The sequence below is a fragment of the Endozoicomonas sp. 8E genome (assembly GCF_032883915.1).
In the GTDB taxonomy this organism is placed as follows: Bacteria; Pseudomonadota; Gammaproteobacteria; order Pseudomonadales; family Endozoicomonadaceae; genus Endozoicomonas_A.
On record NZ_CP120717.1, the window covers coordinates 4140856 to 4371541 of the forward strand.

A 230686-nucleotide genomic window follows, 5' to 3' on the forward strand; every position below is an offset into this window, starting at 1 on the left:
GCAGAGATTCATACTGATGGCGAACTGGGTGTCTCTGAGCTGACAATGGATACGGCTCAACTGTTACGCGATAGTGGGCCATGGGGACAGAATTTCCCGGAACCTTCATTCGATGGTCGGTTTCAGATCATTCAGCAGCGGCTGGTAGGCCAGAAACATCTGAAAATGGTGCTCAAGCTGCCTGCCTCAGAATATTATGTAGATGCCATTGCCTTCAACATTGACACGGGGCAGTGGCCAAACCAGAACATAAAAACAGTTAATGCTGTTTATAAACTGGACATTAACGAGTTTCGGGGTCAACAGAGCCTTCAGTTGATCGTTGATCACCTTGAATCAGCTTGATTGCCCAAGATTAAGAACAGGAGTCAAGAGGGTGTTGCAAAACCAACGAGTTCTATGTCGTTGATAGCAGGGAGGCTGCCATCATTGTCTTACCATTGTTCTTTGCGGGTTTCTCAACTATTTTAGTGACAATATAACTCCTTCGAAGACACAAGAAAAATGACTGAGCCCCGAAATTTAAGTATTGCTGCCCCTCTGATTGTTTTAATCATTTCATTAGTTTTATTGATTCCCGGAATCACCCAACCCATGATCACACTTCAGGCGGATATGAACCGTCAGGCTCTGGTCAAGGAAGGTCAAAAAATCATGGAACAACAGTCCATTCACCCTGCACTGCTGACTATGGCCAACCAGTTTCTCTCTAATCTGAAAGTGGAAGGCCAGAGCCGGGTATATGACAAGACCCGAAGCATTCTTGGCACTGCCAGAGACCTCTGGGATTTTGGCTACAAATTTGTAGCCATTCTGATTCTTACCTTCAGTGTCCTGATACCTGCTATCAAGGTCTTACTCTTGCTGGCATCCTGTCATTCGTCGTCACGAAGAGTTGCACTTAAAGTCAATGCTGCGCTTGGTAAATGGTCTATGGCAGACGTATTCGCAATGGGGGTCATTATTGCCATGCTGGCTGCCAACGCCACTGCATCAGAAAGCGCTCTGCTGAACTTTCAGGCAGAACTGCACTGCGGATTCTACTTGTTTGTCGCCTACTGCCTGGTTTCTGGATTAGCAGGGCAGCTGTTATTGAAAGAAGGGGTGTTGAAAGATGAATTGTTGAAAGAGCAGTCATAAACTGCTCAATCTTCCATCTCACTCACCTGAAGCTCCAGAGCATCAATCGAAATTTTAATCTCGGCCAGACAGATGATCAGGGAAATCAATAAAGCCAGCAGGCTTATGCCAAAAATGATAAAACCCACCTGATACTGACCCAGGTGAAGAAGAAACATAACCAGAACACAGCAGATAAAACTGACGATTCCGGCCCCCTGCATGTGTTTGATGAGTATCATTCTTCGCCTGAGGTTTTCCATCTGCCCTTTGATGTGAGGGTTATCCGGATGTTTCTTAAACTCACCGTGAAGATTTCTGATCAATGTAGCCAGTGCCAGAAACTTGTTGGTGTAGGCAAGGAACAATAGAGAAATAGCCGGAAACAACAGGGCAGGAGTTGTTAGATTCAGCTCCATGGGACCTTATCAGAGTTTAAATGTTGAGAGGTGCCATATTATATCCTTCCACCCCTGCGTTCAAACAACTCCAATTGCTGCATCTGCCCCGAGGTTCTCAAATCCAGCAGCCTTACGCCAACACCCAGCAGACGAACAGGTTTATTCCCTCTTTGCCAGGCTCGAGTCAGCAAAGCCTGGAAGTGTGCTTCCGGTGCCAGTTCATCGGACTCTATCATTTCCTCAAGTGTTGTCTGGCTGAAATCGTTGAACTTCACTTTTACAAACCGCTTGGTGACCGAATATTCATTCCTGATTGCCTGAAAACGTCGAGACAGATCCTCAACCAGGGGTTTTACCTGAGTCAGTATCGATTGTTCGTCCTGCAAATCTGCATCAAAAGTGTGCTCAACAGATAACGACTTCCGTCTTCTGTCCAGCTCCAGCGCGCGGTTATCCTCGCCTCTGGCCAGCTCCCAGAGGCGCTCGCCGAAACTGCCAAACCAACGACACAACTCAACCGGAGAGTATTGTCGCAACATGCCACAGGTCATAATCCCTTTACTATGAAGCTTTTGAGCAGTGACCTTACCCACACCGTGTATCTTCTCAACCGGTAATTCAAAAACAAAATCCTGAACCTGGTCAGGCGTGATCACACAAAGACCGTTTGGCTTGTTCCAGTCCGATGCCACCTTGGCCAGAAACTTGTTTGGAGCCACACCAACAGAGACAGAGATACCCACCTCGTCCAGGACAGACTGCATAATCTCCCGGGCCATAAGCGTGCCACTGCCCTGGCAGTTACTGGAGTGAGAAACATCCAGATAGGCCTCATCCAGCGACAAGGGCTCAATCCTTTCAGTGTAACGATGAAAAATGGCGTGCATCTGCCGTGAAGCGGATTTATAGACATCAAACCGGGCTGGCAAAATAATCAGATCAGGACAGAGCCTGAGTGCTCGATAGGAGGCCATAGCAGAATGCACGCCCGACTTTCGGGCCGCGTAACTGCATGTGGCGATCACTCCTCGACGTTCAGCCTTTCCACCCACAGCAAAAGCCTTGCCTTTTAGAGTGGGGTCATCCCTCTCCTCTACAGAGCAGTAGAAGGCATCTGCATCAACATGGAGAATTTTTCTCTGAACGGATTGATTCGGTTCCTGCATACTGTGATCGAAAAATAGTGCGAAAAAAATTGAACCTGCCTGTAAAGACTAACGACAGTAGAAGTAGGAAACAATGATTTCTTACTGACTTTTTATACAGCCTTGATCGGTCTCACCACTCTGGGCAGGTTTGACCTCAAAAATGTTCAGCAAAGTCTTAATGACACAGAAGGACGCCCTATCACTCCAGGAGACGTGTCGCAACCCTGAATATTTACGTATTTTCAAATGATTGATAAAAGCGTCAAATCCCATTCAGTTTGATTGCCCTCTCAGGGCCCAATGTCAGAATAAGCGCCTCAATCTTGCTGACAGCCAGTTTCAGAGCGCTCATGATCAAAAGATTAAGGCTTGAATATGCGCTTAACGGTGTTTAATACGCCGATCATCAGTCCTCTGTTAAAGGTTCTTGCCAGACTGTGCCTGTTAATTTCCGGCTGGAAAGTCGAAGGTAAACAGCCCCGGATACCGCGTTATATTCTGGTGGCCGCACCCCATACCAGTCAATGGGACTTCTTCATTGGTTTGGCTGTTGCACTGAGCCACGGGATAGAGGCGCACTGGTTGGGTAAATCCACGCTTTTCCGGGGACCTCTGGACCCTGTGATGCGCTGGCTGGGCGGTATTCCGGTTGACCGGGACCGCTGCTGCAGTCTTGTCGATCAAAGTATCTGCTGTTTTAAGGGCAACAAGCAACTGGGTCTGGTCATTTGCCCTGAAGACACACTCTCTAAAAGTGATCGCTGGAGAACCGGCTTCTATCACATTGCCAGGGGGGCTGAAGTGCCTATTATTCTGGCCTATCTGGACTTCCAGAAGAAAAAAGCCGGCTTTGGCCCCACCATCAAGCCCGGATGCAGCATGGAAAAAGACCTGGCTGAAATCCAGAGCTTTTATGATAAAAAGCGAGGTAAATTTCCGGACTGCTTCAGCCCGGTTCTATCCAGTAATCAGGAAAAACGACAATATTTTCACTGATCAGGGTTGTCAGAATAGATCAGACCTTATTTTCCGGGAATAAGCAGAGTAATGATTTTTAGCCCGTTGGCTGGCATATTCCGGCCCGTGCTCTCGCAAGACATTATTGAGCTCTTTTTCATTAACTGAAAGTGGCTGAACCGGTAGAAAATAAAACTCCAGTTTGTAGCTGAAAGATGGATTGATAACAAAATAGTGGTTTCTATAGCCAAGCACCAACTCAACCACTCGAACAGCGTATTTGGGACGTAACAATATATAATGATGTAAGAACTCCCAGCGAATGTCCTCAGCGATCTCATCATTCAAGAACATCTCCTTCAGACTATCTACTGTTTTTTTCCCCTGAAATACTAACGAATCACACGAACCTAACTGCCGGGCATGGCGAACAAACTGTTGCAGTCGGTTGCTTAATAACTGGCAGCATTCGTTAGAAATTCCGAACCCACCCCCGTAAAACATTGAGAAAAGGCAATGTTGAAAGGCAAACCTGTCAGCTGCTGTTGCAACATCGCGATTAAGGTGTTGTGCAAGCAAGTTAAAGTCCCACTGATCTCCTTCAAAAATATGTAAGCCCTCTAAACGTCTATCCAGGTTATACATGGAATCTAACGCAATCATCAGTTTTTCAAAGGCATGCTGCATGGTTTGATGCAATTTCATTCGCGGGCATTCGACGACAATTTCACCCGCTATGGCATTGCAGGTTACCTTCATGCTACCGGCATTTTTATTCAGTTCGATCGTTTTCAGCAGCTGCACCAGAAACCACATACGCTTAAACTTGGCGCTGACATCGACACCATCATTGCCATCAAATTGGTCAGAAAATTTCAGCCGCAAGGTTCGTCCTTTTCCCCCCTCTGCGTTTTCCAGTAGCTCGATAAGGCACAGATGAACGCCAAGCTTCAGGTTAACAATAGCGGCACTATCCATACTGACGACAGTCCCCGCATACCAGGATTTTTCAAAGGATGACCTGTCGGACGGCCTCAGTAGCGAAACATTGTCACTTGGGGTCGTGCAGTCAACATAGGTGATTCTCTTTACTCTCGATACCCTGCCCTGACCCGAATCCAGAGCAATCGGAGCCAGCGCGTTTAAGAAACGCTGATGCAAGGCAAAAATCAGTTCATGAATACTTCTGACCTGCTCAGCCTCTTTAAGATTCAGTGATTGCACAGCGGATTGTAGTTGCTGACAGTCTGCAACCCACTGACGGAAGGATCCCTGCCCTTTTTCAGCAGCTTTCAGAGGCAGCATAATAGCCTCCAGGCCTGACAGGACGCTGCGTTTGAGTGTCTTGAACCGTTTGCTTAATTGCCGTGCTTCATCCTGCAATGGTCTGACACTGCTTCTCCCCAGCTGCAAGAATGCACGGTAGCCATCCAGAAATGCTTCAGCCCCCTGAACCAGCTGATTTACACTGACTCTGATCTCTGCCAGCAACTCTTCCCGTTGTGGCGACATGCTTAGTTTTATGGGATTTGCCAGACAATCCAGTCCGCCTCCGGAGGCAAACATTGCCAACAGGCGGGCGTTTTGATCCGTGAGCCACTGAAAACCGCTGGCGACATTAAGGAATGTGCCTTCAGGGGGGGACAAATCACCCCGTGACGGCACGGCTCCGGGGAGCGGCACATCAGAAAATGCAGAGGACAGGCTTCTGTGACTGGCAAGTTCACCGCTAAGGTCACCGGCAACAATAAAAGCGCAAGGCTTACCTTTGAAGCGGGCAAAGGCCAGCGTCACCAGTTGGCCAACCTGAGCGGCCACGACCGCAAACTGTCCACCGGCCAGCATCAACGTTTTTCCTCCCTGTTTCATAACGATCGCGACATGATCATTGAAGCCTCCTTCGGCAAAGACAAACCCCCCTGCCCGCTTCAGGAACTCTGGCTCAAGCATCCAGTCTGCAGCATGTTGGGCTAAGACAATGGCCCCGTCAGGCATGGAGTCTGCCGCTTGTTCTTCAGCCTGCCAGAGTGTTCCGGTACAATGGCCTTCGCTGACGCCCTTACCAATGGTCAGGGTCTCTTTGGGTATAGGCATCGCAAAATCCATACCGCCAGAGAGTCGGGTAACAGGGCGCACCTGCAACAGGAACAAGTTACCCTGATGATCGATGGCAAACTCCACATCCACGGGGCAGAGCAACAGGTTTTCCAACTCTGTCACCACCTGACTGAGTTTTGCAACCAGATGATCACTGAGTTTATGAACACTGTCGTCTGACTGGGATTCCGCATCATAAATTTCTGTTTCCACATAGCCGTTATTGTTTTTGTGCAGAACAAAGTGACTTGAGACCTTGCCGGGAAAGTATTGAAAGTCTTCAGCGCCTTCCTTGCGATAAATATCGATACGGTGGGGCGTGTTACCGGACTGCCCTGCCACTACGCCTTTGGGCTGACCCTTTGTGTACTCAATCCTGACGGTGTCGTTCTGAAAGGATTGATAGCTCATGATGACTCCACCAGATCGACAATCAATACACTGTTGGATAATGAGCGCCATGGGTTGTGGTATGCCTTCGGGACAGACTTCAGGCCGGTAACCTGACGCCATAACCTTGAGACAGGTTCTGAAAACATCGCCTCCTGCCTGAATGACAGAGAGGTATTTGCCCGCCTGGGCATCGCCGTAGTTATCTTCGTTGATGCCGGAACTGCGGACAATCACAGGCTGTGATGCAGAGAATCTGTCCACCTGACGGTGCAGCTCCCTGATTTTTCGGGCCGCTTCAGAATCTTTAACCTGTTCGTAATAGTCATCACTGGCAATAAATTTTGTCATAGCTGACAGCCAGTCATCCCTTTTGGTTTGCTCTGAAGGCGGCAAGGTATTGAGGTATTCCCGGAGGTTCTTCAGGCTGGTCTTTGCCAGCGGTTCATCAACAAACCCAGACAAATAGTGGTCTAACCGATGAGTATCGAGAGGATGTTGTTCCAGCGCATTCATGATTTGAGCCGTCACACATTCGAAGGGCGGAACAGACAGACCGGCTGCTTTCATGCGCCACAAAAACATCCCCTTGCCCCCGAGTAGTTCCCGTTTGCAGGAAGAATGGTCAGCAGCCTGATCTGAAACAGCTGAACGACATTTGCGCTTGACCAGCAAAATTGGGTCGGGCGTACCACTGGTATCAAGATTATCGAAATACCTTTTAGCTGGATGACCAGCCTCACTGGATCGAGTGCCAGCTCCGGTATTCTGATTTGGATTGGTTGTCAGGCTTTCAGGACATGATGCTCTGAAAGTAACATGATTCATTAGACATCCCTCAATATCCATCTGTGACCCAATAGCTGATGAGTCATTAATTACTTTCGTTGGACATTGATATTTTTATAAAGTTCATGAAGTTTTCACGAAGTTCGGGATTGCTTTGTTTTGCTGGCAAAGAATAAGTACTTGACACTCCCAGCCTTGTCAGGCGAGGCTTCTGACTTCACAGGCTACAGCCAGCCAATAGCGACTGGACTTACGCAGAAGCCTCCATCAGCAGTAACCGGGTGCCCCTCGGTTATTTATTGGTCTTTTGTTTGATTTGCCGCAGCCTTAACGGGTCACTCAGGTATGGGCTCGTCTGGTTCTTCAAGGGCGGTTGGGCAGGTGTCTCTGCCTTAATTTTTTGTTAACAGTGCTTGGTTTTCGTCACCGTGAGTCTCTGCATAGAAACAGACCGATGGAAAATATAACCAGCTACGTACAAATACTCAAGCGGAACGCTCTGCGTTCCCGTCTTATATCCCCGCCCGATTGAGGGTGTCGCAAAACTCTCTCCAGCATGGGAACGAGTTGACTCCCGTCATTCCCGGCTTCATTCTCGTCATTCCCGCGAAGGCGGGAATCCACACTGACTCACCACCAGAACCATACTGCCCGGTGCCCCCTGGCCTTTTCATCCCCGAGAAGGCAGAGATCCACCGTTGGCGCTGGATTCCCGCCTTCGCGGGAATGACGACCTCAGAGCATGGGAACGAGCTATTGGAGTTTTGGGTGGAGTTTTGCGACATCCTCGATTGGGCGAGGGTTTACGACGATTTTGCTAACCAGTTGGTTTCGCATATTCTGGACGGCGGCTTTTTCCATCCTTCTGCGTTCCAACTCTGGTTGCGTAGCTATGGCTACGCGCCCGTCATTGTGCCTTGAAGGATGAAAAAATCCCCTCGCCAGAATATGCGAAACCAACTGGCCCGGTACTTAAGGGAGAAATACTATCGGCAAATGCCATTTGCCAATTGAATAATGTCTTTATCGCTTCGGAGCCCTTCACCGGCATAACACAAAACTCCGGGAGATTCTGCGACAGCGGCCATGACGATATCTCTATCATTCCTCAGCACCTCATTCAAATATCTCAGTTCCATGGGATATTTTGAAATAACAGCTAATACAAAGTCTTTATCATTCCAGACTCGTTGGCTGGCATATTCCAGTCCATGTTTGAGCAGGGCATTCCTGAGCTTTTCTTTATGATCCCCAAGCGGTTGGCCTGGTGCCGCATAAAACTCCAATTCGTGACTGAAAGATGGATTGATAACAAAGTATTGATCTCCAAGGTCATACACTTGCTCAACCAATCTGGTAGCACTTTTAGGTTCGAATAATAAAAAATGATGTAACAGCTCCCTGCGGATGTCCTCACTCATCTCTTCAGTCATAAAGATGTCCTGCAGACTCTCTTCGGGTTCTTGATTAAAAAACAATGACCACTGATGCGCGCCTAAACGCCGGGCATGATGGGTAAACTGTTGGTGGTGGTTGCTCAATAAACTGCAGAAAGCGGCAGTCGTGTAGCGACCACCCCTGAGCCAATAAAACATGACGAAAAGGCAATGTTGAAAAGCGAATCTATCCGCGTCTGTCGCAATATCACAATTAAGACGCTGTGCAAGCAAGTTAAAGTCCCACTGACCGCCTTCAAAAATGGGTGAGCACTTCAAGCGAATATCCATATTATACATAGCACGTAACACAATGATCAGTTTTTGGAAGGCATTCCGCATGGTTTCAGATAATTTCATTCGCGGGCATTCGACGATAATCTCACCCGCTACTGCGTTGCAACTTAGCTTCATGCTATCAGCATTTTGATCCAGTTTGATCTCTTTCAGTAATTGCGCCAGAAACCACATACGTCTGAACTTGCCGGATTTATCACGGTCATCAGGCCTGTCAAATTGATCAGAAAATGTCAGCCGCAAGGTTCGACCTTTCCCCCCCTCTGCACACTCAAGCAGCTCGATAACACCCACATGACTTCCAAGATCCAGGTTAACAATCGAGGCTTCATTCATAATGATGACAGTCCCTGAAAGCCTTAACTCTTCCATAAGTGCTCTGAGGGACGGCATCAATATCGGTGTTTTTTCGCCCGGGATCGAGCAATCGACGTAGTTGATTCCCCTTTTACTGGTCAGATTGCCCTGACCCGAGGCCATAGCGACCGGTGCCAGCCCTTTTACGAAGCGCTGATGCAGGGCAAAAATCAGCTCATGGACACTCCGGACCTGCTCAGCCTTGCCGGGGTCGAGTGCCTGAAGGCAGGATTGCAACTGATGGCAGTCTGTCACCCATTTACTAAAAATTACCGGGGATATCTGCCCTTTTTCAGTGGTCTGCACTGGTAGGATGAAACGCTTTAACTCTGATCGGATGATCCGTTTCAGTGTCTCGAACCGGTTGCTCAGTTGCGGTAATTCTTCCTGCAGTGACTGGAGTTGAGGTGAATCGCTGTTACCCGCCAACGACAAGAATGCTCTGTAGCCATCAAGCAGTTTTTCAGCCCCGTAAACCAGCCGGTTTACGGTGTCTCTGATCTCTTCCAGGATCTTGGTTCGTTGCGGCGACATGCTCAGTTTTATCGGGTTTGCCAAACAATCCAAACCGCTGCCGGAGGCAAAAAATGACAGCAGGCGTGCATTTTGATCCGTGAGCCACTGAAAACCGCTGGCAACCTTAAGGAAAGCACCTTCAGGGGGCGACAAATCATCCCGTGACGGAACGGCTTTGTGTGACGGCACATCAGAAAAAGCAGAGGTCAGACTTCTATAACTGGCCAGTTTTCCGGTGAGGTCACCGGAAACAATAAAGGCACCCGGCTTACCCTTAAAGCGGGCGCAAGCCAGCGTCGCCTGTTGGCCACCCCCGGCGGCCACAGCCGCAAACTTTTCACCGGCCAGCATTAAAGTTTTTCCTTTCTGTTTCATGAGGATCGCTACATGATCATTGAATCCTCCTTCAGCCATGAAAAATCCTCCCGCCCGCTCCAGAAACTCGGGCTTCAGCATCCACTCTTCAGCATGGTGGGCCACGACTATGGCTCCGTGTGGCATAGACTCTGCCTCTTGTTGTTTGGCCAGCCAGAGGGGTCCGGTGCAAAAGCCTTCGCTGACACCCTCGCCAATGGCCAGAGTCTCTTCGGGTACAGGCATGGCAAAATCCATACCGCCAGAAAGTCGGGTAACAGGGCGCACCTGTAACAGGAAAAGTTGACCCTGATGATCGATGGCAAACTCCACATCTACAGGGCAGAACAACAGGCTTTCCAGTATTGTCACCACATCTCTGAGTCTTGTAATCATCTGATCACTGAGTTCCTGTCCACCGTCGTCTGACTGAGCATCAACATTTTCAATGGTTATTTCCGAATAGCCATTATTGTTCTTGTACAAGATAAAGTGACTTGAGAAAGTCCCGGGAAAGTATTGAGAGCTGCAAGCTTCTTCTTTACGATCCCCGCGATAAATATCAATGCGGTGGGGCGTGTTACCGGACTGCCCTGCCACTACGCCTCTGGGTTGACCGGGTGTGTACTCAACCCTGACGGTATTATCCTGAAAGGATTGAAAGCTCATCGCGACCCCACCATATTGGCAGTCAATACACTGTTGAATGACCAACGCCATGGGTTGCGGTATACCTTCGGAGCAGACTTCAGGCCGGTAAGCTGAGGCCATGACCTTAAGGCAGGTAGTTAAAACATCCTCTTCTTCCTGAACTAAAGAGAGGTATTTGCCCGCCTGGGCGTCGCCGTAGTTATCTTCATTGATGCCGGAACTGCGGACAATAACCGGCTGTGATCTGGAGACGTCGTCAAGCTGACAGCGCAGAGCCCTGATTTGTTGGGCCGCTTCAGAATCTTTAACCTGTTGGTAATAGTCATCACTGGCAATAAATTCTGCCAAACCCGACAGCCACTCATCCCTTTTGGTTTGCTCTGAAGGCGGCAAGGTATTGAGGTATTCCCGAATGTTCCTGAGGCTGGTCTCCGCCAGCGGTTCATCAACAAACCCGGGGAAATAGTGGTCTAAAAGAGGGGTATCGAGTGGGTGTTGTTCCAGCGCATTCATGACTTGAGCAGTAACACATTCGAAGGGCGGGACAGACAGACCGGCTGCTTTCATGCGCCACAAAAACATCCCCTTGCCCCCGAATAGTTCCCGTTTGCAGGGAGAATGGTCAACAGCCTGACCTGAGACAGCTGAATGACAGGTGCGCTCGGTCAGCAACCTTGGGTCGGCAATACCACTGGGATCAAGATCATCGAAATAACTTGCAGGTGAATGACCAGCCCCGTTGGATCGAGTGCCAGCCCCGGTATTCTGATTTGGATTCGTTGCCAGGCTTTCGGGATCTGATGCTTTAAAAGTAGCATTAGACATCCCTCTCATAATGTTCATCTATAACTCAATAGCTGATGCGTTAATTAATTGCTTTATTAGACATTGATATTTTTATAGAGTTCAACCGTCAGGCTGAAGTTTGCATCAGGGAAAAGAACAATAAACACGGATTGCACCAGTCAACAATGTCAGATTAGATCCGTGCTTGCTCGCAGATTAACTGATGTATTGAAGAACTTCGGAGTTTCTTTGTATTGCTGCCTCGACAAAATCCTGATTATCTTCAAGTTCGAAAGCAACAAAATTGAAAACATCAGAATCCTGCTCAATTAAGTCCAGCATATAGTCAGGATCCTTCAATAACGTTTTATTGACATATCCCAAGATATTAATATTGATAACCATTAACGTTTTAATAATGCTTTTATCGCTTCGAATTCTTTCACTGGCATACCTCAGAGCTGCTGGATAATTTTTGATAGCGGCCATTACCACCTCTTCATTATCCTGTGGTTTCGGGCTGGCGTATCGCAGTTGATAACCATCCCGGGTGACTGCAGCCAGAACGACCTCTTTATCACTCTTGAGTTCTTCACTCAAATACACCAGATTATATGGATCTAATGAAATGGCTGCTAATACAAGGTGTTTATCATTTCGAATCCCCTGGCTGGCGTATTTCAACCCACCCCTGAGCATAACACTCCTGATCTTTTCTTCGTGATCCCAGGGCGACTGCACCGGTGGAAGATCAAACTCCAGGCTGTAAGCATAGGACGGCTTGATAACGTAGTATTGACCTTTCAAATCAGGATACACAAGATCAACCCACCCCATAGCCTTAGCGGGATGTAACAATAAAAAATGATGCAGTGGCTCCCTGCCGATGCCCTCAGCGTTTTTATCACTCATTAAAACTTCCCGAAGATTGTCCTTCGAGTTAACGAGCCGTCGACTATGATCAATAAAGCGTTGTTGATGGTTGCTTAATAACGGGTAGCAACCGGGATTAATGCCGCTTCTGTTACTATCAACCATTAAGAAAAGGCAATGTTGAAAAAAGAATCTATTGGCTTCTGCCGACACATCGCTATCAAGGCGTTGTGCAAGCAAGTCAAAGCTCCACTGATCGTCTTCAAAAATGGTTCTTCCCTCTAAAAACTCATCCAGCTCATAAATTGAATCTAACGCTATTATCAACTTTACAAAAGCATCCTGCATGATTTTACGTGATGTCAACCGGGAATATTCGACGATCAATTCACCCGCTATGGCGCTGCAACTTAGCTTCATGCTATCAGCGTGTTTATCCAGTTCGATGGCTTTCAGTAACTGCGCCAGAAACCACATACGTTTCAACTTGCCGGGTGCATCACTACCATCAGCATCATAAAATTTTTCAGCAAATTTCAGTCGCAAGGTACAGCCTTTTCCTCCCTCAGCGTTTTCAAGCAGCTCGATAAGGCCTACAGGATCTTCCAAATCCAGGTTAACAATCAAGTTATCATCCTTACAGATGACTGTCCCATTAGAAAGCCTTAGCCCTCTGAGAGATTCTCTGCAGGACGGACTCAATACCGCTGCCTTTTCACCCGGGCCACCCGGAGTCGTACAATCAACATAGATGAAGTGCCCGTCTCTGGATAGCATACCCTGAGCCGAAGCCAGACTGACCGGTGCCCGGGTCTTTGAGAAGTACTCATGCAAGTCAAAAATCAGGCGATTGACACTCCGGGCCTCCTCAGTCTTCAAGAGGTTAAGAGCTTGAAAACAGGATAGGATGACCTCTTTATCACTCTTTAGTTCTTCACTTACATAGTCCAGGTTGTATGGATGTACGGCAATGGTTGCCAATACCAGGTCTTTATCATTTCGAACCCGTTGGCTGGCATATTTCAGTCCTTGCTTGCGCAGGACAGTTTTCATCTTTTCTTTTTGATCACCAAGCGACTGACCCGGTGGAACCTCAAAACTCAGGCTGTAACTGAAAGACGGATTGACAACAAAGTATTGACCTCCCAGGCTGTATACATCTTCAATCAATGGAGTCGCTTTATTGGGATCTAACAATAAACAATGCTGTAAGAGTTCCCTGCGGATGTCCTCAGCCATATTATCACTCATTAATATGTCCCAACGATTGTTCTTTGATTGATCAAGCCGCCGAGCATAATGAATAAACTTTTTATGTTTTTTGCCTAGTAACCGTTTTAATAACCGCAAACAATCCCGAATAATGAAATCCCCGATACCATAAACCATTACGAAAAGGCAATGTTGAAAGGCGAATCTATTGGCTTCTGCCGAAACATCGCTATCAAGGCATTGTGCCAGCAATTGAAAACTCCACTGATCCCCTTCAAAAATGGCTATTCTCTTTAAGTCCACATCCAGATTCTTAATTAAACGTAACGCCGTTACCAGCTTTACAAAGGCATTCTGCATGATTTGACGTGATTCCATTCGGGGGCATTCAACGATCATTTCACCTGCTATGGCATTGCAACTTAGCTTCATGCTACCAGCGTGTTTATCCAGTTCGATCACTTTCAGTAAATGCGCCAGAAACCACATACGTTTCAACTTGCCAGGGGCATAACGGTCATCAGCCCTATCAAACTGGTCAGAAAACTTCAGCCTCAGGGTACGTCCTTTCCCCCCCTCTGCGTTTTCAAGCAGCTCGATAAGGCCCACATGATACCCTAGCTTAAGGTTAATAATCAGAGCATCATCCATGATGATGACAATCGCTGGACGTTGGGATTTTTTGAGGGCTGCTTTGCAGGACCGACTCAAGAGCGGTGTCTCTTGGTCCGAGCCACCCGAAGTACTGCAATCAACATAGGTGATGTCTTTTTTCCAGGATATCCTGCCCTGACCCGAAGCCAGAGTGACTGGTGCCAGTGCCTCTACAAAGCGCTTGTGCAGGGCAAAAATCAGATCATGAACACTTCGGACCTGCACAGCCTCCCCGGGGTTGAGTGCCTGAAGACTGCATTTTAGCTGATGGCAGTCGGCCACCCACTGGCGAAAAGTTCTCGCAGATAACTGGCCTTCTTCGTCCGATTGCTGAGGAAGGATGATACTCTCTAACACCGATCCGATGATCTGTTTCAGCGTCCTGAACCGGTCGATCAATTGCGGTAACTCTTCCTGCAGTAACTGGAGCTGAGTTGAATCACTGTTCTCCGCCAACCGCAAGAATGCCTGGTACCCGTTCAGCAGTGCTTCAGCCCCATAAACCAGCCGATTTACGCTATCTCTGGTCTCTGCAAATAAATTTATTCGTTGTGGCGACATGCTCATTTTTACCGGGTTTGCCAGACAATCGAGTCCGCCACCGGTGGCAAAAAATGCCAACAGGCGGGCGTTTTGATTCGAGAGCCATTGAAAGCCGCTGGCAACCTGACTGAATGTGCCTTCGGGGAGGGACAGATCATCCCATGACGGGACGGCTTTGGCTAACGGCACATCAGAAACAGCAGAGGATAGACTTCTGTGACTTACCAGTCTTCCGGTAAGGTCGCCGGCAACAATAAAGGCACCGGGCTCACCATTAAAGCGGGCACAGGCCAAGGTCACCTGTTGGCCAACCTGAGCGGCCACGGCCGCAAACTGATCACCGGCCAGCATCAACGTTTTTCTTTCCTGTTTCATCAGGATCGCTATGTGATCATTGAATCCCCCCCGTGCAAAGACGAGCCCCCCTGCCCGCTTCAGGAATTCACGCTCAAGCATCCAGTCTTCAGCCTGTGGGGCCAAGACGATGGCTCCCTCTGGCATGGAATCTACGGGTTGATTTTTGGCCAGCCAGAGGGTTCCGGTGCAATAGCCTTCGCTGACGCTATCGCCAATGGCCAGGGTCTTTTCGGGTATGGGCATGGCAAAATCCATGTCGCCGGAGAGCCGGGTAACAGGGCGTACCTGCAACAGGAATAGTTGTCCCTGATGATCGACAGCAAACTCCACATCCACGGGGCAGAGCAACAGGTTTTCCAGTTCTGTCACCGCCTCCCTGAGTTTTGAAACCATGTCATCAGTAAGTGAATGACCAGCGACGTTTGATTGAGGATTCGCATCATCAATTCTTGTTTCCAAATAGCCGTTATTATCCTTGTTCCTGTGCAGGATAAAGTGACTTGAGATCGTCCCGGGAAAGTATTGGTAGCTGTCAGCTTCTTCTTTCAAACCCCCGCGATAAATATCAATACGGTGGGGTGTGTTACCGGACTGCCCTGCTACCACGCCTCTGGGCTGACCCTTTGTATACTCAACCCTGACAGTATTATCCTGAAAAGATTGAAAGCTCATGGCGACTCCACCATATTGGCAGTCAATGCACTGTTGGATGATCAGCGCCATGGGTTGTGGAATAGCTTCGGCGCAAACTTCAGGCCGGTAAGCCGAAGCCATGACCTTAAAACAGGTTCGCAAAATATCCTCTTCTTCCTGAACTAAAGAAAGGTACTTTCCTGCCTGGGCATCGCCATAATTATCTTCATCAATGCCAGAACTGCGGACAATAACGGGCTGCGATCTGGTGAGTCTGTTCAGCTCAGTGCCCAGGCCCCTGATTTTTTGAGCGGCTTCAGAATTTTTGACCTGTTGGTAATAGTCATCACTGGCTACAAATTTTGCCAGACCCGCCAGCCAGTTATTCCTTTTGGTTTGCTCTGAGGGCGGCATGACACTGAGGTATTCCCGAATGTTCTTCAGGCTGGTCTCTGCATCCAGTTCACGGTCAATCCCGGGGAGATAGTGGCCTGAAAGATGGCTATCCAGAGGCTGTTGTTCAAGCGCATTCATGACCCGGACTGTCACACATTGGAATGGTGGAACAGGCAGACCGGCGCTCTTCATGCGCTGCAAAAACATTCCTTTGCCCCCTAATTCTTCCCGGTTGGCGGGAGAACGCTGAGCAGCCTGATCTGAGACAGCTGAACGGCAGGTGCGCCTGGTTAGCGGCGTCTGGTCTTGAAGGTCACCAGGATCAAGATCACTGAAATGCCTTTTGCGTGAACGATGAGTCTCTGCATCCTGATTGGGAACAGTGGTCAGGCCACTGGGACCTGATAGGTCTGTAGCAGGAGGTAACATCAAAATATCCCTCTCAGGTTCTTATTCATCCATGACTTAATCGCTATGGAAGTACTCAACCATACGAAATCATATTTTCTGACTCATTGTTCAGGCACTCGCGGCAACTGCTCCTGCGTTGCTCTAGCGGCCTGTCGGTGTCGGACTTGAGCGTCCGTAGCGAGGATTGCAAGAAATTGAGGATAAAAATCTCTGTTTCTGAGGAGAATAGCGAGCTATTTGACGAAGAAACAGGGATTTTTAGACCAATTTATTGCAACCGCAGTAGGACAGTCTTAAGTCCGACAGGCTGCTAGCTCCTGCATCCACGCAGTCGTGCTGCGTTGCAACTCTGGTCACATAGCTTGTATGTTCCCGTCGTTGCGCCTTGCAGAGCACCTGCCCAATAAGCCAGAAATATTCGATTCCGTATGGCTGAGTACTTAAAACGTTTGGTACTTTTGACAATGATATTTTTATGAAGTTCACCACTCAGGCTGAAGAGCACAACAGGAAAGCGGCAATAAGGTGTGGCAAGACGACTTGAACCGGTCAACGTTTTCAGAGCCAATCAGACCTTATCCGAAAGTTTCCTGATGTATTTAATAACTTTGGGGTTTCTGTGTCTTGCTGCCTCAATAAAATCCTTATCCTGTTCAAGCTCAAAAGCAACATATTTGAAAGCTCGATGATTTTTTGCAATTAAGTCCAGCATAAAATCGCGATCACTCAATACACTTTCACTGGCATATTCTGAGTATTGAATATCGTTAGCCATTGCGATTTTAATAATATTTTGATTGCTTCGCATTTTTTCACTGACATACCTCAGAGCGTCTGGACATTGTTCGACAGCCGCCATTACCACCCTGACATTATTCTTAAGTTCTGGACTGGCATATTGCAGCTGATTGCCATCTCGAGTGACTGATGCCATGACGACATCAGTATCATTCCTCAGTTCTTCATTCACGTATTGCAGTTGTTCGGGATGTTTTGTAATGGCGGCTAATACAAGTTCTTTATCATTCAGAACCCGTTGGCTGGCATATATCAACCCATGCATGAGCAGGGCATTCCTGACCTTTTCTTTATGATCCCCGGACGGCTGTCCCGGTGGAGCATAAAACTCCAATCTGTAACTGCAGGATGGATTGATCACAAAGTATTGATTTTCCAGGCCATACAGACGTTCAACCAATCGAGTGGCGTAACTGAAGTTTACCAATAAAAAATGATGCAGGAGTTCCCAGCGAGTGTCCTCAGCGATCTCATCACTCATTAGCATTTCCCGCAGGCTGTCCTCCGATTTTCGTCGCCAAAAAATTGCCCGCGTGCACTCACCTAACCGCTGTGTATGTTCAGTAAAACGCTGAAACTGATCGCTCAATAACCCCCGGCAAGCCGGAGTGATGCACCAACCTTGTTTGTAAAACATTAAGAAAAGGCAATGTTGAAAGGCGAATCTATCGGCTTCTGTCGCAACATCTCGATTAAGCCGTTCTACAAGCAAGCTAAAGTCCCACTGGCCTCCTTCAAAAATAACCCTATTCCGAAACTTTAGATCCAGTTCAGCCATTGAATCTAACACAATGATCAGTTTTTCAAAGGCATGCTGCATGGTTTCACGTGATGCTATTCCCGTGCATTCAACAGTGATTTCACCTGCTACAGCATTGCCATTCACATGCATGCTATCGGCATCTTTGTTCAGCTCGATTGCTTTCAGTAACTGCACCAGAAACCACACACGATTAAACTTGCCGGTTTTTCCAACACCATCAGGTGTATTGAATTGGTCAGAAAATTTCAGCCGCAGGGTTCGTCCTTTACCCCCGTCTGCGTTCTCAAGCAGCTCGATAAGGCCCACGTGACATCCTAACTCGAGGTTAACAATTACGGCTTCATCCATACTGATGACAGTCCCTGAAAGCCTCAACCCGTCCATGGATGCTTTGCCTGACAGTCCCAATAGCGATGACTCTTCACCCGGAGTGGTAAAATCAAAATAGGTGATGTTCTTATTTGTAGATACCTTGCCCTGAACAGAAGCCAGAGTGACGGGGGCCAGTGCCTCTACGAAACGTCGATGCAGGGCAAAAATCAGCTCATGGACACTCCGGACCTGTTCAGCCTGCACAGGGTCCAGTGCCTGAAGACAGGATTGCAGCTGATGGCAATCTGCCACCCACTGACTCAGGATTCCCGGGGATACATGCCCTTCTTCAGCGGCCTGGATTGGCAGGGTAATACTATCTAACCCTGACAGGATGGTCTGTTTCAGCGTCTTGAACCCTTTGCTCAGTTGCGGCAATTCATCCCGCAATGACCTGGTCAGGTGTGGTCGACTTTTTCGAGCCAGCCTCAGGAATGCCCTGTATCCAGCTAACAGTGCTTCAGTTCCATGAATCAGCCGCTTCACGCTATCTCTGGTCTCTGCCAATTGCTTTGAGCGATCTGGCGACATGCTCAGTTTTACCGGGTTTGCCAGGCAATCCAGTCCACCACCGGAGGCAAAAAATGCCAAAAGCCTGGCATTTTGATCCGTTAGCCATTTGAAGCCGCTGGCGACATGACAGAACTTGCCCTCAGGAATTGATAAATCCTCCCGGGACGGAATCGCACTCGCGCAAGGCACATCAGAAAAAACACTTGCCAGGCTTCTGTGGCTGACCAGTTTGTCTGTCATGTCACCGGCAACAATAAAGGCTCCGGGCTTGCCTTTAAAGCGGCCACAGGCCAGTGTCGTCTGTTGGCCATTCTCAGCGGCAAATACCGGACTCTGATCATTGGTCCGCATTAAGGTTATTCTTTGCTGTTTCATGAGGATCGCTACATGATCATTGAATCCTGCTCTGGCAAAGACAAAGCCCCCCATTTGCTTCAGGAACTCCGGCTCAAGCATCCAATCTTCAGCGTGGTGGGCGACGACAATGGCGCCTTGTGGCATACCGTCTTTTTCTCTTTTTTCAGCCCGCCAGAGGGGGCCGGTGCAATAGCCTTCACTGACACTCTCGCCAATGGCCAGGGTCTCTGCGGGTATGGGCATGGCAAAAACCATGTCGCCCGCGAGCCGGGTAACAGGGCGTACCTGCAGCAGGAACAGGCGACCCTGATGATCAACGGCAAACTCCACATCCACGGGGCAAAGCAACAGGTTTTCCAGCTTTATCACCGCCTCCATGAGTTCTGAAACCGTTGTATCCGTGAGTTGCAGTCCACCGTCGTACGATTGAGCATCAACATTATCAATTATTGTTTCCGAATAGCCGTTATCGTTCTTGTGCAAGACAAAGTGACTTGAGATCGTCCCGGGAAAGTATTGATAGCTGACCGCTTCTTCTTTGCGATCCTTGCGATAAATGTCGATGCGGTGGGGCGTGTTACCGGTCTGCCCTGCCACTACGCCTCTGGGTTGACCCGATGTAAACTCTGCCCTGAGGGTATTATTCTGAAAAGATTGAAAGCTCATGGCGACTCCGCCGTATCGACAGTCAATGCACTGTTGGATGATCAGGGCCATAGGTTGCGGTATACCTTCGGAGCAGACTTCAGGCCGGTAAGCTGAAGCCATGACCTTAAGACAGGTTCGCAAAATATCTTCTTCTCCCTGAACTAAAGAGAGGTATTTGCCCGCCTGGGCGTCGCCGTAATTATCTTCATTGATGCCGGAACTGCGAACAATCATGGGCTGTGATGCAGAGAGTCCGCCCACCTGACTGTGCAGCCCCCTGATTTTTCGGGCCGCTTCAGAATCTTTAACCTGTTGGTAATAGTCTTCGCTGGCAATAAATTCTGCCAGACCCGCCAGCCAGTTATTCCTTTTGGTCTGCTTTGAAGGTGGCATGGCATTGAGGCATGCCCTGATGTTCGTCAGGCTGATCTCTTTCCCTGCCTCAAGTTCATATTCAATCATTGGGAGATAGCGGGCTAAAAGCCCGGTATCCAGAGAGTGTTGCTCAAGCGCGTTCATGATTCGGGCTGTCACACATTCAAATGACGGAACAGTCAGACCGGCTTTTTTCATGCGCCACAAAAACATTCCCTTACCCCCCAGTTCTTCCCGCTTGGGAGGCGTCTGATCTGAAACAGATAAACGACAGAGACGCTTGGCTAGTGGCGTTTCGCCAATCGAAACGCCACTGGAATCAGAATCACCGAGATGCCTTTTGGGCGAACTATCAGTTCCTCTGGATGGACTGCCAGCCCGGTTATTCTGACTTGAATAAGCTGTCAGGAGTCCATCATTCGATTTATCAGAATTGACATTTAACATTAAGATATCCCTTTCATAACGTGAATCAATAACTGGTACCTCAATAAAGTTCAACCTTTGGTCTGAAACAGGCACCAGTAAAAATGACAATAAGTTCAAGGTTGTCAGAATAGATTCAGACCGGATTCACAAAATTATTGATCGTATCTAAAAGCAAAGTATTCATCTCGCAGCCGTTGACTGGCATATAGAAGCCCATTCTTCTGAAAGGCTTTCTTGACTTTTTCTTCATGTTCCCTGAACGGCTGATCGGGTGAAACAACAAACTTCAACTGGTAATCTTCTGATGGTTCGATAATAAAACTTTTACCCCTCAAATGGGGATACACATCCTCAACCAATGGAATAGTCCATCCGGGATCAACTAATAAAAAATGATGCAAAAGTTCCCTGCGGGTGGCCTCACCGATATCATCACTCATTAGCACTTTCTCATAAGAATTCTCCAAATTAACTAACCGCCGGGAATGATCAATAAATTGCACCTGCTGGTCGTTTAATAACCGGTAGCAACCGGGAAGAATGTCATATTGCTCACTACAAGCCATTAAGAAAAGGCAATGTTGAAAGGCGAATCTATCGGCTTCTGTCACAAGATCACTATCAAGGCGTTGTAGAAGCAGGTTAAAGTTCCAGTTAACTTCTTCAAAAATGCTTTTATCCTCTAAAAAAAGATCCAGATTCTGAACAGCAAGCAGAGCTGTTATCAGTTTTTCAAAAGCCTCCTGCATTTTTTCAGGTGATGTCATTCGCGGGCATTCGACGATAATCTGCCCTGCAACGGCGTTGCAGCTTAGCTGCATACTATCAGCATTTTTATCCAGGTCGATGGCTTTCAGTAACTGCACCAGAAACCACATACGTTTCAACTTGCCGGGATCCTCACTACCATCGGGTGTAATAAATGTGTCAGAAAATTTCAGCCGCAAGGTTCGTTCTTTTCCCCCCTCTGCCTTTTCAAGCAGCTCAATTAAGCCCCAGTGTTCGCCAAACTTCATGTTAACAATCAAGGCACCCTCCATAGTGACGACCGTCGCATGACGCACTAATCTCTTGAGAGATGTTTTGCAGGACGCACTGATTAGCGGTACTGTTTCACCCGGGGTCGAGCACTGAACATAAGTGACGTTCTTTTCCATAGATATCTTGCCCTGACCCGAGGTCAGTGTGACCGGTGCCAGCGCCTCTACGAAGCGCTGATGCAGGGCAAAAATCAGCTCATGGACACTTCGAACCTGCTCAGCTTCTCTGGGGTTGAGTGCTTGCAGAGAGGATTGCAGCTGGTGGCAGGCAGCCACCCACTGACGAAACATTCCCGGGGAGACCAGCCCTTCTTCAGCGGCTTGCATTGGAAGAATGATACTGTCTAACTCTGATCCCACAGTTTCTTTCAGCTCCACAAACCGGTCCATCAGGAGAGGCCATTCATCCCGCAATAACATGATATGGGGAGAACCCTTTTTTCCAGCCAGCCGCAAGAATGCCTGGTAACCTTCCAATAGAGCTTCAGCCCCATAAATCAGCCTTTTTACCCCGTCTACGGTCTCTTCCAGTCGCTCTGTACGTTGCGGCGACATGCTCAGTTTTATCGGGTTTGCCAGACAATCCAGTTCGCTGCTGGCGTCAAAGAATGACAGGAGCCGGGCGTTTTGGTCCGTGAGCCATTGAAAGCCGCTGGTAACCCTATAGAAAGTGCCTGCAGGAGGGGACAAATCATCCCGTGACGGGAGAGTTTTTGCTAAGGGAACCTCAGCAAAATCAGAGGACAGACTGCTGTAACACGCCAGTTTTTCGGTATAGTCACCGGCGACAACAAAGGCGCCGGGCTGACCCCTGAAACGGGCACAGGCCAGCGTCGCCTGTTGGCCAACGAGCGCATCCATTGCCGCAAAATGACCACCAACCAGCATCAAAGTTTTTCGTTTTTGTTTCATGAGGATGGCTACATGATCATTGAATCCACCTTCGAGAAAGACAAAACCCCCTGCCCGCTTCAGAAACCCGGGCTCAAGCATCCAGTCTTCAGCGTGGTGGGCCACAACAATGGCTCCCTCTGGCATAGAGCCTGCTTCTCGTTTTTTTGCCAGCCAGATGGGTCCGGTACAGTAGCCTTCGCTGACGCTTTCGCCAATGGCCAGGGTCTGTTCGGGTATAGGCATGGTAAAATCCATGCCGCCAGAGAGTCGGGTAACAGGGCGCACCTGTAACAGGATCGGGCGACCCTGACGATTGATGGCAAACTCCACATCCACTGGGCAGAACAACAGGTTTTCCAGTCTTGTCACATACTCAATGAGTTCTGAAACCATGTCATCAGTGAGTGCATATCTGCCGTCGTCTGATTGGGCATCGGCATCAAAAACCTCAGTTTCCGAATAGCCGTTATCATTTTTTTTCAGGATAAAGTAACTTGAGATCGTCCCGGGAAAGTACTGGGAACGGTTAACTTCTTCCATGCGATCCTCACGATAAATATCAATACGGTGGGGCCTGTTACCGGACTGCCCTGACACGACACCTTTGGGCTGACCCAATGTGTACTCAAGCCTGACGGTATTCTCCTGAAAGGATTGATAACTCATGGCAACCCCGCCATATCGACAATCAATGCACTGCTGGATGATCAGTGCCATCGTTTGCGGTATGCCTTCGGAGCAGACTTCAGGCCGGTAAGCTGAAGCCATGACCTCAAGGCAGGTTCGCAACACATCCTCTTCTCCCTGAAGTTTCGAGAGGTATTTGCCCGCCTGGGCATCGCCGTAGTCATCTTCATTAACGCCAGAGCTGCGGACAATAATCGGCTGTGATGGGCAGAGTTCTTCCAGCTGAGAGCGCAGGTCTCTGATTTCCCGGGCTGCTTCAGAATCTTTAACCTGTTCGTAATAGTCATCACTGGCAATAAATGATGCCAGACCCGCCAGCCAATCATTCCTTTTGGTTTGCTCAGAAGGCGGCAAAGTAGCGAAGCATTTCCTGATCTTCGACAGGCTGATCTCTGCATCCAGTTGATCAGGAATCCAGGGGAGACAGCGGGCCAGGCGATGGCGATCCAGGGGCTGATGTTCAAGTGCATTCATGACCTGGGTTGTCACACATTCAAAGGGTGGAACAGGCAGACCGGCTTCCTTCATGCACTGCAAAAACATTCCCTTACCCCCAAGCTGATGTCGGTTGGGGGGAGAATAGTCATCAGCCTGATCTGAAACCGGTGAACGGCAAAGACGATCGGCTAACGATGTCTGGACGGGAACGCTAGTAGGATCAGGATCACTGAAATAGCTTTTGTGTGTACTCTCAGCCCCGTCGGATAGACCCTCAGCCCCGGGAATCTGATTTGAATTGGTTGCCGGAGTCGGAGAATCTGCCCTTTGAGAATAAGCGGGTAACATCAAAATAGCCCTCTCATGTTATTATTCATCCATGTAACTCAATGACTGGAAGGTCAATAAACCTTTGACAGTCGTTTTTTTATAAAGTTCACCACTCAGGCTGAACCACGCAATAGTGGAAACAGCAATGAGCTGTCAACACAGTTGGCACTGTTTAACGTTGTCAGAATAAATGAAACCTTGTTCGGAGCTTACTTGAGGTGTCGAATCAGTTCAGGGTTTCTTTTTTTTGCTGCCTCAATAAAAGCCTTATATTGTTTAAGCTCACCAGACGCATAATTGAAAGCACTAGAGTTCTGTTCAATTAAGTCCAGCATATACTCCCGGTCATTCAATAATGTTTTCCTGACGTTTTGTAGAATATTAATATTAACGGCTATCAGGTTTTTAATAATCTTTTTATCGCTTCGGATTCTTTCACTGGCATAAGACATAGGTCCTGAAAAATCGGCAACTGCAGCCCTGACAATCTCTTCATTATCCCGAAGTCTCGGGCTGGCATATTCGAGACATATGCCATCCTGTGAGACTGCGAACATGACAATTTCATAATTATCCCGAAGTCTCGGGCTGGCAAGTTTTAGATAACTGCTATGTCTATTGACTGCAGCCATGACAATTTCATAATTATCCTGAAGTTTCTGGCTGGCATATTGCAGAGATGAGCCTTTTTTAGTAACTGCGGCCATGACGACCACTTCATCACTCTTGAGTTCTTCACTCGCATATTTCAGGTTATCTGGATGTCTTGCAAGGGTCGCTAATACAAGGCTTTTATCATTTCGAACCTGCTGGCTGGCATATGTCAGCCCTTCCTTCACCACAACATTCCTGACCTTTTCTTTGTGATCGGGAAGCGGCTGCCCCGGTGGCACATCAAACATCAGCGTATAATCGCATGATGGTTTAATAATATAGTATTGGCCTCTCAAACGACGATAGACAAGCTCAAACAGTGGAGTCGCCTCATCGGGATTGAGCCATAAAAAATGATGCAGTACCTCCCTGCGGGTGTCCTCATCCACCTCACCACTCATTAACACTTCCGAAAAATTCTTCTCCGATTGAAAGAACCGCCGACTATGATTAATAAGCTGTTGTTGATGGTCACTTAAGAACGAGTAGCAAGCATCTGAAATACCGATCGCATCGGAGTAATATAGTGTGCATAAGCCATGTTGAATTAAGCATTTTTGAAAGGCGAATCGATCGGCTTCTGTCATAACATCGCTATCAAGGCGTTGTGCAAGCGAATTAAAGCACCACTGATCTCCTTCAAAAAGGGTTATATTACGTAAGAACAGATCCACACTGTGGGTTGAATACAATGCCGTTATCAGTTTTTCAAAAGCCTCCTGCAGGATTTTACGTGATGACATTCGGGAGCATTCAACAATCATTTCACCCACTGCGGGATTGACACTGATCTTCATACCATCTGCCTCTTTATCCAGTTCAATTGCCTTCAGCAACCGCGCCAGAAACCACATACGCTTCAACTTGCCGGGTTCCTGATAGCCATCAGGGCTCTGAAACTGGTCTGAAAATCTAAGCCGCAAGGTTCGTTCTTTCCCTCCTTCTGCGCATTCAAGCGCCTCGATAAGGCCAAAATGATGCCCAAGCTCCAGGTTAACCATCAAGGCATCATCCATACTGACGACAGTTACCGGATGCATTGATTGTTCAACCAATGCTTTGCCGGACAGCCTCAATAACGGCACCTTTCCACCTGAGCCACCCGGAGTCGTGCAATCAACATAGGTGATTTTCTTTTCTGTAGATATCCTGCCCTGCCCCGAAGCCAGAGTGACCGGTGCCAGTGCCTCTACAAAGCGCTGATGCAGGGCAAAAATCAGCTCATGGACACTTCGGACCTGCTCAGCTTTCCTGGGGTTGAGTGCCTGAAGATCGGATTGTAGTTTATGGCAATCGGCCAGCCATTGACGAAAGATACCGGGGAATAGCCGCCCTTCTTCAGCGGCTTGCATGGGCAGAATGACACTCTCCAGCCCTGATTGGATAGTCTTTTGCAACGTCTCGAACCGGCTGATCAGTTGCGGCAATTCATCCCGCAATAACTGAACCTCGGGCGAACCTTTCTCACCCGCCAGCTGTAAGAAGGCCCGGTAACCCTGCAACAGGGCTTCAGCCCCATAAACCAGCCGATTTACGCTGTCTTTAGTCTCTGCCAGTATCCTGGATCGTTGTGGCGACATGCTGAGTTTTAGCGGGTTTGCCAGACCATCCAGTCCGCCACCGGGGGCAAAAAATGCCAGCAGGCGGGCATTTTGATCCGTGAGCCATTTGAAACCGCTGGCAACCTGAAGGAATGCGCCTTCAGGAAAGGACAAATCATTCCGCGAGGGGACGGCTTTGGCTAACGGCACATCAGAAACAGCAGAGGACAGGCTTCTGTGACTGGCCAATGTTCCGGTAAGGTCACCGGCAACAATAAAGGCACCGGGCTTATCGTTAAAGCGGGCGCAGGCCAGTGTCGCCTGTTGCCCAACCTCAGCTTCCACTGCCGCAAGCTGCCCACCGGCCAGCATCAACGTTTTTTGTTCTTGTCTCATAAGGATCGCAACATGATCATTGAATCCTCCTTTGGCAATGACAAAACCACCAACCCGCTTCAGGAAGCCGGGCTCAAGCATCCAGTCTTCAGCGTTTGGGGCCACGACAATGGCACCCTCTGGCATAGAGTCTGCCTTTTGTCGTCTGGCCAGCCAGAGCGTTCCGGTGCAAAAGCCTTCACTGACACCCGCACCTGTGGCAATGGTCTCTTCGGGTATGGGCAGGGCAAAATCCATGCCGCCAGAGAGTCGGGTAACAGGGCGCACCTGCACCGGGAACAGCAGACCCTTACGATTGATGGCAAACTCCGCATCCACGGGGCAGAACAACAGGTTTTCCAGCGTTGTCGCCATCTCTCTGAGATCTGAGACCGTTTGATCACCAAGTAACTGTTCACCGTCGTCTGGCTGGACACCGGAATTATCAATTCTTGTTTCTGAATAACCGTTATTGTTTTTGTTCAGGACAAAGTGACTTGAAATCGTACCGGGAAAATATTGATAGCTGTCAGGGCCTTCCTCGTGAAAAATATCGATACGGTGAGGCGTGTTACCGGACTGCCCCGCAACCACACCTCTGGGCTGACCGTGTGTGTACTCAACCCTGGTGGTACCATTCTGAAAAGATTGAAAGCTCATGATGACCCCGCCGTATTGGCAGTCAATACACTCCTGGATGATCAGAGCCATGGGTTGCGGTATGCCTTCGGGGCAGACTTCAGGGCGGTAGCCTGAAGCCATGACTTTCAGACAGGTACGCAAAACATCCTCTTCTCCCTGAACCTCAGAGAGGTATTTGCCTGCCTGGGCATCGCCATAATTGTCTTCGTTGATGCCAGAACTGCGAACAATAATCGGTTGTGACAGGGAGAGTTTGTCCAGCTGAAGACGCAGGTCTCTGATTTGTTGGGCCGCTTCAGACTCTTTAACCTGCTGATAAAAGTCATCACTGGCAATAAATTCTGCCAGCCCCGTCAGCACCCCGGCTCTTTTGATGGGTTCTGTAGGTGGCAAAGTATTGAGGTATTCCCTGATGTGCGTCAGGCTGCTCTGCACACCCGGCTCATAGGCGATATCGGGAAGATAGCGAGTTAAAGAGTGAGGATCCAGAGGGTGTTGTTCAAGCGCATGAACGAGCTGAGTTGTCACACATTTGAACGCTGGAACACGCAGACCGGCTTCCTTCATGCGTTGCAAAAACAGTCCCTTACCCCCAACCTGGTGCCGGTTGAGGGGAGAATTGTCATCAGCCTGATCTGAAACAGATGAACAGCAGGTGCGATTGCTAAGGCACGTCGGGTCTTGAACGCCAGTGCTATCAAGATAACTGAAATATCTTTTGAGGTAATTAACAGCCCTGCCGTATAAACTACCAACCCTGCCGGATGAACTACCAGTCCCGGTAATCTGATCTGGATTCGTTGTTGGACTCCGAAGAGCTGACATTTGAGAATTAGTAGGTAACATCAAGATATCCCTCCCATGTTAATATTCATCCATGATTCAATGGAAAAAACGTCAATTAACCTTCTGACAATAATTTTTTTATAAAGTTCAGCTTAAGTACTCAGCCATACGGAATCGAATATTTCTGGCTTATTGGGCAGGTGCTCTGCAAGGCGCAACGACGGGAACACAGCAAGCTATGTGACCAGAGTTGCAACGCAGCACGACTGCATGGATGCAGGAGCTAGCAGCCTGTCGGACTTAAGCGTCCGTAGCGAGGATTGCAAGAAATTGAGGATAAAAATCTCTGTTTCTGAGGAGAATAGCGAGCTATTTGACGAAGAAACAGGGATTTTTAGACCAATTTATTGCAACCGCACGACTGCATGGATGCAGGAGCTAGAGCAACGCAGGAGCAGTTGCCGCGAGTGCCTGAACAATGAGTCAGAAAATATGATTTCGTATGGTTGAGTACTTATACCTGCGATCCTTCAACACCGCTTTACTGACATATCTCAAGATATCAAAACTGGGCCCCATTAAAGCTTTGATAATATTTTTTTATTGCTTCGGATTCTGTCACTGGCATATTCCAGGGCTTCTCGATAATCTTCCATAGCGGCTATGACAACCTCTTCATCATCCCGCAGTTTGGGGCTGGCATATCGCAGGCAATAACCCTCTCTGCTGACTGCAGCGAGGACGACCTGTTTATCACTCCTCAGCTTTTCACTGACATATTCCAGGCTATATGGATCTATTGCAAGAGCCGCTAAAACAAGGTCTTTGTCATTTCGAATTCGTTGGCTGGCACATTCTATGCCATGCTTGAGCAAGAAACTCCTGACCCTTTCTTTTTGCCCCCCGAGCAACTGCATCGGTGGCACATCAAACTCCAGACTGTAACTGTAGGACGGTTTGATAACGTAGTATTGATCTTTAAGATGAGGATACAAGAACTCAACCCATTGAATAGCGTTACCAGGATGTGACAATAAAAAATGATGTAATAGCTCCCGTAAGATATCTTCAGAGACCTGATCACTCATTAATACTTCCCAAACATTGTCCTTCGATTTGACCAGACATCGACCTTGATCCATGAACTCTTGTTGATGCTTGCTTAATAACTGGTAACACTCTGGAACAATGCCATCTCGGCTACTATCAACCATTGAGAAAAGGCAATGCTGAAAGGCGAATCTATTAGCTTCTGCCGAAGCATCGCTGTCAAGACGTTGTGCATCAAGACGTTGTGCAAGCCGGTTAAAGCTCCACCGACCTCCTTCAAACAGAGTTATTGGACTTAAGCAATGATCCAGACCCACTAATGAACACAATGCATTTGTCAGTTTTACAAAGGCCTCCTGCATGTTTTCGCGTGATCTCATGCGAGTGCATTCGACGATAATTTCACCCGCTACAGCGTTACAGCTTATCTTCATGCTACCTGCATTTTTATCTAGTTCGATCGCTTTCAGTAACTCCACCAGAAACCACATGCGTTTTAACTTGCCGGGTGAACCACTGCCATCAGCACTATGAAAACGGTCAGAAAATTTCAGCCGCAGGGTTCGTCCTTTCCCCCCCTCTGCACGTTCAAGTAGCTCGATAAGACTCACATGAGTTCCTAACTTCAGGTTAACAATCAAGGCTTCATCCATACAGACGACAATCGCTTTACGAAACACTAATCCTTCGAGGGATGCTTTGCAGGCTGGACTCAGTAGCGGTGCCGTTTCACTCGGAGTCCTGTGATCAACATAGGTGATGCGATTTTCCAGAGAGACCTTGCCCTGACTCGAAGCAAGAGTGATCGGTGCAAGCGCGTTTACGAAGCGCTGATGTACAGCAAAAATCAGTTCATGGACACTCCGGACCTGCTCAGCCTGAATGGTGTTGAGTGCTTGAAGACAGGATTGCAAATGATGGCAGTCTGCCAGCCAATGACGAAAAATTACCGGAGATAGCTGCCCGTCTTCAGCAGCTTGCATTGGCATAATGACACTCTCCAGGCCGGATCGGATGGTCTGTTTCAGCGTCTCAAAGCGGTTGGACAAGTGCAGTAATTCATCCAGCAATGGCTCAACCTGGGATGAACTGCTGTCGCCCGCCAGCCGCAGGAATGCCTCATAACCCTGCAACAGCTTTTCAGCTCCATAAATCAGTCGGCTTATGATCTCTCTGGTGTCTGCCAATAACTCTGATCGTTGCGGCGACATGCTCAGTTTTATCGGGTTTGCCAGACAATCCAGTCCGCCGCCGGAGGCAAAAAATGCCAGCAGGCGGGCATTTTGATCCGTGAGCCACTGAAAACCGCTGGCGACCTGACAAAGTGCGTCTTCAGAGGGAGACAAATCATCCCGTGACGGGACGGCCTTTCCCGGCGGCACATCAGAGAAGGCAGAGGATAAATTTCTGTGACTGGCCAGTTTTCCGGCCAGGTCACCGACAACAATAAAGGCGCCGGGCTCACCGTTAAAGCGAGCGCAGGCCAGCGTCGCCTGTTGGCCATCCTGAGCGATCACAGCCGCATACTCATCACCGGCCCGCATCAAGGCTATTTTTTCCTGTTTCATGAGGATCGCTACATGATCATTGAATCCGGCTTCGGCCAGCACAAAACCTCCTGCCCGTTTCAGGAAGCCGGGCTCAAGCATCCAGTCTTCTGCGTGCCGGGCGACGACAATAGCGCCCTTTGGCATAGAGTCTGCCTGTGGTTTTTTAGCCAGCCAGAGTGGTCCGGTGCAGAAGCCTTCACTGATGCCCTCGCCAATGGCCAGAGTCTCTTTGGGTATGCACATGGCAAAATCCATGCCGCCAGAGAGTCGGGTAACAGGACGCACCTGCAACAGGAACAGACGACCCTGATGATCGATAGCAAACTCCACATCCACGGGGCAGAGCAAAAGGTCTTCCAGTTTTGTCACTGCATCCCTGAGATCTGAAACCATTTTATCAGTGAGTTTCTGTCCACTGTCGTCTGATTGAGCATCGGCATTATCAATGATTGTTTCCGAATAGCCGTTATTATTCTTGTGCAAGACAAAGTGACTGGAGATTGTTCCGGGAAAGTACTGATAGCTGTGAGCTTCTTCTTTGTGATCTTGGCGATAAATATCAATACGATGGGGCCGGTTACCGGACTGCCCTGCCACTACGCCTCTGGGTTGACCACGTGTGTACTCAACTCTGATGGTATTTTTCTGAAAAGATTGAAAGCTCATGACGACACCGCCGTATCGGCAATCAATGCACTGTTGGATGATCAGTGCCATGGGTTGCGGTATGCCTTCGGAACAGACTTCAGGCCGGTAACCTGAGGCCATGACCTTAAGGCAGGTACGCAACACGTCCTCTTCTCCCTGGACTTCCGAGAGGTATTTGCCCGCCTGGGCATCGCCGTAGTTATCTTCGTTGATGCCGGAACTGCGGACAATAACAGGCTGTGATCTGGAGAGCTTGTCCAGCTGATGGCGAAGAGTCCTGATGTGTCGGGCCGCTTCAGAATCTTTAACCTGTTCGTAATAGTCATCACTGGCAACAAATTGCGCCAGACCCAGCAGCCAGTTATCCCTTTTGCTTTGCTCTGAAGGCGGCAAGGCATTGAGGTGTTCACGGATGTTCTTCAGGCAGGTCTCTGCCTTCAGTTCACGGTCAATCCCGGGGAGATAGTGGTCAAGGTTATCCAGAGGGTGTTGTTCAAGAGCATTAATGACTTGAGCAGTAACACATTCGAACGGTGGCACAGACAGGCCAACTTTCTTCATGCGCTGCAAAAACATTCCCTTGCCACCAAGTTGTTCCCGGTTGGCGGTAGAACAGCCAGCAGCCTGGTCTGAAACAGGTGACCAGCAGTTGCGCTTGCTTAGCCACGTTGGGTGGGAAACGTCACTGAGATCAAGATCACTGAAATACCTTTTGAGGGAACAACCAGCCCTGCTGGCTGAACTACCTGCCCCGGTATTCTGCTCTGGGTTCGTTTTCGGTATTTGAGAATCAATAGTTTCAGGCAACATCAAGATATCCCTCTCATATTAATATTTATCCATAATTCAATGGCTAACGCCTAAAAAATCACCTATCTCTCATAGGACAATAATTTTTTTATAAAGTTCACCACTCAGGCTGAACCAGACAACAGGTGAAACAACAATGAGCTGTCAACACAGTTGGCACTGTTTAACCTTGCCAGAATAAACGCGTTAACTCTCTTAAGGGCGAGTCACCATAGGCTGTCCGTCGTCTCTCTTGACTACTATAAATTGGACAAAGGCAGTTCCTATCGATGACTCATAGGGAGTACCACTTCCAAGGTCATAGGCACTGACGGTAATTTCGTGTACCAGACATGCGCCTCGAGAAGGTGCAGTAAATGCCCCCCAGGGAGCGAGTGCATAGGTTTGTGTCTCACATTCCCAAAGGGATCCGCCGATGTATCTGATTTCACCATATACCTCGAGGTCAGTTTTATTAACGATATGGACATGAGACCAGGCAAAAACCTGAGTTGCAAACAGAAGCAATATGCCCGCGATCATGCTTCCTGACTGTTTTACCTTTAACATATTTGGTAGTCTTAAGACTTAAATGCCTGATTATATCACTCAGGCTTCTGACCCTCTCTCAAGGGCAGTATCCGTGCCGTCGTCTGCTTAAGCGACACACTGCAAACCAAAAACCACCAGACCGGGTTCTTTCGCTAATATCATTCTTACCGGAGATATGCGGTAAGGCTGTTAAAGTTAGAAAGCACGATGGGTATTAGCAAAATCGTCGTAAACCCTCGCCCAATCGAGGGTGTCGCAAAACTCCAACAGCTCGTTCCCATGCTCTGAGGTCGTCATTCCCGCGAAGGCGGGAATCCAGCGCCAAGGTGGATCTCTGCCTTCGCGGGGATGACAAGGCCAGGGGGGGAACCGGGCAGTATGGTTCTGGTGGTGAGTCAGTGTGGATTCCCGCCTTCAAGACTGTCGCAAAAGCCCAACAACTCGGTCCCATGCTCTGAGGTCGTCATTCCCGCGAAGGCGGGAATCCAGCGCCAACGGTGGATCTCTGCCTTCTCGGGGATGACAAGGCCAGGGGGGCATCGGGCAGTACGGTTCTGGTGGTGAGTCTGTGTGGATTCCCGCCTTCGAGACTGTCGCAAAACTCTAACAACTCGTTCCCACGCTCTGAGGGTGTCGCAAAACTCCAACAGCTTGTTCCCATGCTCAGAGGTCGTCATTCCCGCGAAGGCGGGAATCCAGCGCCAACGGTGAATCTCTGCCTTCTCGGGGATGACAAGGCCAAGGGGGCATCGGGCAGTACGGTTCTGGTGGTGAGTCTGTGTGGATTCCCGCCTTCGAGACTGTCGCAAAACTCCAACAGCTTGTTCCCATGCTCAGAGGTCGTCATTCCCGCGAAGGCGGGAATCCAGCGCCAACGGTGAATCTCTGCCTTCTCGGGGATGACAAGGCCAAGGGGGCATCGGGCAGTACGGTTCTGGTGGTGAGTCTGTGTGGATTCCCGCCTTCGAGACTGTCGCAAAACTCCAACAGCTTGTTCCCATGCTCAGAGGTCGTCATTCCCGCGAAGGCGGGAATCCAGCGCCAACGGTGAATCTCTGCCTTCTCGGGGATGACAAGGCCAAGGGGGCATCGGGCAGTACGGTTCTGGTGGTGAGTCTGTGTGGATTCCCGCCTTCGCGGGAATGACGAGAATGAAGAGTTTTGCGACAGCCTCCTTCGCGGGAATGACGAGAATGAAGCCGGGAATGACTGGAGTCAACCCATTCCCACGCTGGGGAGAGTTTTGCGACAGCCTCAATCGGGCGGGGATATAAGACTGGAACCGTATAGATACCCAATAAATCAAACAAAAGACCAACAAATAACCGTGGGGCACCCAGTTACTGCTGATGGAGGCTTCTGCGTAAGTCCAGTCGCTATAGGCTGGCTGTAGCCCGTGAAGTCAGAAGCCTCGCCTGACAAGGCGGGGAGTGTCACTTGAGGTGTTGACTCACTTTGGGGTTTCTTTTTTTTGCTGCCTCAATAAAAGCCTCATTCTGTTTAAGCTCGAAAGCAACAAAAATAAAAGCAGCAGAATCCTTTTCAATTAAGTCCAGCATGTACTCAGGATCCTCCAATATCGTTTTATTGACGTATATCAGGTTATTAATGTTGGCAGTTATCAAGATTTTAATAATGTTTTTATCGCTTCGAATTCTTTCACTGGCATATTTCAGAGCGCCTAAAGAATTTGTAACAGCGGCTATGACAACCTTATCATCATCCTGAAGTGTCGGGCTGGCATATTGCAGATAATAACCATCTTTAGTGACTGCAAGCATGACGACCTCTGCAACACTCTTGAGCTCCTCACTCACATATTCCAGGCTATTTGGATGTATTGCAAGAGCGGCTAACACCAGGTCTTTATCATTGCGAATCCGTTGGCTGGCACATTTCAGTCCATTCCTGCGCAGGATATTCCTGACCCTTTCTTTATGATTACCAAGCGACTGAACCGGTGAAAAATCAAACTGCAGGCTGTAACTGCAGGATGGCTTGATAACAAAGTAATCATCTTTCAAATGAGGATACACAAAATCAACCCATCGATTAGCCTCAGCGGGATCTGACAATAAAAAATGATGCATTAGTTCCCTGCGGGTGTCCTCAGGAAGCTCATCACTCATTAACACTTCCCGAGGATTGCCCTCCGATTTAAGCAACCGATGACCATGATCAATAAACTGTTGTTGATGACTGCTTAATAACTGGTAGCAACCGAGATCAATGGCATATCGGTAACGTTCAGCCATCAAGAAAAGGCAATGTTGAAAGGCAAATCTATTGGCTTCTGCCGCAACATCGCTATCAAGGCGTTGCGCAAGCAAATTAAAGCTCCACTGCCCCCCTTCAAAAACAGGCCTTGGGCCTAAAAACATATCCAAAGATCTAACAGCCTCTAATGCCCTTATCAGTTTTACAAAGGCATCCTGCATGGCTTTGGTTGATGTCATTTGCGAGCATTCGACGATCACTTCAGCCGCTGCGGCGTTGCAACCAGGCTTCATGCTCGCAGCATTTTTATCGATATTGATCGCTTTCAGTAACTGCACCAGAAACCACATACGCTTTAACTTGCCAGTTGCATCTCTGCCATTAGTGTGGGAAAAATTGTCAGAAATTTTCAGCCGCAAGGTACATCCTTTTTCCTCTTCTTCATTTTTAAGTAGCTCGATAACGCCGACAAGACCGGCTATCTCAAAGTTAACAATCAAAGTATCATCCATACTGATAACAGTCCCTTCAAAATGTCCTGATTCTCCAAGGACTGCTCTGCAGGACGGATTCAATAACGTTGACTTTTCACCCGCGCCACCCGGAGTCGTGCAATCAACATAGATGACCTCATCATCTCTGAATAGCATGCTCAGAGTTGAGGCCCTGCTAACCGGTCTCCGGGCTTCTGTCAAGGACCTATACAAGTCAGAGATCAAGTCATTGACACTGTCTACCTCCTCAGTCTTCAAAAGATTGAGCGCTTTTAAACAGGTTAGAACGACTTCTTTATCACACTTCAGTTCTTCACTCACATATTTCAGGCTGTATGGATGTACGGCAATGCTCGCTAATACAAGATCTTTATCATTTCGAACCCGTTGGCTGGCATATTTCAGTCCCTGACTGCGCAAAACATTCTTGATATTTTCTCTGTGAACCCCAGGCGACCGAACGGGTGAAACCTCAAAATTTACACTACAACTGCAGGATGGATTGATAACAAAATATTGATCTCCCAGATCATACACATCTTCGAACAATGGCGCAGCGTCATCGGGCTTTAACAATAAAAAATGCTGTAAGAGTTCCCTGCGGGTGTCCTCAGGAATTTTATCATTCATTAACGCTTCCCGAGGGGGGTTTATTGATTCAGCGAACCGTTGACTGTGAAGAATAAACTGTTTTTGATGATTGTTTAATAACTTTATTAATAACCGGAAACAATCCTCATTAATGTTATATCGAGCAGAACAAACCATTAAGAAAAAGCAGTGTTGAAAGGCGAATCTATAGGCTTCTGTCGTAACATCACTATCAAAGCGTTGTGCAAGGGTGTTAAAGCTCCACTGATCTCCATCAAAAATGGCTGCTGACTTTAAGCCTTCATCCAGGTTCTTAATGACAGATAACGCCGTTGTCAGTTTTACAAAAGCTGCCTGCATGATTTGAGGTGATTTCATTCGGGAACATTCGACAATCATTTCACCCGCTACGGCATTGCAACTGAGCTTCATAGGATCTGCCTGTTCATCCAGATTGATCGCTTTCAGTAACTGCGTCAGAAACCACATACGTTTCAATTTGCCGTTGCCATCACTGCCATCAGCTCTGGCAAACCGGTCAGAAAATTTCAGCCGCAGGGTACGTCCTTTCCCCCCTTCTGCTTCTTCAAGTAGCTCGATAAGGCCCACATGATGTCCTAGTTGTAGGTTAACAATCAAAGCAGCATCCATAATGATGACAGTCGCTTCACACTCTGATCTTACGAGGCATGCATTGTAGGAGTGAGTGAATAGCGGTACCTTTTTAGCCGAGTCACCCGGAGTCCTGCAATCTACATAGGTGATGGGCCATATCCTGGTGATCTTGCCCTGACCCGAGGCCAGAGTTACCGGTGCCAGTGCCTTGACGAAGCGCTCATGCAAGGCAAAAATCAGTTCATGAACACTTCGGAGCTGCTCAGGCGTGTTGGGATTGAGTGCCTGAAGAGATGACTTTAGTTGCTGACACGCCGTCAACCAGTGTCGAAAAATGCCCATGGATTTCTGACCTTCTTCACCGGCTTGCAGGGGAAGGATGATCATTTCTAACTCTGATTGGATTTTCTCTTTCAACGTCTTGAACCGGTTGGTCAGTTCCGGCAATTCATTCAGCCATGGCCCGATTTCGGATGGGTCATTTTCGCCCGCCAGCTGCAGGAATGACTTGTACCCATTCAGCAATGCTTCAGCCCCATGAATCAGCCGGTTTACACTGTCCCTGGTCCCTGCCAGCAACTTTGACCGTTGTGACGACATACTCAGTTTTACCGGGTTTGCCAGACAATCCAGTCCGCCGCCTGAGGCAAAAAATGCCAACAGGCGGGCGTTTTGATCTGTGAGCCACTGAAAACCGCTGGTAACCTGATCGAATGTCCCTTCAGCGGGAGACAAATCCTGCCGTGACGGAACGGCTTCGGCTAACGGCACGTCAGCAACAATAGCGGTCAGGCTTCTGTAACTGGCCAGTTTTTCGCCAAGGTCACCAGCAACGATAAAGGCGCCGGTCTTGCCCATAAATCGGGCACAGGCCAGCGTCGCCTGTTGCCCAGCCTGAGCTTCCACTGCCGCAAGCTGATCACCGGCCAGCATCAACGTTTTTCCTTCCTGTTTCATAAGGATTGCTACATGATCATTGAATCCTCCTTCAGCAATGACAAAGCCTCCTGCCTGCTTCAGGAACTCAGGCTCAAGCATCCAGTCTCCAGCGTGATGGGCCACGACAATGGCACCCTCTGGCATAGAATCTGCGTCCTGTTCACTGGCCAGCCAGATGGGCCCGGTACAGTAGCCTTCGCTGACGCTCTCGCCAGAGGCAATGGTCTCTTCCGGTATGGGCATGGCGAAATCCATACCGCCAGCGAGTCGGGTAACAGGGCGCACCTGCAACAGGAACAGGCGACCCTGGTGATCAATGGCAAACTCCGCATCCACGGGGCAGAGCAACAGGTCTTCCAGTATTGTCACCGCGTCCTTGAGATCTGAAACCATTTTATCCGTGAGTTTCTGTCCACCGTCGCCTGATTGAGCATCGACAGTATCAATTCTTGTTTCCGAATAGCCGTTATTGTGCTTGTACAGGATGAAGTGACTTGAGATGGTCCCCGGATAGTATTGAACGTCTTCGGCACCTTCCTTGCGATAAATATCGATACGATGGGGCGTATTACCGAATTGTCCTGCCACTACGCCTTTGGGCTGACCCTTGGTGTACTCAACCCTGACGGTATCGTCCTGAAAGGATTGAAAGCTCGTAAAGACCCCGCCGTATCGGCAATCAATGCACTGTTGGATGACCAGCGCCATGGGTTGTGGTATGCCTTCGGGACAGACTTCAGGCCGGTAACCCGAGGCCATGACCTTAAGGCAGGTATTTAAAACATCGTCTTCTTTTTGAACGACAGAAAGGTATTTGCCCGCCTGGGCATCGCCGTAGTTATCTTCATTGATGCCAGAACTGCGGACAATCACGGGCTGTGATTTGGAGACTTTGCCCAGCTGAGAGCGCAGAGCCCTGATTTGTCGGGCCGCTTCAGAATCTTTGATCTGTTCGTAATAGTCATTACTGGCAATTAATTTCGCCATACCCGACAGCCATTCATCCCTTTTGGTTTGCTCTGAAAGCGGCAGGGCATTGAGGTATTTCCTGATGTTTGCCAGGCTGGTCCCCGCCTCCGGTTCATAAATAATTCCGGGGAAGTAGCATTCTAAAAGATGGGCATCCAGAGGGTGTTGTTCAAGCGCATTCATGACTTGCGCACTAACACACTCGAAGGGCGGAACAGACAGACCGGCTGCTTTCATGCGCAACAAAAACATCCCCTTGCCCCCGAATTGTTCCCGTTTGCAGGGAGAACAGCCAGCAGCCTGCTCTGAAACAGCTAAACGGCAGAGACGCTTGGTTAAAGGGGTTTCGCTGGTCGAAAGGCCAGAGGGAACAGGATTATCGAAATGCCTTTTGGTTGCACTGCGACCGCTGTTGGATAGACTGCCAGTCCCGGTGTTCTGATTTGAACAGGTTCCCGGGCTTCGGGGATCTAATTTGCCAAAATTTTCAGGTAAAGGTAACATCGCGACATCCTGTCATACTAACATTCATCCATAATTTAATTGCCAGAAATTCAATGTATCACCTCATTTAGACAATGATATTTTTATAAAGTTCGCCCGTCAGCCTGAAATACGAAATAAGAAGAATACCAATAAGCGGGCAACAGGGCTTGCACTGACCAACTTTTCAGAGCCGTTCAGACCTTATCCGAAAACTCTCTGGTGTATTGAATAACCGCGGGATTTCTTTGTTTTGCTGCCTCGATAAAAGCCTTATTAAGTTTAAGCCCGGGAGTGGCAAATTCAAAAGCACGCGGATTTTTTTCAATAAAATCGAGCATATATTCGCAACTATTTAACACCGTATTACTGGCATATGCCAGGTAATCAATATTATGAGCAATGACACTTTGAATAATGTTTTTATCACTACGGATTCTCTCACTGGCATACTTCACAACTGCTGGACGCTTTGCGATAGCGGCGATCACCACCTCATCATAATTTGGGAGTTTCGGGCTGACGCAGCTCATGCAATAGCTCTCCTGAGTGACTGCGGCTATGATGACATCTTTATCACTCTTCAGTTCTTCACCTACATATTTCAGGTTAAATGGGTGTACTGCAATGGCTTCTAGTACAAGGTCTTTATCATTTCGAACCCGTTGGCTGACATACTCCAGCCCATCTTTCAACAAAGCTTCCCTGACCTTTTCTTTAATACCCGAAAGCGACTGAACCGGTGGAACAACAAACGTCAGCGTGTAATCGTAGGATGGCTTGATAATAAAGTATTGACCTCTCAAATGGTGATAAAAATCCTCAACCGGACCAACAGAGTAACAGGGATCTAGCAATAAAAAATGGTGTAAGAGCTCCCTGCACAGGCTCTGATTCATCTCATCACTCATAAATATTTCCCTCAGACTCGCCTCCGGTTTTTCCCCGAAATAGACTAAAGACTGACACTCCCCTATCCGCTCAGCATGATGAACAAACTGTTGAAGATGGTTACTGAGTAACTGGCAGCAAGCGGGACTAATACGGTAATCGCTCTTATAAAACATTGAAAAAAGGCAATGTTGAAAGGTGAATCTATCAGCTTCTGTCGCAACAACGGAATTAAGACGTTGTGCAAGCAAGTTAAAATCCCAATAAGGTTCTTCAAAAATATCTTCGTAGTCAAAGAGTATATCGAGATCAGACATAGAATCTAAAACAACCATCAGCTTTTCAAAGGCATACTGCATAGCTTGAGGTGATTTCATTTGCCTACATTCGACGATAACTTCACGCGCTACCGCATTGTAACTGAGCCTCATGGGATCAGCATTTTTATCCAGTTCGATGGCCTTCAGTAACTGTGTCAGAAACCAGACCCGCTGTAACTTGCCGGATTTATATAAGCCACCAGGTCTATCAAATTGGTCAGAAAATTTCAGCCGCAAGGTTCGTCCTTTCCCACCCTCTGCGTTTTCAAATAATTCGACAAGGCTTGCATGAACGCCTAATCCCAGATTAACCACCAGGGCATCATCCATACTGACAACAGTCCCTGAAAGCTCTAATTCATTCATGATGGCTTTACCGGTTGCACTCAATAGCGACGCATTTTCATCAGGATTACCCGGGGTCGTGTAATCAACATAGGTGATTCTCTTTTCCCCGGATAACCTGCCCTGACCCGAGTCCAGAGTGATCGGTGCCAGTGCCTTTATAAAGCGCAGATGCAGCGCAAAAATCACTTCATGGATACTTCGGAACTGCTCAGCCTCCTTAGGACCGAGTGCTTGAAGAAAGGATTGCAGCTGTTGGCAGGCTGCCAGCCAATGACGAAACGATAACTGTCGTTCTTCATCGTCATCCTGGGGAAGGATGATAGCCTCCAGCAATGATTGGATGGTCTGTTTCAGTGTCTTGAACCGGCTGATTAATAGTGGTACTTCATCCTGCAATAACTGAACCTCTGATGAACTGCTGTTACCCGCCAGCAGCAGGAATGCTCCGTACCCATCCAGCATTGCCTCAGCTCCATCAACCAGCCTGTTTACACTGTCTCTGATCTTTGCCAGTATCCTGAATCGTTGTGGAGACATGCTCAGTTTTACCGGATTTGCCAGACAATCCAGTCCGCCGCCGGAGGCAAACATTGCCAACAGACGGGCATTTTGATCTGTGAGCCATTGAAAACCGCTGGCAACCTCAAGGAATGTGCCTTCAGGGGGGGACAAATCATCCCGTGACGGGACGGCCTTTGCCAGCGATAGATCAGAAAATGCAGAGGACAGGCTTCTGCAACTGGCCAGTTTTCCGCTAAGGTCACCGGCAACAATAAAGGCTCCGGGTTTTTCGTTAAAGCGGGCGCAGGCCAGCGTCGCCTGTTGCCCAGCCTGAGCGGCCACTGCCGCAAACTGACCACCGGCCAGCATCAAAGTTATCTCTGCCTGTTTCATGAGGATCGCTACGTGATCATTGAATCCGCCCTCGGCAATGACAAAACCCCCAACCCTCCTCAGGAACTCAGGCTCAAGCATCCAGTCTTCAGCGTGGTGGGCCACGACAATGGCTCCCTTTGGCATAGAGCCTGCCTCTGGCTGACTGGCCAACCAGAGTGGACCGGTGCAGAAGCCTTCGCTGACGCCCTGGCCAATGGCCAGGGTCTCTTCGGGTATGGGCATGGCAAAATCCATGTCGCCAGAGAGTCCGGTAACAGGGCGCACCTGCAAAAGGAACAGACGCCCCTGATGATCAATAGCAAACTCCACATCCACGGGGCAAAGTAATAAGTTTTCCAGCTCTGTCAGCCACTCCATGAGTGTCGAAACCGTGTCATCACTGAGTTGTTGTCCAACGTCGTCTGACTGGGCATCGGTATTATCAATTCTTGTTTCCGAATAGCCGTTATTGTTCTTTTGCAGGATGAAGCGACTTGAGATAGTCCCCGGAAAGTATTGAGAGCTGACCGCTTCTTCCTTACGATCCTCGCGATAAATATCAATACGGTGGGGCCTGTTTCCGGACTGCCCTGCCACTGCCCCCCTGGGTTGACCGGGTGTGAACTCAACCCTGACGGTATCATCCTGAAAGGATTGAAAACTCATGGCAACTCCGCCGTACTGGCAATCAATGCACTGCTGGATGATCAGCGCCATGGGTTGCGGTATGCCTTCGGGACAGACTTCAGGCCGGTAAGCTGAAGCCATGACCTTAAGACAGGTTCGCAAAATATCCTCTTCTCCCTGAACCAAAGAGAGGTATTTGCCCGCCTGGGCATCACCGTAATTATCCTCATTGATGCCAGAGCTGCGAACAATAACGGGTTGTGATGCAGCAATTACACCCAGCTGACGGCGCAAACCAGCTATTTGCCGAGCCGCTTCAGAATCTTTAACCTGTTCGTAATAGTCATCACTGGCAATAAATTCTGCCAGACCCGACAGCCAGTCATCCCTTTTGGTTTGCTGTGCAGGCGGCAAGGTATTGAGGTAGTCACGAATGTTCCTCAGGCTGTTCTCTGTGTCCCACTCATGGACAATCCCGGGAAAATAGCGGTCTAAAAGATGGCTATCCAGAGGGTGTTTTTCAAGCGTATTCATGACTTGAGCAGTCACACATTCGAAAGGCGGAACAGAGAGTCCAGCTTTTTTCATGCGCCACAAAAACATCCCCTTGCCCCCGAGTTGTTCCCGATTATGAGGAGAATAGCCTGCAGTCTGATCTGCAACAGATGGGCGGCAGTGACGCTTGGCCAGGGGAGTTTCGCTGGTCGCAACGCCAGAGGGACAAGGATCACTGGAATGCCTTTTAGATAAACTGCTAACCCCCTTGGATGAACTGCCAGCGCCAGCATCCCGATTTGGATCAGTTATGGGGATTTGACCCTCTGAACGGCCAGCATTAGCAGGAAACATCAAGACTTCCCTCCGTTATTGATATTCATCCATGATTCAATCGCTGTCGAATAAACAAATCTCTTTCTATTGACAATAATTTTTTTGTAAAGTTCAGCCTGAAGCACGCAATAGGATAAATAACAACCCGGTTTGCACTGGAGGGCATTAAGTACTCAACCATACGAAATCATATTTTCTGACTCATTGTTCAGGCACTCGCGGCAACTGCTCCTGCGTTGCTCTAGCTCCTGCATCCATGCAGTCGTGCTGCGTTGCAACTCTGGTCACATAGCTTGCTATGTTCCCGTCGTTGCGCCTCGCAGAGCACCTGCCCAATAAGCCAGAAATATTCGATTCCGTATGGCTGAGTACTTATCTGATGAGAAAACTGTTGCTTGCCTGCTTATAAAAAAACCGACAGCAACTGGCTGATAATCAGGCTTAGAGGATGTTACACAAAACGCTACGGCCCTCAGCGTTTTCAGGCTGATTTTTCTGTTGTGAACTTGCACTCCCGGTACCAAGACACATTCTTAAAGTCTTCTCGGAGAGGTATTCAACAACATCAGGGTTCCTGTAAATTGCTGATCGGATAAAATCCTTATCGCACCTGAGCTCATCAGAAGCATAGTTGAAAACACGACAATGTTTTTCAATCAGGTTCAGCAGATACTCGCGATCACTCAGTACTCTTTTACTGGCACATTTTAAGTTAACAATACTATCATCGATAACCATTTTTATAATGTTTTTATCACTTCGGATTCTTTCACTTGCATAAATCAGCGCTACTGGAAAATCGGCGATAGCGGCCTTAACAATGTTTTCATCATCCCGCATTTCCGGGCTGGCATGTTGCAACAAATAGCCGTCCTCTTTGACTGCAATCATGACAACCTCTTTATCATTCTTCATTTTTTCACCAGCAAACTCAAAATTTTCTTGACGTTCTGCAATGATTGGTAATACCAGATCTTTATCATTCCGAACCCGTTGACTGCCATATTGCAGTCCGTGCTTCAGCAAGGCTTTTTTGAATGTTTCTTTATCACCAGAAAGCCACAGATCCGGAGGGACTTCAAAACTTAGCCTGTAACTGTAGGATGATGGTTTTATAACATAGTATTTATCTCTCAAATCGGGATAAACATCCTCAACCAATAGAGCCGTTCTTCTGGCATCCAGGAATAACAAATGATGTAAAAATTCCCTGCGGGTTTCTTCAGTGATCTCATTGCTCATTAAAATTTGCCGATAGTCGTCCTCCGATTTATTACGACACTCTTCAAACCGTTGGGCATAATTAATAAATTGCTGGTAGTGATCGGGTAATAACAGCAAATAATCAGGACTGTAGGAGAAATGCTTCTCATAATACATTGCGAAAAGGCAATGTTGAAAGGCGAACCTGTCAGCTTCTGCCGCAACATCGCCAGTCAGGCGTTGTGCCAGTGAGCTAAAGCTCCACTGATCTCCTTCAAAAACCTTAATGTACTGCATTTTACAATCCACATTACACATATCACGTAATACAACGATCAGTTTTTCAAAGGCATCCTGCATGTTTTCAGTTGCTTTTATTCGAGTGCATTCGACGATAATGCCTCCCGCTACCGCATTGCAAGACAGCTTCATGCTATCAGCATTTTCATCCACTTCGAGGGCTTTCAATAACTGCACCAGAAACCACATACGCTTTAACTTGGCGGTTGTATCAACACCATCATCTTTATAAAACTGATCAGAGAATTTCAGCCGTATGGTTCGTTCTTTACCTCCCTCTGCGTATTCAAGCAGCTCAATAAGGCACAGATGACTTCCAAGCTCCAGATTAACAATCAAGACATCATCCATAATGACCACAGTCCCTGAACAGTCAAACTTTTCAATTAATGCTTTCGAGGACGGCCTCAATAGCGGTACCTTTTCTCCCGGGTTGCGCTGAGTTGTGTAATCAAGGCAGGTAATTTTCTTGTCTTTTGATAGCTTGCCCTGACCGGAAAGCTGAGAGATCGGTGCCAGTGCATTTACAAAGCGCCAATGCAAAGCAAAAATCAGCTCATGAACACTCCGGACCTGCTCAGCCTCTTTAGGATTCAGTGCTTGCAGAGAAGATTGCAGTTGCTGACAGGCAGTCAGCCATTGATGAAATGTTATCTGCCTGTTTTTACCATTATCCAGAAGCAGGATGACAGACTCTAACCTGGATCGGATGGTCTGTTTCAGTGCCTCGAACCGGTTGCACAATGTCGGTATTTCATCCCGCAATGACTGAACCTCGTCATCATCTGTTTTACCCGCCAGCAACAAGAATGTATGGTAGCCATCCAGAAATGCTTCAGCCCCCTGAACCAGTCGATTTACCCTGACTCTGATCTCTGCCAGCAACTCTGCCCGTTGTGGCGACATGCTCAGTTTTATGGGATTTGCCAGACAGTCCAGTCCGCCACCAGAGGCAAAAAATGCCAACAAACGGGCATTTTGATCCGTGAGCCACTGAAAACCGCTGGTGACATTAAGGAATGTGCCTTCAGGGGGGGACAAATCATCCCGTGACGGGACGGCTCCGGGGAGCGGCACATCAGAAAATGCAGAGGACAGGCTTCCGTGACTGGCAAGCTCACCGCTAAGGTCACCGGCAACAACAAAGGCACCAGGCTCACCTTTGAAGCGGGCAAAGGCCAGCGTCGCCTGTTGGCCAACCTGAGCGGCCACAACCGCAAACTGTCCACCGGCCAGCATCAAGGTTTTTCCTTCCTGTTTCATAACGATCGCGACATGATCATTGAAGCCTCCTTCAGCAAAGACAAAACCCCCTGCCCGTTTCAGGAACTCTGGCTCAAGCATCCAGTCTGCAGCATGGTGGGCCACGACAATGGCACCCCCTGGCATAGAGTCTGCCGCTTGTTCTTCAGCCAGCCAGAGTGTTCCGGTGCAATGGCCTTCGCTGACACCCTCGCCAATGGCCAGGGTCTTTTTGGGTATAGGCATCGCAAAATCCATGCCGCCAGAAAGCCGGGTAACAGGGCGCACCTGCAACAGGAACAGGTTACCCAGATGATCGATGGCAAACTCCACATCCACCGGGCAGAGCAACAGCTTTTCCAGCTCTGTCACCATCGCCCTGAGGTCTGCAATCATGTCATCAGTGAGTTTTTGTTCAACCTCGTTTGATTGGGCATCAGCATCATCAATCCTTGTTTCCGAATAGCCGTTATTGTTTTTGCGCAGGATGTAATGACTCGAGATCGTCCCGGGAAAGTATTGATAGCTGTCGGCTCCTTCCTTGCGAAAAATATCAATACGGTGGGGCCTGTTACCGGACTGTCCTGCCACTACCCCCCTTGGCTGACCGTGTGTGAACTCAACCCTGAGGGTATCATCATCAAAGGATTGAAAGCTCGTGGCGACTCCGCCGTGCAGGCAGTTAATACACTCCTGGATAATCAGCGCCATGGGTTCCAATATGCCTTCGGAACAGACTTCAGGCCGGTAAGCTGAGGCCATAACCTTCAGGCAGGTTCGCAAAATATCCTCATCTCCCTGAACTTCCGAAAGGTATTTGCCCGCCTGGGCATCGCCGTAGTTATCTTCATTGATGCCGGAACTGCGGACAATAAGCGGCCCTGATGTTGATAGACCGTGATCCCTGATGTGTCGGGCCGCTTCTGAATCTTTAACCTGCTCATAAAAATCATCACTAACAATAAAGTTCGCCAGACCCGCCAGCCAGCTGTCTCTTCTGGTTTGCTCTGAAGGCAGCAAAGCATTGAGGCGTTCCCTGATGTTCGCCAGACTGATCTCCGCCTCCGGTTCATCGCCGATCCCGGGGAAACAGGGTTCCAGTCGTTGGCTATCCAGAGGGTGTTGTTCCAGCGCATTGGTGACCTGAGTTGTCACACACTGAAACGGTGGCACAGACAAACCGGCTGCTTTCATGCGCTGCAAAAACATTCCCTTACCCCCAAGTAGTGCCCGGTTGGCAGGAGAACAATGATCAGCCTGATCTTGAACAGGAGAACGGCATTTGCGCTTGGCTAGTGATGTTGCGTCGGGGTCGCCAATGGGTTCAAGATCACTGAAATATCTTTTGTGTGAACTATCAGCCTTAATATTCTGATTGGGGACACTGGCCAGGCTTTGAAAATCTGACCTGCCAATGTTTTCAGGTGGTAAAGGTAACATAAAGATATCCCTCTCACGTTAATATTCATCCATGAATCAACGACTGGATTACCTTTACTTTTGACAATACTATTTTTATAAAGTTCCCCCCGTCAGCTTCAGGCACGCAGTAGAAAAAAACAACAACAATTACTCAGCTCCTCACTCAAATATTGCAATTCCATGGGATATTCTGAAATGACGGGTAATACAAAGTCTTTATCATTCCAAACCCGTTGGCTGGCATATGCCAATCCATGTTTCAGCGGGGCATTCCTGACTTTTTCCTTATGGCCTCAGACGGTTGATCTGTTAGCGCACAAAACTTCAGTCCGTAACTTTAAGACAGCTTGATAACAAATATTGACTTCCCGAGCCATACACTTGCTTAATCAATCGGGTAGCGATTTTGGGTTTGAGAAGTAATAAATGATGTAAGAGCTCTCTGCGGGTGTCCTCACTCATCTCATCACTCATCAAGATTTCCTGCGCAGTTTGTTCAGATTCTTCCCGACTTACCAATGACAAAAGATAAATACATAACCGATGAGCATAATCAACAAACTGTTGATGGTGTTTGCTCAATAACTGGCGCCAAGCGGCAGTTTTGTGCCAACCACTATTACCCTGATAAGACATTAAGAAAAGGCCATGTTGAAAGGCGAATCTATCCGCTTCTGTCGCAACATCACGATCAAGGCGTTGTGCAAGCACGTTAAAGTCCCACTGGCCTCCTTCATAAATGGGTCTGCTCCGCAAACGAAAATCCAGATTATACATAGCGCGTAAGACAATGATCAGTTTTTCAAAGGCATACAGCATGGTTTGACGTAATTTTATTCGGGAGCATTCGACGATCATTTCACCCGCTACGGCGTTGCAACTCAGCTTCATGGGATCAGCATTTTCATCCAGTTTGATCTCTCTCAAAAATTGCGCCAGAAACCACATACGCCTGAACTTGCCGGAATTTTTAGCGTTATCAGCTCTGTAAAATTGGTCAGAAAATGTCAACCGCAGGGTTCGTCCTTTCCCCCCCTCTGCGTGTTCAAGCAGCTCGATGAGGCTCACATGACTGCCAAGCTGCAGGTTAACAATCACAGCTTCATCCATAGTGATAACAGTCCCCCGACACCTTAATGCTTCGATTAATGTTTTGCAGTACGGACTCGGTATTGCTGCCTTTTCATCCAGGTTACCCCGAGCCGCGCAATCAACGTAGTCAACGAAACCTTCCCTGGAAAGCCTGCCCTGGCCCGAAGCCAGACTGACCGGTGCCAATGCCTCCACAAAACGCTGATGCAGGGCAAAAATCAGCTCATGGACACTGCGTACCTGCTCAGCGCTCATGGGATTGAGCGCTTGAAGACTGGATTGCAGCTGATGACAGTCTGCCACCCACTGACGAAAGCTTACCGGGGATGCCTTCTCTTCTTCAGCGGCTTGCATGGGAAGAGTGATACGCTCTAACCCGGAATGAATGGTTTGTTTCAGCATCATGAACCGGTTGTTCAGTTGCGGTAATTCATGCCGCAATGACTCGACTCTGTCTGAACTTTTCTTAACAGGCAGTTGCAGGAATGCCCCGTACCCATCCAGCAGCGCTTGAGCCCCATAAACCAGCCGATTTACGCTGTCACAGGTCTCTGCCAGTCGCTTTGATCGTTGTGGCGACATGCTCAGTTTTACCGGGTTTGCCAGACAATCCAGCCCGCCGCCGGTGGCAAAAAATGCCAACAGGCGGGCATTTTGATCCGTGAGCCATTGAAATCCGCTGGCGACCTGACGGCATGCGTCTTTAGGGAGGGACAAATCATCCCGTGAAGGGATGGCTTTTGCCGGTGGCACATCAGAACCAGCAGAGGAAAGACTTCCATGACTCACCAGTTTCCCGGTCATGTCACCGGCAACAATAAAGGCACCGGGCTTACCGTTAAAGCGGGCACAGGCCAGCGTCGTCTTTTGTCCAACACGGGCGACCAGGGTCGCAAACTGGTCACCGGCCAGCATCAGGGTTTTTCGTTGCTGTTTCATGAGGATCGCTACATGATCATTGAATCCTCCTGTGGCAGTCACAAAGCCTCCTGCCCGCTTCAGGAACCCGGGCTCAAGCATCCAGTCTTGAGCATGTCGGGCCACAACAATGGCTCCCTCTGGCATGGAGCCTGCCGCTGATTCTTCAGCCAGCCAGAGTGGTCCGGTGCAATAGCCTTCGCTGACACCCTCGCCGATGGCCAGGGTCTCTTCGGGTATGGGCATGGCGAAATCCAGGCCCCCAGAGAGTCGGGTGACAGGACGCACCTGCAACAGGAACAGACGACCCTGATTGTTTATGGCAAACTCCACATCCACCGGGCAGAGCAACAGCTTTTCCAGCTCTGTAACCATCGCCCTGAGGTCTGCAATCATGTCATCAGTGAGTTTTTGTTCAACGTCGTTTGATTGGGCATCAGCATCATCAATCCTTGTTTCCGAATAGCCGTTATTGTTTTTGCGCAGGATGTAATGACTCGAGATCGTCCCGGGAAAGTATTGATAGCTGTCGGCTCCTTCCTTACGAAAAATATCAATACGGTGGGGTGTGTTACCGGACTGTCCTGCCACTACCCCCCTTGGCTGACCGTGTGTGAACTCAACCCTGAGGGTATCATCATCAAAGGATTGAAAGCTCATGGCGACTCCACCGTGCAGACAGTGAATACACTCCTGGATAATCAGCGCCATGGGTTGCGGTACGCCTTCGGAACAGACTTCAGGCCGGTAAGCTGAAGCCATAACCTTTAGACAGGTTCGCAAAATATCCTCATCTCCCTGAACTTCCGAAAGGTATTTGCCCGCCTGGGCATCGCCGAAGTTATCTTCATTGATGCCGGAACTGCGGACAATAAGCGGCCCTGATGTTGATAGTCCGTGATCCCTGATGTATCTGGCCGCCTCAGAATCTTTAACCTGGTCATAAAAGTCATCACTGGCAATAAAGTTCGCCAGACCCGCCAGCCAGCTATTTCTTCTGGTTTGCTCTGAAGGCAGCAAAGTATTGAGGCGTTTCCTGATGTTCGCCAGACTGGTCTCCGCTTCCGGTTCGTTGCCGATCCCGGGGAAATAGGGCTCCAGACGTTGGCTATCCAGAGGGTGTTGTTCCAGCGCATTGGTGACCTGAGTTGTCACACACTGAAACGGTGGCACAGACAAACCGGCTGCTTTCATGCGCTGCAAAAACATTCCCTTGCCACCAAGTAATTCCCGGTTGGCAGGAGAACAATGATCAGCCTGATCTTGAACAGGAGAACGGCATTTGCGCTTGGCTAGTGATGTTGCGTCGGGGTCGCCAATGGGTTCAAGATCACTGAAATATCTTATGTGTGAACTATCAGCCTTAATATTCTGATTGGGGACACTGGCCAGGCTTTGAAAATCTGACCTGCCAATGTTTTCAGGCGGTAAAGGTAACATAAAAGATATCCCTCTCACGTTAATATTCATCCATGAATCAACGACTGGATTAGCTTTACTTTTGACAATACTATTTTTATAAAGATCTGATTTATCAGCCAAAGTAAGCAGGTAACATCAAGATATCCCTCTATTCATCCTTGAGTTATTGGCCAGTGCAGCAACAGATTACTTTCTTTAGACAGCAGTGTTTTTAAAAAGTTCACTCTTCAGCCTATCCATTCCAGCATCAAGCGACAGTTTGCCTCGATACCTTGTCGAGACGATTGATGTCGGTGGCTGGAAAAAACTCCACCCAAACATGCCAAAACATGCCAGGCCGCAGGGCTTCGATCCGCATCAATCGGCCACGATCCGATCGGCCATTAAAGTCGATACGGGTGACAGACTGACCGCTGTCGTTGTACCAGGCCCCAAGACTTTCCAGTTTAGAATCGTACGCAATGACTACCGCTCGACCGCCAATCGTCACATTGATGACATTATCCTGCTCAAACACAAAGTCCTCGGTATAGGCCACCGCATCACCATTTAGTGCGATACCCCATATGTACGTCTTGTTAGGGAGCCGATCATCATAATGGGTCATATTATCGATAACAGGAGTGTTCTCACGCGCATGCCGACCAAGCAAGACAGCAAACAAGACGTCGATACCGGCATCCAGCAAACGCAGAAACGGATTAGACACCGGCTTGTTCAGAAACACATGCCCATTTGGATAGGCCTTTTCAAAGGCGCGAAAACTCATGCGAAACGTTGGCCAAAGCGGCATGCCCTGGCGCTCCCAGGGCGAATATTTGTCGGGCTGTCCATGACCGTTTGCAGCCAGGTCGCAAATGCGCTGGCCGTAGATATGCTGAATCGGCTCATGTGTTTCTTTGTCACGCAACACCAGGTTATTACCATGCTGTGCCAGTACGTCGAAATCGATAGGACGGCCATCAATTTCGGCCTTGAAGCCCAAACCCAGATTTGCCAATGCACAATAAGTCATGATCAAGTGCTTCTCGCCACCAAGACCTTTGGCACTGCTGGCCAGGTGCGGCCGACTCAAGTCGTAATCACTGTGTGCAGCTGCTTCGCCATTGTTTTCGATCACCAGCATACTGGTGGAGGGATTGATAAAGTTACGAGCCTTGTCGATGGAGTAATAGCTTGCAGTGCCTTGCTGATTGCGCAGGCCTATGTGAATCCAGACATAGGGAAAGCCATAAAACAATGCCACCAATACCGCTGCTGGCCAGAACGCCCAGCCGCTGCCGGTATCATACGCCAGGTGACACAGAGCCATCAGCAACGCCAGGCCGAGGCCGATCGCCATGAGGCGATGCTCCTGGCGAATCGTACGAAGCATGTTTTCTCGCTTAACCCTGATAAACGACTGACTGATATCGCCCAGATCCCGAAACAGAATCGCTCCAATACCCAACGAGCCCGCCAGACTCAGCCAGAAAACCCAATGCCATAACATAATCCGAACCTCACGCCGGGAGAGCAGGCATTGCCGCCAAAGAATTGGCCAAACGTATCGACAATACCTGATACTCTGCCTGTGCATTCTAGCGTATTTTCAAACAGCATTGGGTGTGTACCCTGTTTGTTGCTTCAACTCCGTTTTGTGCCATCAAGTAGTAGCGACTGCCCTTTGGAGTTCTTTGGGATCTTCTGAAATAACGAGCATAAATTAACAAATTCGACAATAATATTTTTATAAAGTTCGGTCGAATCGTCATTCAAAATAAGTGAACCCGACTGTTTGTAAAAAATTGACGGCTTACTCAGAACCCGTAGCTGACTCTGGCAATAAAACCATAGGCCCTGGAGCTGTCCATCCAGTCATAGTGATAACTGATGGCAAAGGCCAGGTTCCTGTGGCTCTCCATATTAATCACTGCATCAAACTGGTAACGGCTTTGTTCACGTTTGGCCCCGCTCATCAGGAAAGCATTGCCACCTTGGGCAAATTGCGCGGTCATGGTCACCGGGTCATCCTTGAAATCGTGGAAGGCCATCAGGCTGACTTCAGGTTTAACGGTCATACTGGCTGTGGTGATATCACTCGACAGTTTCAGACCCGCGCCCAGCTCCAGTATTTCATAAGTGTCGCTTTTGACTCTTGCAAACCGCAGGATATCTGACCAACCGTTAACGCCTGCCTCCCGGTAGTCGTCTGGCTTGATGCTGGCATAGTTGAAGGCCAGTTGAGGCAACCAGTGCCATTCTCCTGACTGACCCAATGGCATCTTATAGCCAGTCAGAAGACCAACATCCCACGAGTTGACGTCATGTCTGGCCTTGATCTCATTGCCGACAACGTTGCGTTTACCGTCATTATTACTCCAGCTGTAACCTATACGGCCATCGACCAACACAGAGCCCTGCCCAAAGCTCGAATAGACGCTGAAGGTATGCCCTTCGGTATCGATCCTGCTGCTTGAACCGTCGGTCCCGTTGACATCACCCTTTGAGTAGGTATAGGCGACACCTAACGTCATGCGCTCATTCAGATCAGAGTCAACACCCATTGTGAAGCCATGGGTTTTGGCTTGATAGCCGTTGTACCCGTCCTTTTTATCCTGCGCGGCATCCGTGTTGGCATACTGCATCCAGACATTACCGGAGGCAACCATATCACCCGCAGCAATACCGTCGCGAAGGCCTGTCTGTCGGGCGCCAACAGCAGTGCGGGCCTGTCTGATCGCAGCGGTGGCAGAACTTATGGAAGCACCGGACAGGTCCGGAGTCATCTGGTTGACAATTTTGGCGAATTCGGCAGGGTTGTTATTGATCCTCTTGATCTGACTCTGGATCCAGCTGTTCAATGGGTCACTGTCGTTTGATTGACGGGTAGTCAGTGCTATTTCAATCGCCTTCAAGGCTGAATCGTTAGCACCGCCGGATCTGGCAAGATCACCAACGAATGTCGCTACATGGTGGCTGACAAGGAACAGCTGTCTGGCCGTCAGGCGAAGGTAGTAAAGGGTGTGAGGAGTGAACGAAGTCGTTACCAGGGAGGGCATTGTTTTAATGTCGCAGTCGCTTGATTGCATCAAAAGATATTCGCCGCTGTCACCGATATCCGATTGATTATTCAGTAAAACATCGGCTTCAGGACCGACTTCAATTCTGGTGGCTTTGATGTAAGGTGCTTTCAGGTCACGCAACTCATCCAGAGTCACTACCAGTGTACCCTCTTGCTTATAAAGACCTGCCACTTCCAAAGCACTGTCACGTCTGGACGACGGAGCTGCAGAAGGTGCCTTCGCATATAAAGAACCGCCTTTGTTAATATGGACAGTTGTCGAAGCGGTTGAGGTATCAGATCCAGCCTCTGAAGCAAGTTGTAAATATTTGACGGGAGTGACAGACAATTTCAGGTTTGAGGTCAGGGTCAGTTTGCCTGAAATGCTCACTGTTCCCATAGTCTCAATCAGCTGACCACCGAATTGAGCTTCCGGACCGCTGAAGGTCAGGGTGTCCAGCCCGATAATGTTGCCCTCTACGATGCCGTTCTGAACATCCAGACTGTCTCCTTTACCCGGCAGGCTCAGGATGCCGCTAATGGTGCCACCCTCTTGAATAATGTTGATGGGTGGGCGTTTAGTGGAGACGGAGTCATCAAACTTGATCTCTCCTATTGTGCCACGGGTGTTTAATGGTAGCTTCTTGAAAGGTACCGCTGATTTGATGAATTTAAGAGGTAATTTTAAAGCAGCGCCAGCAGGGTCTATGGCTCTGGTCGTTATTAGTCTGGCTGTACCGTTTTCAGTCACCGTGATGCTTAATGGGTTCTGTATGGCAATGGTTTCCCATTGTTTGCCGGTGATCCAGACATTATCTATGCCGCTGACCGATTGAGTGATCTTGCCACCGTTGAGGAACAGATTATCGCCGTAGCCTGGTTGCCCTTTAATGTTTCCGGTGATGCCATTGACATGGTTCAGGGAGAGCTGCGGACGGGCGGAGTCTGGTCTTGAGAAGTCGATTTCATAGATTTTACCGCCTTCATTATTGATAGCAAAGGCTGACCGTTTGAGGAAAGACTTGGTAAAGTCTAATAGCAGACGAGCAGTTCCTTTTTTATCCTTCGTGTCATCGCTGATTCTGGCAACGACACCGCCTTTAACAAGGTTCACAGTGTCAAGATTTTCCATTCTCAAAAAGCCCCATTTATCTCCCTGCAGGATCAGGTTATCAAAGCCGCTCTGTTCCCTGAGAATGCCTGAAACCATTATAAGAGTGTCGTTCATTCCAGGGCGTGCTTTTACCAGGTCAGCATTACCACTGGATTGGACAAATTGCAGTGAAGGGCGCTGAGCGTCGCTGGAAAAGTCCAGACTTGCCAGAGTTCCATGGTTATCAACTTTAAAGAAAACGTCGTTGCTGCGGGTATCGTTAAATGCCAGAGCCAGGGATTTATGGTCATGGGTGGAACCGGTACTGATGCTGCTGACCTTGGCACCGGGGTTTATGATTATGGAATTGGGATTGTTGACTTGCCCTGACACCGACCAGGCATCGGCACTGTCCAGCAGGATGTTTCTGGCTCCCTGAAGCTGGCTGATCCGGACTTCACCTTTCAGCCATAGATCCGCCTGTTTATCGGCATGGCTGGTAATCATAACTGGATGGTTCTCATCACTGATGATGCACAGGGTCTCTTCTGGAACGGTTTTCGTATCTTTTTTGTCAAAAACACGGATCTGATGAATGGAGCTTTCAAGAGTCACTTGTCGTGTATCTGTGGCCCAGTTCAGAAAATCCCATTGTTTACCTGTTACCCTGATGGTATGGATGCTATCAACTGCTCCTTTCACTGAGCCAGTGTCCAGTACCAGTTCATCTTTTTTATCAGAGCGACCTTTGATTTCTTTAACTATTTCACCCCCTTTCTGAGAGAGCTTTAAAGAAGGGCGGTGAGCATCACCGGAAAAGTCCAGGCTCTCCAGTGTTCCATAGTTATCCACTTTAAAGTCGTCGGCATCATTACTGTCAAACACCAGAGCCAGAGATTGAGTCCCGGATTCGGAGTGGGTACTGATATTCCTGACCTGCGCACCCGGTTTTATGGTTATGGAACCAGGGTTGAGGACTTTCCCTGTCACCGACCAGTCTTTAGCGCTGTCCAGCCGGATACCCAGGGCTCCTTCAAGATCAGTGATCCGGGCCACACCTTGTAACCATAGATCTGTTTGTTTACCGGCATGACTGGTGATACTGACTGGATTGCTATGGGTGAGGATGCCCAGAGTCGCTGCTGGCAAGCCTTTTTTCCCTTCCTCGTCTGCCTGCTCTCTCTGGCCTGAAACACGGATCTGCTGAATAGGGCTGTGCAGATCCACGTTCTGAGTGCCGGTGGCCCAATTCAGAAAAGTCCATTCCCGACCTGTTACCCTGATGGTATGAATATCATTAACCGCTTCTGCCACCAAACCCTTGTCAAGTATCAGTTCATCATTTTTATCAGAACGACCCTTGATTTCTTTTACTTCACCCCCTATCAGAGAAAACTGCAGTGGAGGACGGTTAGCGTTACTGGAAAAGTCGAGGCTTCCCAGTGTTCCACTATTATCTACTTTAAAGACATTGTCGTCTGTGTAGGTGCCGTTAAATGACAGGTTTAAGGTTTTATCCGAGCTTCCCCTGTTTAAGTGGGTGGAGTGGGTATTGATACTGCTGACCTGTGCTTCAGGGCTTATGGTGATAGCATTGGGGTTGTAGACTGAGCCATTTACCGACCAGTCTTCAGCACTGTCAAGCAGGATATTTCTGACACCCTCAAGATGGCTGATTTTAGCTTTTCCCCGCAACCATAGATCCGCTTGTTGATCAGCATGACTGCTAATAATGACTGGACTGTCGCTGGTGATCAGGTTCAGGGTGGCGCCTGGCACGGCTTTATGTTGTTTCTTGTCGGAAACCCGGATCTGATGAATAGGACTTTCCAGGATCACTTGTCGTGTGCCGACGGCCCAGTTCAGAAACGTCCATGCTTTACCCGTCACATTGATGGTACGGATATTATTAACTTCGCCTGTTACTAAGCCAGTGTTCAGTATAAGTTGATCGTCCCGATCAGGATGACCTTCGATTGCTCCCATCTCAACCCCTTTCAGAGAGAGCTGTAGAGGAGGTCGTTTAGCGCCGTTCGAAAAGTCCAGTCTCTGCAGTGTTCCGCGGTTATCTACTTTAAAAAAGTTATCGTCAGTATGGGTGCCATTAAATGTCAGGGTTAACGTTTTATCGCCATGACTGGAGCGGGTATTGATGCTGCTGACCTTGGCATGGGGGGTAATGGTTATGGACTTGAGGTTGGGGACTGATCCTGTCACTGACCAAGCGTCAGCAGTGTCCAGCAGAATATTCCTGGCTCCCTGAAGATCGCTGATCTGAGCTTTACCTCGCAACCACAGATCCATTTGTTGATCAGCATGGCTGGTGATACTGATTGGACTTTTGCTGTTGACCAGGCCCAGAGTGCTGCCTGGCATGGTTCCCTGTTCTTTCTTGTCGGAAATACGGATCTGATGAACAGGGCTTTGCAGATCCACTTTCTGTGTGCCGGTGAGCCAGTTCAGAACAGTCCACTCCCCACCTGTTACCCTGACGGTATGGATATTATCAACCGTTCCTTTCACTGAACCCGTCTTCAATTCAAGTTCATCCTGTTTATCGGAACGACCTTTGATGACTGCGGTTTGACCTTGTTGCAGAAACCTCAGCCTGGGACGTTCAGCGTCACTCGAGAAGTCCAGACTCCCTAATTCCCCCTGATTATCCACTTTAATGAAGTCGTTTTTGGTATAGTTGCTGTTAAATGCCAGACTTAAAGCACCATGGTCACTGCCATGGCTGGAGTGGGTATTGATGCTGTTGATCTGCGCACCGTCGTTTATATTTATGGAATTGGGGTTGTACACTGACCCTGTCACTGACCAGGCATCAGCATTGTCACTTGTTACCGTGATGGTAGAGATATCATTAACCGCTGCTGTTACTGACCCCTTATTCAGTACAAATTTATCATTCAGGTCAGAACGGCCCTTGATGGTTCCTGTTTCCCCCCCTTCCAGAAACAACAATAGAGGTTTTCGGTCGTCTTTTGAAGATAGATCAATCGTCTTGATGATGCTCTCAGGCAAGCTATGAACAACCAGATCACCAGCAACCAAAGTTGATTGGCTGAACGACAGATAGAGTGATTTGGGTTTGTTCGAGGGAGGTTTAGTAGTTATCTCTTCAATCTGACCTCCGGAACCTGCTGTAATGGTGAGCAGGTCAGGCAAAGGTGCAACAGGCGAGACTGACCAGTTCCCGGAATGGTAAACAGCTATATGCCTTAGCTCCGGTAAATGATTAAGCTGAGCGCTACCGGACAGGCTCAGAGTCTCTATCTTGCCTCCCCCTTCAGTATTTATGTCCAGTTTGTTAATGCTGTCACTTGTAGTAGCAAACCTTAAAGTAGTTTCAGGGGGTTCGAACGAGGATGCTATTGTGTCGCTCACAAACAGGCGACTGATCTGACTGGATGTATCAAACCTGGTCGCCCCTGAAATCCAGCCATTCAGGTTCCAGTCTGTTCCGGAAATATTAATGGTGGAAAAGCCGGAAATATTGCCCTTTATGGATACTGTCGTATTTTTACCCGAGACTTCTTCAAGGGGAGGTGCAATATAAAGAGCGTTGTTTTTGCCACCAACACTCTCGATATTTCCTGTTACGTATCCTCCATACATATGCAGAGGGGATTGACCCGCCTGCTCCATTTTAATGGCAGGCGCCCCCTCAATGACGTATCCGGGTTTAATGCTATGGCCTCTTGGAAAATTACCAGAATACAGCAACCCGGTGCCAGTACCTCTGACGGTTCCCGCATTCACTAACTGACCATTGCCAGAGATTTTGATGCCAATGGCATTATCTTTGGTAAAAATATTACCACTGTTGTCTACTTTAGCTCGATGTGTGTCTGTGCTCATACCAACGCTACCGTCGCCAGCAACGTTGATATTGGCCCAGTTGGTAGCGGTGGAGGAGTATCCGTCCGGGGGAGGGTTACTGGCATCGATGGTTGCAGCCATACCATAATTGTTTTTGCCATTAACGTTGAGGGTGCCTCTATTGCGAACTTCTGCATTACCCTGTTCTACTCCGAAGTCGTGGACATTTTGATTTCTGGCTTTCATTCCATAGGATGGTTGGTCGCCTGAGGACTGGCCGGATACGTTAAGAGTGCCACTGTTTGTACCTAAACCGTTGATAATAAAGAAGCCACTTGCAGGACTGCCTAACACATCAATGGTTCCGTCTATCTCATTAGCAGCAGCTGCATCTTTGTTCACAGACTGAAAGGCCCTGGGTGCAGTTCGTCTCTCTACCCCTTGAACAGAGACTGTGCCCTGGTTGCTGATAGTATCCCCGTATTTGGTCAGGGCCATGATGACTTCCGCAGCGTTACCGTTCTTGTCTCGTGCGCTGCTGAGCACTCCCTTGTTGATGACTTTATTGTTCATACCTACAGCACTATCGATCATATGGACTTCGGTCTGCTGTTTATTGCCACTGGGTAATTCACTGGTGACAGAACCTTCGATGGTTAATGTTCCATTCACCATTTTTATGTAATTTATCTCGTCGGGTTTAGATGCATCAGCGGGACCTATGGTGACGGTACTATCTTTTGGGATGGATTCTGCCCACTCTACAACTTTGGTTTTATGGGGGGGCCATTCGTTGGGGTCAAAGCGGCTACCGCCACTATCATCTCCCAAAACCCACCCGGAAATCACAGAAGCAACGGCAAAAGCTAAAATAATCTTCGAGTAAAAAACATGAGGCCTGGGATGACTCATTGATACACCTTAAAAAGTCATTGGAATATTAGCAGGAGGCGTACTACGGGAAAAAAGCGGCAGACAGTTTAGGAAAAACCACCGCTGAAAATCTGATTTGGCGTTCAAAAGATGACCAGAGCTGAGCCATGCGCATTCTAGGTAAACAAAGGAATGTTTTGAAATACCCTTTAATTTTTAAAAAACAGGTTTTTAGCCCGAAAAACGACACAGTGTACGTATTCCGGGGCTGACTTTGATGCCTCATCCGCTGTTTAATAGCCGGCTTCAAGTCAGGATGAATCTGCCCCGCTACCATACCTTTGGGTTGACCGGGTGTGTACTCAACCCTGATGGTACCATCCTGAAAAGATCGAAAACTCATGGCGACCCCGCCGTATTTGCAATCAATGCACTGCTGGATGATCAGCGCCATGATTTGCGGTACGCCTTCGAGACAGACTTCAGGCCGGTACCTAAAACATCGTCTTCTTTCTGGACGACAGAGAGGTAAGTACTCAGCCATACGGAATCGAATATTTCTGGCTTATTGGGCAGAAATATTCGATTCCGTATGGCTGAGTACTTATCCCTTTCATTATGTTCATCTTAGAATCATCGGTTGATACGTTAATCAATTATTTACGTATGACATTGATATTTTTATAAAGTTCAACCGTCCTGCTGAAGTGGGTAAAAAACGCAGTCTGTTGGCCAATGCTGTCAGAACGGTCAGACCTTATTCGCAGGTTATTTCGAAGAATTCAAAAACTGCCGGATTTCTTTTGGTTGCTGCATTGACAAAGTCATAATCCATTTGAAGCCTTGAAGCAGCAAATTCGAAAGCAAGACAGTTCTGCTCAATTAAGCCCAGCATGTACTCTCGATCATTCAGTAAGGTTTCACTGGCATGATATAAGCTATGAACATCACCTGCGATTGCGATTTGTATAATTTTTTTATCGCCTCGTAATCTTTCACTGGCATGACGCAGGGCTTGCGGAAACGTCTCAACAGCGGCCATGACCACTGTTTCATCGTCCCGAAGTGTTGCGCTGGCAAATTCCAGCAGACGACCATTCTGAGAGACTGCGGTCATGACGACCTCTTTATCGTCAAGAAGTTCCGGGCTGGTATATTGCAACTGTCTGGCCTTCTGAGTAACTGCGGCCATAACCACCTCTTTATCATTTTTCAGTTCTGTACTCACATATTCCAGGTCACCTGGATAAACTCTAATGGTGGGTAACACCACCTCTTTATCACTTCGAACCCGTTGGCTGGCATATTTCAGCCCATGCATGAGTAAGACATTCCTGACCTTTTCTTTATCTTCCGGAACTGGCTGACCCGGAGGAATATCAAACTCCAGTCTGACATTAAGGGATGGTTTGATAACATAGTATTGACCTTCCAGATGGGGATACACATAGGCAAACAATGGCATAGCATGTTCCGGATGTATCAATAAAAGATGCTGTAAAAGTTCCCTGCGGCTGTCGTCATCGATCTCATCACTCATTAACACTTTCCGAAGATTGCTCTCTGATTCACCTAAACGTCGACAATGATCAATAAACTGTCGTTGTTGGTGGTTGTTCAATAACTGGTCGCAGGGAATAAGGCATTTGTAAAAATCGTATAATTTCCAATCATAAAACATTGAGAAAAGACATTGATGAAAAGCGAATCTATCGGCTTCTGTCGTAATATCACGATTAAGGCGTTGTGCCAGCAGGTTAAAGTCCCACTGATCTCCTTCAAAGATGGGCAGGTCCGACAATTGAAGATCCAGATTATAGGTACTGTTTAATACAGTGATCAGTTTTTCAAAGGCACCCTGCAGGACTGGACGTGATTTTATTCGGGAGCATTCGACGATCATTTCACCTGCTACTTCGTTGCAGCTCAGCTTCATACTCTCCGTATTTTCTCCCAGTTCGATCGCTCTCAATAACTGCACCAGAAACCACATGCGCTTTAACTTGCCGGGATTATAGAGACCTGATGCACGATGCTTACGAAATTTGTCTGAAAATTTCAGTCGCAAGGTTCGTCCTTTACCCCCCTCTGCCTGTTCAAGCAGCTCGACAAGGCCTAGATGACTTCCTAATTTCAGGTTAACAATCAAGGCATTATTCATACTGATGACAGTCGCTTTTTTCGCTGATTTTTCGATGGACTCCTTGGCGAACGGAGTCAACAGCGATGCCTTTTCACCCGACTTACCCGGAGTGGTGCAATCAACATAGGTGGCATGCCCTATTCTGGATAGCCTGCCCTGACCCGACCCCAAAGTGACCGGTGCCAGAGCCTCTACGAAACGCTGATGCAGAGCAAAAATCAGTTCATGGACACTAAGCACCTGCTCGGCCTTCCCGAAGTTGAGTGCTTGAAGACAGGATTGCAGCTGATGGCAGTCTGCCACCCACTGACGAAACATTACCGGGGAAAGCTGACCGTCTTCAGCAGCTTGCATTCGCATAATGATATTCTCTAAGTCGGATCGGATGGTCTGTTTCAGCGTCTCAAAGCGTTTGTTCAGTTGCGGTAATTCATCTCGCAATGTCTCAATCAGGGGTGAACTGCTGTTGCCCGCCAGCTGCAGAAATGCCTGGTACACCTGTAACAGCTTTTCAGCCCCATAAATCAGTCGTTTTATGTTCTCTCTGGTCTCAGCCAGTAGCTCTGATCGTTGCCGCGACATGCTCAGTTTTATCGGGTTGGCCAGGCAATCCAGTCCGCCACCGGAGGCAAAAAATGCCAACAGGCGGGCGTTTTGATCCGTCAGCCACTGAAAACCGCTGGCGACCTGGCGAAGTGTGTCTTCAGAGGGAGACAAATCATCCCGCGTCGGGACAGCATTTCCCGGGGGCATATCTGAGAAGGCAGAGGATAAACTTCTGTGGCTGGCCAGTTTTCCGGTAAGGTCACCGGCAACAACAAAGGCTCCGGGCTGACTGTTAAAGCGGGCGCAGGCCAGTGTCGTCTGTTGGCCATTCTGAGCGGCCAATGCCGGAAACTGATCATCGGCCCGCATTAAGGTTATTTTTTCCTGCCTCATAAGGATCGCTACATGATCATTGAATCCTGCTTTGGCAAAGACAAAGCCCCTCACTCGCTTCAGGAACTCAGGCTCAAGCATCCAATCTTCAGCATGATCGGCCACCACAATGGCTCCTTCTGGCATAGAGTCTGCCGCTTGTTCTTCCGCCAGCCAGAGTGTTCCGGTGCAATAGCCTTCGCTGATGCCCTGACCACCGGTCAGGGTCTCTTCTGGTATAGGCATGGCAAAATCCATGCCGCCAGAGAGTCGGGTAACAGGGCGTACCTGTAACAGAAACAGGCGACCCTGGCGATCAATGGCAAACTCCACATCCACGGGGCAGAGCAACAGGTCTTCCAGCTTTATCACCGCCTCCATGAGTTCTGAAACCGTTTCATCAGTGAGTTGCAGTCCACCGTCGCCTGATTGAGCATCAACATTAGCAATTCTTGTTTCCGAATAGCCGTTATTATTCTTGTGCAAGACAAAGTGACTTGAGAGGGTTCCGGGAAAGTATTGATAACTGTGAGCTTCTTCTTTGTGATCCTTGCGATAAATATCGATGCGGTGGGGCGTGTTACCGGACTGCCCTGCCACTACGCCTCTGGGTTGACCTGTTGTAAACTCTGCCCTGACAGCATTATCCTGAAAAGATTGAAAACTCATGGCGACCCCACCATATCGGCAGTCAATGCACTCCTGGATGATCAGCGCCATGGGTGGGGGTATGACTTCGGGACAGACTTCAGGCCGATAACCTGAGGCCATGACCTTGAGGCAGGTACGCAAAATATCCTCTTCTGCCTGCACTATCGACAGGTATTTACCCGCCTGGGAATCGCCGTAGTTATCTTCGTTGATGCCGGAACTGCGGACAATAACCGGCTGCGATCTGGAGAGTCGGTCCAGCCGACGGAGCAGACCTCTGATCTCCCGGGCCGCTTCAGAATCTTTAACCTGTTCGTAAAAGTCCTCACTGGCCACAAATTGCGCCAGACCCGGCAGCCACTTATCCCTTTTGCTTTGCTCTGAAGGTGGCAAGGCATTGAGGTGTTCACGGATGTTCTTCAGGCTGGTCTCTGCCTTCAGTTCACGGTCAATCCCGGGCAGATAGCGGTCAAGTCTATCCAGAGGGTGTTGTTCAAGAGCATTCATGAGTTGAGCAGTAACACACTCGAACGGTGGCACAGACAGACCGGCTTTCTTCATGCGCTGCAAAAACATTCCCTTGCCCCCAAACTGTTCCCGGTTGGAGGGGGAACAGTCAGCAGCCTGATCTGAATCAGCTGGACGGCAGGTGCGCCTGGCGAGCGACTCTGGGTCAGAAACGCCACCGGAATGAGAATTACCGAAATACCTTTTAGGAGAATCATCAGTCCCGATGGATGGACTGCCAGCCCGGATATTATGATTTGGAATCGTTGTCAGGCTTTTAGAATCTGACGTCTCAGCAGTAGCAGGTAACATCAAGACATCCCTCTCGTGTTAAAAACTTCCATGATTTAATCGCTAAAGTTCAATAGATTATTTTCATTTTGACAATGATGTTGTTATAAAGTTCAACCGACAGCCTGAAGCTGACGATAGAAAAAAGTAATGAGCTGGTAACACGGTATGCGTTGCCAGGAAAATCAGACCTTAAGTACTCAACCATACGAAATCATATTTTCTGGCTTATTGTTCAGGCACTCGCGGCAACTGCTCCTGCGTTGCTCTAGCTCCTGCATCCATGCAGTCGTGCTGCGTTGCAACTCTGGTCACATAGCTTGCTATGTTCCCGTCGTTGCGCCTTGCAGAGCACCTGCCCAATAAGTCAGAAATATTCGATTCCGTATGGTTGGCAACAGGAACAGGCGACCCTGACGATCAATGGCAAACTCCACATCCACGGGGCAGAACAACAGTTTTTCCAGCTTTTTCACCACCTTCCTGAGTTTTGAAACCATCTTATCACTGAGTCGCTGCCTGCCGTCGTTTGATTGGACATCGGCACCATCCATTCTTTTTTCCGAATAACCGTTATTGTTCCTGTGCAGGATAAATTGGCTTGAGATCGTTCCGGGAAAGTATTGATAACTGTCAGCTCCTTTTCGACCCTTGCGGGAAATTTCAATGCGGTGAGGCGTGTTACCAGACTGACCTGCCACTGCACCTCTGGGTTGACCGGGTGTAAACTCAACCCTGATGGTATCATCAGCAAAGGATTTAAAGCTCATGGCGACTCCGCCGTATTGGCAATCAATACACTGCTGGATGATCAGTGCCATGGGTTGTGGTATGACTTCTGAACAGACTTCAGGCCGGTAAGCTGAGGCCATAACCTTAAGACAGGTTCGCAAAACATCCTCATCGCCCTGAACTACCGAAAGGTATTTGCCCGCCTGGGCATCGCCGTAGTTATCTTCATTAATGCCGGAACTCCGGACAATAAGCGGCCCTGATGTTGATAGTCCGTGATCCCTGATGTGTCGGGCCGCTTCTGAATCTTTAACCTGCGCATAAAAGTCATCACTGGCAATAAATTTCGCCATACCCGCCAGCCAGCACTCTCTTCTGATTTGCTCTGAAGGTAACAACAAATTGAGGCGTTCCCTGATGTTCGCCAGACTGATCTCCGGTGCATTGCCGATCCCGGGGAAATAGGGCTCCAGACCCTGGCTGTCCAGAGGGTGATATTCCAGCGCATTCGTGACCTGAGTTGTCACACACTGAAAGGGTGGCACAGGCATACCGGCTGCTTTCATGCGCTGCAAAAACATCCCCTTGCCGCCAACTTGTTCCCGGTTGCAAGGAAAACAGTCAGCAGCCTGATGGGAAGCAGGTGAGCAGCAGATGCGCATTGCGAGCAACGTTGGCTTGTTCGCTGGCAGATAATTAATCACTTTCTTTGACAAGGATGTTTTTATAAAGTTCACCCTTCAGACTGAATCAAACGATGGGAAAAACAGCAATAACCGGGCAACAGGGTTTCCAGCAGTCAATGTTCCCGGAGTCGAACAGAATTTATTGGCAGATTACCCGACGTATTTACGAACTTCGGGGTTTCTGGAGATTGCTAAATTGATAAAGTGGGTATCATTTTGAAGGCTGTTAGTAATATTTGAGAAAGCAAATGAATCGATTGCAATCAAGTCCAGCAAAAACTCGCGATCATTTAATATCTGTTCACCGGCCCCTCTTAAATAATACATACTTTTAGCAACGGCTATTCGAACAATATCTTTATCGCTTCGCAATCTTTCACTTGCATACTGCAGGGCTCCGGCATACTGTTTGACAGCAGCCATTACCACTTCCTCATTATCCTTAACTTTCTGGCTGGCATGTTGTAGCTGAGAACCATTCTGAGTGACTGATGCCATGACGATATCGCTATCATTCCTCAGCTCTTTACTGACATATTCCAGTTGTTCAGGATGTTTTAAAATGGCAGGCAACACAAGGTCTTTATCATTGAGAACCGCCTGGCTGGCATATTTCAACCCATGCTTGAGCAGGGCATTTTTGAGCTTTTCTTTGTGATCCCCAGATGGCTGACCTGGCGGAACATAAAACTTCAGACGCGCACCGCAGGATGGTTTGATAACATAATGCTGACCTTTCAAGTGAGGATAGATAATCTCAAAAATTGGCATAGCGATTTTAGCATTTGTCAATAAAAAATGCTGTAAGAGTTCAGTGCGAGTGCCCTCACCGATCTCATCACTCATTAACATTTCCCGAAAATGGTCCGTCGATTTTCTCATGCACGTTTCTAAGCGTTGAACAATATGAATAAACTGCTGGTGTTGTTTACTTAATAGATGGTAAAAATGCGGAACTTTATGTAAATAAGTTTTAGCGATTGAGAAAAGGCAGTCTTCAAAGGCAAATCGATCGGCTTCTGTTACAACATTGCTATCAAGGCGCTGTGCAAGTGTGTTAAAGCACCAGTGATCTTCTTCAAAAATGGCTTTGTCCAGAAAAACATCTAATTGATCAGTTTCACCTAGCACCGTTAGCAATTTTTCAAAGGCATGCTGCATGTTTTTAGTTGATGTCATTTGGTGGCATTCAACGATAATTTTTCCCGCTGCGGCATTGCAACTGAGCTTCATGCTATCAGAATCTTTATCCAGTTCGACCACTTTCAGTAACTTGGCCAGAAACCACATACGCTTTAACTTGCCCGGTTGATCACTGCCATCAGGTTTCTGAAATCGGTCAGAAAATGTCATCCGCAAGGTTCGTCCTTTACCCCCCTCTGCGTGTTCAAGTAGTTCGATAACACTCGTATGTTGACAAAGCCCCAGGTTAACAACCAAAGCATCGTCCACACTGACAACAGTCCCTGAAAGCCATAATTTATTCAACATTGCTTTGCCGGCCGAGCTCAATAGCGGTGTCGCCTGACTGCGGGTCGTGCAATCAACATAGGTGATGTCATTTCTCTCAGATATCCTGCCCTGACGCGAATCCCGAGTAACCGGCTCCAATGCGTCTACGAAACGCTGATGCAGGGCAAAAATCAGCTCATGGACACTACGGATCTGTTTAGCCTCATCAAGGTTGAATGCCTGAAGACAGTATTGCAGCTGATGGCAGTCTGCCACCCACTGACGAAACACTCCCGGGGATACCTGCCCTTTTTCAGCGGCTTGTTCAGCGGCTTGCAGTGGAAGAACGACACTCTTTAGCGCTGATTGGATGGTCTGTTTCAGCATCTCGAACCGGTTGTCCAGTTGCGATAATTCTTTCCGCCTTGACTTGACCTCGGATGAAGGCCATTTACCCGCCAACTGCAAGAAGGCCCGATACCCATCCAGCATTGCTTCAGCCCCATTAACCAGCCGATTTACACTGTCCTCAGTCTTTGAGAGCAGCTCTGATCGTTGTGGCGACATGCTCAGTTTTACCGGGTTTGACAGATAATCCAGTCCACCGCCAGAGGCAAAAAATGCCAACAGCCGGGCATTTTGATCCGTGAGCCATTGAAAACCGCTGGCGACCTGATGGAATGTGCCTTCAGGCGGGGACAGATCCTCCCGGGACGGGACAACTTTTGCAAACAGCTCATCAGAAACAGCAGAGACCAGGCTTTTGTGACTGGCCAGTTTTTCGGCAATGTCACCGGCAACAATAAAGGCTCCGGGCTCACCGTTAAAGCGGGCGCAGGCCAGTGTCGCCTGTTGTCCATAGTGAGCGGCCAAGGCCAAATATTGGCCACCAGCCCGCATCAGGGTTATTTTTCTCTGCCTCATGAGTATCGCGACATGATCATTGCATCCTGCTTCGGCCAGGACAAAACCCCCTGCCCGCTTCAGGAAGTCAGGCCCAAGCATCCAGTCTTCAGCGTGGTGGGCCACGACAATGGCGCCCTCTGGCATAGATTCTGCGTGTTGTTTATTGGCCTGCCAGAGTGGTCCGGTACAGAAGCCTTCGCTGATACCCTCGCCAATGGCCAGGGTCTCTTCGGGTATGGACATGGCAAAAACCATATCGCCAGAAAGTCGGGTAACAGGGCGCACCTGCAAGATGAACAGACGACCCCAATGATCGATGGCGAACTCAACATCCACGGGGCAGAACAAGAGGTTTTCCAGCTCTGTCACGATATTTCTGAGTTCTGAAATCATCTTATCAGTGAGTCGCTGCCCGCCGTCGTTTGATTGGACATGAGCGCCAGCAATTCTTTTTTCCGAATAACCGTTATTGTTCTTGTGCAGAATAAATTGGCTTGAGATCGTCCCGGGAAAGTATTGATAACTGTCAGCTCCTTCTCGACCCTCGCGAGATATATCAATGCGGTGAGGCGTATTACCAGACTGCCCTGCCACTACCCCTCTGGGTTGACCGGATGTGTACTCAACCATGATGGTATCCTTCTGAAAGGATTGAAAGCTCATGGCGACCCCGCCATACAGGCAGTCAATACACTGCTGGATGATCAGCGCCATGGGTTGCGGTATTCCTTCGGGACAGACTTCAGGCCGGTAGGCTGAGGCCATGACCTTAAGGCAGGTGCTTAAAACATCGTCTTGTTCCTGAACGACAGAGAGGTATTTGCCTGCCTGGGCATCGCCGTAGTTATCTTCATTAATGCCAGAGCTGCGAACAATCACGGGCTGTGACAGGGAGACTCCGTTCAACTCTTGGCGCAGATCCCTGATGTGTTGCGCCGCTTCAGAACCTTTAACCTGTTCGTAATAGTCATCACTGGCAATAAATTCTGCCAGACCCGCCAGCCAGTTATTCTTTTTGGCTTGCTCTGAAGCGGACAAGGTATTGAGATATTCCCGGATGTTCGTCAGGCTGGTCTCTGCGCCCCATCCATGGGCGATCCCGGGGAGATAGCGGGCTAAACGATGGGGGTCCAGAGGCTGTTGTGCAAGCGCATTCATAACTTGAGCAGTGACACATTTGAAGGGTGGAACAGACAGACCGGCTTTTATCATGCGCAGCAAAAACATGCCTTTGCCCCCAAATTGCTCCCTGTTGGCGCTAAAACAGTCAGCAGCCTGATCTGAAACAGGTGAACGGCAGGTGCGCTTGGTTAGCTGCCTTGGGTCGGGAACGCCATCGGGATCAATTTCCGTGAAGTACCTTTTAGGTGATTCATTGACCTCAGTATCCTGATTGGGATCAGTTGCCACGTTTTGATGATTTGAAATATCAACAGTAGCAGTAGCAGTAGCAGTAGCAGTGGCAGTAACATTTAACATCAAGATATCCCTCTTATGATATTTTCATCCATGATCCAAGCACAAACGCATAAAGTGATTACCTAACATTTGACAATAATGCTTTGATAAAGTTCACCCGTCTGTCTGAAGCAGATAATAGAAAAGATGATAAGCTGTTGAAGGCAAGGTTTTCAGAATAGATCTGAACCTATTCCCGGAATCTGACGTATTTACCAAGTTCGGGATTTCTCAGGTTTGCTTCATTGACAAAATCTTTATCAGTTTTAAGCTCTGGAGCTGCATATTGGAAAACCTGATGATTCTTTGCAATTAAGTCCAGCATGTACTCGCGATCACTCAATAAGGTCTCACTGCCATATTTTAAGATATTAACATTGACAGCCACTAAGCTTTCAATAGTGCTTTTATCGCTTCGGATTGTATTACTGGCATACCAAAAAACTTTGGAATACACAGTGGCAGCCGCCATGACAACATCTCTATCATTCCTCAGCTCTGAACTCAAAAATTGCAGCTCTTCGGGATGTCGTGAAATAGCGGGTAATACAAAGTCTTTATCATTTCGAACCCGTTGGCTGGCATATTGCAGTCCGTGCTTAAGCAAGGCACTGCTGACCTTTTCTTTATGATCCCCAAGCAATTGGCCCGGTGGCACATAAAACTCCAATCTGTAACTGTAAGATGGATTGATAACGAAACATTGATCTCCCAGGTCATACAATCGCTCAATCAATCGGGTAGCGATTCTGGGATTTAATAATAGAAAATGATGTAAGAGCTCCATGCGAGCGTCCTCACTGATCATCATTAACCTTTCCGCCAGAGTGTCCCATGGATTTTCCCTGATAAACTTTGACCTCCGACACAACCCTAACCGCCGGGCATGATGAGCAAACTGTTGGTGGTGTTTACTTAAAAGCTGGCAGCACGCGGCAGTAACGGACCAAATGCTCCCAGCCCGATAAGCCATCACAAAAAGGCAATGTTGGAAGGCGAATCTATCCGCTTCTGTCACAACATCACGATCAAGACGCTGTGCAAGCAGGTTAAAGTCCCACTGACCTCCTTCAAAAATGGGTCTGGAATTCAAATCAAGATCCAGATCAAACATAGCACGTAACACAATGATCAGTTTTGCAAAGGCATGCTGCATGGTTTTACGTAATTTCATTCGGGGGCATTCGACGATCATTTCACCCGCTACGGCGTTGCAACTCAGCTTCATGCTATCGGCATCTTTATCCAGTTCAATCTCTCTCAATAATTGCGCCAGAAACCACATACGCCTGAACTTGCCGGGTTTATCATAGTCATAGGTTGCATCAAATTTGTCTGAGAATGTCAGCCGCAAGGTTCGTCCTTTACCCCCATCTGCCTGTTCCAGTAGCTCGATAAGTCCCACATGACTTCCCAGCTCCAGGTTAACAATCACGGCTTCATCCATACTGATGACGGTCCCGGAAAGCTCCAGCTCTTCCATAGAGGCTTTGTCGGAAATTCTCAATAGCGGTGCCTCTTCACCCGGTGTCGTACAATCGACATAGGTGATGTTATTTTCCCCGGATATCCTGCCCTGACCCGAAGCCAGAGTGACCGGTGCCAATGCTTTTACAAAGCACTGGTGCAGGACAAAAATCAGTTCATGGACACTCCGCACCTGCTCAGCCTCTTGTGGATTGAGCGCTTGAAGACAGGATTTTAGCTGATGGCAGTCTGCTACCCACGAACGAAACATTCCCGTGGATAACTGCCCGTCTTCAGCGATTTGCATTGGCTTAATGATTCTCTCCAAGCCGGATCGGATGATCTGTTTCAGCGCCTCGAACCGGTTAAACAGTTGCTGCAATTCTTCCAGCAATCGCCCGACCTTAGGTGAACCTCTATGACCCGCCAGCCGCAAGAATGCCTGGTAGCCATCCAGCAGTGCTTCAGCGCCATGAATCAGCCGATTTACGTTATCTCTGGTCTCAACAAGTCGCTTTGTTCGTTGCGGTGACATACTCAATTTTATCGGGTTTACCAGAGAATCCAGTCCACTGCCGGGGGCAAAAAGTGCCAGCAGGCGGGCATTTTGATCCGTGAGCCATTGAAAACCACTGCCAACCTGATGGAATGTGCCTTCAGATGGAGACAAATCATCCCGGGACGGCAAGGCTCTTGTTGACGGTGCACCAGAGAATACAGAGAACAGGCTTCTGTGACTGGCCAGTTCTTTGCTAAGGTCACCGGCAACAATAAAGGCTCTGGGCTTGCTTTTGAAGCGGCCACAGGCCAGCGTCGCCTGCTGGCCAACCTCAGCAGCCAGAGTGTCAAACTGCCCGTCGGCCAGCATTAAGGGCTTTTTTTCCTGTCTCATGAGTATCGCCACATGATCATTGAATCCTCCTTCTGCAATGACAAAACCTCCTGCCCGCATCAGGAACCCGGGCTCAAGCATCCAGTCTTCGGTGTGTTGCGCCACAACAATGGCTTCATCTGGCATAGCGCCTGCCTCTTGTTTTTTGGCCAGCCAGAGTGGTCCGGTGCAATAGCCTTCGCTGATACCCTCGCCAATGGCCAGTGGCTCCTCGGGTATGGGCATGGCAAAATCCATGCCGCCAGAGAGTTGCGTGATGGGGCGTACCTGCAACAGGAACAGACGACCATAATTGTTTATGGCAAACTCCACATCCACCGGGCAGAGCAACAGGTTTTCCAGCTCTGTAACCGCCTTCCTGAGATCTGAAACCGTTTCATCAGTGAGTTTCTGTCCACCGTCGTCTGATTGAGCAGCAACATGATCAATTCTTGTTTCCGAATAGCCGTTATTGTTCTTTTGCAGAATAAAGCGACTTGTGATCGTACCGGGAAAGTATTGAGAGCCTGCAGTTCCTTCTTTGCAATCCTCACGATAAATATCAATGCGATGGGGCGTGTTACCGGACTGCCCTGCCACTACGCCTCTGGGTTGACCGGGCGTGTACTCAACCCTGACGGTATCATCCTGAAAGGATTGAAAGCTCATGGCGACGCCGCCGTATTGGCAATCAACGCAGTGTTGGATAATCAACGCCATAGGTTGCGGTATGCCTTCGGGACAGACTTCAGACCGGTAGCCTGAGGCCATGACCTTAAGACAGGTTCGCAAAATATCCTCTTCTCCCTGAACTAAAGAGAGGTATTTGCCCGCCTGGGCATCGCCGTAGTTATCTTCATCGATGCCGGAACTGCGGACGATCACGGGCTGTGATGTGTTGAGTTTGTCCAGCTGACAACGCAGATCCCTGATTTGTCGGGCCGCTTCAGAATCTTTAACCTGTTGGTAATAGTCATCACTGACAATAAATTGCGCCAGACCCGCCAGCCAGCTATCCCTTTTGGTTTGCTCTGAAGGCGGCAGGGAATTGAGGTATTCCCGGAGGTTCTTCAGGTTGGTCTGTGCTTCCGATTCATGGTCAATCCGGGGGAGATAGGCAGGGGGATCCAGAGGGTGTTGCTCAAGCACACTCATGATTTGAGCAGTAACACATTCGAAGGGCGGAACAGACAGACCGGCTTGCTTCATGCGCCGTAAAAACATTCCCTTACCGCCAAGTTGTTCCCTGCTGAAAGAAAAAGAGTCAGCAGCCTGATCTGAAGCAGGTGAACGGCAGCTGCGCGTGCCCAGCAACTTTGGATCGGGAACACCACCGGGATCAGGATCACTGAAATAGCTTATAGTTGATTTATCAGCATTAGTAATCTGATTGGGGTCAGTTGTCAGACTTTGAGGATCTGATATTTCAAAAGTCTTATCAGGTAACATGATTTAATCGCTAACGTGAAAAGCAAATATTTACCTTCGACAACGATGTTTTTATAAAGTTCGCCAATCAGCCTGAAACACGCAAATTGATCAGGCGATAAAATAATACCAATGGTGCTTTCTAGTGCAACCAAGCCTTGATATGCATACAACCCCCTCGTTCCCATGCTTTGCGTGGGAATGCATACCTCACCTAACAAACTGGTACGTCACTTCAATGAGTTTGATATGAACAATCTACGTTCATCCTGAGCGGAGTCGAAGGATGTGGACTCAGAACCAATAATGAAGACCGTGCCAACCACCCTTCGACTCCGCTCAGGGTGAACGGAGTTTGGGTGCCATTGATAGAGGGAACCCGTCAATTACACTGAAATCGTGTACTAGTTTGTTGGGTGAAATCGGGATAGGGCGTAGCCTCACAGCTACGCTCACCGGGTAGAAGGAGCTACCAATTGTAGCTCCAACCCCCTCAGATCCCGGCGTGCGGATTTCCCGCACCGGGCTCTTCGATATTTGACTCACAGCACAGCCATGGATTTCATTGCCATAAAAGGCAGCATTATCCTCGGTTTCTGTAGCGGCAGAAGCTGCTTGAGGTTATGGTACTTTTCCCATGGAATCTTGCCTTTCCGGCATCGGCTACACAGCATCTTGTACCAGTAGCGGTCAACAAACCGGTAAAGCTTCTCCATACTTCGGAAGTTTCCTCCCAGACCGTAATACGCATAATGCCCTCTCAACCGTCGATTGATCGCTGTCACTTGTTCGTGCAGCGGATCATGGCGTATTCGTCTCAGCAGTTCCTTCAGTTTGGCTATGCTGCGTCTTAGGCGGGATTTTTCCGTTCTCCTTCCCACCATGAAGTTTCCTTTCAGATTCCTTGTGCAGTAGTGCGTAAAGCCAAGGAAGTAAACCGTTTCCGATCGTCTTCCCCACGACTGGCAAAACGTCCGAACCTGACTAACCGGGTTTTATCCGGCTCCAGTTTCAACGCAAATTTCTCCAGTCGCTGTGGCAGCACATTCATGAACCGCTCCGCATCACTGCGATACTGAAAACACACCACAAAGTCATCAATGTACCTGATCAGCCATGCCTCGCCTTTTAGCCGGGGCTTGACCTTGCACTCGAACCAGAGGTCAAGCACATAATGCAGGTACAGGTTGCTCAGAACTACGCTGATCGGCCCACCCTGAGGCGTACCTTCTTCACACTCTTGCAACTCCCCGGCCTCCATCACCCCGGCTTTCAACCAGCGCCGTATAAGGTTCAGGATTCTGGGATCACCGACCCGGTGTTCCACAAAACGAAGCAGCCATCCATGGTCAAGACTCCCAAAGAAGTTCTTCAAGTCCGCTTCCAGCACCCAGCTGACCTTTCGGCCTGAAACCACCTCGTTAAAAGTGGACAGGGCATGGTGCGCTCCCAGTCGTGGCCTGCCACCCATGGAACAGGGCAAAAAGTCCTGCTCATAAATAGCATTCAGCACATCAGCAACACTTCGCTGCAAAGCCCGGTCATTGATGCAGGGAACACCCAGAGGGCGCTTTTCCTTTTTCCCCGGCTTGGGTATCCATGCCCTTTTGACCGGCGGTGCCTTGTAGCCTTGCCGATGGATAGACGTCAGTGTCTGTTGCAACCACCGCTTAAAGTCTTTCTTTGTCTCTTCGACAGTCAGCCCATCGACTCCGGGCGATGTGTTGTGTGGAATCTTGTTCAGATTCATACACAGGCTCGCCGGGGTAATATGATGTGCCAGACTTGTGAAGCGAAGTTTCGGATAACTCCGGGCTTTCGCTGCTACCCTCTCCAGTCCCGTTGCCATGGCTGGTTTACCTTCTCACTGCGTAAAAGACCGTAACTCCCTCAGATGTGGAGCCCATGTTTCCCTGGAAAGGCTCAAATACCGCCAGCCGCTTCCCCATGTGACGGGCTCTCCCCGCCTCGGAGTACTATCAGCTGGTCTGACTTCCTGAACGTCATCAAGTCGTTCTTGCTTTACAGGCTCGTCGGACCCTACAGGCTCCGCCTGAACGTTCAGGATCTCCCTCGTTCACGTAAAATCATTCGATAACATGCCGTGGGTACGAACCCCGGAAGCAGTCGGGATGCCTTGTCATTAGCGGAGCTCCCGACTTCCGCTTTCCCCATTGAGAGAGAAGGTCAGCCACTTCAACCACGTTCAATTTCGGGGCTAATTATCCCTTAGCAGACGTTACGGCCTGTTATCACCCTGTCTACGCTTCGCAGTAGTCGTTACCTTCTACCACGCAAGACTCGGTACACGGCTGCCGACCACAGCTTTACCGCGATGACCATTTCAGGTCACAAGATTTTACGCGCTTGCAAGGCGCAACTCCCACAACACCCAGCATACGGGTCCGTACTGGGCGTTTCGGTCAGTTAAGCAGCCAATAATCTAATCAAACCTAATTCATCGAACCAACTATTCGGCAATGCTAAGTGTAGCGCAGGACTCCGGCTTATCCGCCAGTACCCTTTGCTCGATCCTACTGTCTGCCTCGTCAGCTCTTCACTGACTCCTCGCCTTCTTAGCTCCGCATATCGCTTCGGACTTTTCTTCCATTGATACCAGAGCAAACTTCTCAATCGTCGCCTGATCCAGCAGTCAAAGTTTTCAAACTCCGAACGGGTTTCAACTTCTCGAAAGTAGTTCTTCCAGCCCCGTAAATAGCGATTCAGAGACTCCAATCTCTGCTCCAGTGACCGCCCGCCTTTGCGGGTTAGTTGTTTGACCTTGTCCCTGAACCGCTTGCAGGTTTTATCTGCCAGCTTCTTCCTGCCATCTCTGGTAAAGCTGTATCCCAGGAACGCCCGCCTCCATGCCTTGTCAACTGCACTTTTCGCAACGTTGACCTTTAGCTTCAGCTTACTTTCGATGTAACGAGTCAAACTTGCCATCACTCTCTCGCCTGCTTTCTTGCTTCGCACAAACACCCGACAGTCGTCAGCATAACGTACAAATCGTAAATCACGCTTTTCTAACTCTTTATCGAGTTCATCCAGTACGATGTTAGATAACACAGGTGAGAGCGGTCCTCCCTGAGGCACTCCTTCAGTCTGCGGTTTTACCAGCCCGTTCTCCATCACTCCGGACTGTAGGAATCGTCGAATTAAACGTAATACATCCTTGTCATCTGTGTGAACGGCCAGTTTTGCCATCAGTCGATCATGGTTAACCCGGTCGAAGAATTTCGACAGGTCAATGTCCACAACCCAGTTATATCCTTCTCGGATATACGACTGAGCCTGATTAATCGCCTGATGAGCTGACCGGTTCGGCCTGAACCCGTAACTGAAAGATGAGAACCTTAGTTCCCACTCGGCCTGCAATACTTGCTGTATCGCTTGCTGCACCATTCGGTCTAAGGCGATTGGTATACCCAACTGCCTTTCTCCTCCGTCCGGTTTGGGAATCAGTACTCGCCTTACGGGAGCAGGACGCCATTCTCCCTGCAAAAGACATTGTCGCAGTTCATGACCATGTTCTTGTAGATGGGTGTACAACCCTTCCACTGTCATACGGTCGATGCCTGCTGCGCCTTTATTGCGTTTAACTCGCTGAAAGGCTCTTGTTAAATTATTGGGGTTGGCGATACGCTCCATCAGTCTCGTACCACCCGCCGGGCTTTCGTAATCCTGTGATACCGACACGACCTCAGCTCTCATAGCCTTGCAGCCTCCGGTTCCGCCGTGACCACTTGGCATGAGTTCCAGTGTTTGCTGGATTTGTCTGCGTCCAGTGTATCGAATAACAGAAACTACTCACCACTCTGTACCGTTCAGGCCTTCACTGACATACGCCAGCTACTATGCCATCTGCTGACTTCTGTGTGGCGGTCAAGTCACCTTACGATGACCTCAGTCCGAAATATCAGACACCACACAGACCTCCCGAGGTAAGTCACACCGCCTTCGCCGCACAACCGCCAGATCTACTGCCTGAATGTCCGGATGAGTATGGACTTCGTCATCATACGCTGACTCGTCCTCACGCAAACAGCCTCATATCTGATTTCTGTTCGTCGGCTCGCGGTTTTGCTCCACACTGCCTTCAGCCTGCACCTCGCGATACAAACCTTGTGCTTCACTAGTCCTTCGCCCTCATCTGGCTGGACAGGGGACTTTCACCCCCAAGCTGTGTGACATGCTCGGCACACGTATGCATTCCCACGCTGGAGCGTGGGAACGAGGTAAGTCCGACAGGCTGCTAGCTCCCGTGATGAGCATGGAGATTTGAGCCTTAACACAAGGCGGCGGTGGCCAACGCAGAATTAAGGCTCAAATCTTCAGCGCAATAGGGAGTTAGAACGTAGACCGGGTTGCGTAGACCGGGTCGCACGCCGAAGGCGTTCGTGTGCAGGGGCGAAGCCCCGGAACGAACTGGAAACACTTCTAATGTTGCGTTTGCACCGTATCCCAAATGATCTACAATGGCACTGTGTCGAACAATATGACACATGAGAAGTGCTTACAATGAGCAAGAGCGCGATGATCCGGGCCAGAATAGAGCCTGATATAAAGGAACAAGCTGAAGCGATATTCAGGAAACTTGGACTGAACGCAACAGACGCAATCACTTTGTTTTATAAGCAGGTAGGCTTATGTAACGGGTTGCCTTTTGATGTTCGTATACCTAATGATGAAACCCTGAAAACTTTCGAAGATACAGACAAGGGGGCAGGTTTGACTCGATATGATTCTATGGCAGAAATGTTTGATGATCTGGACAAAGAATGATACTTACTCCTCTCGTAGAACCTGATTGGTTATTGATCTACAAAGTGATTGGAAGTGAAATCTTTTTTGAAAGAACTGGATCACATTCTGATTTATTTGGGTAGCAACGTAACGAGTCTCTAGAAAAACCACCTTAAAGTGTATTAGTCACGACCTGATGTGACACCACCTCTTTAAATTAGAGAGCTAAACGAATAGCCGTGGGCTTCGGTTTTTTCAGGCTGCTTTTGGCATTATGAACCGGCAAATTCAGTACTGTAGTAACTTGCTAAAAGTTCCTCGTCTACGTGTTTAACAACACTCGGGTTCCTGTGGATTGCTGACCTGATAAAATCCATATCACGTTTAAGATTACGCGCAACAGATATGAAGGCACGGGAATTATGTGCAATTAAGTCCAGCAAATACTTGCGATCATTCAATACCCTTTCACTGGCATAAGATAAGTTGTCAATATGCTCATCAATGACCATTTGAATAATGTTTTTATCCCTTCGGATTCTTTCACTTGCATACACGAGAGCCCTTGGATAATGGCTGATGGCGGCCTTTACAACCTCTTCATTATCATTAATTTTCGGGCCGGCATATTGCAGCCAACAGCCATGTTGGTTGATTGCAGTCATGACGACCTTTTTACTATTCTTCAGTTTCTCACTGGCAAATTCAAGGCATTCGGGACGTGCTGCAATGATTGTTAATATCAGTTCTTTATCATTCCGAAGCTGTTGGCTGGCATATTGCAGTCCATGCTTCAGCAAGGCTTTTTTGACCTTTTCTCTATTATCCGCAAGCGACTGACCCGGAGGAACATCAAAACTTAGCCTGTAACCACAGGATAATGGTTTTAGAACATAGCATTGATGTCTCAAATCGGGATAAACATCCTCAACCAATGGAGCAATCCTTTCGGCATCCAGAAATAACAGATGATGTAAAAGTTCCTTTCGGGTTTGCTCTGTGATCTCATTGCTCATTAATAGTTTGCGAAAGTTATCCTCAGATTTATCACAAGATCCTTTATCACGACATTCTGCAAACCGTTTGGCATAATGAATAAACTGTCGGTGGTGGCTTGGTAATAACTTGAAACAATGGGGAGTGTAGTGGATACGCTTCTTATAATACATTGTGAAAAGGCAATGTTGAAAGGCGAACCTGTCAGCTTCTGCCGTAAGATCGCCATTAAGCCGTTGTGCCAACAAGTTAAAGTTCCACTGATTGCCTTCAAAAAGGTCAACGTGCAGCATATCACGATCCAGATCACACATGCCACATAACGCAGTGAGCAGTTTTTCAAAGGCATCCTGCATCGTTTCAGTTGTTTTTATTCGAGTGCATTCGACGATAATTTCACCCACTACCGCATTGCAACACAGCTTCATGCTATCGGCATCTTTATCCAGTTCGAGCGCTTTCAGTATCTGCACCAGAAACCACATACGCTTTAACTTGGCGGTTACATCAATACCATCATCTTCATAAAACTGGTCAGAGAATTTCAGCCGCAAAGTCCGTCCTTTACCCCCCTCTGCGTTTTCAAATAGCTCGATAAGGCACAGATGACTTCCAAGCTCCAGGTTAACAATCAAAACGCCATCCGCAATGATGACCCTTCCTGAAAGCCCCGACTTTTCGATTAAGGCTTTGCAGGTTGGCTTCAGTAGCGGCGCCTTTTCATTCGGATTACCCGAAACCGCGCAATGAATATATTTGATGCTCCCGCTACTGGATAGCCTGCCCTGGTCCGAAGCCAGAGTAACCTTCGCCAGGGCATTTACAAAGCGCCGATGCAGGACAAAAATCAGCTCATGGACACTGCGGATCTTCTCAGCCTTCTCAGGGTTGAGTGCCTGAAGACAGGATTTCAGCTGATGGCAGGTGTCCAGCCACTCAGGAAAAGTTACGGTGGATAACGGCCCTTCTACATCGGCTTTCAGAGGAAGCCTGATCGTTTCCAACATTGATCGGATGGTCTTTTTCAGTGTCTTGAAGCGCTTGTTTAATTGCGGTAATTCTGCCAGAGGTGGCTTGATCCAGGGTGAATCGCTGTCACCCGATAGCAGCAGGAAGGCCCGGTACCCCTCCAGCAGGACTTCAGCTCCATAGAGCAGGCGTTTTAAGTTGTACTTAGCCTCTGCCAGTATCTCTGATCGTTGTGGCGACATACTTAGTTTTACCGGATTTTCCAGACAATCCAGTCCGCCTCCGGAGGCAAAAAATGCCAACAGACGGGCATTTTGATCCGTAAGCCATTGAAAACCTCTGGCGACCTGATCGAATGTGCCTTCAGGTGGCGACAAATCCTCCCGTGACGGGACGGGTTTTGTTGACAATGCATCAAAAACAACCGAAGTCAGGCTTCTGTAAGTGGCCAGTGTTTCGGCAATGTCACCGTCAACAATAAAGGCACCGGGCTTATTTTTAAAACGGGCGCAGGCCAGCGTCGCCTGTTGACCATCCTGAGCGAACAATGCCGAATATTGGCCACCAGCCCGCATCAAGGTTATTTTTTCCTGTTTCATAAGGATTGCTACATGATCATTAAATCCTGCTTCGGCCAGAACAAAACCCCCAACCCGTTTCAGAAACTCAGGCACAAGCATCCAGTCTTCAGCGTGGTGGGCCACGACAATAGCTCCCTGTGGCATAGTGGCTGCCTCTGGTTTTCTGGCCAGCCAGAGCGGTCCGGTGCAGAAGCCTTCGCTGATACCCTCGCCAATGGCCAGGGTTTCTTTGGGTATGGGCATAGCAAAAACCATATCGCCAGAGAGTCGGGTAACAGGACGTACCTGCAACAGGAACAGGCGATCCCAATGATCGATGGCGAACTCGACATTCACGGGGCAGAACAACAGTTTTTCCAGCTTTTTCACCAGCTTCCCGAGTTTTGAAACCATCTTATCACTGAGTAGCTGCCCGCCGTCGTTTGCCTGGACATCGACAGCATCCACTCTTTTTTCCGAATAACCATTATTGTTCTTGTGCAGGGTAAACTGGCTTGAGATAGTCCCGGGAAAGTATTGATAACTGTCAGCTCTTTTTCGACCCTTGCGACTAATATCAATGCGGTGAGGCGTGTTACCAGACTGCCCTGCCACTGCACCTCTGGGTTGACCGGGTGTGAACTCAACACTGATGGTATCGTCATCAAAAGATTTATAGCTCATGGCGACCCCACCGCATCGGCAATGAATACACTGCTGGATGATCAGTGCCATGGGTTGTGGTATGCCTTCGGGACAGACTTCAGACCGGTAACCTGAGGCCATGACCTTAAGACAGGTTCGCAAAATATCTTCATTTCCCTGAACCAGAGAAAGGTATTTGCCCGCCTGGGCATCGCCGTAGTTATCTTCATTGATGCCAGAGCTGCGGACAATAACCGGCTGTGAGATGTAGAGTCTGTCCAGCTCATGGCGCAGCCTCCTGATTTGCCGGGCCGCTTCAGAATCTTTAATCTGCTCGTAATAGTCATCACTGACAATAAATTCAGCCAGACCCGCCAGCCAGTTGTTCCTTTTGGTTTGCTCTGAAGGCGGCAAGCTATTGAGGTATTCCCGAATGCTCGTCAAGCTGGTCTCTGCCTCAGGATCATAAACAATCCCGGGGAAATAGCGGTCTAAAAGTCGGGTATCCAAAGGGTGTTGTGCAAGCGCATTCATGACCTGAGCAGTCACACATTCGAAGGGTGGAACAGGCAGATCGGCTTTCTTCATGCGCTGCAAAAACATTCCCTTGCCCCCAACCTGTTCCCGGTTGCAGGGAAAACTGTCAGCCGCCTGATCTGAAACAGGTGAACGGCAAGAGCGCATGGTTATCGACCTTGGCTCTGGGAAACTACTTGTATCATGACCACTAAAATGCCTTTTGGATGAGCTACCAGCCCTGCTGGATGAACTTCCAGTCACCGTATCCTGATTTGCATTTGCTTTCGGAATTTGAACATCAAAAGTAGTGGGAAACATCAAAATATCCTTCTTATATTAATATTCATCCAATATTCAACAACAGAGAATTAATAAACCTCCTGCTTTTGACAATGATGTTTTTATAAAGTTCACGGAATATTTCTGAATTGATCAGTTTTAACTCGCAGGTTTCTTCACGTATCTTAGAGCTTCAGCGTTTTTCCGGATTGCTACCTCGATAAAAGCCTTATCACGAAGAAGTTCGGTGTCGGCATATTTAACAGCAAGAGCATTCTCTTTAATTAAGGCCAGCATAGACTTGCGATCACTCAATATCATGTCACTGGCCCATGACAGGCAACTAATATCATCAGCGATCACCCTTTTAATAATGTTTATATCTCTTTTGATTCTCCAACTTGCATAACCAAAAGCTTTCGGATGCGAAGCAATAGCGGTCATTACGACTTCATCATCATCCTGCATTTCCTCGTCGGCATGTTCCAATCCAATGCCATATTGAGTAACGACGGACATAACGATCTTTCTATCATTCTTCAGTTCTTCACTAGCATACATCAGGTCACGCGGATGCACTTTAACCGTTGCCAATACCAGCTCTTTATCATCTCGAACCCGCCGACTGGCATATTTAAGCCCATGCTTCAGCAGATTTTTTTTAATCTCTTCTCTACCACCCGGAAACAACGGACCCGGTGGAACAGAAAACCTTAGCTCGTAGCTGTAAGCCGGGTCGATAATAAAGTAATCATTTCTCAAATTGGGATACTCATCTTCAACAAACCAAATAACCTCTTGGGGGCGTGATAATAAAAGATGATGTAACAATTCCCTGCGGATGTTTTCACCCATCTCATCACTCATTAGCACTTCCACAGGAGCCGAAAAAACTAACTGTCGACACTGATCAATAAACTGTTGTTGGTGATGGCTTAATAAATGATAGAAAACGGGGGTTGTTCTGTCTTCTCGATATAAATCACTGGCTATTAAGAACAGGATATGTTGAAAGGAGAATCTGTCAGTTTCAGTAAACGCATCACTGTCGAGGCGTTGTGCCAGCCAGTTAAAGTTCCACTGTTCTCCTTCATCTCTTTCAAAAATAGCCCTGTCCCCTAAGCCAAGATCCATGTCACGAATAGCACGTAACGCTGTCAACAGTTTTCCAAAGCCCTCCTGCATGGTTTCAGGTGATGTCATACGGGCACATTCGACGATCATGTCTCCAGCTACGGCGTTAAAACTGACCTTCATGGTTTCGCCATCTTTATTCAGTCCGATCGCTTTCAGTAACTGCACCAGAAACCACATACGTTTTAAACCACCGGGATTATCACTGCCATCAGGTTTATCAAATACGTCGGAGAATTTCAGCCGCAGAGTATGGCCTTTCCCCCCTTCTGCATCCTTAAATAGCTCAATAACGGCCAGATGATATCCAAGCTTCAGGTTAACAATCAAAGCATCATCCATACTGAGAACAGTCCCTCCGCGCCCTGATCGCTGGATGGATGCTTTGTCGGACGGTCTTAAGAGCGGAGCTTCTGCATCCGGAGTCGTGCAATCGACATAGGTGATCTCGTTTTCCGTTGATATCCTGCCCTGACCCGAAGCCAGAGCGACCGGTGCCAATGCCGCCACAAAACGCTGATGCAAGGCAAAAATAAGCTCATGAACACTCCGTACCTGCTCATCCTCCGTGGGGTTAAGTGCCTGAAGAGAGGATTGCAGCTGATGGCAGTTTGCCACCCACTGACGAAAAGCTCCCGTGGATAACTGCTCTTCTTTATCAGATTGCAGGGAAAGGATGATCGTTTTTAACCCTGATTGGATGGTCTCTTTCAGCATCGCGAACCGGTTGTTTAGCAGCTGCAATTCATTCAGCAATGGCTGCACCTTTTGTAAATCTTTGTCACCCGCCAGGTTCAGGAAGGCCCGGTAGCCCTCCAACATTGCATCAGCCCCATAAATCAGCCGATTGATGTTGTCACTGGCCTCTGCCAATAGTTCTGATCGTTGTGGCGACATGCTAAGTTTTATGGGGTTTGCCAAACAATCCAGTCCCCGGCCGGGGAGAAAGAATGCCAACAAGCGGGCATTTTGATCCGTGAGCCATTCAAAACTGCTGGTGACCTGACGGAATGTGCCTTCAGGGGGAGACAAATCATCCCTTAACGGGATGGCTTTTACTGACGGCACATGAGAAACAGCAGAGGACAGGCTTCTGTGGCTGGCAAGTTTTTCGCTCATGTCACCGGCAACAATGAAGGCTCCGGACTCACCTTTGAAGCGAGCGCAGGCCAGTGTCGCCTGATGGCCATCCCGCCCGGCCAGGGTCGTAAACTCTTCGCCGGCCAGCATCAAGGGTATTTTTTTCTGTCTCATAAGAATGGCCATGTGGTCATTGAATGCACCTGAGGCGAAGACGACACCTCCAGCCCGATCCAGACATTTAGACGTAAGCATCCAGTCTTCAGCATGTCGGGCCACGAGAATGGCTCCCTCTGGCATAAAGCCTGCCTGTTGTTTTTTAGCCAGCCAGAGTGGTCCGGTGCAATAGCCTTCACTGATGCCCTCGCCACTGGCCAGGCTGTGTTCGGGCATGGGCATGGTAAAAACCATGTCGCCAGAGAGTTGGGTTATGGGGCGCACCTGCAACACGAACAGGCGCTCCTGATGATCGATAGCAAACTCTGCATCCACGGGGCAGTGCAATAGGTCTTCCAGCTTTGCCAACACGTCCTTAAGTGCTGAGATTATTTCATTACTGAGCATGTGGCCATTACTGAGTTTTTGACCATTGTCGTCTGATAGAGCATCCCCATCATCAATTCTTGTTTCCGAATAGCCGCAATTATCTGTGTTTTTGTGCAGAATGAAGTGGCTTGAAATCTGTCCGGGAAAGTATTGAACGTTTTCGGCTCCTTCTTTGCGAGAAATATCAATACGGTGGGGCGTGTTACCGGACTGTCCTGCCACTACCCCCCTTGGCTGACCGTGTGTGAACTCAACCCTGAGGGTATCATCATCAAAGGATTGAAAGCTCGTGGCGACTCCGCCGTGCAGGCAGTTAATACACTCCTGGATAATCAGCGCCATGGGTTGCGGTATGCCTTCGGAACAGACTTCAGGCCGGTAAGCTGAGGCCATAACCTTAAGACAGGTTCGCAAAATATCCTCATCTCCCTGAACTTCCGAGAGGTATTTGCCTGCCTGGGCATCGCCGTAGTTGTCTTCATTAATGCCGGAACTGCGGACAATAAGCGGCCCTGATGCTGATAGTCCGTGATCCCTGATGTGTCGGGCCGCTTCAGAATCTTTAACCTGCTCATAAAAGTCATCACTGGCAATAAATTTCGCCAGACCTTCCAGCCAGATGTCTCTTCTGGTTTGCTCTGAAGGTGGCAACGCATTGAGGCGTTCCCTGATATTCGCCAGACTGATCTCCGCCTTCGGTTCATCGCCGATCCCGGGGAAACAGGGTTCCAGACGCTGGCTATCCAGAGGCTGATGTTCCAGCGCATTGGTGACCTGGGTTGTCACACACTGAAACGGTGGCACAGACAAACCAGCTGCTTTCATGCGCTGCAAAAACATTCCCTTGCCGCCAAGTAATTCCCGTTTGGCAGCAGAACAATGAGCAGTCTGATCGGCAACAGGTGAGCGGCATTTGCGCTTGGCTAGTGGCGTTGCGTCGGGGTCGCCAATGGATTCAAGATCATCAAAATGCCTTTTGGATAAACTATGAGCCTCAGTATTCTGGTTGGGATCACTGAGATCAATAGTCAGATTTCGAAGACTTGATATGTCAAAAGTAGTAGCATGAAACATAAAGATATCCTTCTCATGTTATTAATCATCCATGATTTAATCGCTATCGCTTAAAACCATCACTTAAACTAGGACAATATTATTTTTATAAAGTTCCACCATTAGCCTCAGGCACAAAGCTTGATCAGGATAAAAAATGGAGCATTCCGAACTTCTTACTTGCGTATGTATTTAAGAACTTCGCCATTTCTTTGGACTGCTGCTTCAATAAAGTCCTCATCCTCTTGAAGTCTGTAGGCAGCATATTCGAAAGCCAGAGGATATTCTTGAATTAAATCCAGCATATACCCGCGATCATGAAATACCGCTCTATGGGCATGTCTTAAGTGAGTGATATCATCAGCTATCAAGATTTTAATCATGTTTTTATCGCTTCGGATTCTTGGACTTGCATACTTAAAAGCATCTGGATACTGTGTGATAGCAGCAATGACAACCTCATCATCATCCTGAAGTCCCGGGCTGGCATATTCCAGCAGACCGCCATCTCCAGTGACTGCGGCCAGGACGACCTCTTTATCACTTTTCAGTTCTTCACTCAAATACTTCAGGTTGTGCGGATGAGCTGCAGTGATGGCTAATACCAGATGTTTATCATTTTGAGCCCGTTGGCTGGCATATTCCAGCCCATACTTCAGAAAGAAACTCTTGACCTTTTCTCTATCTTCCGGAAGCGACTGACCTGGTGGAACATCAAACTCCAGGCTGTAACTGCAGGCTGATGGTTTTATAACATAGTATTGGTCTCTCAAATCGGGATAAACAGCCTCAACCAATGGCATAGCGTTTTGGGCATCTATCAATAACAGGTGATGTAAAAGCTCCCTGCGGGTGTCCTCACTGATCTCATCACTCATTAACACTTCCCGAAAATGGTTCTCCGAATTTCTCCACCACTCTTCTAACCGTTGCACATAATCAATAAATTGTTGGTGTTGTTTACTTAATAACTGGCAACAATCGGGAGTCATCGTGGAATAGTCATAAATCGTTGAGAAAAGACAATGTTGAAAGGCAAATCTATCTGCTTCTGTTGCTGAGTCTCTATCAAGACGTTGCGCAAGCAAGTCAAAATTCCACTGATCCCCTTCAAAAAGGCTGCAGTCCTCTAAATAAATATCCATATCCTCAATAGCATGCAAAGCTGTCATCAGTTTTTCAAAAGCATCCTGCATGGTTTGACGTGATGTCATTCGGGCGCATTCGACAATAATTTCTCCCGCTACGGCGTTGCTACTGAGCTTCATATCAGCAGCATTTTTATCCAGTTCGATCGTTTTCAGTAATTGCACCAGAAACCACATACGTTTCAATTTGCCGGGTGCATCAGTGCCATCAATGACATCAAACTCGTCAGAAAATTTCAGCCGCAAGGTTCGTCCTTTACCCCCCTCTGCGTTTTCAAGCAGCTCGATAAGCGCCAGGTGATGTCCTAACTTAAGGTTCACAATCAAGGCGTCATCCATACTGATGACAGTCGCCGGACGGGCTAATTTGTTGAGGGATGCCTTGCAGGAGGGACTCAATAGCGGAGCCCTGTCACCCGAGCCATCCGGAGTCGTGCAATCAACATAAGCGACTTCTTCCTCCTTGAACAATCTGCCCTGGCCCGAGGCCAGAGTGACCGGTGCCAGCGCCTCCACAAAGCGCTTATGCAGGGCAAAAATCAGCTCATGGATACTCCGCACCTGCTCAGCCTCTGAAGGGTTGAGTGCCTGAAGACGGGATTGCAGCCGGTGGCAGGCGGCCAGCCACTGACGAAACGATATCTTTCCATCTTCACAGTCATCCAGTGGCAGGATGATAGCCTCCAGCTCTGCTCGGATAGTCTGTTTCAACGTCTCGAACCGGTTGATTAATAGCGGTAATTCATCCAGCAATCGCCCGACCTTGGCTGCCCTGCTGTTACGCGCCAGTAGCAGGAAGGCCAGGTAACCCTCCAACAGGGCTTTTGCGCCATAAATAAGCCGATTTACGCACTCCCTGGTCTCTGCCAGTATCTTTGCTCGTTGTGGCGACATACTCAGTTTTATCGGGTTTGCCAGACAATCCAGGCCACCACCAGAGGCGAAGAGCACCAGCAGTCGGGCATTTTGATCTGTGAGCCACTTAAAGCCACTGGCGACCTGATGGAAAGTACCTTCAGGGAGGGACAAATCATCCCGTGACGGGATGGTTTGCGGTAAGGGTTCATCAGAAAAAGCGGTGGCTGGCGTTCTGTAACTGGCCAGTTTTCCGCTATGGTCACCGACGACAATGAAGGCACCGGGCGTACCTTTAAAGCGAGCGCAGGCCAGCGTAACCTGTTGGCCGTCCTGAGCAGCTATGGCCGGGTAATGGCCAGCGGCCAGCATCAAAGTTTTTGCTTTCTGTCTCAGCAGGATGGCGACATGATCATTGAATCCTCCTTCATCAAAGACAAACCCTCCTGCCCGCTTCAGGAACTCAGGCTCAAGCATCCACTCTTGCCCGTGGTGGGCCACAACAATGGCTCCCTCTGGCATAAAGTCTGCCTTTTGTTTTTTGGCCACCCAGAGTGGTCCGGTGCAATAGCCTTCGCTGACAACCTCGCCAATAGCCAGAGTCTCTTCGGGTATCGGCATGGCAAAACTCATGCCGCCAGAGAGTCGGGTAACAGGGCGCACCTGCAACAGGAACAGGCGCCCCTTATGATCGATGGCAAACTCCACATCCACGGGACAGAGCAAGAGGTTTTCGAGCTTTGTAACCATTTCCCTGAGTGCTGAAACCCTGTCATCACCGAGTTGCTGACTGTAGTCGTCTGCTTGAGTATCCGCATGATGAATGCTTGTTTCTGAATAGCCGTTATTATTCGTGTTTTTGCGCAGGATGAAGCGACTTGAAATCGTTCCGGGAAAATAGTGAGCGCTGTCAACACTTTCTTTGCGAGAAATATCAATGCGATGGGGCCTGTTACCGGACTGTCCTGTCACAACGCCTCTGGGCTGACCCGGTGTGTATTCGACCCTGAGGGTATCATCCTGAAAGGATTGAAAGCTCATGACGACCCCGCCATATTGGCAGTCAATGCACTCTTGGAGGATCAGCGCCATGGGAGGTGGTATAACTCCGGGACAGACTTCTGGCCGGTAACCTGAGGCCATAACCTCAAGGCAGGTTCGCAAAACATCCTCTTCTCCCTGAACTTTCGAGAGGTATTTGCCCGCCTGGGCATCGCCGTAATTATCTTCGCTGATGCCAGAGCTGCGAACCATCACCGGCTGTGATGTCCATGGTCCGTCCAGCTGAGAGCGCAGATCCCTGATGTGGCGGGCCGCTTCAGAATCTTTAACCTGTTCGTAAAAGTCATTACTGGCAATAAATTTCGCCAGACTCGCCAGCCCGATATCCCTTTTCACTTGTTCTGACGATGGCAGGGCATTGAGGTATTTCCGGATGTTCATCAGGCTGGTCTGAGCCTCCGGTTGATGAACAATCCCCGGGAGACAGCGAGCAAAATGATGGCTATCCAGAGGATATTGTTCAAGCGCATTCATGATTTGAGCAGTAACACACTTGAAGGGTGGAACAGGCAGACCTGCTGCCTTCATGCGCTGCAAAAACATTCCCTTGCCCCCAAGTAGTGCCCGGTTGGGGCGAGACTGGTCAGCAGCCTGATTGAGTGGAACTGAAGTCTGTATACGACAGACACGATTGGCCAGTAGTGTCTGGCAGGGAATGCAACTGGCAGCCAGATAACTGAAATATCTTTTGGCTAAAAGGTTAGCCCTGTTAACTGAACTGAGAGCCCCGGTACTCCGATTTGGAATGGTTGCCAGGATTTGCTGATTTGAACGATCAAAATTGGCATGTAACTGAGACATCCCTCTGATGTTTATGTTCATCCTCCGGGCTTGCATCTGCCAGCCCGTTGCCATACCGAGTGACCGCAACCATGACGACGTACTTATCATTTTCTGGTTTTCCACTAATACCAATCGAACTTTCTAATTCCCTATTGCCCACTTCATTAACAGACAACATCAAGATTTCCCTCTCCCCCCCTTTGACAATGGTGTTTTTATAAAGTTCACACATCAGCTTCAAGCACGCAGTAGAAAAACAACAACAGGTTTGGCACTGGTCAACCTTGTCTGAATCGATCAGACCTCGTTTGCAGATTCTCTGAGGTATTTACGAACTTCAGGGTTTCTTCGCTTTGCTGCATTAATAAAAGCATTCTCATATTTAAGATCGGGAACAGCAAAGCTGAAAGCCAGAGGATTGATTGCAATTAATTCGAGCATATACTGACGATCACTCAGTAACTCTTTACTGACTTCTGTTAAGTGACAAATACTATTAGCAGTGATCATTCGAACAATGTCTTTATCGCCTCGGAGTCTTTCACTTGCATAATGCAGAGTTCTGGGTTCCTTTGCGACAGCGGCCATGATGACATCGCTATCATCCCTCAGTTTCTCACTCAAAAATCTCAGTTCTTCGGGATATTCTGAAATGGCAGACAGTACAAAGTTTTTATCATTCCGAACCCGTTGGCTGGCATATTTCAGTCCATGCTTCAGCACGGCATTCCTGATCTCTTCTTTATGATCCCCAAGTGGCTGGCCCGGTGGTACACGAAACTCCAGTCTGTAATTGCGAGATGGATTGATAACAAAGCATTGATCCCCCATGTCATAGACTTGCTCAACTAATTCAGTGGCTCTTATGGGACTAAACAATAATAAATGATGTAAGAGCTCCCTGCGGGTGTCCTCATTCATCTCATCACTCATTAAGATTTCCTGCGCAGTTTCTTCTGGTTTTTCCCAACATCTCAATGAAAACTGCCACATGGCTAACCGATGAGCATAATGAGCAAATTGTTGATGGTGTTTGCTCAATATCCGACAGCAATCGGCAGTATATAACCAGTCACTTTTATTCCGGGAAGACATTACGAAAAGGCAATGTTGAAAGGCAAATCTATCCGCTTCTGTTGCAATATTGCGATTAAGACGTTGCGCAAGCAAGTTAAAGTCCCAACGACCTCCTTCAAAAGTGGTTATGCCCATCAAGTCAAGATCCAGATCACGCATGGCACGTAACACAATCAACAGGTTTTTAAAGGCATGCTGCATGGTTTCAGGTGATATCATTTGGGGGCATTCTACGATCATTTCACCCGCTACGGCGTTGCAGCTCAGCTTCATGGTACCAGCATTTTTATCCAGTTTGATCTCTTTTAATAATTGCGCCAAAAACCACATACGCGTGAACTTGTGGGATTTATCTTTTTCACCATCGCCATCAAAATCAAATTGATCAGAAAATGTCAGTCGCAAGGTTCGTCCCTTACCTCCCTCTGCGCGTTCAAGTAGCTCGATAAGGCTCATATGACTGCCAAGTTGCAGGTTAAGAATCACAGCTTCATCCATAGTGATAACAGTCCCTGAACAGCGTAATGCCTGAATTGATGTTGTGCAGGACAGGTTCAGTAGTGACGATTTCTCATCCGGGTTACCAGGAACCGTGCAATCGACATAGGTAATGAGATCTTTTCTGGAATGCCTGCCCTGGCCCGAAGCCAGAGTGACCGGTGCCAATGCCTCTACAAAACGCTGATGCAAGGCAAAAATCAGCTCATGGACACTTCGCACCTGCTCAGCCTCACCAGGGTTAAGTGCCTGAAGACAGGATTGCAGCTGATGACAGTCTGCCAGCCACTGACGAAAGGTTACCGGGGATAACTTCTCTTCTTCGGCAGCTTGCATGGGAAGAGCGATGCGCTCTAACCCGGATTGAATGGTCTTTTTCAACATCTCGAACCGGTCGATCAGTTGCGGTAATTCATGCCGCAATGACTTGACTTTGTCTGAACTTCTCTTAACAGCCAGTTGCAGGAATGCCCCGTACCCATCCAGCAGCGCTTGAGCCCCATGAACCAGTCGATTTACGCTGTCCAAGGTCTCTGCCAATAGCTTTGATCGTTGTGGCGACATGCTCAGTTTTACCGGGTTTGCCAGACAATCCAGGCCGCCGCCGGTGGCAAAAAATGCCAACAGGCGGGCATTTTGATCCGTGAGCCATTGAAATCCGCTGGCGACCTGACGTAATGCGTCTTCAGAGAAGGACAAATCATCCCATGACGGGACGGCGTTTGCTGAAGGCAAATCAGCAACAGCCGAGGATAGACTTCCATGACTCACCAGTTTCCCGGTCATGTCACCGGCAACAATAAAGGCACCGGGCTTACCGTTAAAGCGGGCACAGGCCAGCGTCGCCTGTTGGCCAACCTGAGCGGTCACGGCCTCAAACTGGTCACCGGCCAGCATCAGGGTTTTGCGTTGCTGTTTCATCAGGATCGCTACATGATCATTGAATCCTCCTGTGGCAGTAACAAAGCCTCCTGCCCGCTTCAGGAACCCGGGCTCAAGCATCCAGTCTTGAGCATGTCGGGCCACAACAATGGCCCCCTCTGGCATGGAGTCTGCCGCTGACTCTTCAGCCAGCCAGAGTGGTCCGGTGCAATAGCCTTCGCTGACACCCTCGCCGATGCCCAGGGTCTCTTCGGGTATGGGCATGGCGAAATCCAGGCCGCCGGAGAGTCGGGTGACAGGACGCACCTGCAACAGGAACAGACGACCCTGATTGTTTATGGCAAACTCCACATCCACCGGGCAGAGCAACAGTTTTTCCAACTTAGTCACCATCTGCCTGAGGTCTGCAATCATGTCATCAGTGAGTTGTTGCTCAACGTCGTTTGATTGGGCATCGGCATCATCAATCCTTGTTTCCGAATAGCCGTTATTGTTTTTGCGCAGGATGTAATGACTCGAGATCGTCCCGGGAAAGTATTGATAGCTGTCGGCTCCTTCCTTACGAAAAAGATCAATACGGTGGGGTGTGTTACCGGACTGTCCTGCCACTACCCCCCTTGGCTGACCGTGTGTGAACTCAACCCTGAGGGTATCATCATCAAAGGATTGAAAGCTCATGGCGACTCCACCGTGCAGACAGTGAATACACTCCTGGATAATCAGCGCCATGGGTTGCGGTACGCCTTCGGAACAGACTTCAGGCCGGTAAGCTGAGGCCATAACCTTTAGACAGGTTCGCAAAATATCCTCATCTCCCTGAACTTCCGAAAGGTATTTGCCCGCCTGGGCATCGCCGAAGTTATCTTCATTGATGCCGGAACTGCGGACAATAAGCGGCCCTGATGTTGATAGTCCGTGATCCCTGATGTGTCGGGCTGCTTCGGAATCTTTAACCTGCTCATAAAAGTCATCACTGGCAATAAAGTTCGCCAGACCCGCCAGCCAGCTGTCTCTTCTGGTTTGCTCTGAAGGCAGCAAAGTATTGAGGCGTTTCCTGATGTTCGCCAGACTGATCTCCGCCTCCGGTTCATCGCCAATCCCGGGGAAATAGGGTTCCAGATGTTGACTATCCAGAGGGTGTTGCTCCAGTGCATTGGTGACCTGAGTTGTCACACACTGAAACGGTGGCACAGACAAACCGGCTGCTTTCATGCGCTGCAAAAACATTCCCTTGCCGCCAAGTAGAGCCCGGTTGGCAACAGAACAATGAGCAGCCTGATCGGCAACAGGTGAGTGGCATTTGCGCCTGGCTAGTAACCTGGTGTCGGGAATGACAACGGGTTCAGGATCACCAAAATACCTTTTGGCTGAACTATAAGCCTTAGTATTCTGATCGGGAACAGTTGCCAGGCTTTGAGAATCTGATCTGCCAATTTTTGCTGGTGGTAAAGGTAACATAAAGATATCCCTCTCACGTTAATATTCATCCATGAAAACGACTAGTCATTACCTTCAGTTTGACCATGATATTTTTATAAAGTTCCCCCGTCAGCTTCAGGCACACAGTAGAAAAATAACAACAACGGGGTTGGCATTGGTCAACGTTGCCTGAATCGATCAGAGCTTATGCGCAGATTATCTGAGGTATTTACTAACTTCGGGGTTTCTTTGTTTTGCTGCATTGATAAAATCCGTATTATCTTTAAGCTCGGAAGCAGCATAACTGTAAGCTTGAGGATTTGTTTCAATTAAGTCGAGCATACACTCGCGATCCTTCAAAAACTTTGCACTGGCCATTGGTAAGTAAAAAATGCTTTCAGCAATAGCCACTCGAATAATGTTTATATCACTTCGGAGTCTTTCACTTGCATCTCCCAGAACTATGGGAGCCTTTGTGACAGCGGCCATGACGACATCGCGATCATTTCTCAGCCCCTCACTCAAATCTTGCAGTTCAGTGGGATATTCTGAAATGACGGATAATACAAAGTCTCTATCATCCCGAACCCTTTGGCTGGCATATTTCAGTCCATGCTCGCGCAGTGCACTCGTGATCTTTTCTTTATGATCCTCAAGTGGCTGGCCCGGTGGCACATAAAACTCCAATTTGTAATTGCAAGATGGATTGATAACAAAACATTGATATCCGATGTCATACACTTCCTCAATCAATCTAATAGTACTTACGGGATTAAATAATATAAAATGGTGCAAGAGTTCCCTGCGGGTCTGTTCACTTATCTCATCACTCATCAAGATTTCCCGCGCAGTTTCTTCAGGTTTTTCCCGACTTTTCAATGACAAAAAATAAACACATAAGCGATGAGCATAATAAATAAACTGTTGATGGTATCTGCTTAATAACTGACAGCAAGGAGCAATACGAAACCACTCTCTTTCATTCTGAAAAGACATTAAGAAAAGGCAACGTTGAAAGGCGAATCTATCCGCTTCTGTCGCAATATCACGATTAAGGCGCTGGGCAAGCAAGTCAAAGTCCCACTGGCCTCCTTCAAAAATGGGTCCGTAATTCAAACGAATATCCAAATTACACAAAGCACATAACACAATCATCAGTTTTTTAAAGGTAGCCTGCATGGTTTGAGTTGATTTCATTCGGGGGCATTCGACGGTCATTATACCCGCAACAGCGTTGCAACTCAGCTTCATGCTATCAGCATTTTCATCCAGTTTGATCTCTCTCAATAATTGCGCCAGAAACCACATGCGCCGGAACTTGCCGGATATATCAAAATCATCAGATTTATCAAATTGATCAGAAAATGTCAGTCGCAAGGTTCGTTTTTTACCTCCCTCTGCGTGTTCAAGCAGCTCGACAAGGCTCATATGAGTGCCAAGCTTCAGGTTAACAATCAGAGCATCATCCATACTGACGACAGTCCCTGAGCGCCCTGATCCTTCAATGAATATTTTGTCAGACGGCTTCAATAACGGCGCCCCTGCACCCGGACTCGTGCAATCAACATAGGTGATGTCGTTGATCGTAGATATCTCACCCTGACCCGAAGCCAGAGTGACCGGTGCCAGCGCTTTTACGAAACGCTGATGCAAGGCAAAAATCAGCTCATGGACACTTCGCACCTGCTCAGCACTTTTAGGGTTGAGTGCTTGAAGACAGGATTGTAGCTGATGACAGTCTGCCAGCCACTGACGAAAGCTTACCGGGGATAACTTCTCTTCTTCGGCAGCTTGCATGGGAAGAGTGATACGCTCTAACCCGGATTGAATGGTCTGTTTCAGCATCTCGAACCGGTTGCTCAGCAGCGGTAATTCATGCTGCAATGACTCGACTCTGTCTGAACTTCTCTTAACAGCCAGTTGCAGGAATGCCCCGTACCCATCCAGCAGCGCTTGAGCCCCATGAACCAGTCGATTTACGCTGTCCAAGGTCTCTGCCAATCGCTTTGATCGTTGTGGCGACATGCTCAGTTTTACCGGGTTTGCCAGACAATCCAGGCCGCCGCCGGTGGCAAAAAATGCCAACAGGCGGGCATTTTGATCCGTGAGCCATTGAAATCCGCTGGCGACCTGACGTAATGCGTCTTCAGAGAAGGACAAATCATCCCATGACGGGACGGCGTTTGCTGAAGGCAAATCAGCAACAGCCGAGGATAGACCTTCCATGACTCACCAGTTTCCCGGTCATGTCACCGGCAACAATAAAGGCACCGGGCTTACCGTTAAAGCGGGCACAGGCCAGCGTCGCCTGTTGGCCAACCTGAGCGGTCACGGCCTCAAACTGGTCACCGGCCAGCATCAGGGTTTTGCGTTGCTGTTTCATCAGGATCGCTACATGATCATTGAATCCTCCTGTGGCAGTAACAAAGCCTCCTGCCCGCTTCAGGAACCCGGGCTCAAGCATCCAGTCTTGAGCATGTCGGGCCACAACAATGGCCCCCTCTGGCATGGAGTCTGCCGCTGACTCTTCAGCCAGCCAGAGTGGTCCGGTGCAATAGCCTTCGCTGACACCCTCGCCGATGGTCAGGGTCTCTTCGGGTATGGGCATGGCGAAATCCAGGCCGCCGGAGAGTCGGGTGACAGGACGCACCTGCAACAGGAACAGGCGACCCTGATTGTTTATGGCAAACTCCACATCCACCGGGCAGAGCAACAGTTTTTCCAACTTAGTCACCATCTGCCTGAGGTCTGCAATCATGTCATCAGTGAGTTTCTGTTCAACATCGTTTGATTGGGCATCGGCATCATCAATCCTTGTTTCCGAATAGCCGTTATTGTTTTTGCGCAGGATGTAATGACTCGAGATCGTCCCGGGAAAGTATTGATAGCTGTCGGCTCCTTCCTTACGAAAAATATCAATACGGTGGGGTGTGTTACCGGACTGTCCTGCCACTACCCCCCTTGGCTGACCGTGTGTGAACTCAACCCTGAGGGTATCATCATCAAAGGATTGAAAGCTCATGGCGACTCCACCATGCAGGCAGTGAATACACTCCTGGATAATCAGCGCCATGGGTTGCGGTACGCCTTCGGAACAGACTTCAGGCCGGTAAGCTGAGGCCATAACCTTTAGACAGGTTCGCAAAATATCCTCATCTCCCTGAACTTCCGAAAGGTATTTGCCCGCCTGGGCATCGCCGAAGTTATCTTCATTGATGCCGGAACTGCGGACAATAAGCGGCCCTGATGTTGATAGTCCGTGATCCCTGATGTGTCTGGCCGCTTCAGAATCTTTAACCTGGTCATAAAAGTCATCACTGGCAATAAAGTTCGCCAGACCCGCCAGCCAGCTATTTCTTCTGGTTTGCTCTGAAGGCAGCAAAGTATTGAGGCGTTTCCTGATGTTCGCCAGACTGGTCTCCGCTTCCGGTTCGTTGCCGATCCCGGGGAAATAGGGCTCCAGACGTTGGCTATCCAGAGGGTGTTGTTCCAGCGCATTGGTGACCTGAGTTGTCACACACTGAAACGGTGGCACAGACAAACCGGCTGCTTTCATGCGCTGCAAAAACATTCCCTTGCCGCCAAGTTGTGTACGGTTGGCAGGAGAACAATGAGCAGCCTGATCGGCAACAGGTGAGTGGCATTTGCGCTTGGCTAGTAAACTGGTGTCGGGAATGACAACGGGTTCAGGATCACCAAAATACCTTTTGGCTGAACTATAAGCCTTAGTATTCTGATCGGGAACAGTTGCCAGGCTTTGAGAATCTGATCTGCCAATTTTTGCTGGTGGTAAAGGTAACATAAAGATATCCCTCTCACGTTAATATTCATCCATGAAAACGACTAGTCATTACCTTCAGTTTGACCATGATATTTTTATAAAGTTCATTCTTCAGGCTGAATCTACCAATAGAAAAACAACAATAAGTTAGCAACAGAGTTTGCACTGCTCAGTGCTGTCAGAACAGATCAGACATTATCTAAAAAACACCTGATGTATTTATCAACTTTGGGGTTTCTGAGCCTTGCTGAATCGATAAAAACCTGGTCATTTTTAAGCCCGTAAGCCACATATTTGAAAGCTTCAGGATACTCTGCAATTAAGTCAAGCATATACTCGCGATCATTTAACAAAATTTCACTGGCATATCGCAAGTAAAAAACACCCTGTTTAATTACACTATTAATAATGCTTTTATCCCTTCGAATTCTTTCACTGGCATACTCCAGAGCGCCCGGACTCTGTTTGATAGCAGCCTTAAAAACGTCATCATCATCCTGAAGTTTCGAGCTGGCGTCAATCAGACAACAGCCTCTCTGAGTAACTGCGGCTATGGCAACCTGTTTATCATTCCTCAGTTCTTGACTCGCATATTTCAGGTTAAATGGATGCCCTGTAACAGCTTCTAATACAAGCTCTTTATCACTTCGAATCCGTTGGCTGACATATTCCAGTCCATCCTTCACCAGGGCTTTCTTCACCGTTCCTTTGATATCCGAAAGCGACTGAGACGGTGGAACATCAAATGCCAGCGTATAATCCCGTGATGGTTTGATAATAAAGTATTGATCTCTCAAATGAGGATAAAAGTACTCAATCAGTCGTATAGAGTAATGGCGATTTGACAATAAAAAATGATGTAAGAGCTCCCTGCGGATATCCTCACTAATCTCAACACTCATTAAAATTTCCCTCAGACTATCCTCCGGTTTTTTCCTGGAATATACTAACGCCTGACACTCCCCTAACTGCTCAGCATAATAAACAAACTGTTGAAGGTGGTTGCTTAGTAACTGGCAGCATTCAGGAGCAAGAAGGCATAAACGCAGATAATACATTGTAAAAAGACAATATTGAAAAGTGAATCTATCGGCTTCTGTCATAGCATCGGAATTAAGGCGTTGTGCAAGCAAGTTAAAATCCCAATGATTTTCTGCAAATGTCTTTCTGTCACTAAAGAAAAAATCAAGTTCAGACATATCACTTAACACAATTATCAGTTTTTCAAAGTCATCCTGCATGGCTTTGCGTGATTTTATGCCGGAGTATTCGACGATAATTTCACCCGCCACGGCGTTACAACCCAGCTTCACGCTATCAGCCTCTTTACCCAGCTTGATCGTTTTCAGTAGCTGCACTAAAAACCACATACGTTTTAACTTACCGTGTTCATCACTGCCATCAGGGCTCCGAAACTGGTCAGAAAATTTCAGCCGCAAGGTTCGTCCTTTACCTCCCTCTGCGTTTTCAAGCAGCTCGACAAGGCTCATATGACTGCCAAGCTTCAGGTTAACAATCAGGGCATCATCCATACTGACGACAGTCCCCAGGAGCCCTGATTCTTCAATGGATACTTTGTCGGACGGCCTCAATAACGGCGTCTTTGCGGCCGGTGTCGTGCAATCAACATAAGTGATGTCATTTCTCGTAGATACTTCACCCTGGCCCGAAGCCAGAGTGACCGGTGCCAATGCCTCCACAAAACGCTGATGCAAGGCAAAAATCAGCTCATGGACACTTCGCACCTGCTCAGCCTCACCAGGGTTGAGTGCCTGAAGACAGGATTGCAGCTGATGACAGTCTGCCACCCACTGACGAAAGGTTACCGGGGATAACTTCTCTTCTTCGGCAGCTTGCATGGGAAGAGTGATACGCTCTAACCCGGATTGAATGGTCTGTTTCAGCATCTCGAACCGGTTGCTCAGCAGCGGTAATTCATGCCGCAATGACTCGACTCTGTCTGAACTTCTCTTAACAGCCAGTTGCAGGAATGCCCCGTACCCATCCAGCAGCGCTTCAGCCCCATGAACCAGACGACTTACGCTGTCACAGGTTTCTGCCAGTCGCTTTGATCGTTGTGGCGACATGCTCAGTTTTACCGGGTTTGCCAGACAATCCAGTCCGCCGCCGGAGGCAAAAAATGCCAACAGGCGGGCATTTTGATCCGTGAGCCATTGAAAACCTCTGGCGACCTGACGGCATGCGTCTTTAGGGAGGGACAAATCATCCCGTGAAGGGATGGCTTTTGCCGGTGGCACATCAGAACCAGCAGAGGATAGACTTCCATGACTCACCAGTTTCCCGGTCATGTCACCGGCAACAATAAAGGCACCGGGCTTACCGTTAAAGCGGGCACAGGCCAGCGTCGCCTGTTGGCCAACCTGAGCGGCCACGGCCTCAAACTGGTCACCAGCCAGCATCAGGGTTTTTCGTTGCTGCTTCATCAGGATCGCAACATGATCATTGAATCCTCCTGTGGCAGTAACAAAGCCTCCTGCCCGCTTCAGGAACCCGGGCTCAAGCATCCAGTCTTGAGCATGTCGGGCCACAACAATGACGCCCTCTGGCATGGAGCCTGCCGCTGATTCTTCAGCCAGCCAGAGTGGTCCGGTGCAATAGCCTTCGCTGACACCCTCGCCGATGGCCAGGGTCTTTTCGGGTATGGGCATGGCGAAATCCAGGCCACCGGAGAGTCGGGTGACAGGACGCACCTGCAACAGGAACAGGCGACCCTGATTGTTTATGGCAAACTCCACATCCACCGGGCAGAGCAACAGTTTTTCCAACTTAGTCACCATCTGCCTGAGGTCTGCAATCATGTCATCAGTGAGTTTTTGTTCAACGTCGTTTGATTGGGCATCGGCATCATCAATCCTTGTTTCCGAATAGCCGTTATTGTTTTTGCGCAGGATGTAATGACTCGAGATCGTCCCGGGAAAATATTGATAGCTGTCGGCTCCTTCCTTACGAAAAATATCAATACGGTGGGGCCTGTTACCGGACTGCCCGGCCACTACCCCTCTGGGTTGACCGCGTGTGTACTCAACCCTGACGGTATCATCATCAAAGGACTGAAAGCTCATGGCGACTCCGCCTTGCAGGCAGTCAATACACTCCTGGATAATCAGCGCCATGGGTTGCGGGATGCCTTCGGGACAGACTTCAGGCCGGTAAGCTGAGGCCATAACCTTAAGGCAGGTTCGCAAAATATCCTCATCTCCCTGAACTTCCGAGAGGTATTTGCCCGCCTGGGCATCGCCGTAGTTATCTTCATTGATGCCGGAACTGCGGACAATAAGCGGCCCTGATGTTGATAGTCCGTGATCCCTGATGTATCGGGCCGCTTTGGAATCTTTAACCTGCTCATAAAAGTCATCACTGGCAATAAAGTTCGCCAGACCCGCGAGCCAGTCATCTCTTCTGGCTTGCTCTGAAGGCAGCAAAGCATTGAGGCGTTCCCTGATGTTCGCCAGACTGATCTCCGCTTCCGGTTCATTGCCGATCCCGGGGAAACAGGGTTCCAGACGCTGGCTATCCAGAGGGTGTTGTTCCAGCGCGTTGGTGACCTGAGTTGTCACACACTGAAACGGTGGCACAGACAAACCGGCTGCTTTCATGCGCTGTAAAAACATTCCCTTGCCGCCAAGTAATTCCCGGTTGGCAGGAGAGAAATGAGCAGCCTGATCTGCGACAGGTGAGCGGCATTTACGCTTGGCTAGTGACCTTGTGTCGTGAACGCCAGTGGGTTCAGGATCACCAGGATACTTTTTGGCTGAACGATCAGCCTCAGTCTTATGATTGGGGACAATTGACAGACTTTGAAAATCTGATCTGCCAATTGTTGCAGGTGGTAAAGGTAACATAAAGGTATCTCTCTCACGTTAATATTCATCCATGAATCAACGACTGGTCATTACCTTTACATTTGACAATAATGTTTTTATAAAGTTCCTCCGTCAGCTTCCCACTATGAGTTCGCCAGGGCCAACTCCCGTTACCCGCGTTCAGTGACACTCCCGGCTCGAACAAAACGACACGATACATGGTAGAAAAATAACAACAACAGGGTTGGCACTGATCAACGTTGTCTGAATCGATCAGACCCTTTTTGCAGATTATCTGAGGAATTTATAAACCTGAGGGTTTCTTTGTTTTGCTGCATTGATAAAATCCGTATTATCTTTAAGCTCGGAAGCAGCATATTGGAATGCTTCAGGATACTTTGCAATTAAGTCAAGCATATACTCGCGATCATTTAACAAAGTTTCACTGGCATCTTGCAAGTAAAAAACGCCATGTTTAATCACACTATTAATAATGCTTTTATCCCTTCGGATTCTTTCACTGGCAAACTCCAGAGCGCCTGGATTCTGTTTGATAGCGGCTTTGATAACGTCATCATCATCCTGAAGTATCGAGTTGACGTCAAAAAGAAGACAGCCTCTCCGGGTGACTGCGGCTATGGCAACCTGTTTATCACCCCTCAGCTCCTGACTTGCATATTTCACGTCAAATGGATGCCCTGCCAGGGCTTCTAATACAAGCTCTTTATCACTTCGAATCCCTTGGCTGACATATTCCAGCCCACCCTTCACCAAGGCTTCCTTCAACGTTCCTTTGATATCCGACAGCGACTGAGACGGTGGAACATCAAAGGTCAGCGTGTAATCGCGTGATGGTTTGATAATAAAGTATTGACCTCTCAAATGAGGATAAAAGTACTCAACCAGTCCTATAGAGTAATGGCGTTCTGATAATAAAAAATGATGCAAGAGCTCCCTGCGGATATCCTCACTAATCTCAACACTCATTAAAATTTCCCTCAGACTGTCCTCCGGTTTTTTCTCGGAATATACCAACGCGCAACACTTCCCCAACTGCTCAGCATAATAAACAAACTGTTGAAGGTGGTTGCTTAACAACTGGCAACATTCGGAATTCATACGGCAGAAATCCCTCAGATAATACATTGTAAAAAGACAATATTGAAAAGTGAATCTGTCGGCTTCTGTCATAACATCGGGATTAAGGCGTTGCGCTAGCAAGCTAAAGTCCCAATGATCTTCTGCAAATGTTTGTCTATCCCTGAAGAAAAAATCAAGCTCAGCCATACCATTTAACACAATCATCAGTTTTTCAAAGGCATCCTGCATGGCTTTACGTGATTTCATGCCGGAATATTCGACGATAATTTCACCCGCCACGGCGTTACAACCCAGCTTCATGCTATCAGCCTCTTCACCCAGGTTGATCACTTTCAGTAGCTGCACTAAAAACCACATACGCTTTAACTTACCTTGCTCACCGCTACCATCAGGGCTCCGAAACAGGTCAGAAAATTTCAGCCGCAAGGTTCGTCCCTTACCCCCCTCTGTGTGTTCAAGCAGTTCGACAAGGCTCATATGACTTCCAAGCTTCAGGTTAACAATCAAGGCATCATCCATACTGACGACAGTTCCTGAAAGCTCTAAACCTTCTATGTATTCTTTGCCGGACGGCCTCAATAACGGTGCCTCTGCACCCGGTGTCGTGCAATCGACAAAGATGATGTCATCTACCGTAGATACCTCACCCTGACCCGAAGCCAGAGTGACCGGTGCCAATGCCTCCACAAAGCGCTGATGCAAGGCAAAAATCAGCTCATGGACACTTCGCACCTGCTCAGCCTCACCAGGGTTGAGTGCTTGAAGACAGGATTGCAGCTGATGACAGTCTGCCACCCACTGAGGAAAGGTTACCGGGGATAACTTCTCTTCTTCGGCAGCTTGCATGGGAAGAGCGATACGCTCTAACCCGGATTGAATGGTCTGTTTCAGCATCCCGAACCGGTCGATCAGTTGCGGTAATTCATGCCGCAATGACTCGACTTTGTCTGAACTTCTCTTAACAGCCAGTTGCAGGAATGCCCCGTACCCATCCAGCAGTGCTTGAGCCCCATAAACCAGACGACTCACGCTGTCACAGGTCTCTGCCAGCCGCTTTGATCGTTGTGGTGACATGCTCATTTTTACCGAGTTTGCCAGACAATCCAGCCCACCGCCGGAGGCAAAAAATGCCAACAGCCGGGCATTTTGATCGCTGAGCCATTGAAAACCGCTGGTGACCTGACGTGATGCATCTTCAGAGAGAGACAAATCATCCCATGACGGGACGGCTTTTCTTGAAGGCACATCAGAAACAGCAGAGGATAGACTTCCATGACTCACCAGTTTCCCGGTCATGTCACCGGCAACAATGAAGGCACCGGGCTTACCATTGAAGCGGGCACAGGACAGCGTCGCCTGTTGGCCAACCTGAGCGACCACTGTCGTAAACTGGTCACCGACCAGCATCAGGGTTTTTCGTTGCTGCTTCATCAGGATCGCTACATGATCATTGAATCCTCCTGTGGCAGTAACAAAGCCTCCTGCCCGCTTCAGGAACCCGGGCTCAAGCATCCAGTCTTTGGCGTGTCGGGACACGACAATGGCTCCCTCTGGCATGGAGTCTGCCGCTGATTCTTCAGCCAGCCAGAGTGGTCCGGTGCAATAGCCTTCGCTGACACCCTCGCCGATGGCCAAAGTCTCTTCGGGTATGGACATGGCGAAATCCAGGCCGCCAGAGAGTCGGGTGACAGGACGCACCTGCAACAGAAACAGGCGACCCTGATTGTCTATGGCAAACTCCACATCCACTGGGCACAGCAAAAGTTTTTCCAGCTCTGTCACCATCTGCCTGAGGTCTGCAACCATGTCATCAGTGAGTTGTTGCTCAACGTCGTTCGATTGGGCATCGGCATCATCCATTCTTGTTTCCGAATAGCCGTTATTGTTTTTGCGCAGGATATAACGACTCGAGATCGTCCCGGGAAAGAATCGAAAGCTGTTAGTTTCTTCTTCACTATCCCCGCGATAAATATCGATGCGGTGGGGCCTGTTACCGGACTGCCCTGCCACTACGCCTCTGGGCTGACCCATTGTGTACTCAACCCTTACGGTACCATCCTCAAAGGATTGAAAGCTCATGGCGACCCCGCCGTATTGGCAGTCAATGCATTGTTGGATGACCAGTGCCATCGGGGATGATATGCCTTCGGAACAGACTTCAGGTCGGTAAGCTGAAGCCATAACCCTGAGGCAGGTACGCAAAACATCCTCATCTCCCTGAACTTCCGAGAGGTATTTGCCCGCCTGGGCGTCGCCGTAGTTATCTTCATTAATACCGGAACTGCGGACAATAACGGGCTGTGATTTGGAGGATCGGTCCAACTGTCGGCGCAGCCCCTTGATGTGTTGGGCCGCTTCAGAATCTTTAACCTGCTGGTAATAGTCATCACTGACAATAAATTGCACCAGACCCGCCAGCCAGTCATCCCTTTTGGTTTGCTCTGAGGGCAACAGGGTATTGAGGTATTCCCGGATGATCTTCAAGCTGGTCTCCGTCGCCGGTTCATAAACAAAGCCGGGGAAATAGCGCTCTAAAAGATGGCTATCGAGAGGGTGTTGTTCAAGCGCATTCATGACTTGGGCGGTGACACATTCGAAGAGCGGAACAGACAGACCGGCTTCTTTCATGCGCAACAAAAACATCCCCTTGCCCCCGAGTTGTTCCCGTTTGGAGGGAGAATAGCCAGCAGCCTGATCTGAAGCAGGAGAACGGCAGGTGCGCCTGGCAAGCGACCTTGGATCGCGAACGCCACTGGGATCAAGATCACTGAAATATCTTTCCAGTGATCTGTTGACCTCAGTATTCTGATTGGGAACGGTTGCCACGCTTTGAGAATTTGAAATGCCAAAATTAGTTGCAGGTAACATCAAGATATCCCTTTCATGTTATGTATTCATTTCGCACCCTTTGACTGGCACCCGGATCGAAGGCGCCAGACTCATCGTTAAAACAGGGGCCGACCAGCGTCATCGGCCAGCATCAAAATTTTTCCTTTCTCTTTCATAAGGATCGCTACAGTGTCAGTGATGAGATCTGCTTTGGCCAAGCCCCCTGCCCGTTCCAGGAACTCAGGCTCAAACATCCATTCTTCAATGTATGGGGCCGAGACAATGGGACCATCTGGCATAGATTCTGCCTCCCATTCTTTGGCCAACCAGATTGGTCTGGTGCACAAGCCTTCGCTGCCCTCCTCGCCGATGGCCAGGGTCGCTTCGGAATGTTTAACCTGTACGTAATGGTCATCACTGGCAACAGGTGGTGTCAGCCCCTGGATATTGAGCTTGGCCTGGATATTGCGCTTGGATAGTGGTGTTGCTTCGGGAACACCAGTGGCTTTAAGATCGCCGAAATGCCTTTTCTGTGAACTATCAGCCCCGGTATTCTGATCGGGGACAGTAGCCAGACTTTCAGAATCTGATCTGACAATGTTTGCAGGTGGTAAAGTGAACATAAAGACATCCCTCTCACGTTAATATTCATCCATGACTCAATGGCGAGCCTTTATTTCCATCGAACTTTCTAACTCCCTACTGCGCTGAAGATTTGAGCCTTAATCCTGCGTTGGCGATCATCGCCTTGCCTTAAGGCTCAAATCTCCATGCTCATCACGGGCGTCAGAAAGCACGATTGGCATTACTTTGACAATCATGTTTTTATAAAGTTCCCCCGACAGCTTCAGGGACGCACCAGGAAAAACGATAATGGGCTGAAGGTCAGCGTTGTCAGAATAGATCAGACCTTATTCGCAAATTCACCGATCAAATAAAAACCAGTATTCTTTTCGCACCCTTTGACTGGCGTGTTCAATCTCATGCTTCAGCAAGGCTTTTTCGACTTTTCCTCTATGATGCCGCCAAAGCGGCTGATCCGGTGAAACAGCAAACCTCAGCTCGTAACCTTGTGATGGTTCGACAACAAAGTATTTATCTCTCAAATGGGGATACACATCCTCAGTCAATTGACTGGCGATGTGGGGCTTAAACAATAAAAGATGATGAAAGAGTTTCCTGCGCGTGTCATCAGCAATCTTATCATTCATTAAAATTTCCCGAAGATGGCGCACTGGTTTACTCTTGTGCTCTGCCAACCGGCGAGCTTGATCAATAAACTGTTGGTATGGGTTGGTTAATAATCGGTAGCAATCTTCAGTGATGTAATTTCGTTTACCATGAACCAGTACGAAGAGGCATTGTTGAAAGGCGAATCTATCAGCTTCTGTCGTAACATCGCCATTAAGGCGTTGTTCAAGCAAGTTAAAGTTCCACTGATCTCCTTCAAAAATGACTTTTCCATTTAAATATAAATCCAGATTACCAATTACCTTTAATACCGTTATCAGTTCTACAATGATATCCTGCATGGTTTTAACCAGTGGCATTCGGGCGCATTCGACAATAATTTCTCCCACTACGGCGTTGCAGCTCAGCTTCATACCATCAGCATTTTTATCCAGTTCAATCGCTTTCAGTAACCGCGCCAGAAACCACATACGTTTTAACTTCCCAGGTGTATCACTGCCATCAGGGTTATAAAATTTGTCAGAAAATTTTAGCCGCAAGGTTCGACCTTTTCCCCCCTCTGCATGCTCGAGCAGCTCGATAACAGTCTTATGATCACCAAGCTTCAGGGTAACAATAAAGGCATCATCCATACTGACGACAGTCGCTTTACAATGTAACTTATTGATGGATGCAACGGTCGGGCTCAATAGCGGAGCCTCTTCACCCCGGGTCGTGCAATCAGCATAGGTGATGTCATTTATTGTGGATAGCCTGCCCTGACCCGAGTCCAGAGTAACCTGTCCCAACGCCATTACGAAGCGCTGATGCACGGCAAAAATCAGCTCATGGACACTTCGCACCTGCTCAGCGCTTTTAGGGTTGAGTGCCTGAAGACAGGATTGTAGCTGATGACAGTCTGCCAGCCACTGATGAAATATTCCCGGGGATAGCTGCCCTTTGTCGGAGGCTTGCATCGGAAGAATGATACGCTTCAACCCGGATTGAATGGTCTTTTTCAGCTTCTCGAACCGGTTGATCAGATGCGGTAATTCATGCCGCAATGACTCGACCCTGTCTGAACTTTTCTTAACAGCCAGTTGCAGGAATGCCCCGTACCCATCCAGCAGCGCTTGAGCCCCATAAACCAGACGACTTACGCTGTCACAAGTCTCTGCCAGTCGCTTTGATCGTTGTGGCGATATGCTCAGTTTTACCGGGTTTGCCAGACAATCCAGTCCACCGTCGGAGGCAAAAAATGCCAACAGGCGGGCATTTTGATCCGTGAGCCATTGAAAACCGCTGGCGACCTGACGTAATGCGTCTTCAGAGAAGGACAAATCATCCCATGACGGGACGGCGTTTGCTGAAGGCAAATCAGCAACAGCCGAGGATAGACTTCCATGACTCACCAATTTCCCGGTCATGTCACCGGCAACAATAAAGGCACCGGGCTTACCGTTAAAGCGGGCACAGGCCAGCGTCGCCTGTTGGCCAACCTGAGCGGTCACGGCCTCAAACTGGTCACCGGCCAGCATCAGGGTTTTGCGTTGCTGTTTCATCAGGATCGCTACATGATCATTGAATCCTCCTGTGGCAGTAACAAAGCCTCCTGCCCGCTTCAGAAACCCGGGCTCAAGCATCCAGTCTTGAGCGTGTCGGGCCACGACAATGGCTCCCTCTGGCATGGAGCCTGCCGCTGATTCTTCAGCCAGCCAGAGTGGTCCGGTGCAATAGCCTTCGCTAACACCCTCGCCGATGGCCAGGGTCTCTTCGGGTATGGGCATGGCGAAATCCAGGCCCCCGGAGAGTCGGGTGACAGGACGCACCTGCAACAGGAACAGGCGACCCTGATGATCGATGGCAAACTCCACATCCACGGGGCAGAGCAACAGCTTTTCCAGCTTTGTCACCATCGCCCTGAGGTCTGCAATCATGCCATCAGTGAGTTTTTGTTCAACGTCGTTTGATTGGGCATCGGCATCATCAATCCTTGTCTCTGAATAGCCGTTATTGTTTTTGCGCAGGATGTAATGACTCGATATCGTCCCGGGAAAGTATTGATAGCTGTCGGCTCCTTCCTTACGAAAAATATCAATACGGTGGGGTATGTTACCGGACTGCCCGGCCACTACCCCTCTGGGCTGACCGCGTGTGTACTCAACCCTGACGGTATCATCATCAAAGGATTGAAAACTCATGGCGACTCCACCGTGCAGGCAGTGAATACACTCCTGGATAATCAGCGCCATAGGTTGTGGTACGCCTTCGGAACAGACTTCAGGCCGGTAAGCTGAGGCCATAACCTTAAGGCAGGTTCGCAAAATATCCTCATCTCCCTGAACTACCGAAAGGTATTTGCCCGCCTGGGCATCGCCGTAGTTATCTTCATTAATGCCGGAACTGCGGACAATAAGCGGCCCTGATGTTGATAGTCCGTGATCCCTGATGTGTCGGGCCGCTTCTGAATCGTTAACCTGCTCATAAAAGTCATCACTGGCAATAAAGTTCGCAAGACCCGCCAGCCAGCTATCTCTTCTGGTTTGCTCTGAAGGCAGCAAAGTATTGAGGCGTTCCCTGATGTTTGCCAGACTGATCTCCGCTTCCGGTTCATCGCCGATCCCGGGGAAACAGGATTCCAGACGTTGGCTATCCAGAGGGTGTTGTTCCAGCGCATTGGTGACCTGAGTTGTCACACACTGAAACGGTGGCACAGACAAACCGGCTGCTTTCATGCGCTGCAAAAACATTCCCTTGCCGCCAAGTTGTGCCCGGTTGGCAGGAGAACAATGAGCAGCCTGATCTGCAATAGATAAGCGGCACATGCGCTTGGCTAGTGGCGCTGCGTCGGGAACGCCAATGGGTTCAGGGTCACCAAGACATCTTTTGGCTGAACGATCAACCCCAGTCTTCTGATCGGGGAGAGGTGCCAGGCTTTGAGAATCTGATCTGCCAATTTTTGCTGGTGGTAAAGGTAACATAAAGATATCCTTCTCACGTTAATATTCATCCATGAAAACGACTAGTCATTACCTTCAGTTTGACCATGATATTTTTATAAAGTTCCCCCGTCAGCTTCAGGCACACAGTAGAAAAATAACAACAACGGGGTTGACACTGGTCAACGTTGCCTGAATCGATCAGAGCTTATGCGCAGATTATCTGAGGTATTTACTAACTTCGGGGTTTCTTTGTTTTGCTGCATTGATAAAATCCGTATTATCTTTAAGCTCGGAAGCAGCATAACTGTAAGCTTGAGGATTTGTTTCAATTAAGTCGAGCATACACTCGCGATCCTTCAAAAACTTTGCACTGGCCGCTGGTAAGTAAAAAATGCTTTCAGCAATAGCCATTCGAATAATGTTTATATCACTTCGGAGTCTTTCACTTGCATCTCCCAGAACTATGGGAGCCTTTGTGACAGCGGCCATGACGACATCGCGATCATTTCTCAGCCCCTCACTCAAATCTTGCAGTTCAGTGGGATATTCTGAAATGACGGATAATACAAAGTCTCTATCATCCCGAACCCTTTGGCTGGCATATTTCAGTCCATGCTCGCGCAGTGCACTCGTGATCTTTTCTTTACAATCCTCAAGCGGCTGGCCCGGTGGTACATAAAACTCTAATCTGTAATTGCAAGATGGATTGATAACAAAAAATTGATATCCCATATCATACACTTGCTCAATCAATCTAATAGCGCTTACGGGATTAAGTAATAAAAAATGGTGTAAAAGTTCCCTGCGGATGTCCTCACTCATCTCATCACTCATTAAAATTTCCCGCGCACTTTCTTCCGGTTTTTCCCGACAACCCAATGACTGATGATGGATACATAACCGATGAGCATAATGAATAAAATGTTGATGATGTTTGCTCAATAACCGACGGCAAGGGGCAATACGGAGCCACTCATTTTCATTCAGATGAGACATTAAGAAAAGACAACGTTGAAAGGCGAACCTGTCCGCCTCTGTCGCAATACCACGATCAAGGCGATGTGCAAGCAAGTCAGAGTCCCACTGATCTCCTTCAAAAATCGGCATGTACATCAACTTAACACCCACACTTAGCAAAGCTTTTAACACAATGATGAGTTTTTCAAAGGCATCCTGCATGGATTCAGGTAATATCATTCCGGGGCATTCGACGATCATTTCACCCGTTACGTCGTTATAGCTCAGCTTCATGCTATGAGCATTTTCATCCAGTTCGATCTCCTTCAATAATTGCCCCAGAAACCACATAAGCTTCAGCTTGTGAGGTTTATCGTCTTCATGAAAACAAACAAATTCATCAGAAAACGTCAGTCGCAAGGTTCGTCCTTTGCCCCCCTCTGCGCGTTCAAGCAGCTCGATAAGGCTCACATAAAAGTCAATCTTCAGGTTAACAATCACGGCTTCATCCATACTGATAACAGTCCCTGAGCCCCCTGATGCTAAGATTGATTTTATGCAGGACCGTCTCAGTATTGGCGCTTTCTCATCCAGCCTGTCCGGAGTCGTGCAATCAATATAGGTAACGTGATCTTTCCTGAAAAGCCTGCCCTGGCCGGAAGCCTCAGTGACCGGTGCCAATGCCTTTACAAAACGCTGATGCAGAGCAAAAATCAGCTCATGAACACTTCCCACCTGCTCGGCATCATCAGGATTGAGTGCCTGAAGACAGGATTGTAGCTGGCGACAGTCTGCCTCCCACTGATGAAATATTCCCGGGGATAGCTGCCCTTTTTCGGCGGCTTGCATGGGAAGAGTGATACTCTCTAACCCAGATCGAATGGTCTGTTTCAACCTATTGAACCGGTTGATCAGTTGCGGTACTTCATGCCGCAATGAGTTGACCTTGCGTGAACTATCACCAGCCAGTTGCAAGAATGCCTGGTACCCATCCAGCAGTGCCTGAGCTCCATGAACCAGCCGATTTACGCTATCTCTGGTCTCTGTCAGTAGCTCTGATCGTTGCGGTGACATGCTCAGTTTCAGAGGGTTTGTCAGACCGTGCAGTCCACCGCCGGAGGCAAAAAACGCCGACAGGCGGGCATTTTGATCCGTGAGCCATCGAAAACCGCTGGCGACCTCAAGGAATCTGCCTTCAGGGAGAGACAAATCATCCCGTGACGGGACAGTTTTTGCTAACGGTGCATCAGAAGCCAGCGTCACCTGCAAGCCATCATCGGCGTCCATGGCGAAATCCCTGGTGTCAGAATCCATAGCGCCAGAGAGCCGGTTGGCAGGAGAACAATGAGCAGCCTGATCTTCAAGAGATAAGCGGCACACGCGCTTGGATAGTGGCGTTGTGTCGGGAACGCCAATGGGTTCAGGATCACCAAAATACCTTTTGTTTGAACGATCAGCCCCAGCCTTCTGATCGGGGAGAGTTGCCAGGCTTTGAGAATCTGATCTGCCAATTTTTTCTGGTGGTAAAGGTAACACAAAGATATCCCTCTCAAGTTAATATTCATCCACGATTCAACGACGAGTCATTACCTTTACATCTGACAATAATGTTTTTATAAAGTTCCCCCGTCAGCTTCAGACACGTAGTAGAAAAAACAACAACAGGCTGGCAAAAGGATTTTCACTGGTCAACCTTGTCTGAACCGATCAGGCCTTATTCGCAGATTATCTGAGGTATTTACGAAGCTCGGGGTTTCTTTGTTTTGCGGCGTTGATAAATTTTTTATCATCTTTAAGCTTTACAGCAGCATAATGGAAAGCTTGAGGATTTTTTGCAATTAAGTCGAGCATACACTCGCGATCACTCAAAACCTTTTCGCTGGCAAATGATAAGGGATAAGTACTCTCAGCAATAGCCATTCGAATAATGTTTTTATCGTTTCGGAGTCTTTCACTGGCATAATTCAGAGCTAAGGGATTCTTTTCGACAGCGGCCATGACGACATCGCTATCATTCCTGAGCGCCTCACTCAAATATTGCAGTTGTTTGGGATGTTTTGAAATGGCGGGTAATACAAAGTCTCTGTCATTCCGAACCTGTTGGCTGGCATATTCCAAACCATGGGTCAGCACGGCATTCCTGACCTTTTCTTTATGATCCCCGGACAGTGGGTCAGGTGGCGCATAAAATTCCAATCTGTAACCGTAAGATGGCTTGATAACAAAGTATTGATCTCCCAGATCATACAGTTGTTCAACCAATCGGGTAGCGCTTTTGGGATCGAATAATAAAAAATGATGTAAGAGTTCCTTGCGGGTGTCCGCACTCATCTCATCACTCATTAAGATTTCCCGCAGACTCTCTTTCGGTTTGTTCTTAAGCAATAACGACCACTGACACACACCCAACCGGCGGGCATGGTGAGCAAACTGTTGCTGGTGTTTGCTTAATAGCCAGCAGAAAGCGGCCGTCGAGTATCGACCACCCGCAATCCGATAAAACATGACAAAAAGGCAATGTTGGAAGGCGAATCTATCCGCTCCTGTGGCAACATCACGTTCAAGGTGTTGTGCAAGCAGGTTAAAGTCCCACTGACCTCCTTCAAAAATGGGACTGCACTTCAAATGCAGATCCAGATCAGACATAGCAGGTAAGACAGTGATCAGTTTTTCAAAGGCATCCTGCATAGCTGGACGTGTTGTCATTCGGGAACATTCGACGATAATTTCACCCGCTACGGCGTTATAACTTAGCTTCATGTTATCAGGATTATCAGCCAGTTTGATCTCTCTCAGTAGTTGCGCGAGAAACCACATACGCATTAACTTGCCGGATTTATCAGCGTAATCAGTGCTATCAAACTGGTCAGAAAATGTCAGCCGCAGGGTGCGTCCTTTCCCCCCCTCAGCACGTTCAAGCAGTTCGATAAGGCCCACATGACTGCCAAGATCCAGGTTAACAATCAAGGCTTCATCCATGCTGATAACTGTCCCTGAAAGCCCTGACTCTTCCATGAATGCTCTGCTGGACTGCTTCAATAGCGGCACCTCTCCACCCGGGGTCGTGCAATCGACATAGGTGATTTTCCTTTTTATGGACAGGCTGTCCTGACCCCAGGCCAGAGTGACCGGCGCCAGCGCTTTCACGAAGCGCTGATGCAGGGCAAAAATCAGCTCATGGACACTCCGAACCTGCTCAGCCTCAACAGGGTTAAGTGCTTGAAGGCAAGATTGTAGCTGATAACAGTCTGCTAGCCAGTGACGAAACATTACCGGGGATACCTTCCCTTTTTCAACGGCTTGCATGGGAAGAATGATACGCTTTAGCCCGTATTGAATGGTCTTTTTCAACAGCTCGAACCGGTTGATCAGTTGCAGCATTTCTTGCCGCAATGACTTGACCCTGTGTGAACCCCTCTTGCCAGCCAGTTGCAGGAATGCCCCGTACCCATCCAGCAGAGCTTGAGCCCCATCAACCAGACGATTTACGCTGTCGCAGGTCTCTGCCAGTCGCTCTGATCGTTGTGGCGACATACTCAGTTTTACCGGATTTGCCAGACAATCCAGTCCGCCGCCGGAGGCAAAAAATGCCAACAGCCGGGCATTTTGATCCGTGAGCCATTGAAAACCACTGGCGACCGAAAGAAATGTGTCTTCAGAGGGGAACAAATCATCCCGTAACGGAACGGCTTTTACTGGCAGCACATCAGATAGACAACCGTGACTCAACAGTTTCCCGGTCATGTCACCGGCCACAATAAAGGCACCGGGCTTACCGTTAAAGCGGGCGCAGGCCAGCGTCATCTTTTGTCCAACACGGGCGGTCAAGGTCGCAAACTGGTCACCGGCCAGCATCAGGGTTTTTCGTTGCTGTTTCATCAGGATCGCTACATGATCATTGAATCCTCCTGTGGCAGTAACAAAGCCTCCTGCCCGCTTCAGGAACCCGGGCTCAAGCATCCAGTCTTTAGCGTGTTGAGCCACGACAATGGCTCCCTCTGGCATAGAGTCTGCTGCCTGTTCTTCAGCCAGCCAGAGTGGTCCGGTGCAATAGCCTTCGCTGACACCCTCGCCGATGGCCAGGGTCTCTTCGGGTATGGGCATGGCGAAATCCAGGCCGCCGGAGAGTCGGGTGACAGGGCGTACCTGCAACAGGAACAGGCGACCCTGATGGTCTATGGCAAACTCCACATCCACCGGGCAGAGCAACAGCTTTTCCAGCTCTGTCACCATCTGCCTGAGGTCTGCAACCATGTCATCAGTGAGTTGTTGTGCAACGTCGTTTGATTGGGCATCGGCATCATCAATCCTTGTTTCCGAATAGCCGTTATTGTTTTTGCGCAGGATATAATGACTCGAGATCGTCCCGGGAAAATATTGATAGCTGTCAGCTCCTTCATTACGAAAAATATCAATACGGTGGGGTGTGTTACCGGACTGCCCGGCCACTACCCCTCTGGGCTGACCGCGTGTGTACTCAACCCTGACGGTATCATCGTCAAAGGATTGAAAGCTCATGGCGACCCCGCCGTGCAGGCAGTCAATACACTCCTGGATAATCAGCGCCATAGGTTGCGGTATATCTTCGGAACAGACTTCAGGCCGGTAAGCCGAGGCCATAACCTTAAGACAGGTTCGCAAAATATCCTCATCTCCCTGAACTTCCGAGAGGTATTTGCCCGCCTGGGCATCGCCGTAGTTATCTTCATTGATGCCGGAACTGCGGACAATAAGCGGCCCTGATGTTGATAGTCCGTGATCCCTGATGTGTCGGGCCGCTTCGGAATCTTTAACCTGCTCATAAAAGTCATCACTGGCAATAAATTTCGCCAGACCGTCCAGCCAGCTATCTTTTCTGCTTTGCTCTGAAGGTAGCAAAGTATTGAAGCGTTCCCTGATGTTCGCCAGACTGATCTCTGCCTCCGGTTCATCGCCGATCCCGGGGAAACAGGATTCCAGCCGTTGGCTATCGAGAGGGTGTTGTTCCAGCGCATTGGTGATCTGAGTTGTCACACACTGAAACGGTGGCACAGACAAACCGGCTGCTTTCATGCGCTGCAGAAACATTCCCTTGCCCCCATGTAATTCCCGGTTGGCAGGAGAACAATTAGCAGCCAGATCTGGAACAGGTGAGCGGCATTTGCGCCTGGCTAGCGACCTTGGTTCGAGAATGCCAGTGTGAACTAAATCACCGAAATACCTTCTGTGTGAACTATCAGTCTCAGTATTATGATCGGGAACAATTGTCAGGCTTTGAGAATCTGATCTGTCAATTTTTGCAGCGGGCGAAGGTAACATAAAGATATCCATTTCACGTTAATATTCATCCATAATTCAACGGCGAGTCATTACCTTCAGTTTGACCATGATGTTTTTATAAAGTTCATTCTTCAGGCTGATTCTCCCAATAGAATTTGACGAACAAAAGCGGATTTTCAGACCAATTTGCTGCCGCCGCACGACTGCATGGATGCAGGAGCTAGAGCAACGCAGGAGCAGTTGCCGACGACTGCATGGATGCAGGAGCCAGAGCAACGCAGGAGCAGTTGCCGACGACTGCATGGATGCAGGAGCTAGAGCAACGCAGGAGCAGTTGCCGACGACTGCATGGATGCAGGAGCTAGAGCAACGCAGGAGCAGTTGCCGCGTAAGGCAGTCTATTCCAGGTCAGCCTCCTAGTACATCACTCCGATTTGATCGTCGGGTAAAGCTTCTTGAGTTTTACCCGAGCATCCTCGGTCGTAAATCGCCATTCCATTTTGCTTTCTACACCATTACGCTGGGACTCCCACGCTTCAATCTCTGATTTCAGTGCGGCCTGATCGGGTATGCGTCTACTTAAACACTGACGACTGAGAATACTCAATTCAATCTCTGCCATGTTGAGCCAGCTTCCATGCTTGGGTGTATAGATGATTTCCAACTTACTGGCCAACCGATGAGCCTCTCCTGGTTCAAAGGCTTTATAAAGAGATGCAGGTGTATGTGTGTTCAGGTTATCCATGACAAGACGGATGACATCAGCTTTTGGGAAGTGAACATCAACCAGCTGTTTGATCTGGTGAGCCCAGTCGCAGGCAGTTCGGCTATCAGTCACCTCGATATGTCGCCAACCTTCCAGTGGCGCAAAAAACATGAAGAGAGAACTCACACCATTGCGCTCATACTCATTGTCATATTTTAGGGGTTGGCCAGGCTTCATAGGGAGTGGAGTCCTGACCTCCAAAGTATGCTGCTTACTGCTCTCATCCATACAGATCAGTGGTCGATTCGGATCATGTGGTTGTTGATAAACATCCAAAACACGTTCCATAGCGCAAACAAATTCTGCGTTTGCTTTTTTTGGAATACACCACTCCTTTTTCTGCCAAGGCTTCAACTCGTTTTTTTTAACTCTCGGCCAATGGTTTGATGCGAGATGGAATTGACATGCTCCAACTCAACCATACGGTCAGCGAGAAGCTGTAGCGTCCAGCGGCTATGACCTTCTGGTGGTGTTGAGCAAGCCAGAGCTGTCAATGCCGCCTGCTGCTCCCCCTGGAGTTTTCTTGGGCGGGCAATGCCATTGAACTTGCTATTAACAGCAATATCCAGCCCTTCAAGTACACAGCGTTTGCGTGTTCTCTGAACCGTTTTCGTTGAAACACCACAGGTTTGGCTGGTCTGGAGCTCCGTCAGTTTTGGCCCGTTTTCATCGAGACACAGGAGGATCTGGGCATGAATACGTTTATGCTTGGCCACCTTGGTCTGGTGAATGAGGTCTTTTAATTGCTGCTGTTCGTCTATGGACAGGCGGATACGGTATTGAGCTGGCATAGGTCACCCTGATCTGAATCAGGGAGAAGAATGCCAGAATGGAAAATTCCGGCATTGCTGCAGGACAAAGAAACTGGAGTTATGTACTAGCCTTAAGTACGCATTATAAAATAACACAACGGTTTTCATCGACCAATGTGCTCAGAGTCAATCCGACATTCTCCAAAATTCCCCCGATGTATCTAATAACTCTGGGGTTTCTTAGCTTTGCTGAATCGATAAATAACTGATCATCTATAAGCTCGAGATCAGCAAATTCGATAGCACCAGGATGCTCTGTAATTAAGTCGAGCATATACTCGCGATCACTCAACAGGGTTTCGTTGACATCCATTAAACAACTAATATTTATAGCAACCAGCTCCTTAATAATGTCTTTATCGTTTCGAAATCTTTCACTGGCAAACCGCAGGGATCTTGGATACTCTGCAACAGCAGCCCTGACAACATCAAAATCATCCTGAAATTTCGGGCTAAGGTGTCTCAGATGATATTCATAGTTAGTGACTAAGGCGATGGCGACATCTTTATCATCCTCCAGTTCTTTACTCATATACTTATGTTGATCTTTATGTAGTTTAATGGCTGCTATTACAAGTTCTTTATCACCTCGAATCCGTTGGCTGGCATATTTCAGCCCATCCTTCACCAGGGCTTTGCTGACCTCTTCCTTACTATCCGTCAGGGACTGACTCGGTGGAACAGCAAACGTAAGCTTGTAATCCCGTGTTGGTTTGAGAATATAGTATTCGTCTTTAAAACGGTCATAAAAATCTTCAAAAGGTGGAATAGGGTCAAGGGTTTTTGACAATAATAAATGATGTATCAGCTCCCTGCGGATGTCCTCACTCATCTCATCACCCCCTATTATCTCCCTCAGACTGACCTCCGGTTTTTTCCCGCGAACGACTAATTCCCGAAGCTCCCCTAATCGCTCTGCATGATGAACAACCTGTTGAAGGTGGTCGCTTAATAACTGGCAGCAAGCGGGAGAAATAGTAAGTCCGTCAATCTTCAGATAGGGTATTGAGAAAAGACAGTGTTGGAAATTGAATGCATCGGTTTCTATCGTAACATCGGGATTAAGGCGTTGCGCAAGCAAGTTAAAATCCCAAGGAGATTCTTCCAAAATAACTGCTTTATCAAAAGCTATATCGAGAGCAAACATAGCATCTAAGACAATCATCAGTTTTTCAAAGGCAGCCTGCATATCTTCACGTGTTTTCATTCCGGGACATTCGACAATTAATTCACGCGCCACAGGGTTGCACGCGAGTTTTATGCCAGCAGCCTTTTCATCCAGTTTGATCGCTTTCAGAAGCTGTGCCAGAAACCACACACGCTGATACTTGCCATCAGAAAAAGCTGCATCAAAATCGTCAGAAAATTTCAGCCGCAAGGTTCGTCCTTTTCCACCCTCTGCATTTTCAAGTAACTCGACAAGGCCCTGATGACCTCCTAATTTCAGATTAACGATCAATACCTCATCCATACTGATGACAATTGTTTCATGCGCCAATTGTCTGATAGATTCCTTGACGGACGGACTCAATAGTGGTGCCTTTTCACCCGACTTGCCCGGAGTTGTGCAATCAACAAAGGTGATGCACTTTTTGAAGCATAACCTGAACTTCACCCACTCCTCAGATAGCCTGCCCTGACCCGACTCCAAAATGACCGGTGCCAGGGCCTTTACAAAGCGCTGATGCAAGGCAAAAATCAGCTCATGGACACTTCGGACCAGTTTAGCCTTTCTGGGCTCGAGCGCCTGAAGACAGGATTGCAGTTGCTGGCAGTCTGCCACCCACTGACGAAAATCTCCCCGGTATGCCTGCCCTTTCTCAGCAGCTTGCATTGGAAGAATGATTCTCTTTAACACTGGTTGAATGGTCTGTTTCAGCATTTCGAACCGGTTGATCAGTTGCTGTAACTCTTCCCTCTGTGGCTTGAGCTGAGATTGATCACCGTTACCCGCCAGACTCAGGAAGGCCCCATACCCATCCAGCAGTGCTTCAGCCCCACCAACCAGTCGAATTACGCTGTCCAGAGTCTTTGCGAGTAACTCTGATCGTTGTGGCGACATGCTCAGTTTTACCGGGTTTGCCAGGCAATCCAGTCCGCCACCGGGAGCAAAAAATGCCAGCAGGCGGGCATTTTGATCCGAAAGCCATTGAAAAGCACTGGCAACCTGAAGGAATGTGCCTTCAGGTGGGGTCAAATCATCCCTTGAGGGGACGGCCTCTGTTAAGGGTGCATCAGAAAATGCAGTGGCAAGACTTCTGTGACTGGCCAGTTTTCCGGTAAGGTCACCAGCAACGATAAAGGCTCCGGGCTCACCGTTAAAACGGGCGCAGGCCAGGGTCGCCTGCTGACCATTCTGAGCGGCCAATGCCGCAAACTGTTCACCGGCCCGCATCAAGGTTATTTTTTCCTGCTTCAGGAGGATCGCTACATGATCATTGAATCCTGCTTTGGCCAGGACAACGCCCCCTGCCCGTTTCAGGAATTTGGGCTCAAGCATCCACTCTTCAGCGTGGTCAGCTACGACAATTGCTCCCTTCGGCATAGCATCTGCCTCTTGTCGTGCGGCCAGCCAGAGTGGTCCGGTGCAAAAGCCTTCGCTGATGCTCTCACCAATGGCCAGTGTCTCTTTGGATTCAGGTATGGGCATGGCAAAAACCATATCGCCAGAGAGCCGGGTAACAGGGCGCACCTGCAACAGCCACAGGCGACCCTTACGATCAATGGCAAACTCCACATCCACGGGGCATAGCAACAGGTTTTCCAGCTTTGTCACTGCCTTTCTGATTTTAGTAACCATTTTATTAGTGAGTCGCTGCCCGCCGTCGTTTGATTGGACATCGGCACAATCAATTCTTATTTCCGAATAACCGTTATTCTTCTTGTCCAGGATAAAGTGGCTTGAGATCGTCCCGGGAAAGTATTGAGAGCTACCAGCTTCTTTTTTGCGATCCTCCCGAAAAATATCAATGCGGTGAGGTATGTTACCAGACTGTCCTGCCACTGCGCCCTTGGGTTGACCAGGTGTGAACTCAAACATAATGGTATTATCCCAAAAGGATCGAAAGCTCATGCCAACCCCGCCACATTGGCAGTCAATGCAGTGCTGGATAATCAGTGCCATAGGTTGTGGTATTCCGTCGGGGCAGAGTTCAGGCCGGTAACCCGAGGCCATAACCTCAAGACAGGTACGTAAAACATCGTCTTCTTTCTGAACGGCAGAGAGGTATTTGCCGGCCTGGGCGTCGCCGTAGTTATCTTCATTAATGCCGGAACTGCGGACAATAACGGGCTGTGATTTGGAGGATCTATTCAACTTTTGGCGCAGATCCCTGATGTGTTGGGCCGCTTCAGAATCTTTAACCTGTTCGTAATAGTCATCGCTGGCAATAAACTGTGTCAGACCCAACAGCCAGTTATCCCTTTTGGTTTGCTCTGAAGGCGGCAAGGTGCTGAGGTATTCCTTAATGTTCGTCAGGCTGGTCTCTGCACCCAACCATTGATGGTCGATCCCGGGGAGATAGCGGGCTAGACGATGGGTATCCAGAGGATGTCGTTCCAGAGCATTCATAACTCGAGCAGTCACACATTTGAAGGGTGGAACAGACAGACCGGCTTCTTCCATGCGCTGCAAAAACATGCCCTTGCCCCCAAGTTGTTCCCGGTTAGCAGGAGAACAGTCAGCAGTCTGACCTGAAACAGGTAAGCAGCAGGTGCGCTTGGTTAGCGACGTCGGGTCGGGAACGTCAACGGGATTTAGAGAACTGAAATACCTTTTAGGTGAACGATTAGCCTTAGTAACCTGATTGGGATCATTTGTCAGATTTCGAAGATTCGGTAAATTAAAACTAGCAGCGTGTAACATAAAGATATCCCCCTCAAGATATTAATCATCCATAATTTAATTGCTATCGCTTAAAAGGCTTTCTTTATATTTGACAATAATTTTTTTATAAAGTTCATTTTTTTCATTGATAAAATACCTACCCTGTTTAAGATCGAGAGCAGCATAATTAAAAGTTTGAGTTTTTTTCAATTACGTCGAGCATACACCCGCTACCTTTCAAAAGCTTTTTACTGGCCAATAATAAGTAAGAAATATTTTCAGCAATGACCATCCGAATAATGTTTATATCGCCTCGAAATATCTCAACTGCGTAAAGCAGATAATGACCAAGTAAAAGTCGCCGACCAGTCAGGTTATTTTATATTAAAACTCCCTGCTTCCTGAAACTTGTTGCATACCGGAAAGATGCTGTAAGTGAATTTATTGAGACCGTAGAAGAAGCCGGATCTTCAGACATAATTATCCGCACTACTCCCTTGAACAGCCATGTAGATGTTCGCTATGTATCCTGGTCAGGGCTGAGTGTCTGGGGGCTAATGCAAAGCGAATCCAGCGTTATTGACAGGCACTGGATACTTATTTGCGGCATTTATAAACAGACGTCCCCACTATGGCAACCCCATCTTTGGTCTATAGTTGGCTCACAGACACTCCCTTTCTGTTGTTCGAAATCCCCTTGTAGCAATACTGGATGCATTATGGAATTCAAAGACTACTACAAGATTCTGGGTGTAGAACCTGATGCTGATAAGAAGACCATAAAAAACGCCTACCGAAAGCTGGCCAGGAAGTATCACCCGGATGTCAGTGACCACCATGATGCTGAAAACCAGTTCAAGGAGGCTGCTGAAGCCTATGAAGCACTGAAAGACGACGAAAGACGTGCAGAGTATGATGAAATCCGTCAGTACGGCGGGTCTCAGCAAGGCTTTCGTCCACCACCCGGCTGGCAACCTTCCGGGTCATGGAGTGATAGTGGACAGCATTTTCAGGGGGGTTTTTCAGATTTCTTTTCGTCTATCTTTGGCAGTGGCACAGACTCCCGGGCCAGTGGTTTTGGACAACAGGGGACTTATAATCAGCGAGGCCGGGATATTGAAACCGAGATGCCCATTTTTCTTGAAGATACGCTCACTGAAGAGTCCAAAAGCATCTCCTACAGCCTGCCCCATTACGATGAACATGGGCGTGTTACCGAGGTAGATAAAACCCTCAAGGTAAAAATCCCAGCCGGCGTAACCGATGGTGAGCTTATCCGGCTGAAAGGGCAAGGGGCCCCGGGTATCGGAGATGGTGGCAATGGCGACCTGTTTTTGCGCATCAGGCTGGTCCCTCATCCACTATTTGATGTCGAAGGACATAACCTGATTATCACCCTTCCCCTCGCTCCCTGGGAAGCAGCTCTTGGCGCTAAGGTGACGCTGCCTACGCTGTCTGGCAAGATTAACATGACCATTCCGGCTAATAGTCAAAGCGGTCAGCGCTTGCGGATAAAAGGCAAAGGTCTGCCTGGTAAAAAGATACAGGGGGATCTTTATGCGGTGCTGAACATTGTTCTGCCCAAAAGCAACGACAGCATTAAAAAGCACTGGCAGCAGCTGGCAGAACAGGCCCACTTCGATCCGCGGGCCGAGTGGAGTATAGCCTCATGAACGAAACACAGACCACCTACCTGAATTTCACCGAAATCTGTCTGCAAACCGGCGTAGCAGAAGAGACCATCATCGAAATTATCGAGCAGGGAATTGTAGAACCCATTGGCACTTCACCCCGTGAATGGCAATTCAGTCCGGCCATGGTGCTGCTGACCAGAAAAGCCGTGCGCCTGCATGACGATCTTGATGTGGACTGGCCGGGTATAGCATTGGCTATTGAGTTACTGGAAAAACTGGATCATCTTCGGAAAGAGAACCATCACCTCAAGCGGCGTTTGAGCCGCTTTATCAGGGGTTAGGAACTGTCTTGAATTGTAGATAGCCTGCCCTGAGTCCAGAGTGACCTGTCCCAGCGCCCTCAGGAAGCGCTGATGCAAGGCAAAAATCAGCTCATGGACACTCAGGACCCGTTTAGCCACTGGTGGTCGATCCCGGGGAGGTGGCGGGCTAAAAGATGGGTATCCAGAGGGTGTTGTTCCAAAAACCAAAGATCCAGACAACTGCGGCCGATAGAAACATTATTCAGGACACAGCCGGGACTTGATGTCAGGGTCGGCTTCTAAAACAATAACAACGGTGGGCCTCCACCACTGACCAGGTAATTGACACTCTGAGTCCATGGAATACAAGATCATCATTGCAGACGACCACCCTCTGTTCAGAGCCGCATTACAGGCAGCTCTGCGTCAGGGGCTGGAGAATCCTGAAATTTATGAAGCCGGATCCATCGCAGCCCTGCAGAATATCCTTGAACAGGTGCCATCGCCTGATTTGATCCTTCTTGATCTCAACATGCCGGGTGCTCACGGCCTTTCTGGTCTGATCTTTCTCAGGGGACAATATCCGCAAATCCCTGTTGTTATTGTTTCCGCTTCTGAGGATGCACAGATCATCCATCGCTCCCTGCATCATGGCGCTCAGGGCTTTATCCCGAAATCCTCACCACTGGACGTTCTGAAGAATGCCGTGACCCAGGTGCTTGAGGGGGATACCTGGCTACCAGAATCGCTGCCCGAACCACCAGAACAGGGGCAGCTGTCCGAACTGGAAGAAAAGCTCGCCACTTTGACGCCACAACAGTTCAGAGTTCTGGGCATGATTAGCGAAGGTCTGTTGAACAAACAGATTGCTTACGAACTGGAAGTATCAGAAGCCACGATAAAGGCACATGTCACGGCCATTTTCAAAAAGCTGGGCGTTCGCAGCAGAACCCAGGCTGTGATTGCCATAAACGAGCTGGAAATTGACCAGCCTTTCGCAGGTGACAACCGCTCGTCTGCTGCCCCTCCTCGTGCTTAGTCAACTCACGCTCAAACATAGCCCTGGCAGATGCAGGCGCTGCAAGCGATGAGAATAGAATTATGCTAACAAAGTCTGATTTCTTGAAGGAAGTATCGCCTTAAGGTGACATTCATACACCACAATGCTAAAAACTACAAACACCGTATCAATGCATTGCCAGAAGAACGATTAGAAGAACAATTAAAATAAATCCAGGGATTCATTATGAACGAAGTGCGTGTGTACCCGGTAACTGATGTTCAACGAGAGAATACATTGACAGATAACAAACGGTATCTTGAGATGTACCAGCAATCTGTCGTCAGCCCCGAAAAGTTTTGGCGAGAGCATGGCAAGAGAATCGACTGGTTCACACCATATACCGAGATCAGGAAGGTGTCGTTCGATCATGAAAATGTCGATATCAAATGGTTCTTCGACGGCACCACCAACGCCTCTTTCAACTGTCTGGATCGTCACCTGAGCAAAAAAGCCGATCAGGTTGCCATCATCTGGGAGCCGAATGAAGAAGGCGACGCCTCCAGAAAAGTGACATACGGAGAGCTTCACGAACAAGTTTGTCGGTTGGCCAATGGGCTTAAGAGTCAGGGCATTGGCAAAGGCGATGTTGTCGCCATATACATGCCAATGGTCATAGAGGCCACAGTGGCGATGTTGGCCTGTTCACGCATTGGCGCCATTCACTCGGTCATCTTCGGTGGTTTTTCACCTGAAGCCCTGGCGGGAAGAATCATTGACGCCAACGCCAGGCTGGTTATTACAGCTGATGAAGGCATTCGGGGTGGAAGAAAAGTCCCTCTCAAAAAGAACGTTGATCAAGCCCTCGAAAACCCGCAAGTGACCAGCGTTGAAAAGGTCATTGTTTTGCGACACACCGGTGAAACGGTTTACTGGCAGGAAGGTCGTGATGTGAGCTGGCAGGATCTGACTACCATGGCTTCACCTCACTGCACGCCTGAAGCGATGAACGCCGAAGACCCACTGTTTATACTCTACACTTCGGGCTCCACGGGCAAACCTAAAGGCATTCTTCACACCACTGGCGGTTATCTGGTTTATGCATCCATGACCCATCAGTATGTCTTTGACTATCGAGAGGGTGAAGTATTCTGGTGTAACGCTGACATCGGCTGGATTACTGGCCATACCTATGTCACCTATGGCCCACTTCTGAATGGCGCCACCATGGTTATGCATGAGGGTGTACCCAACTACCCGGCCTGCAACAGAATCAGCAAGGTCATCGACAAACATCAGGTTAATATTCTTTACACCGCCCCCACGGCAATACGGGCGCTAATGGCTGAAGGTGATAGGGCTGTTGCAGACACTCATCGCTCCAGTCTCAGACTTCTGGGCACCGTAGGAGAACCGATCAACCCCGAGGCATGGAACTGGTACTACAAAACCATCGGCAATGCGCAGTGCCCCATAGTAGATACCTGGTGGCAGACAGAAACGGGAGGAGCCATGCTGACACCTCTCCCCGGCGCCACCGATTTGAAACCCGGTTCTGCAACCCGCCCATTCTTCGGTATCAGACCCGCCCTGGTTGATAACGATGGTCGTATTCTCGAAGGCGCACAGGAAGGCAACCTGGTTATTCTCGATAGCTGGCCCGGACAAGCCCGGACCGTCTTTAATGACCATGAGCGCTTTGTTCAAACCTACTTCTCCAGTTTCAAGGGCATGTACACTACTGGTGATGGCGCCCGCAGGGATGATGATGGCTATTACTGGATCACTGGACGTGTTGATGATGTTCTCAATGTCTCCGGTCACCGCATGGGTACCGCTGAAATTGAGTCTGCTCTGGTTTCTCATCATGATGTTGCCGAGGCAGCTGTTGTTGGCTTCCCACACGATATCAAGGGGCAGGGAATATACGTCTACGTAACACTGATAGCGGAGTCTGAGTATTCAGAAGAGCTCCAGAGTGAATTAAGACAGTGGGTTCGCAAAGAAATCGGCCCTATAGCCTCACCGGATATCATCCAGTGGGCTCCGGGGCTCCCCAAAACCCGATCCGGCAAGATTATGCGCCGAATCCTGCGCAAAATTGCCTCAGGGGAGTATGAAAGTCTGGGAGATACCTCGACGCTGGCGGATCCTTCTGTAGTAGAAACGCTGATTAGGGACCGCGCATTAGCGGGCTGACCTTGTTCCCGGACTGATATTTTAAACTCACAGAGAGCTCTGCATTCCGGGGCTCTTTGCCTCACGCTTGGTGTAGTTATTAACCGCAGCATTTTAATCTTTTATTGACTTTAGGGATCATCGTCCATACTATGCGCTCCTCGTTGATGCGGGGTGGAGCAGCCTGGTAGCTCGTCGGGCTCATAACCCGAAGGTCGTCGGTTCGAATCCGGCCCCCGCTACCAACAACAACGACTGTTGACTTACAGAGAACTGTCGTACAGATTTTGGTGCGGGATGGAGCAGCCTGGTAGCTCGTCGGGCTCATAACCCGAAGGTCGTCGGTTCGAATCCGGCTCCCGCTACCACATACAACGACAATTGATAACCAGACAGTTGTTGAAAAGATTTCGGTGCGGGATGGAGCAGCCTGGTAGCTCGTCGGGCTCATAACCCGAAGGTCGTCGGTTCGAATCCGGCTCCCGCTACCACATACAACGACAATTGATAACCAGACAATTGTTGAAAAGATTTCGGTGCGGGATGGAGCAGCCTGGTAGCTCGTCGGGCTCATAACCCGAAGGTCGTCGGTTCGAATCCGGCTCCCGCTACCACATACAACGACAATTGATAACCAGACAATTGTTGAAAAGATTTCGGTGCGGGATGGAGCAGCCTGGTAGCTCGTCGGGCTCATAACCCGAAGGTCGTCGGTTCGAATCCGGCTCCCGCTACCAAATACAAGCCGACTTTCCGGCTTTATTTTTTTTGCAGAAAAATCTTTTAATACCTGCATCAGGCAGGGATAAAAGATTTCTCTTCCGTTCGTGACTGTTTGGGATCTCAATGCAGAAAAAAGAGGCCAGCTCACTTACAAAAACGGCACTTGTCGTTGAGGGCGGAGGCATGCGCGGTATATACTCTGCCGGCATTCTGGACGCCTTCATGGACAAACGCCATCGTCAGTTCGATGGCTTCTACGGCGCTTCGGCCGGTGCACTCAACCTGGTTTCCTTTATTGCCGGCCAACGGGGTCGCAACCTCGACATCTATACAGGCGCCTGTCTGGAAACCCATTTCATCAGCCTCAAGCGCCACATGAAAGGCGGTAATCTGTTTGACCTCGACTGGCTGTTTGATCGCATCCAGAGACAGCACATGAATATTGACAAGTTTCGAAGCCATCTTCGAGACAAAACATTCACGGTTGTTACCAGTTGCGCAAGTTCAGGTTACCCAATCTACCATAAGTTCGATGAGTACTTTGAACTGGAACAGCTATTCACAGTTCTGAAGGCTTCCAGCGCACTTCCCATGATTTATCGCAACACCATAACCATTGATGAAAAAAATCATGTAGATGGAAGTCTTGCCGACCCCTTGCCAGTTATGAGAGCTGCCGAGGATGGCTATGAACACATAGTCGTGCTGAGAAGTCGCGAAAGCCATTATCGCAAGAAGGCTTCATCGAGCAATAGACTGCTGGCCTGGCAATTGCGAAAACAACCCGAAGTGGCTGAGCTGATTCGCCAGCAGTACTCAATCTATAACGAAACTCTCGACAGCTTTGATCAGCTGAAACGTAATGGTATATCCATTACAGAAATTGCTCCGGATACTTCCCTGAGTTCAACCAGAAGCACGCGTGACCGTGCCAGACTGGTTTCCGACTACCACAAAGGCTATTCCGCAGGGTTTTCGTTCCTCCAGCAGCTCAATCAGGCCTGACTGGCCTGGTCCTGGTGATCTTTGCCGATTTACAAACTCTCTAACATACTCTCTGGCTTTATTAACCATCCCTACTAGGCTTATGAATCTGTGGAACTGACGATTGTCTCAATCAGCTCGACAGGCTCAGCAGTGCCTGTTCTAAAACCGCCAGATTCAGAGCAGGATGTAAGTACTCGGCCATACGGAATCGAATATTTCTGGCTTATTGGGCAGGTGCTCTGCAAGGCGCAACGACGGGAACATAGCAAGCTATGTGACCAGAGTTGCAACGCAGCACGACTGCATGGATGCAGGAGCTAGAGCAACGCAGGAGCAGTTGCCGCGAGTGCCTGAACAATAAGTCAGAAAATATGATTTCGTATGGTTGAGTACTTATACTTGCATTCCGAAGGTTCAACCATAGAGGTTTCATTATGCCAAGGCAGATTCTCGTTCCAGTTGCTCATGGCTGTGAGGAAATTGAAGCCGTCACTATTATCGATACCCTTCGCAGGGCCGGAGCCCAAGTCTCTGTTGCTGCCTGCACTTGCGATGGCAACCTGGAAATTGAGGCATCCAGAGGTATCAAGCTGATAGCCGACGACCATATCGAAGCATATCTCAATAGAAACTTCCATCTGATAGCCCTGCCCGGGGGCATGCCCGGGGCAGCCAACCTCAGAGACAACCCCCACCTTACGGAACTTTTGCACCAGCAACACAGAGCCCAACGCTGGTACGCCGCTATCTGTGCCTCATCAGCCGTTGTGCTGGCTCATCACTCACTTCTCGATAATGTGCGTGCCACCTGCTACCCCACTTTTTTTGATCAGCTTGAGGGGGCTCTGCCACAACCGGAAAGCCCAGTGGTCGTCGATCAGAAAAACCGGGTGATTACCGCTCAGGGGCCCGGCTGCGCCATGAATTTCAGCTTCGCTCTGATTGATGCGGTATACGGTAAAGACGCTTACCGCCCTATAGCCAAACAGATGCTGGCAGACTGGGCACTCTGAGCACAGCATCCAGACAGTGGATGTGTGACATTAAGCTGTCATGGACACAGAGCAGTGTTTTTCGTTAAACCTGAACTCAAAAACTCAGTGCCCTCTTTCGTCCGGAAAAAGTATTCCCGAGTACGCCACACCTCATAATGGCTTTCAGCTGCGCCGCAGGCGCTCTGAGGTAGAACTTTGTGTTTTTTCTTCTTGCCAGATGGTTAGTAAAACTCACACTTTATGAACTTTGCTTTGAGATCAGAGTCTGAATCATATATCTAATGATTAAAGGGTCTTGATAAATGGATGGCATAGGAAAAGGAACTGATTTTCAAGTCGGAGTCATGGACAGCTCATTGCTCAGGTCATACAGAGATGAACCATTGTGGAATGGAATTCCTGTTTGCACAGTAAACTGTACAGAGAAACATATTTCATTTTGTCCAGACCACGAACGCTCCACCCGCTTGTTCAATCGCTCAATTGAATTGTCCTTGAGTAATACTTGTATTGATTTCATCAAGTATTCTGTCGGAAAAAAATGGCAGTTAATGGCATCATCTTTAGGTTTCACTGATACTGAAATTCAAGAACTTCAGTATACCTACATCCGTGGAACCGAATCTCATCACAACGAGCTTCACTTTAAACTGCCTGACTTTGTTTTTTTAATTGAAGCTATGATACGAAAAGCACAAATTGATAAAAATATGGATGCAGAGGCTATCTTTAATGCTATCGAAAGAAGCGGGCATTTTAAAAAAAAATTTCACCCATTTCGGGAAATAAACAATCAAGAAAAAGTCCAGACAAATCCTTTTCCTGATAAGTCAGGATGCTTTACATCATATATTTTTCTTATTTGGATTAAAAAAGATGAAAGCTCAATTGCTTTACCAAACACAACGGATCGCCCAGTAAAACAAAGGTGTTATGACTGGGCTCAACACAATAATGATAAATTAGTTGTTTTATGGTACAGCTCATCAATGTTAAATCGAAAAGAAGAAAAAAGCACATTCTTCGATTTTCAAAGGAATATTTTATCTGATGGAATTAAAAATATATTGATCCTGGATATTGATAATATCAACTGGGGTGATGAGGAAAGATATACTTACTGGCATATAGGAAAATCCAGAATTTCTGAAACATTGGTTTTCAACAAGGTACTAGCTTTCGATCAAGTTATAGATGGCTTAAGACCTGTGCTTTTATCAAAGGGAAGCTCTTATATAAAATCTGCGATGAGGGAATCACATATCCATGAAGCGCAAATTCCAACTATGGGGGCTTATTTTGATGTGGATTATATACCTGTCCCATTCAAATCATTTTATCATCCCTATAGAAAAATTTGTAGAGACGGTACTTTTGATAAAATATTTTTTTTTGAAGGATCGCTTTCTATTAGTGGCATGGTGCCTAACAGCTTTCTTGCCACTTATGAAGATAATAATGATTTAATAACAGATTACCCAATGCGCGGCGCATATGAAACCTTGTCTTTTTACGCAGATTACAGACCCCATCTTGTTGCAACAACCAGACTTTTCAGGATGTCTGACTGTAAATATGAAGACAATGGGCAATTACTGGAATGGGCAAGGCAAGCTACCTGGACTGAAAAATATTCAGACAAAACACTCTGCAGCAGTACATCTAAAGATAAACCATCTATACCTGACTACTTAGTAAAATACAAAGCATCAGGCAGCTCAGGATCTGACCCAATGGTGCAGGATTAATGTTGATCACCTAACACCAAATTCAGCAGTAGAGCGACTTGCGCTGTCTGCCGAAATTTTTTTCGGATTTGTTTTTCTCAAATCCAACCTCATTGATGACAATGGAATGAAATTCAGGCTGGCCTTCAGCATTGACAAAATTCACTTCAACCCAACGCTGACCAGGATAGACCAGATTCGCCACAAAATTGTCAATCTATCAACATTTTACTCTGAAGCCGTATCTTCTGATGCCTCAAGTAAATCTGAAAGTCATCGAAAACACTAATTACATAATCAATCATAACCCTTATGAGAGCTTCCCTAAGCCAGGGATATATGGTTTGATTGAAAAAGAGGTTAGAAAAAGCAGGTAAGGACGCTTGCACTTATTAATAAAGCCTAGAGGTACTCATTATGGAAAGCGTAATCATTCTGTTCTTATGTGGACTGGCTCTCTATCAGTTGAGCCTGAGACAAGACAAAATGGCTGAACAGCTGATCGCTCAGACGTTTAACCGGTTTGAACGACGCTACAACGATATTACCTACTCCTGTCTGAACTCTACAGTCGTCAAAAAACAACTGCACGGTTTCCCTGCACTTCCCCTGGTACCTTCTGTCAACTACACGGCCAGAGCCTTGTGTTATTCCGAGAATAAAAACTGGTTCTGGTTTGATGCCAGCATCCGCAACATGAAGCTCTGCTCGACCAGCATTACTCCTGTTTCACAACCAGAAGCCTGCGATGCACTTAGCAGTGATCCAGAGGTACTCAGCCAGTATTTTCCTGAGAATAAAGACAACGAATCCAAGGCTGAGACGAGTACCTGATAAACTATCTTCTCGAAATATTTTCAGGCATTCATAAAAAAACCGGCGCTAAGCCGGTTTTTTTTATGAATGTCTGCGAGGATATCAGGCGTTCTTTTCCAGCTCTTCCTTACGCAAATCTTTCCTCAGAATTTTTCCGACCGGTGTCATAGGTAGCTCCTGACGGAATTCTATATCCTTGGGCACTTTGTACGCAGTCAGATGATCCCTGCAATAAGCCACCACCTCTTCTTTCTTCAATTCGTCGTCTGCAGGAACCACAAACAACTTGATTCTCTCTCCGGTGACATCATCAGGAATGCCGATGGCGGCACAATTCTCAATCCGATCAAAACTGGCCACTACATCCTCAATCTCGTTAGGGTAGACATTAAAGCCCGAAACCAGAATCATATCCTTGATTCTATCGACAATTTCAACAAAGCCGTCTTCTTTGATGACAGCTACGTCGCCGGTTTTAAGCCAACCATCCTCAGACAGCACCTCGGCAGTGGCTTCTGTCCTTTTCCAATACCCCTGCATGACCTGGGGTCCGCGCACACATAGCTCCCCCCTCTCGCCAACAGCTTGAGCTTCGCCGCCATCATTAATCACTTTCAGTTCAGTACTGGGCAATGGAAGTCCGGCAGTGCCCAGCTGGGCAGTATCGCCAAAAGGATTCATGCAAACAGCTGGAGAGCACTCCGTCAAACCATAGGCTTCCGAGACGTAACATCCGGTAAATTTCCGCCAGCGAATTCCGGTTTCTTTCTGCAAAGCCGTACCACCGGAAAGGGTGAGTTTTAGTTTACTGAAATCACACCCCCTGAAGTCCGGGTGATTCAGCAAACTGACAAACAGCGTATTCAAACCAATGAAGCCAGTAAACTGCCAGGGCTTAATAAATTTGATAAAGGTTTTGGTATCCCTGGGATTGGCAATCAGGACATTCTGATTTCCCATATACGGCATGCAGAGCAGATGCACGGTAAAAGCATAAATATGATAAAGAGGCAGTGGCGCCACGAGAATTTCATTGCCGAGCTGCTGTACCGGCCGACCACTTTCATCCAGCTGTGACAGCGCTGCCGCAGCCTGAAGCATATTGGCAATCAGGTTGCGTTGAGTCAGTACCGCCCCCTTCGCAACCCCTGTTGTTCCCCCTGTGTATTGGAAAACAGCAGGATCTTCAGGTGCAGGAGGATTTTCAAGAGGTACAGCCTGACAGGCTTCGCCTTTTGCCAGTGCATCCCTGAAAGATACTGCCTTTGGCAGGTTAAAAGGCTCCACCATCTTCTTGACATGTTTTGCAGCAAAGTTTATTAGGGTACGTTTTGCAAATGGCAGCATGTCGGCCACGCGGGTCACAATCAGGTGCTCAATGCCCGTTTTTTCCACAACCTCTTCAACCAGATGGCCAAAGTTGTCCATAAACACCAAAGCTTTGGCACCGGAATCATTAAACTGATGCAACATTTCCCGATCGGTGTAAAGAGGGTTGGTATTAACAATGATAAGACCTGCTCTGATGGCTCCGTATACGGCTATGGGATACTGAAGCAGATTAGGCATCTGGATGGCAATTCGGTCGCCAGGCTTCAGGGATGTATGCTCACGCAGATAGTTGGCAAACTGCTGACTGTAGCGGTCTATATCACCGTAAGTCAGAGTATATCCAATACCTGTAAATGCCGGTCGTGAGGCATTTTTTTCAAGAAGTTCCTCTATTATCGCCAAAAGATTGGGATAGCGATCGGGATCAATGGTTTCAGCAACGCCTGCCGGACGCTTATCGCTCCAGAAAGATGCTTCCATAAGTACCTGCTCTCTTCTTGTTATCCATGCGACGACTGCTTGCGCACACAAGTTATCGTTCGCCTGCTGCCGCATACATCATTATTTACATAAGAGTGTTCGCTCTTTTTGGGTCTGGCAGACTTCTGTCGTCAAACATCAATCATCAGCCCCATAGGCTCTTTGCTCTTACAACCGCTTTGGTGCATTTCCATATACAGTAAGGTAAACCTGCTAAAAACGCACCTGCACACATATAGCCGTTAAGGGGGCTGCCATCACAGCCTAAGGAGTTTTACAGCTATTTTGTGGTTGGTACTAACCTTATCAGCACTTTGTTCGAAGATGTAGACCAAATAAACAACTCTGGAAAAGATAAGTGGTTTCACTTAACCTAAGATTTAGATCACCTGAGAATGAAAGTTTATAAAATCTTTTTCAGGGAAAAGATAGCCCAAAAAAACCATTTCATTTTTTAAACTTAAAAACGATGAAATGAGATAGGCTCTGGGAAAGCGAAAACAGCCATGGGCGCATACAGAACCATGAGCTAAGGAAAGCATTTCGGGTAGACGGCCATGATCGAGTTTTACCTCAAAATACTCTCTGGCAATCACCAGGGGGCTGAAATTCCACTTGAACCCGGAAGCTACTCTCTGGGCAAAAGCGATCAGTCTGATCTGGTCCTGACCGATGAATCACTCGGTGATCTGGAACTGATAATAAACATCAGCCCGCAGGGTCAAATAAAAATATCCAGCCAGTCTAAAGACGGATTACTCTACAGTAACGGCCTGCCCCGGGGCTCGGAGCTAAACGCCAATCATTTTGACATCATAACCTCCAGTCAACTGTTTTTTTCTCTGGGTCCTGTAGACGCCGACTGGCCCGATCAACCACTGCCTGAGCTTCAGAGACCGGACCCGGAACCGGAAGAACATCAGAACAAAGGCCCTGAGCAAGATGAAAATGATGAATTCCCTGATGCTCCAGACATCATGACGGACGATGGGGATGAAGAGCTTGACAGTGATGACCTCAATAACCTGAGCAATGATCTGGATGACATTAACGACTCTCTGGCAGATGACGAAGAGGCTGAAGACGAATCAGAGGAGTTTGAGAACCCACTGAAAAATATTGACCGGAAATGGCTGATAGGAATCCCGGCAGGCATATTTGCACTTTTCCTGCTTCTTATTATTTTACTTTCAGGTGGCTCTGACGAAGCGCCTCCTGAAATAAGCCATCTTGATCAGGCCAAAGAGATCCGCAATCGACTGAACCAGAAAAACATCAAACTGAAAGAGCTTCCTGACCAGAGCATCCTGATCTCTGGCTACACCCTGACAATGAGTGATAAACAGACAATCCAGCGTGAACTTCGTGAGCAGGGGATTCCTTTCAGTTCACAGCTGGTGGTCATGAGTGAATTAAGGGCTAATGCCGATGTGCTTTTAAAGAATCAGGGGCATACGTCTCTCAGTCTGGAGCTGGATAACTCTCCTGGTTCACTGGTTATGACCGGTTATGTTGCCTCCTCAGAAGAGCTTCAGAAAATCACTGCCGCTCTGAAACAGGAGGTTCACGGACTGGTTTCCATTGTCGATCAGGTAGAAAATCAGGCAGGTCGTCTTAACACGCTCAAGTCCATGCTCAGGGAGAAAGGCCTGAGCCCCCGTATACATTTGATACAAAAACCTAATCAAATCACTTTAGAAGGCCACCTCTTGGACGATGAACAGGTATATAACCTGAACGATGTGGTCACACGTTTCAGAAAACAGTATGGCAATCAGCCCCAGCTGAAACTGGCTACCAAAACAGCTGGAGCACCTGCCAAAGTATTAAACACCCCACTGGCCCCCTCTCTGAAGATTCGGTCAGTGAGTATGGGCAGGGTGCCCTTTGTAACCATGGAAGACGGTGCCAAATACCTGATCGGCGCAAAACTGGTCAACGGGTATATAATTGAAGATATTAATCTTGACTATCTTTTATTATCAAAAGGCACAGATCGGATCAAATATCGTCTTGGAGGCAACAGTGAAGGATCCACAAACCGACAATGAGAAAGTCCATCTTTCCGACCTCGAAGATCGCCTGATTCAAGACGCTGACGGTGAACTCAAGGAGCAGGTGCTGAAGGAACTGGTGGATGAAGCCTTTCGCCTGAAGTCGGAGCGAGACAAAGGGCTTTCTCCCGATGAGTTTGAAATCAACGACAAGATGATCACTGCCCTGATCGCCGCTACTGAAGTTGTTGACAAGACCTGGAATACTCATCACAAGAAACGCGCTGATTAAACGCCTTCTGACAGCTACGTCCAACAGGGAGAGGGATCATGGCACAGCAGGGAGCCAACAATTTAAACTTCGATCATGTACAGAACGTATTTGGTAAAACGGCTGAAAATCTTGATCAGGCTCTGAAAAGCAAAATAACGAACATGGACCCGAACAACACCAAAGACATGGTGGAGTTTCAGGTTGAGTTCAATAAATACATGATTATTGAGGGTTTGAGATCCAGTATCATCAAATCCATCAAAGACACACTCCAGAGTATTATCCAGAAGCTGTAAACCTGGCAAACAGAAAGAGGCCTGAAACATGACTGATGAAAAACTGATCAAAATCTTGGCAGATATTGGTTTTATGGCCTCCAGCGTGGGTATGTCAAAACATGCTTTTGGTATTTTCAGCGCCCTGGAGAAAGCCAGACCTGACAGCGTCCTCCCCACTTTGGGCTTTGCCCTGACCTTCATTAATAAAAAGATGAATCAGGAAGCCCTCGAGATTCTTCATAAGGAAGCCATCCCAAAGGATCCTGACAACCCGACGGTTAAAGCCTTTATCGGAATGGCTCTGATGATGGAAGGAAGAAATAAGGAAGGTGAAGATTACCTGACCACGGCCAACAAAGAAGGTGACGAAGAGACCGCCACCATGGCCAAAGAGCTGTTGCAGAACATCAGGAAGGGTTAAGCCTTTCTTTCCCTGTCTGCCAACGCTTCCAGAACCTCCTGCCTGAGCTCTTCAGGCATTCCTTCTCCCGCATTGATATGTTGCTCAAACCAGCCTTCAATCATCTGCTGACAGGCATTCAGGAATCGATCCCTGAGCTTATGATCCGCCAGGCTGGCAATCAACTCTGACTGTTTTTCTATCGTATTGACAGAGAAGTAATCACGACTTACCTCCTGCAAGGTGCCATCGTGTCGCTTGACAAAAACCCCGGACTCCCCAAGCTTTCTGACAAAATCACGCTGCTCTGAAGCCTGCCAACCTTCAGCCACTGACTCAGCCAGAACACTGACTGGCTCCTGCCACGGGGCGTCAAGCCAGCGCTGAGAAACCTCCCCAGCCAGCGTAATTCGTTTTGCCAGACGCAATAAATAGCCTTTGAGGCGTTCTCTGGAAAGGACTTGCAGCTCTCTGACAACGTGCAGGTCTCGAAACTGTTTGCGGGCATCATTCAGATTCCAGCGCGGCTGATACCTGACCTCAAAACCCGTCATCGACTTCAGGTAATCACACCATTGTTCTGAATATTGGGAAATAGCGGACACCGAACTGCGGAAGCCTTCCACAAATGCCTTACCATATTGAGAGGCTACTGGTGGATGACAACCATCCAGAGAATGCCGACCCTTTTCCATCAGCAGATGATCAAGAAAAGCAGTGATCGTTTGCGGCTGTTCAGCCACCAGCTCACCATTTTCCAGTTTGACTGAGCTGTATCGGATCTGACAGATATGAAAATTTTCCCAAACCTTCATCAAACCCGTCAGGCCAAGACTGGAATCCTGCATGCCCCTTAAAAAGCTCAACTCAGGGTTTTGCAACTCTGCCTGCAATTGCATAATCACAGGATTATGAAGAGCCGTCTCGGCATCAATGAGGTAAGGTTTGTTACCACTGAGATGAAGATTTTTACTGTGAATATCAGTCAGCCCCGACATAAGACAGAAGCCGGCCGCCACTCCCATGCGACGATGATACGTTTCCAGATCATCGCTCTCAGAAACGGTTTCCGAAGCAATAAACTCAACATAACCATAGAAAGACTTATTCAACATCCTGAACACACCCAGAGCGTCTGGGTCCTGCAACCAGCCATTCAGTGACTGGGCCATGCTCTGCTCATAACCCACTAATAACTGGTCAATGGCCAGATCCCTCAATTTGTAAACCAGATGTTCACCATTATTAAACGTCAATTGGTAAACGGGGGATCCGGAGTCTAATTGCAAATTACGGATAGAGATCAGACCAGAAGCCAGCTGACGGCTCCCTGAAAAAAAGTAATGATTGATCTCTGACAAGTCCTGCTTCACCCGACTCAGCAATGAACGGATCACTCTGACATGCTGGAAAAACTCCTTCTGAATGTTTCGATACCAGTGAGGATAAGCTTCAATCAGTGCCTCCACTCCTTTGGATTCCAGTAGCTTTAGCACTTCACCGTAGCTGGTCAATGTGTGATCTTCTGCAAACCAGCCAATGGCCTGTAGTAACCTGTCGTCCATCCATTCAATGACTGACTGGGCAATGGATTGAATCAAGCTACTTTCGGAACCCTCTTCAGAACTATCAATGTCATTCACATAACTCTGAATGAGTCGGACGTATTGAGTGATAACGGGCTTGATCCATTTGGATCTCAACTGCTCGGGAAAGACCAGGCCACACACCTGGCAGGGATCTTCAACCTTGAACCAGTCCGGCAATCCAGGGAAAGAGGGCTTGCGTCCCTCCGCCTCATCGGAAAAAGAGACCAGCTGATATTTCAACATCCAGGATAATAAAAATAATAAGGTTTGCCTTTCAGGAAACAGCTTCTGCATGTTGCTGACACTTTGAGGTGTCACCAGTTTCCTGATCACCTCTCTTATTTCGTTTTTATCAAGGAGATGACTCAGCTGATTGAAAAAGAAGCCTCTCTCCGACATCAACAGAACCCGGAGACCTCTGTCGGTGGCTACAAGGAAGTCCGTTTCCTGCAGAGCCACTGACGCATAATGCCCAAACACGTCCTGGTAGGGCATACCCACTGCCCTACCCTGATGATGTCGTATTCTTGATGCTTCCTGCCTCAGATCGTCTACCAGCCGGTGATACTGATCAATCAGCAAAGGCCAGCTGAAGGTTTCATTCACCCTCCGGATGGCCGCACCGGACATCGCTTTCCGGGTAGATTCATCCATTAATAATGTCGACAAGGCTGTTTTCAACGCTTCTATATCTACAGCAACTCCCTGAGCCTGAATCAGCTGAGCCTGAGTTTTGCTGACAAGGCTGAGAGAACGGGAAATATCATCATGGTCAGCCGAGGTGGTTTTGATCAGGAAACCTTCCTGCCCGGAAACAATCAAGTCTCGATAACCATTCCAGTCTGAAAGAATCACCGGAATACCTGCCCTCATTGCTTCTAAGGGAGCCAGCCCAAAGCTCTCCTGAACATTATCTGCAAGAGAGACAAACACATCCGCTTCAGCCAGCAACTGCTCCCGCTTCTCATCATCAACGGAGAGTTCAAAGCGAATACAGTCTTCAAGATTGAACTCATAGGCCTGAGCCAGTAATGAGCGAACATATTCGCCGGAGGCATCACCAGCCCCTGCAATCACCAACTGAAACCGGGAAACGGTTCCTTCCTCAAACAGATCATTCAATGCCAGTAATAATGGATGAAGGTCCATTTTATCGGCTGCTGATAGCCTGCCAAGACAGAGTATCTGAAGCACATCGCCTGCTCCGGAAGGAACAGCCTCTTGTCTGGCCGGCTCAATGCCCAGTGGAATGAGACTCACCTGCCCACGATAAGGAACAGCTCTACCCACGGTGTCACTGACACTGGCACTGGCCGAAGAGATCAGACGCTTCATCACGGTTTTCTGAGCTTTGGAACTACAGAGGATGGAATCACAAGGTTTGACGGGAGAAAAGATCAAATCCCTGATCCGGGATAAACGGGCATCATCACTGAGACTGTGAGCCCTGCCGGTGATAGGAAATAAACTGGACGCATGTCTTTCTCGCAGAGCGGCCAGGTCTGATATGTAGGGGTCGCCGCAATGAAAAACGCTATAAGCATGTCTCTGAAAACAGGAAGGCAGGTCATGAACCGGCAGAATATTGATGTTTTTACCCGCCCCATATTGGCGCAGGTATTCTTTCCAGTCTTGCCTGAAAGCAGAAATCTGCCCTTCATGAAGAAACAGATGCAGTTCGTTAAAACAGCTGTATCGAATCACCGCCTTCAAAAAAGCTTCATTGGCCTTACGGAGTCCGTTATACCCATCGATTGAGCTCTCTGCCCAGGTGACAAGACAGCCGAATAAAGAATGATTAGAAACCTGATCCATCATGGCATGATCATCGTTGGCATGGTCGGCATAACAGTCTGCTCCTGACTGATTTCTTTGAGGTAATACTCAAAGTTATTGGCAAACTCAGCCAGAGCTTCCTCAACGAGGTTGTCATCCATCCCCTGAAGCGGGCAGGAGAAATGTAAAGCTAACGCATCTTTCTCAGGCTCTATGGACAAAATAACCCGCTGGGTAGTCGCCAGCCCCACAGTTTTGGTCATCAGATTTCGGAGGATATTTTCCCGATCTTTTTCACCGGGTGGCAGCTGGGCAATGACGCCATGGATAAAGAATCGCCCATTGGCCTGAAAACAGGTGAACTCAATGCGGCTGTCGATGGTGAGGTAATAGCGGTTATCGCGGAAGTCCAGTTCACCCAGCTGATTATTGCGGGCAACGGCTTTCATAAGATTGTCGAAACTCATAGCTTCCCTGCTCCGGGTGAAGGCATCCATGCCTTCTGATGGGGTATTAATTACAGTTTACTATCAAATAGTGTTTCGGCAGGTACCGGAAAAAATCTCCCGGGATTATAACTTGTAAACACCGTCTGGGCTTATTCTGCCACCAGGTGATCTTCAGATTTGGCCATCTGCCTGGCGGACATCTTGCGAAAGGCAAGCACAAGCAGAATAAAACCAGCTCCGGAAGCAAGAAAGCCCATGATTGAAGAATCCGTCAGCCCCATCACCAGGTAGCCCAACATAGCTACAACAGCAATACTGAGGGCATAAGGAAGCTGAGTCATCACATGATCAATGTGGTGACAGGAGGCCCCTGTAGACGACAGAATTGTGGTATCGGAAATCGGTGAGCAGTGATCGCCAAACACCGCACCGGCCAGAACCGCGGCCAACATAGGCAGAATCATGGCAATATCTGCAGCAGCAGCCATATCTCCCGCTATGGGCAACATGATACCGAAAGTGCCCCAGCTGGTACCGGTTGAGAAAGCCATAGCGCCGGAGACCACAAACAGGATCAAAGGTAAATAGCCAGTATCAATCTTCGAGCTGCTGACCAGATGAGCCAGGTACTTGCCGGTTTCCAGTGAGCTGATGATATCCACCAGCACCCAGGCCAGCACCAGAATGTAAATGGCAGGCAGCATGGAGCGCGTACCTTCTAAAACCGCCTTACCCCAGGTGGAGGCATCCAGATTATGGCTGAGCATTCTGACCGCCGTGACCAGAAGGCCAGCAAGACCACCATAGATAAGCGAATTGACCACATTGGTGTTTTCAAAAGCGCCCAGAACAGAGAACGGCGTACCCGCTTCCTGGAGCGCAGAAGCGCCCGTAGCAATCAGGGACGCAGTCGTCGCCATTACCAGAGAGAGAACAGGAATCACAAGATCGGCAACCGTTCCTTTTTCACTGCTACTGATGGCCTCAGAAGAACCCGGAGGCGTCCCTTTGCGGCTGTCATACAGTTCACCGGCTCGGGCACGACGCTCATGGATCCGCATAGGACCGATGTTTAAATCCATGGCCGCAGTACAAAACACCAGTGCCAGAGCAAAGACAGCATAGAGGTTCATCGGCACCATACTGACAAAAGCACCAATAGCAGTGACATCGGTCACTTCATGGGCCACCAGAATAGTGCCAATCAGGGCAATAATGTAGGCACCCCAGCTGGAGACAGGTGTAATGACACAGACCGGTGCAGCCGTTGAGTCAATCAGGTAAGCCAGCTTGGCTCTGGAGACACCCTGACGGTCTGTCATGGGACGACCAATATTGCCAACGGCCAGTGCGTTGAAGTAATCATCAATAAAGATAATGATACCCAACAGCACTGTCACCAGTTGTGATCCCTGACGGGATTTTACTCTCTGACGAGCCCAGTCGCCAAAGGCTCTGGCGCCACCAGAAACATCTATCAGAGTGGTAATGATGCCAAGTATCACCAGAAAGAGAAGAATAAAGACAGTGCCTGTATTGAGACCATCATCCCAAAATATCCCGGAAAAACTGTTAAGCAGGTAAGAAAACGTTCTGCCAGCGCTGAAGTCAGTCAGCAGCAGTGCACCGGCAAGGATACCTGCGCCAAGAGAAAACAGTACGTGACGAGTCAGAATCGCCAGGATAATAGCCACTGCCGGAGCGACTAATGACAAGGATGATGTGCTGTAACTGAGTAATTCCATAAATACTGATCTTTTGGGTGAATACGTCCGAAGGGCAGAATATTCATGACTGCCGACTTTAAGCTTAATTCACGAGACAGGATCAGGAGGGCAATGGATTGAAGCAGAATACGACCGGATAGATCCCGTATCTGCCTGTTGCTGAGCAACCTGCCTTTTGGGCAGAGTCCTTCAGAAACGATTGTCCAGTAGCGCTCCACAGTAAAAAACTGTGACAGTGATACACCTCTTCGATGTACCACCAGCAGATGAGTTTGACGACGGCTCTGCTTCGGCACCTTTTCCTTTCATCCGGCTCTCTGCCCTGGTCAATCCAGGACATTCGGAGTCACCCTGCTACGGATTACTGATAAACGGTGCGCCTCTACTTTTAGCCCTGACCCATGGATTCCATGGACCAATGGCTGATTATTGTGGGTAGTTCCTGTGCATTTGCAGGGAAGCACCCTTTCACTCATAACCGCTCTCTAACAAGCTCTGTAACCTGAAGCGAATCCGGCTTATGGTGTTTATTAAGAGGATCACAGGCAGAAGTGTAGCGACAGCATCCTGCCACGTCACCCCTGCTGATGGGCGGTAATTATGCACATCGCTGAATGATTGACAATTGTGAGATTTAGCTAATGAAGTTTTGCCCTCTAAAAAATATTTTTTAGTTACTTAGCCTCCTAAGTATTCTACCTACACAGCTATTGATGTGCATAGAACATAATTTTCATGCTTTTCGTTCTCAAACTCAAAATAGGTCAAGCCAATTTCTTTGAACCCGTGTTTCTCATAAAATTTCAGTGCTCGTGTATTTTCATGAAATACAGTCAGCCACAATTGTTCGAGCCCAACCGAGCTGCAAAATGTTAAGGCCGCTTGCAGAAGCTTCGAACCTACACCCTTTCCAGTGAAGCTCTCCTGAATATACAGCCTATCAAGTTCAGGCTTTTCGTCGCCTGTGGCAGGGCATTCAGCAGAAACGTTCAAGGAGAGATACCCGACCAAATGACCATCTTCGATGGCTACAAAACAGGCTTGATTTTCAGAACTGAGCTTGCGTTCAATATTTTTCTCTGTGAACTCGCGCAATACATATTGAGAGATGGATTTTCTGATTCCTTGCTTTGCATAGGTGTCGAGCCAAACCTGTATTGAAAGTGCTGCAATATCAGAACTGTCTTTAGTTTCTGCAATTCTTATCATTTTTCTCGATATTTACTGTGATGTTGATTGTGGTTGGCTAGTAACTCGTTCCCTTGATGGAGTGGGTGTCACAAATCTCTGGTTCCCTCACTCCTGCGTGGGAACCCATACATTGTGTCAAGTTGTAGAGCCTTTTTTCAAGAGGGGTATGCATTCCCATGCAGAGCGAGGCTGTCGCAAAACTCCAACAACCCGTTCCCGCGCTCTGTGGGTGTCGCAAAACTACAACAGCTTGTTCCCATGCTCTGAGGTCGTCATTCCCGCGAAGGCGGGAATCCAGCGCCAACGGTGGATCTCTGCCTTCTCGGGGATAACAAGGCTAGGGGGGGCACCGGGCAGTATGGTTCTGGTGGTGAGTCAGTGTGGATTCCCGCCTTCGCGGGAATGACGAGAATGAAGTCAGGAATGACGGGAGTCAACTCGTTCCCTCGCTGGAGAGGGTTTTGCGACACCCTCAGAGCGTGTCGCAAAACTTCAACAGCTCGTTCTCACGCTCTGAAGTCGTCATTCCCGCGAAGGCGGGAATCCAGCACCAACGGTGGATCTCTGCCCTCTCGGGGATGACAAGGCCAGGGGGGAACCGGGCAGTATGGTTCTGGTGGTGAGTCAGTGTGGATTCCTGTCTTCGCGGGAATGACGAGAATGAAGTCGGGAATGACGGGAGTCAACTCGTTCCCTCGCTGGAGAGGGTTTTGCGACACCCTCTGGAGCGTGGGAACGAGCCAAATGTTTGATTTGGCCATGTAACAGCTTACTTGCCGACTCAGTTTCGCATAACACACTTAGTGTGAAAACCAGAGTTTTTCGGCCCCCTGCGGAGCGTGAGAACAACTCAAAAAAAACGGCTCATCCTTCGACAAGCCGCTCCATTTCACTTAACCGGTCAATCCGATGCTATTATTCCCACTCAATCGTCGCAGGTGGCTTGCTGGATACGTCATAAGTCACCCGGGAAACATGCTCTATCTCATTAATAATCCGGCTGGAAACTTTCTCCAGCAGTTCATAAGGCAGGTGAGCCCAGCGAGCCGTCATAAAGTCGATGGTTTCTACCGCGCGTAGAGCCACCACATACTCGTAACGACGACCGTCACCGACCACACCTACCGATTTAACCGGCAGGAAGACAGCAAAGGCCTGACTGGTCTTGTGATACCAGTCGGCTTTATGCAGTTCTTCAATAAAAATGGCATCTGCCTGACGGAGAATGTCGCAGTACTCTTTCCTGACCTCTGCCAGTACCCTTACGCCCAGACCCGGACCGGGGAATGGGTGGCGATAAACCATGTCATAGGGCAGTCCAAGCTCAAGACCAATCTTGCGCACTTCATCCTTGAACAGTTCACGCAGTGGCTCAACCAGCTCCATCGCCATATCTTCAGGTAAACCACCCACATTGTGGTGAGACTTGATAACATGGGCCTTACCGGACTTGGCGCCTGCTGATTCGATCACATCAGGATAGATAGTGCCCTGAGCCAGGAACTGGACATTGTCCAGAGCCGTAGCCTGCTGATCAAAGACTTCAATAAAGGTGTTACCGATAATTTTACGCTTAGCCTCCGGATCCTGAACGCCTTTCAATTTTTCCAGGAACAGTTCTTCAGCATCCGCACGGATAACACGCACCCCCATGTTCTCAGCGAACATGGCCATCACCTGATCACCTTCATTCAGACGAAGCAGACCATTATCGACAAAGACACAAACCAGCTGATCACCGATAGCCTTGTGCAACAGCGCTGCCACAACACTGGAATCCACACCGCCAGAAAGACCCAGGAGTACGGTCTTATCACCCACCTGTTCCCGAACGCGGGCAATGGCGTCCTCAATAATTTGTCCCGCCGTCCAAAGTTTTTGACAGCCGGCAATATCAATAACAAAACGTTCCAGGATGCGACCGCCCTGTTTGGTGTGAGTCACTTCGGGGTGAAACTGGACACCGTAGTATTGCTTTTCTTCACAGGCTATGGCTGCAAGAGGACAAGAATCGGTAGAAGCCGCGACCACAAAGCCTTCGGGCAACTGGGAAACCTTGTCGCCGTGACTCATCCAGACATCCAGACTCAGACGACCCTGCTCATTCACATGGTCTTCAATGCCATCGAACAGTCTAACCTTATTTTCCAGATTCACTTCGGCATAACCGAATTCACGCAGATTAGAGGTCGACACCCTGCCACCCATCTGCTCTGCCATGGTCTGCATGCCGTAGCAGATACCCAGCACAGGAACACCCAGATCAAAAACAGCCTGCGGCGCACGAGGCGAAGCGTCACCAGTCACGGATTCAGGCCCACCGGAAAGAATGACCGCCCTGGGGGCAAACTCAACAATAGCCTGCTCATCCATATCGCAGGGATGCAGCTCACAATAAACGCCTATCTCACGTACACGTCGGGCGATCAGCTGTGTGTACTGGGAACCGAAATCCAGAATCAGAATTCGTTCGGCGTGGATATCCTCTAACATGTGTCTTCTCAAAATTAGATAAATGCTATGACCAACAACAGACGGTCTTCGAGTCGGATGAAGACCTGTCACTGATCCGACATTCGTTAAACTGCGGATAATAAAGCCAGCAGCTCAAAGGAATGACCAAATTAACCCACCCGGTAATTGGGTGCTTCTTTGGTAATGGTTACGTCGTGGACATGAGACTCTTTCATACCCGCATTGGTCACCCGAACGAACTCAGGCACCGTGCGCATGGTCTTCATATCTGCTGAACCTGTGTATCCCATAGCTGCACGCAAGCCACCTACCATCTGGTGGACAATGGCATTCAGCGGCCCTTTGTAAGGTACACGACCTTCAATACCTTCCGGGACCAGCTTCTCGGCACCGGCCTCCGCACTCTGGAAGTAACGATCACTGGAGCCGGAAGCCTGAGCCATGGCACCGAGGGAACCCATGCCACGATAAGCTTTGTAACTTCTGCCCTGATAAAGCTCAACTTCACCCGGGGCTTCCTCAGTACCTGCCAGCATACTACCCAGCATGACCGCACTGGCACCCGCTACGATCGCTTTGGCCAGATCTCCGGAGAAGCGAATCCCGCCGTCGGCAATCACCGGAATACCAGTTCCCTCCAGGGCCGCCACAACGTTCGCTACCGCAGAAATCTGCGGTACACCGATGCCGGTGACGATGCGGGTAGTACAGATTGAGCCGGGACCGATACCCACTTTCACGCCATCGGCACCTGCATCAGCCAGGGCCCTGGCTGCTGCACCGGTAGCAATATTACCGCCAACAACCTGAACATGTGGATAGGTTTCCTTAACCCAGCGAACCCTCTCGATAACCCCTTTGGAGTGACCGTGGGCGGTATCAACGATCACGACGTCGACACCGGCATCGACCAGAGCAGCCACTCGCTCCGGGGTTTCGGGTCCGGTGCCAACTGCCGCCCCCACTCTCAGCTGACCATGGGAATCTTTACTGGCGTTAGGATAGTCCTGGGCTTTCTTGATATCTTTTACGGTCATCATGCCGACCAGATTAAACGCCTCATTAACCACCAGCACTTTCTCGATACGATGTTTATGAAGCAGCTTGCGAACAGCTTCCTGGTCAGTCCCTTCCTTCACGGTGACCAGTCTCTCTTTAGGCGTCATGATATCAGCCACAATCTTTTCCAGATTGGAGACAAAACGAACGTCACGGCTGGTGACAATACCGACCAGATCGCTGCCATCAAGGACAGGAACTCCGGATATCTTGTGACGACCGGTCAGTTCAAGAAGATCTCTGACCGACGCAGTGGAGTCGATCGTAATAGGGTCTTTGACCACACCACTTTCATGCTTTTTAACCTTACGGACTTCATTGGCCTGTTGAGCAACGGTCATATTCTTGTGAATGATGCCAATCCCACCTTCCTGCGCCATGGCAATAGCCAGACGAGCTTCAGTCACGGTGTCCATGGCCGCCGAGATCAGGGGAATTTTCAACTCGATTTCGCGAGTCAGTTTTGTGGTCAGAGAAACATCTTTGGGGAGAACTTCTGAATATCCGGGCAGAAGCAGGACGTCATCGAAAGTGAGGGCTTCTTGGGCGATTCTCAGCATTACCTGTTACCGATCCGAGTGTATTGAGAGGATGGAAAGAATCCCGACGATTATACATCAAGATCATCATCAATAAAACAGAAAATCCATTCAAATAATTTAAATGCGCATACAAAAATACTAAGGGGCGGTTCATGATCTTTTTCTCTTGGGAAATCAGGGTATGAGAAGGGAGCACCCCGGCAATATCAGCCGCAAACAGTGTCAGTTTCTTCTTGTCCTCGAAGGCGCTGCATGCAGTCAGGTCCTGTACCATCGACCTTTACCATGCTTTTTGTGCTCTGTTCGGTCTACATCTATCCAGACGGACATCCGCTCAGATTCTGAGAATCCGGACTGTCTTCTGGGCTATATACAAGATAACTGGCATAGTAGATGAATTTACGATTATTTATCAGCACCCGAAGGTATTGTTTAAAGAAACGCTTGGTATCTTCAACAAGATTTTTGCAAAGCAAAACGACTACCTGTTGCCAAAATTGACAAGTGTCATCAATGCGTTAGCCAGGCTCCTCTGTAAAAAGCAGACTCCGTGGGCATCCCTTTGGTTACTTTTGACTCTGATGTTAATTCTGATATTCCAAAAACATTTATCGCAGCTCACAATAAAAAGACAGGACCAATGGCCCTTGAGACCTTAACTGAGACTATTGGAGATCAGGCAAGTTAGCCATTATTTTTCGCAATACCTGTATTTCGTCTGCTACTGATTGCATTGAAAATTTTGTTAAGCAGATCAAAAACAACTCCCCATCTATCGAGCTGATTAATTCTCTTTATTCAAATGGAGAACCACAAAAAGCAATAAACCAGACCATGAAAACTGTTCGTGCCAATCCTGACCTGAAAACAATTTATGCCAGTAACAAGTGATACTTATTCAGATGCAGACAGTATCAATCAAGGCCGATGACGGGCTGAAAAAATCAAGTTAGTTGGTTTTGATGTCGGTGATGCCGTAATTAACTTAGTTTAAACGTTCCGCAGGGACTCATTATTCAGGATACCCCTGAAAATGACTACCTTAACCTCACGCACTTAAATATTGAGAAGATAATCTATGTATCTCCCACACTTGTAAACATTAAAAACATTCGCAGCTCTGAAATAAATAATTTTATCAAGCCATCAGGTTAATAGATTATGAACAGTTAAAGCAAAAATATTCCTCCTCCGGCTTTTCTATGGCTACCGGCATCCACTACCCGACCTGATATCAATCTATTTATTCCTGACCGGGATGGTGAACATCACCGCTTCAAAACCAACACCCAAACTACATGCAGAGCCATTCTTGCTACATCCTGAACCCACTGCTATTTTTCCTCAGACTCCATGGATATGAAAACAATTCACTCAGTAAAAATAAAAACTGTTATTTAACAGGTCAACCCTGATTGACAAATTAATAATTATCAAATGGGATCTACGGCAATTCTATGCTTGTTTGTCACAGAAGACTGTTAAAACTTCTCTTGATTGCGCTGCTGTTCATGATTGAAATGAACGTACAAACAGGCCATGCCTCCGGCTTCCAGAATGAACCCAGGTACAGTGCACCAGAAATCCACTTTTTAGGTCTCTACGCCGGATTTAAAGCCAATAATTTCCACCTCAAGCTGGGTAACCATTATCACGTAATACACGACCTTGGCACACCCGAAAAGTTGTCCCTTTTTTTCAAGAACCAATGGTTGAGTCACCTGCCCTGGTTTCTGTTAGCAAAACTGCTGCCTCCTTCAACCGTACCCTACCCTTCTTTCAGTCGCGGTTTCCCCTCACTGTCCCGGGCTTTTGGTGATGCCCCCGATTGCAATCCTCATCCGGTGATGATCGATCACTCTTTGCTGAAAGGCCGCTTATCAGTGCAAACCGCTTGCATCGAAAATCATCCTGTATGGCAGATTACAGCCTCACCCCCGACATCATCGTCAGAGACTCAGGCCGTCAAGGGTGATTCTCTTTCTGCCTGGCTGTCGCTGTGGAAACTGCTAAATGACACCAATACCAGTACCCTTTTCCTGCGCCCCTGGCGAGAAGATCAGCTCAATCGCCTGCAGGCCATTCTCTGTCAAACTAATCCGCTTACAGAGCAGAAAAAGTGTCAGAGCGTTCTTATTGACTTCCCGCTGAATCACGCAAAACCCTGGCTATTGCCGGAACTGGCTAAAAAAGACATCATCAGCGCTGACGGGCAAACCGCTTTGGACAGTCACTCTATTAAGCGGGTCAATCAGGCTATTGATTGCCTCTCTTCCCACGATAAGTTGTTTGGAGAACCCAATAAAAGCAAGCCAGCTGACAAGGCAAAAATACACGCCTGCCAGAATAATCACTGGCTTTATCAGTGGTCGGATCAAAGCTGGCTTTATCAATCTGGCATTCCCGAGACTGTAATAAAACCCAGCCCGGCACTCATGACCGGGAAGTACTTTAACCTCTGGGCACTGGAAAAGGTATCGCCCGGCAATGATACCTACCCGGCCTGGTCGAGATCTTCTTTATTCATCGCCCGCAACGACAGACATCGGAAATACCATTTCTGGGGAGCAGGTGACCCGGTACTGGTCATGGGGTTCGCAGATGCCCCTTATAATGTCGAGGATCATTACGCCGGTCGGGACGGACCCATCATTGGCACCCTGGTAGAAAGTGAGCATCTCAACCTGGCCACTCTGCTTATGAACACGGTGACCAGCACGCCCTTTAATTTCTATCAATGGCGGGGAATTGTCTCAGGGTTCACATCACCCATACCCAAAAGCCTCAGTGCCCGGGTCAGGGAGCAAATTGTGAGCGACCCCGGTTCACTTTACCAGTTTGTTAAACGGCAGCCTGAGTTACTGAACAATGTGTTGACCTATTTAAACCGGGAGTTTCCGGGACACCCTCTCAACTCATACTTTTCCGGTCGTGTATCACCTTTTTTTAGCCATCAAACTAACGGGAACCCACTGGCCTTGGTGCCCAAAAAAAGCAACGCGTTTGACGGCTTTCATCCTCCTGCCATCCCTCATCAGCGAGATATGTCACTCCCCTCTACAGGGTTTGCATCGGGCATAATGACTGCTTCTGGTGTCCAGGGGAATAATGGACCGCCTGCATCTCAATCCCGCCCGAGTTATCCCTCTGCACAAAAAGCGGAACAAAGTAGCAACAAAAGTAAACGAACTGCCAGCCCTGACGGGAGGGACAATGTTGACGATAATGAGCCGCCACCACCACCGGGCGGAAACCATCCGGTCACACCAGCAGACACAGTGTACTCAGAATCCCTGCTTAAACATCTATTGCATTTGTACAGGAGCTCCGGTCTTCGGCCTGATAAAGTGAACCATAGATCGGATTTTCTTCCGGAACAACTTGGTATCACATCCAGTGAAAAATTTGAAACGTTGATCCGTCAATGCCAACCAAGCGGCTGTGAAAGTGAAACATTATATAACCAGATGCTCCGGGGTTTTGACCCGAAAAACCAACAACACATGGCACTGGCATCGAAAGCCCTGCAAAATTCGATACAAGTCATCGTTCATGATGGTCAGGAATATAGCTGTTACAAGCATGATAAAAACCATGATCATACACCTCGTCGGCCTCTGGAAAGACTTGAAGATCGCCATGTATTCCTGTTTTACAAAAGTCACGCTGTAAAACTGTCTTCTCACAGTGACAACAAACTGTGGTTCACTCACTTCCTGACCGACTCTCGCTTAAATACTGAGGAAAATGATTGGCTGGCAGCCAATTGGGTTGAAAAGGCTATCTGGGATCTGTTTCCACAATGGCAAAAAGACGTCTTATTATGCCGGGAAAGTCTTGAAAACCAATCCATAAAATTTGCCAGCGAAACACTCAAACAGGCATTTACTTCGCCTGGTGAATTCACGCAGGGAGGACAAGAAAATAAATTGTTCAGGTTTTACAATAAATTAGGCCTTGTCTGCTACCCCTTCGATGATGCCGAGAACCCCGATGGCATGTTTTACATTAGCAAAAACGTGCTTGGAGCAGTAATTTTTTTCTGGGAAGAGTCTGCCAGCAAATATATTTTCTTTATAGCTCCGGATCTCTCCACATCCGCAATAAACGACAAAATACAGTCTTTGGATAATCATTTAAAAGATTATTCGGAGGGCGCATTTTTAGTAAAAAAACAGGATATCCGCTATGTAATTCCTGCACTGATAGTACTCGCACCTGTTTTTAGAAAAACCTATACAGAAGCCGAAAAAATTATATCCGATACTGAAGATGCTCTCGTTTATGGTGGTTTAGCCAGGTGGCAACACCTCAGGTCATCAGTTAAAGCCACCGAAGTGGGCAAGGTACCTGTTACCAATGATATTGACCTGGCAGTCAAAGATACCACAAGCCTGGAAAACATTTCGGCTTCTATAGAGGAAAAGCTAAGAGCCGTCCTGCCTGGAACTACCGTTAGACGCAACAACATTTACAGTACGGTTGTAGACAGCCCAAAGATCTTGCAGCGCAGAGGGCTACTGGACACCTTAAAGATCAATTGCTTTCCCGATAAGAACGAAGAAAACACCATCGGGTTCGCCAGTTCTGAGGCAAAAAAATGGCGAATCTTATCGATCGATATTTCTGCCGGTCCTGAAGGGTATTTCGATTTCATACATGTAGAACCTTTTGCCAAGGACTCCAAACTGGCTATGCCAAACCTGCCTGCAATGGTTGAAAAACTGTTGCAGGATACACAACTTGATCAAACCTGCCCGAGTATTGATTCAAAGCGCCGGATGAAAAATGCTCAAAATGTATTAAAAATATTGCTATCAAGTGACACTAAGCAACAGGTACAGACAATTATTCAAAAGTCCGCATTCAGCAGTTCTTCAGAGTCATCCAGGTTACCGGAATTTCTGCACCCTTATATCAAGCCCAAACCTGACAATGAGCAGAAAAGCATTATTAAGGTAGAGAATAAGGCAGAAAATGACGCGAATAATCAACATCCTTTAGTTGCTGCCAAAACCAAAACAACAACACCCGCTGTCGTTGAGCCTCTGAAAGACAATGTGCCGGAACAGAAAACTATTGCCGCAACGGCTGAATTTGCCAGTACTACTAATGTCAAAGGTACAGAATCGATAACTCATGATCCGGCTTTAAATTCCCGTAAGAAGAAAAAGAAACAGAGACAAAAGCTGAAAAAAACGGTTCAGCCAAAAGCAAGCAACATTGCAACTACGCCAGATGAGGACGATATCAAAGTAGAAGCCAGCCCTGATGATCAACGCGCTAGCATAGTTCATAACAGCAAGGTAACAGCACCTGATACTGCTGAACACTCAAACAAAAGAAAGAAGGAAACCACCGCCCAAAAGCCAATCTCGAATCTGATCGATTTCGAAACAGCATTGTCCAGGTCCATAGAAATATCAAACTGGCTTAAGGAGATGGATTATAACTTTTCAGGAGAGCTAAACAGAGCAATAAAGACACGACATTGTGGTACCGCTGAAGAAAGTAAAGCGGCTGAAGCAAGGGAAGCCTCTGATGAAAACAAAGCCAAAGCAGAAAACCCTGCGCCCAATACAGAACTCGATACACTGCAAAATCAACTGAAGGAGGGAAAAGCTAAAACCTTGAAAATACTGGCCTGTTCCGGAGCGTCTGCTGATACATCCGGATATCAACCTTTCATCACCATCAATCTGACTAATACCCTGAGTGGAGAGCAGCGCATAGAGTTAAAACAGGCAGCTTATGAGGACCACTTCCCCTATGCCCAACTGGTTCAGGCGTTGTTCATTTTGAACAAAAAATTACCCTCTGGAAAATCAGAAGCACTTCAGATCTATGAAAATGCCTTCGAGCTGTTGTTACCGGCAGCTATTGCCGGTGTACCACTTGCCTATCAATTATTAATCGGGATGCAATTGCACAACCACCATCCGGTGGGCTGGCCCCAGATAGAACCTGTAAACCGATTGTTACGTAGTATGACTTCCAGAGAAACAAGCTTCAACCGGGTAAAGATTGAAGGCCTATTGAATGGTGGATTTCTGGAACAGCTCTATCAGGATACAGATGTTACCGCCCTGTCAAAGATTGAGCAGGGTTTGACCAAAGAGTCAGACCTCTCAGGCAGAGGCAGAGAAGTGAAGGCCATACTCAACGCCCTGAGAGAACCGAATACTCCCTCTACATTAATAGCCCTGAAAGCAGTTCGTCCTGGGACTCGGGAACTGCAACAAACCATCGCTTCATTGAAACTGATTCTGGAAAGAAAAAGAGAACCAGCGGCAGGTCAGATACATAGTGAGCTTTGGACCCACAGCCTCAACACTCTGCAGATTCAGGGAGCCTCCAAGAAAAAATCTCAGTTCATTGATATAACGAGTTTCCCGCAGGTGCTGGCCATGACTGACCTGAAAGTATTCATGGGCACTGAACGAACTGGACAATCGTTCAGAAGTAATCAACCCAAATTCATAGCCTTTTGGAAAATGAGCTTTTGGGAAGAGTACCTCAAAGCTTCGTTGAGCAAAGACAGGAAGAATGAAAGGGAAGTATTTGAGGAGTATCATGACAAAATAAGTAATAAAGCGACTGATAAATTCAGGCCCTATTTAATTAACGACTGGGTTCTTGCGCGTTCTTTTCTGCTTTCAAGGAGCTTTATTCAAATCAAAGAAGTTCCGGTTTCGACTTCCACCACTCCACCAGCCACTTCGAAGCAAGTAACTTCTGGAACAGGCAAAATTTCTGAAAAAACAAAAAAAACAACAAACTCAGCCAAACAGTCAAAAGGACTAAAGCCAGGCATCAGAATATCAAAAGAACTATTCGATGAACACGTTCATATCCAGTATTTATTACAGCTGGATAATAATATTATTCAGGAAGTCAGATTTATTCAGGAAAACCCGGAAAAATTTTTGCAACAGGTAGAAAAGCAGATCTCGGCATTCAGAAGGTCTTTACTAAAAAACAAAAATCCAACAAACGAGCTGGGAATAGGTTATTACTATTTTCTAAAGGCACTGGCACTGATGAGGGCAAAAGTGTCAGATGATAACAGAACTATTGAGTTGTCCTTTAGCCCGGAAGTCAAGCTCAACGCCAAAAACATAAAGGAGACTATTATACACTCCCAACAATTCTACTTCCCTTATGCCAGGATGCTTATGCTGTTTTTTGATTATGCTATGGAAGGAGAGCCTGACGCTAAATTGCAAGCCTGTGTCTCTGCATTCTCCGGGCTGTCACAGTCTATTGAGATTTTATTAGAAATGGAGTCAGATTCAGCAGCTCTGGCCGGAATGTTACTCAAGTGGCTACTGCTGATTCCAAAGCCTTTCGAACTGAGACTGACCCTTGATGCAGACATTTACCTGAAAAACCCGCCAAGCAAGATTCCGGGCAGGATAACACCTTCCATACGTATACTCAGAGAGTTTTTGGATCAGCTTCCGTTAAAAAGCACTGATGACGCAGTTGATCTTGCCGTGAATCGAATAAGCGAGATGTTTCTGAATATCCAGCACCTGCCAAAAGAACAGCACGAACAAGTGCTGGCGGTAGCGGCATGGTTAACGGCAACGGAAGCAGCGCAAATGGAATCGGTGGCAATGAAAGCGCATAAGGAAGCACAAAAGCGTGCGGATGCGGTAAAAATGAATGAAGCAGCGGTGGCATTTGTGGTAGCGAAAGCAGCAGCAAAAGAGGCATCAAACGCTATAGCAGAAATGGAAATGCGAATGGAAATAGAAGTAGGAGGAGGTGCTACAGCGGCAGAGGCAGAGGCAGAAGCAGCGGAAGCTCAATCGGAATTGTCAACAGCGGCAGTATTGAGACTGGAAGAGGCATCGGAGAAGGCAGTAGAAGCGGCAAAAGCAATGGAAGAGGAAGCGAAAGCGGAAGCAATATTAAGATTGGTGCTGCACTTTGCCACTGATCGTATCGACTTGCTTCAATTTAATAGTCTGGATATATCCTCAGTTATCATGCGCCTTACTGTGCCAGGCATTATTTACGCAACCTCATCGGGATCCGCATTCCTCACCAAAAAACAGTTGCAACTCGCTGAAGATATTAATCCAGAGAAGCGGGCAATTGCAGACATCATTAAACTTGCTTTTCATCTGCTTAGTTCATCAGAAGAAGTAAAGCCCGTTTTTCCTCATCTTGAAGCCCTTCCCCTCAGTACCCAAGTCAACCTGACCGCTAATCATTTTGGCCATGACTTACAACTTCTAACAAAATTAATTAGCTTATTCCCTGAACTTGCTGCCGAGGATAAGTCACAATGGTACAATATCTATTTGCTGATTCACGAGTACACTATCAAGCAATTCGGTGGAAATGCAGAACAGATAAAACAACTGCAGAATGATTCAGAAGATTGGAAAAAAATACGTAAATGGCTTGAAAACCATATATGGTATAAGCCACTCCAGACGGGTGGTAGTCATTTAACACCAAAGAACATCGACTTTGCTGTTTTTGACACTGCTTTGATGAAAGAGTTCAAAAAAGGAGACGAAAGAGCTTTTATTTTTGCTATTGAGCAAAGCAGAAGAGTTGGCTATCCGAAATTGTCACAACGGATAAACCAATATAAAGATAAAAATGATCCTGAATCAGTAGATATTTTAAGCTGGCTTCATTGCCTGGCTGGCTTGACACTTCTGGAAGCGGAAATAAGTTCTGATCACCAGCGGGTAATATTAAACGACCGCAAAAGAGTCCTGTCCAGTGCTTATGATCATTTCTTCAAGGCACGTAAAATCGGCTTTCAATATGCTGGTTATCTGGAATCACTGGTACTCATGCGGCTAATAAACCACTACCAATATTATCAGGACGAGACCTCTGAAGCCTCGCAAACAGACTCGATCATCAAGCCTGTTATTGAATATGCATCGACTAAAAAACCGGAGGAAAAGATCTTTATTGAAGCGGGTAAGATTGTTACGGAAATTTTGCCAGGCTTGTTATCAAGCTCTATATTTGGTGTACGTTTTGCCGCTGAAACAGCCATCAGAATCTTTACTGATAAACGGTTTAATCTTCTGCATATCCCACAGGCTGGCTGGCCGGCAATGCTCATAAAACATCTTCTGGTTACCCCTGTAAATCATAGCCTTCAGTTTCTGTTCAACAATGATGATTCTGAAACTGAAAAAGCGTTATTTCCCATAATAAGTGACCCGGACAGTATTGAAGGAATACTTCTGAAACCACTGGAGGAAACAAGACAGGTAACCATTAATGAAAGGCTGAAAGATTATAGTATTTTCCTGGACAATGAAATCGAAAATAGCAGCAGGCCAGAAAATATTAAAAAGTACTTAAGTCTTGTCAAGGCATTTGTATTGGATAAACCAGAGGTGCTGGATACAGCATCCGAAACAACAGCCTCTGATAGTAATCAACTCTCAGAGAATATTGCAAGCTATGAGCTAAGCCGTTATGACTATACAAAATTGTTTGAAGTACTTCAGGAAACACCACATCCTGAAACCGGTTTTGATGAATTCGTTTATAACCTGCCCCAGCTGGAATCTCACCCAAATTATGAGGCTATAAGCAATGCTCTTTTGAAGAAACATCGCACAAAGTCAGCCTTGGTTCACTATTATTTATGGGCTTATGAGACACTCAATGATAACTGTGATAACGAGCGAGACCTGTTCTGGGATGGGATAATGACACAGAAGATTGAAAAAAATGAACCAATGAAAAGAGCTTTTTTTGCACTTCTGGCAACCGCCGATCTAACTGTTATGTATGAAGACAAGCGAGAAGCCATGATTACCGCATTCAAACAATATAATATAGATCTTGCTTCCTGGTTGGCCTTTTTGCACTCGATCAAAGCCACTTCCGCCTTATTTCTGGGAGAGAAACAAAAGTCAGATTTTCATTTCAAGCGTTTTTCAATACAAAAAGAAATATTACCTCAAGCTGGAATAATAAATTAAGTGCCTAACCAGCAAGAGTACCAATAAGGCCAAATGCTTCAGTTGTAGACTTGTGTTCATTTTACACTCGCTATTTTCTACAAGCTGCGGCAGTTTTCTCACCAGGCTAATAAGCGTTCGACAACCCGGTACCCGGCAGATTAACCTGTCACCCAAAAGAATCTATTCACACAGGTACAAAGCCATCAGGTTTATAGCTTATAAACTGACCGGAGATATTTATTCTCTGGCTTTTCAATAACTACCGGCGTTCACTACTCGGTCTGGCATCAATCTATTTATTCCTGACCGGGATGGTGAATATCACCGTTTCAAAACCAACGCCCAAACTACATGCAGAGCTATTCTTGCTACATCCTGAACCCACTGCTATTTTTCCTCAGACTCCATGGATATCAAAACAATTCACTCAGTAAAAATAAAAACTGTTATTTAACAGGTCAACCCTGATTGACAAATTAATAATTATCAAATGGGATCTACGGCAATTCTATGCTTGTTTGTCACAGAAGGCTGTTCAAACTTCTCTTGACTGCGCTGCTGTTCATGATTGAAATGAACGTACAATCAGGTCATGCCTCCGGCTTCCAGAATGGACCCGGGCACAGTGCACCAGAAATCCACTTTTTAGGTCTCTACGCCGGATTTAAAGCCAATAATTTCCACCTCAAGCTGGGTGACCATTATCACGTAATACACGACGTTGGCACACCCGAAAAGTTGTCCCTTTTTTTCAAGAACCAATGGTTGAGTCATCTGCCCTGGTTTCTGTTAGCAAAACTGCTGCCTCCTTCAACCGTACCCTACCCTTCTTTCAGTCGCGGTTTCCCCTCTCTGTCCCGGGCTTTTGGTGATGCCCCCGATTGCAATCCTCATCCGGTGATGATCGATCACTCTTTGCTGAAAGGACGACTGTCAGTGCAAACCGCTTGCATTGAAAATCACCCTGTATGGCAGATTACAGCCTCACCCCCGACATCATCGTCGGAGTCTCAGGCCGTCGAGGGTGATTCTCTTTCTGCCTGGCTGTCGCTGTGGAAACTGCTAAACGACACCAATACCAGTACCCTTTTCCTGCGCCCCTGGCGAGAAGATCAGCTCAATCGCCTGCAGGCCATTCTCTGTCAAACTAATCCGCTTACAGAGCAGAAAAAGTGTCAGAGCGTTCTTATTGACTTCCCGCTGAATCACGCAAAACCCTGGCTATTGCCGGAACTGGCTAAAAAAGACATCATCAGCGCTGACGGGCAAACCGCTTTGGACAGTCACTCTATTAAGCGGGTCAATCAGGCTATTGATTGCCTCTCTTCCCACGATAAGTTGTTTGGAGAACCCAATAAAAGCAAGCCAGCTGACAATGCAAAAATACACGCCTGCCAGAATAATCACTGGCTTTATCAGTGGTCGGATCAAAGCTGGCTTTATCAATCTGGCATTCCCGAGACTGTAATAAAACCCAGCCCGGCACTCATGACCGGGAAGTACTTTAACCTCTGGGCACTGGAAAAGGTATCGCCCGGCAATGATACCTACCCGGCCTGGTCGAGATCTTCTTTATTCATCGCCCGCAACGACAGACATCGGAAATACCATTTCTGGGGAGCAGGTGACCCGGTACTGGTCATGGGGTTCGCAGATGCCCCTTATAATGTCGAGGATCATTACGCCGGTCGGGACGGACCCATCATTGGCACCCTGGTAGAAAGTGAGCATCTCAACCTGGCCACTCTGCTTATGAACACGGTGACCAGCACGCCCTTTAATTTCTATCAATGGCGGGGAATTGTCTCAGGGTTCACATCACCCATACCCAAAAGCCTCAGTGCCCGGGTCAGGGAGCAAATTGTGAGCGACCCCGGTTCACTTTACCAGTTTGTTAAACGGCAGCCTGAGTTACTGAACAATGTGTTGACCTATTTAAACCGGGAGTTTCCGGGACACCCTCTCAACTCATACTTTTCCGGTCGTGTATCACCTTTTTTTAGCCATCAAACTAACGGGAACCCACTGGCCTTGGTGCCCAAAAAAAGCAACGCGTTTGACGGCTTTCATCCTCCTGCCATCCCTCATCAGCGAGATATGTCACTCCCCTCTACAGGGTTTGCATCGGGCATAATGACTGCTTCTGGTGTCCAGGGGAATAATGGACCGCCTGCATCTCAATCCCGCCCGAGTTATCCCTCTGCACAAAAAGCGGAACAAAGTAGCAACAAAAGTAAACGAACTGCCAGCCCTGACGGGAGGGACAATGTTGACGATAATGAGCCGCCACCACCACCGGGCGGAAACCATCCGGTCACACCAGCAGACACAGTGTACTCAGAATCCCTGCTTAAACATCTATTGTATTTGTACGGTAGCTCCGGTCTTCGGCCTGAAAAAGTGATCCATAGATCGGATTTTCTTCCGGAACAACTTGGTATCACATCCAGTGAAAAATTTGAAACCTTGATCCGTCAATGCCAACCAACCGGCTATGAAAGTGAAACATTATATAACCAGATGCTCCGGGGTTTTGACCCGAAAAACCAACAACACATGGCGCTGGCATCGAAAGCCCTGCAAAATTCGATACAAGTCATCGTTCATGATGGTCAGGAATATAGCTGTTACAAGCATGATAAAAACCATGATCATACACCTCGTCGGCCTCTGGAAAGACTTGAAGATCGCCATATGTTCCTGTTTTACAACAGTCACTCTGTAAAACTGTCTTCTCACAGTGACAACAAACTGTGGTTCACTCACTTCCTGACCAACTCTCGCTTAAATACTGAGGAAAATGACTGGCTGGCAGCCAATTGGGTTGAAAAGGCTTTATGGAATCTATTTCCACAATGGCAAAAAGACGTCTTATTATGCCGGGAAAGTCTTGAAAACCAATCCATAAAATTTGCCAGCGAAGCACTAAAACAGGCATTTAATTCGCCTGGTGAATTCATGCAGGGAGGACACGAAAATAACTTGTTCAGGTTTTACAATAAATTAGGCCTTGTCTGCTACCCCTCCGATGATGCCGAGAACCCCGATGGCATGTTTTACATTAGCAAAAACACGCTTGGAGCAGTGATTTTTTTCTGGGAAGACTCTGCCAGCAAATATATTTTCTTTATAGCTCCGGATCTCTCCACATCCGCAATAAACGACAAAATACAGTCTTTGGATAATCATTTAAAAAATTATTCGGAGGGCGCATTTTTAGTAAAAAAACAGGATATCCGCTATGTAATTCCTGCACTGATAGTGCTCGCACCTGTTTTCAGAAAAACCTATACAGAAGCTGAAAAAATTATATCCGATACTGAAGATGCTCTCGTTTATGGTGGTTTAGCCAGGTGGCAACACCTTACGTCATCGGTTAAGCCCACCGAATTGGGCAAGGTACCTGTTACCAATGATATTGACCTGGCAGTCACGGATATCAAAAACCTGGAAAACATTTCGGCTTCTATAGAGGAAAAGCTAAGAGGCGTCCTGCCTGGCACTACTGTTAGACGCAACAACATTCACACCTTAGTTCTAGCCAGTTCGGGAGAATTGCAGCGCAGAGGGCTCCTGCACACCTTAAAGATCAATTGTTTTCCCGATACAAACGAAGAAAATACCATCAGGTTCGCCAGTTACGAGGCAAAAAAATGGCGAATCTTATCGATCGATATTTCTGCCGGTCCTGAAGGGTATTTCGATTTCATACATGTAGAACCTTTTGCCACGGGCTCCAAAATGGTTATGCAAAGCCTGTCCGCAATGGTTGAAAAACTGTTGCAGGATACACAACTTGATCAAGCCTACCCGGGTATTGATTCAAAGCGGCGGATGCAAAATGCTCAAAATGCATTAAAAATATTGCTATCAAGTGACACTGAGCAACAGGTACAGAGAATTATTCAAAAGTCAGCGTACAGTAGTTCTTCAGAGTCATCCAGGTTACCGGAATTTCTGCATCCTTATACCAAGCCTAAACCTGACAATGAACAGAAAAGCATTATTAAGGTAGAGAATAAGGCAGAGAATGATGCGAATAATCAACATCCTTTAGTTGCTGCCAAAACCAAAATAACAACACCCACTGTCGTTGAACCTATGAAAGACAATGTGCCGGAACAGAAAACTATTGCCGCAACTGCTGAATTTGCCAGCACTACTAATGTCAAAGGTACAGAATCGATAACTCATGATCCGGCTTTAAATTCCCGTAAGAAGAAAAAGAAACAGAGACAAAAGCTGAAAAAAACGGTTCAGCCAAAAGCAAACAACATTGCAACTACGCCCGACGAGGGCGATATCAAATTAGCAGCCAGCCCTGATGATGAACGCACTACGGTAGTTCATAACAGCAAGGTAACAGCACCTGATACTGCTGAACGCTCAAACAAAAGAAAGAAGGAAACCGTCGCCCAAAAGCCAATCTCGAATCTGATCGATTTCGAAACGGCATTGTCTAAGTCCGTAGAAATATCAACCTGGCTTAAGGAGATGGATTATAACTTTTCAGGAGAGCTGAATAGGGCAATAAAGACACAAAATTGCGATGCCACTGAAGAAGGCGAAGCCTCTGAAGAAAACAAAGCCACTGCAGAAAACCCTGCACTCGAAACAGAACTCGATACACTGCAAAAACAACTGCTGGAAGGAAAGACAAAAACCCTGCAAATACTGGCCAGTTCCGGAGCTTCTGCTGATACATCCGGAGACCAGCCGGCCATTACCATCAATCTGATTAATATCCAAGGCAGTCAGCAGCGCACGCAGTTAGAGCAGGCGGCTTATGAGGACCACTTCCCCTATGCGCAACTGGTTCAGGCGTTGCTCATTTTGAACAAAAAATTACCCTCTGGAAAATCAGAAGCACTTCAGATCTATGAAAATGCCTTCGAGCTGTTGTTGCCCGCAGCTATTGCCGGCATACCACTTGCCTATCAATTATTAATCGGAATGCAATTACACAGCCACCACCCGGCGGGCTGGCCCCAGATAGAACCTGTAAACCGATTGCTACGTAGTATGACTTCCAGAGAGACAAGCTTCAACCGGGTAAAGATTGAAGGCCTATTGAATGGTGGATTTCTGGAGCAGCTCTATCAGGATACAGATGTTACCGCCCTGTCAAAGATTGAGCAGGGGTTAGCCAAAGAGTCAGACCTCTCAGGCAGAGGCAGAGAAGTGAAGGCCATACTCAATGCCCTTAGAGAACCGAATACCCCCTCTACATTAACAGCCCTGAAAGCAGTTCGTCCCGGGACTCGAGAACTGCAACAGGCCATCGCTTCACTGAAACTGATTCTGGAAAGAAAAAAAGAACCAACGGCAGGTCAGATACACAGTGAGCTTTGGATCTACAGCCTCAACACCCTGCAGATCCAGGGAGTTTCCAAGAAAAAAACTCAGTTCATTGATATAGCCAGTTTCCCGCAGGTGCTGGCGATGACCGACCTGAAAGTATTCAAGGGCACTGAGCGTACCGGACAATCGTTCAGAAATAATCAACCCAAATTCATAGCCTTTTGGAAAATGAGCTTTTGGGAAGGCTATCTCAAAGCTTCATTGAGCAAAGACAGAAAAAATGAAAAGGAAATACTCTACGAACATCATGAAAAAATAAGCCATCAAGCGATTGAAAAGTCCAGATCTGATTTAATAAAAGACTGGGTTCTTGCTCGATCTTTTCTGCTTTCAAGAGATTTTATTCAAATCAAAGAGGTTACGGTTCCGGCTGCCACTACCTCAGCCACTTCAATGCAAATCACTTCTACAAGAGTTACAAATACTGAAAAAACAAAAAAAACAATCAATGCCGCAAAACGGCCAACAGAACTGAAGCCTGGCATCCGTCCATCAACAGAACAATTCAATGAACAGGTACATACCCAACATTTGTTTCAATTGGATAACAATATTATTCAGGAAGTCAAATTTATTCAGGAGAACCCGGAAGTTTTTTTACAACAGGTAGAAAAGCACATTACTGCATTCAGAAAAGTTTTATTAAAAAATAATGACCATGCAACAAACAAGCTGGGAATGGGTTATTACTATTTTCTGAAAGCACTGGCCATGTTAGGAGCCAAAATGTCAGATGACAACAAAACTATTGAGTTGTCCTTTAGCCCGCAAGTCAAACTCAACGCCAAAAAGATAAAAGAGGCTATTGTATTGTCTGGTAAGCATTTTTTTCCTTATGCCCCGATACTCTTGCTATTTTTTGAACATGGTATGGATGGAAAGCCCAGCGCAGTAACGCAAGCTCATCTCTCTGCATTCTCGGGGGTATCTCAGTCTATTGAGATTTTATTCGAATCGGACTCAGATTCAGCGGTTCAGGCCGGAATGTTACTCAAGTGGCTGGTGCTGATTCCAAAGACTTTCGAACTGAAACTGGCCTTTGACCCAGACACTTACCTGAAAAAACCCCTAAGCGAGATTCCGGGTAGGGTAACACCTTCCGTAAGTGTACTCCGAGAGTTTCTGGAGCAGCTTTCAATAAAAGGCTCTGATGGAGCAGTTGATTTTGTTTTGAATCGAATGAGCCAGAAATTTAAAAATACCCGGCATCCTCCAAACGAACAGTATGAACCAATGTTAGTGAAACCGGAATCAACTGCAGCTGCGCTTGCAGCAGCAATAGAGGCTAAAACAGCGGCAGAATTAGCTGTAGATGAAGGGGAAACGAAAACGATAGCGTTAAAGGAAGCGGCAATGTTTAAGAAAATGACTGCAACAGCGATGGCGCTTCTGGAAGCGGCAGAGGTAGAGGAAGTGAAAGCAAAAACGTTATCGGCAGTGGAATCGACAGCGAATGCGAAAATACTAACGGCAAGAAAAGCAGCTCAAGAAGCAGCACAGGAAGCAAAAGCAAAATTGTCAGCAGCAAAGCAAGCGCTAGCGGCAGCTGAAGAGGCAACTAAAGTGAAAGCGGCAGAGAAGGCGGAAGCAACCATAAGATTGATACTCTACTTCGCAACCGGTCGAACGGAACTATTGGATTTTGGTTGCCTGGATTTATCCCTGTACATCATTAACTTTTCTATATTCGGCTCTGAAGCAAACCCGGAGATTCCCATATTCCTGAGAGAAGCTCAGAGGAAGCTCTTTAAAGATATTGAACCTCATAATCGGGCATTGGCAGATATTATAGAACTTGCTTTTTATCTGGTTGGTGCATCAACAGAAGCAGAGCCGACTCTCCCCCACCTTAAAGCCCTCTCCTTCGTTAGCCAAGCTCGCTTAACATCCCTTCATTTTGGTCATGATGTACAACTTCTGACAAAATTAATTGATTTTTCTCGTGAACTGGTTACCGAGGATAACACATCGTATTGTTATAACACCCTTTCGTTGATACACCAGCATATTATCACGCTCATCGGTGGAAATTCAGAAAAGGCACAGAAACTCCAGATTAATTCAGGTGATTGGGAAGAATTACGCAAAATATTTAAGCTCCATATATGGCATAAGCCAGTAAAGGCTGTTGCACGTAATGTTCAATCAAAAATCATCGACTATTTTGTCTTTAACAGTGAAAATTTGAAAAGGTTCGCAGATGGAGACCAAAGTGCTTTTGTTCTTGCCATTGAACAAGCCAGAAAAGCTGGCTATCAGAAATTAAAACAGCAGTTAAATCAGTATGAAGATAAAATGGATTCCGAATCATTGCAGATGTCAGGCTGGCTTCATTGCCTGGCTGGGTTGACGCTTCTGGAGGCAGAAATAAATTCTATCCAGGAACCGATAGTATTAACCAGTCGCAAAAGAGTTCTGCCCAGCGCACATGATCATTTCAGGAAAGCGCGTCAACTTAGCTTCCCTTATGGTGGTTATCTGGAATCACTGGTGAATATGCGGCTAAACACCTACCAGCATTATCAGACCGAGACATCAGAAGCCTCGCAAATAGACTCGACCTATAGGCCTGTCATTCAATACGCATCGACGAAAAAACCAGAGGAAAAGCTCTTTATTGAAGCAGGCAAGATTGTTACGGACACATTGCCCGGGTTGTTATCAAGCTCTCTAATGGGTGTAAGTTTTGCTGCCGAAGCAGCCATCAGAGTCTTTACTAATGAGCGCTTTAATCTTTTGCATATCCCTCAGGCTGGTTGGCCGGCACTGATCGCAAAGCAATTTTTGATTACTCCCATAAACCATAATATCCAATTTGTGTTCAGTAATGATGGCAATGAAGTTGAAAAAACGTTATTTCCCAAGATACTTGATCCAGACAGTATTGAAGGAATTCTTCTGAAACCACTGGAGAAAACAAAGCATTTTTCCATTAAAAAAAGACCGAAACACTATGGTATTTGGCTGGATGGTGAGATCAAAAGTAGTGACAGGCCAGAAAATATCAAAAAGTATTTAAGACTTGTCAAGTCTTTTGTATTGGGCAAATCAGAGGCGCTGGATATATCATCAGGGGCAGCAGCTTCTGATGTTGAACAACTCTCAGAAAATACTGCAAGCCATGAGCTAAGCCGGTATGACTATGCAACATCGTTTGAAGTACTGCGGGAAGCGCCACAACCTGAAACCTGTTTCGATGAATTCATTTATAACCTGCCCCGGCTGGAATCTCACCCAAAGTATGAGGCTATTAGTAATGCTCTTTTGAAGAAACATCGCACAAAGTCAGCCCTGGTTCATTATTACTTATGGGCTTACGAGACCCTCAATGATAACTTTGATAACGAACGGGATCTGTTCTGGGATGAGATAATGACAAAGAAGATTGAAGAAAATGAACCCATGAAAAGTACTTTCCTGGCACTTCTGGCAACCGCCGACTTAACGGTTATGTACGATGATAACCGGGAGGCCATGAACACTGCATTCCAAACGTACAATAGAGATCTTGCCTCCTGGCTGGCCTTTTTTCATAAGATCTCGGCCAATTCCGCCTTTATTCTGGGAGAGACACAAAAAGCAGATTTCCATCAAAAGCATTATGAAAACCAAAAAGATATATTACTTCATTCAGTACCTGACCTGTAAGATTGCCAGAAAGACCAAATGCGTAAATTGAAGACTTGGCTTCAGTTTGCGCTCAGTATTTTCTATAAACGGCGATAGTTTTCTAACCAGTCAAATAAGGGATCTACAACCCAGTGTTCGGCAGAATTTCATACACCCCATTAAAAGCTATTTAACGCAGGTACAAAGCCACTCTTGCTACATCCTGGTCGCACTGCTATTTTTCCTCAGTCTCCGTAGAGATCAGAACAATTCATTCAATCAGTATCAATAAAAGCTGTTGTTTAACAGGTCAACTCTGATTAATAAATTAATAATCATCAATTGGGATCTATGGCAATTCTATGCTTGTTTGTCACAGAAGACTGTTAACACTTCTCTTGATTGCGCTGCTGTTCATGATTGAAATGAACGTACAAACAAGTCATGCCTCCGGCTACCAGAATGGACCCGGGTACAAGGCACCAGAAATCCGCTTTTTAGGTCTCTACGCCGGATTTAAAGCCAATAATTTCCACCTTAAGCTGGGTAACCATTATCACGTAATACACGACGTTGGCACACCCGAAAAGTTGTCCCTTTTTTTCAAGAATCAATGGTTGAGTCACCTGCCCTGGTTTCTGTTAGCAAAACTGCTGCCTCCTTCAACCGTACCCTACCCTTCTTTCAGTCGCGGTTTCCCCTCACTGTCCCGGGCTTTTGGTGATGCCCCCGATTGCAATCCTCATCCGGTGATGATCGATCACTCTTTGCTGAAAGGCCGCTTATCAGTGCAAACCGCTTGCATCGAAAGTCATCCTGTATGGCAGATTACAGCCTCACCCCCGACATCATCGTCAGAGACTCAGGCCGTCAAGGGTGATTCTCTTTCTGCCTGGCTGTCGCTGTGGAAACTGCTAAACGACACCAATACCAGTACCCTTTTCCTGCGTCCCTGGCGAGAAGATCAGCTCAATCGCCTGCAGGCCATTCTCTGTCAAACTAAACCGCTTACAGAGCAGAAAAAGTGTCAGAGCGTTCTTATTGACTTCCCGCTGAATCACGCAAAACCTTGGCTATTGCCGGAACTGGCTAAAAAAGACATCATCAGCGCTGACGGGCAAACCGCTTTGGACAGTCACTCTATTAAGCGGGTCAATCAGGCTATTCACTGCCTCTCTTCCCACGATAAGTTGTTTGGAGAACCCAATAAAAGTAAGCCAGCTGACAAGGCAAAAATACACGCCTGCCAGAATAATCATTGGCTTTATCAGTGGTCGGATCAAAGCTGGCTTTATCAACCTGGCATTCCCGAGACTGCGATAAAACCCAGCCCGGCACTCATGACCGGGAAGTACTTTAACCTCTGGGCACTGGAAAAGGTATCGCCCGGCAATGATACCCATCCGCCCTGGTCGAGATCTTCTTTATTCATCGCCCGCAACGACAGACATCGGAAATACCATTTCTGGGGAGCAGGTGACCCGGTACTGGTCATGGGGTTCGCAGATGCCCCATATAATGTCGAGGATCATTACGCCGGTCGGGACGGACCCATCATTGGCACCCTGGTAGAAAGTGAGCATCTCAACCTGGCCACTCTGCTTATGAACACTGTGACCAGTACGCCCTTTAATTTCTATCAATGGCGGGGAATTCTCTCAGGGTTCACAGCACCCATGCCCAAAAGCCTCAGTGCCCGGGTCAGGGAGCAGATTCTGAGCGACCCCGGCTCACTTTACCAGTTTGTTAAACGGCGACCTGAGTTACTGAACAATGTGTTGACCTATTTAAACAGTGAGTTTCCGGGACACCCTGTCAACTCATACTTTTCCGGTCGTGTATCACCTTTTTTTAGCCATCAAACAAACGCAAACCCACTGGCCCTGGTACCCGAAACAAGCAACGCGTTCGACGGTTTTCATCCTCCTGCCATCCCTCATCAGCCAGATAGGTCACTACGCTCTACGGGTTTTACATCGGGCATAATGACTGCTTCTGGTGTCCAGGGAAATGATGGACCGCCTGCATCTCAATCCCGCCCGGGTTATCCCTCTGAACAAAAAGCGAAAAAAAGCGGCAAAAAAAGTAAACGACGTGCTAAATCGGACGGTAGGAACAATATTGACGATAATGAGCCGCCACCACCGGACAGGAAGCATCCGGTCACGCCAGCAGACGCTGTATCCTCAGCATCCCTGCTTAAACATCTATTCTATTTGTACAGGCGCTCCGGACTTCGGCCTGAAAGAGTGACCCATAGATCGGACTTTCTTTCAGAACAGCTTGGTATCACATCCAGGGAAAAATTTGAAACCCTGCTCCGTCTATGCAAACCACCCGACTGTGGCAGTGAAACATTATATAACCAGATGCTTGGGGGTTTTGATCCAAAAAACCAACAACACATGATGCTGGCATCAAAAGCACTGGAACATTCTATACAGGTCATTGTTACTGATGGTCGGGGATATCTCTCCCACAGCTACCATGACCATACGCCTCAAGAGCCTCTGGACGGGCTTGAAAATATCCATATGTTCCTGTTTCACGAGAATCACACGGTAAAACTGTCTCATCAAAGTGACGACAACCCCTGGTTCACTCACTTCCTGATCAGCTCCTACTTAAACAAGCAGGAAAACGAATGGCTGGAAGACAATGCCCTTGAAAATGCTTTATGGGAACTGTTTCCACAATGGCAGAAGGATATTTTGTTATGCCGGGAAACGCTCCAGTGCAACGCCATAAAATCTGCCAGCGAACGGCTAGAGGAGGCGTCCACAAAATCTGCCAGCGAACTGCTGGAAGAGGCGTCCATACAATCTGCCAGCGAAGTGCTACAACAGGCGTTTACTGCACCCGATAAATTCATGCAGGGAGATCTCGGACATCACCTGTTCAGGTTTTACAATAAATTACGCCTTGTTTGTTACCCGTTCGACGATACAGAGAACCCTGATGGAACATTTTACGTTAGCAAAAACGTGCTTGGAGCAGTGGTTTTTTTCTGGCAAGAGTCTGCCAGTAACTATATCGCCTTTATAGCCCCTGATCTCTCCACATCAGCAATAAACGACAAAATACAGTCTTTGGATAATCATGTAAAAGATTATTCCGAGGCCGTATTTTTAGTAAAAAAACAGGATATTCGCTACGTGATTCCTGCACTCCTGGTGCTCGCACCTGTTTTTAGAAAAACCTATGCAGAAGCCGAGAGTATTATATCCGATACTGAAGATGCTCTTGTTTATGGGGGTTTAGCCAGATGGCAACATCTCTCGTCATTGTTTAAACCCATCGAACTGGGCAAGGTACCTGTTACCAATAATATTGATCTGGCCGTTGAGAATATTAAAAGTCTGGAAAAGATTTCGGCCTCTATTGAGGAAAAACTAACAGGCGCCCTGCCTGGCACTACCGTCAGACGCAACAACTTTCACACCATAGTTTTAGCCAGCCCGAAAGAATTGCGCCGCAGAGGTTTACTGCACACCTTGAAGATCCATTGCTTTCCCGATAAAAACAAAGAAAATACAATAACATTCGCCGCTTGCAAGACAAAAAAATGGCGCATCTTATCGATCAATATTTCTGCCGGTCCTGAAGGGTATTTCGATTTCACCCGTGTAGAACCTTTTGCCACGAGTTCCAGGCTACTTATGCCAAGCCTGCCCGCTATGGTTGAAAAACTGCTTCAGGACACGCAACCTGATCAAACTTACCCGGGAATTGATGCAAAGAGAAGGGGGCAAAATGCTCAAAATATATTAAAAATCTTGCTGGCGAATGACACTGAGCAACAGGTTCAGGCGATGATTCAACAGTCACTGCTCAGCCATTCTTCAGAATCATCCGGGTTACCGGAATTTCTGCTTCCTTATATCAAGCCCCAACCTGACAAGGCACTGGAAAGTAATAGTGAAGGTGCAGAGGCGATAACAACAGATCCTTCTTTCCATTCCCATGAGAAGGAACAGAAGCAAAAAGAAATAAACGACATTGCCACGGCACCTGATCCTGCTGAACGCTCAAATAAAAGAAAGAATAAAACCGCAGCCCAAAAGTCAATCCCGAATACGATCGATTTCGAAACAGCCTTGTCTCAGTCCGTAGAAATATCGAACTGGCTTAAGGAGATGGATCATAGCTTTGCGGACGAGCTGAATAGGACAATAAAGACACAAGATTGCAAAGCCTCTCTAGAAAAAGAAGCCTCTGTAGAAAGCAAAGCCCCTGCAGAAAACCCTGCGCCCGATACGGAATCCGATACACTGCAAAAGCAACTGCAGGACGGAAAAACAAAAACCCTGAAAACACTGGCCTGTTCCGGAGCATCTGCTGATACATCCGCAGACCAGCCAGTCATCACCATCAACCTGGCCAATACCCCAGGCAGTCAACAGCGCAAAGACTTGGAGCAGGCGGCTTATGAGAACCACTTCCCTTATGCGCAACTGGTTCAGGCGTTGTTCATTCTGAACCAGAAATTCCCATCTGGAAAACCAGAAGTACTGCAGATCTATGAAAAAACCTTCGAGCTGTTGTTACCGGCAGCCATTGCCGGTATACCGCTTGCCTACCAATTACTAATCGGGATGCAATTACACAACCAACATCCGGCAGGCTGGCCCCAGATGGAATCTGTAAACCGGCTCTTACGCAGCGTGGCTTCCAGAGCGACAAGCTTCAACCAGTTAAAAGTTGAAGGTCTATTGAATGGTGGATTTCTGGAGCAGCTCTATCAGGATACAGACGCCATCACCCTAATCAGGATTGAGCAGGGGTTAGCCAAAGCGTCAGACCTCTCAGACAGAGGCAGAGAGGTAAAGGCTATTGTCAATGCCTTGGGAGAACCGGATACCGCCTCGATATTAACATCCCTGAAAGCAGTTCGTCCCGGGACTCGGGAGCTGCAACAAACCATTGGATTACTGATACTGATACTGGAGAAAAAACAAGAGCCTGCTGCCGGTCAGATTCGCAGTGAACTTTGGTCATACAGCCTTAAGACTCTGCAAATTAAGGGAGCCTTGAAAAAAAAATCACAGCTCATGGATACATTTTATTTCCCACATGTGCTGGCCATGACTGACCTGAAAGCATTCATGGATACTGAGCAAACCGGACAATTACTCAAAAGTCATCAACCCAGATTGATAGCCTTTTGGAAAGTGGGTTTTTGGGAAAGCTATCTCAAGGCTTCGTTGAGCGAAGACAGCAAGAGTGAAAAGGAAATATTTGATGGGCATCATGACAAAATAAGCAATAAAGCGATTAAAAAGTCCAGACCCGATTTAATAAAAGACTGGATTCTTGCCCGGAGCTTTTTGCTTTCAAGAGATTTTATTCAAATCAAAGAGGTTCCGGCTTCCCTCACTCCATCCACTTTGGCGCAACTAAGGCTTGGAATAGCTAAAAATTCTGAAAAAGCAAAAAGAACCGTAAACACAGCCAGACAGCCAGAACAGAAGCCTGGTATCCGACCATCTACAGGACCACACGATGAACAAGTATATAACCAGTATTTATTTCAACTGGATAACAACATTATTCAGGAACTCAAATTCATTCAGGAAAACCCGGGGAAATTTTTGCAACAGGTAGAAACTCACATCATTGAATTCAGAAAGGCTCTGGTAAGAAATGGCAACGATTTAACAAACAATCTGGGAATCGGTTATTACTATTTCCTGAAGGCACTGGCCATGATAGGGGCCAAAATGTCAGATGACGACAAAACCATTGAGTTGTCTTTTACCCCTGGAGTCAAACTCAACGGCAAAAAGATAAAAGAGACTATTTTGTTGTGTAAAGGTCATTCCTTCCCCTATGCCCCGTTGCTCTTGCTGTTTTTTGAACATGGTATGGAAGGACAGTCTGAGGCAATATCGAAAGCCTATTTCTCTGCGTTCTCCGGTGTATCACAGTCTATTGAAATTTTATTGGAATCGGACTCAAATCTAATGGTTATGACCGGAGTATTACTCAAGTGGCTGTTGCTGATTCCTAAGCCTTTCGAACTGAAACTGGCCTTTGATGCAGACACTTACCTGAAAAACCCGCAAAGCAAAATTCCGGGCAGGGTAACACCTTCCATACAAATACTCAGAGAGTTTCTGGAACTGCTTCCGGTAAGAGGCTCTGATGGTGCAGTTGATGTTGTTTTGAATCGAATAGGCCAGAAATTTCTGCCAAACGAACATTATGAAAAAGCGGTAGCGAGAGCGGAAACATTGGCGGGAACGCTAGCGACGAAAGAGACTTCGAAAGCGCTAGCGGAAGAGGCAGCAGCAGTGGCAGCGGTAGTGAACAAGGAAGCAATATTAAGATTAATACTATACTTGGCCACCGGTCGATCGGAATTGATGCATTTTCTTTGCCTGGATTTATCCATGCTGACCATTAACTATTCTGTATTCGGCCTGGCATCAAACTCCGACGTCCTCACGTTCCTGAAAGAAGTTCAGAAGGAGCTCACTAAAAACAGTGATCCTGAAAAGCAGGTAATGGCAGATATTATAGAACTTGCTTTTTATCTGGTTAATGAAGCACCAGAAGTAAAGCCGGACCTCCCTCATCTCAAAACCCTTTCCTTCTCTGGGCAGGCCCGCTTAACCACACTTCATTTTGGTCATGACTTACAACTTCTAACAAAAATAATTGACTTGTTCCCTGAACTGGTTACCGAGGATACCACATCGTACTGGTACAACACCTTTTTGCTGATTCACGAATATATTATCACGCTTATTGGTGGAAATGCTGAAAGGGCACAAAAACTCCAGATTGTTTCAAGTGATTGGGAAAAATTACGTACTTTATTTGAGCACTCGATATGGCATAAGCCAGTAAAGGCTGTTGCACATAATATTGAATCAAAAGTCATCGACCATCTTCTCTTTAACAGTGATAACTTAGCAAAGTTCACAAATGGAGACGAAAATTTTTTTATTATTGCCATTCAACAAGCCAGAAAAGTTGGCTATCAGAAATTAAAGCAGCAGCTAAAAGAATATGAAGATAAAGTGGATTCTCAATCATTAAAGATGTCAGGCTTGCTTCATTGCCTGTCAGGATTAACGCTTCTGGAGGCACAAATAAGCTCTGACTTGCAGCAGGTAGTATTAACTGATCGCAAAAAAGTCATGCCCAGCGCACATGATCATTTCAGGAAAGCGCGGCAACTCAGCTTCCCTTATGGTGGTTATCTGGAATCACTAGTGGCTATGCGAATGGACAACTACCAGTATTATCAGGACGAAACATTAGAAGCCTCGCAGACAGACTCAACCTATAAGCCTGTTATTCAATACGCATCGACCAGAAAACCGGGGAAAAAGATCTTTATTGAAGCGGGTAAGATTGTTACCAACATTCTGCCCGGGCTATTAGCAAGCTCTCTTTTTGGTGTACGTTGTGCTGCTGAAGCAGCCATCAGGGTCTTTACTGATAAACGGTTTAATCTTCTGCATATCCCTCAGGCTGGCTGGCCAGCACTGATCGCAAAGTATTTTTTGATTATCCCCATCCACCATAATATCCGATTTATGTTTAGCAATGATAACCCTGAAGTTGAAGAAGCGTTATTTCCCAAAACAAATGATCCAGACAGTATTGAGGGAATACTTCTGAAACCACTGGAGAAAACAAGGCATTCCCCCATTAAAAAAAGAGCGAAGCAATATGGTATTGTTCTGGACGACGAAATAAAAAGCAGTAACAGGCCAGAGAATATTAAAAAGTATTTAAGCCTTGTCAAGGCTTTTATATTGGATAAATCAGAGGTGCTGGATACTGCATCCGAGACAACAGCCTCTGATAGTGATCAACTCTCAGAGAGTATTGCAAGCTATGAGCTAAGCCGGTATGACTACACAAAATTGTTTGAAGTACTTCAGGAAACACCACCACCTGAAACCGGTTTTGATGAATTCGTTTATAACCTGCCCCAGCTGAAATCTCACCCAAATTATGAGGCTATAAGCAATGCTCTTTTGAAGAAACATCGCACAAAATCAGCCTTGGTTCACCATTATTTATGGGCTTATGAGACTCTCAATGATAACTGTGATAACGAGCGAGACATGTTCTGGGATGGGATAATGACACAGAAGATTGAAAAAAACAAACCAATGAAAAGAGCATTTTTTGCTCTTCTGGCAACCGCCGATCTAACTGTTATGTATGAAGACAAGCGGATGGCTATGATCACCGCTTTCAAACGATACAAGATAGATCTTGCTTACTGGTTAACCTTTTTACACTCGATCACAGCCACTTCCGCGCTCCTTCTGGGAGATAAACAAAAGGCAGCTCTTCATAAAGAACATTTTAAAAACCAAAAAGAAATATTACTTCATTCAGTACCTGACCTGTAAAAAAACCAGGAAGGCCAAATGCGTAAACTGAAGACTTGTGTTCAGTTTAGGATCAGGTACAAAGCCACTCTTGCTACATCCTGAACCCACTGCTATTTTTCCTCAGACTCCATAGAGGTCAGAACAATTCATTCAATCAGTATAAAAAAACGGTTGTTTAACAGGTCAACTCTGATTAACAAATGAATAGTTATCGAATGGGATCTAGACCAACCATATGCTTGTTTGTCACAGAAGACTGTTAAAACTTCTCTTGACTGCGCTGCTGTTCATGATTGAAATGAACGTACAATCAGGTCATGCCTCCGGCTTCCAGAATGAACCCAGGTACAGTGCACCAGAAATCCACTTTTTAGGTCTCTACGCCGGATTTAAAGCCAATAATTTCCACCTCAAGCTGGGTAACCATTATCACGTAATACACGACCTTGGCACACCCGAAAAGTTGTCCCTTTTTTTCAAGAATCAATGGTTGAGTCACCTGCCCTGGTTTCTGTTAGCAAAACTGCTGCCTCCTTCAACCGTACCCTACCCTTCTTTCAGCCGCGGTTTCCCCTCACTGTCCCGGGCTTTTGGTGATGCCCCCGATTGCAATCCTCATCCGGTGATGATCGATCACTCTTTGCTGAAAGGCCGCTTATCAGTGCAAACCGCTTGCATCGAAAATCATCCTGTATGGCAGATTACAGCCTCACCCCCGACATCATCGTCAGAGACTCAGGCCGTCAAGGGTGATTCTCTTTCTGCCTGGCTGTCGCTGTGGAAACTGCTAAACGACACCAATACCAGTACCCTTTTCCTGCGCCCCTGGCGAGAAGATCAGCTTAATCGCCTGCAGGCCATTCTCTGTCAAACTAATCCGCTTACAGAACAGAAAAAGTGTCAGAGCGTTCTTATTGACTTCCCGCTGAATCACGCAAAACCCTGGCTATTGCCGGAACTGGCTAAAAAAGACATCATCAGCGCTGACGGGCAAACCGCTTTGGACAGCAACTATATTAAGTGGGTCAATCAGGCTATTGATTGCCTCTCTTCCCACGATAAGTTGTTTGGAGAACCCAATAAAAGCAAGCCAGCTGACAAGGCAAAAATACACGCCTGCCAGAATAATCATTGGCTTTATCAGTGGTCGGATCAAAGCTGGCTTTATCAATCTGGCATTCCCGAGACTGTAATAAAACCCAGCCCGGCACTTATGACCGGGAAGCACTTTAACCTCTGGGCACTGGAAAAGGTATCGCCCGGCAATGATACCTACCCGGCCTGGTCGAGATCTTCTTTATTCATCGCCCGCAACGACAGACATCGGAAATACCATTTCTGGGGAGCAGGTGACCCGGTACTGGTCATGGGGTTCGCAGATGCCCCTTATAATGTCGAGGATCATTACGCCGGTCGGGACGGACCCGTCATTGGCACTCTGGTAGAAAGTGAGCATCTCAACCTGGCCACTCTGCTTATGAACACGGTGACCAGTACGCCCTTTAATTTCTATCAATGGCGGGGAATTGTCTCAGGGTTCACAGCACCCATACCCAAAAGCCTCAGTGCCCGGGTCAGGGAGCAGATTCTGAGCGACCCCGGCTCACTTTACCAGTTTGTTAAACGGCGACCTGAGTTACTGAGCAATGTGTTGACCTATTTAAACAGGGAGTTTCCGGGACACCCTGTCAACTCATACTTTTCCGGTCGTGTATCACCTTTTTTTAGCCATCAAACAAACGCAAACCCACTGGCTTTGGTGCCCGAAACAAACAACGCATTCGACGGTTTTCATCCTCCTGGCATCCCTCATCAGCCAGATAGGTCACTACCCTCTACGGGTTTTACATCGGGCATAATGACTGTTTCTGGTATTCAAGGGGATAGTGGGCCGCCTGCTTCCCAATCCTGCCTGGCTTTTTCGTCTGAACAAAAAGCGGAACAAAACGGCAACAGAAGCAAACGAAGTGCTCAATCGGACGGTAGGAACAATGCTGATGACAATGAGCCACCACCGGGCGGTAACCACCGGGTGATACCAGCAAACGCAGTATCTTCAGCATCCTTGCTTAAACATCTATTGTATTTTTACAGGCGCTTTGGGCTCAGGCCTGGAAGAGTGATTGATGGATCGGATTTTCTTCAGGAACAACTTGATATTACATCCAGTGAAAAATTTGAAACCTTGGTCCGTGAATGCCAACCACCTGACTGCGACAGTGAAGCATTATATGACCAGATGCTCGAGGGTTTTGATCCGAAAAACCAACAACACATGATGCTGGCATCAAAAGCCTTGCAAAATTCTATACAGGTCATTGTTCCTGGTGGTCCGAAATATCGCTACTATAGCCATGATATAAACCATGATCATAGGCCACAACAGCCTCTGGAGGGGTTTGAAGGTATTCATACGTTCCTGTTTCACGAGAATCACGCTGTAAGACTGTCCCATCACAGTGACAACGACCTGTGGTTCAATCACTTCCTGAACCGCTCCCACTTGAGCAAACAGGAAAACAAATGGCTGCGAGACAATGAGTTTGAAAATGCATTATGGGAGCTGTCGCCACAATGGCAAAAAGATATTTTATTATGCCGGGAAAGTCTTCAGTGCAACACCATAAAATCTACCAGCAAGCAGCTAAAACAGGCGTTTACTGCACCCGATAAATTCATGCAGGGAGAATACGGACATAACCTATTCAGTTTTTACAACAAATTACGCCTTGTTTGTTACCCGTTCGACGATACAGAGAACCCCGATGAAACATTTTACATTAGCAAAAACCTGCTTGGAGCAGTGATTTTTTTCTGGGAAGACTCCGCCAGCAAATATATTTTCTTTATAGCTCCGGATCTCTCCACATTCGCAATAAACGACAAAATACAGTCTTTGGATAATCATTTAAAAAATTATGCAGAGGGCGCATTTTTAGTAAAAAAACAGGATATCCGCTATGTAATTCCTGCACTGATAGTGCTCGCACCTGTTTTTAGAAAAACCTATACAGAAATCTGGAATATTATATCTGATACTGGAGATGCTCTTGTTTATGGGGGTTTAGCCAGGTGGCAACATCTTTCATTATTGGTTAAGCCCACCGAACCTGGCAAGGTCCCTGTTATCAATGATATTGATTTGGCAGTTAAGGATATCAAAAGTCTGGAAACCATTTCAGCCTCTTTAGAGAAAAAACTAAAAAGTACCCTGTCTGGCACCATTGTTAGAAGCAGCATTATTCATGCTATGGCTTTAGCTGACTCAAAAGAATTGCAGCGCAGACGGCTACTACACAACGTAAAAATCGTCTGTCTTCTCGATAAAAACCATGAAAAGACAATGGGGGACGTCCGTTACAAGGCAAAAAAATGGCGAATCTTATCGATCGATATTTCTTCCGGTCCTGAAGGGTATTTCGATTTCATGCGTGTAGAACCTTTTGCCAAGGGTTACAAACTACTTATGCCAAGCCTGCCCGCTATGGTTGAAAAACTGCTTCAGGACACGCAACCTGATCAAACCTGCCCGGGTATTTATGCGAAGCGACGGGTGCAAAATGCCCGAAATGCGTTAAAAATATTGCTATTAATTGACACTGAGCAACAGGTAAAGAAAATTATTCAAAAGTCAGTGTTCAGCAGTTCTTCAGAATCATCCAGGTTACCGGAATTTCTGCACCCTTATATCAGGCCGCAGTCTGACAATGAACAGGACAGCACTATTGCCACTTATGCCGAAGGGATTCAACCGGAAATAAGCGACATTATCACTGTGCCAGAAAAGAGCGATACCGAAGAAGAAGCAAGCCCTGACGATCAGCACTCTACAGTGGCTGATAACAGTGAGGTAGTAGTACCTGATCCTGCTGAAAGGTCAAAAAAGGGAAAGAATAAAACCGCCTCACAAAAGCCAATCTCGAATAGGATCAATGTCGAATCAGCATTGTCACGGTCCGTAGAACTATCAAACTGGCTTAAGGAGATGGATTATAACTTTCCGGATGAGCTGAATAAGGCAATAAAGATACAAGATTGCGATGCCACTGAAGAAGGCGAAGCCCCTGAAGAAAGCCCTGCGCCCAATACAGAACTCAATACACTGCAAAATCAGTTGAAAAACGGAAAAACAAAAACCCTGCAAATACTGGCCTGTTCCGGAGCTTCTGCTGACACATCCGGTGACCAACCGGTCATCACCATCAATCTGGCTAATACTCCGGGCAGTCAGCAGCGCGAAGACTTAGAACAGGCCGCTTATGAGAACCACTTCCCCTATGCACAACTGGTTCAGGCGTTGTTCATTTTGAACCAGAAATTCCCATCTGGAAAACCAGAAGCACTTCAGATCTATGAAAAAACCTTCGAGCTGCTGTTACCGGCAGCCATTGCCGGTATACCGCTTGCCTACCAATTATTAATCGGGATGCAATTACACAACCAACATCCGGCAGGCTGGCCCCAGATGGAACCTGTAAACCGGCTGTTACGCAGCCTGGCTTCCAGAACGCCAAGCTTCAACCAGGTAAAAGTTGAAGGTCTATTGAATGGTGGATTTCTGGAGCAGCTCTATCAGGATACAGACAACATCACCCTGACCAGGATTGAGCAGGGATTAGCCAAAGCGTCAGACCTCTCTGACAGAGGTAGAGAGGTAAAGGCTATTGTCAATGCGCTGAGAGAACCGGATACCGCCTCGATATTAACAGCCCTGAAAGCAGTTCGTCCCGGGACTCGGGAGCTGCAACAAACCATCGGGTCACTGATACTGATACTGGAGAAAAAACAAGAGCCTGCAACCGGTCAGATTCACAGTGAACTTTGGTCATACAGCCTCAACGCCCTGCAAATTAAGGGCGCCTCGAAAAAAAAATCTCAGCTCATGGATATAGCTTATTTCCCGCATGTACTGGCCATGACTGACCTGAAAGCATTCATGGATACTGAGCAAACCGGACAATTACTCAAAAATCATCAACCCAGATTGATAGCCTTTTGGAAAGTAGGTTTTTGGGAAAACTATCTCAAGGCTTCGTTGAGCAAAGACAGCAAGAGTGAAAAGGAAATATTTGACGAGCATCACGACCAAATAAGTAATAAGGCGATTAAAAAGTCCAGACCCGATTTAATAGAAGACTGGATTCTTGCCCGCTCTTTGCTGCTTGCAAGAGATTTTATTCAAATCAGAGAGGTTCCGCCTCACCCTACTCCATCTACTCCGGTGCAACTAACGTCTGAAACAGGTAAAAATTCTGAAAAAGCAAAAAAAACCGCAAACGCAGCTGGTCAACCAAAAGCACTGAAGCCTGGTATCCGACCCTCAACAGGAGCATTCAATCGGGATGTACATCGCGAATATTTGCTTCACCTGGATGACAATATTATTCAGGAAGTCAAATTTATTGAGGAAAACCCGGCATTTTTTTTGCCACAGGTGGAAAAGCAGATTTCTGTATTCAGAAAGGCTTTACTAAAAAATAAAAATCAAACAAACGAGTTGGGAATGGGTTATTACTATTTTCTAAAGGCACTGACACTGATGGGGGCCAAAATTTCAGAGGATTACGAAACGATTGAGTTGCCCTGTAGCCCGGAAGTTAAACTCAACGCCAAAAAGTTAAAAGAGACTATTGTATTGACCGGTCACAAAAGTGCACTGGCCAGTGCTTATGATCATTTCATGAAAGCACGTCAACTCGGCTTCCCCTATGGTGGTTATCTGGAATCGCTATTGGCTATGCGGCTAGACGACTACCAGTATTATCAGGACGAGACATCAGAAGCCTGGCAAACAGACTTGGCCAATAAGCCCGTTATTCAATACACATCGACCAAAAAGCCCGGGGAAAAGATCTTTATTGAAGCGGGTAAGATTGTTACGGACATTTTGCCCGGGCTATTGGCAAGCTCTCTACATAGTGTACGTTTTGCCACTGAAGCAGCCATCAGAGTCTTTACTGATGAACGGTTTAATCTTCTGCATATCCCTCAGGCTGGTTGGCCAGCACTGATCGCAAAGTTTTTTTTGATTAACCCCATAGAACATAACATCCAATTTGTGTTCAGTAATGATAGACCTGAAGTTGAAGAAGCGTTATTTTCCAGGATAATTGACCCAGGCAGTATTGAGGGAATACTTCTGAAACCAATGGAGAAAAAAAGGCAATTTTCAATTAAAGAAAGACCAAAACAATATGGAATTTGGCTGAAAAATGAAATCGAAAATAGTGACAGACCAGAAAATATTAAAAATTATTTAAGGCTTGTCAAAGCTTTTGTATTGGACACATCAGAGGTTCCGACTACATCATCCGGGGAAACAGCTTCTGATATTAATCAATTGTCGGAGAATATTGCCAGCCATGAGCCAAGCCGGGATGACTCTACAACATTGTTTGAAGTGTTGAAGGAAACATCACAGTCTGTAACCAGTTTAGGTGAATTCATTTATCACTTGTCCTGGCTCCAACCCCACCCGAATTATAGGGCTTTAAGTAATGCTCTTTTGATAAAACATCGTACAAAGTCAGCCCTGATTCACTATTATTTGTCGGCTTACGAGACCATCAGTGATGGCCACAACAACGAACGGGATCTGTTCTGGAATGCGATAATGAAACAGGAGATTGAAGAAAATGAACCAATGAGAAAGGCTTTTTTCGTACTTCTGGCAACCGCCGATCTAACGGTCATGTACGATGATAACCGGGAGGCCATGAGCACCGCATTCAAACCATACAAAAAAGATCTTAATCCCTGGCTGTCTTTTTTTCACTGTATGGCAGCACAAATCGCCGCTATTCTGAATGATAAACAAAAGACAGATTTCAATATCAATTACTTTAAAGAATTGAATAAATATTAAGTCATTAAGTACCTGATCCGTTGGTTTCGCCTATCTGAAGGCCAGCTTTTTTCCATACCTCTGCGCTCCACCTCTGTTAATTAGCTGAAGCTATATGCCATTGTTGTGACCGAAGGCATAAACGCCTTAAAGGATGAAAACCTTCTGGAAAATATTAGTGTTCGGAACCGTCCGGTTGGCCACTCATTTCGAATTCGACTGCCAAAAGATCTCACCAATGAACATGGAACAAACTAATGTACGGCTCCCAACCGATATCAATTTATTAAATAAATTCTGTCGCACAATGATTGAGTTTACTGCTTTGATCCGCAGCTGCCAGTCTGGCCTCTGTAAACAGAGCTGCTAACTGCCGCAGCGACATAAAAACGTTATCACAAGATTCGAAACCAGTAGCCAAACCGAACACGGAACCATTCTTGCTACATCATGAACCCACTGCTATTTTTCCTCAGTCTCCATAGAGACCAGAACAATTCATTCAATCAGTATTAATAAAAACTGTTATTTAACAGGTCAACTCTGATTGACAAATTAATAATTATCAAATGGGATCTACGGCAATTCTATGCTTGTTTGTCACAGAAGACTGTTAAAACTTCTCTTGATTGCGCTGCTGTTCATGATTGAAATGAACGTACAAACAGGTCATGCCTCCGGCTACCAGAGTGAACCCGGGTACAGTGAACCAGAAATCCGCTTTTTGGGTCTTTACGCCGGATTTAAAGCCAATAATTTCCACCTTAAGCTGGGTAACCATTATCACGTAATACACGACGTTGGCACACCCGAAAAGTTGTCCCTTTTTTTCAAGAATCAATGGTTGAGTCACCTGCCCTGGTTTCTGTTAGCAAAACTGCTGCCTCCTTCAACCGTACCTTACCCTTCTTTCAGTCGCGGTTTCCCCTCACTGTCCCGGGCTTTTAATGACGCCCCCGATTGCAACCCACATCCGGTGATGATCGATCACTCTTTGCTGAAAGGACGACTGTCAGTGCAAACCGCTTGCATTGAAAATCATCCTGTATGGCAGATTACAGCCTCACCCCCGACATCATCGTCAGAGACTCAGGCCGTCAAGGGTGATTCTCTTTCTGCCTGGCTGTCGCTGTGGAAACTGCTAAACGACACCAATACCAGTACCCTTTTCCTGCGCCCCTGGCGAGAGGATCAGCTCAATCGCCTGCAGGCCATTATCTGCCAGACCAATCCGCTTACAGAGCATAAAAAGTGTCAGAGCGTTCTTATTGACTTCCCGCTGAATCACGCAAAACCCTGGCTATTGCACGAACTGGCTAAAAAAGACATCATCAGCGCTGACGGGCAAACCGCTTTGGACAGTCACTCTATTAAGCGGGTCAATCAAGCTATTGATTGCCTCTATTCCCACGATAAGTTGTTTGGAGAACCCATTAAAAGCAAGCCAGCTGGCAAAGAAAAAATACACGCCTGCCAAAATAATCACTGGCTTTATCAGTGGTCGGATCAAAGCTGGCTTTATCAACCGGGCATTCCCGAGACTGCCATAAAACCCAGCCCGGCACTCATGACCGGGAAGTACTTTAACCTCTGGGCACTGGAAAAGGTATCGCCCGGCAATGATACCCATCCGCCCTGGTCGAGATCTTCTTTATTCATCGCCCGCAACGACAGACATCGGAAATACCATTTCTGGGGAGCAGGTGACCCGGTACTGGTCATGGGGTTCGCTGATGCCCCTTATAATGTCGAGGATCATTACGCCGGTTGGGACGGACCCGTCATTGGCACCCTGGTAGAAAGTGAGCATCTCAACCTGGCCGCCCTGCTTATGAACACGGCGACCAGTACGCCCTTTAATTTCTATCAATGGCGGGGAATTCTCTCAGGGTTCACAGCACCCATACCCAAAAGCCTCAGTGCCCGGGTCAGGGAGCAGATTCTGAGCGACCCAGGCTCACTTTACCAGTTTGTTAAACGGCGGCCTGAGTTACTGAGCAATGTGTTGACCTATTTAAACCGGGAGTTTCCGGGACACCCTGTCAACTCATACTTTTTCGGTCGTGTATCACCTTTTTTTAGCCATCAAACAAACGCAAACCCACTGGCCTTGGTGCCCGAAACAAGTAACGTGTTCGACGGTTTTCATCCTCCTGCCATTCCTCATCAGCGAGATATGTCACTCCCCTCTACGAGGTTTACATCGGGCATAATGACTGCTTCTGGTGTCCAGGGGAATAATGGACCGCCTGAATCTCAATCCTGCCCGAGTTATCCCTCTGCACAAAAAGCGGAACAAAGTGGCAACAAAAGTAAACGAACTGCCAGTCCTGACGGTAGGAACAATATTGACGATAATGAGCCGCCACCACCTGACGGCAACCACCCAGTCACACAAACAAACGAAACAGCCTCTGAATCCTTGCTTAAACATCTATTGCATTTTTACAGACACTGCGGACTTTGGCCTGGAAGAGTCATCCATGGATCGGATTTTCTTCCAGAACTCCTTGATATCAAATCCAGTGAAAATTTTGAAACCCTGGTCCGTCAATGCCAATCACCTGACTGTGAAAGTGAAGCATTATATAACCAGATGCTCCGGGGTTTTGATCCGAAAAACCAGCAACATAGGGTGCTGGCATCAAAAGCCCTGCATAATTCTATACTGGCCATCGTTCCTGATGGTCAGAAATATCGCTGCTATAGCCATGATATAAACCGTGATCATAGGACTCGACAACCTCTGGAAGGGCTTGAAGATATACATACGTTCCTGTTTCACGAGAATCTCGCTGTAAGACTGTTTGATCACAGTGATAACAACCTGTGGTTCACTCACTTCCTGATACGATCCCAATTAAACGAAAAGGAAAACAAATGGCTGCAAGACAGTGAGTTTGACAATGCTTTATGGGAGTTGTTTCCACAATGGCAAAAAGACATATTATTATGCCGGGAAAGTCTGCAGAGCAACGCCATAAAATCTACCAGCGAAGAGCTAAAAGAGGCGTCCATAAAATCTGCCAGCCAAGCGCTAAAACAGGCGTTTAATGCACCCGATAAATTCATGCAGGAAAAACACGGACAGAACCTGTTCAGGTTTTACAATAAATTAGGTCTGGTTTGTTACCCGTTCGACGATACAGAGGACCCCGATGGAACCTTGTACATTAGTAGTAACGTGCTTGGAGCAGTGGTTTTTTTCTGGGAAGACTCTGCCAGTAACTATATCGCCTTTATAGCTCCAGATCTCTCTACATCAACGATAAACAACGAAATGCAATCTTTGGATAATCATTTAAAAAGTTGTTCCGAGGGCGCATTGTTAGTAAAAAAACAGGATATCCGCTATGTAATTCCTGCACTGTTGGTGCTCGCACCTGTTTTTAGAAAAACCTATACAGAAATCGAGAGAGTTTTATCCGATACTGGAGATGCTCTTGTTTATGGAGGTTTAGCCAGGTCGCAACATCTTTCATCGTTGGTTAAACCCACCGAACTTGGCAAGGCACCTGTTACCAATGATATTGATTTGGCAGTCAGGGATATCAAAAATCTGGAAACCATTGCGGCGTCTTTAGAGAAAAAACTGAGAAGCGCTCTGTCTGGTACCATCGTTAGACGCAGCAACATTCACACTATGGTTTTAGCCAACCCAAAAGAATTGCAGCGCAGACGACGAAGGAACACCGTAAAGATCAACTGCTCTCCTGATAAAAACAATGAAAAGACCATGGGGTTGAGCGATAGCAAAGCAAAAAAGTGGCGAATCTTATCAATCGATATTTCTGCCGGTCCTGAAGGGTACTTCGATTTTATACGTGTAGAACCTTATGCCAGGGGTTCCAAACTGCTTATGCCAAGCCTGCCCGCTCTAGTTGAAAAACTACTTCAGGACACGCAACTTGATCAAACTTACCCAGGTACTGATGCAACAAAGCGACGGAGGCAAAATGCTCAAAACGCATTAAAAATCTTGCTTGCGAGTGATAATCAACAACAGGTTGAAGAGATTATTCGACAGTCACTGTTCAGCCGCTATTCAAAATCATCCAGGTTACCCGAATTTCTGATTCCTTATATCAAGCCACAACCTGACAATGTACAGGAAAGCACTATTAAGGTAGAGAATAAGATAGAAAATGGTGCGAACGATCAACGCCCTACAATAGCTCATAACAGTAAGCCAGTGGCACCCGTCCTGGCTGAAGGTTCAAAAAAGCGAAAAACCGAAACCGCCGCCAAAAAGTCAATCTCGGATACGATCGATTTCAAAACGGCATTGTCTCAGTCCATAGAAATATCAAACTGGCTTAAGGAGATGGATTATAACCTCCCGGGCGAGCTGAACAGGGCAACAAAGGCACACGATTGCGGAGACTCTGAAGAAAACGAAGCGCCTGAAGAAAAGCCTGCCTCCGATACAGAACTCGATACACTGCAAAATCAACTTAAGGAAGGAAAAGCAATAACCCTGCAAATACTGGCTTGTTCAGGGGCTTCTGCAGATACATCCGGTGACCAGCCGGTCATCACCATCAATATGGCTAATACCCCCGACAGTCAGCAGCGCTCAAGGTTAAAACAGGCAGCTTATGAAAACCACTTTCCCTATGCACAACTGATTCAGGCGTTGTTCATTCTGAACCAAAAAATCCCACCTGGAAAACCAGAAGCACTTCAGATCTATGAAAATGCTTTCGAGCTGCTGTTACCGGCAGCCCTTGCCGGTATACCGCTTGCCTACCAATTATTAATCGCGATGCAATTACACAACCAGCATCCGGCAGGCTGGCCTCAGATGGAACCTGTAAACCGGCTTTTACGCAGCAAGGTTTCCAGACAAACAAGCTTCAATCAAGTGAAGGTTGAAGGCCTAATGAATGGTGGATTTCTGGAGCAGCTCTATCAGGATACAGACGTCACCACCCTGACCAGGATTGAGCAGGGCTTAGCCAAAGAATCAGAACTCTCAGACAGAGGCAAAGAGGCAAAGGCCATTCTCAGTGCCCTGAGAGAACCGGATAACCCCTCTATATTGACAGCCCTGAAAGCAGTTCGTCCAGGAACCCGGGAGCTGCAACAAAGCATCGGGTCATTGATACTGATACTTGAAAGAAAAAAAGAACCCGCAGTCGGTCAGATTCATAGTGAACTTTGGTCGTACAGCCTCAACGCCCTGAAAATTAAGGGAGACTCGAAAAAAAAATCTCAGGTCATTGATATATCTTGTTTCCCATATGTGCTGGCCATGACTGACCTGAAAGCATTCATGGACACTGAGCCCATCGGACAATTGCTCAAACATCATCAACCCAGATTCATAGCCTTTTGGAAAGTGGGTTTTTGGGAAAGCTATCTCAAAGCTTCGTTAAGCAAAAACAGCAAGACTGAAAAGGAAATATTTGACGAACATCAGGACAAAATAAGCAATAAAGCGATTAAAAAGTCCAGATCCGATTTAAAAAAAGACTGGATTCTTGCCCGATCTTTTCTGCTTTCAAGAGATTTTATCCAAATCAAAAAGGTTCCGGCTTCCCCCACTCCATCCACTTTGAGGCAGCTGTCGTCTGGAGCAGGTACAAACTCTGCAAAAACAAAAAGAACCGTAAATGCAGCCAGAAAGCCAACAGAACTGAAGCCAGCGATTCGACCATCAACAGGACCATTCAATGAACGACTACATACCCAGTATTTATTTCAGCTGGATAACAATATTATTCAGGAAGTCAGATTTATGCAGGAAAACCCGAAAAAGTTTTTGCAACAGGTAGAAGATCACATCACTACATTCAGAAAGGCTCTGGTAAAAAATAGCAATGACTCAACAAACAAGCTGGGAATAGGTTATTACTATTTTCTGAAGGCACTAGCCATGATAGGGGCCAAAATGTCCGATGACAACAGAACTATTGAACTGTCCTTTAGCCCGGAAGCCAAACTCAACGCGAACAAGATAAGGGAGTCTATTTTAGTGTCCAGAGATCTTAACTTCCCCTATGCCTCAATGCTCTTTCTGTTTTTTCAACATGGCATGGGAGGAAAGCCTAATTCAGCAATGCAGGCCTATTGCTCTGCATTCTCCGGGGTGTCACAGTCTATTGAGATTTTATTAGAATCGCGCGCAGATACACCGGTTCTGGCTGGACTATTACTCAAATGGCTGGCACTGATTCCAAAGCCTTTCGCACTGAAACTGGCCTTTGATGCCGACACTTACCTGAAAAACCCTCAAGGCGAGATTCCAGGCAGGGTAACACCTTCCATACATGTACTGAGAGAATTTCTGGAGCAGCTTCCGGTAAAAGGCTCTGATGGTGCAGTTGATGTTGTTTTGAATCGATTGGGCCAACTATTTACAGATACCCGGTATCTGCTAGACGAACAGCATGAAAAAGAGGAATCGGCTGAGTCAGCCTCAGCGGCAGCAATTGAGACTGCGAAAGCGGCAGAAGAAGCCATAGTAGAAGTAGCCATAGCAGTAGGTGTAGCGGTAACGAACGAGAACGACAACGACAACGAGATAGCGAACGAAATAGTGAAAGTGAAGGCGAACGCAAAAGAGAAAGCGATGGCGTTAGCGAAAGCAACCATAAAAGTGACACTAAAAGCGAAGTCGAATGCTACAGCGTTGGAGAAATCGACAGCGGTGGTGGCAGCGATAAGTAAGTTGGCAGATACAGGTAAAGCGGCAGCGAGTACGATAATAGAAATGTTAACGGACGAGAAAGCGAAAGCGGTAGAGGAAGCGGTAGAGGAAGCGCTAGACGATACGCTAAGGGAAACAATAGTAGAAGCGGCAGAAAGAACAGAAGCAGCATTAAGATTGATACTTTACTTCGCCACTGACCGAACGGAATTGATTGATTTTATTTGCCTGGACTTATCCATATTGACCATTATCTTTTCTATAATTCGCCCTGAATTAAACTCGGAGCTCCCCGCATACCTGAAAAAGGCTCAGAGGAATCTCTCTGAAGATACTGAACCTGAAAATCGGGCAATGGCAGATATTATAGAGCTTGCTTTTCATCTGGTTGGTGCACTACCAGAGGCAGAGCTGGCTCTCCCTCATCTTAAAGCCCAACCCTTCGATACCCAGGCTCTCTTAACCGCTATGCATTTTGGTCATGACTTACAACTTCTGAAAAAATTAATTGGTTTATCTCGCGAACTGGTTGCTGAAGATACCAAATCGTTTTACAACATTATTTTGCTGGTTCACCAGCATATTCTCACACTTATCGGTGAAAATGCAGAAAAGGCAAAAAAACTTCAGTTTGAATCAGATGCCTGGAAAATATTACGCAACGGGTTGAAGAACTTTGTATGGCATAAGCCGGTCAAGACTGCCACCCATAATATGGATTCAAACGTCATGAACAATGTTGTCTTTAACAGTAACAGCGTGAAAAAGTTCTGGAATGGAGACGAAAGTACTTTTATTCTTGCTACCGAGCAAGCCATAAAAATTGGCTATCAGAAATTAAAACAGCAGTTAAACCAATATGAGGGTAAATTGGATTATCAATCTTTACAGATGTCAGGCTGGCTTCATTGTCTGGCTGGATTGACACTTCTGGAAGCAAAAATAAGTTCTGACCACCAGAAGATAATATTAACCGGTCGCAAAAGCGTCCTGGCCAGTGCTCATAATCATTTTATGAAAGCACGTGAAATTGGCTTTCATTATGGTGGCTATCTGGAATCTCTGGTATTTATGCGGCTAGCAAACCACTACCAGTATTATCAGGACGAGACATCAGAAGCCTGGCAAAAAGACTCAATCTATAAGCCTGTTATTCAATACACATCGACCAAAAGACCAGGAGAGAAGATCTTTATTGAAGCGGGTAAGATTGTTACGGAAATTTTGCCCGGTTTGCTAGCAAGCTCTTTGCTTGGTGTGCGTTTTTCGGCCGAAACAGCCATCAGAATCTTTACTGATAAACGGTTTAATCTTCTGCATATCCCACAGGCTGGTTGGCCGGCAATGCTCACAAAGTATCTTTTGATTTGCCCTGCAAACTATCGCATCCAGTTTCTGTTCAGTAATGACGGCTTTGAAACTGAAAATGCGCTATTTCCCAGGACAAATGATCCAGACAGTATTGAGGGAATACTTCTGAAACCACTAGAGAAAACAAGGCAGCTAACCATTGGCGATAGACCAGAGTATTATGGTATTTTTCTGGACAGTGAAATCAACAATGGCGACAGGCCAGAAAGTATTAAAAAGTATTTAAGCCTTGTCAAAGCTTTTGTATTGGATAAATCAGATCTTCTGGATACACCATACGAAGCAACAGATTCTGATAGTGATCAATTATCAGAGAGTATTGCAAGCTACAAGCTAAGCCGGTTTGACTATAAAAAATTGTTGGAAGAAGTACAGGAAACACCACAACCGGAAACCGGTTTAGATGAATTCGTTTATAATCTGCCCAAGCTGGGGTCGCACCCAAATTACGAGGCTATAAGTAATGCTCTTTTGAAGAAGCATCGTAAAAAGTCAGCCCTGATTCATTATTATTTATGGGCTTACGAGACCCTCAATGAGAACTTTGAAAACGAAAGGGATCTGTTCTGGAATGAGATAATGACAAAGAAAATTGAAGAAAATGAAACAATGAAAAAAACTTTCTTGACACTTCTGGCAACCGCCGATCTAACGGCTATGTACGATGATACCCGGGAGGCAATGGTCAATACCTTCGAAGAATATAATATAGATCTTTCTACCTGGTTGGCCTTTTTACATTCGATCTCGGCCACTTCCGCCTTATTTCTGGGAGAGAAGCAAAAGGCAGATTTTCATTTCGATCGTTTTGAGAATTTAAAAGGCATGTGACTTCATTAATTACCTAACCAGTAGGAGTAGCAGGAAGACCAAATACGTAAACTGAAGGCATATGTTCAGTTTACGCTCAGTATTTTTCTATAAACGGCGGCAGTTTTCTAAGCAGTCAAACCAGGATTCGACAGTTCAGCGACTGGCAAAGTTACCTATACTCCACTAAAAGCTATTCGCTCAGCTACAAAGCCACTCTTGCTACATCCCGAACCCACTGCTATTTTTCCTCAGGCTCCATAGAGATCAGAACAATTCAATAAATAAAAACTGTTGTTTAACAGGTCAACTCTGATTAATAAATTAATAATCATCAATTGGGATCTATGGCAATTCTATGCTTGTTTGTCACAGAAGACTGTTAACACTTCTCTTGATTGCGCTGCTGTTCATGATTGAAATGAACGTACAAACAAGTCATGCCTCCGGCTACCAGAATGGACCCGGGTACAGTGCACCAGAAATCCACTTTTTAGGTCTCTACGCCGGATTTAAAGCCAATAATTTCCACCTTAAGCTGGGTAACCATTATCACGTAATACACGACGTTGGCACACCCGAAAAGTTGTCCCTTTTTTTCAAGAACCAATGGTTGAGTCACCTGCCCTGGTTTCTGTTAGCAAAACTGCTGCCTCCTTCAACCGTACCCTACCCTTCTTTCAGTCGCGGTTTCCCCTCACTGTCCCGGGCTTTTGGTGATGCCCCCGATTGCAATCCTCATCCGGTGATGATCGATCACTCTTTGCTGAAAGGCCGCTTATCAGTGCAAACCGCTTGCATCGAAAGTCATCCTGTATGGCAGATTACAGCCTCACCCCCGACATCATCGTCAGAGACTCAGGCCGTCAAGGGTGATTCTCTTTCTGCCTGGCTGTCGCTGTGGAAACTGCTAAACGACACCAATACCAGTACCCTTTTCCTGCGTCCCTGGCGAGAAGATCAGCTCAATCGCTTGCAGGCCATTCTCTGTCAAACTAATCCGCTTACAGAGCATAAAAAGTGTCAGAGCGTTCTTATTGACTTCCCGCTGAATCACGCAAAACCCTGGCTATTGCCGGAACTGGCTAAAAAAGACATCATCAGCGCTGACGGGCAAACCGCTTTGGACAGTCACTCTATTAAGCGGGTCAATCAGGCTATTGAGTGCCTCTCTTCCCACGATAAGTTGTTTGGAGAACCCCATAAAAGCAAGCCAGCTGACAAGGCAAAAATACACGCCTGCCAGAATAATCACTGGCTTTATCAGTGGTCGGATCAAAGCTGGCTTTATCAATCTGGCATTCCCGAGACTGTAATAAAACCCAGCCCGGCACTTATGACCGGGAAGTACTTTAACCTCTGGGCACTGGAAAAGGTATCGCCCGGCAATGATACCTACCCGGCCTGGTCGAGATCTTCTTTATTCATCGCACGCAACGACAGACATCGGAAATACCATTTCTGGGGAGCAGGTGACCCGGTACTGGTCATGGGGTTCGCAGACGCCCCTTATAATGTCGAGGATCATTACGCCGGTCGGGACGGACCCATCATTGGCACCCTGGTAGAAAGTGAGCATCTCAACCTGGCCACTCTGCTTATGAACACGGTGACCAGTACGCCCTTTAATTTCTATCAATGGCGGGGAGTTCTCTCAGGGTTCACAGCACCCATGCCCAAAAGCCTTAGTGCCCGGGTCAGGGAGCAGATTCTGAGCGACCCCGGCTCACTTTACCAGTTTGTTAAATGGCGACCTGAGTTACTGAACAATGTGTTGACCTATTTAAACAGGGAGTTTCCGGGACACCCTGTCAACTCATACTTTTCCGGTCGTGTATCACCTTTTTTTAGCCATCAAACAAACGCAAACCCACTGGCCCTGGTGCCCAAAACAAGCAACGCGTTCGACGGTTTTCATCCTCCTGCCATCCCTCATCAGCCAGATAGGTCACTACGCTCTACGGGTTTTACATCGGGCATAATGACTGCTTCTGGTGTCCAGGGAAATGATGGACCGCCTGCATCTCAATCCCGCCCGGGTTATCCCTCTGAACAAAAAGCGAAAAAAAGCGGCAAAAAAAGTAAACGACGTGCTAAATCGGACGGTAGGAACAATATTGACGATAATGAGCCGCCACCACCGGACAGGAAGCATCCGGTCACGCCAGCAGACGCTGTATCCTCAGCATCCCTGCTTAAACATCTATTCTATTTGTACAGGCGCTCCGGACTTCGGCCTGAAAGAGTGACCCATAGATCGGACTTTCTTTCAGAACAGCTTGGTATTTCATCCAGGGAAAAATTTGAAACCCTGCTCCGTCTATGCCAACCACCCGATTGTGGCAGTGAAACATTATATAACCAGATGCATCGGGGTTTTGATCCAAAAAATCAACAACACATGATGCTGGCATCAAAAGCACTGGAACATTCTATACAGGTCATTGTTACTGATGGTCAGGGATATCTCTCCTATAGCTACCATGACCATACGCCTCAAGAGCCTCTGGACGGGCTTGAAAATATCCATATGTTCCTGTTTCACGAGAATCACACGGTAAAACTGTCTCATCAAAGTGACGACAACCCCTGGTTCACTCACTTCCTGATCAGCTCTTACTTAAACAAGCAGGAAAACGAATGGCTGGAAGACAATGCCCTTGAAAATGCTTTGTGGGAACTGTTTCCACAATGGCAGAAGGATATTTTGTTATGCCGGGAAACGCTCCAGTGCAACGCCATAAAATCTGCCAGCGAACGGCTGGAGGAGGCATCCACAAAATCTGCCAGCAAACTGCTGGAAGAGGCGTCCATACAATCTGCCAGCGACGTGCTACAACAGGCGTTTACTGCACCCGATAAATTCATGCAGGGAGATCTCGGACATAACCTGTTCAGGTTTTACAATAAATTACGCCTTGTTTGTTACCCGTTCGACGATACAAAGAACCCTGATGGAACATTTTACGTTAGCAAAAACGTGCTTGGAGCAGTGGTTTTTTTCTGGCAAGAGTCTGCCAGTAACTATATCGCCTTTATAGCCCCTGATCTCTCCACATCAGCAGTAAACGACAAAATACAGTCTTTGGATAATCATGTTAAAGATTATTCCGAGGCCGTATTTTTAGTAAAAAAACAGGATATTCGCTACGTGATTCCTGCACTCCTGGTGCTCGCACCTGTTTTTAGAAAAACCTATGCAGAAGCCGAGAGTATTATATCCGATACTGAAGATGCTCTTGTTTATGGGGGTTTAGCCAGATGGCAACATCTCTCGTCATTGTTTAAACCCATCGAACTGGGCAAGGTACCTGTTACCAATAATATTGATCTGGCCGTTGAGAATATTAAAAGTCTGGAAAAGATTTCGGCCTCTATTGAGGAAAAACTAACACGCGCCCTGCCTGGTACTACCGTCAGACGCAACAACTTTCACACCATAGTTTTAGCCAGCCCGAAAGAATTGCACCGCAGAGGGTTACTGCACACCTTGAAGATCCATTGCTTTCCCGATAAAAACAAAGAAAATACAATAACATTCGCCGCTTGCAAGACAAAAAAATGGCGCATCTTATCGATCAATATTTCTGCCGGTCCTGAAGGGTATTTCGATTTCACCCGTGTAGAACCTTTTGCCACGAGTTCCAGGCTACTTATGCCAAGCCTGCCCGCTATGGTTGAAAAACTGCTTCAGGACACGCAACCTGATCAAACTAACCCGGGCATTGATGCAAAGAGAAGGGGGCAAAATGCTCAAAATATATTAAAAATCTTGCTGGCGAATGACACTGAGCAACAGGTTCAGGCGATGATTCAACAGTCACTGCTCAGCCATTCTTCAGAATCATCCGGGTTACCGGAATTTCTGCTTCCTTATATCAAGCCCCAACCTGACAAGGCACTGGAAAGTAATAGTGAAGGTGCAGAGGCGATAACAACAGATTCTTCTTTCGATTCCCATGAGAAGGAACAGAAGCAAAAAGAAATAAACGACATTGCCACGGCACCTGATCCTGCTGAACACTCAAATAAAAGAAAGAATAAAACCGCAGCCCAAAAGTCAATCCCGAATACGATCGATTTCGAAACAGCCTTGTCTCAGTCCGTAGAAATATCGAACTGGCTTAAGGAGATGGATCATAGCTTTGCGGACGAGCTGAACAGGACAATAAAGACACAAGATTGCAAAGCCTCTGTAGAAAGCGAAGCTCCTGCAGAAGGCCCTGCGCCCGATACAGAATCCGATACACTGCAAAAGCAACTGCAGGACGGAAAAACAAAAACCCTGAAAATACTGGCCTGTTCCGGAACATCTGCTGATACATCCGCAGACCAGCCAGTCATCAACATCAACCTGGCCAGTACCCCGAGCAGTCAACAGCGCAAAGACTTGGAGCAGGCAGCTTATGAGAACCACTTCCCCTATGCGCAACTGGTTCAGGCGTTGTTCATTCTGAACCAGAAACTCCCATCCGGAAAACCAGAAGTACTGCAGATCTATGGGAAGGCTTTCGAGCTGCTGTTACCGGCAGCCATTGCCGGTATACCGCTTGCCTACCAATTATTAATCGGGATGCAATTACACAACCAACATCCGGCAGACTGGCCCCAGATGGAATCTGTAAACCGGCTGTTACGCAGCGTGGCTTCCAGAGCGACAAGCTTCAACCAGGTAAAAGTTGAAGGTCTATTGAATGGTGGATTTCTGGAGCAGCTCTATCAGGATACAGACGCCATCACCCTAATCAGGATTGAGCAGGGGTTAGCCAAAGCGTCAGACCTCTCTGACAGAGGCAGAGAGGTGAAGCATATTGTCAATGCCCTGAGAGAACCGGATACCGCCTCGATATTAACAGCCCTGAAAGCAGTTCATCCCGGAGCTCGGGAGCTGCAACTCACCATCGGGTTACTGATACTGATACTGGAGAAAAAACAAGAGCCTGCAGCCGGTCAGATTCGCAATGAACTTTGGTCATACAGCCTTAACACTCTGCAAATTAAGGGAGCCTTGAAAAAAAAATCACAGCTCATGGATACATCTTATTTCCCACATGTGCTGGCCATGACTGACCTGAAAGCATTCATGGATACTGAGCAAACCGGACAATTACTCAAAAGTCATCAACCCAGATTGATAGCCTTTTGGAAAGTGGGGTTTTGGGAAAGCTATCTCAAAGCTTCGTTGACTGAAAACAGCAGGAGTGAACAGGAAATATTTGACGGGCATCATGACCAAATAAGCAATAAAGCGATTAAAAAATCCAGACCCGATTTAATCAAAGACTGGATTCTTGCCCGGAGCTTTCTGCTTTCAAGAGATTTTATTCAAATCAAAGAGGTTCCGGCTTCCCTCACTACGGCGCAACTAACGTCTGAAACAGGTACACATTCTAAAAAAGCAAAAAGAACCGTAAAAGCAGCCAGGCAGCCAACAGACCTGAAGCCTGGCATCCGACCATCAACAGGACCACACGATGAACAAGTATTTAAACAGTATTTATTACAACTGGATAACAATATTATTCAGGAACTGAGGCTTATTCAGACCAACCCGGAGAAATTTTTGCAACAGGTAGAAACTCACATCACTGCATTCAGAAAGGCTCTGTTAAGAAATGGCAACAATTTAACAGACAATCTGGGAATCGGTTATTACTATTTTCTAAAGGCACTGGCCATGATGGGGGCCAAAATGTCAGATGATGAAAAAACCATTGAGTTGTCTTTTACCCCTGAAGTCAAACTCAACGCTAATAAGATAAAAGAGACTATTAGATTGTCTGATAAACATTTCTTCCCCTATGCCCCATTGCTCTTGCTGTTTTTTGAACATGGTATGGGGGAAAATTCTAATACAATAGCGAAGGCCCATTACTCTGCACTCTCCGGAGTGTCACAGTCTATTGAGATTTTATTAGAATCGCTCTCAATCCCACAGGTTCTGGCCGGACTATTACTCAAGTGGCTGATACTGATTCCAAGGCCTTTCGAACTGAAACTGGCCTTTGATGCAAACACCTACCTGAAAAACCCGCAAAGCAATATTCTCGGTAGGGTAACACCTTCCATACGAATACTCAGAGAATTTATGGATCAGCTTACGGTAAAAGGCTCTGACGGCGCAGTTGATGTTGTTTTGAGTCGAATGGGCCAGAAACATACAATTACTCAGCATCTGCCAAACAAACAGAATGAAAAAGCGGAAGTGAAATCGGGTACAGCCGAGTTAGGCAACGCAGGAGTGGCTGGAGCAGCGTTAGCGGCAACGAAAGAAGCTCTGAAAGCTTTAGCAGAAGCGAAAGAGGCTTTGACAGCGACAAAAGTAGCCTTAGAGTTAACGAATACAGAAGCGAGAATATTAGCGTTAAATACCGAGTTAGCAAAAGCTAAAGCGGAAGTGATAGCTGCAGAAAAAGCGCTAGCGGCAGCGAAATCGGAAGCAGTAGAGCAAGCGGAAGCAGAATTAAGATTGACACTTTACATCGCTACTGGCCTAACGGAACTGTTGGATTTTCATAGCCTGGATTTTTCGACATTGATCATTAACTATTCTATATTGGGCCATGTATCAAGCCCGGAGGTTATCGGATTCCTGAGACAGGTTCAGAGCGTACTTACTAAAGATATTGACCCTGAGAGGCGGGCACTGGCAGATATTATAGAACTTGCTTTTTATCTGATTCTGTTTAATCCATCACCAGAAGTAGAGCCGGATCTCCATCATCTTAAGGCTCTTTCATTCTCTTCCCAAGCTAACATAACCATTCTTCATTTTGGTCATGACTTACGACTTCTGACAAAAATAATTCATTTGCTTCCTGAAATGGCTGTCCACGATACCATATCGTATTATTACAACACCTTTTTTCTGATTCACGAGTATATTCTCATGCTCATTGGTGGGAATGCAGAAAAGGCAAAAAAACTCCAGATTGATTCAGTTGGTTGGCGAACATTACACAATTGGTTTAGGCACTATACATGGTATAAACCAGCAAATACTGTTGCAAGTCGTATTGAATCAAAAATTATGGAACAGATTGTCTTTAACCATGACAGCCTGGAAATGTTCATAGCTGGAAACGAAAGTATTTTTATTCTTGCTATTGAGCAAGCCAGAAAAGTTGGCTATCAGGAATTAAAACAGCAGTTAAACGAATATGATGATAAATTGGATGCTCAGTCTATACAGATGACAGGCTGGCTTCATTGTCTGGCTGGATTGACGCTTCTGGAGGCACAAGTAAGTTCTGGCTTGCAGCGGGTAGTATTAAACGGTCGCAAAAGCGTCCTGCCCAGTGCTCTTTATCATTTCGAGAGAGCCAATCGATTTGGCTTTGTTTATGGTGGTTACCTGGAATCACTGGTGCATATGCGTCTGGATAAGCACCTCCAGTATTATCAGGACGAGACATCCGAAGCCTCGCGAACAGACTCCACCAATAACCCTGTTATTCAATACCCATCGACCAGAAAACCAGGGGAAACGATCTTTATTGAAGCAGGTAAAATTGTTAACGATATTTTGCCCAGCTTAATAACAAGCTCCAGATTGGGTGTACGTTTTGCGGCTGAAGCAGCTATCAGAGTCTTTACTGACAATCGGTTTAATCTTCTGCAAACCCCTCAGGCCGGTTGGCCAGCACTGATCGCAAAGCATTTTTTGATTAACCCCGTAATCCATAACCTGCAATTTGTGTTCAGCAATTATGGCCCGGAAGTTGAAGAAGCGTTATTTCCCAGGATAAGTGACCCTGACAGTATTGAGAGAATACTTCTGGAACCACTGGAGAAAACAAGGCATTTCCCCATTAAAAAAAGACCAAAACAATATGGTATTGCTCTGGACAACGAAATCAAAAGCAGTAGCAGGCCAGAAAATAGTAAAAAGTATTTGAGTCTTGTCAAAGCTTTTGTATTGGGTAAATCAGAGGTGCCGGATATATCATCCCAGACAACAACTTCTGATGTTGATCAATTATCAGAAAATATCGCAAGCTATGAGCTAAGTCGGTTTGACTATACAACATCGTTTGGATTGCTACACGAAACACCACAACCTGAAACGGGTTTGGATGAATTCGTTTTTAATCTGCCCCAGCTGAAATCTCACCCAAAGTATGAGGCTATCAGTAATGCTCTTTTGAAGAAACATCGCACAAAGTCAGCCCTGGTTCACTATTATTTATGGGCTTACGAAACCCTCGATAACAGCTATGACAACGAACGACAGCTGTTCTGGGAAGAAATAATGACAAAGAAGATTGAAGAAAATAAACCAATGAAAACAGCTTTCCTGACACTTTTGGCAACCGCTGATCTAACGGTTATGTACGATGATAACCGGGAGGCCATGAACACTGCATTCAAACAATACAATACGGATTTTGCTCCCTGGTTGGTTATTTTTCACAAGTTCTCGGCCACTTCCGCTTTTGCTCTGGGAGAGACACAAAAAGCAGATTTCCATCAAAAGCATTTTGAAAACCAACAAAAAATATTACTTCATTTAGTACCTGGCCTGTCAGGAGCACTGGAAAGACCAAGTGAGTAAACTGAAGACTTGGGCTCAGTTTACGCTCAGCTACAAAGCCACTCTTGCTACATCCTGAACCCACTGCTATTTTTCCTCAGGCTCCATAGAGATCAGAACAATTCAATAAATAAAAACTGTTGTTTAACGGGTCAACTCTGATTAATAAATTAATAATCATCAATTGGGATCTATGGCAACTCTATGCTTGTTTGTCACAGAAGACTGTTAAAACTTCTCTTGATTGCTCTCTTGTTCATGACTGAAATGAACGTACAAACAGGTCATGCCTCCGGCTACCAGAATAAACCCGGGTACAGTGCACCAGAAATCTACTTTTTGGGTCTCTACGCCGGATTTAAAGCCAATAATTTCCACCTCAAGCTGGGTAACCATTATCACGTAATACACGACGTTGGCACCCCCAAAAAGCTGTCCCTTTTTTTCAAGAATCAATGGTTGAGTCACCTGCCCTGGTTTCTGTTAGCAAAACTGCTGCCTCCTTCAACCGTACCCTACCCTTCTTTCAGCCGCGGCTTCCCCTCACTGTCCCGGGCTTTTGGTGATGCCCCCGATTGCAATCCTCATCCGGTGATGATCGATCACTCTTTGCTGAAAGGCCGCTTATCAGTGCAAACTGCTTGCATCGAAAATCATCCTGTATGGCAGATTACGGCCTCACCCCCGACATCATCGTCGGAGACTCAGGCCGTCAAGGGTGATTCTTTGTCTGCCTGGCTCTCGCTGTGGAAACTGCTAAACGACACCAATACCAGTACCCTTTTTCTGCGCCCCTGGCGAGAGGATCAGCTCAATCACCTGCAAGCCATTCTCTGTCAAACTAATCCGCTTACAGAGCATAAAAAGTGTCAGAGCGTTCTTATTGACTTCCCGATGAATCACACAAAACCCTGGCTATTGCCGGAACTGGCTAAAAAAGACATCATCAGCGCTGACGGGCAAACCGCTTTGGACAGTCACTCTATTAAGCGGGTCAATCAGGCTATTGATTGCCTCTCTTCCCACGATAAGTTGTTTGGAGAACCCAATAAAAGTAAGCCAGCTGACAAGGCAAAAATACACGCCTGCCAGAATAATCACTGGCTTTATCAGTGGTCGGATCAAAGCTGGCTTTATCAACCTGGCATTCCCGAGACTGTAATAAAACCCAGCCCGGCACTCATGACCGGGAGGTACTTTAACCTCTGGGCACTGGAAAAGGTATCGCCCGGCAATGATACCTACCCGGCCTGGTCGAGATCTTCTTTATTCATCGCCCGCAACGACAGACATCGGAAATACCATTTCTGGGGAGCAGGTGACCCGGTACTGGTCATGGGGTTCGCTGATGCCCCTTATAATGTCGAGGATCATTACGCCGGTCGGGACGGACCCGTCATTGGCACCCTGGTAGAAAGTGAGCATCTCAACCTGGCCACTTTGCTTATGAACACGGTGACCAGTACGCCCTTTAATTTCTATCAATGGCGGGGAATTGTCTCAGGGTTCACAGCACCCATACCCAAAAGCCTCAGTGCCCGGGTCAGGGAGCAGATTCTGAGCGACCCCGGCTCACTTTACCAGTTTGTTAAACGGCAGCCTGAGTTACTGAGCAATGTGTTGACCTATTTAAACCGGGAGTTTCCGGGACACCCTGTCAACTCATACTTTTCTGGTCGTGTATCACTTTTTTTTAGCCATCAAACAAACGCAAACCCACTGGCTTTGGTGCCCAAAACAAGCAACGCGTTCGACGGTTTTCATCCTCCTGCCATCCCTCATCAGCCAGATAGGTCACTCCCCTCTACGGGTTTTACACCGGGCATAATGACTGCTTCTGGTGTCCAGGGAAATAATGGACCACCTGCATCTCAGTCCCGCCCGGGTTATCCCTCTGAACAAAAAGCGAAAAAAAGCAGCGAAAAAAGTAAACGACGCGCTAAATCGGACGGTAGGAACAATATTGACGATAATGAGCCGCCACCACCGGACAGGAAGCATCCGGTCACACCAGCAGACGCTGTATCTTCAGCATCCCTGCTTAAACATCTATTCTATTTGTACAGGCGCTCCGGACTTCGGCCTGAAAGAGTGACCCATAGATCGGACTTTCTTTCAGAACAGCTCGGTATCACATCCAGGGAAAAATTTGAAACCCTACTCCGTCTATGCAAACCACCCGACTGTGGCAGTGAAACATTATATAACCAGATGCTTCGGGGTTTTGATCCAAAAAACCAACAACACATGATGCTGGCATCAAAAGCACTGGAACATTCTATACAGGTCATTGTTACTGATGGTCAGGGATATCTCTCCTATAGCTACCATGACCATACGCCTCAAGAGCCTCTGGACGGGCTTGAAAATATCCATATGTTCCTGTTTCACGAGAATCACACGGTAAAACTGTCTCATCAAAGTGACGACAACCCCTGGTTCACTCACTTCCTGATCGGCTCCTGCTTAAACAAGCAGGAAAACGAATGGCTGGAAGACAATGCCCTTGAAAATGCTTTATGGGAACTGTTTCCACAATGGCAGAAGGATATTTTGTTATGCCGGGGAACCCTCCGGTGCAACGCCATAAAATCTGCCAGCGAACTGCTGGAAGAGGCGTCCATACAATCTGCCAGCGAAGTGCTACAACAGGCGTTTACTGCACCCGATAAATTCATGCAGGGAGATCTCGGACATCACCTGTTCAGGTTTTACAATAAATTACGCCTTGTTTGTTACCCGTTCGACGATACAGAGAACCCTGATGGAACATTTTACGTTAGCAAAAACGTGCTTGGAGCAGTGGTTTTTTTCTGGCAAGAGTCTGCCAGTAACTATATCGCCTTTATAGCCCCTGATCTCTCCACATCAGCAATAAACGACAAAATACAGTCTTTGGATAATCATGTAAAAGATTATTCCGAGGCCGTATTTTTAGTAAAAAAACAGGATATCCGCTACGTGATTCCTGCACTCCTGGTGCTCGCACCTGTTTTTAGAAAAACCTATGCAGAAGCCGAGAGTATTATATCCGATACTGAAGATGCTCTTGTTTATGGGGGTTTAGCCAGATGGCAACATCTCTCGTCATTGTTTAAACCCATCGAACTGGGCAAGGTACCTGTTACCAATAATATTGATCTGGCCGTTGAGAATATTAAAAGTCTGGAAAAGATTTCGGCCTCTATTGAGGAAAAACTAACACGTGCCCTGCCTGGTACTACCGTCAGACGCAACAACTTTCACACCATAGTTTTAGCCAGCCCGAAAGAATTGCACCGCAGAGGGTTACTGCACACCTTGAAGATCCATTGCTTTCCCGATAAAAACAAAGAAAATACAATAACATTCGCCGCTTGCAAGACAAAAAAATGGCGCATCTTATCGATCAATATTTCTGCCGGTCCTGAAGGGTATTTCGATTTCACCCGTGTAGAACCTTTTGCCACGAGTTCCAGGCTACTTATGCCAAGCCTGCCCGCTATGGTTGAAAAACTGCTTCAGGACACGCAACCTGATCAAACTAACCTGGGCATTGATGCAAAGAGAAGGGGGCAAAATGCTCAAAATATATTAAAAATCTTGCTGGCGAATGACACTGAGCAACAGGTTCAGGCGATGATTCAACAGTCACTGCTCAGCCATTCTTCAGAATCATCCGGGTTACCGGAATTTCTGCTTCCTTATATCAAGCCCCAACCAGACAAGGCACTGGAAAGCAATAGTGAGGCAGAAAACGATGCCAGTGATCCAAATTCTATGGTTGCTGCTCAAACCAAAATAACAGCACCAGCTGCCCTCGTACCATTAGCAGACAATGCACCGGATCAAAAAATTATTGACGAACATGCAACCGTTTCTACCGCTACTTATGTCGAAGGTGCAGAGGCGATAACAAAAGATTCTTCTTTCAATTCCCATGAGAAGAAACAGAAACAAAAAGAAATAAACGACATTACCATTGTGCCAGAAAGAAACGATATCACAGTAAAAGCAAGCCCTGATGATCAATGCTCTACAGTGGCTCATAACAGTGAGGCAGTGGCACCTGATCCTGCTGAACGCTCAAATAAAAGAAAGAATAAAACCGCAGCCCAAAAGTCAATCCCGAATACGATCGATTTCGAAACAGCATTGTCTCAGTCCGAAGAAATATCGAACTGGCTTAAGGAGATGGATCATAGCTTTGCGGACGAGCTGAATAGGACAATAAAGACACAAGATTGCAAAGCCTCTTTAGAAAGCGAAGCCCCTGCAGAAAGCCCTGCGCCCGATACGGAATCCGATACACTGCAAAAGCAACTGCAGGACGGAAAAACAAAAACCCTGAAAACACTGGCCTGTTCCGGAGCATCTGCTGATACATCCGCAGACCAGCCAGTCATCACCATCAACCTGGCCAATACCCCGGGCAATCAACAGCGCAAAGACTTAGAGCAGGCGGCTTATGAGAACCACTTCCCTTATGCGCAACTGGTTCAGGCGTTGTTCATTCTGAACCAGAAATTCCCATCTGGAAAACCAGAAGTACTGCAGATCTATGAAAAAACCTTCGAGCTGTTGTTACCGGCAGCTATTGCCGGTATACCGCTTGCCTACCAATTATTAATCGGGATGCAATTACACAACCAACATCCGGCAGGCTGGCCCCAGATGGAACCTGTAAACCGGCTCTTACGCAGCATGGCTTCCAGAGCGACAAGCTTCAACCAGGTAAAAGTTGAAGGTCTATCGAATGGTGGATTTCTGGAGCAGCTCTATCAGGATACAGACGCCATCACCCTAATCAGGATTGAGCAGGGGTTAGCCAAAGCGTCAGACCTCTCAGACAGAGGCAGAGAGGTGAAGGCTATTGTCAATGCCCTGAGAGAACCGGATACCGCCTCGATATTAACATCCCTGAAAGCAGTTCGTCCCGGGACTCGGGAGCTGCAACAAACCATTGGATTACTGATACTGATACTGGAGAAAAAACAAGAGCCTGCTGCCGGTCAGATTCGCAGTGAACTTTGGTCATACAGCCTTAAGACTCTGCAAATTAAGGGAGCCTTGAAAAAAAAATCACAGCTCATGGATACATTTTATTTCCCAAATGTGCTGGCCATGACTGACCTGAAAGCATTCATGGACACTGAGCAAACCGGACAACAGCTCAAACATCATCAACCCAGATTGATAGCCTTTTGGAAAGTGGGATTTTGGGAAAGTTATCTCAAAGCTTCGTTGAGCGAAGACAGCAAGAGTGAAAAGGAAATATTTGACGGGCATCATGACCAAATAAGTAATAAGGCTATTAAAAAGTCCAGACCCGATTTAATCAAAGACTGGATTCTTGCCCGATCTTTGCTGCTTTCAAGAGACTTTATTCAAATCAAAGAGGTTCCGGCTTCCCCCACTCCGGCACAACTAACGTCTGGAACAGGTACACATTCTGAAAAAGCAAAAAGAACCGTAAAAGCAGCCAGGCAGCCAACAGACCTGAAGCCAGGCATCCGACCATCAACAGGACCACACAATGAACAAGTATTTAACCAGTATTTATTACAACTGGATAACAATATTATTCAGGAACTCAGACTTATTCAGACCAACCCGGAAAAATTTTTGCAACAGGCAGAAAAGCAAATCACTGCATTTAGAAAGGCAGTAATAAGAAATGGTAACAATTTAACAAACAGACTGGGGATCGGTTATTACTATTTCCTGAAGGCACTGGCCATGATGGATGCCAAAATGTCAAATGACAACAAAACCATTGAGTTGTTCTTTGGCCCGAAAGTCAAACTCAACGCCAAAAGGATAAACGAAACTATTTTATTGTCTGGAGATCATGGCTTCCCTTATGCCCCGATACTCTTGCTGTTTTTTGAATATGCTATGGAAGTAGAGTGTGAGGCAACATCGAGAGCCATTTACTCTGCATTCTCCGGGGTGTCACAGTCTATTGAGATTTTATTAGAATCGGATTCAGATCTAATGGTTATGATCGGAGTATTGCTCAAGTGGCTGATACTGATTCCAAAGCCTTTCGGGCTGAAACTGGCCTTTGATGCAGAGACTTATATGAAAAACCCGCAAAGCAATATTCCAGGTAAGGTAACACCTTCCATACGAATACTCAGAGAGTTTATGGAGCAGCTTCCGATAAAAGGCTCTGATGGCTCAGTTGATATTGTTTTGAGTCGAATGGACCAGCAATATACTATTACCCAGCATCTGCGTAACGGACAGAATGAACGATCGTTAGTGAAAGCGGGAACCGCTGCGGCAGTGGTAGCGACATTGAAAGAGGCTGCGGCAGTGAGGGAGGCTTCGGCAATCAGGGAAGCTGAGAATGCGGCAGCAGTGGCCATAGAGTTAGCAGATACGAAAGCGACAGCAGCAGCGATAGCGATAGCAGAAGCTAAAGCGGAAAAGAAACCGGAAGGCAGAGCGCCAGGGGAGTCGGTAGCGACAGCAATAGCGGAAACGAGAGCGGCAGTGAGAGCGGCAGCGAAAGCAAAAATAGTAGCGGAATCGAATGCGGAAGCGAAAGCAAAAGTAGCAGCGGAATCGAAAGAGGTAACGAAAGCGGCAGCGGCAGCAGAAGCAAGGTTGCAAGCGGAAGCAGATAAGGAAGCAGTATTAAGATTGACTCTCTACTTCGCTTCTGGCCGATCGGAATTGTTGGATTTTGATTATCTGGATTTATCTATGTTGACCATTTACTATTCAGTCTTCGGCCTGGCATCAAACCCGAAGATTTACGTATCCCTGAAAGAGGCTCAGAGGAAGCTCACTAAAGATATTGACCCTAATACTCGGGCAATGTCAGATATTATAAAACTTGCTTTTTATCTGGTTAGCGAATCACCCGAAGTAGAGCCGGATCTCCCTCATCTTAAAGCCCTTCCCTTTGAAATTCAGGCCCGCTTAACCGCACTTCATTTTGGTCATGACTTAGGACTTCTGACAAAAATAATTCACTTGCTTCCTGGAATGGTTGCCCACGATACCATATCGTACTGGTACAACACCTTTTTTCTGATTCACGAGTATATTCTCGCGCTCATTGGTGGAAATGCAGAAAAGGCAAAAAAACTCCAGATTGATTACTATGACTGGGAAACATTTCACAAACGTTTTCAACACTTTATATGGCATAAGCCAGTAAATACTGTTGCAAGTCGTATTGAATCAAAAATCATCGAACATATTGTCTTTAACCATGACCACTTGAAAATGTTCAGAGCTGGAAACGAAAGTATTTTTATTATGGCTATTCAACAAGCGAGAAAAGTTGGCTACGAGAAATTAAAACAGCAGTTAGAACAATATGAAATGGATTCTCAATCATCAGAGATATCAGGCTGGCTTCATTGTCTGGCTGGCCTGACGCTTCTGGAGGCACAAATAAGTTCTGACTTTCAGCAGGTAATATTAACCGGTCACAAAAGAGTTATGCTCAGGGCACATACCCATTTCCGGAAAGCACGCCATCTCAACTTCCCTTATGCCGGTTATCTGCAATCACTAGTGGCTATGCGGCTGGACAACTACCAGTATTACCAGGACGAGACATCAGAAGCCTGGCAAACAGAGCAGGACAATAAGCCTGTTATTCAATACGCATCGGCCAGAAAACCAGGGGAAAAGATCTTTATTGAAGCGGGTAAGATTGTCACAGACATCTTGCCTGGGCTATTAGCAAGCTCTCTATATGGTGTACGTTTTGCCGTTGAGGCAGCCATCAGAGTCTTTACTGATAAACGGTTTAATCTTTTGCATATCCCCCAGGCTGGTTGGCCAACACTCATCGCAAAGCATTTTTTGATTACCCCCATACACCATAACATCCAATTTGTGTTCAGCAATGATGTCCCTGAAGTTGAAGAAGCGTTATTTCAGAGTAAAAGTGATCCTGAAAGTATTGAGCGAATACTTCTGGAACCAATGGAGAAAGCAAGGCTTTTTCCCATTAACCAAAGAATAAAACAATATAGTTTTTGGCTGAACAGTGAAATCAAAAGTGGTGACAGGCCAAAAAATATTAAAAACTATTTAAGCCTTGTTAAAATTTTTTTGTCGGATAAATCAGAGGCGCTTGATACATCATCTGAGGCAACTGCTTCTGATATTGATCGATTACCAGAGACTATTGCCCGCTACGAGCTAAGCCGATATGACTATACAAACCTGTTTAAAGCACTGCGGGAAACACCACAACCTGACACCGGTTTTGATGATTACGTTTATAACCTTCCGCAACTGAAATCTCACCCAAATTATGAAGCTATAAGTAATGCTCTTTTGAAAAAACATCGCACAAAGTCGGCCCTGATTCACTATTATTTTTGGGCGTACGAGACTCTCAATGATAGCTGTGACAACGAACGGGATCTGTTTTGGGATGGGATCATGAGACAGAAGATTGAAAAAGATGAAAAAATGAAAAGCGTTTTTGTAGCACTGCTGGCAACCGCCGATCTAACGCTTATGTACGATGATAACCGAATGGCCGTGAGGACCGCATTCAAACAATACAATCTGAAAATTAGTTTCTGGATGACTTTATTTCACTTTTTCTCACACGCTTCCGATCTTTTTTTGCAAGGATCAGAACAGGAAAATGGCGATGAGATGTTGATGTTTATTAAAAACCAAATAAGAATGTTCGATCTTTAAAAAGTTATTGATAATCTACTCAGTAAGAGTATCAGGAGGCCTGTGACTGAAATCCCCAACCAGGCATCAACGAGTGTGTAGTTTGACCGGGAATAATCCGGTATATTGTTGCTCAGCCTTATCTCATCTCTCAAACAATGTGGCATCAACATTCTCATGCAAGGCCAGAATTTATTTCATGCTGAGCCGGGATCTCCCGCTCAATCGGACAATCAGCGTCCTCTGACTGTGACAGAGCTGAACAGCCAAACCCGGAGAATGCTGGAAACGCGCTTCGCGAATGTCAGGGTTGAAGGCGAACTTTCCGGCCTTGCCCGACCCGGATCAGGACATTGGTACTTCACCCTTAAAGATGCCAATGCCCAGATTCGCTGTGCAATGTTCAAAAACCGGAATCGCAGCATTCGTTTTGTTCCGGCTGAAGGCATGCAACTGATTGTCAGGGGTCGGGTGAGCCTTTATGAGGGCCGGGGCGACTACCAGCTGATTGTCGATCACATGGAAGAAGGCGGTGCCGGTGCCCTTCAACGTGCTTTTGAGGAGCTTAAGCTGAAGCTGGCCAACGAAGGTCTGTTCAATGCAGAGCGGAAAAGGCCTCTGCCTGCCCTGCCCTCCCATATTGGTGTCGTGACCTCTCCAACAGGCGCAGCTATCCGCGACATCCTGGCGGTATTAAAAAGACGCTTCCCCTCCATACCCATCACAGTCATTCCCAGTGCAGTTCAAGGTAAACAAGCCGCCGACGAGCTGGTCAGAGGCATTGAAATGGCCAATCGCAGTGGGTTGTTTGACGTTCTGATTGTCGGTCGTGGGGGTGGTTCACTGGAAGACCTCTGGCCCTTCAATGAGGAAAGAGTCGCCAGAGCCATAGCGGCTTCTGAAATCCCCGTGGTCAGTGCCGTGGGCCATGAAATTGATTTTACCATTGCTGATTTTGTCGCTGATTACCGGGCACCGACGCCATCGGCGGCGGCTGAAGTACTGAGTCCGGACCAACAGGATATTCTCAATAAGCTCGGTCTGCTGAATCGAAAGCTACAGGCTCTGATGAAGCATCGCCTGCAGACCCTGTCCCAGCGGCTTGATAACACCAGTCTGCGCCTGCGTCATCCGGGGGAACGCCTGAAAGAGCTCAACCAGCGGCTGAAAGATCTGGACATTCGTCTGCAACAATCCATGACCATAGCCCTTCAGGGCCAGGCTGCAAAGTATCAAAGGCTCAACGACAGGCTTTTACAGTCTTCACCTTCAAGGCGCATCGAGCGGCTGCAAGGAGAGTTGAATCTTCTGAAAAGCCAACTTGATTCATCTCTACAGGTACTTTTAAAACAGAAAGAAAATCGCTTAAAACAACTGACAGGCATGCTGGATGCTGTCAGCCCTCTGGCAACCCTGTCTCGAGGCTACAGTATTGTCGCCAGAGGCGATGAATTTATTCGGGATGCCGGACAACTGACTGAAGGTGAACAGGTAACAGCTCGATTCAGCCAGGGTTCAGCAGACTGTCAGGTGATTGAGATTCACAAATCGTAGTTGTCAGCGTTTTGCAACACCTTCTTGATGAAAAAGATAAAGAAACACTCTTGTTTTCTTAATCTATCCTTCTTCTCTGTAAACCAGAGGACAAGGATAGAATTATTAAACACTCACTTTTTGCGGCACTGCTGTTACTGTCGTTTTCTGTCGTCTGCCAGACTAAACCGTTGGCAAGACGTTTTGTTATCGAGGTTGAACAGAATGCAGATTTTCCTGACCAGAACTTTTCTATAAAGCTTAACCGATCAACATGGTCAGGCAACCCATCAGACATTGTCGACACAAACAGCAATGTAGAACCAGACTCATCACCTGATGACAAACGACACAAACCTGACAGTCAGGAAGTGCAGACGACTCTTATAGAGTCGATTTCGTGGCGATGGCTTTACGCGATGAATCTGCTGGTTGCTTATGAGCTCATTCTGACCACCAGAGACGCCTCTCTGAGCTCAAACTCTTATTCATCCTTAACTGCAGAAGCAGTTATCACTGTCGGTTGGCTTTTAAAAAGCTATTGGAACGCCAATTCACCACTGTTTAACCCGATTGAGCAACAAGAAGCGAGTCAAATTCACCGACTTGCTATCACCGCTGTGATGCCAGGCTCTGAACAAGGCCAACCTTCTTACCAACCACCAGAATCATCGGGCCAGCGTGCCCCAGAAGCAAGCACTCACAACACGGGCTATCATTTCACCAGTCTCCTGTTTTATGACTCTGTTGACGGTGACGAGGATCCTGAACAACACCCGCATACTTTGGGCTTAAATTGTTATATCCATCCCTGTAATGGTGTTTGTCGATTCCGACAATCTCCCGACTCATCCGATAGCATAGAGCCAGATTGTGAAGAAAGTTCGACATACGACACTGAAGAAACATCCGGAGAAAGTTCATGCTCCCATGTGGCTAATAGACACTGCTATCGTTGCAGCCCTGTAGACGGGGTCGCCTCAGACGGGGTCGCAGACTCAACAGGTGCAGGGGCCGCCAGTACAATTGACACTAGCAGGCAAGCAACCTGCAACGTGATCTTAGTCGGCGAGGATGGCCAACTGCGGCAATGCCGGAAAGTCTACAAGAATAAAAAAACACTTTTGTCTCACAAAAACAAATACCATAGCGGACAAAAAACCTGTTACGTCACAATAGTCAGGGAGGATGGGCAACCATGGCCTTGTGGAATGGTCTGCCAGAATATTGTAGCCCTCAAATATCACAAGAGAAGTGTCCACACCAGGCAACAAACCTGTAACGAAACCATAGTTGGGCAAGATAGCCAGCAGCGACCATGCGGAAAAACTTACAATAGTCTTCAAGCTCTGTCGAATCACAAAAGCTTATACCATAGCGGGCAAAAAACCTGTGGCGCAGTAGTCGGAAAGGATGGCCAACCAAGGCCGTGCGGAATGGTCTTCCAGAATCTTCGTGCCCTGTCGAGTCACAAAAGAAGATACCATACCGGGCAAAAAACCTGTGTCGTGATGGTGATCGGGAAGAATGACCAGCCGCAGCCATGCGGAGCAGTCTGCAACAATGCTAAAGCCCTGTCAGCTCACAAAACCGATCACCATAGCAGGCAACGAGCCTGTGACGTAACCGTGATCGGGGAAGATGGCCAGCCTCGCCGATGCGGGACGCTCTGCACAAGTTCTAAAGCCCTGACGAATCACAAAAGAACCTTCCACACCGGACAACAAACCTGTGACGCAACCGTAGTTGGGAAAGATGGCCAGAAGCGACAATGCGGGGCAGTCTGCAAGAACGCTCAAACTCTGTCTAATCACAAAAGCAGAATGCACAGCGGGAAACGAACCTGCAGAGTGATCATGGCCGCAGAGGATGGCCAGCAGCAGGCATGCGGGAAGGTCTTCAAGAGTTATCAGGACCTGAGGGATCACATGAGAAAAGATCACACCGGGCAAAAAACCTGTAAGGAAACTGTAATTGGGAAGAATGGGCAGCAGCGGCCGTGCGGGGCAGTGTGTAAGAACGCTATAGGCCTGTCGAGTCACAAAAGCACATACCATACCGGACCAAAAACTTGCGACTTAACACTGATCGGAGTGGATGGCCGACCATGGCTATGCGGAAAGCTCTTCAATAATTCCAATGCGCTATCGACCCACAAAAGAAAAGACCACAGCGAACCACAGACCTGCGATGTGACAGTGGTCGGAGAGGATGGTCTGCAGAGACCGTGTGGGACTGTCTGCAAGAGTGCTTTTGACCTGTCGATTCATAAAAAAAGACATCGAAAACGCAAGCTTGTTGATGCAAACCGGAACAATGACCTCAATCCCTGAAATGACACCCTCTTCGCTAAGAAAACACAAAAACACTCTTATTTTCTTAATCTATCCTTCCCCTCTTTAAACTGGGAGGCTGACCGGGAATAGGGCTCGTCCAGGCGACCCCGTCCAGGCGACCCCTTAGCGAGGACGGCAGAAAATTGAGGATAAAAGTTCGGTTTTGTGAGGAGAATAGCGAGCTATTTGACGAACAAAAGCGGATTTTTAGACCAATTTCCTTTTGTTCATCAATAGTTGGCAGGGGGCTAGATGCGGTTTAAACGGTTAGCTATCGGCATCTAAACCTTTAATTTTTCGTAGATCGCCAGCCAGAAAACTGGCTGGCACGAAGGGTCAGAGCAAAATCCCCAACATACGACGCAGAGGCTCGGCGGCACCCCACAACAGCTGATCACCTACCGTAAAGGCAGACAGATACTCAGGCCCCATATTCAATTTGCGAATACGACCAACAGGAATGTCCAGACTGCCGGTCACCGCTGCCGGTGTCAGCTTTTCCATGGTCACCTCACGATCATTGGGAATCAGAGAAACCCAGTTGTTGGCACTGGCAACAAGGCTTTCGATATCAGCCATTGGTACATTTTTGTTCAGCTTGATGGTCAACGCCTGACTATGGCAACGCATAGCACCGACACGAACACAAACACCATCAACCGGCACCAGAGCCTGACCGTCCAGACCGAGAATCTTGTTGGTCTCTGCCTGAGCTTTCCACTCTTCACGGCTTTGCCCATTCTCCAGTTGACGATCAATGTAGGGAATCAGACTGCCTGCCAGAGGCACCCCGAACTCACTTTGTGGTAAATCCGAGCTGCGCAGCAGATCAGATGTCTTACGATCAATATCAAGAATGGCACTGGCTGGATCGTCCAGCTCCCGGGCAACGTTATCGCGAATCACACCCATCTGAGCGATCAGTTCACGCATATTACGGGCACCGGCGCCACTGGCAGCCTGATAAGTCATGGCACTGACCCAGTCCACCAGCCCTTCACGGAATAGTCCGCCAATGGCCATCAGCATCAGACTGACAGTACAGTTACCACCGATAAAATTCTTGACACCGGCATCAATGGCCCGATCGATAACAGGACGATTGACCGGATCCAGAACAATAACACTGTCGTCCTTCATTCTCAGAGCAGAAGCGGCATCAATCCAGTAACCCTGCCAACCACTGTCACGCAGGGGATGAATAACCTTATTGGTGTAATCGCCACCCTGACAGGAAATAATGATATCCATAGCGGCCAGCGCTTCAATCGAGTGAGCGTCCTGAAGCACTGCAACAGGTCTGCCTGCGTCTTGACCCATGAGTGGACCAGGCTGACCGTGCTGGGAAGTGGTAAAGAAGACCGGATCAATATTCGCAAAGTCGTTTTCTTCACGCATACGATCCATCAAAACCGAGCCGACCATTCCCCGCCAGCCAACAAAACCGACCTTTTTCATAACTACCCTCCCTAAATGATCAACTCTTCAAACAAGCCACTACGGCATCACCCATTTCAGAAGTGCTTACCTGCGTGCAACCTTCTGATGCAATATCACCGGTACGCAGTCCCTGATCCAGAACATCACTGACGGCTTTTTCAATCGCATCTGCCGCTGCAATTTCCCCCAGGGAATAACGAAGCAGCATTGCCAAAGAAAGAATCTGGGCCAGCGGGTTCGCTTTACCCTGACCGGCAATGTCCGGGGCAGAACCGTGCACAGGTTCATACATCCCCTGGTTGACTTCGTTCAGGGAAGCCGATGGCAACATACCAATGGAACCGGTCAACATGGCTGCACAGTCACTCAGAATGTCGCCAAACATGTTGCCGGTGACCATCACATCAAACTGCTTGGGTTCACGCACCAGCTGCATTGCCGCATTATCAACATACATATGGCTCAGTTCCACATCGGAGTAGTCAGAGCCCATATCTGACACTATTTCACGCCAGAGAGCGGTTACTTCAAGCACATTGGATTTATCAACCGATGTCAGTCGACCACCACGCTTTTGAGCCGCTTCAAAAGCCACTTTGGCAATACGCTTGATTTCAGATTCACGGTAGACATAGGTGTTGTACCCTTCCCGCTCTCCGCTCTCAAGGGTACGAACGCCTCTTGGCTCACCAAAGTAGATACCACCGGTGAGCTCACGGACGATCAGAATATCCAGACCCGCCACCCGTTCATGCTTGAGACTGGATGCTTCTGCCAACTGGGGAAACAGCATTGCTGGTCGCAGATTGGCGAACAGACCCATTTCGGAACGCAACTTCAGCAGTCCACGCTCAGGACGGTTCATCATCGGCTGGTCATCCCACTTGGGACCACCCACAGAACCAAAGAGAATCGCATCGGATTTTTTCGCTTCGGCCAGAGTCTCATCGGTCAGGGGAACACCATGAACATCCAGGGAAGCACCACCCACCAGACCTTCACTGATTTCAATAGCCAACCCAAAGCGGCTTTTAACGACATCCAGAACCTTCAGTGCTTCTGCCACAATCTCAGGACCAATACCGTCACCGGGCAGGCATAAAATCTGTTTACTCACTTCCCTTTACCTCTCATTAAAAACATTGTTTTGTAAGCTCATTTCCATACCAGGCAGGCTTATTATACCAATCGAACTTTCTAGCTCCCTATTGCGCTGAAGATTTGAGCCTTAATCCTGCGTTGGCGATCGTCACCATAACTAAGGCTATGATTCATCACGCCGCCTTGTCTTAAGGCTCAAATCTCCATGCTCATCACGGGAGTTAGAAAGCACGATTGGTATTAAAAACGCATCACCATACCAGAGCCTGGAATCGAGTTATTGGAGTTTTACAACAGCCTCTGGAGTATGGGAGCAAGAGTCGACTTACTTTGTTATTTGTTAAACCGGCAAGATTCAGTGGATAGCATCAAAAAGCCAGGGCTGACTGTTGCGATGGCGTCCTTCAAAGGCTTTTATCGCATCAGCGTCCTGCAATGTCAGACCTATGTCGTCCAGACCATTGAGCAGACAGTGACGTCTGAACTCATCAATCGAAAAGCTGAGTTCACTGCCATCTGGCTTGATCACTTTTTCACGTTCCAGATCGACTTTCAGCTGATAGCCTGCCTGGGCTTCAATTTCACTGAACAGCTCGTCAACAACCTCTTCCGCCAAAGTGATCGGCAGAATGCCATTTTTGAAACAGTTGTTGTAAAAGATATCAGCAAAACTAGGCGCAATGACGCAGCGAAAACCAAAATCATCCAGAGCCCACGGGGCGTGCTCCCGACTGGAGCCACAACCAAAGTTTTGACGGGCGATCAGTACCGATGCACCCTGATAACGATCCTGATTCAGCACAAAGTCAGGATTCACCGGACGCTTTGAACAATCCTGGCCAGGCTGGCCTTCATCGAGGTAGCGCAACTCATCAAACAGATTGGGACCAAAGCCACTGCGCTTGATGGACTTGAGAAACTGCTTGGGAATGATCATGTCGGTATCAACATTGGCACGATCAAGAGGTGCTACCAAACCGGTATGAATAGTAAATGCCTTCATGGTGTCTTAAGCCCCCTGTCCCATCATCTGACGAACATCAACAAAATGGCCGGTTACCGCAGCCGCTGCAGCCATTGCCGGGCTTACCAGATGTGTTCGACCACCAAAACCCTGACGGCCTTCAAAGTTACGGTTAGAAGTGGAAGCGCAATGCTCACCGGCTCCCAGTTTGTCGGCATTCATGGCCAGACACATGGAGCAACCCGGCTCACGCCACTGCAGACCGGCTGCTTCAAAGATTTTGTCCAACCCTTCCTTCTCTGCCTGTTCTTTCACCAGACCCGAGCCCGGAACGACCAGAGCTTCCTTAACGGTGTCGGCTACCTTTCGACCTCTTACGACAGCCGCCGCCTCTCTGAGGTCTTCAATTCTGGAGTTAGTGCAGGAACCAATGAAAACACGATCAACAGGGATATCCGTGATCGGCATGCCTGCTGTCAGCCCCATATATTCCAGGGCTCTTTCATAACCTTCCGCATCTGTCGGGGACGGTACGTTAGCATCCACAGGCAGAACCATTTCTGGAGAAGTACCCCAGGTCACCTGAGGCTTGATGTCTTCACCTTTTAAAACAACGACTTCATCAAAAACTGCATCGGCATCAGAGTGCAGATCGGACCAGGCCTCTACTGCCTTGTTCCAGAGCTCGCCTTTGGGTGCAAAGGGACGACCCTTTACGTAATCGACCGTGGTCTGATCAACCGCGACCATGCCTGCACGGGCGCCTGCTTCAATAGCCATATTGCAGACAGTCATTCGACCTTCCATACTCATGGCACGCAGAACATCACCACCAAACTCGACAGCAAAGCCGGTACCACCAGCGGTTCCGATCTTACCAATAATGGCCAGAACCACGTCTTTCGGCGTAACACCCAAACCCAGCTCTCCATCAACACGCACCAGCATGTTTTTCATTTTCTTGGCAACCAGGCACTGGGTAGCCATGACGTGCTCGACTTCGGAGGTACCAATACCATGGGCCAGAGCGCCGAAAGCACCGTGAGTCGAGGTATGGGAATCACCACAAACTACGGTCATACCTGGCAGAGTTGCGCCTTGTTCAGGACCCACAACATGAACAATCCCCTGACGGGTATCCATCATATCGAACTGGACGATATCGAAATCGTGGCAATTATCATCCAGCGTTTTAACCTGAATTTTCGAGATAGGATCTTCGATACCATCAATGCCGGTCTTGCGCTCATTAACGGTCGTTGGCACATTATGGTCAGGCGTTGCCAGGTTGGCATCAATTCGCCAGGGTTGGCGGCCAGCAAGACGAAGACCTTCAAACGCCTGGGGAGAGGTAACTTCATGAAGTAGCTGACGATCAATGTAGATCAAAGACGAACCATCGTCCCGTTGACGAACAAGGTGGCTGTCCCACAACTTGTCATAGAGCGTCTTACCTGCCATTGGTTGAATCCTCATTACAGCGTTTTCGTTTTATGGGTATCCTAGAACGACAGAACAGATTACTCAAATTCATCTTTTTCATGCTATTAATAACTATAAGTTATCAATCATTGACCCCTTACAAAAAACTGAACCATGGATATACCCAGCCTCACCGCATTTCTGACCGTTGCTGAGTGCAAGTCTTTCTCCCAGGCGGCAGAAAAGCTGCATTTAACCCAACCGGCCGTCAGCAAGCGTATTGCTTCGCTAGAGAGCCAATTAGGTACCCAGTTGTTTGATCGCATGGGTCGACAGATCAATTTGAACGAAGCTGGACGCATCCTTATGCCCAAAGCCAGGCAAATGCTGGACTTGATGAAAGACTCCCGTCAGGAAATCAGTAACCTGAAGACTCAGGTAAAAGGTACTCTGGCGATAGCAACCAGCCATCATATAGGCTTACGCAGGCTCCCTGATATCCTGAGGGAATACTCCCGTCGCTACCCGGATGTCAAGCTCGACATTCGCTTTGTGGATTCGGAAGTGGCTTATGAAATGCTGAGTCGGGGTGAAATTGAATTTGGTATCGTAACACTTTCTCCTGACAACCCGGATCGATTTGAATCCCGCCTGGTCTGGAATGACCCGCTGATTTTCATGGCGGCCAGAGACCACCCCTTATCCAGCCTGAAAAAAGTCACCACTCAGCAGTTAAGTGAATATCAGGCGATTCTGCCAAGCTCAAACACATTCACTCACCGGCTGGTCCGCACTCTGTTCGAAGAAGAAGACTTGTCTCTGCAAACTACCATGTCTTCCAATTACCTTGAAACAATCCGTATGCTCGCCTCCATCGGCCTGGCATGGACCATTTTGCCCGCCTCGATGCTGGACGACGATCTCATTGCATTGAACACACAATGCCATACGCCTTCACGAAAGTTGGGGTATATCATCCACAAAGAGCGAACCCTGTCGAATGCGGCCAATGCGTTTCTGGACCTCCTGAACCAGGAAAGCAGCTGATCATTGTTATTCACCGACTTGTCCCTATAATTCCACTATCGATTTCACTACCTTTCATAGAACTGATGGAGTGTTGTATGTTCAAGGCACTGTTGCTGGAGCAGGAAGGCAAGGCCACTGTATCTTCTGTCCGGGAACTGGACGACAGGCGTTTACCCAAAGGGGAGGTCACGGTAGCCGTCGAATATTCCTCGCTGAACTATAAGGACGGTCTGGCCATCACAGGCAAGGGCAAGATTATCCGCAATTTCCCCATGGTACCGGGCATTGATTTTGCGGGTACAGTCATTGATTCCGACAACCCAGAATTTTCCGAAGGTGACAAAGTAATCCTCACCGGCTGGGGCGTGGGTGAAAACCACTGGGGTGGTATGGCTGAAAAAGCCAGGGTCAATGCCAGTCAGCTGGTAAAAATGCCAAAGGGACTCAACAGCCAGAAAGCCATGATGATTGGCACAGCAGGTCTGACAGCAATGTTGTGCGTAATGGCTCTGGAACACTCAGGTGTGACACCTGAAAAAGGCGAAATTCTGGTCACCGGTGCCAGTGGTGGCGTGGGCAGTGCTTCTGTCGCCCTGCTGGCAAAACTGGATTACGATGTTGTCGCTGTATCAGGCCGTCCAGAAAACTCCGGCATGCTGGTCAACCTGGGAGCCAAACTGATCCTGCCAAGAAGCCGTTTTGAAGAGCCGGCCCGCCCACTGGATAAACAAATGTGGGCAGGTGCAATTGATACGGTTGGCAGCAAGCTGCTCGCCAAGGTTCTCTCAGAAATGAACTACGGCGGTGCCGTTGCAGCCTGTGGGCTGGCGGGAGGTTTTGACCTTCCAACAACGGTGATGCCATTCATCTTGAGGGGTGTAAACCTCCAGGGCGTCGACTCTGTCATGTGTCCAACAGAAAAACGCACTCAGGCATGGGAGCGACTGGTGAAGCTTTTACCGGAAGATTTTTACAACTCGGCCTGCCAGGAAGTGACACTCGAAGAAATTGCTGAATACGCTGAAGCGATCACGGTGGGTCAGGTGACTGGTCGTGTGATCGTAAAAATCTAACCCGGCCATTTTATGAGACGCTTTTTTTAAAGGTATCGAGCTTTTCTCTCTGTTATTTTTCGGCTAACCCGTTCTCTATCCTATTCATGTTGCCGTCCTGTTCATACTTTTTCCATGGATCTGACGGCGACATACTTTCATGACAGAAAATTGAGGATACACTCATTGAAGCCATGTACTGGTATTAACCCTTAATTACTTCGAGCGCTTTAAGTGCAATAGTTCGAGGTTCAACTGACTAAACAAAAACAACCATGAATTTCCGCCCCGTTTTGCTCGTCATAGGCCTGTTTCTGATGATGCTGTCAGTGCTGATGCTACTGCCAGCCCTGCATGATTTAGTCATTGGCGAGGAAGGCGCTTATTCATTTGGCTTGTCGGCCCTGATTACCCTGCTGACAGGCGTACCGCTTTACTACTTTTGTCGTGTACCTGTATTCAATCTGAAGCCAAGGCAAATCTTTCTGCTGACCAACACTTCCTGGTTAACACTGAGTGCCTTCGCAGCCCTGCCTCTTTATATACAACTCGATATCAGCTATACCGACGCATTCTTTGAAACCATGTCCGGGATCACTACCACCGGTTCTACCGTGCTCAGTGGTCTTGACCAGATGAATACCGGGGTTCTTCTCTGGCGCTCTCTGCTTCAATGGCTTGGTGGCATTGGCTTTATTGTTCTGGCTGTGGCAGTACTGCCTTTTCTGAAAGTCGGTGGCATGCGTCTGTTCCAAAGCGAATCTTCCGACTGGTCAGACAAAGCCATGCCCCGCTCAGGCAGCATCGCCAAACGTATTGTTTGTATCTACCTGGGTATGACTATTTTTTGTGCGTATCTCTATTTTCTGGGAGGCATGCACGGTTTTGAAGCCATCAACCATGCCATGACCACTCTTTCCACCGGGGGTTATTCAACTTCCGACAGCTCCATGGGACACTTCCACAATCCCTTCATTCACTGGGTGGCTATCGTGTTTATGATTTTTGGATCGCTCCCCTTTGTCCTTTTTGTCAAATTCCTCAGGGGTGATTCTCAGTCGCTGTTGAGAGATAATCAGGTACAGGCTTTTCTCAAATTACTATTCATACTCTGGGTCTTTTTAACTCTACGACTGTTTATAAACGGTGATTATTCTCTGTTCAAGTCCTTGACTCTGGTTGCCTTTAATACCACCTCTGTTATCACGACGACAGGTTTCGCTCTGACGGACTACGAGTCCTGGGGAGGGTTTGCGGCCGCCCTTTTCCTCTGCCTGACTGTCATTGGTGGCTGCTCAGGCTCCACAGCAGGAGGAATAAAAGTTTTCCGTTTTCAGATTGCTGCTCGTTTGCTGGGTATCCAACTGAAACAACTGGCTCATCCGAGAGCCTGTTTTGTACAAAGCTACAACGGCCATAAAATCAGTAGCGACATATTGAGATCCCTGATTGCTTTCTGCTTCTTTTTCGCACTCCTGACCACCATTCTCACCCTGCTTTTGAGCTTTCTGGGGCTGGATCTTGTCACTAGTCTCAGTGGTGCATTGACAGCAGTTGCCAACGTAGGACCCGGACTTGGAGATATTATCGGACCTGCAGGCAACTTTTCATCACTGCCTGATGCGGCCAAATGGTTCCTGAGCGTTGGAATGCTACTGGGCAGACTGGAAGTTATTACCGTTTTGGTACTCTTCACTCCAACATTCTGGAAGCACTAGAAAACTGATATAAATCAAATAGTATTTATTGTTAATCCTGTAGAATTCTTCGCCGCAAACGAAAGCATTGAAAGCAGGCTGCAGCTTGTTTGATGCTAAATAAAATCAGCCATAAGCAGAAAGTGTCGTTTTTTTAACCGAGAAAACAGTCACTTCTATGAGTATGTATATTGCTTGCCAATGAATGATAATCCTCCGTCGCACCTTGTCAGCCTGATTCGTCAGCGCTCAAATAATAATTCCAGTCAAACGGCTATTCGTTTCTCTGAAAACCATCAATGGCAATCCATGAACTGGCAGCAGCTTGGAGGAAAAGTCGATAGCGTTTCCCGCTCTCTGCTAACAGACAATCTGCCTGTTCAAACCAATATCGGGATCTGGTCTCAGAACCTTCCTGAATGGACTATTGCGGACCTTGGCATTTTGCAGACTCGTTGTGTCACTGTGCCCATATACCCAACCAGTACCGCTGAGCAGGCTCGTTACATTATCGAAGATGCCGGGATTTCCGTCTTGTTTGTCGGCGAACAGGAGCAGTTCGATAGCGCACTGAAACTTCTGGACAATTGTGAATGTCTGGAGAAAGTCATTGTATTTGACTCCCGGACTGACCTGAAAGGCTGCGATAAAGCACTGTATTTCAGTGACTTTATGGCCAGTGCTCCCACTGAGTCCGAATTATTGACAGAACGCCTGAAAAATCAGTCTCTGGACGACCTCTACACCCTCATCTACACCTCGGGCACTACCGGTCAACCAAAAGGCGTTATGCTCGATTACAACAGCATCGGTGCATCGTTTGAGTCACATGATCTTCTGATTCATATTGACCATACCGATGTATCCATAGCGTTTTTGCCTCTGAGTCATATTTTTGAGAGGGCCTGGAGCTATTACGTACTGACCCGGGGAGCTGTTAACTGCTACCTGAAAGATCCGACCAAAATTGCGGAAGTATTGCCCACGCTGAAGCCAACGGTCGTCTGCGCGGTACCACGCTTCTACGAGAAGATTTATACCGGCGTGAATACTATGGTACAAAAGGGCTCTCCGGTTAAGCGCTTTATTTTCAAGATGGCTATGAAAGTCGGTCTCACCACCATGGAATTGAAACGCCAGGGCAAAACAGTACCCGGTTATCTGACAAGCCTGAATCAGCTGGCTGACAAAATGGTGTTCAGCAAAATCAAAGAAAAGCTCGGAGGGCGGATCCGTTTCATGCCCTGTGGCGGTGCCCGGCTGGATGACGAAATCAACCGTTTTTTCCATGCCCTTGGCATCAATGTCAAAGTAGGTTATGGCATGACTGAAACCACAGCAACTGTTACCTGCTTTCACGATACGGGTTACCAGTTTGGCAGCTGCGGCTCACCGCTTCCCGGCACTCAGGTTAAAATCGGGCAGGAAGGCGAGATACTGGTGAAAGGTCCGACCGTCATGCGCGGTTATTACAAAAAACCGGATGAAACAGCCAAAACCTTTGATGCCGATGGCTGGCTAAAAACCGGCGATGCAGGCCTTATTGATGGAACAGGCCAACTGCGTATTACCGAGCGCATCAAGGAGCTGATGAAAACGTCCAACGGCAAATACATTGCGCCCCAATACATAGAAGGCACTTTGGGCAAGGATCGGTTTATTGAACAGGTTGCTATCATTGCTGATGCCAGAAACTATGTCTCTGCCTTGATCGTACCGGCCTTTGAAGCACTGGAAGAGTACGCAAAGAGCATTAACCTGAAATACGAAAACAAAATGGAACTGATCCTCAATGCGGATATCCATGCCATGTTCCAGGATCGACTGGATCAGATTCAGGGAGAGCTGGCCCGATTCGAGCAGGTTAAGAAGTTCACCCTGCTGCCTCGTGAATTCTCCATCGAAATGGGAGAGATTACGCCAACACTGAAATTGCGCAGAAAGATCATCATGGAACGTTTCCGCAAGGAAGTCGAAGCCATGTACAAACCGGTCACCTCACCCTGACCTCCCGGCAGGCCATTCTCAAACAGGATGGCCTGACTTAATTTAGCCAGTTGCGAGCTTCTTGCTCATCTTCAAAAAATTGCACATCGCCAGAGATAAACCACTTGCTGACTTTGGTGGCAACCTCTTGCCACTTCTTATTGCCTAACAGGGCAACGCGATTGAAGTCTTTGCCATGTTTGAGGCCGAGTTTAAAGTCATCCCATGCGACCCGCGCTTCCCAACCCTGTAACTCGCGCAAGTCAAAAAACGCATCAATGCTTGGCGACTGAACACCTTCAAGTGCTGAATCAATCATCGGTGTAATGATCTGATAATCTTCGTGGGTAAGTTTGCCGACCGCTTTGAAATTGAGAAAGAAGTTCTGACCCGTTCTTTCGATGCCGATGTTTAATCCATGAGTTTCTGTTGACATGATCCTCTCCTTTTCTGTGCGTCCAAAATCAACCCATTATAGAAAAAAATCAAGATTTACTGACAAAGTTACCAACGGCAATCAGCTGTTAAAGAGTATAGTGTCTTGAATCAGGACATCGATCAGCAAGATGGTCTGATCATTTAAGAAAGAGGGGCATCGGTTTTAAACATGACACCTAAGCAGCGATCTTTGCAGGACTCTGAAACCAGCATCTGCTGCGAGCGGTTGCACGAATAGTAGCCCGCTTCACAGATAATCTAACAACCGGCGCGTTTTGCCAACGATGAGATCGATAGCGCTACTTACTGTCACAGTGTAAAGACCTACTTGGCTTCTCAATAGTCAATCGCCTATCATTCGCCGCTTCAGTTTTATTAGCCTGTCAACAGACTCTTCATTCATCTAAAGGTTTTAGTGCTCATGGAGCAATATAATTTCACCTATAACGATATCCATAACACCATTCGCACCTCAGCGGAAAAGATCAAAGCCTCCGGATTTGAGCCTGATTATCTCCTGGCCATTGGTGGCGGTGGGCTGATTCCAGCACGCATCATGCGCACCTACATCAACAAACCAATTCTGATTGTATCCCTCTCCCGTTACAGTGACGAGACAGGTACGGCACCATCAGAGACGCCAGTCAAACTCCAATGGCTGGAAACAGACACCAATCTGGACGGTAAAAAAGTTCTGGTTATTGATGAAGTCGATGATGAAAGAACCACTCTGCAGTTCACGCTGAATCATCTGTACGACACACACCCTGAAACCGAGTTTGCTGCATTCGTCGTACACAATAAGCTAAAAGAAAAGAAAGGCACCCTACCAGAGAGGTTGAGCCACTTCTTCACCGGTGAAGACATCCACGACTACTGGATTAACTACGCATGGGATGCTGAAAACATTGATCAATTCGGCAAAAAGTAAGCCAATGAAAGAAGTTGGCTGTTCATACCCACCCCGAGCCCTGCTGAAGGGCCGGGGAACAGGATAGATCAGGCCTGCCCCTGAATAACCGGAGCAGGACTGACCACATCAGCATTCTGGGCACGATGGCGCATCAGATGATCCATCAGGGTGATAGCCATCATGGCTTCAGCAATGGGTACGGCACGAATACCGACACAAGGATCGTGACGACCCTTTGTGACTACTTCAACGGGTTCGCCTTCCATATTGATGCTCCTGCCAGGCGCAGTCATGCTGGAAGTGGGTTTCAGGGCAATATGGGCAACAATATCCTGACCCGAGCTGATACCACCGAGAACACCACCGGCAGAATTGGACAGGAAGCCTTCTGGCGTCAACTCGTCACGGTGTTCTGTACCCTTCTGGACCACAGAGTCGAAGCCATCGCCTATCTCAATGCCTTTGACGGCATTAATGCTCATCAGAGAATGAGCCAGGTCGGCATCCAGACGATCAAAGACCGGCTCACCCAGTCCCGGCATTACGCCAGTAGCCATCACGGTCACTTTGGCACCGGTGGAATTACCATCACGACGCAAATCATCGATCAGTTTTTCCATGGCGGGCACTTTATCGGCATCCGGGCAGAAGAAAGGGTTGTTGCGAACTTCATCCCAGTCAATCTTGTCGATACTGATCGCGCCCAGCTGGGACAGATAACCTTTAATTTCGATGCCCTGACTTGCCAGGTATTTACGGGCAATCGCACCGGCTGCCACACGCATAGCCGTTTCACGAGCAGACGAACGCCCACCGCCACGGTAGTCACGAAAGCCGTATTTGTGGGTGTAGGTATAGTCAGCATGGCCAGGACGGAAACGATCCATGATATTGGAATAATCTTTGGAACGCTGATCCACATTTTCGATAAGCAGACCAATGGGGGTGCCGGTAGTTTTGCCTTCAAAAACGCCAGACAGAATCCTGACCTGATCAGGCTCACGACGCTGTGTCGTATATTTAGAGGTACCGGGCTTGCGCAGATCGAGATCCTTTTGCAGATCCGCTTCACTCAGAGGTATACCCGGAGGGCAGCCGTCCACTATACACCCCAGGGCAATGCCATGGGACTCACCAAAGGTCGTAACCTTGAAAACCTGGCCTATGCTGTTGCCTGCCATTTTGACTTCCCCCTCCTCTGACGGTTGTCCGTCGTTGCTCCCGTCAGGGATCTAATGCTCTAGTGTGAAACCTTTTTCCAGAAAAAGGTTTCAGTCATTCATAGCTGTTTAAGCCTGCTTTCTTCGCTCACGGCTGCTAAACAGAGGCTGATACTTACGACAGTTCCCGGCATCCAGTATCAGGATGCCATGGCCGCCTGCTTCAAACTCCGGCCAGATAAACGGCACATCAGGATACTCATCTCTCAGGGCCCAATGACTGTTACCTACTTCCAGCACCAGCAGACCCTTTTCATCCAGAAAGTCTGCGGCACGTGCCAGAATAACGCGGGCCATATCCAAACCATCTTCCCCCGCAGCCAGACCGAGTTCCGGCTCGTGGCTGAACTCGTCGGGGAAATCAGCCATATCTTCAGCATCCACATAGGGTGGATTGCTGACAATCAACTGATACTTTGGCTTTTCCGGAGCATGGTCGATCGCTTCAAAAAGATCAGAACGAATGGCCTGAACCCTGCCCCAGAGTTCATGACTGTCGATATTGATACCCGCCACTTCCAGAGCGTCTTCTGATATATCCAGTAAATCGACTGTGGCTTGAGGAAACTCATGGGCCGCAGCAATACCAATACAACCGGAACCTGAACAAAGATCCAGCACCCTTTCGACCTGGACGTCCATCAGCCAAGGTTGAAACTGTTGCTGAATCAGCTCGGCAATCGGTGAACGAGGCACCAACACTCGCTCATCAACGTAATAGGGTTGACCGCAGAACCAGGCCTGATTGACAAGGTAAGCCAACGGTTTGCGCTCTGAAATTCTGCGCTCGATCAGCTCTGCTACTCTCCCCTGCTCATTCAGGGAAAGTCGGCAGTCCATGTAGGGTTCCGGCAATTCCCAGGGCAACTGCAACACCTGAAACACCAGATGAAAAGCCTCATCCAGAGCATTATCACTGCCATGCCCGAAAAACAGCTCGGCTTCGTTAAATCGTGATGCTGCCCAGCGAATGAAGTCTCGGATACTGACCAGACCATCATAAGACTTGTTGACCCTGCAGGACTTGCCGGTATGGGTCTCACTGATTTCTGTCACTCTCTCTCCTCAGGGTCACTATCAGGATCTCCCCTGCAAAACCGCCATAAGGTAGCATATTCAGGCACTGGCAAAGAACCACTTTTTCGCCGCAAACGGCTCCGAACAGCCTGCCACGGTATTAGTCAGACCACAATTAGGGTTAAAATACCTTCATTTCAGGCTACCGTGGGCCTGTAAAATCTGTTTAAAAATGAGCGCAGAGTCATGACCGAAAACGATAACGACGATCAGGAAGGCCTGTTCAAAGAAGCCATGATGGACGTGCAGCCATTGAAGAAAGCCAACCGCTCTGCCGAGCTCAAAAAACCGGCGACTAAAGTGCCCGAGAGTACCCTCAGAGCCCGTCGGCAGGCTGCTCAGATGGAAGATAAGCCGGGGGGAGCCGCTCTTTCGGAAGCCTGGGTTGAACCTATAGAACCAGAGCAAAAACTGGTCTACAGCAGATCAGGTATTCAACATACCCGTATGCGTCAGCTACGCCAGGGACTATTGCCTATCCAGTATCAACTGGATCTCCACGGTTACAGGATCGAGGAAGCCAGAGAGCTGATTTCAGAGTTTCTATTGTTCTGCCGCAATGAAGGCATGCAGTGCGTTCGAATTATCCATGGCAAATCACACCGCAGTACCAATCGCCAGAACACCCTGAAAAGTCATGTCAATCACTGGCTGCGACAGCTTCCGGAAGTTCTGGCATTTTGTTCAGCACCACCTTCAGAAGGCGGGACCGGGTCGCTTCTTGTGCTTCTGAAGAGAAAAGCCTGATAGCCCTCCACAAACAGCTTCAACACTCAGCCTGAATAATGTGTTGAGATTTTTTCACACAGAGGAAACTTCTGCTTCCATGAGAATGGCGGACTCCTCCTGATGGAGGGACTCCCATTGATTCAGGGCATCAATAGCCAATTGTCTGCCCACAGCCGCAATCTCGTTAAAGCGGTGAAATTCATAGAACTGACAGATGTTACGAGGTACGTTGACCAGGACATCTGGCTGATAGCCCGCCATTTTGTATCGGGAAAGTGACTCCTGCATCACTTCCATGGATTGGTTGGAAATTTCCATCAGGCTCATGGAAGCGCTGAGTTCATCCTGGGACTTTTTACTCTCATTGACACCTACAAACTTATCAATAAGCCCATCAAAAATGGATTTCTTTTCCTTCTCTCTCTCATCAAGCCCATCACTTTTCTGAAAAGGTTTACCCAACAGATCAACAGCCACAACCATATCGGCCAGAGCGGACCCTGCAGGTGCCATTGGCAAAGGATTAAGCACACCGCCATCTACCAGCACCTGACCATGTATTTCTACTGGACTGAACAAAGAAGGAATGGCACTGGAAGCACGAATTGCCGTCACCAGATCACCACGCTGGAACCAGACTTCCTTGCGATAAGTCAAACTGGTAGCCACCGCTGTATAGGGAATCGGCAGATCTTCTATACGACAGTCGCCAATAATGTCGCGCATGCGTTCAAACAGGCGGTCACCCTTGATGACACCCGGACGCCCCAAAGAAATATCCAGCAAACGGATAATCTCGAACGAATCAAGGGTTTCAGCCCATTGACAGTATTCGTTCAGTTTACCCGTGGCCCAGAGACCACCGATCAATGAGCCCATGGAAGAGCCGGCTATTGCCGTAATTTTGTACCCTCTGGCCTCCAGCTCCCGAATGACCCCGACATGGGCATAACCCCGGGCACCACCACTGCCCAAGACCAGAGCTACTCTTTTTGTCATTGCTCTTGTGTCCTGTGTTTTGCTTACGTTGGGCAATAGCATGAACCCAGTCAAGCCACAGGTCTATAGCATCTGGATACTTTTCCTGAGTCGTGATTATTAATGAAAGCAATGGCAACAAAAGCAGAACTCATTTTTTCGCTGACTGGAATTTGAGTGTCATAGAAATACACCCCTGTGTCATTTTGCCCTGCAGGGGACAATTTCTTAGCGAATCTTGATATAAAAGGAAGAGTGGGTACTCGCCAGCAGGTGTAACTGCAGGCTTATTAACTCAAGCTGAATAATTCCCGCTTTCGAGGCTGTCGCAAAAGCCCAACTACTCCTTCCCACGCTCTGATTTGGGAAATATTAGCGATCATCCGCACTCAATGGCTAATGATCGCTAAAACCCAAAATTTAAAACTGTCGCATGGGGGTGGCAAGTTTTTTGGAGTTACCTGCGCTCATGAAGCTGCTTAATGGTTTTGCAACACCCTCGCTCTGCGTGGGAATGCATACCTCCCCCTTAAAAGCGGACTCTGCAGCGCGAGATAGGTATGGGCACCCACGCTGGAGCATGGGAACCAGAGTTTTGCGACAGCCTCCTTCGCGGGAATGACGACCTCCTACTTAGCGACCATCATGATGCTGATTTTGAACTGGCCAAAGTCCCAGTTGTGTGATCCAGACAGACAACCCAGTTCTCTCTTCGGGCACCATCCAGTCAACGTCCATTCTGGCAATATCATCAAGCTCCATGCCACTCCAGGCGAAGAAGCGCTTGAGACGTTTACGCCTGGAGTCGATCTCGGTACCGTGCCCCATAGTTCGGGCAATACGGGACAGGTTGACTGAACCCATCTGGATGAGGCCAAAAAACAACCAGCGCAATAAGGCCAATATGGGATTGATGCCAGCCAAGAGAGGTTTTAAGATGCTTTGCCAGTGAATGGTTGTGTTTCACGAAAGTTGACTGCTTGAGGTAATGAGCTTGCAGAAAACCTGCTATCAGCCACCTATTCACCCTTTCATATCAATCTTTGTCTCGAAATTTTCCCTTACAGAGGTCATTTTGTCAGTTAAGTGCCTCCCTGAAGATACCCATCGCTTCTGAAGAGGCGGGGCAACAGAAAACTCTCCTGCCAAAAGCTGGTAGAGAGCGTTTAAATCACTTTCAAGTCCGATGGTCAAATGGCCTTGTTATCATGGTTTGACGGCTGTTTTTAAATAAGAAGAAATTTGTGGTTTCACTACCAGCTTCATTGTCAACTTAATAGTGAATTCAGCAGCTACTGCCGCTGCTTTTACCTTACGATCAGGTAATTTCCCACAAGAATTAGCGGCAGCAGCGAGACTTTTAGAGATATTCACCAGACCTCTGGTGGCGGATCGGAATGTTATGTCAGAGACACCTTTTGAAATCAAATTCTCTTCAACTTGACGACACCCTACCTCTCGGGCTCGGAATCTTCCTGAGTCACCCCGGGCAACACCATTGGCCATGCAGCCTGAGCTTGTTCTTAAATGGGCAGGCCAGTTTTGACCGCAAAGTTTTTCCAAGATCATATTAATATCCTTGTCATAAGACTTTACTTCGATACTTTAACAGTAGGGATTGGGTTCACATCTCGCAATTAGATCAAAGTATTACCTGTTGCTTAAAACCTTCTCAGCATAAGAACTTTTCTATAAGCACAGGGAACTAAATACATAGACAATGATTTAAGGCTATAAGCCATTTGAAAAATCAGAGACAGGAGTATGAGATATGAACGGAACCACACCACCCGGCACACCAAGTCCCACTTTATCAACAGCCGACCGATAATTGCCCTGTTTGTCTCGAATCCTTTGCCGGAAGGGAAGTCAGGATTCTCGAAGATTGCCGCCATATGTTTCACAAAGACTGCCTGGCGCTCTGGCTATCGGCCAATAATAACTGTCCTATGTGCAGAACCAGTCTCGGGGCAAGGGAAGTACGACCAGAGCCTGCCATGCAGTCGAGCTTTCTAGTACATAACTCCAGTTTCTTTGTCCTGCAGCAATGCCGGAATTTTCCATTCTGGCATTCTTCTCCCTGATTCAGATCAGGGTGACCTATGCCAGCTCAATACCGTATCCGCCTGTCCATAGACGAACAGCAGCAATTAAAAGACCTCATTCACCAGACCAAGGTGGCCAAGCATAAACGTATTCATGCCCAGATCCTCCTGTGTCTCGATGAAAACGGGCCAAAACTGACGGAGCTCCAGACCAGCCAAACCTGTGGTGTTTCAACGAAAACGGTTCAGAGAACACGCAAACGCTGTGTACTTGAAGGGCTGGATATTGCTGTTAATAGCAAGTTCAATGGCATTGCCCGCCCAAGAAAACTCCAGGGGGAGCAGCAGGCGGCATTGACAGCTCTGGCTTGCTCAACACCACCAGAAGGTCATAGCCGCTGGACGCTACAGCTTCTCGCTGACCGTATGGTTGAGTTGGAGCATGTCAATTCCATCTCGCATCAAACCATTGGCCGAGAGTTAAAAAAAACGAGTTGAAGCCTTGGCAGAAAAAGGAGTGGTGTATTCCAAAAAAAGCAAACGCAGAATTTGTTTGCGCTATGGAACGTGTTTTGGATGTTTATCAACAACCACATGATCCGAATCGACCACTGATCTGTATGGATGAGAGCAGTAAGCAGCATACTTTGGAGGTCAGGACTCCACTCCCTATGAAGCCTGGCCAACCCCTAAAATATGACAATGAGTATGAGCGCAATGGTGTGAGTTCTCTCTTCATGTTTTTTGCGCCACTGGAAGGTTGGCGACATATCGAGGTGACTGATAGCCGAACTGCCTGCGACTGGGCTCACCAGATCAAACAGCTGGTTGATGTTCACTTCCCAAAAGCTGATGTCATCCGTCTTGTCATGGATAACCTGAACACACATACACCTGCATCTCTTTATAAAGCCTTTGAACCAGGAGAGGCTCATCGGTTGGCCAGTAAGTTGGAAATCATCTATACACCCAAGCATGGAAGCTGGCTCAACATGGCAGAGATTGAATTGAGTATTCTCAGTCGTCAGTGTTTAAGTAGACGCATACCCGATCAGGCCGCACTGAAATCAGAGATTGAAGCGTGGGAGTCCCAGCGTAATGGTGTAGAAAGCAAAATGGAATGGCGATTTACGACCGAGGATGCTCGGGTAAAACTCAAGAAGCTTTACCCGACGATCAAATCGGAGTGATGTACTAGTTTCGACGATTGATAGGATAGACACCTTAGGAGGCGGTTTGTTGCCTGTGCTGGAAAATTTAGGCTTCTCTCAACGTGGGCTGCTGACATGGCGCCCTCAGGCAGGGAATTTAGTCGATGACTCAGTCAGAGTTGAATACCGCTAATTAAAAGAAATCACTGGTGACTTCCCCTGGAGGCGCTTGGGTTGCTGCTTTCTCGGGATTTTTCTATCTGGAAACTGTTGTACCATTAGCCCGACTTGGTGGTAATGGTGCATTTCGCCTTTATCTGTCATGCTTTGTTCTAAAAAACTGCCCTAATCCGGCAAAAGCGGGCTGAGGTAAATCATGCGTCTTGAAAATGTGCGTCTACATCAACAGGAAGGCCTGTTTGATATCCTTTTTAATCAGGGCATGATCCTGAGCATTACTCCCGCTGCAACTCAACGCCAGCCTGACACTGATAGCCTTGACGCCGGGGGTAAGCTGGCACTCCCTCCCTTCATTGATCCTCATGTCCATCTGGATACCTGTCTAACGGCAGGTGAACCCGTCTGGAATCGCACAGGTACCCTCTTTGAAGGGATTCAAAACTGGTCTGAGCGCAAGAAAAAACTGACTCACGACGACGTCAGGCAACGAGCCAAAAAAGCACTTGCCTGGTATACAGGCCAAGGCGTGCAGCATGTTCGCAGTCATGTTGATACCACCGACCCGGGTCTTACCGCGGTTCATGCTCTGCTTGAGCTGAAAGAAGAAGTTAAAGATCTGATTGATATCCAGCTGGTCGCCTTTCCGCAGGAAGGCATCCCATCTTTCCCTAAAGGTGCAGAGCTTCTCGAAGAAGCCATGAAGCTGGGCTGTGATGCCATCGGCGCTATTCCCCATTTTGAATACACCCGTGAATATGCTCTGGACTCTCTTAATACCGCCTTTGACCTTGCGGAAAAATACGACAGCCTGATCGACATTCACTGCGATGAGATAGACGACGAACAATCCCGATTTGTCGAGACTGTTGCCTGTCTGGCTCTGGAACGCAACATGGGCCAGCGTGTAACTGCCAGTCATACTACTGCCATGCATTCCTATAACAACGCCTATGTAGTGAAGCTGATGCGGCTATTGAAGCGGTCAGGCATACACTTCATTGCCAACCCGGTGACCAACCTGAATCTTCAGGGGCGAATGGATTCTTACCCGAAACGCC

General features: G+C 47.6%; 99 protein-coding genes, 5 tRNA genes, 1 pseudogene and 1 riboswitch (2 of these 106 running past the window's edge). Of the genes and pseudogenes, 42 read left to right on the forward strand and 63 right to left on the reverse strand.

What is annotated here, in order from left to right; genetic code table 11:
- Together recJ and P6910_RS13710 are read left to right on the forward strand one after the other, a co-directional pair.
- Positions 1-345: the 3' portion of a single-stranded-DNA-specific exonuclease RecJ gene (recJ, locus tag P6910_RS13705; RefSeq protein ID WP_317141852.1), read on the forward strand. It extends 1374 nt beyond the left edge of the window; the window shows 345 of its 1719 coding nt (coding positions 1375-1719); the start codon falls outside the window, past its left edge; it ends in the stop codon at positions 343-345.
- Between the two features lie 159 nt (positions 346-504).
- Positions 505-1140 (forward strand): paraquat-inducible protein A, encoded by a 636-nt coding sequence (locus P6910_RS13710; RefSeq protein WP_317141853.1) that lies wholly within the window; start codon positions 505-507, stop codon positions 1138-1140.
- 5 nt (positions 1141-1145) lie between these two features.
- Here the strand turns inward: P6910_RS13710 and P6910_RS13715 are convergent, their stop codons facing one another.
- Together P6910_RS13715 and dinB are read right to left on the reverse strand one after the other, a co-directional pair.
- Entirely contained in the window at positions 1146-1538 is a 393-nt protein-coding gene (locus P6910_RS13715; protein WP_317141854.1) for a DUF2721 domain-containing protein, read from the reverse strand.
- 38 nt (positions 1539-1576) lie between these two features.
- Positions 1577-2686, reverse strand: coding sequence for a DNA polymerase IV (gene dinB / locus P6910_RS13720; protein ID WP_317141855.1), 1110 nt, complete (start codon positions 2684-2686; stop codon positions 1577-1579).
- Positions 2687-3043: 357 nt separating this feature from the next.
- Here dinB and P6910_RS13725 point away from each other — a divergent pair, with 357 nt between their 5' ends.
- A complete protein-coding gene (locus P6910_RS13725) occupies positions 3044-3664 on the forward strand; it encodes a lysophospholipid acyltransferase family protein (RefSeq protein ID WP_317141856.1) in 621 nt (206 codons plus the stop codon).
- A 9-nt stretch (positions 3665-3673) separates the two neighbouring features.
- Here P6910_RS13725 and P6910_RS13730 read toward each other — a convergent pair whose 3' ends face one another.
- A complete protein-coding gene (locus tag P6910_RS13730) occupies positions 3674-6940 on the reverse strand; it encodes a PEP/pyruvate-binding domain-containing protein (protein ID WP_317141857.1) in 3267 nt (1088 codons plus the stop codon).
- Positions 6941-7435: 495 nt separating this feature from the next.
- Between P6910_RS13730 and P6910_RS13735 the strand changes: the two genes are divergently transcribed.
- A complete protein-coding gene (locus P6910_RS13735) occupies positions 7436-7822 on the forward strand; it encodes a hypothetical protein (protein ID WP_317141858.1) in 387 nt (128 codons plus the stop codon).
- A 65-nt stretch (positions 7823-7887) separates the two neighbouring features.
- Here P6910_RS13735 and P6910_RS13740 read toward each other — a convergent pair whose 3' ends face one another.
- The 18 genes from P6910_RS13740 to P6910_RS13820 all read right to left on the reverse strand — a co-directional run bounded on the left by P6910_RS13740 (position 7888) and on the right by P6910_RS13820 (position 59281).
- A complete protein-coding gene (locus P6910_RS13740; RefSeq protein ID WP_317141859.1) occupies positions 7888-11355 on the reverse strand; it encodes a PEP/pyruvate-binding domain-containing protein in 3468 nt (1155 codons plus the stop codon).
- Between the two features lie 159 nt (positions 11356-11514).
- A complete protein-coding gene (locus P6910_RS13745) occupies positions 11515-16395 on the reverse strand; it encodes a DUF4116 domain-containing protein (RefSeq protein ID WP_317141860.1) in 4881 nt (1626 codons plus the stop codon).
- A gap of 550 nt (positions 16396-16945) precedes the next feature.
- Positions 16946-20650: a DUF4116 domain-containing protein gene (locus P6910_RS13750; protein ID WP_317141861.1), complete on the reverse strand. Its 3705-nt coding sequence runs from the start codon at positions 20648-20650 to the stop codon at positions 16946-16948.
- 134 nt (positions 20651-20784) lie between these two features.
- Positions 20785-24039 (reverse strand): PEP/pyruvate-binding domain-containing protein, encoded by a 3255-nt coding sequence (locus tag P6910_RS13755; protein WP_317141862.1) that lies wholly within the window; start codon positions 24037-24039, stop codon positions 20785-20787.
- A 191-nt stretch (positions 24040-24230) separates the two neighbouring features.
- The gene (locus tag P6910_RS13760) at positions 24231-28079 is read right to left on the reverse strand and encodes a DUF4116 domain-containing protein (protein WP_317141863.1); all 3849 of its coding nucleotides are present in this window, start codon (positions 28077-28079) and stop codon (positions 24231-24233) included.
- Between the two features lie 518 nt (positions 28080-28597).
- Complete coding sequence (locus P6910_RS13765) at positions 28598-32077, reverse strand: DUF4116 domain-containing protein (RefSeq protein WP_317141864.1); 3480 nt, start codon at positions 32075-32077, stop codon at positions 28598-28600.
- Between the two features lie 745 nt (positions 32078-32822).
- Complete coding sequence (locus P6910_RS13770; protein WP_317141865.1) at positions 32823-33059, reverse strand: hypothetical protein; 237 nt, start codon at positions 33057-33059, stop codon at positions 32823-32825.
- Entirely contained in the window at positions 33023-33148 is a 126-nt protein-coding gene (locus P6910_RS13775) for a hypothetical protein (RefSeq protein WP_317141866.1), read from the reverse strand. Before P6910_RS13775 ends, P6910_RS13770 begins: the two co-directional genes overlap by 37 nt.
- 123 nt (positions 33149-33271) lie before the next feature.
- Positions 33272-33439 carry a hypothetical protein gene (locus P6910_RS13780; protein WP_317141867.1) on the reverse strand — a complete coding sequence of 56 codons (168 nt, stop codon included), beginning with the start codon at positions 33437-33439 and terminating at the stop codon, positions 33272-33274.
- 2 nt (positions 33440-33441) lie between these two features.
- The gene (locus tag P6910_RS13785; protein ID WP_317141867.1) at positions 33442-33609 is read right to left on the reverse strand and encodes a hypothetical protein; all 168 of its coding nucleotides are present in this window, start codon (positions 33607-33609) and stop codon (positions 33442-33444) included.
- Positions 33610-33611: 2 nt separating this feature from the next.
- Positions 33612-33914 (reverse strand): hypothetical protein, encoded by a 303-nt coding sequence (locus P6910_RS13790; RefSeq protein WP_317141868.1) that lies wholly within the window; start codon positions 33912-33914, stop codon positions 33612-33614.
- 127 nt (positions 33915-34041) lie between these two features.
- Positions 34042-38937, reverse strand: coding sequence for a DUF4116 domain-containing protein (locus tag P6910_RS13795; protein WP_317141869.1), 4896 nt, complete (start codon positions 38935-38937; stop codon positions 34042-34044).
- A 176-nt stretch (positions 38938-39113) separates the two neighbouring features.
- Positions 39114-42827, reverse strand: a complete 3714-nt coding sequence (locus P6910_RS13800) for a PEP/pyruvate-binding domain-containing protein (protein WP_317141870.1) — start codon at positions 42825-42827, stop codon at positions 39114-39116.
- A 423-nt stretch (positions 42828-43250) separates the two neighbouring features.
- Positions 43251-46994, reverse strand: a complete 3744-nt coding sequence (locus P6910_RS13805; protein ID WP_317141871.1) for a DUF4116 domain-containing protein — start codon at positions 46992-46994, stop codon at positions 43251-43253.
- Positions 46995-47092: 98 nt separating this feature from the next.
- Complete coding sequence (locus P6910_RS26840) at positions 47093-47227, reverse strand: DUF4116 domain-containing protein (protein ID WP_410493833.1); 135 nt, start codon at positions 47225-47227, stop codon at positions 47093-47095.
- A 73-nt stretch (positions 47228-47300) separates the two neighbouring features.
- Positions 47301-50426, reverse strand: a complete 3126-nt coding sequence (locus tag P6910_RS13810) for a PEP/pyruvate-binding domain-containing protein (protein ID WP_317141872.1) — start codon at positions 50424-50426, stop codon at positions 47301-47303.
- Between the two features lie 229 nt (positions 50427-50655).
- On the reverse strand, positions 50656-51858 hold the full coding sequence (locus P6910_RS13815) for a DUF3179 domain-containing (seleno)protein (protein WP_317141873.1): 1203 nt from the start codon (positions 51856-51858) through the stop codon (positions 50656-50658).
- Positions 51859-52207: 349 nt separating this feature from the next.
- Complete coding sequence (locus P6910_RS13820; RefSeq protein ID WP_317141874.1) at positions 52208-59281, reverse strand: autotransporter outer membrane beta-barrel domain-containing protein; 7074 nt, start codon at positions 59279-59281, stop codon at positions 52208-52210.
- Positions 59282-59558: 277 nt separating this feature from the next.
- Between P6910_RS13820 and P6910_RS13825 the strand changes: the two genes are divergently transcribed.
- Positions 59559-59774 carry a hypothetical protein gene (locus P6910_RS13825; RefSeq protein ID WP_317141875.1) on the forward strand — a complete coding sequence of 72 codons (216 nt, stop codon included), beginning with the start codon at positions 59559-59561 and terminating at the stop codon, positions 59772-59774.
- Positions 59775-59999: 225 nt separating this feature from the next.
- On the opposite strand, the gene P6910_RS13830 is transcribed toward P6910_RS13825, so the two are convergent.
- The 7 genes from P6910_RS13830 to ltrA form a co-directional block, all read right to left on the reverse strand.
- Complete coding sequence (locus P6910_RS13830; RefSeq protein ID WP_317141876.1) at positions 60000-63773, reverse strand: DUF4116 domain-containing protein; 3774 nt, start codon at positions 63771-63773, stop codon at positions 60000-60002.
- Between the two features lie 302 nt (positions 63774-64075).
- Positions 64076-65146, reverse strand: coding sequence for a PEP/pyruvate-binding domain-containing protein (locus P6910_RS13835; RefSeq protein WP_317146552.1), 1071 nt, complete (start codon positions 65144-65146; stop codon positions 64076-64078).
- A gap of 174 nt (positions 65147-65320) precedes the next feature.
- Positions 65321-69007 (reverse strand): DUF4116 domain-containing protein, encoded by a 3687-nt coding sequence (locus P6910_RS13840; protein ID WP_317141877.1) that lies wholly within the window; start codon positions 69005-69007, stop codon positions 65321-65323.
- A 169-nt stretch (positions 69008-69176) separates the two neighbouring features.
- The gene (locus P6910_RS13845) at positions 69177-72773 is read right to left on the reverse strand and encodes a DUF4116 domain-containing protein (protein ID WP_317141878.1); all 3597 of its coding nucleotides are present in this window, start codon (positions 72771-72773) and stop codon (positions 69177-69179) included.
- A 521-nt stretch (positions 72774-73294) separates the two neighbouring features.
- Positions 73295-73636 carry a group II intron maturase-specific domain-containing protein gene (locus P6910_RS13850; RefSeq protein ID WP_317141879.1) on the reverse strand — a complete coding sequence of 114 codons (342 nt, stop codon included), beginning with the start codon at positions 73634-73636 and terminating at the stop codon, positions 73295-73297.
- Between the two features lie 11 nt (positions 73637-73647).
- The gene (locus P6910_RS13855; protein ID WP_317141880.1) at positions 73648-74601 is read right to left on the reverse strand and encodes a reverse transcriptase domain-containing protein; all 954 of its coding nucleotides are present in this window, start codon (positions 74599-74601) and stop codon (positions 73648-73650) included.
- A gap of 578 nt (positions 74602-75179) precedes the next feature.
- Complete coding sequence (gene ltrA / locus P6910_RS13860) at positions 75180-76505, reverse strand: group II intron reverse transcriptase/maturase (protein WP_252176896.1); 1326 nt, start codon at positions 76503-76505, stop codon at positions 75180-75182.
- A 768-nt stretch (positions 76506-77273) separates the two neighbouring features.
- Here ltrA and P6910_RS13865 point away from each other — a divergent pair.
- Together P6910_RS13865 and P6910_RS26845 are read left to right on the forward strand one after the other, a co-directional pair.
- Entirely contained in the window at positions 77274-77537 is a 264-nt protein-coding gene (locus P6910_RS13865) for a type II toxin-antitoxin system RelB/DinJ family antitoxin (RefSeq protein WP_317141881.1), read from the forward strand.
- Positions 77534-77641, forward strand: coding sequence for a type II toxin-antitoxin system YafQ family toxin (locus P6910_RS26845; protein ID WP_410493834.1), 108 nt, complete (start codon positions 77534-77536; stop codon positions 77639-77641). The genes P6910_RS13865 and P6910_RS26845 overlap by 4 nt, the downstream gene beginning before the upstream one ends.
- 129 nt (positions 77642-77770) lie before the next feature.
- Here P6910_RS26845 and P6910_RS13870 read toward each other — a convergent pair whose 3' ends face one another.
- The 14 genes from P6910_RS13870 to P6910_RS13935 all read right to left on the reverse strand — a co-directional run bounded on the left by P6910_RS13870 (position 77771) and on the right by P6910_RS13935 (position 120309).
- The gene (locus P6910_RS13870) at positions 77771-81352 is read right to left on the reverse strand and encodes a DUF4116 domain-containing protein (RefSeq protein ID WP_317141882.1); all 3582 of its coding nucleotides are present in this window, start codon (positions 81350-81352) and stop codon (positions 77771-77773) included.
- 273 nt (positions 81353-81625) lie between these two features.
- Positions 81626-85300, reverse strand: a complete 3675-nt coding sequence (locus tag P6910_RS13875; RefSeq protein ID WP_317141883.1) for a DUF4116 domain-containing protein — start codon at positions 85298-85300, stop codon at positions 81626-81628.
- Positions 85301-85455: 155 nt separating this feature from the next.
- Positions 85456-89235, reverse strand: coding sequence for a DUF4116 domain-containing protein (locus tag P6910_RS13880; protein WP_317141884.1), 3780 nt, complete (start codon positions 89233-89235; stop codon positions 85456-85458).
- Between the two features lie 189 nt (positions 89236-89424).
- Positions 89425-93042 carry a PEP/pyruvate-binding domain-containing protein gene (locus P6910_RS13885; RefSeq protein ID WP_317141885.1) on the reverse strand — a complete coding sequence of 1206 codons (3618 nt, stop codon included), beginning with the start codon at positions 93040-93042 and terminating at the stop codon, positions 89425-89427.
- Positions 93043-93219: 177 nt separating this feature from the next.
- Positions 93220-95229, reverse strand: a complete 2010-nt coding sequence (locus P6910_RS13890) for a DUF4116 domain-containing protein (RefSeq protein WP_317141886.1) — start codon at positions 95227-95229, stop codon at positions 93220-93222.
- On the reverse strand, positions 95201-96805 hold the full coding sequence (locus tag P6910_RS13895; protein ID WP_317141887.1) for a PEP/pyruvate-binding domain-containing protein: 1605 nt from the start codon (positions 96803-96805) through the stop codon (positions 95201-95203). The genes P6910_RS13890 and P6910_RS13895 overlap by 29 nt, the downstream gene beginning before the upstream one ends.
- Positions 96806-96972: 167 nt before the next feature.
- Positions 96973-100647 carry a DUF4116 domain-containing protein gene (locus P6910_RS13900; RefSeq protein ID WP_317141888.1) on the reverse strand — a complete coding sequence of 1225 codons (3675 nt, stop codon included), beginning with the start codon at positions 100645-100647 and terminating at the stop codon, positions 96973-96975.
- 252 nt (positions 100648-100899) lie between these two features.
- Positions 100900-104577 (reverse strand): DUF4116 domain-containing protein, encoded by a 3678-nt coding sequence (locus P6910_RS13905; RefSeq protein ID WP_317141889.1) that lies wholly within the window; start codon positions 104575-104577, stop codon positions 100900-100902.
- A gap of 77 nt (positions 104578-104654) precedes the next feature.
- Positions 104655-105161, reverse strand: a complete 507-nt coding sequence (locus P6910_RS13910) for a hypothetical protein (protein WP_317141890.1) — start codon at positions 105159-105161, stop codon at positions 104655-104657.
- Between the two features lie 300 nt (positions 105162-105461).
- A complete protein-coding gene (locus tag P6910_RS13915; protein WP_317141891.1) occupies positions 105462-108689 on the reverse strand; it encodes a PEP/pyruvate-binding domain-containing protein in 3228 nt (1075 codons plus the stop codon).
- Positions 108690-108866: 177 nt separating this feature from the next.
- The gene (locus tag P6910_RS13920) at positions 108867-111143 is read right to left on the reverse strand and encodes a DUF4116 domain-containing protein (protein WP_317141892.1); all 2277 of its coding nucleotides are present in this window, start codon (positions 111141-111143) and stop codon (positions 108867-108869) included.
- 189 nt (positions 111144-111332) lie between these two features.
- Positions 111333-114905: a DUF4116 domain-containing protein gene (locus P6910_RS13925; protein ID WP_317141893.1), complete on the reverse strand. Its 3573-nt coding sequence runs from the start codon at positions 114903-114905 to the stop codon at positions 111333-111335.
- Positions 114906-115290: 385 nt separating this feature from the next.
- A protein-coding gene (locus P6910_RS13930; protein ID WP_317141894.1) for an IS630 family transposase occupies positions 115291-116423 on the reverse strand; the annotation gives its coding sequence in 2 pieces (ribosomal slippage) (positions 115291-116003 and positions 116003-116423; 1134 coding nt in all).
- Between the two features lie 103 nt (positions 116424-116526).
- Positions 116527-120309, reverse strand: coding sequence for a PEP/pyruvate-binding domain-containing protein (locus tag P6910_RS13935; protein WP_317141895.1), 3783 nt, complete (start codon positions 120307-120309; stop codon positions 116527-116529).
- 680 nt (positions 120310-120989) lie between these two features.
- On the opposite strand from P6910_RS13935, the gene cbpA reads away from it, so the two are divergent.
- From cbpA to P6910_RS14000, 13 genes are all read left to right on the forward strand, one after another.
- Positions 120990-121943, forward strand: a complete 954-nt coding sequence (cbpA, locus tag P6910_RS13940; protein WP_317141896.1) for a curved DNA-binding protein — start codon at positions 120990-120992, stop codon at positions 121941-121943.
- Complete coding sequence (locus P6910_RS13945; protein WP_317141897.1) at positions 121940-122245, forward strand: chaperone modulator CbpM; 306 nt, start codon at positions 121940-121942, stop codon at positions 122243-122245. Before cbpA ends, P6910_RS13945 begins: the two co-directional genes overlap by 4 nt.
- Before the next feature lie 319 nt (positions 122246-122564).
- Positions 122565-123245 carry a response regulator transcription factor gene (locus P6910_RS13950; protein WP_317141898.1) on the forward strand — a complete coding sequence of 227 codons (681 nt, stop codon included), beginning with the start codon at positions 122565-122567 and terminating at the stop codon, positions 123243-123245.
- Between the two features lie 207 nt (positions 123246-123452).
- A complete protein-coding gene (gene acs / locus P6910_RS13955; RefSeq protein WP_317141899.1) occupies positions 123453-125405 on the forward strand; it encodes an acetate--CoA ligase in 1953 nt (650 codons plus the stop codon).
- 147 nt (positions 125406-125552) lie between these two features.
- A tRNA-Met gene (locus tag P6910_RS13960) sits at positions 125553-125629 on the forward strand.
- A 46-nt stretch (positions 125630-125675) separates the two neighbouring features.
- Positions 125676-125752: transfer RNA gene (locus tag P6910_RS13965), tRNA-Met, on the forward strand.
- Positions 125753-125798: 46 nt separating this feature from the next.
- Positions 125799-125875 (forward strand) — tRNA-Met (locus tag P6910_RS13970).
- A gap of 46 nt (positions 125876-125921) precedes the next feature.
- Positions 125922-125998, forward strand: a tRNA-Met gene (locus P6910_RS13975).
- A gap of 46 nt (positions 125999-126044) precedes the next feature.
- Positions 126045-126121, forward strand: a tRNA-Met gene (locus tag P6910_RS13980).
- Between the two features lie 109 nt (positions 126122-126230).
- Positions 126231-127112, forward strand: a complete 882-nt coding sequence (locus P6910_RS13985; RefSeq protein WP_317141900.1) for a patatin family protein — start codon at positions 126231-126233, stop codon at positions 127110-127112.
- Between the two features lie 416 nt (positions 127113-127528).
- Positions 127529-128107 carry a DJ-1 family glyoxalase III gene (locus P6910_RS13990; protein WP_317141901.1) on the forward strand — a complete coding sequence of 193 codons (579 nt, stop codon included), beginning with the start codon at positions 127529-127531 and terminating at the stop codon, positions 128105-128107.
- Between the two features lie 284 nt (positions 128108-128391).
- Positions 128392-129837 (forward strand): hypothetical protein, encoded by a 1446-nt coding sequence (locus P6910_RS13995; protein ID WP_317141902.1) that lies wholly within the window; start codon positions 128392-128394, stop codon positions 129835-129837.
- A 396-nt stretch (positions 129838-130233) separates the two neighbouring features.
- A complete protein-coding gene (locus tag P6910_RS14000; protein WP_317141903.1) occupies positions 130234-130650 on the forward strand; it encodes a hypothetical protein in 417 nt (138 codons plus the stop codon).
- 84 nt (positions 130651-130734) lie between these two features.
- On the opposite strand, the gene P6910_RS14005 is transcribed toward P6910_RS14000, so the two are convergent.
- Positions 130735-132444 carry an AMP-binding protein gene (locus P6910_RS14005; protein WP_317141904.1) on the reverse strand — a complete coding sequence of 570 codons (1710 nt, stop codon included), beginning with the start codon at positions 132442-132444 and terminating at the stop codon, positions 130735-130737.
- A 557-nt stretch (positions 132445-133001) separates the two neighbouring features.
- On the opposite strand from P6910_RS14005, the gene sctD reads away from it, so the two are divergent.
- From sctD to P6910_RS14025, 4 genes are read left to right on the forward strand one after another with little or no spacing between them, the layout of a single operon-like run.
- Positions 133002-134495 (forward strand): type III secretion system inner membrane ring subunit SctD, encoded by a 1494-nt coding sequence (sctD, locus tag P6910_RS14010; protein WP_317141905.1) that lies wholly within the window; start codon positions 133002-133004, stop codon positions 134493-134495.
- Positions 134470-134730, forward strand: a complete 261-nt coding sequence (locus P6910_RS14015; RefSeq protein ID WP_317141906.1) for a hypothetical protein — start codon at positions 134470-134472, stop codon at positions 134728-134730. Before sctD ends, P6910_RS14015 begins: the two co-directional genes overlap by 26 nt.
- A gap of 38 nt (positions 134731-134768) precedes the next feature.
- On the forward strand, positions 134769-135008 hold the full coding sequence (gene sctF / locus P6910_RS14020; protein WP_317141907.1) for a type III secretion system needle filament subunit SctF: 240 nt from the start codon (positions 134769-134771) through the stop codon (positions 135006-135008).
- A 28-nt stretch (positions 135009-135036) separates the two neighbouring features.
- A complete protein-coding gene (locus tag P6910_RS14025; RefSeq protein WP_317141908.1) occupies positions 135037-135411 on the forward strand; it encodes a hypothetical protein in 375 nt (124 codons plus the stop codon).
- Here P6910_RS14025 and P6910_RS14030 read toward each other — a convergent pair.
- From P6910_RS14030 to P6910_RS14075, 10 genes are all read right to left on the reverse strand, one after another.
- Entirely contained in the window at positions 135408-138797 is a 3390-nt protein-coding gene (locus P6910_RS14030; RefSeq protein ID WP_317141909.1) for a DUF4135 domain-containing protein, read from the reverse strand. The two genes, P6910_RS14025 and P6910_RS14030, sit on opposite strands and share 4 nt — an antisense overlap.
- The gene (locus P6910_RS14035; protein ID WP_317141910.1) at positions 138794-139222 is read right to left on the reverse strand and encodes a CesT family type III secretion system chaperone; all 429 of its coding nucleotides are present in this window, start codon (positions 139220-139222) and stop codon (positions 138794-138796) included. The genes P6910_RS14030 and P6910_RS14035 overlap by 4 nt, the downstream gene beginning before the upstream one ends.
- Before the next feature lie 131 nt (positions 139223-139353).
- Complete coding sequence (locus P6910_RS14040; RefSeq protein ID WP_317141911.1) at positions 139354-140949, reverse strand: Na+/H+ antiporter NhaC family protein; 1596 nt, start codon at positions 140947-140949, stop codon at positions 139354-139356.
- Positions 140950-141130: 181 nt separating this feature from the next.
- Positions 141131-141324: riboswitch (Lysine riboswitch) on the reverse strand.
- A 306-nt stretch (positions 141325-141630) separates the two neighbouring features.
- Complete coding sequence (locus P6910_RS14045) at positions 141631-142140, reverse strand: GNAT family N-acetyltransferase (protein WP_317141912.1); 510 nt, start codon at positions 142138-142140, stop codon at positions 141631-141633.
- Positions 142141-142177: 37 nt separating this feature from the next.
- Positions 142178-142426 (reverse strand): hypothetical protein, encoded by a 249-nt coding sequence (locus P6910_RS14050; RefSeq protein WP_317141913.1) that lies wholly within the window; start codon positions 142424-142426, stop codon positions 142178-142180.
- A complete protein-coding gene (locus P6910_RS14055) occupies positions 142395-142592 on the reverse strand; it encodes a hypothetical protein (protein ID WP_317141914.1) in 198 nt (65 codons plus the stop codon). Before P6910_RS14055 ends, P6910_RS14050 begins: the two co-directional genes overlap by 32 nt.
- 36 nt (positions 142593-142628) lie before the next feature.
- Complete coding sequence (locus tag P6910_RS14060; RefSeq protein ID WP_317141915.1) at positions 142629-142841, reverse strand: hypothetical protein; 213 nt, start codon at positions 142839-142841, stop codon at positions 142629-142631.
- A gap of 196 nt (positions 142842-143037) precedes the next feature.
- Positions 143038-144615, reverse strand: a complete 1578-nt coding sequence (gene guaA / locus P6910_RS14065; protein WP_317141916.1) for a glutamine-hydrolyzing GMP synthase — start codon at positions 144613-144615, stop codon at positions 143038-143040.
- Positions 144616-144746: 131 nt separating this feature from the next.
- Entirely contained in the window at positions 144747-146216 is a 1470-nt protein-coding gene (guaB, locus tag P6910_RS14070; protein ID WP_317141917.1) for an IMP dehydrogenase, read from the reverse strand.
- A complete protein-coding gene (locus P6910_RS14075) occupies positions 146179-146472 on the reverse strand; it encodes a hypothetical protein (RefSeq protein ID WP_317141918.1) in 294 nt (97 codons plus the stop codon). Before P6910_RS14075 ends, guaB begins: the two co-directional genes overlap by 38 nt.
- A 1246-nt stretch (positions 146473-147718) precedes the next feature.
- Here P6910_RS14075 and P6910_RS14080 point away from each other — a divergent pair.
- The 9 genes from P6910_RS14080 (at position 147719) to P6910_RS14120 (ending at position 210203) form a co-directional block, all read left to right on the forward strand.
- Positions 147719-156172: a hypothetical protein gene (locus P6910_RS14080; protein ID WP_317141919.1), complete on the forward strand. Its 8454-nt coding sequence runs from the start codon at positions 147719-147721 to the stop codon at positions 156170-156172.
- Positions 156173-156727: 555 nt separating this feature from the next.
- Positions 156728-165163: a hypothetical protein gene (locus P6910_RS14085; protein ID WP_317141920.1), complete on the forward strand. Its 8436-nt coding sequence runs from the start codon at positions 156728-156730 to the stop codon at positions 165161-165163.
- Positions 165164-165549: 386 nt separating this feature from the next.
- On the forward strand, positions 165550-173502 hold the full coding sequence (locus P6910_RS14090; RefSeq protein ID WP_317141921.1) for a hypothetical protein: 7953 nt from the start codon (positions 165550-165552) through the stop codon (positions 173500-173502).
- 280 nt (positions 173503-173782) lie between these two features.
- On the forward strand, positions 173783-180349 hold the full coding sequence (locus tag P6910_RS14095; protein ID WP_317141922.1) for a hypothetical protein: 6567 nt from the start codon (positions 173783-173785) through the stop codon (positions 180347-180349).
- 631 nt (positions 180350-180980) lie between these two features.
- Entirely contained in the window at positions 180981-189182 is an 8202-nt protein-coding gene (locus P6910_RS14100; RefSeq protein ID WP_317141923.1) for a hypothetical protein, read from the forward strand.
- Positions 189183-189582: 400 nt separating this feature from the next.
- Positions 189583-197715: a hypothetical protein gene (locus P6910_RS14105; protein ID WP_317141924.1), complete on the forward strand. Its 8133-nt coding sequence runs from the start codon at positions 189583-189585 to the stop codon at positions 197713-197715.
- A 246-nt stretch (positions 197716-197961) separates the two neighbouring features.
- Entirely contained in the window at positions 197962-206358 is an 8397-nt protein-coding gene (locus P6910_RS14110; protein WP_317141925.1) for a hypothetical protein, read from the forward strand.
- Positions 206359-206466: 108 nt separating this feature from the next.
- Positions 206467-207891, forward strand: coding sequence for an exodeoxyribonuclease VII large subunit (gene xseA / locus P6910_RS14115; RefSeq protein WP_317141926.1), 1425 nt, complete (start codon positions 206467-206469; stop codon positions 207889-207891).
- 170 nt (positions 207892-208061) lie between these two features.
- Positions 208062-210203, forward strand: coding sequence for a C2H2-type zinc finger protein (locus P6910_RS14120; RefSeq protein WP_317141927.1), 2142 nt, complete (start codon positions 208062-208064; stop codon positions 210201-210203).
- A gap of 339 nt (positions 210204-210542) precedes the next feature.
- Here P6910_RS14120 and asd read toward each other — a convergent pair whose 3' ends face one another.
- From asd to leuC, 4 genes are all read right to left on the reverse strand, one after another.
- Entirely contained in the window at positions 210543-211664 is a 1122-nt protein-coding gene (asd, locus tag P6910_RS14125) for an aspartate-semialdehyde dehydrogenase (RefSeq protein ID WP_317141928.1), read from the reverse strand.
- 19 nt (positions 211665-211683) lie between these two features.
- Positions 211684-212763 (reverse strand): 3-isopropylmalate dehydrogenase, encoded by a 1080-nt coding sequence (gene leuB / locus P6910_RS14130; protein WP_317141929.1) that lies wholly within the window; start codon positions 212761-212763, stop codon positions 211684-211686.
- 339 nt (positions 212764-213102) lie between these two features.
- Positions 213103-213750: a 3-isopropylmalate dehydratase small subunit gene (gene leuD, locus P6910_RS14135; protein ID WP_317141930.1), complete on the reverse strand. Its 648-nt coding sequence runs from the start codon at positions 213748-213750 to the stop codon at positions 213103-213105.
- Positions 213751-213756: 6 nt separating this feature from the next.
- Positions 213757-215172: a 3-isopropylmalate dehydratase large subunit gene (gene leuC / locus P6910_RS14140; RefSeq protein WP_317141931.1), complete on the reverse strand. Its 1416-nt coding sequence runs from the start codon at positions 215170-215172 to the stop codon at positions 213757-213759.
- 135 nt (positions 215173-215307) lie between these two features.
- Between leuC and P6910_RS14145 the strand changes: the two genes are divergently transcribed.
- The 4 genes from P6910_RS14145 (at position 215308) to P6910_RS14160 (ending at position 220918) form a co-directional block, all read left to right on the forward strand.
- Positions 215308-216180, forward strand: coding sequence for a LysR family transcriptional regulator (locus P6910_RS14145; protein ID WP_317141932.1), 873 nt, complete (start codon positions 215308-215310; stop codon positions 216178-216180).
- 77 nt (positions 216181-216257) lie between these two features.
- On the forward strand, positions 216258-217235 hold the full coding sequence (locus P6910_RS14150) for an MDR family oxidoreductase (RefSeq protein WP_317141933.1): 978 nt from the start codon (positions 216258-216260) through the stop codon (positions 217233-217235).
- A gap of 314 nt (positions 217236-217549) precedes the next feature.
- Entirely contained in the window at positions 217550-218932 is a 1383-nt protein-coding gene (locus P6910_RS14155; protein WP_317141934.1) for a TrkH family potassium uptake protein, read from the forward strand.
- A 180-nt stretch (positions 218933-219112) separates the two neighbouring features.
- On the forward strand, positions 219113-220918 hold the full coding sequence (locus P6910_RS14160) for a long-chain fatty acid--CoA ligase (RefSeq protein ID WP_317141935.1): 1806 nt from the start codon (positions 219113-219115) through the stop codon (positions 220916-220918).
- Positions 220919-220955: 37 nt separating this feature from the next.
- Here the strand turns inward: P6910_RS14160 and P6910_RS14165 are convergent, their stop codons facing one another.
- Positions 220956-221333 carry an STAS/SEC14 domain-containing protein gene (locus tag P6910_RS14165; protein ID WP_317141936.1) on the reverse strand — a complete coding sequence of 126 codons (378 nt, stop codon included), beginning with the start codon at positions 221331-221333 and terminating at the stop codon, positions 220956-220958.
- A gap of 423 nt (positions 221334-221756) precedes the next feature.
- On the opposite strand from P6910_RS14165, the gene P6910_RS14170 reads away from it, so the two are divergent.
- A complete protein-coding gene (locus tag P6910_RS14170) occupies positions 221757-222266 on the forward strand; it encodes a phosphoribosyltransferase (protein WP_317141937.1) in 510 nt (169 codons plus the stop codon).
- A gap of 68 nt (positions 222267-222334) precedes the next feature.
- Here P6910_RS14170 and aroC read toward each other — a convergent pair whose 3' ends face one another.
- Both aroC and prmB read right to left on the reverse strand, forming a co-directional pair.
- Positions 222335-223429: a chorismate synthase gene (aroC, locus tag P6910_RS14175; protein ID WP_317141938.1), complete on the reverse strand. Its 1095-nt coding sequence runs from the start codon at positions 223427-223429 to the stop codon at positions 222335-222337.
- Between the two features lie 108 nt (positions 223430-223537).
- Entirely contained in the window at positions 223538-224524 is a 987-nt protein-coding gene (gene prmB, locus P6910_RS14180; RefSeq protein ID WP_317141939.1) for a 50S ribosomal protein L3 N(5)-glutamine methyltransferase, read from the reverse strand.
- A gap of 207 nt (positions 224525-224731) precedes the next feature.
- Between prmB and P6910_RS14185 the strand changes: the two genes are divergently transcribed.
- On the forward strand, positions 224732-225292 hold the full coding sequence (locus tag P6910_RS14185) for a Smr/MutS family protein (RefSeq protein WP_317141940.1): 561 nt from the start codon (positions 224732-224734) through the stop codon (positions 225290-225292).
- A 54-nt stretch (positions 225293-225346) separates the two neighbouring features.
- Here P6910_RS14185 and P6910_RS14190 read toward each other — a convergent pair whose 3' ends face one another.
- From P6910_RS14190 to P6910_RS14200, 3 genes are all read right to left on the reverse strand, one after another.
- Complete coding sequence (locus P6910_RS14190) at positions 225347-226273, reverse strand: patatin-like phospholipase family protein (protein ID WP_317141941.1); 927 nt, start codon at positions 226271-226273, stop codon at positions 225347-225349.
- 612 nt (positions 226274-226885) lie between these two features.
- Complete coding sequence (locus P6910_RS14195; protein WP_317141942.1) at positions 226886-227116, reverse strand: hypothetical protein; 231 nt, start codon at positions 227114-227116, stop codon at positions 226886-226888.
- 342 nt (positions 227117-227458) lie between these two features.
- Entirely contained in the window at positions 227459-227821 is a 363-nt protein-coding gene (locus tag P6910_RS14200) for a hypothetical protein (RefSeq protein WP_317141943.1), read from the reverse strand.
- 269 nt (positions 227822-228090) lie between these two features.
- On the opposite strand from P6910_RS14200, the pseudogene P6910_RS26850 reads away from it, so the two are divergent.
- The 3 genes and pseudogenes from P6910_RS26850 to codA form a co-directional block, all read left to right on the forward strand.
- Positions 228091-228336, forward strand: a pseudogene (locus P6910_RS26850) (RING finger domain-containing protein); the annotation flags it as partial.
- 18 nt (positions 228337-228354) lie between these two features.
- A protein-coding gene (locus P6910_RS14205; RefSeq protein ID WP_317141894.1) for an IS630 family transposase occupies positions 228355-229487 on the forward strand; the annotation gives its coding sequence in 2 pieces (ribosomal slippage) (positions 228355-228775 and positions 228775-229487; 1134 coding nt in all).
- Positions 229488-229824: 337 nt separating this feature from the next.
- On the forward strand, positions 229825-230686 hold the 5' portion of the coding sequence (gene codA, locus P6910_RS14210; RefSeq protein ID WP_317141944.1) for a cytosine deaminase. The gene runs 422 nt beyond the window's last position; 862 of the gene's 1284 nt are visible here — the first part of the coding sequence; its start codon is at positions 229825-229827; the stop codon falls past the right edge of the window.

What these genes read in the sequence shown, in the direction of transcription:
- P6910_RS13710 (WP_317141853.1), top strand. Translation starts at nt 505, where the DNA reads ATGACTGAGCCCCGAAATTTAAGTATTGCTGCCCCTCTGATTGTTTTA.
- P6910_RS13715 (WP_317141854.1), bottom strand. Translation starts at nt 1,538, where the DNA reads ATGGAGCTGAATCTAACAACTCCTGCCCTGTTGTTTCCGGCTATTTCT.
- dinB (WP_317141855.1), bottom strand. Translation starts at nt 2,686, where the DNA reads ATGCAGGAACCGAATCAATCCGTTCAGAGAAAAATTCTCCATGTTGAT.
- P6910_RS13725 (WP_317141856.1), top strand. Translation starts at nt 3,044, where the DNA reads ATGCGCTTAACGGTGTTTAATACGCCGATCATCAGTCCTCTGTTAAAG.
- P6910_RS13730 (WP_317141857.1), bottom strand. Translation starts at nt 6,940, where the DNA reads ATGAATCATGTTACTTTCAGAGCATCATGTCCTGAAAGCCTGACAACC.
- P6910_RS13740 (WP_317141859.1), bottom strand. Translation starts at nt 11,355, where the DNA reads ATGAACATTATGAGAGGGATGTCTAATGCTACTTTTAAAGCATCAGAT.
- P6910_RS13745 (WP_317141860.1), bottom strand. Translation starts at nt 16,395, where the DNA reads ATGTTACCTCCTGCTACAGACCTATCAGGTCCCAGTGGCCTGACCACT.
- P6910_RS13750 (WP_317141861.1), bottom strand. Translation starts at nt 20,650, where the DNA reads ATGTTAAATGTCAATTCTGATAAATCGAATGATGGACTCCTGACAGCT.
- P6910_RS13755 (WP_317141862.1), bottom strand. Translation starts at nt 24,039, where the DNA reads ATGTTACCCGCTTATTCTCAAAGGGCAGATTCTCCGACTCCGGCAACC.
- P6910_RS13760 (WP_317141863.1), bottom strand. Translation starts at nt 28,079, where the DNA reads ATGTTACCTACTAATTCTCAAATGTCAGCTCTTCGGAGTCCAACAACG.
- P6910_RS13765 (WP_317141864.1), bottom strand. Translation starts at nt 32,077, where the DNA reads ATGTTGCCTGAAACTATTGATTCTCAAATACCGAAAACGAACCCAGAG.
- P6910_RS13770 (WP_317141865.1), bottom strand. Translation starts at nt 33,059, where the DNA reads ATGGGACCGAGTTGTTGGGCTTTTGCGACAGTCTTGAAGGCGGGAATC.
- P6910_RS13775 (WP_317141866.1), bottom strand. Translation starts at nt 33,148, where the DNA reads ATGCCCCCCTGGCCTTGTCATCCCCGAGAAGGCAGAGATCCACCGTTG.
- P6910_RS13780 (WP_317141867.1), bottom strand. Translation starts at nt 33,439, where the DNA reads ATGGGAACAAGCTGTTGGAGTTTTGCGACAGTCTCGAAGGCGGGAATC.
- P6910_RS13785 (WP_317141867.1), bottom strand. Translation starts at nt 33,609, where the DNA reads ATGGGAACAAGCTGTTGGAGTTTTGCGACAGTCTCGAAGGCGGGAATC.
- P6910_RS13795 (WP_317141869.1), bottom strand. Translation starts at nt 38,937, where the DNA reads ATGTTACCTTTACCTGAAAATTTTGGCAAATTAGATCCCCGAAGCCCG.
- P6910_RS13800 (WP_317141870.1), bottom strand. Translation starts at nt 42,827, where the DNA reads ATGTTTCCTGCTAATGCTGGCCGTTCAGAGGGTCAAATCCCCATAACT.
- P6910_RS13805 (WP_317141871.1), bottom strand. Translation starts at nt 46,994, where the DNA reads ATGTTACCTTTACCACCTGAAAACATTGGCAGGTCAGATTTTCAAAGC.
- P6910_RS13810 (WP_317141872.1), bottom strand. Translation starts at nt 50,426, where the DNA reads ATGTTACCTTTACCGCCTGAAAACATTGGCAGGTCAGATTTTCAAAGC.
- P6910_RS13820 (WP_317141874.1), bottom strand. Translation starts at nt 59,281, where the DNA reads ATGAGTCATCCCAGGCCTCATGTTTTTTACTCGAAGATTATTTTAGCT.
- P6910_RS13825 (WP_317141875.1), top strand. Translation starts at nt 59,559, where the DNA reads ATGAATCTGCCCCGCTACCATACCTTTGGGTTGACCGGGTGTGTACTC.
- P6910_RS13830 (WP_317141876.1), bottom strand. Translation starts at nt 63,773, where the DNA reads ATGTTACCTGCTACTGCTGAGACGTCAGATTCTAAAAGCCTGACAACG.
- P6910_RS13835 (WP_317146552.1), bottom strand. Translation starts at nt 65,146, where the DNA reads ATGCGCATCTGCTGCTCACCTGCTTCCCATCAGGCTGCTGACTGTTTT.
- P6910_RS13840 (WP_317141877.1), bottom strand. Translation starts at nt 69,007, where the DNA reads ATGTTAAATGTTACTGCCACTGCTACTGCTACTGCTACTGCTACTGTT.
- P6910_RS13845 (WP_317141878.1), bottom strand. Translation starts at nt 72,773, where the DNA reads ATGTTACCTGATAAGACTTTTGAAATATCAGATCCTCAAAGTCTGACA.
- P6910_RS13850 (WP_317141879.1), bottom strand. Translation starts at nt 73,636, where the DNA reads ATGGTGGGAAGGAGAACGGAAAAATCCCGCCTAAGACGCAGCATAGCC.
- P6910_RS13855 (WP_317141880.1), bottom strand. Translation starts at nt 74,601, where the DNA reads ATGGCAACGGGACTGGAGAGGGTAGCAGCGAAAGCCCGGAGTTATCCG.
- ltrA (WP_252176896.1), bottom strand. Translation starts at nt 76,505, where the DNA reads ATGCCAAGTGGTCACGGCGGAACCGGAGGCTGCAAGGCTATGAGAGCT.
- P6910_RS13865 (WP_317141881.1), top strand. Translation starts at nt 77,274, where the DNA reads ATGAGCAAGAGCGCGATGATCCGGGCCAGAATAGAGCCTGATATAAAG.
- P6910_RS26845 (WP_410493834.1), top strand. Translation starts at nt 77,534, where the DNA reads ATGATACTTACTCCTCTCGTAGAACCTGATTGGTTATTGATCTACAAA.
- P6910_RS13870 (WP_317141882.1), bottom strand. Translation starts at nt 81,352, where the DNA reads ATGCGCTCTTGCCGTTCACCTGTTTCAGATCAGGCGGCTGACAGTTTT.
- P6910_RS13875 (WP_317141883.1), bottom strand. Translation starts at nt 85,300, where the DNA reads ATGTTTCATGCTACTACTTTTGACATATCAAGTCTTCGAAATCTGACT.
- P6910_RS13880 (WP_317141884.1), bottom strand. Translation starts at nt 89,235, where the DNA reads ATGATAAGTACGTCGTCATGGTTGCGGTCACTCGGTATGGCAACGGGC.
- P6910_RS13885 (WP_317141885.1), bottom strand. Translation starts at nt 93,042, where the DNA reads ATGTTACCTTTACCACCAGCAAAAATTGGCAGATCAGATTCTCAAAGC.
- P6910_RS13890 (WP_317141886.1), bottom strand. Translation starts at nt 95,229, where the DNA reads ATGGAAGGTCTATCCTCGGCTGTTGCTGATTTGCCTTCAGCAAACGCC.
- P6910_RS13895 (WP_317141887.1), bottom strand. Translation starts at nt 96,805, where the DNA reads ATGTTACCTTTACCACCAGCAAAAATTGGCAGATCAGATTCTCAAAGC.
- P6910_RS13900 (WP_317141888.1), bottom strand. Translation starts at nt 100,647, where the DNA reads ATGTTACCTTTACCACCTGCAACAATTGGCAGATCAGATTTTCAAAGT.
- P6910_RS13905 (WP_317141889.1), bottom strand. Translation starts at nt 104,577, where the DNA reads ATGTTACCTGCAACTAATTTTGGCATTTCAAATTCTCAAAGCGTGGCA.
- P6910_RS13910 (WP_317141890.1), bottom strand. Translation starts at nt 105,161, where the DNA reads ATGTTCACTTTACCACCTGCAAACATTGTCAGATCAGATTCTGAAAGT.
- P6910_RS13915 (WP_317141891.1), bottom strand. Translation starts at nt 108,689, where the DNA reads ATGTTACCTTTACCACCAGCAAAAATTGGCAGATCAGATTCTCAAAGC.
- P6910_RS13925 (WP_317141893.1), bottom strand. Translation starts at nt 114,905, where the DNA reads ATGTTACCTTCGCCCGCTGCAAAAATTGACAGATCAGATTCTCAAAGC.
- P6910_RS13935 (WP_317141895.1), bottom strand. Translation starts at nt 120,309, where the DNA reads ATGTTACACGCTGCTAGTTTTAATTTACCGAATCTTCGAAATCTGACA.
- cbpA (WP_317141896.1), top strand. Translation starts at nt 120,990, where the DNA reads ATGGAATTCAAAGACTACTACAAGATTCTGGGTGTAGAACCTGATGCT.
- P6910_RS13945 (WP_317141897.1), top strand. Translation starts at nt 121,940, where the DNA reads ATGAACGAAACACAGACCACCTACCTGAATTTCACCGAAATCTGTCTG.
- P6910_RS13950 (WP_317141898.1), top strand. Translation starts at nt 122,565, where the DNA reads ATGGAATACAAGATCATCATTGCAGACGACCACCCTCTGTTCAGAGCC.
- acs (WP_317141899.1), top strand. Translation starts at nt 123,453, where the DNA reads ATGAACGAAGTGCGTGTGTACCCGGTAACTGATGTTCAACGAGAGAAT.
- P6910_RS13985 (WP_317141900.1), top strand. Translation starts at nt 126,231, where the DNA reads ATGCAGAAAAAAGAGGCCAGCTCACTTACAAAAACGGCACTTGTCGTT.
- P6910_RS13990 (WP_317141901.1), top strand. Translation starts at nt 127,529, where the DNA reads ATGCCAAGGCAGATTCTCGTTCCAGTTGCTCATGGCTGTGAGGAAATT.
- P6910_RS13995 (WP_317141902.1), top strand. Translation starts at nt 128,392, where the DNA reads ATGGATGGCATAGGAAAAGGAACTGATTTTCAAGTCGGAGTCATGGAC.
- P6910_RS14000 (WP_317141903.1), top strand. Translation starts at nt 130,234, where the DNA reads ATGGAAAGCGTAATCATTCTGTTCTTATGTGGACTGGCTCTCTATCAG.
- P6910_RS14005 (WP_317141904.1), bottom strand. Translation starts at nt 132,444, where the DNA reads ATGGAAGCATCTTTCTGGAGCGATAAGCGTCCGGCAGGCGTTGCTGAA.
- sctD (WP_317141905.1), top strand. Translation starts at nt 133,002, where the DNA reads ATGATCGAGTTTTACCTCAAAATACTCTCTGGCAATCACCAGGGGGCT.
- sctF (WP_317141907.1), top strand. Translation starts at nt 134,769, where the DNA reads ATGGCACAGCAGGGAGCCAACAATTTAAACTTCGATCATGTACAGAAC.
- P6910_RS14025 (WP_317141908.1), top strand. Translation starts at nt 135,037, where the DNA reads ATGACTGATGAAAAACTGATCAAAATCTTGGCAGATATTGGTTTTATG.
- P6910_RS14030 (WP_317141909.1), bottom strand. Translation starts at nt 138,797, where the DNA reads ATGATGGATCAGGTTTCTAATCATTCTTTATTCGGCTGTCTTGTCACC.
- P6910_RS14035 (WP_317141910.1), bottom strand. Translation starts at nt 139,222, where the DNA reads ATGAGTTTCGACAATCTTATGAAAGCCGTTGCCCGCAATAATCAGCTG.
- P6910_RS14040 (WP_317141911.1), bottom strand. Translation starts at nt 140,949, where the DNA reads ATGGAATTACTCAGTTACAGCACATCATCCTTGTCATTAGTCGCTCCG.
- P6910_RS14045 (WP_317141912.1), bottom strand. Translation starts at nt 142,140, where the DNA reads ATGATAAGAATTGCAGAAACTAAAGACAGTTCTGATATTGCAGCACTT.
- guaA (WP_317141916.1), bottom strand. Translation starts at nt 144,615, where the DNA reads ATGTTAGAGGATATCCACGCCGAACGAATTCTGATTCTGGATTTCGGT.
- guaB (WP_317141917.1), bottom strand. Translation starts at nt 146,216, where the DNA reads ATGCTGAGAATCGCCCAAGAAGCCCTCACTTTCGATGACGTCCTGCTT.
- P6910_RS14075 (WP_317141918.1), bottom strand. Translation starts at nt 146,472, where the DNA reads ATGGTACAGGACCTGACTGCATGCAGCGCCTTCGAGGACAAGAAGAAA.
- P6910_RS14080 (WP_317141919.1), top strand. Translation starts at nt 147,719, where the DNA reads ATGAACGTACAAACAGGCCATGCCTCCGGCTTCCAGAATGAACCCAGG.
- P6910_RS14085 (WP_317141920.1), top strand. Translation starts at nt 156,728, where the DNA reads ATGAACGTACAATCAGGTCATGCCTCCGGCTTCCAGAATGGACCCGGG.
- P6910_RS14090 (WP_317141921.1), top strand. Translation starts at nt 165,550, where the DNA reads ATGAACGTACAAACAAGTCATGCCTCCGGCTACCAGAATGGACCCGGG.
- P6910_RS14095 (WP_317141922.1), top strand. Translation starts at nt 173,783, where the DNA reads ATGAACGTACAATCAGGTCATGCCTCCGGCTTCCAGAATGAACCCAGG.
- P6910_RS14100 (WP_317141923.1), top strand. Translation starts at nt 180,981, where the DNA reads ATGAACGTACAAACAGGTCATGCCTCCGGCTACCAGAGTGAACCCGGG.
- P6910_RS14105 (WP_317141924.1), top strand. Translation starts at nt 189,583, where the DNA reads ATGAACGTACAAACAAGTCATGCCTCCGGCTACCAGAATGGACCCGGG.
- P6910_RS14110 (WP_317141925.1), top strand. Translation starts at nt 197,962, where the DNA reads ATGAACGTACAAACAGGTCATGCCTCCGGCTACCAGAATAAACCCGGG.
- asd (WP_317141928.1), bottom strand. Translation starts at nt 211,664, where the DNA reads ATGAAAAAGGTCGGTTTTGTTGGCTGGCGGGGAATGGTCGGCTCGGTT.
- leuD (WP_317141930.1), bottom strand. Translation starts at nt 213,750, where the DNA reads ATGAAGGCATTTACTATTCATACCGGTTTGGTAGCACCTCTTGATCGT.
- leuC (WP_317141931.1), bottom strand. Translation starts at nt 215,172, where the DNA reads ATGGCAGGTAAGACGCTCTATGACAAGTTGTGGGACAGCCACCTTGTT.
- P6910_RS14145 (WP_317141932.1), top strand. Translation starts at nt 215,308, where the DNA reads ATGGATATACCCAGCCTCACCGCATTTCTGACCGTTGCTGAGTGCAAG.
- P6910_RS14150 (WP_317141933.1), top strand. Translation starts at nt 216,258, where the DNA reads ATGTTCAAGGCACTGTTGCTGGAGCAGGAAGGCAAGGCCACTGTATCT.
- P6910_RS14155 (WP_317141934.1), top strand. Translation starts at nt 217,550, where the DNA reads ATGCTACTGCCAGCCCTGCATGATTTAGTCATTGGCGAGGAAGGCGCT.
- P6910_RS14160 (WP_317141935.1), top strand. Translation starts at nt 219,113, where the DNA reads ATGAATGATAATCCTCCGTCGCACCTTGTCAGCCTGATTCGTCAGCGC.
- P6910_RS14165 (WP_317141936.1), bottom strand. Translation starts at nt 221,333, where the DNA reads ATGTCAACAGAAACTCATGGATTAAACATCGGCATCGAAAGAACGGGT.
- P6910_RS14170 (WP_317141937.1), top strand. Translation starts at nt 221,757, where the DNA reads ATGGAGCAATATAATTTCACCTATAACGATATCCATAACACCATTCGC.
- aroC (WP_317141938.1), bottom strand. Translation starts at nt 223,429, where the DNA reads ATGGCAGGCAACAGCATAGGCCAGGTTTTCAAGGTTACGACCTTTGGT.
- P6910_RS14185 (WP_317141940.1), top strand. Translation starts at nt 224,732, where the DNA reads ATGACCGAAAACGATAACGACGATCAGGAAGGCCTGTTCAAAGAAGCC.
- P6910_RS14190 (WP_317141941.1), bottom strand. Translation starts at nt 226,273, where the DNA reads ATGACAAAAAGAGTAGCTCTGGTCTTGGGCAGTGGTGGTGCCCGGGGT.
- P6910_RS14195 (WP_317141942.1), bottom strand. Translation starts at nt 227,116, where the DNA reads ATGGGTTCAGTCAACCTGTCCCGTATTGCCCGAACTATGGGGCACGGT.
- P6910_RS14200 (WP_317141943.1), bottom strand. Translation starts at nt 227,821, where the DNA reads ATGATCTTGGAAAAACTTTGCGGTCAAAACTGGCCTGCCCATTTAAGA.